General features: G+C 71.6%; 202 protein-coding genes, 1 tRNA gene, 1 pseudogene and 1 riboswitch (1 of these 205 cut by a window edge). Of the genes and pseudogenes, 86 read left to right on the forward strand and 118 right to left on the reverse strand.

Annotated features, from left to right (window positions below; genetic code table 11):
- From ACH4U8_RS05145 to ACH4U8_RS05155, 3 genes are all read right to left on the reverse strand, one after another.
- A protein-coding gene (locus ACH4U8_RS05145; RefSeq protein WP_360308317.1) for a hypothetical protein crosses the window boundary here: on the reverse strand, positions 1-51 show its beginning. The gene continues 186 nt to the left of window position 1, outside the view; 51 of the gene's 237 nt are visible here — the first part of the coding sequence; its start codon is at positions 49-51; its stop codon lies beyond the left edge, outside the window.
- Positions 52-189: 138 nt separating this feature from the next.
- Positions 190-651 (reverse strand): molybdenum cofactor biosynthesis protein MoaE, encoded by a 462-nt coding sequence (locus tag ACH4U8_RS05150; RefSeq protein ID WP_360308314.1) that lies wholly within the window; start codon positions 649-651, stop codon positions 190-192.
- A 99-nt stretch (positions 652-750) separates the two neighbouring features.
- Entirely contained in the window at positions 751-1953 is a 1203-nt protein-coding gene (locus tag ACH4U8_RS05155) for an NAD-dependent epimerase/dehydratase family protein (RefSeq protein ID WP_379991127.1), read from the reverse strand.
- A gap of 263 nt (positions 1954-2216) precedes the next feature.
- Between ACH4U8_RS05155 and ACH4U8_RS05160 the strand changes: the two genes are divergently transcribed.
- Together ACH4U8_RS05160 and ACH4U8_RS05165 are read left to right on the forward strand one after the other, a co-directional pair.
- The gene (locus ACH4U8_RS05160) at positions 2217-3647 is read left to right on the forward strand and encodes a zinc-dependent metalloprotease (protein ID WP_360308309.1); all 1431 of its coding nucleotides are present in this window, start codon (positions 2217-2219) and stop codon (positions 3645-3647) included.
- Positions 3644-4174: an NUDIX hydrolase gene (locus ACH4U8_RS05165; protein ID WP_379991128.1), complete on the forward strand. Its 531-nt coding sequence runs from the start codon at positions 3644-3646 to the stop codon at positions 4172-4174. Before ACH4U8_RS05160 ends, ACH4U8_RS05165 begins: the two co-directional genes overlap by 4 nt.
- Before the next feature lie 75 nt (positions 4175-4249).
- On the opposite strand, the gene ACH4U8_RS05170 is transcribed toward ACH4U8_RS05165, so the two are convergent.
- From ACH4U8_RS05170 to ACH4U8_RS05185, 4 genes and pseudogenes are all read right to left on the reverse strand, one after another.
- Positions 4250-5005 (reverse strand): AIM24 family protein, encoded by a 756-nt coding sequence (locus tag ACH4U8_RS05170; RefSeq protein WP_395775852.1) that lies wholly within the window; start codon positions 5003-5005, stop codon positions 4250-4252.
- 22 nt (positions 5006-5027) lie between these two features.
- Entirely contained in the window at positions 5028-5714 is a 687-nt protein-coding gene (locus ACH4U8_RS05175; RefSeq protein ID WP_360308300.1) for an AIM24 family protein, read from the reverse strand.
- Positions 5715-5721: 7 nt separating this feature from the next.
- Positions 5722-7557: a TerD family protein gene (locus tag ACH4U8_RS05180; protein WP_360308297.1), complete on the reverse strand. Its 1836-nt coding sequence runs from the start codon at positions 7555-7557 to the stop codon at positions 5722-5724.
- A gap of 435 nt (positions 7558-7992) precedes the next feature.
- Positions 7993-8505, reverse strand: a pseudogene (locus ACH4U8_RS05185) (M48 family metallopeptidase); the annotation flags it as partial.
- Positions 8506-8824: 319 nt separating this feature from the next.
- Between ACH4U8_RS05185 and ACH4U8_RS05190 the strand changes: the two are divergent.
- Together ACH4U8_RS05190 and ACH4U8_RS05195 are read left to right on the forward strand one after the other, a co-directional pair.
- On the forward strand, positions 8825-9931 hold the full coding sequence (locus ACH4U8_RS05190; protein WP_360308294.1) for a ThiF family adenylyltransferase: 1107 nt from the start codon (positions 8825-8827) through the stop codon (positions 9929-9931).
- Positions 9928-11346, forward strand: coding sequence for an AarF/ABC1/UbiB kinase family protein (locus tag ACH4U8_RS05195; protein WP_360308291.1), 1419 nt, complete (start codon positions 9928-9930; stop codon positions 11344-11346). Before ACH4U8_RS05190 ends, ACH4U8_RS05195 begins: the two co-directional genes overlap by 4 nt.
- An 85-nt stretch (positions 11347-11431) precedes the next feature.
- Here the strand turns inward: ACH4U8_RS05195 and ACH4U8_RS05200 are convergent, their stop codons facing one another.
- From ACH4U8_RS05200 to ACH4U8_RS05215, 4 genes are all read right to left on the reverse strand, one after another.
- The gene (locus ACH4U8_RS05200; RefSeq protein ID WP_355541032.1) at positions 11432-11653 is read right to left on the reverse strand and encodes a hypothetical protein; all 222 of its coding nucleotides are present in this window, start codon (positions 11651-11653) and stop codon (positions 11432-11434) included.
- A 59-nt stretch (positions 11654-11712) separates the two neighbouring features.
- Entirely contained in the window at positions 11713-12051 is a 339-nt protein-coding gene (locus ACH4U8_RS05205; protein WP_026218651.1) for a WhiB family transcriptional regulator, read from the reverse strand.
- A 138-nt stretch (positions 12052-12189) separates the two neighbouring features.
- Positions 12190-12621: a hypothetical protein gene (locus ACH4U8_RS05210; protein WP_360308288.1), complete on the reverse strand. Its 432-nt coding sequence runs from the start codon at positions 12619-12621 to the stop codon at positions 12190-12192.
- 166 nt (positions 12622-12787) lie between these two features.
- Positions 12788-14980: an ATP-dependent DNA helicase UvrD2 gene (locus tag ACH4U8_RS05215; RefSeq protein WP_395775853.1), complete on the reverse strand. Its 2193-nt coding sequence runs from the start codon at positions 14978-14980 to the stop codon at positions 12788-12790.
- Positions 14981-15128: 148 nt separating this feature from the next.
- Between ACH4U8_RS05215 and ACH4U8_RS05220 the strand changes: the two genes are divergently transcribed.
- Positions 15129-15398, forward strand: coding sequence for a mycoredoxin (locus ACH4U8_RS05220; RefSeq protein WP_360308282.1), 270 nt, complete (start codon positions 15129-15131; stop codon positions 15396-15398).
- Between the two features lie 73 nt (positions 15399-15471).
- Here the strand turns inward: ACH4U8_RS05220 and nudC are convergent, their stop codons facing one another.
- A complete protein-coding gene (nudC, locus tag ACH4U8_RS05225) occupies positions 15472-16392 on the reverse strand; it encodes an NAD(+) diphosphatase (RefSeq protein WP_360308279.1) in 921 nt (306 codons plus the stop codon).
- A complete protein-coding gene (locus ACH4U8_RS05230; RefSeq protein WP_360308276.1) occupies positions 16389-17807 on the reverse strand; it encodes a dipeptidase in 1419 nt (472 codons plus the stop codon). The genes nudC and ACH4U8_RS05230 overlap by 4 nt, the downstream gene beginning before the upstream one ends.
- Positions 17808-17907: 100 nt before the next feature.
- Here ACH4U8_RS05230 and ACH4U8_RS05235 point away from each other — a divergent pair, with 100 nt between their 5' ends.
- Positions 17908-18756, forward strand: coding sequence for an endonuclease/exonuclease/phosphatase family protein (locus tag ACH4U8_RS05235; RefSeq protein WP_360308273.1), 849 nt, complete (start codon positions 17908-17910; stop codon positions 18754-18756).
- Between the two features lie 12 nt (positions 18757-18768).
- Here the strand turns inward: ACH4U8_RS05235 and ACH4U8_RS05240 are convergent, their stop codons facing one another.
- The 5 genes from ACH4U8_RS05240 to ACH4U8_RS05260 form a co-directional block, all read right to left on the reverse strand.
- Positions 18769-19857 carry a PP2C family protein-serine/threonine phosphatase gene (locus ACH4U8_RS05240; protein WP_395775854.1) on the reverse strand — a complete coding sequence of 363 codons (1089 nt, stop codon included), beginning with the start codon at positions 19855-19857 and terminating at the stop codon, positions 18769-18771.
- Positions 19858-20047: 190 nt separating this feature from the next.
- A complete protein-coding gene (locus ACH4U8_RS05245; protein ID WP_395775855.1) occupies positions 20048-23578 on the reverse strand; it encodes a UvrD-helicase domain-containing protein in 3531 nt (1176 codons plus the stop codon).
- A gap of 76 nt (positions 23579-23654) precedes the next feature.
- Positions 23655-24356 carry a hypothetical protein gene (locus tag ACH4U8_RS05250; protein WP_360308264.1) on the reverse strand — a complete coding sequence of 234 codons (702 nt, stop codon included), beginning with the start codon at positions 24354-24356 and terminating at the stop codon, positions 23655-23657.
- A 142-nt stretch (positions 24357-24498) separates the two neighbouring features.
- Complete coding sequence (locus ACH4U8_RS05255) at positions 24499-27744, reverse strand: ATP-dependent DNA helicase (protein ID WP_360308261.1); 3246 nt, start codon at positions 27742-27744, stop codon at positions 24499-24501.
- Between the two features lie 226 nt (positions 27745-27970).
- Positions 27971-28315, reverse strand: a complete 345-nt coding sequence (locus ACH4U8_RS05260; RefSeq protein ID WP_395775856.1) for an MGMT family protein — start codon at positions 28313-28315, stop codon at positions 27971-27973.
- 213 nt (positions 28316-28528) lie between these two features.
- Here ACH4U8_RS05260 and ACH4U8_RS05265 point away from each other — a divergent pair, with 213 nt between their 5' ends.
- Positions 28529-30871: a lysylphosphatidylglycerol synthase transmembrane domain-containing protein gene (locus ACH4U8_RS05265; protein ID WP_360308255.1), complete on the forward strand. Its 2343-nt coding sequence runs from the start codon at positions 28529-28531 to the stop codon at positions 30869-30871.
- Between the two features lie 116 nt (positions 30872-30987).
- On the opposite strand, the gene moeZ is transcribed toward ACH4U8_RS05265, so the two are convergent.
- From moeZ to ACH4U8_RS05280, 3 genes are all read right to left on the reverse strand, one after another.
- Entirely contained in the window at positions 30988-32169 is a 1182-nt protein-coding gene (gene moeZ, locus ACH4U8_RS05270) for an adenylyltransferase/sulfurtransferase MoeZ (RefSeq protein WP_360308252.1), read from the reverse strand.
- Between the two features lie 159 nt (positions 32170-32328).
- Complete coding sequence (locus ACH4U8_RS05275; RefSeq protein ID WP_395775857.1) at positions 32329-34176, reverse strand: DUF3152 domain-containing protein; 1848 nt, start codon at positions 34174-34176, stop codon at positions 32329-32331.
- 10 nt (positions 34177-34186) lie between these two features.
- Positions 34187-35128: an alpha/beta fold hydrolase gene (locus ACH4U8_RS05280; RefSeq protein ID WP_395775858.1), complete on the reverse strand. Its 942-nt coding sequence runs from the start codon at positions 35126-35128 to the stop codon at positions 34187-34189.
- Between the two features lie 226 nt (positions 35129-35354).
- On the opposite strand from ACH4U8_RS05280, the gene ACH4U8_RS05285 reads away from it, so the two are divergent.
- The 3 genes from ACH4U8_RS05285 (at position 35355) to ACH4U8_RS05295 (ending at position 36864) form a co-directional block, all read left to right on the forward strand.
- A complete protein-coding gene (locus ACH4U8_RS05285) occupies positions 35355-35600 on the forward strand; it encodes a hypothetical protein (RefSeq protein ID WP_360308244.1) in 246 nt (81 codons plus the stop codon).
- Positions 35601-35819: 219 nt separating this feature from the next.
- The gene (locus ACH4U8_RS05290; RefSeq protein WP_360308241.1) at positions 35820-36458 is read left to right on the forward strand and encodes a TetR/AcrR family transcriptional regulator; all 639 of its coding nucleotides are present in this window, start codon (positions 35820-35822) and stop codon (positions 36456-36458) included.
- 175 nt (positions 36459-36633) lie between these two features.
- Positions 36634-36864 (forward strand): DUF3107 domain-containing protein, encoded by a 231-nt coding sequence (locus ACH4U8_RS05295; RefSeq protein ID WP_020552594.1) that lies wholly within the window; start codon positions 36634-36636, stop codon positions 36862-36864.
- 104 nt (positions 36865-36968) lie between these two features.
- Here the strand turns inward: ACH4U8_RS05295 and ACH4U8_RS05300 are convergent, their stop codons facing one another.
- Positions 36969-37649, reverse strand: coding sequence for a ferritin-like fold-containing protein (locus tag ACH4U8_RS05300; protein ID WP_360308238.1), 681 nt, complete (start codon positions 37647-37649; stop codon positions 36969-36971).
- Between the two features lie 436 nt (positions 37650-38085).
- Between ACH4U8_RS05300 and ACH4U8_RS05305 the strand changes: the two genes are divergently transcribed.
- From ACH4U8_RS05305 to ACH4U8_RS05320, 4 genes are all read left to right on the forward strand, one after another.
- A complete protein-coding gene (locus tag ACH4U8_RS05305; RefSeq protein ID WP_395775859.1) occupies positions 38086-39669 on the forward strand; it encodes a DEAD/DEAH box helicase in 1584 nt (527 codons plus the stop codon).
- Positions 39670-39776: 107 nt separating this feature from the next.
- A complete protein-coding gene (locus ACH4U8_RS05310; RefSeq protein WP_395775860.1) occupies positions 39777-40670 on the forward strand; it encodes an alpha/beta fold hydrolase in 894 nt (297 codons plus the stop codon).
- A 155-nt stretch (positions 40671-40825) separates the two neighbouring features.
- On the forward strand, positions 40826-41893 hold the full coding sequence (locus tag ACH4U8_RS05315; protein ID WP_395775861.1) for a class I SAM-dependent methyltransferase: 1068 nt from the start codon (positions 40826-40828) through the stop codon (positions 41891-41893).
- 342 nt (positions 41894-42235) lie between these two features.
- Positions 42236-42742: a MaoC family dehydratase gene (locus ACH4U8_RS05320; RefSeq protein WP_395775862.1), complete on the forward strand. Its 507-nt coding sequence runs from the start codon at positions 42236-42238 to the stop codon at positions 42740-42742.
- 114 nt (positions 42743-42856) lie between these two features.
- Here ACH4U8_RS05320 and ACH4U8_RS05325 read toward each other — a convergent pair whose 3' ends face one another.
- A complete protein-coding gene (locus tag ACH4U8_RS05325; protein ID WP_395775863.1) occupies positions 42857-43771 on the reverse strand; it encodes a ribokinase in 915 nt (304 codons plus the stop codon).
- On the reverse strand, positions 43768-44169 hold the full coding sequence (locus tag ACH4U8_RS05330; RefSeq protein ID WP_360308220.1) for an NUDIX domain-containing protein: 402 nt from the start codon (positions 44167-44169) through the stop codon (positions 43768-43770). Before ACH4U8_RS05330 ends, ACH4U8_RS05325 begins: the two co-directional genes overlap by 4 nt.
- A 189-nt stretch (positions 44170-44358) precedes the next feature.
- Between ACH4U8_RS05330 and ACH4U8_RS05335 the strand changes: the two genes are divergently transcribed.
- From ACH4U8_RS05335 to ACH4U8_RS05355, 5 genes are all read left to right on the forward strand, one after another.
- Positions 44359-44994, forward strand: a complete 636-nt coding sequence (locus ACH4U8_RS05335; protein ID WP_360308217.1) for a DUF6758 family protein — start codon at positions 44359-44361, stop codon at positions 44992-44994.
- Positions 44995-45103: 109 nt separating this feature from the next.
- Positions 45104-45952, forward strand: coding sequence for a PHP domain-containing protein (locus ACH4U8_RS05340; protein ID WP_395775864.1), 849 nt, complete (start codon positions 45104-45106; stop codon positions 45950-45952).
- The gene (locus tag ACH4U8_RS05345; RefSeq protein ID WP_360308211.1) at positions 45949-46563 is read left to right on the forward strand and encodes a MarC family protein; all 615 of its coding nucleotides are present in this window, start codon (positions 45949-45951) and stop codon (positions 46561-46563) included. The genes ACH4U8_RS05340 and ACH4U8_RS05345 overlap by 4 nt, the downstream gene beginning before the upstream one ends.
- 42 nt (positions 46564-46605) lie before the next feature.
- A complete protein-coding gene (locus ACH4U8_RS05350) occupies positions 46606-47691 on the forward strand; it encodes an S-(hydroxymethyl)mycothiol dehydrogenase (protein ID WP_395775865.1) in 1086 nt (361 codons plus the stop codon).
- Positions 47691-48314, forward strand: coding sequence for an MBL fold metallo-hydrolase (locus ACH4U8_RS05355; RefSeq protein WP_360308206.1), 624 nt, complete (start codon positions 47691-47693; stop codon positions 48312-48314). The genes ACH4U8_RS05350 and ACH4U8_RS05355 overlap by 1 nt, the downstream gene beginning before the upstream one ends.
- A 78-nt stretch (positions 48315-48392) precedes the next feature.
- Here ACH4U8_RS05355 and ACH4U8_RS05360 read toward each other — a convergent pair whose 3' ends face one another.
- The gene (locus ACH4U8_RS05360) at positions 48393-48557 is read right to left on the reverse strand and encodes a hypothetical protein (RefSeq protein WP_395775866.1); all 165 of its coding nucleotides are present in this window, start codon (positions 48555-48557) and stop codon (positions 48393-48395) included.
- Between the two features lie 312 nt (positions 48558-48869).
- Between ACH4U8_RS05360 and ACH4U8_RS05365 the strand changes: the two genes are divergently transcribed.
- Positions 48870-49958: an NYN domain-containing protein gene (locus tag ACH4U8_RS05365; protein ID WP_360308200.1), complete on the forward strand. Its 1089-nt coding sequence runs from the start codon at positions 48870-48872 to the stop codon at positions 49956-49958.
- 229 nt (positions 49959-50187) lie between these two features.
- Here the strand turns inward: ACH4U8_RS05365 and ACH4U8_RS05370 are convergent, their stop codons facing one another.
- The 3 genes from ACH4U8_RS05370 to ACH4U8_RS05380 are packed head-to-tail and all read right to left on the reverse strand — an operon-like array spanning position 50188 to position 51049.
- The gene (locus ACH4U8_RS05370) at positions 50188-50592 is read right to left on the reverse strand and encodes a hypothetical protein (protein ID WP_395775867.1); all 405 of its coding nucleotides are present in this window, start codon (positions 50590-50592) and stop codon (positions 50188-50190) included.
- Between the two features lie 10 nt (positions 50593-50602).
- The gene (locus ACH4U8_RS05375; protein ID WP_395775868.1) at positions 50603-50878 is read right to left on the reverse strand and encodes a hypothetical protein; all 276 of its coding nucleotides are present in this window, start codon (positions 50876-50878) and stop codon (positions 50603-50605) included.
- Positions 50879-50899: 21 nt separating this feature from the next.
- Positions 50900-51049 (reverse strand): hypothetical protein, encoded by a 150-nt coding sequence (locus tag ACH4U8_RS05380; RefSeq protein WP_395775869.1) that lies wholly within the window; start codon positions 51047-51049, stop codon positions 50900-50902.
- A 187-nt stretch (positions 51050-51236) separates the two neighbouring features.
- On the opposite strand from ACH4U8_RS05380, the gene ACH4U8_RS05385 reads away from it, so the two are divergent.
- From ACH4U8_RS05385 to hisS, 5 genes are all read left to right on the forward strand, one after another.
- A complete protein-coding gene (locus ACH4U8_RS05385; protein ID WP_395775870.1) occupies positions 51237-52592 on the forward strand; it encodes a tetratricopeptide repeat protein in 1356 nt (451 codons plus the stop codon).
- Between the two features lie 37 nt (positions 52593-52629).
- Entirely contained in the window at positions 52630-53115 is a 486-nt protein-coding gene (locus tag ACH4U8_RS05390) for an NUDIX domain-containing protein (protein WP_395775871.1), read from the forward strand.
- Positions 53116-56054: 2939 nt separating this feature from the next.
- Positions 56055-57233 carry an MFS transporter gene (locus tag ACH4U8_RS05395; RefSeq protein WP_379990949.1) on the forward strand — a complete coding sequence of 393 codons (1179 nt, stop codon included), beginning with the start codon at positions 56055-56057 and terminating at the stop codon, positions 57231-57233.
- A 76-nt stretch (positions 57234-57309) separates the two neighbouring features.
- Positions 57310-57738, forward strand: coding sequence for a universal stress protein (locus ACH4U8_RS05400; RefSeq protein WP_360308182.1), 429 nt, complete (start codon positions 57310-57312; stop codon positions 57736-57738).
- Positions 57739-57867: 129 nt separating this feature from the next.
- Positions 57868-59178 carry a histidine--tRNA ligase gene (gene hisS / locus ACH4U8_RS05405; protein ID WP_395775872.1) on the forward strand — a complete coding sequence of 437 codons (1311 nt, stop codon included), beginning with the start codon at positions 57868-57870 and terminating at the stop codon, positions 59176-59178.
- A gap of 11 nt (positions 59179-59189) precedes the next feature.
- Here hisS and ACH4U8_RS05410 read toward each other — a convergent pair whose 3' ends face one another.
- Positions 59190-59798 (reverse strand): suppressor of fused domain protein, encoded by a 609-nt coding sequence (locus ACH4U8_RS05410; RefSeq protein WP_360308176.1) that lies wholly within the window; start codon positions 59796-59798, stop codon positions 59190-59192.
- 480 nt (positions 59799-60278) lie between these two features.
- Between ACH4U8_RS05410 and corA the strand changes: the two genes are divergently transcribed.
- A complete protein-coding gene (gene corA, locus ACH4U8_RS05415; protein ID WP_379990945.1) occupies positions 60279-61355 on the forward strand; it encodes a magnesium/cobalt transporter CorA in 1077 nt (358 codons plus the stop codon).
- Between the two features lie 43 nt (positions 61356-61398).
- Here corA and ACH4U8_RS05420 read toward each other — a convergent pair whose 3' ends face one another.
- From ACH4U8_RS05420 to hutU, 7 genes are all read right to left on the reverse strand, one after another.
- Positions 61399-61899, reverse strand: coding sequence for a general stress protein (locus ACH4U8_RS05420; protein WP_379990946.1), 501 nt, complete (start codon positions 61897-61899; stop codon positions 61399-61401).
- A gap of 163 nt (positions 61900-62062) precedes the next feature.
- Positions 62063-62944, reverse strand: a complete 882-nt coding sequence (locus ACH4U8_RS05425) for an alpha/beta hydrolase (RefSeq protein ID WP_360308168.1) — start codon at positions 62942-62944, stop codon at positions 62063-62065.
- A 200-nt stretch (positions 62945-63144) separates the two neighbouring features.
- Complete coding sequence (locus ACH4U8_RS05430) at positions 63145-64341, reverse strand: acyl-CoA dehydrogenase family protein (RefSeq protein WP_360308165.1); 1197 nt, start codon at positions 64339-64341, stop codon at positions 63145-63147.
- A 185-nt stretch (positions 64342-64526) separates the two neighbouring features.
- Positions 64527-65693 (reverse strand): imidazolonepropionase, encoded by a 1167-nt coding sequence (gene hutI / locus ACH4U8_RS05435; RefSeq protein WP_395775873.1) that lies wholly within the window; start codon positions 65691-65693, stop codon positions 64527-64529.
- A gap of 61 nt (positions 65694-65754) precedes the next feature.
- Entirely contained in the window at positions 65755-67092 is a 1338-nt protein-coding gene (locus ACH4U8_RS05440) for a formimidoylglutamate deiminase (protein ID WP_395775874.1), read from the reverse strand.
- Positions 67089-68276: an allantoate amidohydrolase gene (locus tag ACH4U8_RS05445; RefSeq protein WP_360308381.1), complete on the reverse strand. Its 1188-nt coding sequence runs from the start codon at positions 68274-68276 to the stop codon at positions 67089-67091. Before ACH4U8_RS05445 ends, ACH4U8_RS05440 begins: the two co-directional genes overlap by 4 nt.
- A 17-nt stretch (positions 68277-68293) precedes the next feature.
- Positions 68294-69967, reverse strand: coding sequence for a urocanate hydratase (gene hutU, locus ACH4U8_RS05450; protein ID WP_395775875.1), 1674 nt, complete (start codon positions 69965-69967; stop codon positions 68294-68296).
- Between the two features lie 210 nt (positions 69968-70177).
- Here hutU and ACH4U8_RS05455 point away from each other — a divergent pair, with 210 nt between their 5' ends.
- Positions 70178-70504 carry a hypothetical protein gene (locus ACH4U8_RS05455; protein ID WP_379990948.1) on the forward strand — a complete coding sequence of 109 codons (327 nt, stop codon included), beginning with the start codon at positions 70178-70180 and terminating at the stop codon, positions 70502-70504.
- A gap of 28 nt (positions 70505-70532) precedes the next feature.
- Here the strand turns inward: ACH4U8_RS05455 and ACH4U8_RS05460 are convergent, their stop codons facing one another.
- A complete protein-coding gene (locus tag ACH4U8_RS05460) occupies positions 70533-71393 on the reverse strand; it encodes a MurR/RpiR family transcriptional regulator (protein WP_395775876.1) in 861 nt (286 codons plus the stop codon).
- A 171-nt stretch (positions 71394-71564) separates the two neighbouring features.
- Complete coding sequence (hutH, locus tag ACH4U8_RS05465; RefSeq protein WP_395776000.1) at positions 71565-73097, reverse strand: histidine ammonia-lyase; 1533 nt, start codon at positions 73095-73097, stop codon at positions 71565-71567.
- A 200-nt stretch (positions 73098-73297) separates the two neighbouring features.
- Here hutH and fdhD point away from each other — a divergent pair, with 200 nt between their 5' ends.
- A complete protein-coding gene (fdhD, locus tag ACH4U8_RS05470) occupies positions 73298-74146 on the forward strand; it encodes a formate dehydrogenase accessory sulfurtransferase FdhD (RefSeq protein WP_360308144.1) in 849 nt (282 codons plus the stop codon).
- Positions 74147-74181: 35 nt separating this feature from the next.
- On the opposite strand, the gene ACH4U8_RS05475 is transcribed toward fdhD, so the two are convergent.
- Positions 74182-75897: a sensor domain-containing diguanylate cyclase gene (locus ACH4U8_RS05475; protein WP_360308141.1), complete on the reverse strand. Its 1716-nt coding sequence runs from the start codon at positions 75895-75897 to the stop codon at positions 74182-74184.
- 461 nt (positions 75898-76358) lie between these two features.
- On the opposite strand from ACH4U8_RS05475, the gene ACH4U8_RS05480 reads away from it, so the two are divergent.
- The gene (locus tag ACH4U8_RS05480) at positions 76359-76754 is read left to right on the forward strand and encodes an SRPBCC family protein (protein WP_395775877.1); all 396 of its coding nucleotides are present in this window, start codon (positions 76359-76361) and stop codon (positions 76752-76754) included.
- A gap of 28 nt (positions 76755-76782) precedes the next feature.
- Here ACH4U8_RS05480 and ACH4U8_RS05485 read toward each other — a convergent pair whose 3' ends face one another.
- The 3 genes from ACH4U8_RS05485 to ACH4U8_RS05495 form a co-directional block, all read right to left on the reverse strand.
- The gene (locus ACH4U8_RS05485) at positions 76783-77874 is read right to left on the reverse strand and encodes an adenylate/guanylate cyclase domain-containing protein (protein WP_360308135.1); all 1092 of its coding nucleotides are present in this window, start codon (positions 77872-77874) and stop codon (positions 76783-76785) included.
- Positions 77875-77932: 58 nt separating this feature from the next.
- Complete coding sequence (locus ACH4U8_RS05490; RefSeq protein WP_395775878.1) at positions 77933-78463, reverse strand: PH domain-containing protein; 531 nt, start codon at positions 78461-78463, stop codon at positions 77933-77935.
- A 302-nt stretch (positions 78464-78765) separates the two neighbouring features.
- On the reverse strand, positions 78766-79584 hold the full coding sequence (locus ACH4U8_RS05495; protein WP_360308129.1) for a biotin--[acetyl-CoA-carboxylase] ligase: 819 nt from the start codon (positions 79582-79584) through the stop codon (positions 78766-78768).
- A gap of 103 nt (positions 79585-79687) precedes the next feature.
- On the opposite strand from ACH4U8_RS05495, the gene ACH4U8_RS05500 reads away from it, so the two are divergent.
- The 4 genes from ACH4U8_RS05500 to ACH4U8_RS05515 all read left to right on the forward strand — a co-directional run bounded on the left by ACH4U8_RS05500 (position 79688) and on the right by ACH4U8_RS05515 (position 82424).
- Positions 79688-81274, forward strand: coding sequence for an acyl-CoA carboxylase subunit beta (locus tag ACH4U8_RS05500; RefSeq protein WP_360308126.1), 1587 nt, complete (start codon positions 79688-79690; stop codon positions 81272-81274).
- Positions 81275-81343: 69 nt separating this feature from the next.
- The gene (locus tag ACH4U8_RS05505) at positions 81344-81541 is read left to right on the forward strand and encodes an acyl-CoA carboxylase subunit epsilon (protein WP_360308123.1); all 198 of its coding nucleotides are present in this window, start codon (positions 81344-81346) and stop codon (positions 81539-81541) included.
- Positions 81542-81648: 107 nt separating this feature from the next.
- Complete coding sequence (gene mmpB / locus ACH4U8_RS05510; protein ID WP_379990984.1) at positions 81649-81765, forward strand: morphogenic membrane protein MmpB; 117 nt, start codon at positions 81649-81651, stop codon at positions 81763-81765.
- A gap of 50 nt (positions 81766-81815) precedes the next feature.
- A complete protein-coding gene (locus tag ACH4U8_RS05515; protein WP_395775879.1) occupies positions 81816-82424 on the forward strand; it encodes a nucleoside triphosphate pyrophosphatase in 609 nt (202 codons plus the stop codon).
- Positions 82425-82431: 7 nt separating this feature from the next.
- Here the strand turns inward: ACH4U8_RS05515 and ACH4U8_RS05520 are convergent, their stop codons facing one another.
- A complete protein-coding gene (locus ACH4U8_RS05520) occupies positions 82432-84114 on the reverse strand; it encodes a hypothetical protein (RefSeq protein WP_395775880.1) in 1683 nt (560 codons plus the stop codon).
- 233 nt (positions 84115-84347) lie between these two features.
- Between ACH4U8_RS05520 and ACH4U8_RS05525 the strand changes: the two genes are divergently transcribed.
- Together ACH4U8_RS05525 and ACH4U8_RS05530 are read left to right on the forward strand one after the other, a co-directional pair.
- Positions 84348-84803, forward strand: a complete 456-nt coding sequence (locus ACH4U8_RS05525; RefSeq protein ID WP_395775881.1) for a hypothetical protein — start codon at positions 84348-84350, stop codon at positions 84801-84803.
- 77 nt (positions 84804-84880) lie between these two features.
- Positions 84881-85711 carry a helix-turn-helix domain-containing protein gene (locus ACH4U8_RS05530; RefSeq protein WP_379990981.1) on the forward strand — a complete coding sequence of 277 codons (831 nt, stop codon included), beginning with the start codon at positions 84881-84883 and terminating at the stop codon, positions 85709-85711.
- Between the two features lie 67 nt (positions 85712-85778).
- Here ACH4U8_RS05530 and ACH4U8_RS05535 read toward each other — a convergent pair whose 3' ends face one another.
- On the reverse strand, positions 85779-86312 hold the full coding sequence (locus ACH4U8_RS05535; protein ID WP_360308108.1) for a hypothetical protein: 534 nt from the start codon (positions 86310-86312) through the stop codon (positions 85779-85781).
- A 263-nt stretch (positions 86313-86575) separates the two neighbouring features.
- On the opposite strand from ACH4U8_RS05535, the gene ACH4U8_RS05540 reads away from it, so the two are divergent.
- From ACH4U8_RS05540 to ACH4U8_RS05550, 3 genes are all read left to right on the forward strand, one after another.
- Positions 86576-86749, forward strand: a complete 174-nt coding sequence (locus tag ACH4U8_RS05540; protein WP_360308105.1) for a hypothetical protein — start codon at positions 86576-86578, stop codon at positions 86747-86749.
- A gap of 214 nt (positions 86750-86963) precedes the next feature.
- Positions 86964-88730 (forward strand): biotin carboxylase N-terminal domain-containing protein, encoded by a 1767-nt coding sequence (locus ACH4U8_RS05545; RefSeq protein WP_360308102.1) that lies wholly within the window; start codon positions 86964-86966, stop codon positions 88728-88730.
- Positions 88731-88850: 120 nt separating this feature from the next.
- Complete coding sequence (locus tag ACH4U8_RS05550; protein ID WP_360308099.1) at positions 88851-89609, forward strand: hypothetical protein; 759 nt, start codon at positions 88851-88853, stop codon at positions 89607-89609.
- A gap of 21 nt (positions 89610-89630) precedes the next feature.
- Here the strand turns inward: ACH4U8_RS05550 and ACH4U8_RS05555 are convergent, their stop codons facing one another.
- A complete protein-coding gene (locus ACH4U8_RS05555) occupies positions 89631-90485 on the reverse strand; it encodes a DeoR/GlpR family DNA-binding transcription regulator (RefSeq protein ID WP_078975593.1) in 855 nt (284 codons plus the stop codon).
- A 460-nt stretch (positions 90486-90945) separates the two neighbouring features.
- Positions 90946-92364, reverse strand: coding sequence for an NAD(P)H-quinone dehydrogenase (locus ACH4U8_RS05560; protein ID WP_360308096.1), 1419 nt, complete (start codon positions 92362-92364; stop codon positions 90946-90948).
- Between the two features lie 36 nt (positions 92365-92400).
- On the opposite strand from ACH4U8_RS05560, the gene ACH4U8_RS05565 reads away from it, so the two are divergent.
- The 5 genes from ACH4U8_RS05565 to ACH4U8_RS05585 all read left to right on the forward strand — a co-directional run bounded on the left by ACH4U8_RS05565 (position 92401) and on the right by ACH4U8_RS05585 (position 96652).
- Entirely contained in the window at positions 92401-92841 is a 441-nt protein-coding gene (locus tag ACH4U8_RS05565; RefSeq protein WP_020552649.1) for a gamma-glutamylcyclotransferase, read from the forward strand.
- A gap of 76 nt (positions 92842-92917) precedes the next feature.
- Complete coding sequence (locus ACH4U8_RS05570; RefSeq protein ID WP_395775882.1) at positions 92918-93391, forward strand: hypothetical protein; 474 nt, start codon at positions 92918-92920, stop codon at positions 93389-93391.
- A gap of 123 nt (positions 93392-93514) precedes the next feature.
- Positions 93515-94324, forward strand: coding sequence for a purine-nucleoside phosphorylase (locus ACH4U8_RS05575; protein ID WP_360308089.1), 810 nt, complete (start codon positions 93515-93517; stop codon positions 94322-94324).
- 54 nt (positions 94325-94378) lie between these two features.
- Positions 94379-96073, forward strand: coding sequence for a phospho-sugar mutase (locus ACH4U8_RS05580; RefSeq protein ID WP_395775883.1), 1695 nt, complete (start codon positions 94379-94381; stop codon positions 96071-96073).
- A gap of 225 nt (positions 96074-96298) precedes the next feature.
- Positions 96299-96652, forward strand: a complete 354-nt coding sequence (locus tag ACH4U8_RS05585) for a hypothetical protein (protein ID WP_395775884.1) — start codon at positions 96299-96301, stop codon at positions 96650-96652.
- A gap of 243 nt (positions 96653-96895) precedes the next feature.
- Here ACH4U8_RS05585 and ACH4U8_RS05590 read toward each other — a convergent pair whose 3' ends face one another.
- On the reverse strand, positions 96896-97480 hold the full coding sequence (locus ACH4U8_RS05590; RefSeq protein ID WP_379991709.1) for a PH domain-containing protein: 585 nt from the start codon (positions 97478-97480) through the stop codon (positions 96896-96898).
- A 94-nt stretch (positions 97481-97574) separates the two neighbouring features.
- Here ACH4U8_RS05590 and deoC point away from each other — a divergent pair, with 94 nt between their 5' ends.
- From deoC to ACH4U8_RS05605, 3 genes are read left to right on the forward strand one after another with little or no spacing between them, the layout of a single operon-like run.
- Complete coding sequence (deoC, locus tag ACH4U8_RS05595) at positions 97575-98549, forward strand: deoxyribose-phosphate aldolase (protein ID WP_360308078.1); 975 nt, start codon at positions 97575-97577, stop codon at positions 98547-98549.
- 5 nt (positions 98550-98554) lie between these two features.
- Positions 98555-99991 carry an aldehyde dehydrogenase family protein gene (locus ACH4U8_RS05600; RefSeq protein WP_395775885.1) on the forward strand — a complete coding sequence of 479 codons (1437 nt, stop codon included), beginning with the start codon at positions 98555-98557 and terminating at the stop codon, positions 99989-99991.
- Entirely contained in the window at positions 99984-100862 is an 879-nt protein-coding gene (locus ACH4U8_RS05605; protein ID WP_395775886.1) for an aldehyde dehydrogenase family protein, read from the forward strand. Before ACH4U8_RS05600 ends, ACH4U8_RS05605 begins: the two co-directional genes overlap by 8 nt.
- 419 nt (positions 100863-101281) lie before the next feature.
- Here the strand turns inward: ACH4U8_RS05605 and ACH4U8_RS05610 are convergent, their stop codons facing one another.
- From ACH4U8_RS05610 to ACH4U8_RS05630, 5 genes are all read right to left on the reverse strand, one after another.
- Positions 101282-101419, reverse strand: coding sequence for a hypothetical protein (locus ACH4U8_RS05610; protein ID WP_360308069.1), 138 nt, complete (start codon positions 101417-101419; stop codon positions 101282-101284).
- A 151-nt stretch (positions 101420-101570) separates the two neighbouring features.
- Positions 101571-102587 carry an endonuclease/exonuclease/phosphatase family protein gene (locus ACH4U8_RS05615; RefSeq protein WP_395775887.1) on the reverse strand — a complete coding sequence of 339 codons (1017 nt, stop codon included), beginning with the start codon at positions 102585-102587 and terminating at the stop codon, positions 101571-101573.
- On the reverse strand, positions 102584-103333 hold the full coding sequence (locus ACH4U8_RS05620) for a hypothetical protein (protein WP_395775888.1): 750 nt from the start codon (positions 103331-103333) through the stop codon (positions 102584-102586). The genes ACH4U8_RS05615 and ACH4U8_RS05620 overlap by 4 nt, the downstream gene beginning before the upstream one ends.
- A gap of 98 nt (positions 103334-103431) precedes the next feature.
- Positions 103432-103764, reverse strand: a complete 333-nt coding sequence (locus ACH4U8_RS05625) for a hypothetical protein (protein ID WP_360308060.1) — start codon at positions 103762-103764, stop codon at positions 103432-103434.
- Positions 103765-104039: 275 nt separating this feature from the next.
- The gene (locus tag ACH4U8_RS05630) at positions 104040-104663 is read right to left on the reverse strand and encodes a SigE family RNA polymerase sigma factor (RefSeq protein WP_360308057.1); all 624 of its coding nucleotides are present in this window, start codon (positions 104661-104663) and stop codon (positions 104040-104042) included.
- A gap of 166 nt (positions 104664-104829) precedes the next feature.
- Between ACH4U8_RS05630 and ACH4U8_RS05635 the strand changes: the two genes are divergently transcribed.
- The 5 genes from ACH4U8_RS05635 (at position 104830) to ACH4U8_RS05655 (ending at position 109329) form a co-directional block, all read left to right on the forward strand.
- Positions 104830-105507 carry a response regulator transcription factor gene (locus tag ACH4U8_RS05635; RefSeq protein WP_174861367.1) on the forward strand — a complete coding sequence of 226 codons (678 nt, stop codon included), beginning with the start codon at positions 104830-104832 and terminating at the stop codon, positions 105505-105507.
- Positions 105504-107195 (forward strand): ATP-binding protein, encoded by a 1692-nt coding sequence (locus ACH4U8_RS05640; RefSeq protein ID WP_395775889.1) that lies wholly within the window; start codon positions 105504-105506, stop codon positions 107193-107195. Before ACH4U8_RS05635 ends, ACH4U8_RS05640 begins: the two co-directional genes overlap by 4 nt.
- Positions 107192-107869: a hypothetical protein gene (locus ACH4U8_RS05645; protein ID WP_395775890.1), complete on the forward strand. Its 678-nt coding sequence runs from the start codon at positions 107192-107194 to the stop codon at positions 107867-107869. Before ACH4U8_RS05640 ends, ACH4U8_RS05645 begins: the two co-directional genes overlap by 4 nt.
- A 100-nt stretch (positions 107870-107969) precedes the next feature.
- The gene (locus tag ACH4U8_RS05650) at positions 107970-108161 is read left to right on the forward strand and encodes a PspC domain-containing protein (protein WP_360308048.1); all 192 of its coding nucleotides are present in this window, start codon (positions 107970-107972) and stop codon (positions 108159-108161) included.
- Positions 108162-108294: 133 nt separating this feature from the next.
- Positions 108295-109329 carry a trypsin-like serine peptidase gene (locus ACH4U8_RS05655; protein WP_395775891.1) on the forward strand — a complete coding sequence of 345 codons (1035 nt, stop codon included), beginning with the start codon at positions 108295-108297 and terminating at the stop codon, positions 109327-109329.
- 147 nt (positions 109330-109476) lie between these two features.
- Here the strand turns inward: ACH4U8_RS05655 and ACH4U8_RS05660 are convergent, their stop codons facing one another.
- The 3 genes from ACH4U8_RS05660 to ACH4U8_RS05670 all read right to left on the reverse strand — a co-directional run bounded on the left by ACH4U8_RS05660 (position 109477) and on the right by ACH4U8_RS05670 (position 112281).
- Positions 109477-109920: a hypothetical protein gene (locus tag ACH4U8_RS05660; RefSeq protein ID WP_360308042.1), complete on the reverse strand. Its 444-nt coding sequence runs from the start codon at positions 109918-109920 to the stop codon at positions 109477-109479.
- A gap of 208 nt (positions 109921-110128) precedes the next feature.
- A complete protein-coding gene (locus ACH4U8_RS05665) occupies positions 110129-111262 on the reverse strand; it encodes an adenosine deaminase (protein ID WP_395775892.1) in 1134 nt (377 codons plus the stop codon).
- Positions 111263-111327: 65 nt separating this feature from the next.
- Positions 111328-112281, reverse strand: a complete 954-nt coding sequence (locus ACH4U8_RS05670) for a LysR substrate-binding domain-containing protein (protein WP_395775893.1) — start codon at positions 112279-112281, stop codon at positions 111328-111330.
- Between the two features lie 63 nt (positions 112282-112344).
- Here ACH4U8_RS05670 and ACH4U8_RS05675 point away from each other — a divergent pair, with 63 nt between their 5' ends.
- Together ACH4U8_RS05675 and ACH4U8_RS05680 are read left to right on the forward strand one after the other, a co-directional pair.
- Positions 112345-113631, forward strand: coding sequence for an MFS transporter (locus ACH4U8_RS05675; protein ID WP_395775894.1), 1287 nt, complete (start codon positions 112345-112347; stop codon positions 113629-113631).
- A gap of 60 nt (positions 113632-113691) precedes the next feature.
- Complete coding sequence (locus ACH4U8_RS05680; RefSeq protein WP_360308030.1) at positions 113692-113865, forward strand: hypothetical protein; 174 nt, start codon at positions 113692-113694, stop codon at positions 113863-113865.
- Positions 113866-113913: 48 nt separating this feature from the next.
- Here the strand turns inward: ACH4U8_RS05680 and ACH4U8_RS05685 are convergent, their stop codons facing one another.
- Entirely contained in the window at positions 113914-114312 is a 399-nt protein-coding gene (locus tag ACH4U8_RS05685) for a winged helix-turn-helix transcriptional regulator (protein ID WP_395775895.1), read from the reverse strand.
- Between the two features lie 68 nt (positions 114313-114380).
- Here ACH4U8_RS05685 and ACH4U8_RS05690 point away from each other — a divergent pair, with 68 nt between their 5' ends.
- Entirely contained in the window at positions 114381-115043 is a 663-nt protein-coding gene (locus tag ACH4U8_RS05690) for a nitroreductase family protein (RefSeq protein ID WP_395775896.1), read from the forward strand.
- 264 nt (positions 115044-115307) lie between these two features.
- Here ACH4U8_RS05690 and ACH4U8_RS05695 read toward each other — a convergent pair whose 3' ends face one another.
- From ACH4U8_RS05695 to ACH4U8_RS05740, 10 genes are all read right to left on the reverse strand, one after another.
- On the reverse strand, positions 115308-116594 hold the full coding sequence (locus ACH4U8_RS05695) for a thymidine phosphorylase (RefSeq protein WP_395775897.1): 1287 nt from the start codon (positions 116592-116594) through the stop codon (positions 115308-115310).
- 55 nt (positions 116595-116649) lie between these two features.
- The gene (locus ACH4U8_RS05700) at positions 116650-117039 is read right to left on the reverse strand and encodes a cytidine deaminase (protein WP_360308018.1); all 390 of its coding nucleotides are present in this window, start codon (positions 117037-117039) and stop codon (positions 116650-116652) included.
- A 5-nt stretch (positions 117040-117044) separates the two neighbouring features.
- A complete protein-coding gene (locus ACH4U8_RS05705; RefSeq protein WP_360308015.1) occupies positions 117045-118361 on the reverse strand; it encodes an ABC transporter permease in 1317 nt (438 codons plus the stop codon).
- Between the two features lie 29 nt (positions 118362-118390).
- Positions 118391-119722: an ABC transporter permease gene (locus ACH4U8_RS05710; protein WP_395775898.1), complete on the reverse strand. Its 1332-nt coding sequence runs from the start codon at positions 119720-119722 to the stop codon at positions 118391-118393.
- Positions 119719-121317, reverse strand: coding sequence for an ABC transporter ATP-binding protein (locus ACH4U8_RS05715; RefSeq protein WP_395775899.1), 1599 nt, complete (start codon positions 121315-121317; stop codon positions 119719-119721). The genes ACH4U8_RS05710 and ACH4U8_RS05715 overlap by 4 nt, the downstream gene beginning before the upstream one ends.
- 128 nt (positions 121318-121445) lie before the next feature.
- A complete protein-coding gene (locus ACH4U8_RS05720; RefSeq protein WP_360308006.1) occupies positions 121446-122555 on the reverse strand; it encodes a BMP family ABC transporter substrate-binding protein in 1110 nt (369 codons plus the stop codon).
- A gap of 400 nt (positions 122556-122955) precedes the next feature.
- On the reverse strand, positions 122956-124185 hold the full coding sequence (locus tag ACH4U8_RS05725) for an amidohydrolase (RefSeq protein ID WP_360308003.1): 1230 nt from the start codon (positions 124183-124185) through the stop codon (positions 122956-122958).
- 163 nt (positions 124186-124348) lie between these two features.
- Positions 124349-125347 (reverse strand): methylmalonyl Co-A mutase-associated GTPase MeaB, encoded by a 999-nt coding sequence (meaB, locus tag ACH4U8_RS05730; RefSeq protein ID WP_360308000.1) that lies wholly within the window; start codon positions 125345-125347, stop codon positions 124349-124351.
- The gene (gene scpA / locus ACH4U8_RS05735; protein WP_360307997.1) at positions 125347-127563 is read right to left on the reverse strand and encodes a methylmalonyl-CoA mutase; all 2217 of its coding nucleotides are present in this window, start codon (positions 127561-127563) and stop codon (positions 125347-125349) included. Before scpA ends, meaB begins: the two co-directional genes overlap by 1 nt.
- Positions 127560-129467 (reverse strand): methylmalonyl-CoA mutase subunit beta, encoded by a 1908-nt coding sequence (locus ACH4U8_RS05740; protein ID WP_395775900.1) that lies wholly within the window; start codon positions 129465-129467, stop codon positions 127560-127562. The genes scpA and ACH4U8_RS05740 overlap by 4 nt, the downstream gene beginning before the upstream one ends.
- 395 nt (positions 129468-129862) lie before the next feature.
- Between ACH4U8_RS05740 and sdhC the strand changes: the two genes are divergently transcribed.
- From sdhC to ACH4U8_RS05760, 4 genes are read left to right on the forward strand one after another with little or no spacing between them, the layout of a single operon-like run.
- Positions 129863-130243 (forward strand): succinate dehydrogenase, cytochrome b556 subunit, encoded by a 381-nt coding sequence (sdhC, locus tag ACH4U8_RS05745; RefSeq protein ID WP_360307991.1) that lies wholly within the window; start codon positions 129863-129865, stop codon positions 130241-130243.
- Position 130244: 1 nt separating this feature from the next.
- The gene (locus tag ACH4U8_RS05750; protein ID WP_379990804.1) at positions 130245-130691 is read left to right on the forward strand and encodes a succinate dehydrogenase hydrophobic membrane anchor subunit; all 447 of its coding nucleotides are present in this window, start codon (positions 130245-130247) and stop codon (positions 130689-130691) included.
- Between the two features lie 27 nt (positions 130692-130718).
- Positions 130719-132476 (forward strand): succinate dehydrogenase flavoprotein subunit, encoded by a 1758-nt coding sequence (sdhA, locus tag ACH4U8_RS05755; protein WP_360307988.1) that lies wholly within the window; start codon positions 130719-130721, stop codon positions 132474-132476.
- Positions 132473-133255, forward strand: a complete 783-nt coding sequence (locus ACH4U8_RS05760) for a succinate dehydrogenase iron-sulfur subunit (RefSeq protein WP_026219069.1) — start codon at positions 132473-132475, stop codon at positions 133253-133255. Before sdhA ends, ACH4U8_RS05760 begins: the two co-directional genes overlap by 4 nt.
- Positions 133256-133327: 72 nt before the next feature.
- Here the strand turns inward: ACH4U8_RS05760 and ACH4U8_RS05765 are convergent, their stop codons facing one another.
- From ACH4U8_RS05765 to mfd, 3 genes are all read right to left on the reverse strand, one after another.
- On the reverse strand, positions 133328-134380 hold the full coding sequence (locus ACH4U8_RS05765; protein WP_395775901.1) for a MazG family protein: 1053 nt from the start codon (positions 134378-134380) through the stop codon (positions 133328-133330).
- Positions 134381-134401: 21 nt separating this feature from the next.
- Complete coding sequence (locus ACH4U8_RS05770) at positions 134402-135049, reverse strand: SurA N-terminal domain-containing protein (RefSeq protein WP_360307982.1); 648 nt, start codon at positions 135047-135049, stop codon at positions 134402-134404.
- 263 nt (positions 135050-135312) lie between these two features.
- Positions 135313-138870: a transcription-repair coupling factor gene (gene mfd / locus ACH4U8_RS05775; RefSeq protein ID WP_379992173.1), complete on the reverse strand. Its 3558-nt coding sequence runs from the start codon at positions 138868-138870 to the stop codon at positions 135313-135315.
- A 264-nt stretch (positions 138871-139134) separates the two neighbouring features.
- On the opposite strand from mfd, the gene ACH4U8_RS05780 reads away from it, so the two are divergent.
- The 3 genes from ACH4U8_RS05780 (at position 139135) to ACH4U8_RS05790 (ending at position 142718) form a co-directional block, all read left to right on the forward strand.
- A complete protein-coding gene (locus ACH4U8_RS05780; protein WP_360307976.1) occupies positions 139135-140601 on the forward strand; it encodes an aldehyde dehydrogenase family protein in 1467 nt (488 codons plus the stop codon).
- A 174-nt stretch (positions 140602-140775) separates the two neighbouring features.
- Entirely contained in the window at positions 140776-141405 is a 630-nt protein-coding gene (locus ACH4U8_RS05785; RefSeq protein ID WP_395775902.1) for a hypothetical protein, read from the forward strand.
- Between the two features lie 56 nt (positions 141406-141461).
- The gene (locus ACH4U8_RS05790) at positions 141462-142718 is read left to right on the forward strand and encodes a nucleotide sugar dehydrogenase (protein WP_360307970.1); all 1257 of its coding nucleotides are present in this window, start codon (positions 141462-141464) and stop codon (positions 142716-142718) included.
- Between the two features lie 127 nt (positions 142719-142845).
- On the opposite strand, the gene ACH4U8_RS05795 is transcribed toward ACH4U8_RS05790, so the two are convergent.
- From ACH4U8_RS05795 to ACH4U8_RS05825, 7 genes are all read right to left on the reverse strand, one after another.
- On the reverse strand, positions 142846-143001 hold the full coding sequence (locus tag ACH4U8_RS05795; protein ID WP_360307967.1) for a hypothetical protein: 156 nt from the start codon (positions 142999-143001) through the stop codon (positions 142846-142848).
- Between the two features lie 367 nt (positions 143002-143368).
- On the reverse strand, positions 143369-144937 hold the full coding sequence (locus ACH4U8_RS05800; RefSeq protein WP_395775903.1) for an MBL fold metallo-hydrolase: 1569 nt from the start codon (positions 144935-144937) through the stop codon (positions 143369-143371).
- Positions 144934-146070: a DegT/DnrJ/EryC1/StrS family aminotransferase gene (locus ACH4U8_RS05805; RefSeq protein ID WP_395775904.1), complete on the reverse strand. Its 1137-nt coding sequence runs from the start codon at positions 146068-146070 to the stop codon at positions 144934-144936. Before ACH4U8_RS05805 ends, ACH4U8_RS05800 begins: the two co-directional genes overlap by 4 nt.
- The gene (locus ACH4U8_RS05810; RefSeq protein ID WP_379989737.1) at positions 146060-146770 is read right to left on the reverse strand and encodes an acetyltransferase; all 711 of its coding nucleotides are present in this window, start codon (positions 146768-146770) and stop codon (positions 146060-146062) included. Before ACH4U8_RS05810 ends, ACH4U8_RS05805 begins: the two co-directional genes overlap by 11 nt.
- Positions 146770-147933, reverse strand: a complete 1164-nt coding sequence (locus ACH4U8_RS05815) for a DegT/DnrJ/EryC1/StrS family aminotransferase (RefSeq protein ID WP_395775905.1) — start codon at positions 147931-147933, stop codon at positions 146770-146772. Before ACH4U8_RS05815 ends, ACH4U8_RS05810 begins: the two co-directional genes overlap by 1 nt.
- Before the next feature lie 91 nt (positions 147934-148024).
- Positions 148025-148990: an NAD-dependent epimerase/dehydratase family protein gene (locus ACH4U8_RS05820; protein ID WP_360307952.1), complete on the reverse strand. Its 966-nt coding sequence runs from the start codon at positions 148988-148990 to the stop codon at positions 148025-148027.
- On the reverse strand, positions 148990-150048 hold the full coding sequence (locus tag ACH4U8_RS05825) for a Gfo/Idh/MocA family oxidoreductase (protein WP_360307949.1): 1059 nt from the start codon (positions 150046-150048) through the stop codon (positions 148990-148992). Before ACH4U8_RS05825 ends, ACH4U8_RS05820 begins: the two co-directional genes overlap by 1 nt.
- 286 nt (positions 150049-150334) lie before the next feature.
- On the opposite strand from ACH4U8_RS05825, the gene ACH4U8_RS05830 reads away from it, so the two are divergent.
- Positions 150335-150850: a YwqJ-related putative deaminase gene (locus ACH4U8_RS05830; RefSeq protein ID WP_360307946.1), complete on the forward strand. Its 516-nt coding sequence runs from the start codon at positions 150335-150337 to the stop codon at positions 150848-150850.
- 1 nt (position 150851) lies between these two features.
- On the forward strand, positions 150852-151334 hold the full coding sequence (locus tag ACH4U8_RS05835) for an SUKH-3 domain-containing protein (protein ID WP_360307943.1): 483 nt from the start codon (positions 150852-150854) through the stop codon (positions 151332-151334).
- A 72-nt stretch (positions 151335-151406) separates the two neighbouring features.
- Here the strand turns inward: ACH4U8_RS05835 and pth are convergent, their stop codons facing one another.
- From pth to ACH4U8_RS05860, 5 genes are all read right to left on the reverse strand, one after another.
- Positions 151407-152003, reverse strand: coding sequence for an aminoacyl-tRNA hydrolase (pth, locus tag ACH4U8_RS05840; protein ID WP_360307941.1), 597 nt, complete (start codon positions 152001-152003; stop codon positions 151407-151409).
- 41 nt (positions 152004-152044) lie between these two features.
- A complete protein-coding gene (locus ACH4U8_RS05845) occupies positions 152045-152623 on the reverse strand; it encodes a 50S ribosomal protein L25/general stress protein Ctc (RefSeq protein ID WP_360307938.1) in 579 nt (192 codons plus the stop codon).
- Positions 152624-153032: 409 nt separating this feature from the next.
- A complete protein-coding gene (locus ACH4U8_RS05850) occupies positions 153033-154010 on the reverse strand; it encodes a ribose-phosphate diphosphokinase (RefSeq protein ID WP_360307935.1) in 978 nt (325 codons plus the stop codon).
- The gene (gene glmU, locus ACH4U8_RS05855) at positions 154007-155545 is read right to left on the reverse strand and encodes a bifunctional UDP-N-acetylglucosamine diphosphorylase/glucosamine-1-phosphate N-acetyltransferase GlmU (RefSeq protein ID WP_360307932.1); all 1539 of its coding nucleotides are present in this window, start codon (positions 155543-155545) and stop codon (positions 154007-154009) included. The genes ACH4U8_RS05850 and glmU overlap by 4 nt, the downstream gene beginning before the upstream one ends.
- Before the next feature lie 172 nt (positions 155546-155717).
- Positions 155718-155790: transfer RNA gene (locus ACH4U8_RS05860), tRNA-Gln, on the reverse strand.
- A 334-nt stretch (positions 155791-156124) separates the two neighbouring features.
- Here ACH4U8_RS05860 and ACH4U8_RS05865 point away from each other — a divergent pair.
- Together ACH4U8_RS05865 and ACH4U8_RS05870 are read left to right on the forward strand one after the other, a co-directional pair.
- A complete protein-coding gene (locus ACH4U8_RS05865; protein ID WP_395775906.1) occupies positions 156125-157093 on the forward strand; it encodes an acyl-CoA desaturase in 969 nt (322 codons plus the stop codon).
- A 58-nt stretch (positions 157094-157151) separates the two neighbouring features.
- The gene (locus ACH4U8_RS05870) at positions 157152-157754 is read left to right on the forward strand and encodes a TetR family transcriptional regulator (RefSeq protein WP_379989740.1); all 603 of its coding nucleotides are present in this window, start codon (positions 157152-157154) and stop codon (positions 157752-157754) included.
- Positions 157755-158107: 353 nt separating this feature from the next.
- Here the strand turns inward: ACH4U8_RS05870 and ACH4U8_RS05875 are convergent, their stop codons facing one another.
- Positions 158108-158683, reverse strand: a complete 576-nt coding sequence (locus ACH4U8_RS05875; RefSeq protein ID WP_395775907.1) for a hypothetical protein — start codon at positions 158681-158683, stop codon at positions 158108-158110.
- Positions 158684-159119: 436 nt separating this feature from the next.
- Between ACH4U8_RS05875 and ACH4U8_RS05880 the strand changes: the two genes are divergently transcribed.
- Together ACH4U8_RS05880 and ACH4U8_RS05885 are read left to right on the forward strand one after the other, a co-directional pair.
- Positions 159120-159977, forward strand: coding sequence for a helix-turn-helix domain-containing protein (locus ACH4U8_RS05880; protein WP_395775908.1), 858 nt, complete (start codon positions 159120-159122; stop codon positions 159975-159977).
- Positions 159977-160162 (forward strand): DUF397 domain-containing protein, encoded by a 186-nt coding sequence (locus ACH4U8_RS05885; RefSeq protein ID WP_360307917.1) that lies wholly within the window; start codon positions 159977-159979, stop codon positions 160160-160162. The genes ACH4U8_RS05880 and ACH4U8_RS05885 overlap by 1 nt, the downstream gene beginning before the upstream one ends.
- 217 nt (positions 160163-160379) lie before the next feature.
- On the opposite strand, the gene rocD is transcribed toward ACH4U8_RS05885, so the two are convergent.
- Together rocD and ACH4U8_RS05895 are read right to left on the reverse strand one after the other, a co-directional pair.
- Complete coding sequence (rocD, locus tag ACH4U8_RS05890) at positions 160380-161648, reverse strand: ornithine--oxo-acid transaminase (RefSeq protein ID WP_360307914.1); 1269 nt, start codon at positions 161646-161648, stop codon at positions 160380-160382.
- Positions 161649-161809: 161 nt separating this feature from the next.
- On the reverse strand, positions 161810-162634 hold the full coding sequence (locus ACH4U8_RS05895) for an amidinotransferase (protein ID WP_360307911.1): 825 nt from the start codon (positions 162632-162634) through the stop codon (positions 161810-161812).
- Between the two features lie 417 nt (positions 162635-163051).
- On the opposite strand from ACH4U8_RS05895, the gene trpS reads away from it, so the two are divergent.
- The 3 genes from trpS to ACH4U8_RS05910 all read left to right on the forward strand — a co-directional run bounded on the left by trpS (position 163052) and on the right by ACH4U8_RS05910 (position 165716).
- Positions 163052-164080 (forward strand): tryptophan--tRNA ligase, encoded by a 1029-nt coding sequence (gene trpS, locus ACH4U8_RS05900; protein ID WP_395775909.1) that lies wholly within the window; start codon positions 163052-163054, stop codon positions 164078-164080.
- Between the two features lie 10 nt (positions 164081-164090).
- Positions 164091-164633 carry a 2'-5' RNA ligase family protein gene (locus ACH4U8_RS05905; protein WP_360307905.1) on the forward strand — a complete coding sequence of 181 codons (543 nt, stop codon included), beginning with the start codon at positions 164091-164093 and terminating at the stop codon, positions 164631-164633.
- Between the two features lie 75 nt (positions 164634-164708).
- Positions 164709-165716, forward strand: coding sequence for a YihY/virulence factor BrkB family protein (locus tag ACH4U8_RS05910; protein ID WP_395775910.1), 1008 nt, complete (start codon positions 164709-164711; stop codon positions 165714-165716).
- An 80-nt stretch (positions 165717-165796) separates the two neighbouring features.
- On the opposite strand, the gene ACH4U8_RS05915 is transcribed toward ACH4U8_RS05910, so the two are convergent.
- Positions 165797-167005 (reverse strand): serine hydrolase, encoded by a 1209-nt coding sequence (locus ACH4U8_RS05915; RefSeq protein WP_360307899.1) that lies wholly within the window; start codon positions 167003-167005, stop codon positions 165797-165799.
- A gap of 107 nt (positions 167006-167112) precedes the next feature.
- Here ACH4U8_RS05915 and ACH4U8_RS05920 point away from each other — a divergent pair, with 107 nt between their 5' ends.
- Both ACH4U8_RS05920 and ACH4U8_RS05925 read left to right on the forward strand, forming a co-directional pair.
- Positions 167113-167346 carry an SCO4848 family membrane protein gene (locus ACH4U8_RS05920; RefSeq protein ID WP_360307896.1) on the forward strand — a complete coding sequence of 78 codons (234 nt, stop codon included), beginning with the start codon at positions 167113-167115 and terminating at the stop codon, positions 167344-167346.
- Positions 167343-168620 carry a cytochrome P450 gene (locus ACH4U8_RS05925; RefSeq protein ID WP_395775911.1) on the forward strand — a complete coding sequence of 426 codons (1278 nt, stop codon included), beginning with the start codon at positions 167343-167345 and terminating at the stop codon, positions 168618-168620. The genes ACH4U8_RS05920 and ACH4U8_RS05925 overlap by 4 nt, the downstream gene beginning before the upstream one ends.
- A gap of 666 nt (positions 168621-169286) precedes the next feature.
- On the opposite strand, the gene ACH4U8_RS05930 is transcribed toward ACH4U8_RS05925, so the two are convergent.
- Positions 169287-169781 (reverse strand): MarR family transcriptional regulator, encoded by a 495-nt coding sequence (locus tag ACH4U8_RS05930; protein WP_360307890.1) that lies wholly within the window; start codon positions 169779-169781, stop codon positions 169287-169289.
- Between the two features lie 150 nt (positions 169782-169931).
- Here ACH4U8_RS05930 and ACH4U8_RS05935 point away from each other — a divergent pair, with 150 nt between their 5' ends.
- Positions 169932-170882: an ADP-ribosylglycohydrolase family protein gene (locus ACH4U8_RS05935; RefSeq protein ID WP_395775912.1), complete on the forward strand. Its 951-nt coding sequence runs from the start codon at positions 169932-169934 to the stop codon at positions 170880-170882.
- 194 nt (positions 170883-171076) lie between these two features.
- Positions 171077-171553 carry an Lrp/AsnC family transcriptional regulator gene (locus tag ACH4U8_RS05940; protein ID WP_395775913.1) on the forward strand — a complete coding sequence of 159 codons (477 nt, stop codon included), beginning with the start codon at positions 171077-171079 and terminating at the stop codon, positions 171551-171553.
- A gap of 38 nt (positions 171554-171591) precedes the next feature.
- Here ACH4U8_RS05940 and ACH4U8_RS05945 read toward each other — a convergent pair whose 3' ends face one another.
- On the reverse strand, positions 171592-172581 hold the full coding sequence (locus ACH4U8_RS05945) for a malate dehydrogenase (RefSeq protein WP_395775914.1): 990 nt from the start codon (positions 172579-172581) through the stop codon (positions 171592-171594).
- 233 nt (positions 172582-172814) lie between these two features.
- Here ACH4U8_RS05945 and ACH4U8_RS05950 point away from each other — a divergent pair, with 233 nt between their 5' ends.
- Positions 172815-174194 carry a glutamine synthetase gene (locus ACH4U8_RS05950; RefSeq protein ID WP_395775915.1) on the forward strand — a complete coding sequence of 460 codons (1380 nt, stop codon included), beginning with the start codon at positions 172815-172817 and terminating at the stop codon, positions 174192-174194.
- A 60-nt stretch (positions 174195-174254) separates the two neighbouring features.
- Here ACH4U8_RS05950 and ACH4U8_RS05955 read toward each other — a convergent pair whose 3' ends face one another.
- The 3 genes from ACH4U8_RS05955 to ACH4U8_RS05965 all read right to left on the reverse strand — a co-directional run bounded on the left by ACH4U8_RS05955 (position 174255) and on the right by ACH4U8_RS05965 (position 177810).
- Positions 174255-174635, reverse strand: a complete 381-nt coding sequence (locus ACH4U8_RS05955; RefSeq protein ID WP_360307875.1) for a DUF3017 domain-containing protein — start codon at positions 174633-174635, stop codon at positions 174255-174257.
- 116 nt (positions 174636-174751) lie between these two features.
- The gene (locus tag ACH4U8_RS05960; protein WP_379992649.1) at positions 174752-175609 is read right to left on the reverse strand and encodes a bifunctional methylenetetrahydrofolate dehydrogenase/methenyltetrahydrofolate cyclohydrolase; all 858 of its coding nucleotides are present in this window, start codon (positions 175607-175609) and stop codon (positions 174752-174754) included.
- Positions 175606-177810, reverse strand: coding sequence for an FUSC family protein (locus tag ACH4U8_RS05965; RefSeq protein ID WP_395775916.1), 2205 nt, complete (start codon positions 177808-177810; stop codon positions 175606-175608). Before ACH4U8_RS05965 ends, ACH4U8_RS05960 begins: the two co-directional genes overlap by 4 nt.
- Positions 177811-178082: 272 nt before the next feature.
- On the opposite strand from ACH4U8_RS05965, the gene ACH4U8_RS05970 reads away from it, so the two are divergent.
- Positions 178083-178712 (forward strand): RDD family protein, encoded by a 630-nt coding sequence (locus ACH4U8_RS05970; protein ID WP_360307866.1) that lies wholly within the window; start codon positions 178083-178085, stop codon positions 178710-178712.
- Between the two features lie 106 nt (positions 178713-178818).
- Here ACH4U8_RS05970 and purH read toward each other — a convergent pair whose 3' ends face one another.
- Both purH and purN read right to left on the reverse strand, forming a co-directional pair.
- Complete coding sequence (gene purH / locus ACH4U8_RS05975; RefSeq protein WP_360307863.1) at positions 178819-180405, reverse strand: bifunctional phosphoribosylaminoimidazolecarboxamide formyltransferase/IMP cyclohydrolase; 1587 nt, start codon at positions 180403-180405, stop codon at positions 178819-178821.
- Positions 180402-181046 carry a phosphoribosylglycinamide formyltransferase gene (purN, locus tag ACH4U8_RS05980; RefSeq protein ID WP_360307860.1) on the reverse strand — a complete coding sequence of 215 codons (645 nt, stop codon included), beginning with the start codon at positions 181044-181046 and terminating at the stop codon, positions 180402-180404. The genes purH and purN overlap by 4 nt, the downstream gene beginning before the upstream one ends.
- Positions 181047-181357: 311 nt before the next feature.
- On the opposite strand from purN, the gene ACH4U8_RS05985 reads away from it, so the two are divergent.
- On the forward strand, positions 181358-182020 hold the full coding sequence (locus ACH4U8_RS05985; protein ID WP_360307857.1) for a hypothetical protein: 663 nt from the start codon (positions 181358-181360) through the stop codon (positions 182018-182020).
- Here the strand turns inward: ACH4U8_RS05985 and ACH4U8_RS05990 are convergent.
- Complete coding sequence (locus ACH4U8_RS05990) at positions 182017-183780, reverse strand: DUF6350 family protein (RefSeq protein WP_395775917.1); 1764 nt, start codon at positions 183778-183780, stop codon at positions 182017-182019. The genes ACH4U8_RS05985 and ACH4U8_RS05990 overlap by 4 nt on opposite strands.
- Positions 183781-183911: 131 nt before the next feature.
- On the opposite strand from ACH4U8_RS05990, the gene ACH4U8_RS05995 reads away from it, so the two are divergent.
- Positions 183912-185060 carry a sigma factor-like helix-turn-helix DNA-binding protein gene (locus ACH4U8_RS05995; RefSeq protein WP_395775918.1) on the forward strand — a complete coding sequence of 383 codons (1149 nt, stop codon included), beginning with the start codon at positions 183912-183914 and terminating at the stop codon, positions 185058-185060.
- A 100-nt stretch (positions 185061-185160) separates the two neighbouring features.
- Here ACH4U8_RS05995 and sucD read toward each other — a convergent pair whose 3' ends face one another.
- Together sucD and sucC are read right to left on the reverse strand one after the other, a co-directional pair.
- Positions 185161-186045 (reverse strand): succinate--CoA ligase subunit alpha, encoded by an 885-nt coding sequence (gene sucD, locus ACH4U8_RS06000; protein WP_360307848.1) that lies wholly within the window; start codon positions 186043-186045, stop codon positions 185161-185163.
- A gap of 16 nt (positions 186046-186061) precedes the next feature.
- The gene (sucC, locus tag ACH4U8_RS06005; RefSeq protein WP_360307845.1) at positions 186062-187237 is read right to left on the reverse strand and encodes an ADP-forming succinate--CoA ligase subunit beta; all 1176 of its coding nucleotides are present in this window, start codon (positions 187235-187237) and stop codon (positions 186062-186064) included.
- Positions 187238-187523: 286 nt separating this feature from the next.
- On the opposite strand from sucC, the gene ACH4U8_RS06010 reads away from it, so the two are divergent.
- Positions 187524-188258, forward strand: coding sequence for a Uma2 family endonuclease (locus ACH4U8_RS06010; protein ID WP_395775919.1), 735 nt, complete (start codon positions 187524-187526; stop codon positions 188256-188258).
- Between the two features lie 4 nt (positions 188259-188262).
- Here ACH4U8_RS06010 and ACH4U8_RS06015 read toward each other — a convergent pair whose 3' ends face one another.
- The 7 genes from ACH4U8_RS06015 to ACH4U8_RS06045 form a co-directional block, all read right to left on the reverse strand.
- The gene (locus ACH4U8_RS06015) at positions 188263-189426 is read right to left on the reverse strand and encodes a VWA domain-containing protein (RefSeq protein ID WP_395775920.1); all 1164 of its coding nucleotides are present in this window, start codon (positions 189424-189426) and stop codon (positions 188263-188265) included.
- Complete coding sequence (locus ACH4U8_RS06020; RefSeq protein ID WP_395775921.1) at positions 189423-191714, reverse strand: DUF5682 family protein; 2292 nt, start codon at positions 191712-191714, stop codon at positions 189423-189425. The genes ACH4U8_RS06015 and ACH4U8_RS06020 overlap by 4 nt, the downstream gene beginning before the upstream one ends.
- Positions 191714-192790, reverse strand: a complete 1077-nt coding sequence (locus tag ACH4U8_RS06025; protein WP_379991374.1) for an AAA family ATPase — start codon at positions 192788-192790, stop codon at positions 191714-191716. Before ACH4U8_RS06025 ends, ACH4U8_RS06020 begins: the two co-directional genes overlap by 1 nt.
- Positions 192791-192902: 112 nt before the next feature.
- On the reverse strand, positions 192903-193391 hold the full coding sequence (locus ACH4U8_RS06030; protein ID WP_395775922.1) for a Uma2 family endonuclease: 489 nt from the start codon (positions 193389-193391) through the stop codon (positions 192903-192905).
- A 215-nt stretch (positions 193392-193606) separates the two neighbouring features.
- A complete protein-coding gene (locus tag ACH4U8_RS06035) occupies positions 193607-195085 on the reverse strand; it encodes a DUF5691 domain-containing protein (protein WP_395775923.1) in 1479 nt (492 codons plus the stop codon).
- A gap of 126 nt (positions 195086-195211) precedes the next feature.
- Positions 195212-196561, reverse strand: a complete 1350-nt coding sequence (locus ACH4U8_RS06040) for an SWIM zinc finger family protein (protein WP_395775924.1) — start codon at positions 196559-196561, stop codon at positions 195212-195214.
- Positions 196562-196650: 89 nt separating this feature from the next.
- Entirely contained in the window at positions 196651-197061 is a 411-nt protein-coding gene (locus ACH4U8_RS06045; RefSeq protein ID WP_360307822.1) for a cobalamin B12-binding domain-containing protein, read from the reverse strand.
- Between the two features lie 236 nt (positions 197062-197297).
- Here ACH4U8_RS06045 and ACH4U8_RS06050 point away from each other — a divergent pair, with 236 nt between their 5' ends.
- Complete coding sequence (locus ACH4U8_RS06050; protein ID WP_395775925.1) at positions 197298-198944, forward strand: peptidoglycan DD-metalloendopeptidase family protein; 1647 nt, start codon at positions 197298-197300, stop codon at positions 198942-198944.
- 96 nt (positions 198945-199040) lie between these two features.
- Positions 199041-199958 (forward strand): glutathione S-transferase family protein, encoded by a 918-nt coding sequence (locus ACH4U8_RS06055; protein WP_395775926.1) that lies wholly within the window; start codon positions 199041-199043, stop codon positions 199956-199958.
- Between the two features lie 57 nt (positions 199959-200015).
- On the opposite strand, the gene ACH4U8_RS06060 is transcribed toward ACH4U8_RS06055, so the two are convergent.
- A complete protein-coding gene (locus ACH4U8_RS06060) occupies positions 200016-200459 on the reverse strand; it encodes a hypothetical protein (RefSeq protein WP_395775927.1) in 444 nt (147 codons plus the stop codon).
- A 64-nt stretch (positions 200460-200523) separates the two neighbouring features.
- Positions 200524-201810, reverse strand: a complete 1287-nt coding sequence (locus ACH4U8_RS06065) for a PspC domain-containing protein (RefSeq protein ID WP_395775928.1) — start codon at positions 201808-201810, stop codon at positions 200524-200526.
- A gap of 133 nt (positions 201811-201943) precedes the next feature.
- On the opposite strand from ACH4U8_RS06065, the gene ACH4U8_RS06070 reads away from it, so the two are divergent.
- Entirely contained in the window at positions 201944-203206 is a 1263-nt protein-coding gene (locus tag ACH4U8_RS06070; RefSeq protein ID WP_395775929.1) for a PspC domain-containing protein, read from the forward strand.
- Positions 203203-203880 carry a response regulator transcription factor gene (locus ACH4U8_RS06075; RefSeq protein WP_360307804.1) on the forward strand — a complete coding sequence of 226 codons (678 nt, stop codon included), beginning with the start codon at positions 203203-203205 and terminating at the stop codon, positions 203878-203880. Before ACH4U8_RS06070 ends, ACH4U8_RS06075 begins: the two co-directional genes overlap by 4 nt.
- Positions 203881-203972: 92 nt before the next feature.
- Here the strand turns inward: ACH4U8_RS06075 and ACH4U8_RS06080 are convergent, their stop codons facing one another.
- Positions 203973-205061 (reverse strand): NlpC/P60 family protein, encoded by a 1089-nt coding sequence (locus ACH4U8_RS06080; RefSeq protein WP_395775930.1) that lies wholly within the window; start codon positions 205059-205061, stop codon positions 203973-203975.
- Positions 205062-205070: 9 nt separating this feature from the next.
- A riboswitch (cyclic di-AMP (ydaO/yuaA leader) is annotated at positions 205071-205214 on the reverse strand.
- A gap of 337 nt (positions 205215-205551) precedes the next feature.
- Here ACH4U8_RS06080 and ACH4U8_RS06085 point away from each other — a divergent pair.
- Positions 205552-205908, forward strand: coding sequence for a hypothetical protein (locus tag ACH4U8_RS06085; RefSeq protein ID WP_395776001.1), 357 nt, complete (start codon positions 205552-205554; stop codon positions 205906-205908).
- 18 nt (positions 205909-205926) lie between these two features.
- Here ACH4U8_RS06085 and ACH4U8_RS06090 read toward each other — a convergent pair whose 3' ends face one another.
- Positions 205927-206646 carry a PIG-L deacetylase family protein gene (locus ACH4U8_RS06090; protein WP_360323891.1) on the reverse strand — a complete coding sequence of 240 codons (720 nt, stop codon included), beginning with the start codon at positions 206644-206646 and terminating at the stop codon, positions 205927-205929.
- A 119-nt stretch (positions 206647-206765) separates the two neighbouring features.
- Between ACH4U8_RS06090 and pcrA the strand changes: the two genes are divergently transcribed.
- Positions 206766-209282, forward strand: coding sequence for a DNA helicase PcrA (pcrA, locus tag ACH4U8_RS06095; RefSeq protein ID WP_395775931.1), 2517 nt, complete (start codon positions 206766-206768; stop codon positions 209280-209282).
- Between the two features lie 91 nt (positions 209283-209373).
- Here the strand turns inward: pcrA and ACH4U8_RS06100 are convergent, their stop codons facing one another.
- Complete coding sequence (locus tag ACH4U8_RS06100) at positions 209374-210570, reverse strand: hypothetical protein (protein ID WP_360323895.1); 1197 nt, start codon at positions 210568-210570, stop codon at positions 209374-209376.
- 304 nt (positions 210571-210874) lie between these two features.
- The gene (gene guaA / locus ACH4U8_RS06105) at positions 210875-212464 is read right to left on the reverse strand and encodes a glutamine-hydrolyzing GMP synthase (RefSeq protein WP_360323897.1); all 1590 of its coding nucleotides are present in this window, start codon (positions 212462-212464) and stop codon (positions 210875-210877) included.
- A 290-nt stretch (positions 212465-212754) separates the two neighbouring features.
- Here guaA and ACH4U8_RS06110 point away from each other — a divergent pair, with 290 nt between their 5' ends.
- Positions 212755-213039: a chorismate mutase gene (locus ACH4U8_RS06110; RefSeq protein WP_360323899.1), complete on the forward strand. Its 285-nt coding sequence runs from the start codon at positions 212755-212757 to the stop codon at positions 213037-213039.
- Positions 213040-213585: 546 nt separating this feature from the next.
- Here the strand turns inward: ACH4U8_RS06110 and ACH4U8_RS06115 are convergent.
- From ACH4U8_RS06115 to shbA, 10 genes are all read right to left on the reverse strand, one after another.
- Positions 213586-215172: a succinic semialdehyde dehydrogenase gene (locus tag ACH4U8_RS06115; protein ID WP_395775932.1), complete on the reverse strand. Its 1587-nt coding sequence runs from the start codon at positions 215170-215172 to the stop codon at positions 213586-213588.
- 141 nt (positions 215173-215313) lie between these two features.
- Positions 215314-216699 (reverse strand): dihydrolipoyl dehydrogenase family protein, encoded by a 1386-nt coding sequence (locus ACH4U8_RS06120; RefSeq protein WP_395775933.1) that lies wholly within the window; start codon positions 216697-216699, stop codon positions 215314-215316.
- 81 nt (positions 216700-216780) lie between these two features.
- Complete coding sequence (locus ACH4U8_RS06125) at positions 216781-218634, reverse strand: protein kinase (RefSeq protein WP_395775934.1); 1854 nt, start codon at positions 218632-218634, stop codon at positions 216781-216783.
- Positions 218635-218844: 210 nt separating this feature from the next.
- A complete protein-coding gene (locus tag ACH4U8_RS06130) occupies positions 218845-220488 on the reverse strand; it encodes a protein kinase (RefSeq protein WP_395775935.1) in 1644 nt (547 codons plus the stop codon).
- Positions 220489-220767: 279 nt separating this feature from the next.
- Positions 220768-222609, reverse strand: a complete 1842-nt coding sequence (locus ACH4U8_RS06135; RefSeq protein ID WP_395775936.1) for a serine/threonine-protein kinase — start codon at positions 222607-222609, stop codon at positions 220768-220770.
- A gap of 233 nt (positions 222610-222842) precedes the next feature.
- Positions 222843-224549, reverse strand: a complete 1707-nt coding sequence (locus tag ACH4U8_RS06140) for a glycerol-3-phosphate dehydrogenase/oxidase (RefSeq protein WP_395775937.1) — start codon at positions 224547-224549, stop codon at positions 222843-222845.
- Positions 224550-224744: 195 nt separating this feature from the next.
- Positions 224745-225860 (reverse strand): GuaB3 family IMP dehydrogenase-related protein, encoded by a 1116-nt coding sequence (locus ACH4U8_RS06145; RefSeq protein WP_360323913.1) that lies wholly within the window; start codon positions 225858-225860, stop codon positions 224745-224747.
- A 122-nt stretch (positions 225861-225982) separates the two neighbouring features.
- Positions 225983-227485, reverse strand: a complete 1503-nt coding sequence (gene guaB / locus ACH4U8_RS06150; protein WP_360323915.1) for an IMP dehydrogenase — start codon at positions 227483-227485, stop codon at positions 225983-225985.
- Positions 227486-227725: 240 nt separating this feature from the next.
- Positions 227726-227932 carry a hypothetical protein gene (locus ACH4U8_RS06155; RefSeq protein ID WP_360323917.1) on the reverse strand — a complete coding sequence of 69 codons (207 nt, stop codon included), beginning with the start codon at positions 227930-227932 and terminating at the stop codon, positions 227726-227728.
- The gene (gene shbA / locus ACH4U8_RS06160; protein WP_205354273.1) at positions 227929-228522 is read right to left on the reverse strand and encodes an RNA polymerase sigma factor ShbA; all 594 of its coding nucleotides are present in this window, start codon (positions 228520-228522) and stop codon (positions 227929-227931) included. The genes ACH4U8_RS06155 and shbA overlap by 4 nt, the downstream gene beginning before the upstream one ends.
- Positions 228523-228617 lie beyond the last annotated feature (95 nt).

The raw sequence follows: 228617 nt of genomic DNA on the forward strand, positions 1-228617 counted from the left end.
GATCACCAGCGCCACCCCCGGGATGGCCCACCACCATGCGACCGACGCCATGACGTACTCCGTCCACGGGAGGGGGAGGCTGACGGCTTAAATCATATGTATGTGGTGGTGATGGTGCATTTCCGCTGCTCCGAGGCGGGTGGGGCCTCGGTGGCGCACGGGATTCGCGCGGCCGTGGGGGGGTCGGTCTCAGCAGGCGCCGACCCAGTCCGAGTCGCCGTCCACGAAGTGCTGGAGCTTCCAGATCGGCACCTCGTGCTTGAGCTCGTCGATCAGCCGTCGGCAGGCGGCGAACGCTTCGGCGCGGTGCGGGCACGAGACGGCGACCACGACCGCGAGGTCGCCGATCTCCAGCCGACCGACCCGGTGCACCGCGGCCATCGCGCGCACGGGCAGATCGGCCGCGATCTTCTCCATCACCCGACGCAGCTCGTCCTGGGCCGAGGGGTGTGCGGAGTATTCCAGCGCGGTGACCGAGCGTCCACTGTCGGCGTTACGGACCGTGCCGACGAACAGGTCCGTGCCGCCCGCGGACGGGTCGCCGACGGCGGCGAAAACCTCTTCGACGGACAACGGCGTGTCGCGGATCTCGGCGATGCGGATGACGTCCATACCGGGCAGTATCGCGCGCGGCGGGCCGGCACCGATCATGCCGGTCCCCCGTTCACCGCCGTTCGGCGCGTGCGCGTGCGTGCGGTCGCCCTGTCCGCGAGTGCCTGCCGCCTTCGCCGGGCGCTCGCGGACGGCGGCTCAGAAGCCGCGGCGCCGACGGCGGACCTTGCGCACGATCGCGGCGGTGCCCACCAGGGCCACCGTCGCACCCGCCGCACCGAGCGTGGTGGCGTCCTTGCGACCGAGCCGGCGGGCCACCAGCGCATGCCGGCCGTCGACGTCCTCCAGGAGCACCGCGAAGGCCGCCTCGTTGGTCCACGCCGGTCGCCAGCCCGCCACGCGCAACCGTTCGGAGGAGACCACCCAGCCGTGCATCGTGTACGCCAGGTCGCCCGCCGGGGCGGGGGTGATGCCCAGGCGGTGCAGCCGTTCGGCGGTGCCCAGCGCCAGCGACGCGGGCAACTCCATCCGGCGCATCCCGGACAGCTCCTCGATCTCCTCCTGCTCCAGCCAGCCCTCGGAGCCGACCGTGACCACACCCTCGACCCGGCCCAGCGCGGCGAATTCCAGCGCGGAGGCGAGGTCGTCCAGGTGGCAGAACTGCCAGCGGGGCTGCCCGCCGGAGACCACCAACAGGCGCGGCGCCTCGAAGTGCCGGGTCATCACGCTGTCCGCCTCGGGCCCGCCCACCAGGGTCGCCGGGCGGACCACGGTGACCTTGACGTGCGGGTGGGCGCGCGGGGTGCGCTCGGCCAGTTCCTCGATCTCCAGGAGATCGCCGACCAGCGAGGCGTCCGCCGTCGCGCGCAGCGGCGCGTCCTCGGCGAGCGGTACGGCGTTGTCCGGCAACGCCCCGTAGACCATCGCCGAGGTGCACAGCACCACCCGGGGCACCCGGGCCGCGGCGGCGGCGGTCAGCACGGTCTGCGTGCCGCGCACGTTGCGCGCGCCGCGGGCCCGGGGTTCGGAGTCGAGCGACATGTCGAGCGCGAGGTGCACCACCACGTCCACGCCCTCCAGCCGACCGGCCAGCGCGGGATCGCGGACGTCCATGATCCGCCACTGGGCGCCGGGAATCTCGCCGCGCCGCTCGTCGATCGCGATCAGACGTTTCACCTGGTCGTTCGTGGCCAGAAGCGAGGCGACGCGATGACCGAGGCCGGCCGCGGCACCGGTGACCGCGACGACCGGGCGCACCCGGGGCACACTCTTGTCCGAGGGCTGGTCCGAGGCCGAGGCGTTGGGCTCCGGAGCGGTCTCCGAGGCATCGGTCCCGGTGCCATCGCTCGTGCTCTCCCGCCCGCTCCGCCCAGAGCGAACGCGTGGGGGCTGGGAACTCACTGGCGGTCTCCCGTGGTTAGTTTGGTACGAGCGGTTCGTCAAGAAAGGTACGCGCGACTGCTTGCCTTTCCTGTCAGTGTCCGCGATCCATCCTGCCGGAGGTGTTGTTGTGATCTTCACGCCAGGCGCGAATCGGCGCTCCTGCGGCGTTGCCTCCGGCCGGGACGGCGGGCAGGCCGAGCGAGACGAGGTAACCGTGAGTCAGCATCGAGTGGTCGGGCCCGAGGGCGCCGCACACGTGGACAACGTAGAGGGGCCCAACCATGGCTGACTTCCCCTTCGGCTTCGGCAAGCCCTCGGGCGACGACGATCCCAATCGCCCCGGCGGTGGTTCCGGTGGCTCGAACCCCAATGACCCGTTCGGCTTCGGCGCGGCCGGCGGCGACCCCAACAATCCGTTCGGCGCGTTGTTCGGGCAGATGAACCAGGCGGATCTGGGCGCGGCCTTCCAGCAGCTCGGCAAGCTGCTGTCGTACGAGGGCGGCCCGGTCAACTGGGACCTGGCCCGGGACATCGCCCGGCAGACGGTGGCCCAGCAGGGCGACGCGTCGATCGGCGCGGTCGAGCGTGGTGGCGTCGAGGAGGCCGTGCGGCTGGCCGAGCTGTGGCTGGACGCGGCCACGTCGCTGCCCTCCGGGGTGAGCACCACCGCGGCCTGGAGTCGCGCGGAGTGGATCGAGGCGACGCTGCCGCAGTGGCGCGCGCTGGTCGAGCCGCTGGCGACCCGGGTGGTCGCGGCCATGGGCGAGATGATGCCCGACGAGATGCAGAGCATGGCCGGGCCGCTGCTGGGCATGATGCGCGGCATGGGCGGCGCGATGTTCGGCGCCCAGGTCGGGCAGGCGTTGGGCGCGCTGGCCGGCGAGGTGGTCGGTTCGACCGATGTCGGGCTGCCGATCGGGCCGGCGGGCAAGGCCGCGCTGTTGCCGGCCAACCTGACCGCGTTCGGCGAGGGCCTGTCGGTACCGCAGGACGAGGTCCGGCTGTACCTGGCCCTGCGCGAGGCGGCGCACCAGCGTCTGTTCGCGCACGTGCCGTGGTTGCGGCAACACCTGTTCGGCGCGGTCGAGGCGTACGCGCGGGGCATCAAGGTGGACATGAGCCGGCTGGAGGAGGCGGCGGGGCGGATCGACCCGAGCAACCCCGAGGCGCTCCAGGAAGCCTTCGCGCAGGGTCTGTTCGAGCCCGAGGAGACGCCGGAGCAAAAGACCGCGTTGGCGCGCCTGGAAACGGCGCTGGCGCTGGTGGAGGGCTGGGTGGACGCGGTCGTGCACAGCGCCGCGGAGTCTCGGCTGCCCTCGGCCGGCGCACTGCGCGAGACGCTGCGTCGGCGGCGCGCGACCGGTGGCCCGGCAGAGCAGACCTTCGCCACGCTGGTCGGCCTGGAGCTGCGCCCGCGCCGGTTGCGTGACGCGGCGCGGCTGTGGGCCTCGCTCGCGGACGCCCGCGGCGTCGACGGCCGGGACGCGGTGTGGCAACACCCGGATCTGCTGCCGACCGCCGACGACCTGGACGACCCGGACGGCTTCGTGCACCACGCCGAGCTGGACCTGTCCGGTCTGGACGCCGAGCTGGACGCGGACCTGGACAAGCTGGAGTCGACCGGCGACAAGGCGAGCGGCGACGACGGCGACGAGCCGGAAGGCAAGAACGACAAGGACGGCAAGGACGGCGGCACGGGGTCCGGCGCGTGAGCCTACGGCTCGACGCGGTCGACGTGCTGGCGAAGTGGGAGGCGCCCGACGATCGGGCGGACCGCTTGCGTCACGCCTACCTGACACACCTGGCCGCACATGAGGACGGCATGCTCAAGGCGTGTCCGCACGCGCACGTGACGGCGAGCGCGGTGATCGTGGACGCGGCCCGGGAGCGGGTGCTGCTTACCCTGCACGCGAAGATCCGCAAGTGGTTGCAGACCGGTGGGCACTGCGAGCCGGTGGATCGCACGCTGGCCGAGGCGGCGCTGCGCGAGGCCCGCGAGGAGTCCGGAATCACCGGCCTGACCCTGCTCGCCGGGGGCGCGCCGGTCGTCCTGGACCGGCACGACACGCCGTGCGCGGTGCACCTGGACGTGCAGTACGTCGCGCTGGCCCCGCCCGGTTCGACCGAGCTGATCAGCGACGAGTCGTTGGACCTGCGGTGGTTCGCGTTCGACGCGCTGCCCACCGAGACGGACGACTCGGTCCGGGCGCTGGTGGCCCGGGCCCGCGAGGTGTGCTGAGCGCCGCGACGCCACACCACGAGGGGCGCCGCCACCGATCCCGGTGGGGCGCCCCTCGGCGTGGACGGTTGCCGGCTACTGGCCCCAGGTGTTGCCCCGGACGCCGCCGTCCTGTCCCAGGCCCCGGTTGGCCAGGTATCCGCCGGCCGAGATGAACTCGACGGGCGGCAACATCTCGCTGGGCTGGACCACGACGTAGCCCTCGCCCGTGAAGCACATGTTCCAGCCCTCGCCGGTGCCCCGACGGCGGCGGTAGATCCGCGCCGAGTTGGTCTGCGCCTGCATGTTGATCGACAGCCCGGTGCTCCAGGCGATCACCGCGTCGGCGTCCGCGAACACCTCGGTGCCCTGGGTGGCCCGCATGATCAGCGGCTTTCCGGAGGTCATCAGCGCGATCTTGCCGTTGCCGCTGATGTCCAGGTTGTAGGAACCGGCGCCGGCGACCGACTGCGCGCTCTCGATCGCGACCACGTTCCAGCTCAGGGTGCTGTCCAGGGCCAGCACGTACTCGCCGTCCACGGTCAGGCCCTCGAAGTCGAGGTCGAGCACGTGGATCGACTGGGCCATGTTGGCCAGCCACATGGTGCCCGTGCCGTGGGCACGCATCAGGTTGAGCTGTTCGCCGGTCGCCGCGGCGGCCCGCTGCTCGGCGCCGGAGCGCATGTTCCCGTCGAAGTCGATCGCGCCTTGGTAGGCGACCATCGAGCCGACCCGGGCCAGACAGTGGTCCGGCAGTCCGTTGCCGAGCTGGACCTTGAGCATGTGCGCGTTCTGCAGACTGAACCGCTCGGGCGTCTGCGCGGGTGCGTGACCGAAAAGCGAGCTTTGCACGGTATTCCTCCTTCGCTCGCGGTCAGCCGCGCACGTGGAAACGGTCGGTGGCGTCCTCGGCCGGTTGCACGACGACGAAGCCGTTGCCCTTGAAGGACACCTGCATCGCCTCGCCGGAACCGCGCCCGACGATGCCGCCGAGCCGCATCGAGCGCTTGGTGCCGACCTTGAGGCTGGTGCTCCAGGCGACCAGCGCGTCCGGGTCGACGTAGGTCTCGCGTTCGGCCGGATTGAGCACGACCGGCGTGCCGCGCGTGGTGATCGCGACCCAGCCCTGACCGGAGAGCTCCATGTTGAACAGGCCGTTGCCGCTGAACTTCGCGGTGACCCCGCTCACCATCTTGATCCGGTGTTCCAGGTTTTCGTCGAACGCGAGGATGTTGCTCGCGTTGACCGACAGCCCCTCGCCCTGGTTGAGCTGCATGATGGCCACGTCCGCGCCGTAGTCGGCGAAGTAGATGTCACCCTGGCCGGTGCAGCTCATCAGTTGCATGCGCTCGCCGGTGATGCCGCTGGTCACTCGGCGCTGCGCGCCCTGGCCGTAACCGGCGAACCGGATGTAGCCCTCGTAGGCGATCATCGCGCCCTGCTTGGCCAACACGCCGGGCGAGCCGGGCTGGATGTTGACCCGACAGATCTTGTTGCCGTGCGCGCTCATCCGGGCCTGAGGGGCGGTCTGCCCGTACGCGGCGATCAGTTGCTGATCCATGTTCCCCTCACACCTCGTAGGGCTGGACGACGATGAAGTTGTTGCCGCCGGGCGGGCAGCGGAACTGCAGGTTGACCGTCTCGCCGCTGTGCCCGGGGAAGGCGGTCCGGCGCAGCCGCATCTGGGTGGTGGTGGAGACGTCCATGTCGGTCCACGCCACGATCGCGTTGCTGTCCGCGAAGGTCGGGCCCTGGACCGGGAGCACCAGGGGGATGCCCTGGGTCTTGACCACCACCGTGCCCTGACCGCTGAAGGTCTGCGCGAACAGCGCGCCGCCGGGGATGCCAACACCCTCGACCCGGGCCGGTTCGATGGTCAGGCCCTCGTCGAAGGCGAGCACGTTGGCCACGTTGACGAACAGCTTGTTGCCCTGGAGTTCGACCAGGTGCAGGTGGGCCGCGTCCTCGGCGAAGAACACCTCGCCGTTGCCCTCGCAGCGCATCAGTTCGAGCGACTGGCCGGTCTGCCGGTTGTCGTACCGGCTGCGCAGGCTCTGCCCCTGGAACTTGAACTTCACGTCGCCCTGGTAGGCCACCATCACGCCCTGGCGGGCGATCACCTTGCCGCCGGAGACGTCGACCCGAACCATCTTGGCGTTCTGCTGGGCCCAGCGGCCGCCGGCGGGCACCTCGCGGTACTGGTCGATGCCGTACTGGAAGGCCGGCTCGGGCGAGGCGATGCCCACTCCCTGCATGCCGGGCGGCGGGCCCTGCATCGGCGGACCCTGCATGCCGGGCGGCGGTCCGGGCGGGCCACCGGGCACCGGCATCTGGAGCGTGGGCTGCATCTGGCCGGGCTGACCCGCTCCCGGGTAGCCGCCGGGTCCGGGCGGGCCGGGCGGCGGGTAGCCCCCGGGGCCGGCCGGCGGCGGGTAGCCACCGGGCTGACCCATGCCGGGCGGTGCGGGCGGTGCCATGTGGCCCTGGTGCGGCGTCTGGTTCGGGTAACCGCCGGGGCCGGGCGGGCCGGGCGGCGGCGGGTAGCCACCGGGCGCGCCGTGCGGCGGGGTGCCGGGGTGCTGGTTGTACTGCGGCGGGCCGGGGGGCGGCGGGTAGCCGCCGGGGGCACCGTGCGGCGGGGCGCCGGGCTCCTGGTACTGCGGCGGGATGGGCGGGCCGCCGTGCATCGAGCCGACCGGTTGCGGTGCGCCGGGCGGCGGACCGAAGTTCGGCGCGGGCGCGGGCGGCGGCGGACCGCCGCCGGGCGGGCCGAACGAGGGCGCGGGCTGCTGGTGCGGCATCCCGCCGCCGGGCGGGGCGAATCCGGGGGCGGCGCCGGAGGGCACCGGGTCCGGCTTGGGCGCCTCGTCCGGCTCGTCCTCGGCGACCTCGCCACCGAAGTTCTCCAGGAGCGCGCGCAGCCCGCCGTCGAAGCCCTGGCCGACGGCGGAGAAGCGCCAGACGTCCTTCTTGTACACGTCCGCGATCATCACGGCACGCTCGGTGCTGAACTCGCGCCCGGTGAAGGAGTAGCGCGCGACCTCCTGGCCGCCCGCGACGATTCGCAGGTAGCCGGACGCGACCTGGGACATCACGCCGTCGCCGTCGATGGTCGCGGTGAACGCGAGCTTGTTGACGTTCGGCGGGACCCGGTCGAGTGTGACCCGGAAGGACTCGGTGTCGCCGGCCTGCGCGCCGAGGAGTTGGATCGACTCCTCGGGCGACTTGGGCTGGTTGAAGAAGATGAAGTACCGATCGTCGGACAGCCGTTCGCCCGCGTCCAACCCGAAGCACGCGATGTCGAACGTCAGCCCGGGGCTGTCCAACTGCACCCCGACATACAGATCGGTCCCCGCGGTCAGGTCGGACAGCTTCGACTTCTGTCCCTTCCTGAACTCGACCACTGTGTGGCTCCCTTCCCCGCTTTTCCGCCACCGGCGGTGCGGGCGCCCACCACCTGGGTCCCCGCCGCGCTCGGCACGCTACAACATCGGATCCGCCCCGGTCCGGGTACGGCACAACGCTCGACGGCACTCTCGTAGCGCCGACGAGCGATTCCCCACGACCGGTTCCCGGTGGCGTACGCGCCTCACGCTATACGTCCGAATCCGGCACCGCGACGACTCGTGCGGACCGGATCCGGGTCAGTCGCGAGGCTTGCGGCCGGCGCGATCGCGGGTTGTCCCGGCGCGTGTACCGTCCGCAGCCGCGGTGCCCTTGCGGGCTGCGCGCGGGCTCGGCGCGGCGCCTCGGCCGCGGCCGGTCGGCGCCGGTTCCGGCTGCGCCGCCTCCGGCGCGCCGGCCGGGGTTTCCACATCGTCCTTGTCGTCGCTCATCGCCAGTCCGCTCGCGGCCGCGACACCCTCCAGATATCCACGCGCGCGTTCGGTGCGCGGATATGCGGCGAGCAGGGTCCAAAAGCGTGGCCCGTGACCGGGCACCAGCAAATGCGCGAGTTCGTGCAGCAATACATAGTCGACGACATGAGTCGGCATGCCACGCAGTCGGGTGGAGAGCCGAATCGTGCCGTCGATCGGCGTGCACGAACCCCAGCGGGTGTTCTGGTTGCCCACCCAGCGCACGCTCGCCGGCTCCGCCCGCCCGTCCAGATAGCGGGCGGACAACTCCCGGGCCCGCACCGCGAGGTCCTCGTCGCTGGGGCGTCGGCGCCGCTCCTGCGCGGCCAGACGCTCCAGCATCACGCCGACCCAGCGTTTCTCCTCGGTCTGCGTCATCCGGCCGGGGAGCAGGACCACGGTGCGATCCCCGTCCCGGTATGCCGACACGGTTCGTTTCCGTCGGGCGCTGCGACGCACCTCGACGGCACCCTGGTAGGGGGCTCCGGACAGCATGTCGTGTCCGGCCCCGGGATCCGCGACCACAACCAGGACGTTAACCGACCGCACCGACAGGGCGCCCCCACTTCGGGCCGGCCGGGGATATTCGATACCGCCCGATCTCGCATCGCGGCGCGGGCATAAGCACTATTCGTTCGATAGTTCCCATTCCATTCCTCGCTGCCCAATATTTCCAAATAGCATATTCATACGCCGCCTGTGGACGACGAAATACCCGAGGAGCCGCAGCCGGGCACGCTGGGGTCGGCCGAGCCGTCCCGCCGATCTCGGCCGCCGTCCCGGTTCCCCGTGCACCGCTCCTCGGAGGTCTCCCATGCGCCCGCTCCTCAAGCCCGCCCTGCGTCGGTTGTGGCGCGATCGACAGACGCTGCAACTGGGCCTGGATCCGCGCCGGGCGGTGCTGCTAGGCGGGCTGGACCCGACCACCACACGGTTCGTCGAGCAGTTGGACGGCACCCGCGACCTGGACCGGACCTGGGAGCTGGCGGAACGGGTGGGGCTGGGCCGCGGGCGCGCCGAGGCGGTGCTCGACCTGCTGGCTCGCGAGGGGGTTCTGGAGGACGCCTCCGGGCGGCCCACCCCGGTGCCCGTGTTGCCTCGCGAGCGGGCCCGGCTGGGTCCCGACCTGACCTCGCTCACCCTGCTGCACGGCAGCGGCGACGCGGGGCTGGCCGCCCTGGATCGACGGGCGGGGGCGGTGGTCGCGGTGCACGGCGCCGGTCGGGTGGGCGCGGCGGTGGCCGGGCTGCTCGCCGCCGCCGGGGTGGGCCACGTGGTGCCCGCGGACCGCCGGCCGGTGCGCCCGGGCGACGCGGGGCCGGTGGCGTTCGGCTGGGACGAGGAGCGCCCGCGTCGGGAGACCACGGTCCGGGCGGCGCTGCGCCGCCTGGCTCCGGGCGTGCGGTGTGCGCTGCCCGCCGGACGCGGCACCCCCGACGTCGCGGTGCTCGTGCCGGAGGGCCGCCCGGATCCGGCGCCGGGTGCCCGGCTGGTCCGGCAGCGGGTCCCGCATCTGTACGCGGACATCCGCGAGACCACCGGGGTGATCGGACCGTTCGTGCTGGTGGGACGGTCGGCCTGCGGGCGCTGCCTGGATCTGGCCCGCAGCGACCGCGATCCCGGTTGGCCGCGCCTGCTCGCCCAACTCGCGGCGGCACCCGCGCCCGGCGACGCCCCGTGTGACGTGGTGCTCGCCACCGAGGTCGCGGCCCGGGCGGCCCTGCAGGTGCTCACCTTCCTCGACGGCGCGCTGCCCACCACCGTCGACGGCACGGTGGAGATCGAGCTGCCGGACGGCCTGACCCGGCGCCGAAGCTGGTCCCCGCACGCCCGCTGCGACTGCCGGGCCACCCACCCGGCGCAAGAGGTGGGGCCCATCACACATGCTGCGGCCTCGGGTCGGACACAATGGGTCGCGTGAGCGATCTTCCGCGCAGGGCCGTGACCCGCACCGCCAAGCTCGCGTCCCTCCCCTTGGGGGTGGCCGGCCGGGCGACACTGGGCCTGGGCAGGCGCATCGGTGGCAGACCGGCCGAGATCGTCGCCGCCGAACTCCAGCAGCGCACCGCGCAACAACTGTTCAAGGTGCTCGGCGAGTTGAAGGGCGGCGCGATGAAACTCGGGCAGGCCCTGTCGGTATTCGAGGCCGCGCTGCCCGAGGAGGTGGCCGGGCCCTACCGCTCGGCGCTGACCAAGCTCCAGGACGCGGCGCCGCCGATGCCGGCGCGTACCGTGCACAAGGCGCTCGCCGAGAATCTCGGCGACGACTGGCGCACGCTGTTCGAGGAGTTCTCCGAGGCCCCCGCCGCTGCCGCCTCGATCGGCCAGGTGCACCGGGCGGTCTGGCACGACGGGCGCGTCGTCGCGGTCAAGATCCAGTATCCCGGGGCCGGCGACGCGTTGATCTCCGACCTCAACCAGCTCGGCCACGTCGCGCGCTTCGCCGGCGCGCTGATCCCGGGCATCGACGTCAAGCCGCTGATCGCCGAGCTCAAGGCCCGGGTCGCCGAGGAGCTGGACTACCAGCTCGAAGCGGAGGCGCAGACCGCGCACGCGGTGGAGTTCGACGGCGACCCGGACATCTTCGTGCCGCACGTGGTGCACCAGACCGAGCGGGTGCTGATCACCGAGTGGATGGACGGCAAGCCGCTGTCCCAGGTGATCGACAAGGGCAGCCGGGAAGAGCGCGACCGGGCCGGGCACATGCTCAGTCGCTTCCTGTTCTCCGGCCCCGCGCGCACCGGCATGTTGCACGCGGACTCGCACCCGGGCAACTTCCGCCTGCTCGCCGACGGACGGTTGGGGGTGCTGGACTTCGGCACGGTCAACCGGCTGCCCGAGGGGCTGCCCGAACCGATCGGCCGGGCGTTTCGGCTCGCGCTCGACGGTGACGCGGAGAGCGTGATGCAGGTGCTCCGCACCGAGGGCTTCGTCAAGCCGTCGATCCGGCTGGACGCGGCCGAAGTCCTGGACTACCTGCTGCCGTTCCTGGAGCCGGCCGAGGCCGAGGAGTTCACCTTCACCCGGGCCTGGATGCGCGAGCAGGGCGCGCGGATCGGCGACCCGCGCAATCCCGCGTCCGCGCTGGCCAGGCAGCTGAATCTGCCGCCGAGCTATCTGCTCATCCACCGGGTCACGCTGAGCACGATCGGTGTGCTGTGTCAGCTCGGCGCGACCGCGCCCTTCCGCGAGGAGTTGGCCACCTGGTTGCCCGGCTTCGCCGAAGAGGACTTCGAGGCCGAGGAGTTCGACTTCTCCATCGAGGACGGCGACGAGGCCGAGGAGATCGAGGGCATCGACGGCGTCGAGAACTCCGGGGGTGCCGCCGGGCGTTAGGCCCGGCCGGCATCCCCGAACCGCCGAAGGGCGGGCACTCCCCTCGGGGAATGCCCGCCCTTCGGCGTGCCGCGCACCGGCTCTGCTACATCACCGCGATGGCGAGGGCCCGGCGTGCCCGCATGGAGGCGACCTCCGCCCGACGACGCATCCTGCGCGCCATCCGGACGTGGTACGCCCTGCGTTGGAGCTCCGCTTCACGGAGCTGTTGATCCATCTGAGCCCTCGCGAGGGCTTCGTTGATGAGATGCAACTCCCTGCTCCTGTCATTGGGCAAAACTGCGTTCGTGTCGTGGATGTGCTTCATGGGTTCCTGCGCGTACGTGGTGCGTCGGGTGCTCGTGCGTCGGGGTCCTGCGGGCGGGGTCACGCGGCGACCTCCGTCTTGCGCGGACGGCCACGGGGACGCTTGCGGGCGACGACGACGCCCTGCACGAAGAGCTCGCCACCCCAGACGCCCCAGGGCTCGCGGCGCTCGAGCGCGCCCTGCAGGCACATCTCGCGCACGGGGCACTCCCGGCAGAGGGCCTTCGCGTACTCGACGTCCTCGGGGGACTCGGCGAAGAAGACCTCGGGGTCGTAGGAACGGCAGGGGATCGTGGACTCGAGCTGCTCGACGTCCTCGAAAGCGGTAAGGGTCATCAGGTCTACCTCCGATGTCGCTGTGGCTGTGCTGCCGGGTGCGGGGGGTTTGCCGTGGGGCACGTGGTGCTCCTGTGATTCGTGGGACTCGTGTCCCCGGTGGTCGCTACTCGGTGCTGCTGACAGCCGACAAAAGACAAGGGCCGCGGATCCCGGTGTTCGGGATTCCGCGGCCCTGGAGGGTGCCGACCTGACGTCTCGTCAGGTCCTGTTCCTCCAGGACGGATACCCGTTGTTACCGGCAAAACCGGCCATGGTCATTCCATTGGCCTGCTGCGATTCCTGCGCCTGCGCCTGCTCACAAGCCGCCGCGCTCGACGGTCGCTCGTTGCGACGCGTCTTTGCTGCCTGCTCGCCTTGCCACGGACCCTCGGCGCTGCCCGCCAGACCGACCGGACCTGAGGCACCCGCGGCTGCGGACGCACCACTGCCGTTGCCACGCAGTCGCGCGGCGGCGGTGATCAGGGCATCGGTCCCGGCATAGGACAGATCCACGGGGAGTCCGACCAGGCCGGACTTGGACAGGGAGAGATCGGCATGCGACAGCTTGGCGGAGCCCACCGACACCACGACCGAAGCGGCGGCGAACGCCTGACGCTGGGCTTTCAAGTTCCTGGTAATCACGACGTTCACCTCCTTTCGAGAGGGCTTCGGGGCAACACCGCAGGGGTGCTTCCAAGTTTCATGGACGAGCACGGTCGAACGTTCCGACCGTGCTCGTGAGCGTAGATGCGGTTCGGAGCAGGACGCAAACGATTTATTGCATGGCCCTCGTCACTCGAGGGAAACCCCTCGGAATTCACTCCCCGGCGGGAGCATCCTCGTCCTCCGGGATGTGCTCGAAGTCGTCCGGTACGGGCTCGCCCACCAGGTCGTGGCCGGCACACAGCGCGAGCACGTCGTCACCGAAACGCTCCAACTTGGTCCGGCTCACCCCCGGAATGGCGGCCAGTTGGCGCTCGTTGAGCGGCCGGGTCTCCGCGATCGCGGTCAGCGTCGCGTCGGTGAAGACGACGAACGCGGGCTGGCTCTGTTCCTGCGCCCGCCCCAGCCGCCACTCCCGCAACTGCTCGAACAGGAACTCGTCGACATCCGAGGGGCAGTCCAGGCAGCGGCCGATCTTGCGCTCGGCGGCGTCCTGGAGCGCCCGCGCGCAGACCCGGCAGCGCACCGGGCCCACCTTGCGCCGGGGCCGAGTCGTACCGTCCGCACCGCGGCCCGCACTCGAGGCGCGGAACGTGTCCGGCCGGCCGGAGTCCGAGCCGGACGAACCGCCCACCCCGCGCAGCCCGTCCAGGAAGCGGGAAGCCTTGCGCGCCCGCCCGCCGGGGGTGCGGGCCTGCGCCCAGGACAGCGACAGGCGCTCGCGGGCGCGGGTCACCCCGACGTAGAGCAGCCGCCGCTCCTCCTCGATCTTGTCCGGGGTGTCCGCGTAGGCGATCGGCATCATGCCCTCGTTGAGGCCGACCAGGAACACCGCGTCCCACTCCAGGCCCTTGGCCGCGTGCAACGACGCGAGCGTGACCCCCTCCACCGTCGGCGCGTGTTGCGCGTTGGCCCGCTCGGCCAGTTCGACGGTGAAATCGCGCAGGGTCGCCTCGGGCCGCTTGGCCGCGAACTCCTCGGCGAGCCGCAACAACGCGGCCACCGACTCCCACTTCTCCCGGGCCTGGCCGGAACCGGCGGGTGGTTCCGCGCTCCATCCGGTGTTGCCCAGCACCGCGCGCACCTCGCCCGGGAGCGAGCCGGCCTCCGATTCGGCGCCGCCCGAGATCGCGTGTGCGCGCAGGAAGCCCATCGCCTGGCGGACCTCGGCCCGCTCGAAGAAACGCTCGGCGCCCTTGAGCAGATACGCCACGGATCGATCGGCGAGCGCCTGCTCGTACGCCTCGGACTGCGAGTTGGTCCGGAACAACACCGCGATCTCGGCCGGCCGCACACCCTCCTCGATCAGCGCGTGGATCTGCTTCGCGGTGCTCTCCGCCTCGGCCTGTTCGTCGGCGTGCTCGACGAAACGCGGGGCCGGGCCCTCGCCGCGCTGCGAGATCAGTTGCAGCCGGTGCTTGGCCGCCTCGCCCGAGGCGTGCGCGAGCAGCCGGTTGGCCAGGCCCACCACCTGGGGGGTGGACCGGTAGTCGCGGACCAGCTCGACCAGTTCGGCGTCCGGATACCGGCGGCGGAAGCCGAGCAGGTAGCCGGGCGTCGCGCCGGTGAACGAGTAGATCGTCTGACTCGCGTCGCCGACCACGCACAGGCTGCGCGCCTGGTTCGCCCACAGGTCCAGCAGTCGCTGCTGGAGCGGGTTGACGTCCTGGTACTCGTCCACGGTGAAGTGCCGGTACTGCGCCTGGACCGCCTCGCGCACCTCGGGGCGCTCGTCCAGCAGGCCGATGGTGAGCAGCAACACATCCTCGAAGTCCATCCGGCCCTTGCCGGACTTGATCTTCTCGTAGGCCGCGTAGACGTGGGCGATCTCGCCGGCCGCGCGCGGCGGCTTGCGACTCGCGGCGAGCACCGCGCGCGGATAGTCGTCCGGCGCGGTCTGGGTGGCCTTGGCCCACTCGATCTCGCCGGTGATGTCGCGCAGCTCGGCCCGATCGGCCCGCAGTCGGCAGTGTTGCACCGCGTCGCGGACCAGCATGATCTTGGTCTCCACGAGCTGGGGCGGCGCGCCGCCGAAGACTTTCGGCCAGAAGTAGGACAACTGGCGCAGGGCCGCCGAGTGGAACGTGCGCGCCTGCACGCCGGGCACACCCAGGTCGCGCAGCCGACCGCGCATCTCCGCCGCGGCGCGCGCGGTGAAGGTGACCGCCAGGGTCTGCCCGGGCTGCATCGCGCCGGTCAGCACCCCGTAGGCGATGCGATGGGTGATCGCCCGGGTCTTGCCGGTGCCCGCGCCCGCCAGTACGCACACGGCGCCGTCGACGGCCTTGGCCACCCGCCGCTGCTCGGGATCGAGCGCGTCCAGGACGTCGTCGGGGGAAGCGATCATCGACCCATCCTCTCAGGCATCCCGACGACGCGAGGCCGGTTGTGCACAGCGCCCGGATCGTGCACAGGCGCGGAATCAAACCGATCGCGCGCACGTTGGCGAGGTGAACAGCCGTTCCCGGACCGGGCGAACAAAGGAGTGCATGACGATGTCGGCCCCCGTGACGATGTACAGCACGACGTGGTGCGGCTACTGCCGCCGGCTCAAGAGCCAGATGGAGCGCGAGGGCATCGCCTACACCGAGGTGAACATCGAGCACGACCCCGCGGCCGCCGACTTCGTGATGAGTGTGAACGGCGGCAACCAGACGGTGCCGACGCTGGTGATCCTGCCGGCGGGCGGCGGGGAACCGCTGTGGACCGCGACCAACCCCAGCCTCGCCCAGGTCAAGGCCGCCGTCGCGGAGGTCGCCGCCTGAGTGCGGTCGATCCCGACGAGTGCCGCGGCCCGCGACGGATTCCCGTCGCGGGCCGCGGCACGTGCGGGCGGGGCTACCAGTGGTTGCCCTCGTCCAGGCTCTCGCCGTACCACGTCTCGATCAGGTAGCGGGCGATCGAGAGCGTCCCGGGCAGCAGCACCGCGCCCGTGTCGATCGCCTCCTTCAGTTGGGCCCGCGAATACCAGTGGGCCTCGGATATCTCCTCGCCGTCCACCCGCACCCGGTCGTCCTCGGCGTAGGCGATGAAGCCCAGCATCAGGCTGGAGGGGAACGGCCACGGCTGGCTGGCCAGGTATTCGGTGGACGTGGTGAGGACCCCGACCTCCTCGTGCAGTTCGCGCGCGACGGCCTGCTCCAGCGACTCGCCGGGCTCGACGAAGCCGGCGAAGGTGGAGAACCGCCGGTCCGGCCAACTCGCCTGCCGGCCGAGCAGGCACCGGTCGTCCCGGTCCAGCACCAGCATGATCACCGCCGGATCGGTACGCGGATAGTGCTCGGTCCCACAGGCCGGGCAGCGGCGTACGTGGCCGGCCGCGGCGATCTCGGTGGGCTGTCCGCAGCGCGCGCAGAACCGGTGGGTGCGGTGCCAGTGGTGCAGGCCGGTGGCATGCACGAGCAGGCCCGCGTCCCGGTCGTCCAGGAGCGTGCCGAGTTCGCGCAGGGTGCCCGCGCGCACCTGTCCCGCGGGCTCCGCCAACTCCTCCACCGTGACCGCGAAGTAGCTCACGCCGGCCGCGTCGACGCCGAGCAGACAGCGCTCGCCCGCGGGCGCGTGGGCCGGCTCGACCAGGACCAGGCGGGGTGCGCCCGCCTCGCCCGTCCAATGCGCGCGGCCCTGGGCCAGGACCAGCACGCGCGTTTCGGGCGTGCGCCACGCCTGGTCCAACCAGGCCTGGTCCAGGCGGTGTTCGGCCGCCCGGTCGAGGGTGCCTCGGGCCAACGCCTGCCCGGCGACAGGCTTGGGGTGGATCAACTGACGTCCCTCCCGGATCGTGCTTCGTGCCAGGTCGCCGCGAGATCGTCCCAAAGGTGTGCGGCGGCCTCCGCGCCCTTGAGGAGCAGCGGCTTCTCCACCTTCTCATCGACCGAATGCCAGCCGTCGTCGGGCAGCGAGACGCCCAGGAAGACCACCGGCGCGCCCAGCACCTCCTGGAGGTCGGCCTCCGGCCCGGAGCCGCCCTCGCGGGTGTACAGGATCTCCGAGTCGAACGCGCGGCCCAGCGCGCGGACCACCGAGCGCAGCGCGGGATGGTCCAGCGGGGTCAGGCACGGCCGTACGCCGGTGCCGAAGTCGAGTTCGCAGCGAATCCCGGCGGGCACCCGGTCGGCCACCCACGCGCGCACGATCCGGTCGATCCGCTCCGGGTCCTGCCGGTCCACCAGCCGGAAGGAGAGCTTGGCGTGTGCGGAGGCGGGCACGATCGTCTTGCGGCCGGGACCGGTGTAGCCGCCCCAGATGCCGTTGACCTCGGCGGTGGGCCGCGCCCAGACCCGTTCCAGCGTGGTGTAGCCGCTCTCGCCGCTCGCCGCCCCGGACTTCGCGTTCGCCAACCACGCGGCCTCGTCGAACGGCAGCTTGGCGAACAACTCCCGCTCGCGGTCCGTGAGTTCGCCGACCCCGTCGTAGAAGCCGGGGATCGTGACCCGACCGTCCTCGTCGTGCAGCGCGGCGATCAGTCCGGCGAGCGCGGTGGCCGGGTTGGGCACCGCGCCGCCGAAGGACCCGGAGTGGATGTCGGCGGTGGGACCGAAGAAGTCGATCTGCACCTCGGCCAGGCCGCGCATGCCGGTGCAGGTGCTCGGTGTGTCCGCGCCCCACATGCCGGTGTCGGAGACCACCACGACATCGCACGCCAGGCGATCCCGGCGCTCGCGCAGCAACGCGGGCAGGTGCTCCGAGCCGGACTCCTCCTCGCCCTCGACGATCAGCTTGAGGTTGACCGCGGGCGTCTTTCGGCCGGTCGCGGCCAGGTGCGCGCGCACGCCGAGCAGGTGGAAGAGCACCTGGCCCTTGTCGTCCGCCGCGCCGCGCGCGTACAGCCGGTCGCCCCGGTCGGTCGGCTCGAACGGCGGCGTGCTCCACCCGTCGGCGAGCGCCGCAGGCTGCACGTCGTGGTGTCCGTAGACCAGCACGGTGGGCGCGTCCGGGTCCGCGGAGGGCCACTCGGCGAACACCGCCGGCAGGCCGGCCGTCTCCCACACCTCGACGGTCGGGAAGCCCGCGTCGCGCAGCGCGCCGCCCAGCCACCACGCGCTGCGCTCGACGTCGGCCGCCGCGGCCGGGTCGCCGGAGATCGAGGGGATGGCCAACCAGGTGCGCAGGTCGGCGAGGAAGTCGGCGGCGTGGGCCTGCACGTAGGCGGAGATGTCGTGGTCGGGGATGCTCATGGATCCGACCATATGCCCGTCGCGCGGCTGCGCGGCGCGCGCGGCGGTGGGGCGGGCGATCGGCCCGCCCTCGCCCGCCCGCCGGGGTTACCGTCGGGCGATGACGACGCTGCGGATCGCGACCTTCAATCTCCTGCACGGCATGGATCTGGCCGACGGCGAGTCCGATCCGGAGCGGCTGCGCGCCGCGCTGGCCGACCTCGACGCCGACATCGTGGCCCTCCAGGAGGTCGACCGGCATCAGGAACGCTCGGGTGGCGCGGACCAGGCGGCGATCGCGGCCGAGGCGCTGGGCATGGCGCAGTGGCGCTTCCTGGCCTCGGTGCACGGCGTGCCGGCGCCGGTGTCGGGCTGGACCGAGGACGAGCCGGTGCCGGGCGAGCGGCGGGTCTACGCGGCGGGCGAGCGGGGCGAGGGCGGGCCGGGGTACGGCATCGCGCTGCTGTCCCGGTTGCCGGTCTCGCGCTGGCGGGTCCGGCGCTTCCCGGCCGCACCGCTGAGCCTGCCGCTGCGGGTGCAGGGCCGGCCCGGCCTGACCCGCGTCCCGGACGAGCCCCGAGGTGTGCTCGCGGCGGTCGTGGAGGGCCCGCACGGGCCGTTCACCGTGCTCGCGGCACACCTGTCCTTCGTACCCGGCTGGAACATCTCGCAGCTCGCCCGGATCCGCCGCTCCACCGCCGACCTGCCCGGCCCGCAACTGCTGCTCGGCGACTTCAACCTGCCCGGGCGCATCCCGCAGGCGGTGGTGGGCCGGCGCGGACGCGGCGCGGGTGCGGTGCGCTGGCGCTCGCTGGCCCGGGTGCCCACGTATCCCTCGTATCGCCCTCGGGTGCAGTTCGACCACGTGCTCGGGCACGGCATCGGTCCCGAGGCGGTCCGGCGCACCGAGGCGGTCCGGCTGGGCGTCTCGGACCACTGCGCGCTCGTGGTGGAGCTGAAGGTCGGCTGAGCGAGCGCGGGCTCAGGCGGTCAGCCGGGCCCCGCGCAGCCCGTCCTGCCGGGCGGCCACGGGCCGGTAGCGCAGCAGCACCATCGCCGCGTCGTCCTGGAGCGGATGGCCCACGTGCCGCTGTACGTCGGCCTCCAGCCGGTCCAGGGTGTCCTCGACCCCGGGCAGGCCGTCCGGCGCGCGATCCGGCAGCGGGTAGAACTCGCCGGCCGGGTTGCGCGCCTCGATGATCCCGTCCGTGTAGAGCAGCAGCCGGTCCTCGTTCAGCAACGGCACCCGCAGCACCGGCAGGTCGAGCCTGCGCAGGTCCAGGATGCCCAGCGGCGGGGTCGGGGCCGGCGGGTCCAGCGGCTCGGCGTGCGCCCCGCGCAGCAGCAGCGGCGCGGGATGGCCGCAGTTGAGGATGTCCACGCAGGCGCTGTCGCCGGGGAAGCCGAGCAGGATCAGCGTGACGAACTCCTCGTCGTCCTCGCCGAGCCGCCGCTCCAGGCTCGCCGACAACCGTCGGGCCACCCCCGGCAGGTCCGGCTCCTCGTACGCGGCCTCGCGAAACGCGCTGAGCACGGCGGCTGCGGTGCGCACCGCGCCGAGCCCCTTGCCGCGCACGTCCCCGATCGCGACCCGCACGCCGAAGGGGGTGTGCACCACCTCGTACAGGTCCCCGCCGATCCGCGCCTCGGCCGCCGCCGCGCGGTAGCGCACGCCGACGGTGAGCGGGCCCATGCTCCTGGGCACCTGGGGCAGCAGTACCTCCTGGGCCGCCTCGGCGACGCTGCGCACCTCCTCGATGGTGCGTTCCTGGCGCATTCGCACATGCACGCCGGCCCACGCCGTGGTGGTCACCAGCGCGATCGAGATGAGCGTGATGAACGGCTCGCCGCCGCCTCGGCCCTGGTTGAGCGCGGTCAGCGTCACCGACACCAGGGCCGCGACGGCCCCGGTGACCAGTGGCCCGCGCGGGGCCGTCTGGGTGAGGCCGGACAGCGCCGGTGCGACCGCGAGCAGCGGACCCACGTGCACGTTCTCCGGCGTCGCGGCGGCCAGCACCACGACCGCGAGGATCACCAGGAACGGCAGCAGGCGCAGGAACAGGTCGATCACCGGGAGCAACGGACGGTCGCCCGCAACGCCGACGAACCGCAATGCCCGCCTCGTCTGTGCTGTTCCGCGCACCGGTGCCGTTTCCCGTCCCGTTCGAAGTTCGCCGTCCTAGCCGACCCTCATAAACCATACGAGTGTCGGAAACCGGCCGCATCGGGCCCATCGTCACCCGTACCGGGTTTCGTGGGGATCAAGAGCCCGGGTGTCGGCCCGATTCGTCGGCTTCCGTAAAGAGCTGTTCCAGTTCGTCCCGACCGGGCAGGCCCCTGGGCCGAACGAGTTCCCCGGTGCGCACGTACAAGAACGCGGCCGAGACGTCTTCGATCGGCAGCTCGGCGTACTCGGCCCAGGCCAGCCGGTAGACCGCGAGCTGGAGCGGGTCCGCGTTCTGGACCCGGTTCGTCTTCCAGTCGACCACCTCGAAGCCGTCGCCCTCGCGGTAGACCGCGTCGATCCGGCCGCGCACGATCCGGCCGCCGAGAAAGAGCTGGAAGGGTGCCTCCACCCGGTACGGGGCGCGCTGCGCGTAGGGGGTGCGCAGGAACGCCTCCTGGAGCGCGAGCAGGTCCGCCTCGTCGGTGATCTCCTCGTCGGCCGCGCCCGGCAGGTCGTCGGGTTCGAGCAGCGGGCGCTCGCCGAACAACGACTCGACCCACGCGTGGAAGCGGGTACCGCGTCGGGCCGCGGGGGCGGGCGGACGCGGCATCGGCCGGGCCAGCTCGCGCGCGAGCCCGTCCGGGTCGTTGGACAGGCGCAACATCTGGGACGCGGACAACGTCGCGGGCAGCGGCACCTCGCGCACCCCGGATCGGCCGCGGCGCAGTTCCTCGGCCAGCCGGACCAGGTCGCGATCCCACGACTCGATCAGGGCCAGTTCGTCCGGCGTGGGGTCGAAGTCGCCGGCGCCGGCCGCGGGGCCCTCGACCGGTGGGTGGCCGGCGCGTACCTCGTCGGAGGGGCCGCGAACCTCGGCCCGGTGCCCGAGCGGGTCCTCGTGCCCGCGCGCGCCCCGGTCGAGGTCGGGCGGCCCGGCGTCGTCCTCGGGCGGCGGCGCGTCCTCCGGATCCGCCGGGACGTAGGCGTCGTAGACCTCGACCGGCACCTGCTCGTCGTCGGCCGGCCCGAAACCGGCCCCGGACGCGTGCTCGGCCTCGGGCTCGGTCTCGACCCGAGCGTCGGCCCCGGGCAGGGCTTCGGCTTCGGGCTCGACCGACGGATGTTGCACCGCGTGGTCGACCCGCCGGGCCGCCTCGCGCCGGGCCAGTTCGGCGAGCACCGCGTCGGCCGCGCGGCGGCGCTCCACCAGCGCGGTCGCGTCCAGCGGCAGCGGCCAGGCGTGCTCGACGGTGTCCGCGAGATACGGGTTGAGCGATTCGGCGGGCTCGGGGGTCCAGACCTCGACGGCGCCGTTGCCGGCCCGGCAGTGCTCGCGCAGTCGGGTGAGGAACATCGACGGCCCACGCGGCTTCCTCTGGGTGGGCCCCCACCAGTGCCCGGAGGCGATCAGCAACTGCTTGGGCCGGGTGAAGGTCACGTAGCCCAGACGCAGTTCCTCGGTCGCCTGATGCTCGCGCATCGAGGCGTCGAACGCCTTGAAGCCCTTGGGCGTCAGGTCGGGCAACACCGCGAGCGCGGCCGCGTCGCCGCGCAGCGGATGCGGCAGCGCCTTGCCGTTGGTGATCCACTTGCTCTGCGTGCGCACGCTGGGGAAGACCCCCTCGATCAGCCCGGGGACCGCGACCACCTCCCACTCCAGGCCCTTGGACTTGTGGGCCGTGAGCACCTTCACCGAGTCGCCGGCCGTGGGCAGACTGCCGTCCAGGCCCTTGTCGTGTTCGGCGGCGGTGCGCAGGAAGGCGAGGAACGCGGTGAGCGAGGGGTCGCCGTCCAGGTCGGCGAAACCGGCCGCGACGTCCAGGAAGGCGTGCAGCGTCTCCCGGCGGCGGGCGGCCAGCGCACCGGGCGACGCGGACAACTCGACTTCGAGGCCGGTACCCGCGAGCACCCGGTGCAGCAGGTCCATCAGCGGTTCGCCCAGGTGCCGGCGCAGGTCGCGGATCTCGGTGGCCACCCGGGCGAACCGGCGGCGGGCCTCGGCCGAGAACGCGTACTCCTCGCCCGGGTCGGCGAGCGCGTCGGAGAGCGAGACCACCTCGGTGGGGTCGATCCCGGCCACCGCCTCCTCCAGCCGCGCGTCGGCGTCGTCGGCGCCGGCCCGGTCGACCCGGACCAGTTCGGCGGCCCGACGGCCCAGCAGGGCCAGGTCGCGCGGGCCGATCCGCCAGCGCGGCCCGGCCAGCAGGCGCACCAGCGCGGAGTTGGCGGTGGGGTCGTCGAGCACCTCGCACACGGCCACCAGGTCGGCCACCTCGGGCAGGTGCAGCAGCCCGGACAGGCCGACCACCTCGACCGGGACGTCGCGCCGCACCAGGGCCGCGTGGATGTCCGCGAAGTCGGCGGCGGTGCGCGCGAGCACGGCGACGTCGCCGGGCGTGATCGGGTCGCCGTCCTTGTCCAGGACGGTGCCGATCGCGGTCTTGATCCGGTCCGCGAGCCAGTCGATCTCCGCGGCGTGGGTGGGCAGCAGCGCGGCGACCGCCCATCCCTCGTGCTCCGCGCCGGGTCCCGGGCGCAGCGCCTCCACCCCGCTCTCGGGGGTGCGCAGCGGGGCGGAGAGGTCGTTGGCGAAGGTGAGGATCCGGCCGCCGCTGCGCCGGTTCTCGGACAGCGCGTAGCGGGCCGCGGGGGCGCCGTCGCGGCCGGGGAAATGCACCGGGAAGTCGTGGATGTTGGCGACCGAGGCGCCGCGCCAGCCGTAGATGGCCTGGCACGGGTCGCCGACCGCGGTGACCGGGTGGCCGTTGCCGAACAGCCCCTGCAACAACACGCGTTGGGCCACCGAGGTGTCCTGGTACTCGTCCAGGAGCACGACCCGGTAGGTGTCCCGCAGGATCTCGCCGACCTCGGGCCGCTCGCCCGCGATCCGGGCCGCGTAGGCGATCTGGTCGCCGAAGTCGAGCAGGTCGCGGCTGCTCTTGGCGTGCCCGTACGCGTCCACCAGGCGGGTCAGGTCGAGCCGGTTGCGGGCCGCGTCGGCGGCCTTGCGGGCGGCGGCGGAGGGCTTGGCGGCGGCCTCGACGTCGGCGACGAAGGCCCGATCCCATTCCTGGAGCCGTTCGGGGGAGACCAGGTGTTCGGCGAGTTCGCCGCCCAGGTGCAGGACCGAGGACACCACGTCCGGCAGCCGGCCGGTCAGCGTCGGGAAGGGGCCGCGTGCGGTACGGGCGGCCCGGGCCGCGAGCTGGTAGCGGGTCGCGTCGGCGAGCAGCCGCGCCGAGGGCTCCAACCCGATCCGCAGGCCGTGCTCCTGGAGCAGCCGGCCCGCGAACGCGTGGTAGGTGGACACGGTCGGCTCGCCCGCGTCCTCGTCGGCCGGGATCTCCCCGCCGCGCAGTTGCCCGATCGCCTTGCGCACCCGCTGGGCCAGCTCGCCGGCCGCCTTGTTGGTGAAGGTGAGGCCGAGCACCTGGTCGGGGCGCACCGCGCCGGTTCCCACCAGCCACACCACGCGGGCGGTCATCACCGTGGTCTTGCCGGATCCGGCGCCGGCCACGATCACGCCGGGGCCCAGTGGGGCGAGCACGGCGTCGAGCTGCTCGGGCGTGAAGGGGATCCCGAGGAGGCGACACAGGTCGTCCGGGTCGGTCAGTACGGCGTGCACCGGAGGAACACTAGCCCCGCACGGCGACAGGGACGGTCGCGGTGCGGGGCGGTGTGCCGCGAGGTGGTGCGGCGGATCAGACGTCCTTGAAGTCGTCCTGGGTCACCGACTCGGCGGGCGCGGTGGGCTCGCACTTGCTCTTGCCCTTGGTGAACTTCATCGTGGCGTTGCCCTTGCCCTCGGACTTGACCATGAACGGGTAGGGCTTGCCCTTCTCCTGGACGTAGAGGGTGACGGTGTCGCCCTCCTCGTCCTTCTTGCTGAGCGGGATGACCTTCGAGCCGTCGATCTTGACCGGCTCACCCTTGGTCAGCCCGTCGGTGGAGCCGTCGAAGAAGTCGGTCATGTTGCCCAACGAGTCCTCGTCGTCGACCGGGGTCTTCATGTACTTGCCGGCCAGCTTGCCCACGACCTGGTCGAGGACGGCGGGCGGGACGCTCTCCCCCATCGACTTCTTCCAGAACGCGGCGTCGGCCTTCATGTACTGGTCCTTGCCGACGATGATCATCTCGACCGGATTGCCGTCGATGACCATCTTGCCCTGCACGTCCGCACCGTTGCGGATGCACAGGTCCCACTCGATCCTGGTCTCCTCGTCCTGCCCGTTGCCGACCATCTTGTAGTCGGCAACCGACTTGAGCAGCTTCTGCGCCTCGTCGGCCAACACCTTGGCGTCGGTGCCGGCGTTCGACTTCTCGTCCGAGCCGCCACAGGCGGTCAGCCCGGCGAGGGCGAGGGCAACGACGGGAACGATCATGGCCATGCGTGAAGTGCGCACGAAACTCCTTTGATTCGGGGACTGGAGTTGCTTGCGACGAGTATGGCTATGGCAAAGAATGCATGATCAACCGCCCCGATATGGACGGTTTTGCAGGGGAAAAGCGAAGGTGCGACGCGCCGGAACCGGCCGGCGGGACCGGCTACTCGACCGTCATCCGTCCCTCCGGACGCGCGCTGCAACACCTGCGGAAGTCGCATCGGTCGCAGTGTGTGCCGGTGCTCGGGGTGAAGCGCTCGCCGATGATCCGGCCGGCCACATCCGCGAGCAGCCCACCCACCCACGTCCCGCCGTCCGGTTCGGGCAGCGGCGGCGCCTGGTCCAGCACCAGCGGCTGCTCGGGATCGGCCTTGTCCGCCGAGCGCAACTGGATCAGCTCGGCGCCGCCGGAGGCGGGCCGGCCGCCCTCGAACCCGGGCACCTCGTCGAGCGCGCCGGCCGCGACCGCGACCTGGTACACCGCGAGCTGCGGATGCTCCTCGATCTCGCTGCGGGTCGGCGGCCGACGACCGGTCTTGAAGTCCACCACGTACGCGAGCCCGTCCTCGCCGCGCTCCACCCGGTCCATCGACCCCCGGATCAGCACCCGGTACTCGCCCGCGGTCAGCTCGACCTCGAAGCCGTGCTCGGTCGCCGCGACCACCCGGTGCCGCTCGTGCGTGTGCCAGGACAGGAACCGCTCCAGCGCGGTCCTGGCCTCGTCCTTCTGCTGCTCGGACTGCCACGGCGCGTCGAACGCCAACGCGTCCCAGACCCGATCCAGCCGGTCCATCAGCACCGGCAACTCCGCCGAGGTGGCGCCCGTGCCCACCTCGTCGGCGAGCGCGTGCACCACGTTGCCGAAGCCCAGCGCCGCCGAACGCGGCGAGTCCGCGTGCACCTCGCTGCCCAGGAACCAACTCAGCGCGCAGTCGCGCACCTTGGCCACCGAACTGCCGGACAACCGCACCGCGCTGCCCGGATCCCGAATCGGCACGCCGGGGTCGGTCGGCTCCACCAGCCCCCACCACCGGTCCGGATGCGCGCTCGGCACCAGCGGGTGCCCCTCGTCGTCGCGCAGATCCGCGAGCGCGGCCAACCGGCGCGCGGCGGCCCGACGCAGCACGGCCGGGGCCAGCGGATCCACCGCCGCCGAACGCAACTCGGCCACCAGCGCGGAGGTGGACAGCGGACGCCTGGGCCGCTCCTTGACCTCCACCGGCGGCACGCCCAACTCCTCCAGGAACCGCGAGGGTTGATCGCCGTCGTCGTAGCTGGAGTCGACCGCGGTCACCACCAGCCGCTCCTTCGCCCGGGTGGCCGCGACGTAGAACAACCGCCGCTCCTCGGCCAACAGCGCACCCGGCGACAGCGGCTCGGCCAGGCCGTCCGAGCCGATCCGGTCCGCCTCCAGCAGCGAGCCGCGCCGGCGCAGGTCCGGCCACAGCCCCTCCTGCACCCCGTGCACCACCACCAGGCGCCACTGCAGACCCTTGGCCCGGTGTGCGGTCAGCAGCCGCACCGACTCGCCGCGCAGCGCGCTGTCGTCGAGCCGGTCGCCCGGGATCTGCTGGGCCTTGAGCTCGGCCAGGAAGTTCAGCGCGCCCCGGTGGCCGGCCCGCTCCTCGGCCTTGGCGGCCACCTCGAACAGCGCCACCACCGCGTCCAGGTCGCGGTCCGCGTTGCGCCCGGCCGTACCGCCACGCAGCACCGCCCGCTCCAGCCGCCCCGGCCACGGCGTGCCCTGCCACAACTCCCACAGCGCGTCCTCGGTGCTGCCACCGCCGGCCAGCACCGCGCGCGCCTTGCCGATCAGCAGGCCCAGGCGCAACGCCCCGCCCCCGACCCGCTGTTCTATCCCGACCAACTGCCCCGGCTCGGCCAGCGCGTCGCGAATCAGCTCGGCCGACGGCCGGGTGCTGGTCACCGAGGCACCCGACGCGGCCCGCTCCTCGGCCCGCAACGCCCGCCCCAGCAACCGCAGATCACCCGCGTCCAGGCCGCCCAGCGGGGACTGCAACAACGCGCGCGCCGTCTCCGCGTCCAGCACGCTCGGCTCCGCCGCCACATGCAGCGCGGTCAACAGCGGCGACACCGCCTGCTCGGCCGCGATCGGCAGTTCGTCGCCGGCGATCTCCAACGGCACCCCGGCGGCCGACAGCGCCCGCCGCAGACCCGGGATCGAGCGGGCGCCGGAGCGCACCAGCACCGCCATCTCGCCCCACGGCACCCCGTCCTCCAGATGCGCACGGCGCAGGATGTCGGCGGTGTTGTCCAACTCGGCGCCGGGCGTGGGATACGTGTACACCTCGACCCGGCTCGGATCCCGGTCCCCCGACACCGACGGGATCAACTCGCGGTGTGCGCGCACCCGATCGCCGGGCAACCGGCTCAGCGGCATGCGCTGGGTAACCACCCGGGACGCGGCCAGCAGCCCGGCCGGCGCCCGGCGCGAGGTGCGCAACACCACGATGTCGGCGGGCTCGCCGTCGGCCCTGGGGAAGCGGTGCGGGAAGTCGAGGATGCCGTTCACGTCGGCGCCGCGGAACGCGTAGATGGACTGGTCCGGGTCGCCCACCGCGATCAGGTCCCGGCCGTCCCCGGCCAGCGCCGCCAACAGGCGCACCTGCGCCGGGTCGGTGTCCTGGTACTCGTCGACGAACACCGCCTTGTAGCGCCCGCGCAACACCTGCGCGGTCTCCGGCCGCTCGGCGAGCAGCACCGCGCGGTGCACCAGTTCGGCGTAGTCGACCACGCCCTGGGCGTCGATCACGTCCAGGTACTCGGCGAGGAAGTCGGCCGCGGCCCGCCAGTCCCGACGCCCGGTGTCCTGGGCGAACCGGGCCAGCGCGTCCGGATCGAGCCCGAGTTCGCGGCTGCGGGCGATCACCGCGCGCACCTCGTCCGCGAACCCCCGGGTGCCCACCGCCGCGCGCAACTCCGCGGGCCAGCTCTGGCTGCCCTCCTCGACCCCGCCCGCGAGCAGTTCGCGGACGAACACGTCCTGCTCGGGACCGGTGAGCAGGCGCAGCGGATAGCTGAACAACTCGGCGGGCTGATGCTCGCGCACCAGCGCGTAGCAGAACGAGTGGAACGTGGTCGCGGTCGGCACCGCGGCGGTGCGCGCCCCGGCGGCACGCAGCCGCGCGGTCAGCCGGTCGCGCAGTTCGCCCGCCGCCTTGCGACCGAAGGTCAGGACCAGGATCTCCTCCGGTCGGACCCCGCGCGCCACCCGCGCGGCGACCGCCTCCACGAGCACGGTGGTCTTGCCCGTGCCGGGACCGGCCAACACGAGCAGCGGCCCGCCCCGATGCTCGACGACGGCGCGCTGGTAGTCGTCGGGGATCACGGGCGCGGGCGGGGCCACGGGGGTGCGCCGCAGGCGATACGCCGGGGTCGGGGTGGTCATCTGGCCGAGAATGCCTTCGCGTCGCCGTCGAATCCTGGTGGGTGCACGGGCCGGGCCGGCGACGAACGGGTCGCGGCCCCGGCGCGTGGATCGCTCCGGGTGGGTCGGCCGCGCCCCGGTCGGCAGGGCGCGGCCGGTGCCCATCAGATCACATCCGGCCCGATCGTCCCGGAAGCACACGGGGAGCACACCGCGGCGCGGCCACGCCGGGTCGGCCCGGTGAAGGTCAGGCGCCCGGTGGAACTTCCCGGTCGGCGGGCACCTCGTCGGGCTCCGGTATCCAGCGCGCCCGACCCATCTCCACCCGCTCGCCGCCGGAACGCAGCGGCGTGCCCTCGGCCCGATAGTGCCCGGGCGCGCGCACCGCGTGGCTCGGCGGCAACGAGCCGTCCGCGCGCACCACCCGCCACCACGGCACCCCGCCGCCGTACAACGCCATCACCCGGCCGACCTGTCGGGGGCCGCCTTCCTGGAGGGCCTCGGCAACGTCCCCGTAGGCCATCACCCGCCCGGGCGGGATGCGCTCGACCAGGTCGAGAACCCGCTCGGTGAAGGGGTTAGGGTCACTCATCCGCACATGGTGACAGAGTCCTCGGACACGGGGGGCACGCGTGCCGAACCCCTTTCGGCCGCGCTTCGGCGCGGCCGGGCGCAATCCCGGCCGCGGGTCGTGGCACCATCGACGCGGTGGTGACGGGTGATACGAGAGAGTGACGCAACGATCGCAACGGGTGCCCCCGGGAACGGGCGCGCCCTCGTAGTCGAGCCCTCACAACCGCTGCGGGTGCACCGATCGTCCGATTTGATCCGAGTCCTGCTCGGAGTGCTCACCCTCGGCGTGGTCTTCTTCCTGGCCAGCATCGCCCGACAGACCACCTCCGGCCTGGAGTCGGACATCGTCCGCGGCGCCCAGAACAGCACCCCACACCTGCTGCTCAACCTCTCCGGCGGGGTGTTCGCCGTCGCGGTGCTCGTGGTGCCGGTGGCCTACGGGATCGAACGCCTGGTCAGCCGGGACGGGTTGCGGGTCGCCGACGGGGTGATCGCGGCCGCGGTGACCTACCTGGCCTCGCTCGGCCTGGACTGGTGGATCACCGGCCCCGGCCCCGAGGCGCTGCGCGACGCGCTGACCCGCCCGCTGCCGCTGCCACAGACCGGCTGGACCGACCCGGTGCACGGCTACCTCGCGCCGATCGTCGCCTACGTCACCGCCGTCGGCCTGGTCCGCCGGCCGCGCTGGCAACTCGTGGTCTGGACGCTGCTCCTGCTGAACGCGGCCACCGTCCTGGTCGGCGGCTACACCACCCCCGTCGCGCTGCTCACCAGCGTGCTGTTCGGCCGCACCATCGCCTACGCCACGCTGTACGCGGTCGGCCTGCCCAACACCCGGCCGCCGGCCGAGTCGGTGGTCGCCGCGCTGCGCCGGTTCGGCCTGGTCGCCCAGTCCTGCGTACGCACCGACGACGGTCCCGAGGAGACCCGCCGCTACGCGGTCCGGCTGGCCGACGAGCGCATGCTGGACGTGACCGTGCTCGACCGCGACCAACAGGCGTCCGGCGCGATCTATCGCTTCTACCGTCGACTCGTGCTGCGCGGGGTCACCCAGCGCCGCACCGTGCTGTCCACGCGCCGCGCGCTGGAGCAGGAGTCGCTGATGGCGTACGCGTGCGCCGACGCGGGAGTGCGCGCACCGCGCCTGGTGGCCACCACCGAGGTCGGCCCGGACGCCGCGCTGCTGGCCTACGCACACGTGCCCGGACGCACCCTCGACACCCTCGACGACGACGAACTCACCGACGAGCTCCTGGCCCGGCTGTGGAAGCTGCTGGGCCTGCTCCAGGCGCATAGGCTCACCCATCGGCGGCTGGTCGCCGAGAGCATCCTGGTGGACGGCACCGGCCAGCCGTGGCTGGTGGACCTGCGGGCCGGCGAGATCGCCTCCGGCGACCTGGCGTTGCGGATCGACACCGCCCAACTGCTGACCACCATCGCCCTGCGGGTGGGCGAGGAACGCGCCGTGCACACCGCCGCGGAGGTGCTCGGCGCGGACACGGTCGCGGCCTGTCTGCCGCTGCTGCAAAAGGTCGCGCTCAGCCGCAGCACCCGCTCGGTGCTGCGCAAGGACAAGAACCTGCTCTCCCGGATCCGGGAGCAGATCCTGGAGCTGCGCCCGCAGGCCGAGGTCGAGCCGGTCCAGTTGGAGCGGGTGCGGGCCCGCACCCTGGTCACCGTGGTCGCCAGCGCGTTCGCGGGCTACTTCCTGCTGTCCCAGCTCAGCCACGTCGACCTGGGCGAGATCTTCAACAGCGCGAACTGGGGCTGGGCGGCGATCGGCCTGCTGGCCTCCTCGCTCAGCTACGTGTGTGCGGCGCTGATGTTGCTCGGCTTCGTCCCGGAACGGCTGTCGCTGTTTCGCACCACCATGGTGCAACTCGCCGGTTCGTTCGTGAAGTTGGTCGCGCCGCCGGCGGTCAGCGGGGTGGCGCTGAACACCCGCTACCTGCAGAAGGCGGGCATCCCGCCGACCCTGGCCGCCGCGAGCGTGGGCGTGTCGCAGTTGGGCGGCCTGGTCTTCCACGTCGGCCTGCTGGCGTTCTTCGGCTACATCGCCGGCACCGCCGAGACGCCGTCCTTCGCACCGTCCGGCGCGGTGATCGCGGGCCTGTTGATCCTGGCCCTGGTGACCCTGCTGGTGACGGCCGTACCGCCGCTGCGCCGCTGGATCGTCAAGCAGTTGCGGCAACTGTTCTCGGGCATCGTGCCGCGGCTGTTGGACGTGCTCCAGACCCCGACCAAGCTCGCGGCCGGGCTGGGCGGCACGGTGTTGCTCACGCTGTCCTTCATCCTGTGCCTGGACGCCAGCGTGCGGGCCTTCGGCGGCTCGGCCAACTTCGCCGCGATCGCGGTGGTCTTCCTGGCCGGCAACGCGATCGGTTCGGCCGCGCCCACCCCGGGCGGCATCGGCGCGGTCGAGGCGGCCCTGATCGCGGGCCTGACCAGCACCGCGCGCCTGCCGTTCGAGACCGCGACGGCGGCCGTCCTGCTCTACCGCTTCCTGACCTTCTGGCTTCCGGTCCTGCCCGGCTGGATAGCGTTCACCCACCTGCAGCGCAAACAGGCGATCTGAAGCCCCTCCGCGGCAAGAAACGCCGGGCGGGCCGAAAGTTCGGCCCGCCCGGCGTTCGAGAACCACACCTCGGTCGAAGGCCGGACCGCTCCCACGGCCGGCCCCGACCCGAGGACCTAGTAGACCGGCTTCTCCGGCTCGATCTGGTTGACCCACCCGATCACGCCGCCGCCGACGTGGACCGCGTCGGCGAAGCCCGCGCTCTTGAGCACGGCCAGCACCTCGGCCGAGCGCACCCCGGTCTTGCAGTTGAGCACGATGCGCTTGTCCTGCGGCAGTTCCTCCAGGGCCCGGCCCATCAGGAACTCGTTCTTGGGGATCAGCCGCGAGCCCGGGATCTTGACGATCTCGTACTCGCCCGGCTCGCGAACGTCGATCAGGTCGATGTTCTCGCCGGCGTCCAGCCACTCCTTGAGCTGACGCGGGGTGATGGTCGAACCGAGCGCGGCCTCCTGGGCCTCCTCGGAGACCACACCGCAGAACGCCTCGTAGTCGATCAGCTCGGTGACCGTCGGGTTCTTGCCGCAGACCGCGCACTCGGGGTCCTTGCGAACCTTGACCGTGCGGTACGTCATCTCCAGCGCGTCGTAGATCATCAGCCGGCCGACCAGCGGCTCGCCGATGCCCATCAGGAGCTTGATCGCCTCGTTGACCTGGATCGACCCGATCGACGCGCACAACACGCCGAGCACGCCGCCCTCGGCGCACGAGGGGACCATCCCGGGCGGCGGGGGCTCCGGGTAGAGGCAGCGGTAGCACGGGCCGTGCTCGGACCAGAACACGCTGGCCTGGCCGTCGAAACGGTAGATCGAACCCCACACGTACGGCTTGTTCAACAACACGCAGGCGTCGTTGACCAGGTAGCGGGTGGCGAAGTTGTCCGTGCCGTCGACGATCAGGTCGTACTGCCCGAAGATCTCCAACACGTTGTCGGCTTCGAGCCGCTCCTCGTGCAGGACGACCTCGGTGTACGGGTTGATCTCCTTGACCGAATCGCGCGCGGACTCCGCCTTGGATCGCCCGATGTCGCTCTGTCCGTGGATGATCTGGCGCTGCAGGTTGGACTCGTCCACGGTGTCGAACTCGACGATGCCGAGCGTGCCGACACCGGCCGCGGCGAGGTACATCAACGCCGGGGACCCCAGGCCACCGGCGCCCACACAGAGCACCTTGGCGTTCTTCAGCCGCTTCTGCCCGTCCATCCCGACGTCGGGGATGATCAGGTGGCGGGAATAACGACGGACCTCGTCGACGGTCAGCTCGGCGGCCGGCTCGACCAGGGGTGGTAGCTGCGACACGGAAACTCCGATGGTCGGACTGTCTATCTCGGCTCTTTTCCTACCGCAACAGTGCCACGCTCGTCCCGATTCCCGGGCACCGGGTCCGGTCCGTGAGATTCGCCCGCGCGAGGGCCGCCGGGCGCCCTCGGGCGGCCCGGCGGATCCGGCTGCGGCCGGTTATCCGGTGAGCTTGCCCGACGGGTACGGCCACGGGTTGGCCTCGCAGGTCTCGCCCGCCTTCGCGCCCTTGGTCGCCACCCGGGTCTTGGTCTGTTGCATCATCACCGGGGCCAGATCGGCGCCGATGCCGCCCGCGCCGCACGCGTTCTCGTGGTTGTGCCCGAGTCGGTGACCGACCTCGTGGTTGATCAGCATCTGCCGGTAGCCGACGATGTCGTCGCCGTAGGCGGTCGAACCCTGGGCCCAGCGCCAGGCGTTGATCATCACGTAGCGGGTGCCGTAGGCGTCGCACGAGACGTTGTCCGCGCTGGTGTCGCCCACGATCGGGGTGCACGCCTTGTGCACCGACTGCGGACTGGCCAGTCGCACCACGAAGTCGGCCTTCGGCGAGTTGTCGGTGCGCTCGAAGGTGAGCCCGCCGGCGGCCCAACTGCGTTTGTCGTTCAGGGTCTTCTGCACCGTGTTGGCGAACAGCGCGCCGTCCAACTGGAGACCCTGCTCGACCTCGACCGCGTACGTGTACTTGCGGCCGGCGCCGGGGGCGGCCTCCTTGCCGGGCACCGCCTCGAAGTTGCCGCTCAGGCCGAGCTTGGGGTCGAGCGGGAAGCGCAGCGTCAACTGGTCGGTGGTGACCGGCGACGCGGGCGTCGGCAGCGGCAGCGAGGAGGCGCCGCCCTGGGCGACCGGGTCCCGGTCCGAGCCGCGCGACGCGGCCTGGTCGGTGGGCCGCCCGCCCGCGTCCGGCGCGGCCATGTCGTCGCCGGACGCCTGGCTGGAGGTGCCCTCGTCGGGCATCTGGAGCACCACCGCGCCGGCGAGCACCGCACCGGTGACCACCGCGCCGCTCGCCGCGACCAGGGTGCGCCGACCCTTGCGCGGCGCGGGCCGGTTCGCCTTGCGGGTCTGCGCGCGTCCCTTGGGCGCAATGCTTCCGGTGTCCGGCTCGAAGCCGTGCTCCGCCTCGTCCGCCGAGTGCCGGGGACCGGGCAGGTCGTCGCTCGGCTCGGTCGCGAACGAGAGCTGTTCCAGGTCGAGTTCGGGAGCCGACGCGGCCCACGGCTCGGACTCCATCGGGTACTGCCCGGCCCCGGGACCGATCGCCGGCTCCGGCTCGGTGGGCGGTTCGTACAGCGCGTCCGCCAACGGATCCTCGACCGGCGCCACCGCCGGATAGCCGCCCGAGGCGTCGTAGCCGTAGCCGACGAAGCTCTGCGGCTCGAACGTGGTGGTGTCGTAACTCGGCACGGCGGGCGCCTCGACGATCGCGTGCATCCCGCTGGGATAGCCGTCCGCCGCGTACAGGTCGTTCGCGGGACTCGTCGCCGGGTAGCCACCGGAGCCGTAGGCGTCCACGCCGAACGAGCCGGTGACGAACGAGCCGGAATGCAGCGCGGTGTCCGCACCGAAGGTGTCGACCCCGAACGTGTCCGGGGCGTAGCCGACCGAGCCGGTCTGCGCGCCGTACGGCTCCAGCGGGTCGTCCCAGTGCGCGGGCTCGCCGGGCATCGTCCCCGGCACCGCCCAGGTGCCGGAGCCGGCCTCTGGCGCCGGGTGCTCCCAGCCGTGCTGCTGCCCGCCGTCGTACCCGTGGCTCCCGGTGTGTTGCTGCACGGCGGGGTAGCCGCCGTAGCCGGGGTCCGCGGGGTAGCCGTGGTAGCCGGTGTCCTGCTCGGGACCGCCGCCGCCGTACGAGGTGTCGGTCCAACCGCCGCCGTAGCCGTCCTGGTGGACCTGTCCGTAGGCGACCTGTTGCGGCACCGCCGCGTATCCGCCGGAGAGGGCGTCGTCCGGCAGGCCCTCACCGCCGTACTGCACGCTCGTCTGCGTTCCCGAGTGACGTCCCATGAGTCTGCGTTCACCCCACCACGTTCGACGGCGAGAGGGCCCCGTCGAGAAGTTCGCGGAAACCCCGGGCCACCACGCGGGGGTGTTCGAGCATGGCCACGTGCCCGGAGTCGGGCACCACCAGCAGTCGTGCGTCCGGGAAGGTCTCGGTCGCGCGCTTGGCCATGCGCGGGTCGACCAGTCGGTCCCGGCGTCCGTAGACGAGCAGCGTCGACGCCCGCACCTCGGCCGCCTGCCGCCACAGCGCCCGCTCGCCACGCTCCAGGTAGGCCCCGATGACCGACCTGGTCGAGTGCGAGAACGCGTCCATCATGTACGGGAGTTCGAGCCGACGCCGGTACTCGGCCGCAGCGTCCGCGAAGGCTTTCTCGCCGACCACCGCCGGGTTTCCGTACATCATCGCGATCGACATCCGGGTGCGATCCTCGGGCGTCATCCTGCGGCTGAGTCGCAACAGCGCACGACCCACACCGGGCACCCCGAGCGCCGCCGTCGGCAACACCGAGGGGCGCACCCGCAGATCCGGCAACGCGGGCGAGATCAGCGTCAGGGTGCGCACCAGGTCCGGCCGGCGGGCGGCGAGCCGGGTGGCCACCGCACCACCCATCGAATTGCCGAACAGATGCACCGGGCCCTTGCGCAGCGACAGGATCGCGCCCTCGACCGCACGACAGTGCGCGGAGATCGAGTAGTCCCCGTTTCGCGGCGGCGGCGAGTGGCCGAAGCCGGGCAGGTCGATCATCTCCACGGAAAGATCCGACCGCAGTTCCGCGGCCAGTTCCGTCCAGTTCAGCGAGGAGCCGCCGAGGCCGTGGATCATCATCGCGGGCGGCAGGTCGGAGTCGTGGCGCGCGTCGCGGCGCACCACCACCGCACTGTCGGTGGCGACTTCGACCGTACGCGCAGGCCAAGGCGTCGCGTCGGCGTCGCTTGCGGGGCTGAGGGTCGTCACGGTGGGCAATATTACGAGATGATCACTGAGACGGAAGGGCGGATGCCCCGACCGACTTCGTCGCGCCGGGCGGTCTCGACTCTTATGCCCTGGTTCATGACGTCACTGTAAACGCTTCGCGCATCACGTTTCGACATCGATCCCGATGGTGCGACAACGAATTCGGGGCGGATCATGGACATGGAGAACGCCGCATGGCGGCGGACGACCCGGGCAGGGAGGCCGTATGAACCGAATCGACGACACCCCCGAGTTCGAAGACGTCACCGACGGTGACGCCACCGTTTTCGACGACACAGCCCGAGACCCCGAGATTCCGGTGCCCGACGCGGTGGAGCAACACACCGCGGTGGAAGCGGACGACGGTGAGGGCGACCCGGTGTGGGAGCCGGTCCCGGACGGGGTGAACCCCGCGGACGCGACCGAGCAGCGCCGCCGGGTCGGGCACGCCCAGGACGACGACTACCGCTGAGCGCCGCCGCACGAGCCGCCCCGCGGGGCTCGCGACGCCCTCGCGCGCACCACCCGCGCCCCCTTGCGGGGGTTACCGGAAGCGCGGGATCCTGTTTCGTTGCGCCACGAAACTTACGTCCTGGGTTACCCGAAAGTAGGATGGCGTGGTGGAGAAACTCGCCGGATCACCGAATCATCCGGTGTCCGCGACACGTTGAGCGACACCTTGAGGAGCCCCGTGACAGCCATCCAGGATGCGGATCCCCGCCCTCGCGGTACCCGGCTGCCCCGGCTCGCGCGCAGGACGCAACTCCTCGGCGCCGCCCAGGAAGTCTTCGTCAAGCAGGGCTACCACGCCGCCGCGATGGACGACATCGCCGAATGCGCCGGCGTCAGCAAGCCGGTGCTGTACCAACACTTCCCCGGCAAGCTGGAGCTGTATCTGGCGTTGCTCGACCAGCACTGCGAGGCCCTGTTCGCGGCCGTGCAGCGGGCACTGGAGTCGACGCACGACAACAAGTTCCGGGTGGCCGCCACGGTCGACGCCTACTTCGCGTTCGTGGACGACGACGGCGGCGCGTTCCGACTGGTCTTCGAGTCCGACCTGACCAACGAGAGCGCGGTGCGCGAGCGGGTGGAGCGGGTCAGCGAGATGTGCGCCGAGGCGGTGAGCAAGATCATCGCCGAGGACACCGGGCTGGCCCAGGAGGAGTCGATGCTCCTGGCGATCGGCCTGACCGGCATGGCACAGGTCACCGCGCGCTACTGGATCGCGCGCGGCGCGACCATCCCGCGCGACGCCGCCTCGCTGCTGGTCTCGTCGCTGTCCTGGCGGGGCATCTCCCGGTTCCCGCGCAAGGACGACCCGGCGCACTGACCCTCGGACCTGCGCGGGAGGGCGGGCCGGCGATCTTGTTCCCGCCCGGCGTTCGCGTTGGGCGTACCCGTCATGGCGTTCGGTGACCCCGGCTCTCGACTAGCCTGCTGGGGTAGGTACGGCCCGCGGGTGTCGCGGCGCCGATCTCCAGAATTTCAAGGCCGGAGGGACAGCCGTGGAGATCAAGATCGGCGTACAGCACGCCGGGCGGGAGCTGGTGCTGGAGAGCACGGACAACCCGGAGGACGTCGAGCGGGCCATCGCCGACGCGCTCTCGGGCACGTCCAAGCTGCTGTCCCTGACGGACGAGAAGGGCCGCCGGGTGATCGTGCCCGCCGACCGACTCGCCTACGTCGAGATCGGCGAGTCGTCGGCACGCAAGGTCGGCTTCGGCGCCAACGCCTGAGCGGTCGACGGCCGAACATCGGTGCCGGCATCGGCACCGACACACCCGAGGGTGGGTGGATCCGCACGCGGATCCACCCACCCTCGGGTTTTCCGTCCTTCGGATCAGGAGGCGAGTCCGAGCGCGGCCATCCGCTGCTGGTGCGCCTCGGTGATCCGGTTGAACATGCGCCCGATCTCGGCCAGGTCGAAGCCGGGTCCGGCGCCGCCGCCGATCAGCATCGTGGACAACACGTCCCGCTCGGCGGCCACCCGCTGGGCCTGACTGAGCGCCTCGCCCATCAACCGCCGGCCCCACAAGGCGAGCCGGCCGGACACCTTGGGATCGCGCTCGATCGCCGAGCGCACCGCGTCGACCACGAAGGCCGCGTGCCCGGTGTCGCGCTGCACCTCGACGATCAGATCCCGGCTGACCTCGTCCAGATGCGCCGCCACCTCGCGGTAGAAGTCGGCCGCGATCCCATCGCCCACATACGCCTTGACCAGGCCCTCCAGCCAGTCGGCGGGCGCGGTGTGCACATGGAACTCGTCCAACGGCGCGATGAACGGATCCATCGCCTCGGCCGGATCCGCACCCAGCGCCGCGATCCGGTCACGCAGCAGCGTGTAGTGATGGAACTCGGCCACCGCCATCGCGGCGAGCGCGGCCTTGTCGTCCACGGTCGGCGCCATCTTGGCATCCTCGGCGAGCCGCTCGAAGGCGGTGATCTCGCCGTAGGCGAGTACGCCGAGCAGTTCGATCACGGCGGCCCGCATCTCCCCGGTCGGCTGCGCGTGCTCGCTCATGTCCACCCCTTCGTCCGTTCCGCCGCCGCACCGTCGACAAGTACCACAGTGTTCACAAGTACGCAGCGTAGTGAGCGCACCGCGCCCACGGGAGCACCACGTCCGGGCGGAGTCGCCCATCTCCGGACAAGCAGTAATGAGCATCACCCCACCGGCCGCACGCCGCCGGGTACAGTGGTAGTGAACGCGGATGCCCGGTCGGAGGACGACTGGCTCCGACCGACCCGCTCGGGTGGCCGCCCGAAGGCGAGAGGTCCCGTGCCGCGCCCCGCAATTTCGTGGGCGCCATGGTCTCGACCCGCTTTCGGTACAGACGGCCCCCAACCACACAGAAGAGGCTGGACCCCTGACAACTTTTCGCGAACTCGGAGTACTTTCGGAGACAGCCGAGGCACTTGAGGCACTCGGCATCATCGAGGCCTTTCCCGTCCAGGAGATGACCCTTCCGGTCGCCCTGTCCGGCAACGACGTGATCGGCCAGGCCAAGACCGGAACCGGCAAGACCCTGGGCTTCGGCATCCCGCTGCTGCAGCGGATCACCGTCGCGGCCGACATCGAGGCGGGCCGCGCGCCCGCCGGTGCGGTCGCCGGTCGGATGCCGCAGGCCCTGGTCGTGGTGCCCACCCGTGAGCTGTGCGTGCAGGTCACCAACGACCTCCAGGCCGCGGGCAAGCTGCGCAACGTGCGCGTGTTGGCCGTCTACGGCGGCCGGGCCTACGAACCGCAGATCGACACCCTCAAGAAGGGCGTCGACGTCGTGGTCGGCACCCCGGGCCGGCTCCTCGACCTGGTCGGCCAGGGTCACGTGAACCTGTCCGAAGTCAAGATGCTCGTCCTGGACGAGGCCGACGAGATGCTCGACCTGGGCTTCCTGCCCGACGTCGAGAAGATCGTCGAGCGTCTTCCGGCGCGCCGCCAGACGATGTTGTTCTCGGCCACCATGCCGGGACAGATCATCACTCTGGCGCGCCGTTACATGAGCCGCCCCACGCACATCCGCGCCTCCGAGCCGGACGACCTGGGCGCCACCGTCAAGTCGGTCCAGCAGCGCGTCTACCGCGCGCACGGCCTGGACAAGCCCGAGCTGATGGCCCGGGTGCTGCAGGCCAACGGGCGCGGCCTGGTGATGGTGTTCTGCCGGACCAAGCGCACCGCGGCCGACCTGGCCCAGGGGCTGGCCGAGCGCGGCTTCGCCTCCGCCGCCGTGCACGGCGACCTCGGCCAGGGCGCGCGCGAGCAGGCGCTGCGGGCGTTCCGCAACGGCAAGGTGGACGTGCTCGTGGCCACCGACGTCGCGGCTCGCGGCATCGACGTCGAGGGAGTCACCCACGTGGTGAACTACCAGTGCCCCGACGACGAGAAGACCTACCTGCACCGGATCGGCCGGACCGGCCGCGCGGGTGCCTCGGGCACCGCGGTGACGCTGGTGGACTGGGAGGACATCCCGCGCTGGAGCCTGATCAACAAGGCGCTGGACCTGGGCTTCGCCGACCCGGTCGAGACCTACTCGACCTCGCCGCACCTGTTCACCGACCTGGACATCCCCACCACCGTGGGCAGCGTGCTGCCGCGCGCCGACCGCACCCGTGCGGGTCTGGGCGCGGAGGACGTCGAGGATCTGGGCGAGACCGGCAAGAACAGCCGGGGCAACTCGGGCCGCAAGGGCAACGGTGGCCGCAGCCGCAGCGGCCCCGCAACGTCCGGGCCGGCCGCCTCCGGGCCGGACTCGGCCGACGCCGAGGCGAGCGACCCCAGCCGCCGTCGGGCCCCCGGCTCGCGGCGTCGTCGTCGCGTGAACGCCGAGACCGGCGATGCGGTCGTGGCCGCCGCGACCGGCGCGATCACCGCGACCTTCGTCGAGCCCTCGACCGTGCCCGCCCAGGCGGCGCCCGTCGACGGTCCGGCCGGCACCGGGGACGCGGACGCGGACGGCGAGCGCGCGCCGCGCCGTCGCCGCCGGCGCACCCGGCGCCGTCCCGAGGGCGCCGAGGCCGGCGCCGTCGCGACCGACGAGGGCTGACGAACGCACCATCGGGTCGACGGCCCCCGGTGCGGAGTGTGGACGATCACGTCCGCGCTTCGCGGCGGGGGCCGTCGGCGTACCTGCGGGTAAGTAGGCTCGAAGGTGTGAGTACGCCACGCTTTCTGACCTTGCCCGGGACCGTCCGCTCCCGTCGCCTGGCGACCGGGCGCGGACGATTCGCCGTCCTGGAGTCCACCCCGCCGAGCGCCGCGCCGCGGCTGGGCACCGCCGTGTTGGTGCCCGGCTTCACCGGCAGCAAGGAGGACTTCCTCGCGCTCGGCGACCCGCTGGCGCGGCGCGGTTTCCACACCGTGGCCGTGGACCAGCGCGGCCAGTACGAGACCGAGGGTCCGGCGGATCCGGCGGCCTACACCCGGGACGCGCTCGTGGCGGACGTGCTCGCGATCGCCGACGCGGTGGCCCCGGGCGAGCCGATCCATCTGATGGGCCACTCCTTCGGCGGCCTGGTGTGCCGCTCGGTGGCGCTGCACGCGCCGGAGCGGCTGGCCTCACTGACCCTGATGAGCACCGGCCCGGCGGCGATCTGCCCGGACGAGGTCGCCCGGCTGCTGATGCTGGAGGAGGTGCTCCCGGCGCTCACCCGCCAGGAGGTGTGGGAGGCGATGCGGGCCGTGGAACTGGAGGCCGGCCTGCTGCCGCCCGCCGACCCGGCGATCGCCGCGTTCGTGCACGCCCGGTGGCTGGGCACCACGCCCGAGGGCCTGCTCGAAATGGCCGAACAACTGCGTACCGAACCCGACCTGGTGGACGAACTCGCCGCGCTCGTGGCCGCCGGCCTGCCCACGCTCGTGGTCTCCGGCGTCGAGGACTACGCGTGGCCGCTGCCCTGGCAGATTGCGATGGCCGACCGGCTGGGTGTACCGCACGTGGTGATCCCGGACACCCACCACTCCCCGAACGTGGAGTCGCCGGCCGCCACGGCCGCCGCGCTGGCCGACTTCTGGGCGAGCGTGGCGGCCTACGTGCCTCGGGCCTGAGCCGGGACGGGGCCGGACCGGGCGCCGTCGGCTCACGGTACGAACGGATCGGGCGTAGCGTGACATAGGAGATATTTCACTCACCACGGGCGTCGCCCGTGCCGGTTCGTGCCACCTGCGGCGACTCCCGTCGAGCCGACCGATCGGGAGTTGCCATGACGCTCATCGACGTCGATTCCGCGCGACAGGAAGCCTTCGCGGGACGCATGATCAACATCATCGACGACGGCTGCCTGGCCTTTCTGACCAGCATCGGCCACCAGAGCGGACTGTTCGACACGATGGCCGGGATGCCGGCTTCGACGAGTGCCGAGATCGCCCGCGCCGCGGGGTTGACCGAGCGCTATGTGCGCGAGTGGCTGGGCGGCATGGTCACCGGCGGCTTCGTCGAATACTCCCCGGACCACGACACCTACCTGCTGCCGCGCGAACACGCGGCCTCGCTGACCCGCGCGGCCGGACCGGAGAACCTGGCCGGCATCACCCAATACCTGGCGCTGATGGGCGAGGTCGAACAGCAGGTCGTGCAGGCGTTCCGGCAGGGCGGCGGCGTGCCGTATTCGGCCTACCCGCGATTCCAGGCGCTCCAGGCCGAGGAGTCCGGCCGGGTCTGGGACGCGGCACTGGTGGACGGCGTACTGCCACTGGCACCCGGGCTGACCGAGCGGCTGACGGCGGGGATCGACGTGCTGGACGTCGGGACGGGCCAGGGGCACGCGATGAACGTGCTGGCTCGGGCGTTCCCGCGCAGCCGGATCCGCGGCGTGGACATCTCCGTCCAGGGGATCGCCGCAGCGCGCCGCGAGGCCGAGGAACTGGGCCTGGACAACGTGGAGTTCGCCGTGGTCGACGCGGCCGAGCCGCTCGGCTCGTACGACCTGATCACCGCGTTCGACGTGATCCACGACCTCGCCCGCCCCGGTCGCACGTTGGCCGCCGTCTCCGCCGCGCTGCGTCCGGACGGGGTGTTCCTGATGGGCGAGATCGCCGCGTCCAGCAAGCTGGAGGAAAACCTCGCCCACCCGCTGGGGCCGGCGCTGTACACGTTCTCGATCTTCTACTGCATGACCGTCTCGCTCGGCGAGGGCGGCGAGGGCCTGGGCACCGTCTGGGGCGAACAGGCCGCCCGAGCCGCGCTCGCCGACGTCGGCTTCACCCACGTCCGAAGCCACTCGCTGGAGGGCGACTTCCTCAACGTGTACTTCGTGGCCCGGAAGGACTGAGGAGACACCCACGCCGAACGGCGGGGCAAGGCGGGACCGGTCCTGCCGGGCATCCCCCCGGGCCGCCCGTCGACGTCGATCCACCCATGATCTACGTCACGGGCAGGCCCCTACTGCACCCACCCGCGACCTCCCTATCCTCGAAGTCCTGCGCCGGCTCGGGCATCGTTCGATCCAAGTGACCGCCGACATCCACGAGCGCATCACCCCCTCGGCGCCTGACCGCTTGCGGCAGGTACCCGATGGGGTGTCGCGCCCACCGGGGCACGAGCCGGACCCGCCGGGTCGGTGCTGGACCACAGCCCGAAGAATCAACGTTTTCGCAGGTGAGAGGGGACCGAGATGCAGTTCGGCCGCTACTACGAGGAGTTCGAGGTCGGTGCGATCTACAAGCACTGGCCGGGGAAGACCGTGACCGAGTACGACGACCATCTGTTCTGTCTGCTCACGATGAACCACCACCCGCTGCACATGGATGCCAACTACGCCGAGAACACCACCGATTTCGGCAAGAACGTGGTGGTGGGCAACTACATCTACTCGCTGCTGCTCGGCATGTCGGTGCCGGACGTCTCCGGGAAGGCGATCGCCAACCTGGAGATCGAGTCGTTGCGACACGTGGCGCCCACGTTCCACGGGGACACCATCTACGGACAGACCCTGGTGCTGGACAAGTGGGAGTCGAAGTCCAAGGACGACCGCGGCGTCGTGTACGTGGAGACCAAGGGCTACAAGCAGGACGGCACGCTCGTGTGCGTGTTCAAGCGCAAGGTCATGGTGCCCAAGGAGAGCTACGGGGCCGAGCGTGGCGGCGAGCAGCCCGGACGCCCCGAGCTGATCGAGGGCTGATCGTTCGCGGCTGAGCGGGCGCCGATCGGGGGTCGACCACCCCCGCACCGAGCGCGGGCGGGTCGCCCAGGGACGGCGCGGCCCGCCCGTTTGCGCGCACGGGACGACGACGTCCTACGGCAGTTCCGCCGCCGTCGGGTACGACGACTGCGCCCCCACCCGGCGCACCGCCGCCGCGCCCACCCGCACCGCGTACCGGGTCGCGGTGACCGGGTCGTCCCCGGCCGCCAGTCGCCACGCCAACGCGCCGGTGAAGGCGTCGCCCGCGCCCGTCGTGTCGACCGCGTCCACCGTCGGCGCGGCGACATGTACCGGTTCCGCCTCGCCGACCGCGACCAACGCACCGCCACCGCCGAGCGTGAGCACGATCGAGCGCGGACCCGCGCCCCCCGCACGCCGGCTCCGCAGCGCCTCGTGCGCGTCCTTGCCGCCCGTCATCGCACTCGCCTCGTGCTGGTTGAGCACCAGCGGATCGCACGCCCGCACCACCGACGAGGACATCCACACCATCGTCGACACGACCGGCGAGAGGTTCAGCACCACCCGGGTGTCCGCCGCGGCGCAGCGTCGGATCACCTCCCACACCGTGTCGAGCGGGATCTCCAACTGGAGCGAGACCACCTCGGCGGCCTCGATCGCCGAGGCCAGGTCGCCCACCTCCGCCGGCCCGAAGCGCCCGTTCGCCCCGGGCGCCACCGTGATGGTGTTCTCGCCCGCGTCGTCCACGGTGATCAGCGCCACGCCCGAGGCGCCGGGCACGGTCCGCATCGCGTCGGTGCGTACGCCCTCCCGGCGCAGCGTCGCGAGCAACATCCGGCCGTGCTCGTCCTCGCCGACCCGCCCGGCGAGCGCGACGTCGGCGCCCAGTCGGGCCGCCGCGACCGCCTGATTGGCGCCCTTGCCGCCCGGATGCACGACCAGGTCGTCGCCGAGCACCGTCTCGCCCGGCCGCGCGTGCGCCCGCACCCGGACCACCAGGTCGGCGTTGATCGACCCGACCACCAACAGCCGCGCGTGGTCCGCGCTCACGCCACACCCGGTACGTTCCACTCGCGCAGCGCGTCGAGCAGTCCCTCCACCAGATCGAGCCGACCCAGCTCACCGGTCGCCACCCACCGCACCGCGTCCGCGTCGTCGCCCGCGCGCAGCGCCCCGCCGTGTGGCGTGCAGGCGTAGTCCCTGATCTCGTACGTCCCACCGTCGGGCGCACGGCGCAGCACCGACCCGACGAGCGGTCCCACGGTCACCTGCAGTCCGGTTTCCTCGGCCATCTCGCGGGCGAGGGCGACCGCGTCGGTCTCGCCCTCGTCGACCCGCCCGCCGGGCAGCGACCACTGTCCCTTGCCCGGCATTTTCGCGCGTTGCACCAGGAGCAACCGACCCTCGGAATCGAGGACGATCGCACCGACACAGGGAATGAGCCGCATGCCTGTGGAGCCTAGTGCCCGGCGCCGACGTGCAACGGGAGATCGGTCGCCGACCGCGCGGCGCCGGCAGCGCGAGGGCGCACGACCCCGGCGCGGCGCGCGCCTCCCGTACGCCGGTCGGCGGTGTGAACGCACCGAAGGAGTGATCGTCCTTGACGCGGGGCCCCGGGCAGTGGACCGTCTTGTCCTATGAAGGGCGAGCCGAGCTGCCCCCGCTGCGGCGGCCGGGTCCGCGCTCCGGGTCTGTTCTCACAGACGTGGGAGTGCGAGATCCATGGCGCCGTTCCCCCGCTGCAACCGGTCGTGCCGCCCAGCGTCGAGGCGCTGGACGCGGTGGTGCGCCGCGCCCGGGTTCCGGTCTGGTTGCCCTGGCCGTTGCCGGTCGGATGGTTGTACACCGGCGTCGCGCACGCGGGCGACGATCGGGACGGTTCGCGGGCCGTCGCGGTGGCGTGCACGGGTCCCGCGCCGCTGGGCGGACGCGGCGAACTGCTGCTGATCGCCGAGGAGGTGGGCGTCGGACTGGGCGCCCGCTACGCCGGGTTGACCGGGCACGACCCGGGCGGCGACTTCGTCAAGTCCGCGCCGACGAAGGTGATGGCGGCCGGCCGGCCGACCCCGCTGTGGTGTGTGATCGACGCGCCGCCCGACCGCGCGGTGTTCGCGGGCGAGGCGATGGGCCTGTGGTTGTGGGCGATCCTGTGGCCGGGCAAGGCGGGCCATCTCGTCTACGACGACGTGGTGCTCACCGATCTGCGCGACGCCGGGGCCGAGTTGCAGTTGTTGCCGTGCGGCGCGCTGTCCCCGCAACTGCTGGAGTTCTGAACCGCCGGACACCGGCTCCGCGCCGCCCGACGCCGGCCCCACAAAGGCGCTCGACCGAGGTCGTTAGGGTCGGGGGGGTCCATCGGCCCTCTCCGCAGACGAGGTCAGCGTGCGCATCGACCTGCATACCCACAGCACCGCATCCGACGGCACCGACACGCCCGCCGAACTGGTCGTCAAGGCGCGCGCGGCGGGCCTGGACGTGGTCGCGCTCACCGACCACGACACCACCGCCGGCTGGACGGCCGCGGCCGAGGCGCTGCCGCACGGGCTGACCCTGGTCCGGGGCGCGGAGATCTCGTGTGTGGCCGAGGGCGGGATCAGCCTGCACATGCTGGGCTACCTGTTCGACCCGACCGAACCGGAGTTCGCCCGGGCCCGCGAACTGGTGCGCACCGACCGGGTCCGCCGGGCCGAGGCGATGGTCGAGCGTTGCCGCGAACTCGGCGCGCCGATCACCTGGGCCCGGGTCCGCGAGATCGCGGGCGGCGGCGCGGTGGGCCGGCCGCATGTGGCCACCGCGCTGGTCGAGGCGGGCGTGGTCGCGGACGTGTCCGGCGCGTTCACCGCGCAGTGGCTCAAGGACGGCGGGCGGGCGTTCGTCGAGAAGTACGAGATCCACGCGGTCGATGCCGTCCGGCTGATCGGCGGCGCGGGCGGGGCAGCGGTGTTCGCCCACCCGGGCGCGGTCAAGCGTGGCCGGACCGTTTCGGACGCCACGATCGCCGAGTTGGCCGAGGCCGGCCTGGCCGGGATCGAGGTGGACCACATGGACCACGACGACGCGATGCGGGCGCACCTGCGCGGACTCGCGGGCGACCTGCGGCTGATCACCACCGGTTCGAGTGACTACCATGGCACCCGCAAAACGATCAATCTCGGCGAAAACACTACAGATCCGGAGTCGTACGGGGCGATCGCGGAACTGGCAACAGGAGCAAGACCCATCACCCCATGAACTGGTTCGACGTCACCATCTTCGGCTCGTCCTTCGTCACCCTCTTCGTGATCATGGACCCGCCCGGCATCATCCCGCTGTACCTGAGTTTCACCGGTGGCCGACCCCAGGCCGTGCGCAAGCGCATGGCCTGGCAGGCGGCCACCGTCGCGTTCTGCGTGATCTCCGTCTTCGGCCTGTTCGGCCAGAGGATCCTCGACTATCTGCACGTCTCGATCCCGGCGCTGAAGGTGTCCGGCGGTCTGCTGCTGCTCCTGGTGGCACTGTCCCTGCTGACCGGCAAGGCCGAGGAGCCGACCGAGAACAAGGACGTCAACGTCGCGCTCGTCCCGCTCGGCACACCCCTCCTGGCCGGCCCCGGCGCGATCGTGGCCGCGATCGTCAGCGTGCAGAAGGCGGACACCGGCGGCCAGTACATCGGCGTGTGGACCGCGATCGTGGCGATCCACGTGGTGTTGTGGCTGACCATGCGTTTCTCGCTCGGCATCATCCGGATCATCAAGGAAAGCGGCGTCGTCCTGGTGACCCGACTCTCCGGCCTCCTGCTGTCCGCGATCGCCGTACAACTGTGCGCGGACGGGGTCCGGGGATTCATCGAAGCGAAGCCGTAAGGTGCGAGCGGATCATCAAGCGGTTGGGGAGAGGCGGAGGACATGAGCAAGTCGGTACGCGGCGTCGTCGCACGCAGCAAGGGCGCACCGGTCACGATCGAGACCATCGTGGTGCCGGACCCGGGCCCGGGCGAGGCACGCGTGCGGGTCCAGGCGTGCGGTGTCTGCCACACGGACCTGCACTACCGCGAGGGCGGCATCGGTGACGAATACCCGTACCTGCTCGGCCACGAGGCCGCCGGTGTCGTGGAGTCGGTCGGCGACGGCGTCACCGAGGTGGCCGTCGGCGACTTCGTGATCCTGAACTGGCGTGCGGTGTGCGGAGATTGTCGCGCGTGTCGGCGCGGCCGGCCGCAGTACTGCTTCGCGACGCACAACGCGAAGCAGAAGATGACCCTGGAGGACGGCACCGAACTGAGCCCCGCGCTCGGCATCGGCGCGTTCGCCGAACTGACCCTGGTCGCCGCCGGACAGTGCACCAAGGTCGACCCCGAGGCGGACCCGGCCGCGGCCGGCCTGCTCGGCTGCGGCGTGATGGCCGGCCTCGGCGCGGCGGTCAACACCGGCAACGTCGGGCGCGGCGACACGGTCGCGGTGATCGGCTGCGGCGGCGTCGGCGACGCGGCCATCGCCGGTGCCCGGCTCGCCGGCGCGGCGAAGATCATCGCGGTGGACCTGGACGACCGGAAGCTGGAGTGGGCGCGCCGGGCCGGCGCCACCCACACGGTGAACTCGAAGGCGGGCGACCCGGTCGAGGCGATCCGCGAACTGACCGGTGGCTTCGGCGCCGACGTGGTGATCGACGCGGTCGGCCGACCGGAGACCTACAAGCAGGCGTTCTACGCCCGCGACCTGGCCGGCACCGTGGTCCTGGTGGGCGTGCCCACGCCGGAGACGACCATCGAACTGCCGCTGCTGGACGTGTTCGGCCGCGGTGGCGCGCTCAAGTCTTCCTGGTACGGCGACTGCCTGCCCTCGCGCGACTTCCCGATGCTGATCGACCTCTACCGCCAGGGTCGTTTCGACCTGGACGCGTTCGTCAGCGAGCGGATCGCCCTGGAGGACGTCGAGGCCGCGTTCGAGAAGATGCACCACGGCGACGTGCTGCGTTCGGTGGTGATCCTGTGATGCGGATCGACCACGTGGTCACCTCGGGCGTCTTCTCGCTCGACGGCCAGGACTTCGACGTGGACAACAACGTGTGGATCGTCGGCGACGACCGCGAGGTGGTGATCGTGGACGCCGCGCACGACGCGGCGGCCATCGCGGCCGGGGTCGGCGACCGTACGGTGACCGGCATCGTGCTCACCCACGGCCACAACGACCACATCAACGCGGCCGCCGCGCTGGCCGAGCTCACCGGCGCGCCGATCCACCTGCACCCGCAGGACCGGATGTTGTGGGACGCGGTGTACCCGGACCGCGCGCCGGACGTCGCGTTGGCCGACGGCGAGGTGATCGAGGTCGCGGGCACCGGACTGCGGGTGGTGCACACGCCCGGCCACGCGCCGGGCGCGGTGTGCCTGTACGCGCCGGAGGCCGCCGTGCTCTTCTCCGGCGACACGCTGTTCAAGGGCGGCCCCGGCGCCACCGGGCGCTCGTTCTCGTCCTTCCCGGTGATCCTCGACTCGATCAAGGGGCGCCTGCTGGCGCTGCCCGGGGAAACCCGCGTGCTCACCGGACACGGTGACGAGACCACGATCGGCGCGGAGGCGAAGGACTACGACGCCTGGGTGGCCCGAGGGCACTGAGCCGGCCGATCCGAGCCCCGGCGGACATGACGAGGGCGCTTCCCCCAAACGGGGAAGCGCCCTCGAGGCATTCGCAGATCAGCCGGCGTCCGTCACCTTGACGGGACGGATGTACAGGCGCTCGCCGAACGCTTCGGCGCGTTTCAGGGCGGCCTGCACGGTGTCGATGTCGACGGCGCAGTTGACCGGGTTGGGCCCGGTCATTTCCTGGGCTCGGCTGAGGTTGGTGATTCGGTAACGCATACGCGTCTCCCTTCCCTCCGGTCCGAAGTCGTACGGGGCCGCAAAATGCCACGACCCCGTCTACAAGGATTGGGCGCCGGGATCCGTACGGATCAGCCTGACCCGGCATGGGTCACAACCGGCACCGTCCTGAACAACAGCAGTCACACCGATAGCATTCCCGTGACTGAAATGTTCCTTTCCTGACTTTCCTCTGCTTACACGTGACGCAAGACGCGACATCGCGCGCAAGGCAAGCGAGGACGCGACGGCGACCGGCATAGGACAATGCCGGTCGGAACACATCGACCCGGCGCCGAACGCGCAGCCGCCATGGGAGGACGAGAGACTTTGCACGATCCGGGAGAGGACGACGTCCGGACGGGCGCGACGGCCGCCTTCGGTGCCGTGGTGCACGAATCCGGCGAGGGCCTCGGCGCCGAGCAGGGCGGCCCGCTGGAGGACCACCCCGTCGCGGGCTTCGAAGACACACCCGGAGTGCTGCCCGACCTGACGGAGTCGTTCACCCGACCGGCCGTACTGGTCCAGTCCGTCTCACCGCCCCTGCACTTCGGCACCCACGCGCTGTTCGTCGACGTCGGCTACGTCTACGCGGCGATGGGCCTGCTGGTCGCCGGTTCGGCCGAGCGCCGGGCCTTCCGGGTGGACGCCGAACAACTGATCACCGGCCTGATCGACGAGGCGCGCCGGGTCTTCCCGGAGGGTCGACTGCTGCGGGTGTACTGGTACGACGGCGCACGCGAGCGGGTGCACACCGTCGAGCAGCGCCAGATCGCCGAACTGCCCGACGTCAAGGTCCGGCTCGGCAACCTCAACGCGCACAACCAGCAGAAGGGCGTCGACTCGCTGATCCGCAGCGACCTCGAATCCCTGGCGCGCAACCACGCGATCGACGACGCGGTCGTGATCAGCGGCGACGAGGACCTGGTCTCGGCGGTCGAGGCGGCCCAGTCCTACGGCGTGCGGGTGCACCTGTGGGGCGTGGAGCCGGCCTACGGCACCAACCAGGCCGACCCGCTGGTCTGGGAGGCCGACGTCACCCGGATGTTGCACCGCGAATTCTGCGAGACCTGCGTGACGCCGGTGATGTTGCCGCCCTCGCACGCCGGCGCGATCACCCTCCAGCCCGGCGGCCCGCCCACCGCCGACCAGGCCTGGCGGATCGGCCAGGAGATCGCCAAGCGCTGGCTGGTGGTACGCGGCCGGGAGAACCTGGCCGACCTGATGCCGGGACCGATGTTGCCGCAGGCGATCGACCGGGGCCTGCTCGTCGACGCGGAGAGCGTGCTGCAATATTCGCTCCGCCCGCACGAGGACCTGCGCCGGGCTCTGCGCAACGGCTTCTGGGACCGCCTCAACCAGGAATTCGGCCTCCCGGGCACGGAACTGACGGAGGGCTGAAGGAGCTCCGACCAGGGCATGCGGCGCGGACCGGGTGTCACGGAGGGAAAGACAGACCCCCGGCGGGCCAGGTGATTCGCCGGCCGTGGGAGTGACGCGAGCCGGGTTGATCGTGCGGGTGCCGACCCGGGGGGCGCCGCCCCGGCCGCCCCCCGTCAGAGAGGCGGCCAGGGTGGCGCCTGCGGGAAATTCGGAGCTTGTGGCGCCGTACCCGGAGGCGGTGTGCCAGTCAGGGGGGAGGCGGCCAGGTGATGGGGCCTATGGGGTAGTCGGGCACCAGGTCGTCCGGATGGCCGACCCGTGTCGGTGTGCCGCCGCAACGCTGTACGACCGCGCTCGGGCCGTCCGGTCCGGGAAGGGCGCACACGTAGATGCCGACCATGTCCTCGGTGTCGCGGCGGCGCACCGGTTGTCCCGGACGTGGCGCGGGCAACGCGTCGATCACCAACCTGCGTACCGGTACGACGAATTCGATGCCGCTTCGGGTTCGTACCCATGCCTGTCGACCGTCGACGGCGGTCAGTTCGCCTTCGCGCCCGGTGGGGCCACCAACGTCCTCGTGTACCAGTGCCCCGAGGTAGCGATATGCCAGGATCCGCCCGGCCATCCTGTCTGCATCGGTGGTCTCCTCCATGCGCACGGAGTCACCCGCCCTTGCTGTGTGGGGTCAACACCGTGCGGGCCGCGTCACCGGTGGCGGCATGCACCAAGTGCCGCACCGGGCAGGCGACTTCCAGCCCATGCCGGGTCCGCAACACGGCCAGGAGGCCCTCGACTTCGCGAAGTCGGCCGACGGTTCCCCGATACGGATCGCGAAACGACTTGCCGTAATGCCGTGCTCCCCATCGCGCGATCCGAACCAAATTCCGGTCCACCGCGCCGGTCGCGGCAGCCGGGCTTGCGGTGTCGGTCGTGAACATGCCGGTTACCTCCGGTTGTTGTCAGTACGGCTTTGGCCACGACATCGGCGACTCGCTCTGCTCGCTGTTCCGCAGTCGTGGCAACAACCTTGAAGCGTCACCCAGTTCGAAGTCTTCGCGAGGCTTGATGTCCTCGCGTTCACCGTTGGGGTAGAGACGGTAGACGCTCATGTTCATCCGGCTCTCGCCCTCGCGCACACCCATGGATCTCTCCTGACGATGAGGTACTGATCTCACGTTCGGCCTGCCCCGCGCCCGTCGACGGCGTGACAATCAGTCAACCGAGTTTCACTCTCAGTCGGTACCGCGATGGGGATCGCACGCGGTTTAACGGGTTTAAGCCCAGAATCCGGGAGCCATGGCGAACGCACGTACACCGAACACGGCCCTTGTGGACGTGATCGCCCAATCGGGCTGGACATACGACCGGCTCGCTCGTGCAGTGCGGGCGATTGCGGCCGAGAACGGCGAAGTTCTACACACCAACAAGTCGGCCATTGCGCATTGGACATCCGGTGTGCAGCCGGGCAACCGAACTCGGCGATACCTTGCGGAAGCGCTGTCCAGACGCATCGGTCGGACGGTCACCCTGATCGAGATCGGACTTGCGCAGGCCGAGGACTCACACCCGCTCATGGTCGATCCGATCACGGCCGCCGCAGATCTCGGCCGGGCCGGGATGCGCCGGGACCGTTTCCTCGGCGTGGCGGCGTTCACGGTCGCATCGATCGGCGCGGCGCTGTCCTACGACCACGATGCCGTGTCGCGCATGCTGCGGGCCCGCAGACCGGGCACCGCGATCGGCGCCGAGGAGGTCGCCACCATCCGGCGCGTCACCGCTGCACTCGGCGCCGCAGACGAACGTCACGGCGGAGGCCATGGCCTGACCACGGTGACGGCCTACCTCGCCGATACCGCCGCCCCGCTGTTGTCCGGACGGTTCCCCTCCGAGGTCGTGCGCCGCGACGCCTTCGGAGCGGTGGCCGAACTCGCCTATCTCGCGGGCTGGAAATTTCACGACCTTGGAAGCGAGGGAGCCGCGCAACGCTACTACCTCACTGCCTATCAGCTCGCCCATGAGGCGGACCCGTTCGGACACAGTGCGTGGATGCTGCGCGTACTGGCGCATCAAGCGCTTCATCTCAAGCACGCCGATCACTGCATGGACCTGACGAACGAGGCACTGCGACGGGCATCGGGGCGCGTCGGCGGGGGCATGGAAGCCGTCTTGTACGTAACGCGCGCGCGTGCCTGTGCGGCCTCCGGCCGACCCACCGAGGCCGCGCGGGCACTCCTTCTCGCGGCCGATGCCGTGGCCCGCACAGACGAGCCGACTCCGTCCTACGCCACGGCAACCGGCCCGGCTTCGGGCACTGTGGCCAGTCAAACTGCGAGGACCCTCAGGGACCTCGGTGATCACCGCAACACGGAACGGCACTACCGAGCCGCCCTGTCCGAGCGCGACCCAGCCGCTTTCCGCCGCATTCACGCCCTCACCTTCGTCGATCTCGGGGTATCGCTCGCCTCGCAGGTCCGCGCCGATGAGGCCGTCGCCACATGGGGCGAGGCGATGGACCACCTCGGTGGCGTCGCATCATCACGGCATCGCGAAGCGGTCGCGGCCATGCGGCGTACCCTCACGACCTATAAGCGGCGACGAGTTCCGGGCGCGGCCAACCTCGACGAACGTGCGCGGGGTCTGCTCGCCACGTGATCGGCTCGACGCCGACGCCACGAGGAAGGAGGCGCGCGTGCCCGACGAGTTCCGCCGAGAGCCGCATCTGATGGTCATGCTCGCCGTTTCGGTCATCGTGCACGATCGGACGAACAAGCGAGTCGTACTCCTGCGTCGGGGCAACAAAAAGGCGTTCGCGCCCGGGATGTGGAGTCTGCCCAGCGGCAAGGGAGCGCCTGGGGAACCCATCACGCACACGGCAGTTCGCGAACTCCGTGAAGAGACGGGGCTGGAGGTCAAGCCGCAGGCGTTGCGCCTTGCCCATGTGACGCACAGCGCGGACAGCCCGGAAGCGCCGGAGGGGTTCGTCGTCCTGGTCTTCGCTGCGGAGGAATGGGACGGCGAACCGATCAACGCCGAGCCCGGCAAGCACTCGGCCGTGGCCTGGGTCAACACCGACGACCTTCCGACCGACTTCGTTCCGTCGACCCTGCACGCGTTGGAGCGGTACCTCGCGGGTGAGCGCCCCGAGGTGGCCATCGACGGATGGGGCAAGGCGTAGAGCCGACTCGGCGCCGCACTCGGATGGTCGGACGGCGCGCGTGCGCGAGTCCGACCGTCCGATCGGGCGACCGCACGACGTGCTGTGCGCTCGCTCGCTCGGCCCACGGCGGATGGGCGGCTCGGTTGGGTTCGCCGGGGCCTTGCCGTGGGTCGGGCGTGCGCGGCCGGCGGTCGCGTCTTGGTCGGCGGCGGGTGGCTTTGTGCTAAACGGTCGGCGTGGGCCGGCGGAGATCAGCCCGGTCCCACGGTCACCGGCGGTCAGGAGCCCTGGGTTTCCCGGCGAGACACGAGTGTTGCTCGCCGGAAAAGCGCTGGCAACGGCGGAGCAGGTGGGTGCTTTCGTCGGGTCCGCCGGGGAACCTTCCCGAATGGGTCGGGCCGTTGCGGCCGGCGGTCGCGTCTTGGTCGGCAGCGGGTGGCTCAGGGCTAAACGGTCGGCGTGGATCGGTGGAGGTGGGCCCGGTCCCACCGTCGCCGGCGGCCGGGAGCCTTGGGCTCCCCGGCGAGAGGTGGGTGTTGCTCGCCGGAAAGGCGCCGGCAACGGCGGAGCGGGTGGGTGCTTTCGTCGGGTCCGCCGGGGAGCGTTTCCGAGTGGGTCGGGCGTTCGCAGCCGGCAGTCACGTCCTGGTCAGGCTGGGCGCGGGTGGCTTTGTGCTAAACGGTCGGCGTGGGCCGGCGGAGATCAGCCCGGTCCCACGGTCACCGGCGGCCGGGAGCCCTGGGCTCCCCGGCGAGACCCGGGCGTTGCTCGGCTGGAAAGGCGCTGGCAACGGCGCGGAGAGAGGGCGGCCCGGCAAGGTCCGCCGAGGAGCCTTCCCGAGTGGGTCGGGCGTTTTCGGCCGGCGGTCGCGTCTTGGTGGGGCTGGGCGCGGGTGGCTTTGTGCTAAACGGTCGGCGTGGGCTGGTGGAGATCAGCCCGGTCCCACGGTCACCGGCGGTCAGGAGCCCTGAGTCTCCCGGCGAGACACGGGTGTTGCTCGCCGGGAAAAGCGCTGGCAACGGCGCGGAGAGAGGGCGGCCCGGTCAGGTCCGCCGAGGAGCCTTCCCGGGTGGGTCGGGCCGTTTCGGCGGGCGGTGGGTGGGCGGTGGCGGGAGGGGAGAGAAAAGCGGACCGGCAGTGGGCGGTTTCGGTCGCCGGGGTGCGCAACCCGGCCCTCGGCACGCGCTCTCGCCGCTCGGTCCCACAAGACCGCAGGTCAGCGGAACCCCGGGTGCGGGAAGCCGTCTCGGGATCCGGGTCGTGACTTTCCGGGCTCGCGGACGGCCTTCCGCCCGGCGGCTCCGACCCGAAACGCCCACCGAGAGCCATGCCCCACGCGAAATCCGCCGCCGGAGTACACAAACCGACCCCCGGCACCCCACTCCCGCCGGCCGGTCCCACAAAACCGCAGGTCAGCGCAAAACAGCGGACCCGAAGGCGTCCCGCCATCCGGATCGAGACCCGCCCAACCCACCGGCAACCCTTCCACCCACACACCCACCCCGAAACGCCCGCCGAAACGGCCCGACCCACTCGGAAAGGCTCCCCGGCGGACCTTGCCGGGCCGCCCTCTCTCCGCGCCGTTGCCAGCGCCTTTCCGGCGAGCAACACCCACCTCTCGCCGGGGTGCCCAGGGCTCCCGTCCGCCGGTGACCGTGGGACCGGGTCGATCTCCGCCGGTCCACGTCGACCGTTTAGCCCTGAGCCACCCGCTGCCGACCAAGACGCGACCGCCGGCCGCAACTGCCCGGCCCACTCGGGAAGGTTCCCCGGCGGACCTTGCCGGGCCGCCCCTCCGGCTCCGCCGTTGCCGGCGCCTTTCCGGGCGAGCAACACCCACCTCTCGCCGGGGAGCCCAGGGCTCCTGACCGCCGGTGACGGTGGGACCGGGCTGATCTCCACCGATCCACGCCGACCGTTTAGCACTGAGCCACCCGCCGCCCACCAAAGCGCGACCGCCGGCCGAAAACGCCCGACCCACCCGGGAAGGCTCCCCGGCGGACCTTGCCGGGCCGCCCTCTCTCCGCGCCGTTGCCAGCGCCTTTCCAGCCGAGCAACGCCCGGGTCTCGCCGGGGAGTCCAGGGCTCCTGACCGCCGGCGACCGTGGGACCGGGCCCACCTCCACCAATCCACGCCGACCGGTTAGCACTGAGCCACCCGCTGCCCAGCGAGGCGCAACCGCCGCCTGTGAACGCCCGACCCACTCGGAAAGGCTCCCCGGCGGACCCAACCGAGCCGCCCTCCCGCTCCGCCGTTGCCGGCGCCTTTCCCGCCGAGCAACACCCACATCTCGCCGGGAAACCCAAGGCTCCCGGCCACCGGCGACCGTGGGACCGGGCCCACCTCCACCAATCCACGCCAACCGTTTAGCACTGAGCCACCCGCTGCCCACCAAAACGCAACCGCAGGCCACAAACACCCGACCCACTCGCAAAGGTCCCCCGGCGGACCCGACGAAAGCACCCACCCGCTCCGCCGTCGCCGGCGCCTTTCCAGCCGAGCAACACCCACCTCTCGCCGGAGAGCCCAAGGCTCCCGGCCACCGGCGACCACGGGACCGGGCCCACCTCCACCAGCCCACGCCGACCGTTCAGCACAAAGCCACCCGCGCCCATCCCCACCAAGACGCGACCGCCCGCCGCAAACACCCGACCCACCCCCGGGAAACCCCCAGCGCACCCAACCAAGCCGCCCACCCGTCGCTCCCCGCCGGCCCAGGCCGCGCCGCCCGCCCGCCCGCTTCGGGTGTGCGTGCACCTTGTCCCACAGATAGATGTAGGCTACATTTATTAGCGAAGCTAACAACCGCGCCGCACACAAATCGTGCGCGTCGCGTGAAGTGAAGTGAATTGAAGTGCGGAGGTCTCGCATGCGGTCCGATTCCGACGGCGGGCAGACCAGGGGCAACACCCGGGCCGAGCACGTCCCCCAGCAGGGCAGCATTCTGAAGCAGCCGATGGCCGTGTGGGCCACCGCGTTCGCGGCCGTGGTCGCGTTCATGGGAATCGGTCTCGTCGATCCGATCCTGCCCTCGATCGCCAAGGGGCTGGACGCGTCGCCGAGTCAGGTGTCGCTGTTGTTCACCAGCTACTTCCTGATCACCGCCGTGGCCATGCTGGTCACCGGCTTCGTCTCCAGTCGGATCGGCGGCCGGCGCACCCTCCTGCTCGGCCTCGCCCTGGTCGTGCTCTTCGCCGGGCTCGCCGGCACCTCGGGATCCGTCGGCGAGCTGGTCGGCTTCCGGGCCGGCTGGGGTCTGGGCAACGCGCTGTTCGTATCCACCTCGCTCGCCGTGATCGTCGGTGCCGCGAGCGGCGGTTCGTCGGCCGCGATCCTGCTCTACGAATCGGCGCTGGGCCTGGGCATGGCCTGTGGTCCGCTGCTGGGCGCGGTGCTCGGCGACGCCAGTTGGCGCTACCCGTTCTACGGCACGGCCGCGCTGATGGCGATCGGCTTCGCGCTGATCGTCGCGCTGCTCAAGGAACAGCCCAGGCCCACCCGCAGGATCGGCCTGTTGGACCCGCTGAAGGCCCTCGGCCACAAGGGCCTGGCGACCACCGCCGCAGGCGCCTTCTTCTACAACTACGGCTTCTTCACCGTGCTCGCGTTCACCCCGTTCGTGCTGAACATGAGCCCCTACCGCAGCGGCGCGGTGTTCTTCGGCTGGGGCGTGCTGCTCGCCGTGTGCTCGGTCCTGGTCGCCCCTCGGCTCCAGGCCCGGTTCGGCTCCGCGAACGTGGCGGCCGCGAGTCTGGTCCTGTTCGCCGCCGACCTCGGGGTGATCGCGTACGGGTCGAAGGCCGTCATTGTGACCGGTGTCATCGTTTCGGGAGCCTTCATCGGTATCAATAACACCGTGTTCACCGAGATGGCGCTCGAAGTCTCGGACTCGCCGCGACCCGTGGCGAGCGCGGGGTACAACTTCGTGCGCTGGTTCGCCGCCGCGGCGGCGCCGTTCCTGGCGCCCAAGTTGGAGGAGCACTTCAACGTGCACGTGCCGTTCCTGGTCGCGACCGTGACCTGCCTGATCGCCGCCGGCGTGCTGTTCGGCGCGCGCCGCACGCTCGCCGTGGTCGACCGGCACGACGCCCCGACGGCGGCAGGCCGTGCCCCGGCGATCCCGGCCGCGGCCTGACTCGGTCGAGCGAGTACAAATAGTTCGATAACCATCGGAACCAACTGCAAAACCTGCGGAAAAGGAAGTGCACGACATGTACCAGCGGATCCTGGTCGCGGTGGACTCCACTCCCGAAGCCGACGAAGTCCTGGCGCACACCGCTCGACTGGCCGTCGCCGGCGGAGCCGCCGTCCGCGTCCTGCACGTGCAGACCCTGGACGTGGTGGACGGCGGCGGCATGGGCGGTGTCGTCGAGGACGAGACCGCCGACGCTGCGGCCAAGGTGGTCACCGACGCCGTCGCCACGCTCAAGGCGGCCGGTGTGAGCAACGTCGAGGGCTGGACCGAGGAAACCGTGCGCGGCGACGTGCCCAACGCGGTCCTGGACCAGGCCCGCGCCTTCGACGCCGACCTCGTCGTCCTGGGCGCCCGCCGGCACGGCGGCGTGGCCAGCCTGTTCCTGGGCAGCGTCAGCGACTCGGTCGCCCACCGCGCCACCTGCCCGGTGCTGCTGATCCCTTGATCCCCTGATCCTCCGTCCCGCCGGCCCCGACACCCGCACACCCCGAGTGCGGATGCCGGGGCCGGCGGCATCCCGGCCGGCGCCGAAATCGCGTGCGGACTCGCGCCGGCGTGCGCGATCCTGCCCCGCATGGCAACCGACAGCTTCCTTCCGCCGTCCGGCACCAGGGACTTCCTCGCCGCGGAATCCGCAGCCCGGGAACGGGCGTTCGCCACCGTCCGCGACGTCTTCGGCCGCTACGGCTTCCAGCCCCTGCACACTCCCGCGTTCGAGCGGCTGGAGGTGCTGACCGGCAAGTACGGGGACGAGGGCGACAAGCTCGTCTTCAAGATCCTCCGGCGCGGCGAGCACGAGGCGACCGGCGAAGCGGACCTGGCGCTGCGCTACGACCACACGGTCCCGCTCGCGCGGGTCGTGGCGAGCCACGGGAGCCGACTCCCCCGGCCCTACAAGCGCTACGCGCTCGCCCCGGTGTGGCGCGCCGACCGGCCGGGCAAGGGCCGGTTCCGCGAGTTCGTGCAGTGCGACCTGGACATCGTCGGGTCGGCCTCCCCACTGGCCGACGCCGAGGTCGTGTCGGCCCTGTACCAGGCGCTGGAGACGTTGGGCGTCCCCGAGTTCCGGTTCCTGGTCAACTCGCGCAAGGTGCTGATCGGCCTGCTGGAGGTCTACGGCGTGCCGGCCGAGGCCGGTGGCAGCGTACTGATCACGCTGGACAAGCTGGACAAGCTCCGCCCCGAAGCGGTCGTGGCGGAACTGTCCCAGGGTCGCGGCGCCCTTCCCGCGTCGACCGCGAGCAACCTGGTCGCCGATCTCACCGCGTCCGACGCCGTCGCCCGCGTCCGCAAGGAATTGACGCACAGCACGATCGGACAGGCGGGCCTGGCCGAGGTCGACCGCCTGCTCGACCTGCTGTCCGACACCGTCCCGTCGCGGCGCATCGGCTTCGCGCCGAACCTGGTGCGCGGACTCGACTACTACACGGGCGTCATCTACGAGGTGACCGCGCCGGACGTGCCCGGATCGATCGCCTCGGGCGGCCGGTACGACGGCCTGATCGCCGGCATGTCCGCCGGCGCGCAGACCCCGGCGTGCGGCGGGTCGTTGGGCATCGAGCGCATCCTCCCGCTGCTGCCGGCCGCGAACGAGCCGGCCGCGCCCACGCTGGACGTCGCGGTGACCGCACTCGGCGACGACCACACCGACGCGTTCCGGATGGCCGCGGCCATCCGCCGCACCGGCCTGCGTACCGGCGTCTACCTGGGCTCCAGCGGCAAACTCGCCCGCCAATTGAAGTGGGCCGCCGACCAGGGCGCCCGCTTCTGCCTGATCCACGGCCCCGCCGAACAGGCGGCCGGCCGGGTGATCGTCCGAGACCTGACCTCGGGCGCCCAGACCACCCACCCGCCGGAGCGAGTCGCGGACTTCTTCGGCGAATAACCGGCGGCGCGTCAACCCAGCGGCACCGCGCGGCGGTTCGGGTCGCGCAGGTCGGTGCCGTGCCGGAGCCACTTCTCCTGGAGCGCCTCCGCGCCCTGCGCCCGCTTCCAGGCGGCCTCGGCGGGCGTCATCGGGAGCAGCGGGAAGAAGCGGACCGGGTCGGCGGGATCCGGCAGCGGCAGGTCGGCGAGCAGACCGCCGGGTTCGGCGACCAACACCGCGTGGAAGGCGGCGCCCTCCCACAGCGGCCCGCCCAGGTCGAGCGAGGCGCCGGGCGCGATCACCAGGCCCTCCACCTGCGGGGTCGCGCCCAGCACGGCCAACGGTCGCAACACCGAATCGTGCCCGCCGCGCACCGAGAGCAGCAACTCCGCCCGCGGGCCCGCGATCGGGTCGGCCAGCATCGCCGCCGGATCGGCCATCGGGGCCCGGGACATGCCCAGCGTCGCGTAGCGCACCACGCCGCCGGCGTCCGGCCCGAAGCGCAACACCTCGATGCGATCGGCGCCGACGAAGGTGACGCCGGCCCGGCCGGTCGGATCGCCGAACGCGGCCGTCAGATGTGCCTCGACCTGCGAAGTGGGGTCGACCGGCTCGGGTCCCGGCGTGAAGTCGAACATGCCCGCATGCTAATTCGCCGTCAGCAGGCTTTCGTATACCGGCCATTGCAGTCGGCTCTCTGGTGTACTCTGCATAGTCGGCCCGCCGGATGTGGACATCCTCGCGCGCCATCGGATGACGGACTCGCCCTCGCCCCGACCAACCGGTCGACGAGCGAAGGCTTTCCCCCAGCGGGGACCGGCCGTGGGAGGTGATCGTGGTGCATACCAGCACACCGTGCAGTACCGGCGGCTCACCCGATCTTCCCCGATCCAGTCGCACGCCCCGCCCTTTCTGAGGGTTTCCGAGACGTTCGCCGAGTTCCGAGCACCGCTTCGCGGTCCGGTACCCGATCTCCGAATTTCCTCCGTGACGGGGCGTCAGGATCTTTTGCCGTTCTTTCGGTGATTCGTTCCGCTTGCACGTGTCGACGCACCCCGCGGCCTGCCCGCCGCGGCGCTGTGGCGTCGGCGCGTGCCGGTCAGTGCAGGAGCCCCGTCATGTCGATGATCCGCGACCTCCGTGCCGCAGTCCGTCCGCTCCGCCGCACCCCGCTGCCGTCGACCAGGCCCGAGGTCGCCGGGAACTGTGTGGTGGATTGCGCCGTGTACCGCGACGGCCGACGCCTGGACGGCTACGCGCATCCCGACTCGGCGATCCACGAGGTACGCGCCGGCGGCGGCTTCGTCTGGATCGGCCTGCACGAGCCGAGCGCGCTCGAACTCGCGGGTATCGCCGAGCGGTTCGGGCTGCACCCGCTCGCCGTCGAGGACGCGGTGCACGCCCACCAGCGGCCCAAGCTGGAGCGCTACGACGACACCCTGTTCGCGGTGTTCAAGACCGTCACCTACGTCGAGCACGAGCAGCTCTCGGCGACCAGCGAGATCGTCGCGACCGGCGAGATCATGGTCTTCCTCGGCAACGACTTCGTGGTCACCGTGCGACACGGCCGGCACGGCGCGCTCGCCGACCTGCGCTGTCGCCTGGAGGACGGCGGCGAACTGCTCGCCGCCGGGCCCTCGGCGGTCCTGCACGCGGTGGCCGACCGGGTGGTGGACACCTACCTCGACGTCGCCCAGCTCATCCAGGACGACATCGACGAGGTCGAGAACGACGTGTTCGGCGGCGGCGGCGCGGGCGACGCGGGTCGGATCTACCAGCTCAAGCGCGAGTTGCTCGAACTCAAGCGCGCCGTCGCGCCGTTGGCCCGTCCGCTGCACTCGCTGGCCGAACGGCCGATGCGCCAGGTGCACCCGGACATCCGCGAGTACTTCCGCGACGTCGAGGACCACCTGTCCCGCGTCGGCGAACAGGTGGCCTCGTTCGACGAGTTGCTGACCTCGATCCTGCAGGCCAATCTCGCGCAGGTGACCGTCGCGCAGAACGAGGACATGCGCAAGATCTCCGCCTGGGTGGCGATCTTCGCGGTGCCCACGATGCTGGCCGGCGTGTACGGCATGAACTTCGAGCACATGCCGGAGCTGAAGTGGCGGTACGGCTACCCGATGACGCTGTCGGTGATCGTGGTCGTGTGCACGCTCATGCACCGGGGCTTCCGCCGCAACGGGTGGTTGTGAGCACGAAGCGCGTGCCCGCGACCACCACCCACCCGGACGCGTCCTACAGGTCGAGCCGGCCCACCAGATTGCGGGCCCGCTCGGCCAGGTCCGTGCGAACCACCACGTCGTAGCGCGACGCGACGATTTGGCTCGTCGAGACGAAGTCCCGGCGCCCGCCCATCGCCTTGTAGCCCAGCCAGCCGAACAGGGCACCCGCCGCGATGCCCCAGACCAGACCCATCAGCACCAACCAGAGCCAACCGTGCGCCCGGACCGCGAAAATGCCCAGGAACAGCCCGATCATCAGGCCGAACCAGGCGCCACTGGCGGCGCCGGACGCCGCCGCCTTGCCCGCGGTGAGCCGGCCGAGCACACTCTCGACCAGCCGCAGGTCGGCGCCGACGATCGCGGTGTTCTGTACCGGGAACTCGTGGTCGGACAGGTAGTCGACCGCCCGCTGGGCCCCCGCGTAGTTCGGATACGACGCGATCACCAGGCCGGTGTCGGCGAGGTCGGGACCGGGCCCGCCGGCGCCCGGAGGGAGATTCTGCTGACCGAACATGGGTGTGCCGCCTCGCCTGGATGCCGGGTGGTGGTCGGTTGGTGTCGGTTGGTGTCGGTTGGTGTCGGTTGGTGGGTCGGGTGGTGGGTCGGGTGGTGCTTCGACCCGGACCGGGTACCCGGCGATATTCGTGACAACACGTGACGATCACCCGAAGAGCCGACTAGTCCGACAGCACCTCGCGCACCGCGTCGGCCACCGCGTCCGGCCGGTCCGACATCACGAAGTGCGCCGAGTCGTCCAGCACCTCGCAACGCCCGCGCGGGGACAGGTTCGCCAGGGTGCGCAGCGCGCGCACCCAGCGGGCCCGGGCGGCCAGGCTCTCGTAGCCGCCGGCGGCGGCCAGCACCCGCAACGGCACGTCCGGGAGCGGTGCCACCCGGCGCAGGTCGGCGAGTTCGGCGGCCACGTCGAAGTAGGTGGTGTTCTCGATCAACGCGGTCGCGAAGAACCGGCCCGACCCGTACGCCCCGCGCACCCAGCGCGCGTCCGCCACGTCGCGGTGTCGGCGCGACTGGGTGAACAGGATCGACCGGCGCGCCGCCGGGCCGACCGCGTGGGCCAGCCCGCTGACCCGCATCGCTCCCCCGGTCACCCGCGCGGCCCGGACCCGGGCCCGGCGGGCGGGCCGCCGCCTGGGCTTGTCCTCGTTGCTCGGGTCCACCAGCACCAGGCCCGCGGTGCGCTCGGGGTACATCCGGGCGAAGCCCTCGACGTGGAACGCACCGAGCGAGTGGGCCAGCAGGACGTAGGGACCGGGCAGCGCGAGCGCGTCGGCCAGCGCGGCGATCCGATCCGCCTCGTGCACCAGGGTCGGCGGTCGCGGGTCCGGCTCGGAGTAACCCAGGCCCGGGCGGTCGAACCGGACCACCGTGCAGTCGGCCGTCAGCAGCGGCACCACCGGATCCCAGTCGAACCACGCGCCGCCGAGCCCGCTGGTGGCGATCACCACGGGGCCGGACCCTTCGCGGACCACGTGCAGGGCGGTCCCGTCGATCCGAACGAATGCGCCGGGCGGTACCGGTACCGGGCGTTTCACGGCCATGGCGGGCTCCCGATCACTGGCGGTTACACATTTCGCCATCATCGGCCGCACCCCGGGCCCGCGCCCGCCGCGACGCGACCGCTACCGCCAACCGGAGCGATACCGGACCCGGTTGGTCGCACGGCGCCCGTGCCGCCGACCGGGCACGCGTCGTACCCCGCCCCGGGGATCCGCGGGCGGGGTACGACGGGCCCGGGGCGTCAGCCCTTGAGCTTGTAGTCCTCCAGCAGGCGCCGCCCGATGATCATCTTCTGGATCTCGGCGGTGCCCTCGCCGATCAGCAACATCGGCGCCTCGCGGTAGAGCCTCTCGATCTCGAACTCCTTCGAGAACCCGTACCCGCCATGGATCCGGAACGCGTCCTCGACGACCTCCTTGCAGTACTCGGAGGCCAGGTACTTGGCCATCCCCGCCTCGAGGTCGTTGCGCTCGCCGGCGTCCTTCTTGCGCGCCGCGTTGACCATCATCGCGTGCGCGGCCTCGACCTTGGTGGCCATCTCGGCCAGCTTGAACTGGATCGCCTGGTGGCCGGTCAGCGGCTTGCCGAAGGTCTCCCGCTGCTGCGCGTACCGGATGCCCAGCTCGAAGGCGCGCTGCGCGACCCCGCAGCCGCGCGCGGCCACGTTCACCCGGCCCACCTCGACGCCGTCCATCATCTGGTAGAAGCCCTTGCCGGGCACCCCGCCCAGGATCCGGTCGGCCGGCACCCGACAGTTGTCGAGCACCATCTCGGTGGTGTCGACGCCCTTGTAGCCCATCTTCTCGATCTTGCCGGGGATGGTCAGGCCCGGGCGCGTCTCGCCGAAGCCGGACTCCTTGTCGATCAGGAACGTGGTCATGTTCCGGTAGACCGACTCCTCGCCCAGCTCGGTCTTGGTGAGCACCGCGACCAGGTTGGCGCTGCCACCGTTGGTGAGCCACATCTTCTGGCCGTTGAGCACGTAGAACTCGCCGTCCGGCACCGCCTTGGTGCGGATCGCCGAGACGTCCGACCCGCAATGCGGCTCGGACATCGAGAACGCGCCCCGGATCTCGCCCTCGGCCATCTTCGGCAGGTAGTACGCCTTCTGCTCGTCGGTGCCGTGCTGCTTGATCATGTACGCGACGATGAAGTGCGTGTTGATGATGCCGGACACGCTCATCCAGCCGCGCGCGATCTCCTCGACCACGAGCGCGTAGGTCAGCAGCGACTCGCCGAGGCCGCCGTACTCCTCCGGGATCATCAGGCCGAACAGGCCCATGGCCTTCATGCCCTCGACGATCTCCGCCGGGTACTCGTCCCGGTGCTCCAGCTCGGTGGCGACCGGGATGATCTCCTTGTCCACGAAGGTGCGGACGGTGGCGAGGATCTCCCGCTGGACATCGGTGAGTCCGTCGGTCTGTGCGAGGCGGCCCATGGGCGGCGCTCCTTCCGTCTGCGCATGTCCGGGCCTCAGCCACCGAGGTCCCGGCCACGCTTCTGGTTGAGAGAGTTACCGGGGAGTATCCACGAGCGCGGCGAGTCGCGACAGAGGGGGTCCGTAACGCGGGCACGTCGATTTCGAACGCACTGACAGGCATACGGACCGGCGATCACCCAAGGTCAGAACCGCACTCCGGCGCGCCACACCCCGCACACCAGCGGCACCCCCGGCCGGTAGGCCAGATGTACGTGCGAGGGCGCGTCGAGTTCGACCACGTCGGCGCGCGCGCCCGGACGCAGCACGCCCACGTCCGTGCGGCGCAGCGCACGCGCGCCACCGGCGGTCGCCGCGTGCAGCGCCTGGTCCGGGGTCATGCCCATGTCGCGGACCGCGAGCGCGATGCAGAACGGCATCGACGTGGTGTAGCTCGAACCGGGGTTGCAGTCGGTGGACAGCGCGACGTCGACGCCGGCGGCGAACAGCCGGCGGGCGTCGGGGTAGACCGCGCGGGTGGAGAACTCGGCGCCCGGGAGCAGCGTGGCCACCGTGTCGCCGGCGGCGAGCGCGTCCACGTCGGCGTCGGTGAGGTGGGTGCAGTGGTCGGCCGAGGCCGCGCCGAGTTCGACGGCGAGTTGTACGCCGGGCCCGGGGCCGAGCTGGTTGGCGTGCACGCGCGGGATCAGGCCGCGGGCGGCGCCGGCTTTCAGGATCGCCCGGGCCTGGTCGCCGTCGAAGGCGCCGCGCTCGCAGAACACGTCCACCCAGCGGGCGTGCGGCGCACACGCGTCGAGCATCGGGCCGGTGACCAGGTCGACGTAGCCGGCCGCGTCGTCCGCGTACTCCGGCGCGACGATGTGTGCGCCCAGGTAGGTGGTCTCGGGGGTGAACGCGGACGCGATCCGCAGCGCGCGTTCCTCGTCCGCGACGGTGAGGCCGTAGCCGGACTTGATCTCGATCGTGGTGGTGCCCTGGCGGGCTGCCTCCGCGATCAGTCGTGCGGCGTTGTCGGCCAACTGTTCGTCGCTCGCGGCGCGGGTCGCGGCGACGGTGGTCCGGATGCCGCCGGCCCGGTACGCCTGGCCGGACATCCGCGCGTCGAATTCGGCGGTGCGGTCGCCCGCGAACACCAGGTGCGCGTGCGAGTCGACGAAGCCCGGGTGCACCGCGCGCCGCTGGGCGTCGTGCCGGGTGTCGGCGTCGGGGGCACTCGCGGCGGCCCCCACCCACGCGACCCGGTCGCCGTCGAGCACGAGCGCCGCGTCGCGGATCAGGCCGAGCGGGCCCGATCCCAGGTCCGGGTCGTTGGTGACCAGCGAGCCGATGTTGGTGATGAGGGTGGTGGCCACGCGCGAGTGGTCCCTTCGGTCCGAGGTGGAGTGGCCGCTTCAAGGAGGAGGCGGCCGTGGATCAGCCGAACAGCCCGTGCACGGCCGCGGTCAGCGCCTGCGGGACCGCGTCCACGAGTTGGTGCACGCCGTCGCGGACGATGGTGCGACCGCCGACCATGACGTGCGTGACGTCGCTCGCGGTGGCCGCGAACACCGCCGCCTCGGTGGCCAGACGCGGGACCGTGCCGGCCAGGCGGACCGAGTCCAGGCCGATCGTGGTCAGGTCGGCCAGGGCGCCGGGCTCGATCCGGCCGGCATCGGCCCAACCGAGCGCCCGATGGCCGGTGGCGGTGGCGTACGCGAGCAGCGCGGCGGAGGTGAAGTGGCCCCGCTGCCCGGTGCGCAGCCGTTCGTCGAGTTCGACCGCGCGGGCCTCCTCGAACAGGTCGATCACCGCCTGGCTGTCGCTGCCCAGGGACAGCGGCACGCCCGCCCGGGCCAGCTCGCCGGCCGGACCGATGCCGTCGGCGAGGTCGCGTTCGGTGGTCGGACAAAAGCACACGCCCGCACCGGCCCGGGCCAGTGCGGCGATGTCGGCGTCGGTGAGGTGGGTCGCGTGTACCGCCGTCGCGTGCGCGCTCCAGAAGCCGTGCGCGTCCAGCAACCCGGTGGGGGTGAGCCCGTGATGCGCGACGCACGCCGCGTTCTCCGCGGGCTGCTCGGACAGGTGCACGTGCACCGGGACACCCGCGGTACGGGCGGCCCAGGTCGCGTAGTCGTCCTTCGCGGCGAACGCCCGGACCGAGTGGACGGCGGCGCCGATCCGGGTGTTCTCGTCGCCGCGCAGCGCGCTCCAGCGCTGGTACCAGGCGTCCGAACCGCCGTCGCCGAACCGACGCTGCACGCCCTCCAACGGCCGATAGCCGTCGGCGGTGAGGCCGCCGTGCAGGTAGCAGGTGTCCAGCAGGGTGATCCGGATGCCGGCCTGGCGGGCCGCCTCGATCAGCGCGTAGCCCATCGCGTTGGGGTCGCGGTACGGGGTGCCGTCCGGGCCGTGGTGCAGATAGTGGAACTCGCCGACGGAGGTGATCCCGGCCAGGGCCATCTCCGCGTACACCGCCCGGGCGAGCGCCAGGTAGCTGTCCGGGTCCAGCCGGCCGGCCGCCTGGTACATCTGGTCGCGCCAGGTCCAGAACGTGCCGGTGCCGGTCTGGGTGCGTCCGCGCAGCGCCCGGTGGAAGGCGTGCGAGTGGGCGTTGGCCAGGCCCGGCAGGGTCAGGCCGGGCAGCACCGAGGCGCCCGGGGGCACCGGGCGGTCGGGGGTGACCGACTCGATCCGGCCGTCCTCGATCGAGAGCACCACGTCGCGTTCGATGCCGGTGCGGGTCTGCACCAACTCACACCAGTACTCGCTCACCCGAGATCCTCGCTCATCAGGTCGGCCACCACGTCGGCGAGCGCCGTGACGCCCGTCAGGCAGTCCACCATCTCGGCGCGTTCCGCCGGCGAGTGCGACACGCCGGTCGGGTTGCGCACGAACAACATCGCGGTGGGCACACGCGCGGACAGGATGCCCGCGTCGTGCCCGGCGCCGGTGGGCAGGATCGGCGCGCCGCCGAGCCGCTTGGCGAGCCGGTCGCGCAGCGAGCCCTCGAACTCGACGACCGGGGTGAACGACTCGCGGGTGACCCGCACGTCGACCCCGTCCCGGTCGCCGCGCTCGGTGGCGGCCCGGATGATCTCGGCGACCACCTCGTCCAGGGTGTGCTCGTCGGCGGCCCGCGAGTCGAGCCAGCCGCGCACCTCGGAGGCGATCGCGTTGGCCGCGCCGGGGCGCGCGTCGACCTTGCCGAAGGTGGCCAGCGCCCCGGAGAGGTGGGCCTTCTTCCGGGCCGCGAGCACGGTGTTGGCGTAGGTCAGCATCGGGTCGTGCCGGTCCTCCAGGCGGGTGGTGCCCGCGTGGTTGGCCTCGCCGCGGAAGTCGAACCGCCAGCGCCCGTGCGGCCAGATCGCCGAGGCCACGCCCACCGCGCGATCGCGGTGCACCAGGTCGCGGCCCTGTTCGACGTGCAGTTCGACGAACGCGCCGACCCGGCCCAGCCGTTCCGGATCGGCGCCGATCCCGGCCGGATCGAACCCGGCCCGCTCCATCGCGTCGCCCAAAAGGATCCCGTCGGCGTCCCGCAGGGCCCGCGCCTGATCCGGCGTCAGCACCCCGGCGGACAACCGCGATCCGACGCACGCGACGTTGAACCGGGCGCCCTCCTCGTCGGCGAAGTTGACGATGCCCAGCGGCCGCGCCAAGTCGGCGCCGCGCTCGCGCAGCAGGTCGAGTGCGGCGAACGAGGAGACCACGCCCAGCGGCCCGTCGTAGGCACCGCCGTCCGGCACCGAGTCCAGGTGGCTGCCGATCACGATCGCGTCGGCGCCGGGCGCGGTCCACGCCCACTGGTTGCCGTTGCGGTCCTCCTCGTAGCTCAGATTCCGGTTCTCGGCCTGCTCGCGAAACCACGCGCGGCACTCCGCGTCGGCGCCGGTCCACGCGTACCGGCGGTAGCCGCCGGTCGTGGCGCGACCCACCGGAAGCAGGTCGCGCCACATCGCCTCGAAGCCGGTGCTCACGCGTCGCCTTCGCGCATCGGCACCCGCACGTCGCGCTCGTCCGCGACGTCGACCGCACGGTCGTAGCCGGCGTCCACGTGCCGGATCACGCCCATGCCGGGGTCGTTGGTGAGCACTCGGCGGATCTTCTCGCCCGCCAGCGGTGTGCCGTCCGCGACGGTGACCTGACCGGCGTGGATCGAGCGGCCGATGCCCACCCCGCCGCCGTGGTGGATGGACACCCACGAGGCGCCCGAGGCCACGTTGACCATCGCGTTCAGCAGCGGCCAGTCGGCGATCGCGTCGGAGCCGTCGAGCATGCCCTCGGTCTCCCGGTACGGGCTGGCCACCGAGCCGCAGTCGAGGTGGTCGCGGCCGATCACGATCGGCGCGGCCAACTCGCCCGAGGCGACCATGTCGTTGAACCGCTCGCCGGCCTTGTCCCGCTCGCCGTAACCCAGCCAGCAGATCCGCGCGGGCAGCCCCTGGAAGTGCACCTTCTCCTGGGCCAGCTTGATCCAGCGGGCCAGCGACTCGTTCTCGGGGAACAGGTCGAGCACGGCCTTGTCGGTCTTGGCGATGTCGCGCGCGTCGCCGGAGAGCGCGGCCCAGCGGAACGGGCCCTTGCCTTCGCAGAACAGCGGCCGGATGTACGCCGGGACGAAGCCGGGGAAGTCGAACGCGCGGGTGTAGCCCGCCAGTTGCGCCTCGCCGCGGATCGAGTTGCCGTAGTCGAAGACCTCGGCGCCCTTGTCCTGGAAGCCGACCATCGCCTCGACGTGGCGGGCCATCGACTCGCGGGCGCGCTCGGTGAACTCGGCGGGCTTGGTGCGCGCGTACTCGGCCATGTCCTCGAACGCGACGCCGACCGGGAGGTAGGCGAGCGGGTCGTGGGCCGAGGTCTGGTCGGTGACGATGTCGATCGGCGCGTCCATCGCGAGCAGTTGCGGGACCAGCTCGGCGGCGTTGCCCAGCAGGCCGATGGACAGCGGCCGGCGGGCGTCGCGCGCCTGGACCGCGAGCTCCAGCGCGGCGTCCAGCGTCTCGACCCGGGTGTCGCAGTAGCCGTGCTCGATCCGGCGGTCGATCCGCGAGGGGTCGCAGTCGATACAGATGACCACGCCGCCGTTCATGGTCACCGCCAGCGGCTGCGCGCCGCCCATGCCGCCCAGGCCGGCGGTCAGCGTGACGGTGCCTTCCAGGGTGCCGCCGAAGCGCTTGGCCGCCACCGCGGCGAAGGTCTCGTAGGTGCCCTGGAGGATGCCCTGGGTGCCGATGTAGATCCACGAGCCGGCGGTCATCTGGCCGTACATGGTCAGACCGGCCGACTCCAGCCGGCGGAACTCCTCCCAGTTGGCCCAGTCGGGCACCAGGTTGGAGTTGGCGATCAGCACGCGCGGGGCCCACTCGTGGGTCTGCATCACGCCGACCGGACGGCCGGACTGCACGAGCAGCGTCTCGTCCTGCTTCAGCGTGGTCAGCGTGCGGGTGATCGCCTCGAAGGAGCGCCAGTCGCGGGCCGCCTTGCCGGTGCCGCCGTAGACGACCAGCTTGTCGGGGTGCTCGGCGACCTCGGGGTCGAGGTTGTTGAGCAACATCCGCAGGGCGCCTTCCTGCTGCCAGCCGCGGGTGGTGAGCGTGCTTCCGCGTGGTGCGCGCACCTCGCGCGGTCCTGCGGTGTGGTCCGACATGGCGGCGCCCCTTCTGTCCCGATGCACGATTTCTGTATGAAAACATTCAGTCGCTTCGAGAGTGAATCTATCTGTTCCGCAAGGCGTCGCCAAGAGAGCCCCGGCCGCGCGAGCGAGCCGGCCCGGTGCGACATCGGGGGACTTGACCCATTCGGAGCCATTTCATGCCATCGGTGGTCGGCGCGCGGCGGCGCCGGGTAGCCGGACCGCATGGATCTGCAGGAGGTGCTCTGGGCGATCACCGCACTGGGCGCGTTCGTCGCCTTCGCCGGCCTGGTGATGCTGGTGCGCGGCCGCGGGCGTGAGCCGGGCGTGGTGGCACTGGTGGTGATGATCGGCGCGCTGTTGTGCACCGGCGGCTTCCTGCTCAGCATCCCGCGCTATCGGGACACCGCGCTGATCGCGGGCGGCGCGGCGCTCGTCGGCGTACTGGCCATGCTGGGCGCGATCTCGCTGATGCCGGCGGAGCGCGGCCCCGGCCGGCCGCCGACCCCCGAGCGGCACGTCTCGCTCGACAAGGATCCCCGGCGGCGTTAGGGCGCGTCCTTTGTCCCCGCCGGGCCGCTCACACGTCGAACAAGCCGCGCTCGCCCGCCTGTCGCTCGAACTCCTCCAGCCGAACCTGCGCCCGCGCGGGCTCGATGTCGCACATCGCCTGGAGCAGGATCTGCCCCATCAGGATCGGCGCGCCGTACGAATCGAAGACCAGTTGCGAGCCGACGCCCGCGACCAGCACCGCGTCGGACAGGGCCGCCGCCGGCGCGAACGGGCTGTCGGTGACAGTGACGATCCGCATACCCAGATCACGCGCGACCCGCAGGCCCTCGGCCAACTCGCGCGGATACCTCGGCAGCGCGAAGCACAGCAGGCCGGTCGCGCCCGCCGCGCGGGCCTGGTCGAGCCGGTCCACCAGGAGCGAGCCGCCCTCGTCCAGGACCCGCACCTCGGGCAACACCTTGGCCGCGAAGTAGCCGAAGCCGCGCGCGGGCGCCATGCCGGTACGCAGACCGAGCACCACCAGCGGGCGTGAGGGCGCCAGCAGCGCGGCGGCGCGCGCGATCGGGCCCGGGTCGGCGAGCTGCTCGGCCAGGCGGGTCAGGTTCGCGATCTCGGCGTGCACGGCGCCGACGTATTCGTTGCGGTCCACCTCGGCCGAGGATTCGGCGGTGGTGGGCAACCCGAGTTCGCGCAGGTGCCGGCGCAGCGCCGGATAGCCGTCGAAGCCGAGCGCGACCGCGAACCGGGTCACCGACGGCTGGCTGACCCCGGCGAGCTGGGCCACCTCGACGCTGGAGAGGAACACCGCCTCGCCCGCGTGCCGCACCAGGCAGTGCGCGATCCGGCGCTGGGTGGGGGTGAGCCGGTGGCGCTCGAAGAGGGCGAGCAGGCGGGCGGAAGGGCTCGCGTCGTCGTCGGCCACCGACATGTCTCCTCGTTGCTGGTCGTCGCTCGGCCGCGCCCGCCGCCGCGGCGGACGTGGTTCGGCACCGTGGACGTGGTTCGGCACTACGGGTGAACGCGGACCGCCACCGGAGCGGCGGTCCGCGTCGGACAATCCTGCCTGATCTGACGTGATGTCAGTTCGGCCCGCTCCGGATCAGTTCAGCTCGCCGGCCACCGAGGCGGCGGCCTCGACCACCTTGCCCGCCCGGACGAAGGCGTCCGCGGCCTCCAGGTCGGGGGCCAGGAAGCGGTCCGGGCCCACCCCCTCGCCGCCGCTCGCCCGCAGCGCGGCGATCACCGCGGCCGTGGCGGGCGCCGGGGCACCCAGGCCGGCGGCCACGCGCATGTCCAGGGCACGGGCGGCGGTGGTGAGCTCGATGGCCAGGACGCGGTTCAGGTTGTCGATCGCGCGGCGCAGCTTGCGGGCCGCGCTCCAGCCCATCGAGACGTGGTCCTCCTGCATCGCCGAGCTGGGGATCGAGTCCGCCGAGGCGGGCACCGCCAGCCGCTTGCACTCGGAGACGAGCGCGGCCTGGGTGTACTGGGCGATCATCAGACCGGAGTCGACCCCGGGGTCGTCGGCCAGGAACGCCGGCAGCCCGTGCGAGCGGGAGGGGTCGAGCAGGCGGTCGGTGCGGCGCTCGGCGATCGAGCCGAGGTCGGCCACCGCGACGGCGAGGAAGTCGAGCACGTAGCCGACCGGGGCGCCGTGGAAGTTGCCGTTGGACTCGATCCGGCCGTCCTCCAGGATCACCGGGTTGTCCACGGCGGAGGCGAGTTCGCGGTCGGCGACCAGCAGCGCGTGCGCGAGGGTGTCCCGACCCGCGCCCGCGACCTGCGGCGCACAGCGCACCGAATAGGCGTCCTGCACCCGAGGCGCCGCGTCCTGATGGTGCCCGGTCAGCGCCGAGCCCTGGAGCACCCGCAGCATGTTGGCCGCGCTGGCCGCCTGGCCCGGGTGCGGGCGGATGGCGTGCAGCGCCGGGTCGAGCACCCGGGAGGTGCCGAGCAGCGCCTCCATGGTCATCGCGGCGGTGATGTCGGCGGTGGTGAACAGGCGGGCGAGGTCGGCACCGGCCATCAACAACATGCCGAGCATGCCGTCGGTGCCGTTGATCAGCGCCAGCCCCTCCTTCTCCTTGAGCTCGATCGGCTCCAGGCCGGCGGCGGCGAGCAGTTCGGCGGCGGGTCGCACCACGCCGTCGCGGCCGGCCGCCTCGCCCTCGCCGGTGAGCACGAGCGCGCAGTGCGCCAGCGGGGCCAGGTCGCCACTGCAGCCGAGCGAGCCGAATTCGCGGACCACCGGCGTGATGCCCGCGTTGAGCAGCCCGGCCATGGTCTGCGCGACGATCGGCCGCACCCCCGTACGGCCCGAGCACAGGGTCTTGAGCCGCAGCAACATCAGCGCGCGGACCACCTCGTCCTCGACCCGGGGGCCCATGCCCGCCGCGTGCGAGCGCACCAGCGAGTGCTGGAGGCGGGTGCGCAGTTCGGGGCTGATGTGCCGGACGGCGAGCGCGCCGAAGCCGGTGGACACCCCGTAGACGGGTTCGGTGCGCGCGGCGAGTCCCTCGACCACCGCGCGGGAGCCGGCCATCGCCTTGAGCGCGAGGTCGGTGAGTTCGACGCGTGCGCCGGCGCGGGCGACCGCGAGGACGTCCTGCGGAGACATCCCGGCCTCGCCGATCGAGACGGTGGCGGGGGCGGTTTCGAGGGCGTTGTGCAGATCATTATTCACTCGAACATTATGTGCATGGATTGCGACAACGCCAGGGGCGGCTACCGTGCCGGATGGCGTTCGGGACGTTCGTGTCGTGCCGAACGTTCGAGTCGTACACCTCCGGAGCGAATCCGAGCGCCCGGAGCGGACCGAGGAAAGGCAGTGCCGTGGGTCGGGTCACCTCTCGCCACAAGGTCTTGCGGCTGGGCGGCGACGCACCGGCCGTCACCCGCACCGACACGCTCGTCGCCGAGGAGCCGCTGGACATCCGGATCGGCGGGCGCACCATCACGGTGACCATGCGCACACCGGGCGACGACTTCGACCTGGTCGCCGGTTTCCTGGCGGCCGAGGGCGTGGTCGGCGCGGCCGAGGACCTGGCCGCGATGCGCTACTGCGCGGGCACCGACGACGAGGGCCACAACACCTACAACGTGGTGGACGCGGTGCTCGCACCGCACGTGCCCGCCCCCGACCCGGGCCTGATGCGCGGGGTGTGGACGTCGAGCGCGTGCGGGATCTGCGGCAGCACCGGCATCGACGGGCTGCGCCGGATGTCCCGCTTCGACGTGCACGCGGACGAGGTACGGGTGGACGCCGAGGTGCTGTACGCGCTGCCCGATCGGCTGCGCGCGGCGCAGAAGGTGTTCGCCAGCACCGGCGGCCTGCACGCGGCGGGTCTGTTCACCGCGACCGGCGAGATGGTGTGCGTGCGCGAGGACGTGGGCCGGCACAACGCGGTGGACAAGGTGGTCGGCTGGGCGCTGCGTGAGGGCCGGTTGCCGTTGGCCGGACACGTGCTGATGGTGAGCGGACGGGCCTCCTTCGAGCTGACCCAGAAGGCCGCGATGGCGGGGGTGCCGATGATGGCCGCGGTGTCCGCCCCGTCCGGGCTGGCCGTGGACTTGGCCGCGGACGCGGGGGTGACCCTGGTCGGCTTCCTGCGCGGGCGCTCGGCCAATGTGTACAGCCATCAGGATCGGGTGACGGTGCGGCGCGGCGACCCGTCGGCCTGAGTGCGGAGACCGGCCCGGAAACCGACGACGGCCCGTTACTCCGGCAGCGAGGCGCCCCCGGTCAGCGCCACCGCGACCAGCGCGCGCAACACCGGGGCCAGGCCGGTGACGCTCAGACTCAGGTCGTCGGCGTAGATCTCGACCAGCCAGCCGCCCGCGGCGTTGCTGCCGCCGGCGGCGACCATCGCCTTGTAGCCGCCGACCAGGAGCAGGTCCTCCTCGGCCGGGTCGGTGCCCGGGTTGCCCAGTTCGGCGACGAAGCTGCCGCCCTGCACCGCGTCCGCCGTGGCCGGGTAGTGCGCCAGGTCGTATTCGGCGGCGACCGCGTCGTAGCGCGACCCCGATTCGCTCTGCACGCCGGTCAGTCGGTGGATCGAATAGCGCACGGTGCGCAGGACCCGGCCGCCCGGCGGCAGGTAGGACACCCACCAGGCGACCCCGTCCAGCATCCGGGCGAAGGTGTCGGCGACGATTTCCAGCCGGCCCAGGGTGTCCGCGCGATGCACGCTCTTGGGCTCGCGCTCGTCCAGCACGGCGAGCACCGCCGCGAGCAACCGGCCGGGTTCGGCGTTGTGCAGCGCGCCCCGGAAGCGGCGCCGGTCGCGGTGCGGACCGGGGCCCTCCGCCTCCGCCTCCTCCTGCGCCTCGCTCGCCAGCGACAGGGTCAGGTCGGGCTGCTGGCCGCGGCCGGCGACCACCGGCCGGGTCGAGCGGGAGCCCTTGGCCCGGTACTGCGCCGCGTCGGCGAGCCGGAACAGGCGATCCGCGCTGGTCACCGGGCCCACCGGGTCGCCGGTGGAGGCCACGCCGCAGGCCACGCCCTCGCCGTCGTGCATGCGCAGCGCGCGTCGACACAACTCCTCGGCGACCACGACCACGTCGTCCGGCGGATAGCCCTCGGCCAGTACACAGAACTCGTCGCCGCCGAGCCGGGCGGCCATCGCCCCCGGCAACATCGCGCCACACGCGGAGAGCTGGTCGGCGAAGCGCTCCAGGAGCCGGTCGCCGACGTCGTGCCCACGTTCGTCGTTGAGCCGCTTGAGGCCGTTGACGTCGCAGACGATCAGGCTGACCACGACGCCGTCGCGGTAGTGCCGGGCCATCGCCTCGTCCAGCCTGGCGTCGATCGCGCGTCGATTGGCCAGCCCGGTCAGCGGGTCGGTGAAGGCCAGCTTCTCGATCCGCTCGAAGTGTTCCGCCTGGGCCAGGCCGGCCGAGATCTGCGCGGCCAGCACCCCGGCGAACTCGGCGTCCACCGGTTCGAAGCGCGGCTGGTCGGCACGCCGGGCCAGATACAGCTCGCCCCACACCCGGCCCTCGACCATGATCGGCGCGACCACGCAGTCGTGCCGACCCCGGCGCAACATCGCCGCGACCCGCTCGGCGTCGCGCGCGTGCTCGGGATCGTCCACACAGCGCGACCACGTGGTCGGCCAGGCCGCGGACTCGATGATGTCCGGGAAGTCGGTGACCGGATACGTCTCCGCGGTGGGCAGCGGTTCCTCGCCCTCGGCGAGTTCGCCGTCGTTGACCAGCACCCGCAGCCGCCCGGTGTCCCGCTCCCAGACCGAGATCGAGGCGTGCGCGGCCTCCGTCGCCAGCCGCGCCTGGGTCGCGGACACCCGGACCACCTCGGAGAAGTGATGGGTCGTGGCGAGCGTCTTGGCCAGATGGATGATCGCGTGCAGCCTGCGGGCCGCGTCCGGGCCCTCGACCAGGGCGACGGGTTCCGGACACGTGTCTCCCGGCATGCCGGGCAGATCCTCGGGTGTGCCGCCCGAGCCCTCCGTTCCCGGAGCACTCGGATCGGGTCGCGAAGCTACGGTCCTCACCCCCAATCCACCAGCACCCAGACCAGAGGATATGTCATGTATTGCCCGATTAACCGCAACGTGCACCCGCGTCATGCCGCCACCTCGACGGGTCGCTGTTCGCGTGCGTTCCTGTTGTCGGCGCCGGTCGGCGCCGGCATCCGTGCTCGGATACCCGCGCGTAGGCCCGGGGGCTCGCTGCGATGCGAGCGAAGCGCTTGTATACCCCGGCTTCGCGTCCTGCGCACATTACTCCTGTGCCCGGAGCCCGCAACGCCCCGTGTCCGCTCCGTAGCGCAGCAGGGCGGTGGGCGGAGCGTGGTTGTGAAGAGAGCGTGGAGGGGTCCCGGGAGCGGGGCCGAAAGAGTACGGTCGCGGGCACAGTCCGAAGGAGCGAACGCGTGCCCACGCTTTCCGTCATCGCCGCGATCGACATACCGGCCGTCCGGATCTGGGAGGCGGTGGGAGACTTCGAGGACCCGTCCAACTGGTACGCCCGGCCGATCGAGGGACACTCCCGGGGCGAGCGACGCGTACGCAGGCCGGACGGCTCGACCGTGCGCGAACGACTGCTCTCGCACGACGCGGTCGGCCACACCTACACCTACCGGGCGCTCGACGGTCCGCCGCTGCTGGGCCGACTCGCGCTGGAGTCGATCGCGGGCGGCACGATGTGCCTGGTCGTGTGGTCGGTGCGGTTCGAGAGCACACCGAGCGAACAACTCCCGGTGTTGCGCGAACTCGAACACCGGGTGATGCGACCCGCGCTGCGGACGCTGCGCGAGACGTTCGCCTGAGCGCGGCGCGAGAGGTCGGGCGCCGGCCTCAGCCGCCGCTCACACCGAGCGGATCGGGCAGCAGAGTGCCCGGGCGGCACACCGTCCACGGTTCGACCAGGCCCAGGCCGCGGACCGGCCGGCGCCACATGGGGTGCAGTTCGTAGCGGTCGTCGCCCTCCAGGGCCGCGGCCAGTTCGCGATCGACCACCACCGCGTCCTTGGGGCTGAGCGCGGTCAGCCGACTGGCCAGGTTGACCGTGGTGCCGAACACGTCGCCCATCCGCGAGAGCACGTGGCCGTACGCGATGCCCACCCGCAGCGCGGGCAGCACCTCCTCCTGTGCCATCGCCTCGACCAGGCGCAGGCCCAGCTCGACCGCCGAGTCCGGCGAGAAGGTCACGAACAACACCTCGTCGCCCAGCGTCTTGACCAGTCGCCCGCCCTGCTCGGCGATCACGTCGACGGCGGTGTCCTCGAAGGTCTGCACGAGCCGGCCGAGCTCGGCCTCCTCCAGATTGCGCGACAGCCGGGTGAAGCCGACCAGGTCGGCGAAGCCGACGGCCAGCGACTGGCCCACCGTCTGCGGATCGGTCAGGCCCTGCATCGCCCGCGAACTGGCCGCGGCCAGGTGGCGCCGCCAGGCGTAGATGACCAGCGGTTCGAGTTCGAGCATCACGTCGCCGGCGGTGGTGACCACCTGCTCGGAGCGGCTGCCGGTGAGTTCGTTGCCGATGTACTCCACCCACGCCTCGGTTTGCCACTCGGCGAACCGGGCCATGGTCTGGCCGACCGAGCGCACGAACTGCGCCGCGACGGTGGCCGGCAACAAGCCGGACTCGGTCAGCTCGCGCAGGTGCTTGAGCGCCGCGACATCGGCGTCGGTGAACGCGCGGGCCGGGCCGAAATCGGCGAAGCCCAGGCCGCGCCACAACCGGCGGGCCTCGTCCAGGGGCACCCCGACCAGGTCGGCGACCTGGCCGGAGGTGTATCGGCGGGGGGCACCCAGCACGACCTGCTCGACGTCGGCGATGGTGTTGTGGACCGCCTCGATGTCGGACAGGTCGGGCAGGGCGTGCTGATCGGCCGCGTCGGCCCCGGCGCCCGCGCCGGGCTCCACGCGGGTCCGTTCCTCGGGCATGTGGCTCCACCGGGTGTGCGAAGGATGGTCTCGTCGGAGCCACACTACGTGTCGGGGGTCACAAAGGTTCGGGGTCGGGCGGTGCCGGGTACTTCTTCCGCCCCGCGGCGGCCCGCTCGACGAGTACCAGCAGCTCGCTCTGCAGCCGCACCGCGTGCGGCAGACCCGGCAGTTCGAGCTGCTCCCGGTCGCCGACGGGGACCAGTACGACGGTGCCGGCGCCGAGCACGCGGTCCACGAACGACTCGTGCTCGACCAGTACGTCCTCCACGCGGGCGAACGGCACCACCCGGATCTCCCGGGTCAAGGTGCCGGTACGCACGGTCAGCCGATCGGCGGCGACCGCGTACAGCGTGCCCAGCCAGGACAGCCACGGGGCGATGCTCCAGCGGGCCAGGACCGCGAGCCCGGCCAGGAGTACGGCGGACCGAATCCAACCCGAGGCGGCGTCCGGTGAGGTCAGCGCGGCGAGGAAACCGGTGACCGCGACGGTGCCGAAGAGGGCGAGGGTGGGGCGGACGAGGTGCATCCAGTGCGGGCGCACGACGAAGAGTGTGTCGTCGTCGACCTCGGCTGTGATGGTGAACACCGGGCCTCCTGGTGAGTCACCACCGATTGTGCGGGGCCCTGGGGCGGGCGGCCGGGAGGCGTGCCGAAGGCACGGGGTTTTGCGCCCGCCCGCCTCATCCGCTGCGTGCGATGGGCGGGCCGCGGATGTCGGGCGGCGGCGGAGCCGAGACGGCCTCGCGGCCGAGGAGACGGGGACGGGTGGCCGGGGCGACGAGGCCGCGGGAGACAAAACGCCGTCGTGGCCCGGGACGAGTGTGCGCGTGCCGCCGCCGGCCGGAAGGAGCCGGGACGGCCTCGGCACGGGGCCGTCCCGGGGTGTGGTCAGTCGGCCGTCGGGCGGACGTGGACGACGTCGCCGGCCCCCACCGCGGTGGAGCCCGCCGAGGTGGTGACCAGGAGGCGGCCGTCCTCGTCGATGCCGGTGGCCGGGCCCTCCAGGGTGCGGTCGGCGGGCAGTTCGACCCGTACCCGGCGGCCGATCGTGGCGCACGCGTCGGTATAGGCGGTGAGCAGGCCGCTCGTGCGCGCGTCGCCGCCGGCCAGCCGCCAACGGGTGTACCACTCCTCCAGCTCGCGCAGGATCGCGCGCAGGATCGGATCGCGGTCGGTGTTCTCGGCGCCCGCCAACGCCAACGAGGTCGCGGTCGGGACCGGCAGTTCCTCCTCGCGCAGCGAGACGTTCAGGCCGATCCCCAGGACCACCCCGGCGCCGGCCCGCTCGGCCAGGATCCCGGCCAGCTTGCGTTCGCCCACGAGCAGGTCGTTGGGCCACTTCAGACGCGCGTCCACGCCGGTCACCCGGGACACCGCCGAGGCCGCGGCGACCCCGGCGAGCAACGGCAACCAGCCCCAGCGCGCGACCGGCACCTCGGTCGGTGCCAGCGTCACCGACATCGCGATGCCCGAACGCGGCGGCGCACTCCAGCGCCGGTCCAGCCGGCCCTTCCCCGCCACCTGCGACTCGGCGACCAGAACCAGCCCCTCCTGCTCGTCGCCCCGCCGGGCGAGGTCGGAGTTGGTCGATCCGGTCTCGGGCAAGACGTCGATCTCGCGCCACAGCCCACCGGGTACCAGCAGAGCCTGGCGCAGCGCCGCCTCACGCAGCGGAGGGCGGTTGAGATCCGTGAAAGGAGAGTCCATCCGATCACCCTAGAAGGCACTGGGGGGCAGGGCGGTGATGGTCGCCGGCGTGGCGCGGATACGCTACCGATCGCCGCCGTTCGACGTGACAGGAGCCAGCACGATGGACCCAGTACAGGGCGAGCCCGACATCCACACCACCGCCGGGAAGCTGGCCGACCTGGAGCGCCGCATCGACGAGGCGGTACACGCGGGCAGCGCCCGAGCGGTCGAGAAGCAGCACGCCAAGGGCAAGATGACCGCGCGCGAGCGGATCGAGTACCTGCTCGACGAGGGCTCGTTCGTCGAACTCGACGAGTTCGCGCGGCACCGCTCCACCAACTTCGGTCTGGAGAGCAACCGCCCCTACGGCGACGGCGTGGTGACCGGTTCCGGCACGGTCGACGGTCGCCAGGTGTGCGTGTTCTCCCAGGACGTCACCGTCTTCGGAGGCAGCCTGGGCGAGGTCTACGGCGAGAAGATCGTCAAGATCCAGGACCTCGCGATCAAGACCGGCGTCCCGCTGGTGGGCATCAACGAGGGCGGCGGCGCGCGCATCCAGGAGGGTGTCGTCTCGCTCGGCCTGTACGGCGAGATCTTCCGCCGCAACGTGATCGCCTCCGGCGTGATCCCGCAGATCTCGCTGATCATGGGCGCCGCGGCCGGCGGCCACGTGTACTCGCCCGCGCTCACCGACTTCGTCGTGATGGTCGACCAGACCTCGCAGATGTTCATCACCGGTCCCGACGTCATCAAGACGGTCACCGGCGAGGACGTCACGATGGAGGACCTCGGCGGCGCCCGCACGCACAACAGCAAGTCCGGCAACGCGCACTACATGGGCGCGGACGAGAAGGACGCGCTGGAGTACGTCAAGGGCCTGCTGTCCTACCTGCCGAGCAACAACCTGGAGGAGGCCCCGTCCTTCGACGAGGCCGCCGACCTGGAGACCACCGACTTCGACCGGGATCTGGACACACTGATCCCGGACTCGGCGAACCAGCCGTACGACATCCACACGGTGATCGAGCACGTCCTGGACGACGCGGACTTCCTGGAGGTCCAGCCGCTGTTCGCGCCGAACATCGTGGTCGGCTTCGGCCGGGTCGAAGGTCGGTCCGTGGGCATCGTGGCGAACCAGCCGATGCAGTTCGCCGGCACGCTGGACATCGACGCGTCCGAGAAGGCCGCGCGCTTCGTGCGCACCTGCGACGCGTTCAACATCCCGGTGCTGACCTTCGTGGACGTGCCCGGCTTCCTGCCCGGCACCGACCAGGAGTGGAACGGCATCATCCGCCGCGGCGCGAAGCTGATCTACGCGTACGCCGAGGCGACCGTGCCGCTGGTGACCATCATCACCCGCAAGGCGTACGGCGGTGCGTACGACGTGATGGGCTCCAAGCACCTGGGGGCCGACGTCAACCTGGCCTGGCCGACCGCGCAGATCGCGGTGATGGGCGCGCAGGGCGCGGCGAACATCCTGCACCGGCGCACGATCGCCGCCTCGGACGATCCCGAGGCGACCCGCGCGCGGCTGATCCAGGAGTACGAGGACACGCTGTGCAACCCGTACGTGGCCGCCGAGCGCGGCTACGTGGACGCGGTCATCCGCCCGTCCTCGACCCGGGCGCACGTGGTCAAGGCGCTGCGTGCGCTGCGCGGCAAGCGCGAGACGCTGCCGCCGAAGAAGCACGGCAACATCCCGCTGTAAGTCGGACCACACCGGGTCGGTCCCGGCGCGTGCGCCGCGGACCGGCCCGGCCAGGGCCTGGAGGTCCCCATGATCAAGGTGGTGCGGGGTGAACCCACCCCGGAGGAACTGGCGGTGATCGTCACCGTCGTGGCGGCCAAGGCGAGCGGCGGCACCGTCGCGCCGGAACCCGCCGCGCCCTCGCAGTGGAACGCGCCGGCCCGGCTGGTGCGCCGACCGTTGCGACCGGGGCCCGGTGCCTGGCGTGCGAGCGCCTGGCCCTCCTGAACGAACACATCCGCGACCTTCACACCTCGAAGGTCGGTAAATCGCACGACCCGACTTGAGTACTCGTACTCAAGATCGCCCGGTGACACCCGTCGCACGATGGGTGCATGCGTGACCGTGACGAGTTCTCCGAGGAAACCCGGCGCGCCGTGGCCCAGCTACGGCGCGCCGTGTGGATCCTGCCCGTGGTGGTGATCCTCGGTCTGCTCGTGCTCGGCCTGTGACCGGGCGGCCCGTGCCCGATCGGCGCGCCGCGGCCCGGTACGTTGGCGGCATGACCGACCGTGCCCCCTCCCGTTCCCTCGTGCTCGCCTCGGCCTCCCCCGCCCGCCTGAAACTGCTGCGCGACGCCGGGCTGGACCCCAAGGTCGTGGTCAGCGGCGTCGACGAGGACGCGCTCGCCGCCGGCACGCCGCGCGAACTCGCGCTGCTCCTGGCCGAGGCCAAGGCCGACGCGGTGGCCGCCGGGCTCACGGCCGACGAACTGGTCGTGGGCTGCGACTCGGTCCTGGAGTTGGACGGCCGCGCGCTGGGCAAGCCGGCCGACGCCGCCGAGGCGTGGGAGCGCTGGCAGTCGATGCGCGGACGCGCCGGGGTGCTGCTGACCGGGCACTGCGTGATCGACCGGCGCAGCGGACTGCGGGTGTCCGACGTGGCGGCCACCACGGTGCGGTTCGGGACGCCGGACGACGACGAGGTCGCCGCGTACATCGCCACCGGTGAACCGCTGCACGTGGCGGGCGCCTTCACCCTGGACGGCTACGCGTCGCCGTTCGTGGACGGCATCGACGGCGACCCGGGCAACGTGATCGGCCTGTCGCTGCCGCTGCTGCGCCGGCTCCTGGCCGGTGTGGGTGTGCGGATCGTCGATCTCTGGACCTGAGGGGCCGTCAGGAGATGGGCCCGTCCGGCCGGTTCAGGTCGCGCCGGACCGGGCCGGGGCCCAGGCCCGACAGCCCGGACGGCGGTTGCGGGGGGTACGCGCCGGGGCTCGGCTGCTGCTGCGGCAGATACGGCTGCGGGGCGGGTTCGGCGTAGGCGTTCGGTGCCCACGGGCCGCCGCCGGGGACCGGTGCGCCGACCGGGCCGGGACCGGGGCCCGGGCCGCGCCCGGGAGCACGCGGCGGCGGGGTGCCGCGCAGTGCGGCCAGCAGTGCGAGCGGCAGCGCGATCGCGGCGAGCACGAGCAGCGGTAGCGGTACCCCGCCGGGCTTCTCGGTCAGCCACTCCACCCAGCCGTAGTCGGCCGACGCGGCCTGCAGTTCCGGCCACACCGGTCCGCATGCCGCGCCCAGGCCGAATGCCGCGATCGCCGCCTCCGGACGCAGCCCGCCGATCACCACGCCGATCGCCGCCGCGCCCGCACAGCGCACCGCGAGCTGATGCCCGGAGCCGGCCGCGGGGCCGATGAACTCGGCCAGGACCAGGGCGAGTGCGGCCAGGCCGATCGCGTACGCCCCCAGTGTCCGGGCCGCGACCGCGCCCAGGATGCCCGCGACGGCGAGCCCGAGCAGCCACGGCAGGTATTCGCCCGGACCGTCCAACCCCAGCCCCGGGTTGCCCTCGGTACGGTCCCACGCGAACAGCGCGGCCGGGAACGCGGCCAGCCCGACCGCCATCGCCAACAGCGCGCCCGCGACCGAACGCACCCCGTCCACCCGATAGGTCAGCACCGCGGCGACCAGGCAGCCCGCCAACGCGACGATCGGCCACAGCCCGAGCACCTTGGGCTTGTCCTCGCCCATCACCACGGACGCCGCGGCGACCCCGACGCCGACCAACCCGAGCAGGAACACCCCACCGGAGGCGCCCGCTTCGGACTCCTGCCAGCCTCGGCCGGGCGGGACCAGCACCCGTCCGGTGGGCAGCAGGAGCAACAGGTAGCCGAACGCGACCAGCGGCAGCCAGGTCTGCAGACCGGCCCCGGACTCCCACATCGGATCGAGCACGTCCGACCCGCCGAGCACGAACAGCAGTGGTACGGCGGCCGCGAGCGTCGCCGCGAACGCGGCGTTCAGCGGCGCCTGGTGTCGCGGCACCGCGAGGTGGATCCACAACACCACGCCGATCAGCACCTGCACCGCGAAGCCGAACCGCAACAGGTAGACGAAGCCGAGCCAGCGCGCGTCGCCCGAGCCGTCGTAGTGCGTGGCGATCGGGTCGAGCGCGGTGGTCAGCGCGGCGCCGGCCAGGCCGATCACCAGCACGCCGCCGACCGCGCCGCGGCGATGGGTGAAGACGCTGTCGGTGAGTCCGACGCCGCCGATCACCAGCGGCACCGCCCACGGCAACAACACCGCGATCAGATCCCACACCGACCAGTCGTCGGCGCCCGCAATCGTCGGCGCCGGGAACGATCCGTAGTCGGCCGGGTCCGCGGCGGCCGGAACCGGTACGGCGGGGTCGATGCCGGCCCGGAGCAGTACCAGCGCGGCAGCCGTGCCGAGCACGACCAACAGCGCACCGGGCACCCACTCCAGGGACAACCGGCCCACCGGTTCGGGGCGCCGCGCACGGCCCTCCGCGAATCCGGCGCCGGCCTCGTAGGCCTTGCGTATCACTCCGCCGGCCATGGCCGTCTCCCCCGGGTCGTCGTACAGGCAGCTTAGGGAAAAGCGGCGGTCGTCCGCTCCCGAAGCGGAAGACGCGGACCCCATCGGTTCGGATCCACCGGAAGTCCCTCGACCATCCCTCGATCGCCGGGCATCTCCGCGACGTCCGCGGCCATTACCTCGGAGGGAATCGACCGCCCCACCACGTGTCGAGCACAGTCGTGGGTGTCGGCAATCGAACCCTGGAGGACCCCATGAGCGCCCAGTCCCTGCACTCCACGTTCGCGGCCGGTGGATCGACCGGCGACGGCGCCGTCCGCGGCGACACCGGCCTGCTGCGCATCGCGCTGCGCCTGGACGCGATCGCCACCGGCGCGGTGGGCCTGGCCGCGCTGGCCGGTTGTGCCGCCTTCGACGGCGCCCTCGGCCTGCCCACCGCGTTCCTGGCCGGCCTCGGTGCGTTCCTGCTGCTCTACGCGTCGGCCGTGTGGCGGGTGGCCGGCCGGTCCGCGCCGCATCGCATCGGCGTACGCGTGGTGATCGCCCTCAACCTGATGTGGTTCGCGGACAGCCTGGTGATGGCCGGCGCGGGCTGGTTGGACCCGACCGGCCTGGGCACCACGCTCGTCGTGCTCCAGGCGATCGCGGTGCTCGGCTTCGCCGATCTGCAGATCTTCGGGCTGCGCAAGGCGAACAGGTCCGTGCGATGACCGTCGGCGGGAAGGCCGTCGGGCCGTCGAGGAGGCGTCGTGCCGCGTTCGTGGAACACCGCGTACGGTCGGGTGCCATGAGTTCGGGACCCGGGAGCATCGTCACCGAGCGGCCCGCCGGCCGCCCCGCCGGCCGCCGATCGAGCGGCGAGTTGATCCGGCACTGGCGGCAACACCGACGGCTGAGCCAACTGGAGCTGTCCGCGGAGGTCGAGGTGTCCACCCGGCACCTGAGCTTCATCGAGACCGGCCGCGCGGTGCCCAGCCGGGACATGGTGTTGCGGCTGGCCGAATACCTGGAGGTCCCGCTGCGCGAACGCAACCGGATGCTCCTGGCCGCGGGCCATGCCCCGGCGTACAACGAAAGCCGGCTGGACGCGCCGGAATTGCACGCGGTGATGACCGCGATGCGCCAGATCCTGGTCGGGCACGGTCCCTACCCGGCGGTGATCGTGGACCGGGCCTGGAACATCGTCGACGCGACCCCGAGCATCGCGCTGTTCACCGAGGGCGTGGCCCCCGAGTTGCTCACCGATCCGCTCAACGCCTATCGGGTGAGCCTGCACCCCGAGGGCATGGCGCCGCGGATCGTCAACCTCCCGCAGTGGCGCGCGCATCTGCTGCACCGACTGCGTCGGCAGGTCGCGATCACCGGGGACCCGCTGGTCCGGGAACTGTACGACGAGGTGAGCGGCTACCCGGGCGGCGAGCCGCCGAACGCGGCCGGGCCCGGCGCGCCGGCCATCCCGTTGGGCATCCGGTTCGGCGGTGAGGTGCTGTCCTTCGTGAGCACGGTGGCCACGTTCGGCACCGCGGTCGACATCACCGTGGCGGAGATCTCGATCGAGTCGTTCTACCCCGCGGACAAGCGCACCGGGCAGATCCTGCGCGAATTGCACGGCGACTGACGGTCGGGGTGGGTGGGGAGGGCCGGCCGGATCGGGGCTCGGTCTCGGTCTCGGTTCGACGGCGGGTTCAGCCGCGGAGTCGGTGGCCCCAGACCTCGGCCGGCCGGGTCACCGGGTCGGGGCGCCACTCGCCGAGGCGGGCCCAGTCCCAGGATCGCAGCGCCGCGAGCGCGGCATGGTTGTCCCGGGGCACCCGCGCCGCGGCGAAGGTGGCATCGGTGCCCGCGAGCAGCTTCTCCCGCATCCGGCCGGCCAGTCCCTGACGTCGGTGCTGGGGTACGACCATGAGGTCCACGATCACGAACACCTTGCCGGCCGCCGCCGATTCGGCCACGTCCTCGGCCAGTTCCCCGTGGAATCCGGTCCACCAGCCGCTCGCCCGCCGAGGCGGGAAGCCGTACGTGCAGCCCGCCGCCGCGCCGGCTCCGTTCGCGACCACCATCTCGAACCCGGGCTGTTGGATGTGGTCGGCGTAGCGCCGCAGGAAATCGGGGCGGCCCGGCGGGTCCTCGCCGTAGGTCTTGACGTACGTATCCGCGACGGATTCCCGCTGTTGGTCGGCCTGCCAACGGGTCAGCCGGCGCAAGAACACCTCTGCCACCAGTACCTCCTGCCCAGGCATGGGATGCCGTAGCGGTTCACATCGTGGCAGCCGGCCCCGCCCGGGGGAAACACCACGAGCCGAATACCGCCCGGTCGGGTAGCGAACCCCGGCGACCCGCGGCCGCGGGCGGTCCCGTCGAGGTCAGGCGGTTTGCGTGTTTCGGCCTCTTTCGGCCGCGTGTGCTCGTAGCCTGCGCACGGGGTACGGCGAGGAGAAAGTCGAGAGTGCCGAACGTGCGGGAACCGGGTAATGCGTGGGACATGTGTGCCGAGGCTCACGACGAGCACGAGTGGGTGTATCAGTACGGGCCGGACGGACCGGCGGGCAATCCGTGGGCCAAGGCCTGCAAGCACTGCGGGAAGATGGCGGGGGCGAACGTCCCCGAAAGCGGGCCGCTCGGGCGCTCCACCGGCGGCGACTGTCTGGGCGGCTGACGGGACCCGACACATAACTGGAACACGTTTCAGGTATACCCGGGCATCGGCGCCCGGCACCTGCGGAGTACGTTGACCCCACCGGCAACGTGGCCGGCAGCTCCATCGCAGGCCATGAACATGGCGGGTTGCCGTACCCATGACGAGGTGGGGCGGCCGATTGTGCCCGCCTTCGAATCCCTAGACTCTCCGCAGTTCAGGAGGGAGCCAGATCGTGCGCAAGGTACTCATCGCCAACCGTGGGGAAATCGCGGTCCGCGTCGCCCGAGCATGCCGGGATGCCGGCATCGCCAGTGTGGCCGTCTACGCCGAACCGGACCGGGATGCTCTGCACGTGCGGGTGGCCGACGAGGCCCACGCGCTCGGCGGAAACACTCCGGCCGAGAGTTACCTGGACGTGGCCAAGGTTTTGCAGGCCGCCCAGGACTCCGGCGCGGACGCCATTCACCCCGGATACGGATTCCTGTCGGAGAACGCGGAATTCGCCCAAGCCGTGCTGGACGCCGGCCTCACCTGGATCGGACCGCCGCCGCAGGCGATCCGCGACCTCGGTGACAAGGTGGCCGCCCGGCACATCGCCCAGCGGGCCGGCGCGCCCCTGGTCGCCGGCACCCCGGACCCGGTCTCGGGTGCCGAGGAAGTGGTGGAGTTCGCGAAGGCCAACGGCCTGCCGATCGCCATCAAGGCCGCCTTCGGCGGTGGCGGGCGCGGCCTCAAGGTGGCCCGCACCCTCGAAGAGGTTCCCGAGCTGTACGACTCGGCGGTGCGTGAGGCGGTGGCCGCGTTCGGCCGCGGCGAGTGCTTCGTGGAGCGGTACCTGGACCAGCCGCGGCACGTCGAGACCCAGTGTCTGGCCGACACCCACGGCAACGTGGTGGTCGTGTCCACCCGCGACTGCTCGCTCCAGCGCCGGCACCAGAAGCTCGTCGAGGAGGCGCCCGCGCCGTTCCTGACCGAGGAGCAGAACGCCGAGCTCTACCGCGCGTCGAAGGCCATCCTCAAGGAGGCCGGCTACGTCGGCGCCGGGACCTGCGAGTTCCTGGTGGGCCAGGACGGCACCATCTCCTTCCTGGAGGTCAACACCCGTCTCCAGGTCGAGCACCCGGTCACCGAAGAGGTGACCGGCATCGACCTGGTGCGCGAGATGTTCCGGATCGCCGACGGCGAGGCGCTCGGCTACGACGACCCGCCGCTGCGCGGCCACTCGTTCGAGTTCCGGATCAACGGCGAGGACCCGGGGCGCGGCTTCCTGCCCGCTCCCGGCGAGGTCACCAAGTGGCTTCCGCCGTCCGGCCCGGGCGTGCGCCTGGACTCGGGCGTCGAGCAGGGTTCGGTGATCGGCCCGGCGTGGGACTCGCTGCTCGCGAAGCTGATCGTCACCGGTCGCGACCGCAAGCAGGCGCTCCAGCGGGCCAAGCGCGCGCTGGACGAGTTCGTCGTGGACGGCATGGCCACCGCGCTCACCTTCCACCGCGAGGTGGTGGTGGACCCGGCGTTCGCGCCCGAGCTGGCCGGCTCGACCGACCCGTTCACGGTGCACACCCGGTGGATCGAGACCGGGTTCGAGAACACGATCGCCCCGTTCGGCGGCGGCGCGGACTCGGCCGAGGAGGCCGGCGAGCGCGAGACCGTCGTGGTCGAGGTCAACGGTCGGCGCTTCGAGGTCACCCTCCCGGCGGGCCTCGGCGCGTCCGGCGCGGCCCCGGCCGCGGGCAAGAAGGCGCCCAAGCGCGGCGGTGCCAAGAAGGCCGGCGCCGCGGCGAGCGGTGACTCGCTGGCCAGCCCGATGCAGGGCACCATCGTCAAGGTCGCGGTCGAGGAGGGTCAGCAGGTCGCCGAGGGCGAGCTGATCGTGGTCCTGGAGGCGATGAAGATGGAACAGCCGCTCAACGCCCACCGGGCGGGCACGGTCAAGGGCCTGGTCGCCGAGGTCGGCGCGACGGTCACCTCCGGCGCGGTGCTCTGCGAGATCAAGGACTGATCCGGGTCGCCCACCTGCGGATCGGCCACGATCGTGCGGGTGGGCGACCCGAGCGCCCCCGCCCGACACGTCGGCGCGGGGGCGCTCGTCCGCGCCGACCGAAGTCGCAGGGGGCTCGGCTTGGACCTCTGGTTTCTGCTCGCCACCGCCGTCGCGGCCGGCGGCACCGGGGCCGCCCTGGGCATGCGCTGGTCGAATCGTCGACGTGGCGCCCGGTCGCCGCGCCCACCCTCGCGCATCACCGCGTCGGGTGAGCCGGCCGTCTTCTCGGTACCGCCCGAGTTGCTGGAGCGGGCGCGGGCCGAGTTGCTCGCGTGGCTGCGCGCGGACGTGAGCGAACGACTCGCCGAATTGACCCGGCGCACGCAGGCGCTGGTACCGGCCGGGCGGCCGGCCGCGTTGGCGGCACAACTGCGGGCACTGGACGCGGGCGAGGCGGCGTCGTGGGTGTTGCGGGACGCGGACGATCTTCCCGATCTCGCGGGTGCGTGGTTGTTGGTGTGGCACGGTGTCCGCGCGCTGGAGGTGGCCGCGGAGCAGCACGATGCGACGGACGAGGTGGGCCCGGATCGTCGGTTCGAGGTGTCGGTGTGTCTGTTCAACCCGTTGCACGGCGCCGCGCACGCCACGATGCGGTGGGCGATGCGAGGTCTGGCCGCGCCGGTACCGGCCTGCTGGGCGTGTCTGATCGCCGGGAGCGAGCGCACGATGCCGGACATCCTCACCGCGCGGGTCGCCGACGGGGCGTACCTGCCCTACTACGAGATCCCGGCGGAGCAAAGCGTGTGGTCGGCGACGGGGTACGGCGCCTTCGGCGGTGACCTGGTCGAACAGGTGCGGAGCGCGTTGCCCGGGGGGCGCCGGGCAGTCGGCGAGTGACACCTGAGCACGGGGTCGTGATCACTGGTCGGGCATCACCCCCGGGACGCGCATGTCCCGCATCCGCTCCCCGTTGAACTCCGCACGAGCGCCGGGAACGGCCCGTTGCGGAAGGGGGGCGATGTGCACCTGTGCGCCCAGTTCGGCCAGGGCCTCGCTCTCCGGGCCGGGAGCATCCTCGTCGGTGACGAGGTGGGTGATGCGCTCGGGGGCCACCGTCTGGAACATGGTGTCCACACCGATCTTGGTGTGATCGACCATGACGACGACCTCGTGGGCGGCCTGGATCAGGGCGCGGTCCACGCTCGCGGACAGCATGTTGGGGGTGGACAGGCCACGCTCGGCGGTCAGCCCGTTGCCGGACACGAACGCGCGACGCACGCGCAGACCCGCCAGGGCCTGCTCGGCTCCGCTGCCGACCAACGCGTAGGACGACCCGCGCAGCGTGCCGCCGGTCATCACGACCTCGACCCGATTGGCGTGGGCGAGGACCTGCGCGACGAGGAGGGAGTTGGTGACCACGGTCAGGCCCGGGATCCGGGCCAGCCTGCGGGCCAACTCCTGCGTGGTGGTGCCGGCGCCCACGACGATCGCGTCCCCCTCGTCGACGAGGGAGACCGCGAGGTCGGCCATGGCCGCCTTCTCAGCCGCCGCGAGGTGGGTCTTCTGCGAATAGCTCGGCTCACGGGACAGCCCACCGGGCAGTACCGCTCCACCGTGCCGACGGTCGAGCAGCCCTTCGGCTTCCAGGGCCCGCACGTCCCGCCGAACCGTCACCTCGGACGTCTGGACCACCCGGGCGAGTTCCCGTAGGGACACCGCTCCGTTGGCCCGCACCATTTCAAGAATCAGTTGACGACGCTCTGCTGCGAACACGTGACGAAGGTAACGCGAACGACCGGCTCTTATCAGCCGCTTGCGACTCTTACCCGAACTTGTTCATCAAAGTGATAAGACCGCTTCGGTTTCCGGGCGCAGCGAAGCCGCAGCGTTCGGGAGGGCCAACCATAACGCTGCTCGCCCGGAGCCGGATACCGCTGCTGTACACCGATTTTGATTCCGCGTCAGCCGGGCTCGACGGATGCGGAACACACCGCGAGGCGGCGATCACACCCGGTCCGATTCGAGTATGCGCGGCGGCCTCGGAGCACAGCGGATGTTCGAGAAAAGCCACCCGTAAGTGGAGTCCCCGGGAGCGCGGAATCCGAATTCCGCGCGCCCCTCGCACGCCGGAGGCCACCCGTACTCGACCGCACCGATCCTGCGCGCCTTATCGATCTTGAACTCGGGGCCGCCCGAGGTCGTCCGGGCCGATTCGCCCCGGCCCCGGACCCGGTCAGGAACGCTCGCGCCGGTGCAATTGCCGGGCGGCTTCCGCGATCGATCCCGAAAGGGACGGGTAGACGGTGAATCCGCTGGCGATCTGGTCGACCGTCAAGTGCAGGTCCACGGCGAGCGCGACGGTGTGGATCAACTCGCTCGCGCGCGGCGCCACGATCACACCGCCGACCACGATCCCGGTCCCCGGGCGACAGAACAGCTTCACGAAACCGTCGTGAATGCCCTGCATCTTCGCGCGCGGGTTGCGCGACAGCGGCAGCTTCACCCCGCGCGCGTCGATCTCGCCCGCGTCGATCGCGGCCTGGGTATAGCCGACCGTGGCGATCTCCGGGTCGGTGAACACGTTCGAGGACACGGCCTTGAGGTTCAGCGGGGCCACCGCGTCGCCGAGCATGTGGTACATCGCGATCCGCCCCTGCATCGCCGCGACCGACGCGAGCGCGAAGACGCCGGTGCAGTCGCCCGCCGAGTACACCCCGTTCGCGGTGGTGCGCGAGACCCGGTCCACCCGCACGTGTCCGGTGTCCTTGAGGAAGACGCCGGCCTCCTCCAAACCGATGCCCGAGGTGTTCGGGATCGCGCCGACGGCGACCAGGCAGTGGCTGCCCTCGACGATCTGGCCGTCGGTCAGGGTGACGATGACGCTGTCCCCGTCCCGCTTGACGCTCTCCGCCCGCGAGCGCGACATCACCCGCATGCCGCGCCGCCGGAAGACGCCTTCGAGCACCTCGGCCGCGTCCGGGTCCTCGCCCGGCAGCACCCGGTCCCGGCTGGAGACCAGGGTCACCTTCGAGCCGAGCGCCTGGTACGCACCGGCGAACTCGGCACCGGTGACGCCGGAGCCGACCACGATCAGCTCGCGCGGCAGCTCGGACAGGCCGTACATCTGCTTCCAGTTCAAGATGCGCTCGCCGTCCGGCTCCGCACCCGGAATCTCGCGCGGGTGGGCGCCGGTGGAGATCAGGATCGCGTCCGCGTCCAGCGTGCGCTCGGTGCCGTCGGCCAGGTCGGCCACCACGCGGCGCGGCCCGTCCAGGCGGGCGGTGCCGCGCAGCACCCGCACACCGGCGCGCGTGACGCCCTGCGCGATGTCGTTGGACTGGGCCTTGGCCAGTTGCAACACGCGCCGGTTGACCACGCCCAGGTCCACCCCCACGATCGGGCGATCCAGCGTGCCGGGGGTGCCGTCGTCGACGTAGATGCCGAGCTCGTGGTGCGAGTCGGCGAAGTTCGTCATGACCTCGGCCGTGGCGATCAGGGTCTTGGACGGGACACAGTCCGTCAGTACAGCCGCACCACCCACACCTTCGCGCTCTACCACCGTCACCTCGGCTCCGAGCTGTGCCGCGACCAAAGCCGCCTCGTACCCGCCGGGTCCTCCGCCTACGATCACAATCCGAGTCACGGGTGTCATTCTCTCCCATGCCCGCTCGTCGCGTAGGCTGCGGCCATGCCCCTCTACGCCGCGTACGCAAGCAACCTCGACGCGCGGCAGATGGCTCGGCGTGCCCCGCACTCCCCTCTGCGCCACACCGGTTGGCTGCCCGGCTGGCGGCTGACCTTCGGCGGCGAGCAGTTGGGTTGGGACGGATCGCTGGCCACGGTCGTCGAGGACGAGTTGTCCCAGGTATTCGTCGCGCTGTACGACCTGGCCGAGATGGACGAGCCCGACCTCGACCGCTGGGAGGGCATGCCACTCGGCCTGTACCGCAAGGTCCGGGTCCGGGTGGAGTCGCTGTTCGGCGAGCAGTTGGCGTGGCTGTACGTCCTCAACGACTACGAGGGCGGCCTGCCGTCGGCGCGCTACCTCGGCATGGTCGCCGAATCGGCCGAATCCGCCGGCGCCCCCGACGACTACGTCAAGGAACTCCGCAACCGCCCCTGCTCGTAACCCGGCCCCCCGGCGAAACTCGCCCGGCGTCCTGCCACACTCGGCTCGTCGGTCGTGCCGAGTGGGGGAGCGCGCTGTGCCCGAGATCCGTTACACCCTGAGTTTTCGGCAGCGTTGGCTCCACCTCCTGCTCGCCGCGCTCTTCGGCGTGTTGTCCGCGCTGCGCGCCTCCACCCACGGAATCGCCGAAGACTTCCCGCTCTTCGTGGCCCCGCTCTTCCTCCTGAACTTCTTCCTCTTCTCCCGCTTCGAGACCCGACTGACTCCGCAGGGCATCACCTGTCGCCGATACCGCACCCTGCGGCTGGACTGGTCCGAGATCACGAACGTGCGGAAGCGACGTCTGCTGGGCAGCCGCTCCATACAACTCGTGCTCGCCGACGGCAAGGTGTACAACCTCGCCGTCCCGCTGGACGCGATGCTCCAGCGCGATCGGGAGTTCGACACCAAGCTCGCCACCCTGTGGAACGCCTGGACCGGCGCGACCGGTCGCGGTGCGTACATCCCCGGCCCCGACGCCCCCGAGCAGTGGCAGACTCCGCTCGCCTGAACGGACATATCACCACTTTCCAGGACCAGTCCTCCCCCGCTGTCATTGCGGTCGTATCACAGTCTTCTACGCGCATAGACCCCGCCCGCGCCGTTCTCAGGTACAGCATTTACGCTCATCGATGTGAACGTATTGGATAGCCACGACCCGTACACGGCCGCCGCCGAGGCCGCCGAAAGCCTTCAGCGGCTCACCGGTGCCGCCACGCACGACATCGCGCTCGTCATGGGCTCTGGCTGGGTGCCCGCCGCCGACATGCTGGGCGACCCGGAGCACGAGTTCCCGGTCACCGAGCTGCCCGGCTTCCCGCCGCCCGCCGTCGAGGGCCACGCGGGCACGGTCCGCTCGCTGGTCATCGGCGACCGTCGCGCGCTGGTCTTCCTCGGCCGCACCCACCTCTACGAGGGGCACGGCGTCGCGTCCGTCGCGCACGGCGTGCGCACCGCGGTCGCGGCCGGCTGCAAGGCCGTCGTGCTGACCAACGGTTGCGGCGGCCTGCGGCCGTCCTTCGTACCCGGTCAGCCGGTACTGATCAGCGACCACATCAACCTCACCGCCGCGTCCCCCATCGTCGGGGCCAACTTCGTCGACCTGACCGACCTTTATTCGCCGCGGCTACGCGCGTTGTGTCGCGAGGTCGAGCCCGACCTCGAAGAGGGCGTCTACGTACAATTCCCCGGCCCGCACTACGAGACCCCGGCCGAGATCGGCATGGTCCGCGCGATCGGCGGGCACCTCGTCGGCATGTCCACGACCATCGAAGCCATCGCCGCGCGCGAGGCCGGCGCGGAGATCCTGGGCATCTCGCTGGTCACCAACCTCGCCGCGGGCATGACCGGCGAACCGCTCAACCACGAAGAGGTCCTGGCCGCCGGGCGCGCGTCCGCCGAGCGCATGGGCCGCCTGCTGACCCGGGTCCTGCCCCGCATCTGAACGTCCGCAGTCCCGTCCCCGCCCTCTCCCGATCCCTTCCGCACCGAGGAGTCCGTGTTGAGCGACGTCATCGAGATCGCGCGCGCCTGGCTGGCCGAGGACCCGGACCCGGACACCCGGGCCGAACTCGAGGCGTTGCTCGAAGCGGACGACCGGGAGGGCCTCGCGGATCGCTTCGCCGGGCTGCTCCAGTTCGGTACCGCGGGGCTGCGCGGCGAGTTGGGCGCGGGACCGAACCGGATGAACCGCGCGGTGGTGATCCGCGCTGCGGCGGGTCTGGCCGCATACCTCAAGACCGTCTACCTCACCGACACGGTCGCGCCCGCCGCGACGCGCAACGCGGTGGTGATCGGGTTCGACGCGCGGTACAAGTCCGACGTGTTCGCCCGGGACACCGCCGCCGTGCTGGAGGCGGCCGGGCTGCACGCGCTGCTGCTGCCCCGGCCGCTGCCCACACCGGTGCTGGCCTATGCGATCCGGCACCTGGGCTGCGTCGCGGGGGTGATGGTCACCGCGAGCCACAACCCGCCGCGCGACAACGGCTACAAGGTCTACCTCGGCGACGGGTCGCAGATCGTGCCGCCCGCCGACGCGGAGATCGCCGGGCGGATCGCGGCGATCGGCCCGCTGGCCGACGTGCCGAGGGCCGAGGACGGCTGGGAGACACTCGGCGAGGCGCTGATCGACTCCTACCTCGACCGCGCGCTGACCGTGGTCGACCCGGACGGCCCGCGCGACGTGCGGATCGTGCACACCGCGATGCACGGTGTGGGCACCACCGTGATGCTCGGCGCGTTCGATCGCGCGGGCTTCGCGGACGTGCGACCGGTGCCCGAACAGGCCGATCCCGACCCCGACTTCCCGACCGTGGCGTTCCCCAATCCGGAGGAGCCCGGGGCGATGGACCTCGCCTTTCGCACCGCGCTCGCCGAGGACGCGGACGTGGTGATCGCCAACGATCCGGACGCCGACCGGTGTGCGGTCGCGGTACCGGACGCGAGTGTCGCGGGCGGCTGGCGGATGTTGCGCGGCGACGAGGTCGGCGCACTGCTCGGCGCCGAGGTGGCCCGCCGGGGCACCGACGGCGTGCTGGCCACCACGATCGTGTCCTCCTCGCTGTTGGGCGCGATCGCGCAGGCCGACCATCTCGCCTACACGGAGACGTTGACCGGCTTCAAGTGGCTCGCGCGGGTGCCGAACCTGGCCTTCGCGTACGAGGAGGCGCTGGGCTACTGCGTGGACCCGGCCGGGGTGTGCGACAAGGACGGCGTCACGGCCGCGCTGATGCTGGCCGAACTCGCGGCCGGTGCCAAGCGGGACGGCCGGACGCTGCCCGGTCTGCTGGACGACATCGCCGGGCGGTACGGCCTGTACGCGACCGACCAGTATTCGGTGCGGGTGGACCGCCTCGAATCCATCGCGGACGCCATGCGGGCACTGCGCGAGCAGACCCCCCGGACGCTCGGCGACCTGGCCGTGGCCGCCGCCGAGGACCTGCTGCACCCGGCGGCCGACGGCCTGCCGCCCACCGACGGCCTGCGCTACACGCTGGCCGGCGACGGCGCGGACCTGACGGCGGGCCGGGTCGTGGTGCGACCGTCCGGGACCGAGCCCAAGCTCAAGGCCTACCTGGAGGTCGTGGTCGACCCGAATCGGATCGCCGAGATCGGCATCGACGCGGCTCGCACGGCGGCCCACGCGGCGCTGGAGCGGCTGAAGCGGGATCTGGCCACGACGCTGGGCATGTAGCCCGGTATTCGGTCGCATCGGGCCGATGCGCACGGGTGGGGCGGAGCGGCCGGACGGGCGCCCGCCCCATCGGCGTGTCGGCGCCCGGTGAACCCTTCGAGGTACGGGATCCGGGTCGGGTGGTACCGGGGTACCGAGCCGGCTTGGCCCTTCGGGTTGATGTGCGCGGCGGGTCGGCCGGCGGATCGTGGAAAAGTCAACCGATTCCGGTTCCAAGAGGACACCATGACCACCCTGACCCGGTTCCCCGCCCGGAACACTCCCCTGCACGCCCCGATGCGCGCTCGCCTGCGATACGTGTGGCAGTGGGCGAAGGCCGGACGCTCGATCCCGGCGCTCGCCACCTTCCTCGGCGCGGTACTGGTCCTGCCGGTGCTCGCGTTCGGCGTCGCCTACCCGCTGCTCTCCGGCGGCGCCGACACGCTCTTGCGGTCCTCCGCGCAGGACATCGCCGCGTGGGGCGGACTCGACATCGGCGGGCCGTTGGCCGGCGAGGTCACGGTCGCCGCGCTTGCGGTGAGCGGCGCGTTGATCGTGCTGTACAGCGTCGTACGGGTGTTGCGGCGGGGCGCGCGCTGAATGGGCCGGCCTGCGGCCCGGCCTGTGCTCGAACGCGGGCCGGACCCGGACCCGGCCTTCGGCCGAGGTGGCCTCAAACGCCGGCCGGGCTGATTTTCGCTCGGGCGGGCCGGATTGCATCGGGCGGGCCGAATTGCGTCGGCCGGACAGGAGGGACTCGGCCGGGCCGGCTTTTGCTCGGCCGGGCGGATTCGATCCGACCGGATCGGGTCGGCCGGGCCGTGTGGCAGGCCCGGTCGTGTCCTACAGCAGGCCCAGCAGGACCGATGCGAGGCCGGAGACGGCCATGCCGCCGAGGATTTCCGGGGACCAGTGGACCTGGACCGGGCCGGTGGACTTCTTGGCGAACTGCTCGCTCATTCCGCGCAGGTCGTCCACGACCTGGTCGGCGCGGGAGAGTTGGGGCAGGTCGTGGGCGCCGTGGCCGTACGGGTCCTCGGCCGCCGCGCGGCCCTGTTGGCGCAGTGCCCGCTTGCGTTCGCGCAGCGAGACCGGGATGGCCCAGATATGGAACGACTTCTCGTCGGCGCGCACCTCGATCGAGTACTCCGCCCGGACCCGCTCCACCGCGCCCCACGGCACCACGATGGTGCGGAACGGGTTGCGGATCACCAGCCGATCCGGCCCGACCAGCACGGCCGACCGAAGCGTGAGCGCGACCACCAGGAATCCGAAGAAGATCACGATGGCGAGAACCAGCCATTTGGTTCGGCCTTCCCCGCGGATCAGCGTGTCGACCACCATCCACACCCCGACGGCGATCAGAAGCACCCCTACGGCCAGCGCCGGCCGGGAGCGATACGTGGTGATGTCCTCGTCGCTGCTCATGACCGGTGATTGTGCCGCACGACGCCGGTCGGGTTCCGCTCGACCGGACCACTGGGCCCGACGCTACGCGAGTAGATATGCTCATCTTGTGAGCATGCCGTCTGCAATTCTCGCCGACCCGGCCGAGGTCACCTCGTCCGAAGCGGCCCTTCGACGCTTTCTGCACGGTCTTCCCGGCGTCGACAGGGTCGGTACCGAAGCGCGGGCAGCAATGCTCGCGACGCGCTCGATCAAGACCGATGCCAAGGTCGCGGCAATCGACCTGGCCATCCGAATGATCGACCTGACCACCTTGGAAGGTGCCGACACCCCGGGCAAGGTCCGGGCCCTGTGCGCGAAGGCGCTGCACCCGGACCCGGGCGCGCCGGACGCGCCCCGGCCCGCCGCGATCTGCGTCTACGGCGACCTGGTCGCCGAGGCCAAGGCCGCGCTCGGCGACTTCGGCGTGCACGTCGCCGCCGTCGCGACCGCGTTCCCGTCCGGGCGCGCCTCGCTCGACGTCAAGCTCGCCGACGTGGCCTACGCGGTCGCCGCCGGCGCGGACGAGATCGACATGGTCATCGACCGGGGGGCGTTCCTCGCCGGCCGCTATCGGGCCGTCTTCGACGAGATCGTCGCGGTCAAGGCCGCCTGCGCGCGCAGCGCCGCCGCCGGTGGGGGCAGCGCCCACCTCAAGGTGATTCTGGAGACCGGTGAACTGTCGACGTACGACAACGTACGCCGCGCGTCGTGGCTCGCGATGCTCGCGGGTGCCGACTTCATCAAGACGTCCACGGGCAAGGTCTCGGTCAACGCGACGCTGCCGGTGACGCTGGTGATGCTCCAGGCGGTCCGCGACTTCCGCGAGGCCACCGGCCGACAGGTCGGCGTCAAGCCGGCCGGCGGGATCCGCACCACCAAGGACGCGATGAAGTACCTCGTGCTGGTCAACGAGACGGTCGGCACGGACTGGCTGGACCCGGACTGGTTCCGGCTCGGCGCCTCCAGCCTGCTCAACGATCTTTTGATGCAGCGCCAGAAGCTGGCCACGGGCCGCTACTCCGGCCCCGACTACGTGACGGTGGACTGACAGCCATGGGCAACCCATTCGAGTACGCGCCCGCGCCCGAGTCGCGCGCGATCGTCGACATCGCCCCGGCGTACGGGCTGTTCATCGACGGAAAGTTCGCCGACGCGGCGGACGGCGGTCGACTCAAGACGGTGAACCCGGCCACCGAGGAGGTGCTCGCCGAGATCGCGATCGGCGGCGAGGCGGACGTGGATCGCGCGGTCAAGGCCGCGCGCAAGGCGTTCAAGTCGTGGTCCGCGCTGCCCGGCGCGGAGCGGGCCAAGTACCTGTTCCGGATCGCCCGGCTGATCCAGGAGCACGGGCGCGAGCTCGCGGTGTTGGAGTCGATCGACAACGGCAAGCCGATCCGCGAGTCGCGCGACGTGGACATCCCGCTGGTCGCGGCACACTTCTTCCACTACGCGGGTTGGGCCGACAAGCTCAGCCACGCGGGCTTCGGGGCCGATCCGAAGCCGATCGGGGTGGCCGGTCAGGTCATCCCGTGGAACTTCCCGCTGCTGATGCTGGCCTGGAAGGTGGCGCCGGCCCTCGCGGGCGGCAACACCGTGGTGCTCAAGCCGGCCGAGACCACCCCGCTGACCGCGCTGCGGTTCGCCGAGATCTGCGTCGAGGCCGGGCTGCCGGACGGTGTGCTGAACATCGTCACCGGCGCCGGCGAGACCGGTCGTGCGCTGATCGCCCACCCGGACGTGGACAAGGTCGCGTTCACCGGCTCGACCGCGGTGGGCAAGGAGATCGCCCGCACGATCGCGGGCACCCGCAAGCGGGTCACCCTCGAACTCGGCGGCAAGGCCGCGAACATCGTCTACGACGACGCCGCGATCGACTCCGCCGTGGACGGCATCGTCGAGGGCATCTTCTTCAACGGCGGCCAGGTCTGCTGTGCCGGTTCGCGCCTGCTCGTGCAGGAGTCGGTGGCCGACGAACTGCTGGCGAGCCTGACCCGGCGGATCAAGACGCTGCGCGTGGGCGACCCGCTGGACAAGAACACCGACGTCGGCGCGATCAACTCGGCCGCGCAACTCTCCCGGATCCGGGAACTGGTCACGGCGGGCGAGGCCGAGGGCGCCGAGCGCTGGTCGTTGGCCGGCGAGCTGCCCGGCAAGGGCTTCTGGTTCCCGCCGACGGTGTTCACCGGCGTCACCCAGGCACACCGGATCGCCCGGGACGAGATCTTCGGCCCGGTGCTGACCGTACAGACCTTCCGCACCCCCGCCGAGGCGGTGGAGAAGGCGAACAACACCGCGTACGGCCTGTCCGCCGGCGTGTGGACGGAGAAGGGCGCCAAGGCCCTGTGGACCGCGCAGCGGCTGCGGGCGGGCGTCGTGTGGACCAACACGTTCAACAAGTTCGACCCCTCCTCGCCGTTCGGCGGGTTCAAGGAGTCGGGCTTCGGCCGCGAGGGTGGCCGCCACGGGCTGGAGGCCTACCTCGATGTCTGAGCGCCTTGAGGTGTCGAAGACCTACAAGCTGTACGTCGGGGGCAAGTTCCCCCGGTCCGAGAGCGGGCGGGTGTACGCGGTGACCGACAGCAAGGGCCGGACCCTGGCGAACGCGCCGCGCGGGAGTCGCAAGGACGCCCGGGACGCGGTCGTCGCGGCGCGCAAGGCGTTCCCGGGTTGGTCGGGCGCCACCGCCTACAACCGGGGTCAGATCCTCTACCGGATCGCCGAGATGCTGGAGGGTCGGCGCGAGCAGTTCGCGACCGAGGTCGCCGCGGCCGAGGGCGTCAACCGCACCAAGGCGCTCGCGGCCGTGGACGCGGCGGTGGACCGCTGGGTCTGGTACGCCGGGTGGACCGACAAGCTCGCCCAGGTCGCGGGTGGCGCCAACCCGGTCGCGGGCCCGTTCGCGAACTGGTCGACGCCCGAGCCCACCGGCGTGGTCGCGGTGATCGCCTCGCAGCGCTCGTCGCTGCTGGGCCTGACGAGTGCGGTCGCGCCGGTGGTCGCCACCGGCAACACCGCCGTCGTGCTCGCGGCCGGCGCCTCGGCGCTGCCCGCGTTGTCCTTCGCCGAGGTGCTCGCGGTGTCCGACCTGCCGGGCGGGGTGATCAACATCCTGACCGGGCACCCGGCCGAGATCGCCCCCACGCTCGCGTCCCACCAGGACGTCAACGCGATCGACCTGACCGGCGTGGCGCCGGACGCGGGCGTCGCGTCGGCGCGCGACCTGGAGATCGCCGCGGCGGACAACCTCAAGCGGGTGTTGCGCCCCGAGGCCAAGGAGCCGGACTGGTCCGCGGACCCGGGCACCGGTCGCATGCTGGCGTTCACCGAGGTTCGTACGGTCTGGCACCCGACCGGATACTGATCGCCGGATCGCTCCGACGCGACAACCGGGGCCGTCACCCACGCGGGTGACGGCCCCGCCACCGTTCCGGGTCGTACCCGGGCCGACGGGGCGAGCCGAACAGAGCCGTATCCGATCGCCATCTCGCGCTGCCGGGCCGGGGTCACCTCGGGATGGTCGACCGACCACAGCCGCACCACGTCCCCACTCGCGCCGAGCAACGCCCGCACCGCGTCGGCGCGTTGCCGCCCGGCCGGCCGCCGTCGACGCACTGCCCACAGCAGCACGTACGGGGTGACCGGGAGCGCGAGGGTCCGCGCGTCCGGCAGGATCCGCTCCAGATCCGCGTCCGCGATGACCGACCGGCCGCCGGCGGCGTCGAGTTCGAGTTGTGCCGTGTGCAACCTGCGCTCCGCCTCGGCCGGCCCGCGGGCGTCGGCTCAGGCGGCGAGCGCGCGGTCGGCGCGGGTCTCGCTCGCCCGGCCGGTCGCTTCGGCGGGCCGTCGGGTGGAGAGCTTCCAGGTGGCCAGGACCCGGGCGATCACGACGACGGCGAAGAGGGCGAACAGAGCGGACATGCGATCGGATCCTCGAAGTTGCGAGCGTGCGGTCGCCGCGGCGAACTCGCCCGGCGAGACTCGACGCTAGCCCCGCACAACGGCCGTTTCCGGTCTCTTGACGCGGCATCGACGCAGGTGGGAGCGTTCCTGACGGGATCTTGACGAACGCTCAGCGCAGCGACAGTTCGGCGATCACCGCGGCGTGATCGGTGCGCGGCACACGGTGTTCGGAGACCGAGACCACGTCGATCCCGCCGCCCACCAGGACGTGGTCGATCCCGAACAGCGCCGGCAGGCCGTGGAAGTACGCCATCGGCCAGGTGCGCACCAGGACCCGGCCGCGCTCCTCGTGCGCGTCCCGCAGCCCGGCACCGGTGAGCGCGCGAAACGAGGCGTTGTCCGAGGTCGCGTTGAAGTCGCCGAGAAGGATCATCGGCAACGTGCGCCGCTCCGCCTCGCGGCGCAGCGCGTCCATGTCGTGCGCCCACTGCCCGGCCTGCCCGCGCATCGGCGGGATGGTGTGCACACCCTGGAGCCGGACCCGGCGCCCGTCCACCTCCACGGTGGCCCCGGGCATCGGCATCGTGGTGCGTTCGGGCAACAACCGCTCCTCGCCCAACGGCCGGCGGGCGTAGATCGCCAGCCCGGCGGCACCGGATTCGCCGTGCCCGGCCGTGTACGGGAGTTCCCGGGTGAGACCGGCCCGTTCCAGGCCCGTCGCCAGTTCCGGCGTCAACTCCTGCACGGCCAACACGTCCACCCGCTCGCGCCGCACCAACTCGGTGATCCGACCCGGATCCGCCGTGCCGAAGTAGGCGTTGGACGTCATCACCCGCAGCCGCACCCCGCCGGGCACGGGACCGTCGGCGGGACTGATCCGAGGCAGTATCCACACGGTGTGCACGACCACCAGGCCCAGCGCGACGAGCAGGGTCAGCCGCATGCGCAACAGCGCCGCACCGAGCAGCACGAGCACCGAGGCGGCCGCCGCGTAGGGTGCGAAGACGGTCATGATCGCGACCGGCCACATCGCGTCGAACACGAGCAGCCGGGCACCGGTCACCAGCACCGCGCCCGCGAAGATCACGCCGACCACGCTGCGGCCGACCGTGCGCACCCGACGCCGCAACCGCCACAGCCGAGGCGGAAGTTCCTCCGCCGGCTCCGCCTCGACCTCGGCGGTCACGGCCGGGTCCCCCCGTAGGTCTGCGCCGACGGTGGCGCGGTCGGCCGAGGCGGCATGGCGGCATCGGGTGTCGGGCCGGCCGCCGGCACCTCCGCCTGCGGGCGCCCCGCACCGGTCGGCGCGGCGTAGTCGGCGGTCCCCGACGCGTACGGCGCCGCGACCCGCGGCCCGGTCCCGGGGTGCTCGTGGGCGGGGTGACTCCCGGTCGGCGCGGCCGGTCGACTCGCGGCCGCAGCATCGCGCCCGTGGCCGGGCCACTCCTGGTGCGGCAGCGACTTGCCGCGCGTGACCGTCGGCGGGCTCGGCGCGCCCAGGACCACGATCAGGAAGTACGCGCACAGCGCGAACAGCACCAGCACGCCGACGTTGACCGCGCTCTGTTCGACCCGGGCCCCGGCCGGGATGTCGGCGAATCCGCCGCCGTCGTAGGCGAGGCCGCCCAGCGCCACGGTGACCCCCGCGATCCCCTGTACGGCGAGCACCCCCAGCGCGGCCCGGGTGATCGTCCGGGCCCTGGGTGTGGGCCGCCCCGCATGGGTCACCAACAACACCGCGCCGGCGAGCAGCACCGGCGTGAGCACGTCGAGCAGTGCGGACTGGCCGCCATAGGCCCGGGCTCGGAAGCCGTGTACCCCGGACCCCACGCCGAACAGGACGCGCAGCGCGTCGACCGCCAATTGCAATGCCAGAAAGCCGACCAGCGCCCATGCCGCCGGCTCTCGCAAACGATCCGTTTCCTGCCCCATCCGACTGCCTCCCCGTGGCCACGTTCGCGGCTCAGGGTAGACGGGCACGGGCGCCGCGGCAGGGGCAGTGTCCCGGCCGGGCCCGCCGGCCGGTCGGCTCAGAGCCGATCGAGGGCGTCCTGCACGGTCATCCCGTCGGCGAGGTCGCCGGTGACCAGGTTGGTGCCGACCGGCGCGTCGCCGACCTCGGTGCCGACGCTGTTGGACAGCGGATTCAGACCGCCGCCGTTCATCGGGTTGAGCTGCGCGCGCTCCACCGCGCCGAGCACGGCTCCGGTGGCGGCGGCGGCACCCTGGCCGGCGGCGGGTACATCGGGGCGGGAGATCCCGTCGGTCGTGACGGGCGCGGCCGCGGCGCTGCCCGCGAGGCCGAAGGCGGCGGCGGCGCCGAGCGACGTGGCGGCGATTGCGGTGCGAAGAACGGAGGACATGACGATGGCCCTTCCCTGTCGACCAGAGGATTGACCACGCAACGTAGCCACTCGGCTACGTCGAGCGCAATTCGGCGCCCCGCGCGCCGATGTCCCGAATCCGCTCCGAATTCGACGGAACCGTCACAGCCCCATCCGCCGTCCCTGCCGATGAGAGAAACCGGCGGGACACATCACCAGGGATCGACACAACTGCACAGCGGAACCGGCGGCGGAAAGCCGGCCCGGAGCGCCGGGAGCAGGCGGACGGGACGAGCGGGTACGACCGGCGCGGATCAGGCGACGAGTTCGGCGAACGCCTCGTCGGCACCGAAGCTCAGCGCGTCGTCCTCGCGCAGCCGGCGCAGCGCACGCCAGATGCTCGACTTGACCGTGCCGACACTGCAGCCGAGCACCTCGGCCACCTCGGGGTCGGTACGACCCTCGTAGTAGCGCAGCACCAGCATGGTGCGCTGCGGCTCGGGCAGCTTGGCCAGCGCGCGCCACAACACCGCACGCAGCTCGGTGTCGCCCATCGAGTCCGATCCGTCCGGACGCTCGGGCAGCTCCTCCGAGGGGTACTCGTTGATCCGACGTCGACGCCAGGCCGATATGTGCAGGTTGGTCATCGTGCGGCGCAGGTAACCGCCCAGCGCGGCCTTGTCCTGGATCCGACCCCACGCCTGGTACGTGCTCATCAGCGCGCTCTGCAACAGGTCCTCGGCCTCGTTGCGGTCACCGGTGAGGTGGTACGCGGTGGCGAACAGGGCCGACCGGCGTTCCCGGACGTACGCGGTGAATTCGTCGTCGACACTGTCCGTGCACGGAACGCTACGCGCGTTGCCGTTCAGCGGGGCGAGGGCGACGACGGTACGGCGGTTGTCCTTGCGGATGCCCTGCGACTTCGTCTGGGACTGCATGACTTCTCCCCCGGTTCGGCGCTCGTTCACGATGTACAGCCTCGTGGGCGGGCTTCATCGTCACGTCGGCGAGCTGTCACAGGTATGCAACAGCGACCTCGGTCGGCGAACCGGAAGGGGCCTCCCCGTGTTCTTCCCAGCCGTGACGTCAGACACAATGGCCTGCGTGCCCTACCTGCTGCTTATCGAGGATGACGAGTCCGTGCGAACCGGACTCGAACTCGCCCTGGGGCGCCAGGGCCATCGCGTGGTCACCGCGGCCACCGGTGAAGCCGGCCTGGAGCGGTGGCGCGAGCAGCGTCCCGACCTGATCGTGCTCGACGTGATGTTGCCGGGCATCGACGGCTTCGAGGTGTGCCGGCGGATCCGCCGCACCGACTCGCTGCCGATCATCCTGCTCACCGCGCGCAACGACGACATCGACGTGGTGGTCGGCCTGGAGTCCGGCGCCGACGACTACGTGGTCAAGCCGGTCCAGCCGCGCGTACTGGACGCCCGGATCCGCGCGGTGTTGCGCCGCGGCGAGCGCGAGGTGTCCGACGCGTCGGTGTTCGGCGACCTGGTGGTCGACCGCAACGCGATGACGGTGACCAAGGCCGGCGAGGAACTCCAGCTCACCCCGACCGAGTTGCGGCTCCTGGTCGAGCTGAGTCGGCGCCCCGGGCAGGCGTTGTCCCGGCAGCAGTTGTTGCGCCTGGTGTGGGAGCACGACTACCTCGGCGACTCGCGGTTGGTGGACGCGTGCGTCCAGCGGTTGCGGGCCAAGGTGGAGCAGACTCCGTCCGCACCGACGCTGATCCGCACTGTTCGAGGCGTCGGTTACCGCCTCGACCCGCCCCAGTGACGGCCCGGCCGCCGCTGGTACGCCGGATCGTCCGCCGGATCGCCCCGACCCTGAAGCTGCGCTCGTTGCGCTTTCGAGTGCTCGTCGCCTTCGCGCTGGTCGCGTTGATCTCCGCGGTCGCCGCGTCCGGGATCGCCTACTGGCTGACGCGTACCGCCGTTCTGGAGCGGGCGCAGGACTCGGTGCTCACCGAGTTCCGGGACAACCTCGGTCGGGTCTCCGCGAATCTGCCGGAGAAGCCGGATCAGGCCGACCTGGGACCCGCCGTCGATCAGATGCGGGAGAGCAGCTTCGGTTACGCGGTGGTCCTGGTCGGCGCCGACGGCCGCCCGGTCGCCTCCAACTCCACCCGGTTCCCGTTGGAGCGGGTGCCCACGAAGTTGCAGCGCATGGTGCAGACCGCCGACAACAACGGCGGCTTCCACATGTACTTCCAGCGCATCGACATCGAGGGGCAGCCCTACCTCGTCGGCGGTACCCGGGTGGTGCCCAACGGGCCCACCGGCTACATGTTCAAGTCGCTCAAGGACGAGCAGGCCGACCTCAACTCGCTGGCCCGCTACCTGATCGTGGGCACCCTGTTGGCGCTCGGCGCGGCGGCGGTGGTCGCGCTGTTCGCCGCGCGCCACATCCTGCGCCCGGTGCGCCGACTGGGCCACGCCGCACGCGAGTTGGGCGCGGGCCGGCTGGACACCCGGTTGGACGTGCGCGGCTCGGACGAGCTGGCCGACCTGTCCCGCACCTTCAACGACGCGGCGGAGAAGCTGGAGCGCAGCGTCGCCGAGCTGCGGGCGCTGGAATCCTCCTCGCGCCGGTTCGTCGCGGACGTCTCGCACGAGTTGCGCACCCCGCTGGCGGCGATGACCGCGGTCAGCGAGCTGCTGGAAGAGGAGGCGGACAGTCTCGGCGAGCAGGGCGCGCCCGCCGCGCGGCTGGTGGTCGCCGAGATCGAGCGGCTGGCCACGCTGGTCGAGGATCTGATGGAGGTGTCCCGTTTCGACGCGGGCACCGCGGCGCTGGTGGCCGACGAGGTGGACATCACCGACCTGGTCACCGCGTGCCTGGACGCGCGCGCCTGGATGGACGCGGTGGACCTGCGGGCACCCCGGGGCATCCTGGCCAGGGTGGACCCGCGCAGACTGGACGTCATGGTCTCCAATCTGGTCGGCAACGCGCTCCGGCACGGCGGCTCGCCGGTGACGGTCGAGATCCACCACGAGCCGCGGGCGACGGTGCCCGGAATACTCGCCGGGCCGGGCGAGGAGGACCTGGTGATCGAGGTCTCCGACACCGGTCCCGGCATCCCCGAGGACGTGCTGCCGCACGTGTTCGACCGCTTCTACAAGGCGGACAGCTCGCGGGCCCGCTCCGAGGGCAGCGGGCTGGGGCTGTCCATCGTGATGGAGAACGCGCGCATCCACGGCGGTACCGCGTTCGCCTCGAACATGCCCGGCGGCGGCGCCAAGTTCACCCTGCGCCTGCCGTTGGTGCCGCCCGAGCTCGAAGAGATAATCGACCCGGACGAGGGGGTCGAGGACGACGGCGTGCACGCCGACCTCGACGCGGAGAACGCCGAGTACGCCGAGTACGCCGACAACGTCGGGCCTGCCGAGCAGGTCGGGCCGGATCTCGGCGGCTTCGGCGGCATCCACTCCGGCAGGCACGACGAGCGAGGAGGCGGGCGTTGAGATCTCGTCGGCGGCTCCCGATCGCGGTGTTCGCGACGACGGGCGTGCTCGCCGCGCTCACGTCGTGCGGGATTCGACCGACCGAGGGACCGGTGGGCGCCGGCAAGCCGGCCAACCGGACGGCGCCGTCCGCGCAGAACCAGTTGCCCGGCTCGGAGCGGCACATCGTGTATCTGGTGAAGGACAACCGGCTGCAGGCGCTGCCCCGGGGCGGCCGGTTGTTGCTGCGGCCGAGCGAGGTGGTCCCGGACAAGGCGCGCACCGACCAGGTCAACCAGCTCCTGGAGGAGCTGCACCTGGGCCCCAACGACGCCGAGGCGCTGGAGGGGTACACCACCGCGCTGCCCGCCGGCGGGCTGACCGCGGCGGATCGACGCGAGGGCGACCCGCCCGCCCTGTTCCGGCTGGACGCGCCGCTGTCGGCGCTGGCCACGATCGCGCTCGGTCAGGTGGTCTGCACACTGCAGAGCGCGTCCGGCGGTGAAACGGTGCTGCTCGCCGGTCGGCGGACCGCGCCGGAGAGCTACCGGTGCGAGAGCTACCTCGACATCAGCCGCAAGAACGCGACCACGCCCACCCCGGCGAGCCGGACCCCCGGCTCGCCGTCGGCGTTCGAGAAGGACTGGCCGCAGGCTCGCCCCTCCGGGAAGTCCCTTAGTCCCCAGGGCGGATGACCGGCCGGACCCTGCGACGGATGTGCCCGGGTGCGGATCCGCCTACCTTCGAAGTACGACGTCGCCGTATCCGGTGCCGTCGCATCGAGGAGGCACCGCCATGACCATGAGCACCGCGATTCTCAGCCGCCCGCGACACGGCCGCCGGATCGCCGGCGTCTGCGCCGGGATCGCCCGCCGTTACGGCTGGTCCGTCACCACCGTCCGGCTGGTGTTCGTATTGTCCTGCCTGCTCCCGGGCCCGCAGTTCCTGCTGTACATCGCGCTGTGGATTCTGCTGCCCCAGGACTGAGCCGGGTGGGATGCGGCACGGCCCGACCCCGCCGGCGCCTATCATCCGATCAACGGATGGGTAGGCGGGTCGATCGAGTGGTCTCGCGGGACCGGAGGGTTCCGGGCCGAGCGCTCGGTCGGGGGGCGGGGACATGCAACCGGGAAGCACGCACAACAAGAACCTCATCGTCACCATGTCGGTGTTCGCCGGCGTGCTGGTGACCCTGGTCGGGCTGGTGCTGAGCGGCAACCTGGCGGTCGAGGCCGGGCGCACCCGGGCGATGAACTCGAAGCAGTACAGCGACCGCGACATCGAGGACACCCGCGGCTTCTGGGATCAGGACCGGCAGGACCAGGCCAAACCCCGCGGCAACGAGTTCTCCCCCGGCCAGGAGCAGCCGCAACTGCCCGAGCAGGAGCCGCAGCGGCCCGACGCGGACTTCCGCCAACCGCCGACGATCCAGGCCCGCCGGGTGACCGCGCCGTACACCGAGCCCGACCTGGCGATTCGGGGCAAGATCTTCTTCCGGATGCCGGACGGGGTCGCCGAGTGCAGCGGCACGGTCGTGCACCACCCCGGCGGGAACATGGTGTGGACGGCGGGACACTGCCTGCACGGGGGCCGCAACGGAAACTTCTACGACCGGGTCACCTTCGTGCCGGGATACAACGGCGCGGGCCGTACGCCGGCGGAGCGCGAGCCGTACGGGCGCTGGCCGGCGCGGCGGATCACGGTGAGCAACCAGTGGGCGCAGAACGCCGATCCGGGCGGCAAGGACGCCAGCGCGTCACCGTACGACTACGGCGCCTTCATCGTCGACTCGCGTGCCGGTCGCACGCTGGAGGACACGGTGGGTGCGGGCGCGGACGTGTACTGGAACGCGCCTCGGCACCTGCGGGTGCAGTCGTACGGCTATCCCGGAGACACGCCCTACGACGGCACCACGCTGTACACGTGCTCGTCGCCGACCACGGACTTCCGGGAGGACGGCTGGCCGCAGCCGGACATGCTGTGGATGGGCTGCACGATGACCGGCGGCTCCTCCGGCGGGGGCTGGTTCGCCGAGGTGGACGGGCGAAGTTTCCTGGTCAGCAACGTCTCGCTCGGGGTGACCTCGCCGGCGTCGCGCACCATGACCGGGCCGTATCTGGGCGACGTGGCCAAGGAGATGTACGACTCGCTGTAGGACGTGTCGGCACTCCCCGTCCGAACCCGACGAAGCCGTGCCCTCGCGCGGGATCGACACGCGAGGACACGGCTCGTACGCGGCGGAGCCGACCGGTTCCGCACCGCCGACCCGGCTCGGCGGCGGGAGCGGAACCCGATGCGGATGTCAGAGGGGCAGTTGGCCCAACTGCAGGCTCCCGAGCGGCGACGCGTCCAGCGGGGAGGACTGGCCGCCCGTCGTCAGCTTGTCGACGGGCAGGGTGTTGACCGGCGAGCCCAGCCCGCCCTTGGCCTGGCCGCCCTGCTCGGCCATCCCGGCCGCGCTCTGCTCCATGCTGTGGCCCATGGTGCGGGCCGCGTCCGCGGCCACATCGTCGAGCGGCGAGTGGCCCGGGGTGAGCAGCTTGTCGACGGGAAGCGTGTCGGTGACCTGGCCGAGCTGGAACGGCGCGGCGGCGTCCGGCAGAGCCGACTGGGCCGTCGAGGCGGCCGGGGCCAACCCGTCGACGAGGTCGGTCGCCGGCATCGCACTCGCGGAGCCCGCGGCTCCCGCTGCCAGAGCCGCACCGAGCCCGGCCGTGATGGCCGCCTTACGCGTTACCGATCGCATGTGCATCCTCGGGTTCTCGATTCGGGCGGGGCGAGATACACCCCGTAACGAAGTGAGACCGCAACGTAGCGAATCGGACGCGGAATGCGCAAAACGCCCCCTTCGGTCGGGCTCGACTCTTCGCCCGCGCCGAGAGGGGGTGTGGAGTGCGCCCGCGATCCGGATCGATCCACCTCGATCCGGATCGGGTGGGCGCGCCCGCGGAAGGTCAGTTCCGACCGAAAAGCCATTCCGACTTGAGCGCGGCGTAGCCGGGCTTGATCACCTCGTTGATCATCGCGAGGCGCTCGTCGAAGGGCAGGAAGGTGCTCTTCATCGCGTTCACGGTGAACCACTGGAGGTCGTCCAGGCCGTAGCCGAACGCCTCGACGAGGTGCTCGAACTCCCGCGTCATCGACGTGCCGCTCATCAAACGGTTGTCAGTGTTCACGGTCACCCGAAAATAGAGTCGGCGCAGTAGGCCGATCGGGTGATCGGCGTAGGACGTGGCGGCGCCGGTCTGCAGGTTCGAGGTCGGGCACATCTCCAGCGGGATGCGCTTGTCGCGCACGTACGCCGCGAGCCGGCCCAGCTCGACACCGCCGTCGTCCTTGACGGTGATGTCGTCGATGATCCGCACGCCGTGGCCGAGGCGGTCCGCGCCGCACCACTGGAGCGCCTGCCAGATCGACGGCAGACCGAACGCCTCGCCGGCGTGGATGGTGAAGTGGTTGTTCTCCCGCTTGAGGTACTCGAACGCGTCGAGGTGCCGCGTGGGCGGGAAGCCCGCCTCGGCGCCGGCGATGTCGAAGCCGACCACGCCCAGGTCGCGGTGCCGGTTGGCGAGTTCGGCGATCTCCAGCGAGCGGGCCGCGTGCCGCATCGCGGTGAGCAGCGCGCCGACCTTGATCCGGTTGCCGGCCCCGGCCGCACGGCGCTCCCCTTCCCGGAAGCCCTCCTCGACCGCCTCGACCACCTGGTCCAGGGTCAGGCCGGCGGCCAGGTGCTGCTCGGGCGCGTAGCGGATCTCGGCGTAGACCACGCCGTCGGCGGCGAGGTCCTCGGCGCATTCGGCGGCGACCCGGAACAGGCCCTCGCGGGTCTGCATCACCGCCACGGTGTGGTCGAAGGTCTCCAGGTAGCGCTCCAGCGAGCCGGAGTCGGCGGCCTCGCGGAACCAGGTACCGAGCGCTTCGGGGTCGGTGGTGGGCAGCCGGTCGTAGCCGACCGCCGCGGCGAGTTCGATGATCGTGGTGGGACGCAGCCCACCGTCGAGGTGGTCGTGGAGCAGGACTTTGGGGGCACGCCGGATCTGCTCGACGGTGGGCGAGGCGGCGGGCGTGTTCGGGTGGCTGCTGTACATGAAAGGACTTTACTGCCTACGCGCGTAGATCATGTTGCTTTACCGGAGGTGGCTTCGCGGGTCGATTACCGGGGCGGGTCGGGGAGGCCCGCCGGGGTGGGGTGCAGGAGCCGGCCCTGGCGGCTGAGGGCGAATTCGCGGAAGAGGCGCACGGGGGCGGTTTCCGGGCGGTTGGGCATCCAGGCCAGGCCGATGGTGCGGAAGGCTCGGGGGGCGGTGACGGTGAGGTGCACGGTGCCCGGGCGGGGGGTGTCGGGGGCGGGTAGGAGTGCGACGCCCAGGCCCGCCGCGACCAGGCCGCGCAGCGTTTCGGCCTCCTCGCCCTCGAACGCGATCTTGGGTACGTACCCCGCCTCGGCGAAGAGCGCGTCGGTGATGCGGCGCAGACCGTAGCCCGGCTCCATGCACACGAACACGTCTTCGGCCGCCTCGGCCAACCGCACCCGGCGGCGGCGCGCGAGCCGATGGTCGGCCGGCACCACCAGGTAGAGCTGCTGATCGTCGAGCGCGCGCACGGCCAGGTCCGGCGCGTCCGGCAGCGGCGCGGTCAGGCACAGGTCGAGTTCGCCGGCCCGCATGCGCTCCAGCATCGCCGAGGCGGACGCCTGCACGAGCTGGAAGCGGATGCCCGGGTGATGCACCCGAAAGGCGCGCAGCAGGCCGGGCACCGCTTCGGGGCCCATCGTGTGCAGGAACCCGAACGCGACCTTGCCGCGCGCCGCGCCCACGTCCTCGATCACCTCGTCCAGGCCGCGCTCCAGCAGCGCGAGCGCCTGCTCCACGTGCGCGAGCAGGGTGTGGCCCTGCCGGGTGAGCGTGACGCCGCGCCCGGTGCGGGCCAGCAGCGGCACGCCCACGTCCGCCTCCAGTCGGGCCATCGTGCGGCTGAGCGTGGGCTGCGGAATGCCCAGCCGGGCCGCGGCCCGGGTGATGTGCTCCTCGCGGGCGACCGCCGCGAATTGGGTCAGGAGGGGGGCGATGGCCGCGGAAACCTCGGCTGATCTGCTGTCATGCACCATGGTATGAATTCTGTCCGAAACATGCATTGGACGCATGAAAGAGCGCGGTTTAGCTTGGTGCGCATGTCAGCCTCGAACAGCTCTTCGGATCCCGCCCCGGGTACCGACCCGATGCGACACCCTCGGGGTTCGCGCGCGTATCGACGGGTGAACCTGGCGCTGTTCGCGGCGGGCTGTTCGACCTTCGCGATGCTCTACGCGACCCAGACCCTGCTGCCGGAGTTGTCCGACGGCTTTCGTCTGGACCCGGCCACGGCCAGCCTCTCGGTCTCGATGACCACCGGTGCGCTGGCCCTGGCGGTGATCCCGGTGAGCATGTTGTCCGAGCGGTGGGGTCGCTCGCGGGTGATGACGATCTCCGTGTTCGGCGCCGCCCTGCTGGGCGTACTGGCCGCGTTCGCCCCGGACTTCGGCACCCTCGTGGCGCTGCGTACGGCGCAGGGCGTCGCGCTGGCCGGGTTGCCCGCGACCGCGATGGCCTACCTGGCCGAGGAGGTCGACGCGCCCTCGTTGGGCTCGGCGATGGGGCTGTACGTGGCGGGCAACAGCATCGGCGGCATGGGCGGCCGGGTGGTCACCGGACTGGCCTCGGATCTGGGCGGCTGGCGGGTCGCGCTCGTGGTGGTGGGGCTGCTCGCGTTCGGATCGGCGGTCGCCTTCCGGGTGTTGCTGCCGCCGTCGCGCAACTTCACCCCGTCGACCATGAGCGCCCGGCAACTCACCGGCGTGCTGCGCGCGCACCTCGCGGATCCGGTGCTGCGTCGGCTGTACCTGCTCGGCACGGTCTTCATGGCGGCGTTCGGCACCGTGTACAACTACCTCGGATACCGGCTGCTGGCCGAGCCGTTCGCGCTGCCGCAGACGGTGGTCGGGGCGATCTTCGTGGTCTACCTGGCGGGCACGTTCAGTTCGGCCGCCTCGGGTCGGCTGGTCGGCCGGATCGGGCATCGCGCGACGTTGTGGGCCGCCGCGGCGATCACCGCCGCGGGTGCGCTGCTGACCCTGCCGGACCACCTGGCGTCGGTCGTGGTCGGCCTGATCGTGCTCACGGCGGGCTTCTTCGCGGGCCACTCGGCGGCCAGTTCGGCGGTCGGCCTGCGGGTCACCGAGGGGCGGGCGCAGGCGTCCGCGCTGTATCTGGCCGCCTACTACGTCGGGGCGAGCGTCGGCGGGCCGGTCGGCGGCGTCGCCTTCCACGGGCAGGGTTGGGCCGGTGCGGTGGTCCTGGTGCTGGTGCTGATGGCGGCGGCGGGTTGGGTGGCGTTCGGGCTCACCGGTCGGGTGACCGGCACGCCGGCGCCCGCACCCGCCCGGCGGCGCGCCCGCACCCATGTGCGGTCGACCGCCTGAGCGCCGGCCGGGCCCGGGTCCCGGGCGGGCTCCGGGCCCGACCCTTGGCATGCTGAGCCCATGGACGAACACCACGATCCGGCTCCCGGCCCACACCCGGGCGACCGCGACGACTTCGGCCGGGTGTTCCGCCCGCACACCGTGCGCGCGGGTTGCGCGACGCTCGGGTGCCTGTTCGTGGTCTTCGCCACGGCCGTGCTGATCAGTGCGCTGATCTGGCGGGCGCTGTACTGATCCGACGGGCCACCTGCCGCGCGGATCGCCGCCGCCGGACCGGGCACCTCAGTAGCCTCGGGCCGCCTTGCGCTCGGCGTCCGCGACCCTGGCCCGTTCGATCTCGTTGATGTGCGTCTCGGTCCACTCGCGCAGCGCACGGATCGGCTCGCCCAGACTGCGCCCGAGTTCGGTGAGTTCGTAGTCCACCCGAGGCGGGATGGTCGGGGTCACCGTGCGCGACACGAAGCCGTCGGTCTCCAGACTGCGCAGGGTCTGGGTGAGCATCTTCTGCGACACCCCCTCGATCCGACGGCTCAGATCGGTGTACCGCATCGCGCCGTCCCGCAGCGCGTCCACGATCAGCACCGTCCACTTGCCGGCGATGTGGTCCAGGACCTGACGCGTCGCGCACTTGGCGCTGTAGACGTCGGCGGGAAGGCCGACCGATTCGACGATGGTCACCATGTCAGGAGAGTAGCGCACCAAATTGTGCCTACTTCCCGATAGAGAGCGACTCTCCGAGAATTGCGGTCATGAGCAACCACACCCCGAACCGCACCCTCTCGGTCGCCGAGGCCATCCGCACCCGACGCACCGTCCGGCACTACCGCCCCGACCCGGTCCCGGACCACCTGCTGCGCGCGCTGCTCGAACTGGCCATGGAGGCACCCACGAGTTGGAACCTCCAGGACCGCTCGATCGTGGTGGTCACCGACGAGGTCGGCAAGGCGGGACTGATCGCGGCCACCGGCGGCCAGCCGCAGGCCGTGCAGGCCCCGGTCCTGCTCGTGTTCGTCGCCGAGCCGCAGGCGTGGCGCGAGGAGCACGCCGACGTCCACGAACAGGCTCGGCACAACGGCGCGTGGAACGAGGCGTTCATCCGGATGTTCTCGGCCGCCTCCGCGCAGTTCCAGCAGGACCTGGCCGAGCGCGGGATGTTGCGCGAGTACGCGGTCAAGGACGCGATGATCGCGGCCGGCCACGTCCTGCTCGCCGCGACCGAACTGGGCCTGGCCACATCGCCGATGAACGGCTGGCACGAGCAGTCGGTCAAGGACACGATCGGGATCGGCGACCGGGACGACCTGGCGATCGCGCTGATCGTCTCGGTCGGCTACGCCGCCGAGGAGCGCCGGCACCCGGGCCGCCGGCCGCTCGATCGCAACGTCTTCCGCGGTCGCTACGGCCGGCCGTGATCCGGGCGGCTACGCCGCGGCGATACGAGGTGTGGCGCTCCACGCAGGACCTCGAACAGCACATGCGGACCCCGCACATGCGCGAGTTCGTGTCGACCTTCTTCGAACACCGGATGGACTGGCTCGAACACGACCTGGACGCCCACACCGGCACCATGTTCAGCCCGTACCCCGCGGCATAGGCCCTGCGTCGAGCGGCCCGATCACGCGGCCGGGCCCTCGGCTCCGGTGGGAGTCGAGGGCCCGGCCGGGTGGTTCGGGTCGTCAGGCGGTCGGGCCGATGCGGTCGATCAGGATCGGGGTGGGCTCGAAGAGGGTGCCGGCCGGGGCGATGGTGACCGAGTCGGCCAGGATCTCGCGCGCGTAGTCGAACCGCTCCGGGGTGTCGGTGTGCAGGGTCATCAGCGGCTGACCGGCGACGACCGTGTCGCCCGGCTTGGCGTGCAGTTCGACGCCCGCGCCGGCCTGGACCTGCTCCTCCTTGCGGGCCCGGCCCGCGCCCAGGCGCCAGGCCGAGACGCCGACCTCGTACGCGTCCAACCGGGTCAGCACGCCGGTGGAGGTCGCGGTGACCACCTCGGTCTCGCGCGCCACCGGCAACTTGGCGTCCGGATCGCCGCCCTGGGCCCGGATCATCCGACGCCACACGTCCATCGCGGAGCCGTCGCGCAGCGCGTCCGCCGGGTCGATCCGGGTTTGGCCGGCCGCCGCGAGCATCTCGCGCGCGAGGGCGACGGTCAGCTCGATCACGTCCGCCGGGCCGCCACCCGCGAGCACCTCGACCGACTCGCGGACCTCCAGCGCGTTGCCCGCGGTCAGCCCCAGCGGCGTGGACATGTCGGTCAGCAGCGCGACCGTCCCGACCCCGTGGTCCACGCCCAACCGGACCATGGTGCGGGCCAGTTCGCGCGCGTCGGCCAGGTCCTTCATGAAGGCGCCGGAGCCGACCTTGACGTCGAGCACCAGGGCGCCGGTGCCCTCGGCGATCTTCTTGCTCATGATCGAGCTGGCGATCAACGGGATCGCCTCGACCGTGCCGGTCACATCGCGCAACGCGTACAACTTCTTGTCCGCCGGCGCGAGGCCGTCACCGGCCGCGCAGATCACCGCGCCGACGTCCTCCAGCACGCGCATCATCGCGTCGTTGGACAACGCCGCCCGCCACCCGGGTATGGCCTCCAGCTTGTCCAGCGTGCCGCCGGTGTGCCCCAGGCCGCGGCCGGACAACTGCGGGACGGCCACGCCGCACGCGGCGACCAGCGGCGCGAGCGGCAGGGTGATCTTGTCGCCGACGCCACCGGTGGAGTGCTTGTCCGCGGTCGGCCGGGACAGCGCCGAGAAGTCCATCCGCTCGCCCGACGCGATCATCGCGTCGGTCCAACGGTTGATCTCGGTCGCGTTCATCCCGTTGAGCAGGATGGCCATCGCGAGCGCGGACATCTGCTCGTCCGCGACATCGCCGCGCGTGTACGCGTCGACCACCCAATCGATCTGAGCCGCCGTCAGTTCACCGCGGTCCCGCTTCGTACGGATGACCGAAATCGCGTCCATGCTGTCCGTTCTCTCTCGGCCGCCGAAGCGACCCGTTCAGGTCACGAGCAATTGCTCAGCGAAGGTCGTCGGGCCCGAAGGCATCCGGCAGGATCTCCCGCAACGGCCGTACCCCGTGCTTGGTTTCCAGCAACATCTCGGCGCCGCCGTGCTCCCACAGGAGTTGCCGGCAGCGCCCACACGGCATCAGGACCGCGCCCTCGCCGTTCACGCAGCAAAACGCCACGAGCCGGCCGCCTCCGCTCGCGTGCAGCGCGGACACCAGACCGCACTCCGCGCACAACGTGAGCCCGTACGACGCGTTCTCCACATTGCACCCGGACACGATCCGGCCGTCGTCCACCAGCGCCGAGGCGCCGACCGGATACTTCGAGTAGGGCGCGTACGCACCGCGCATCGCCGTGGTCGCCGCGTCCCGCAGCGCGAGCCAATCGATTTCCGGCACGCCCGTCAGCCCTTCGTATAGGGCTTGTTGGCCGCGGCCGGGGCGCGCACCTTGCCGACCAGACCGGCCACCGCGAAGATCGTCACGACGTACGGCATCATCTGCAGGAACTGGCTCGGGATCGAGGTGTTCAGCGGCTGCAGCGACGTGGCCAGCGCACTGGTGAAGCCGAACAGCAGCGCCGCGGCCACCGCGCCCAGCGGACGCCAGCGGCCGAAGATGACCGCCGCGAGCGCGATGTAGCCCGCGCCCGAGGTCATGTCCTTGGAGAAGGTGCCCACCGTGCCGATGGTCAGGAACGCGCCGCCGATGCCCGCGATCGCGCCCGCCATCACCACGTTGCGGTACCGGGTCGCGTTGACCTTGATGCCGACCGTGTCCGCCGCCGTCGGGTGCTCGCCCACGGCACGGGCCCGCAGGCCCCAGCGGGTGTGGAACAGGCCCAGGTGCACGATCACGATCAGCGCGTACATCAGGTAGACGATGATGTTCACGTCGAACAACACCGGGCCGATCACCGGGATGTCCGCGAAGCCGGGGATCCGGATGTTCTCGAACACGCCCGGGTTGTTGTAGCCCTCGGGGTCCTTCTGCAGGAGCTGCGTGTACAGGAAGCCGGTGATGCCGGTGACCAGCAGGTTGATCACCACACCCAGGACGACCTGTTCGACCAGGTAGCGCACCGCGAACACGGCGAGCAGCGCACCGATCAGCGCACCCGCGACCGCACCCGCGGCCAGCCCGGCCCACAACGACCCGGTGATCGAGCCGGTGAGCGCGGCGGCGAACGCGCCGAACAGGAACTGACCGTCGATGGCGATGTTGACCACGCCCGAGCGCTCGCCGATCACGCCCGCGAGCGCACCGAGCACGAGCGGCACGGCGGCCAGCACGGTGTTCTGCAACGCGCCCGCGAAGGACATCTGCTTGCCCGCGACCGCCCACACCAGGAACGCGATCACGAACGCGATCAGGAACAGCGCGATGCTCAGCCGGATCGCCAGGCGCGACCGGTCCAGCGCGATCCGCAGCCCACCCGCGAGCATGCACACCACGGACATCGCGATCGCGACGGCCCGCGCGGGCAGCGACAGGTCGCCGACCTCGGTGGTGTCCCGGTTGGGCACGTTCATCCCGAAGACCGCGTCGACGCCGCTGTCGGTACCGAACCCGAACGCCCACAGCGCGTACAGCCCGACCAGGACGAAGCCGATGCCCGTGATCAGGGCCTTCTTGCGGGCCGCGGCCCGCACCACGTCGGCGGCCTTGCCGGTGGGGTCCACCGGAGCCTCCACATCGGGGGCGATCACGGTGTCCGCCACCTGCGTGCCTCCTTCAGGGTTCCGCTCGCTCATGCCTGGACCCCCACGGTCTCCTTGGCGGCCAACGGCCCGCCCTCGGCACCCTTGCGGGCGCCGCGCAGCCGGAAGATCGAGCGCACCAGCGGCGGCGCCGCGACGAACAGCACGATCACGGCCTGGATGACGATGACGATGTCGACGGACACGTTCGCGGACGCCTGCATCACCGAACCGCCCGCGCGCAGCGCGCCGAACAGCAGTGCGGCCAGCACGGTGCCCAGCGGCTTGGTCCGGCCGAGCAGTGCCACGGTGATCGCGTCGAAGCCGATGCCGGCGTCGATGCTGGGGGTCAGCGTGTGCGCCGGGTTGGTCGAGCTCATCACCTGCGAGACACCGGCCAGACCGGCCATCGCACCGGCGATCACCATGGCCAGGATCTGCGCCCGGGCCACGCTCATGCCCGCGGTGCGGGCCGCGGCCGGGTTGGAACCCACCGCGCGCAGTTCGAAGCCGAGCGTGGAGCGGTTGAGCAGCCACCAGTAGATCCCGGCCGCGACCAGCGCCAGGATGATGCCGAAGTGGATCCGCAGGTCGTCGCCGAACAGGTTGGGCAGCACCGCGTTCTCGTGCGCGTCCTTGCCGATCGGCTGCGCCTGGCCGCCGCGACGGAAGGTGTCGGTGGTCAACAGCCAGCCGAGCATCAGCACCGCGATGTGGTTGAGCATGATCGTCACGATCACCTCGTGCGCGCCGTAGCGAGCCTTGAGGAAACCGGCGATGCCCGCGTAGAGACCGCCGCCGATCAGGCCGGCCAGGATCACGAACACCAGGTGGATCACCGGCGGCAGATCGACGACGAACCCTATCCACGACGCGAGGACCGCGCCGGCGATGATCTGGCCCTGCGCACCGATGTTGAACAGCCCGGTGCGGAACGCGATCGAGACCGCGAGACCGCCGAAGATCAGCGGCGTGGCCTGCGTGATGGTCTCCGAGATCGGTCGGAAGATGTCCTCGATCGAACCCTCGGAGAAGGTGTCCGGGTTCACGATCGAACCCTTGAACATCGCCGTGTAGGCGTCCGAGACCAGCGTCCACGAGCTGGAGAGCGCCTCGCCCGGAGCGGCGAAGAAGTACTTGTACTCGTCGAGCACGTCCTGGTCCGCGAGGATCATCAGGATGCCGCCGACCACCAGCGCGAGCACGATCGCCAGGAAGGTCACCACGGCCGAGTTGCCGGTGATGATCGCGTCGAGCATGGCTCGACCGAGCGAGGGCTTGGCCGGCGCCGAGGCGCTCGCCCCGGCCGGTTCGGCCGCCTTGGTCAGGGCCGGCTTCGCCTCGCTCGGCTCACCGGGCGTGCTCTTGTCGTCCTCGGTCACGCTGGGTCCTCCTCCCCCGGGGTTGCGTCGCTCTCGATGGTCGCGGTCTCGGCCGCGTCCGGTTCGGCGGCCGGTGCCGCCTCGGTCGGGTCCTTGCTCGGGATCACACCGGCCATCAGCAGACCCAGGTCGCCTCGGGACGTGGTGGGCGGCACGATGTCCACGATCCGACCCCGGTACATCACCGCGATCCGGTCGGCCAGCGCCACCACCTCGTCCAACTCGGTGGAGACGATGATCACCGGGGTGCCGACGTCGCGCTCGGCCACGATCCGCTTGTGGATGAACTCCATCGCGCCCACGTCCACCCCTCGGGTGGGCTGCGAGGCGATGAACAGCCGCAGCGGGCGCGAGAGTTCGCGCGCCACGACGACCTTTTGCTGATTGCCGCCGGACAGCGTGCCGGCCGGCGACTCGATGGTCTGCGTGCGGATGTCGAATTCCTCGACCCGCTGCCGCGCGTTGTCGCGCACCGCGCCGGGATCGATCGATCCGCGCCGACCGAACGGCGCCTGGGTGACCAGGTCCAGGACCAGGTTCTCGGCCACCGTGAAATCGCCCACGATGCCGTCGTGCTGACGATCCTCGGGCACGAAGCCGACTCCGGAGTTGAGGATCTGCCGCGGCGTCCGACCCGCGAGGTCCTGCCCGTCCAGGCTGATCCGCCCGGCCGCGGGCGCGCGCAGGCCCAGGATGGCCTGGGTCAGCTCGCTCTGGCCGTTGCCGTCCACGCCCGCGATGCCCAGGATCTCGCCCTCGCGCAGGCGCAGGTCGACCCGGTCCACCACGGCCTGGCCGTTGCCGTCGAGCACGGTCAGGTCCTCGATCGCCAACCGGACCTCGCCCGGCTGCGCCTCGTTCTTGTCGACCACCAGCTTGACCGGCCGGCCGACCATCAGCGAAGCGAGTTCCTTCTCCGAGGAGGCCGGATCGGCGGTGCCGACCACCTTGCCGCGCCGGATCACGGTGATCCGGTCGGCGACGGCCTTGACCTCTTTGAGCTTGTGCGTGATGAACACGATGGAGTGGCCGGAGGCGCGCAGCGCGCGCATCACCCGGAACAGTTCCTCGGTCTCCTGCGGCGTGAGCACCGCGGTGGGCTCGTCCAGGATCAGCACCTTGGCGTTGCGCACCAGGGCCTTGAGGATCTCCACCCGCTGTTGCAGACCGACGGGGAGGTCCTCGACCAACATGTCCGGGTCGACCTTGAGGCCGTACTCGTCGACGAGGTCGAGCACCTTCTTGCGGGCCCGACGGCGGTCCAGCCAGCCCAGCGGCCTGGTCTCCTCGTGGCCGAGCATGACGTTCTCGGCGACGGTGAAGACCGGGACCAGCATGAAGTGTTGGTGGACCATGCCGATGCCCGCGTCGATCGCGTCACCGGCGGTCCGGAACTTGCGGGGGGTGCCGTCGACGACGATCTCGCCCTCGGTGGGCTCGTAGAGCCCGTAGAGCACGTTCATCAGCGTCGACTTGCCGGCACCGTTCTCACCGAGAAGGCAGTGGATCTCCCCCGGCTCGACGGTCAGGTCGATGTGGTCGTTGGCGACCAGCGACCCGAACCGTTTCGTGATTCCGCGCAGTTCGAGCTTCAACGCGGAGACCTCCTCGGCTACGCCCCCCGCGAGGGGCCGCTACGGGTTCGACCCGGGTCCCCTCGGGGCCCGGGCGGTACGGACACGGGCGCCGCGGAAGCTGCTTCCACGGCGCCCGATCGTCTGGGTCAGCTCTTCGGCTGGTTCTTCGAGGTGATCTTGATCTTGCCGCTGACGATGTCGGCCTTGACCGCGGTCAGCTCGGACTTCAGCTCGGGGGAGACCTTCGAGTCGAAGTCGTGGAACGGCGCCAGGCCGACGCCGTTGTTGGCGAGGGTGCCGATGGTGGACTTGGTGGTGAACTGGTTGTTCGCCGCGGCCTTGACCGCGTTGAACACCTGGCCCTTGATGTCCTTGGTCACCGTGGACAGGAACACCGACTTGTACTGCGAGGCGCTCTCGTAGCCGTCCTGGTCGACCCAGATGACGCTGGCCTTGCCGCCGCTCTTCTGCACGGCCGAGGCCGCGCCGAGACCGGTCTGACCGGCGACCGGCATGATCACGTCGGCGCCCTGGGCGATGAAGTCGTTGGCGATCCGCTCACCGTCGGCCGGCGAGTCGAACTTGCCCGCGAGCGAGCCGTCGCCCTTGACGTCGTCCCAACCGATGACCTGGACGTTCTTGCCCTTGGCCTGGTTGAAGTACTTGACGCCCTGGACGTAGCCGTCCATGAACACGGTGACCGGCGGGATCGGCAGCGCGCCGAACGTGGCGACCTTGCCGGTCTTGGAGAAGCCCGCGGCGAGGTAGCCGCCGAGGAAGCCCGCTTCGGCCGTGTTGAACTGCAGCCCCTGCACGTTCGGCTCGATGCTGGCGGAGTCGACGATCGCGAACTTCTGGTCCTTGTGCGTCGACGCGGCGGCCTTGGTCGCGTCGGCCATCAGGCCGCCGACCGCGATGATCAGACCGCACTTGTCGTTCACGAGGCTGTTGAGGTTCGGAACGTAGTCGTTCTCGGTCTTCGAGGTGATGTACTTCACATCGACACCCAGCTCCGACTTGGCCTGCTGCAGGCCCGCCCACGAGGAGGCGTTGAAGGAACGGTCGTCGATGCCGCCGGTGTCCGTCACCATGCAGGCCTTGAAGTCCACCTTGGCGGCCTGCGAACCGCCGGGGGTCGCACTGGTGCCCGAATCGGACTTCTTGTCGTCCTTGGGCTTGCTACCGCACGCGGCGGTGGCAGTAAGGGCGAGAGTGACGCCGACCGCAGCCGCGGTCACCTTGGATACCCGGCGCACGGGTGTCTCCTTCCGATGAGCGCCCCTTCGGGCGCTGCTCCCAGATGCAGACTCTGACGCGCTTGGTTCCCTGGTAAACGCGCGTAGACCTGCTAGCCGTCGGAGAGCATACCTAGTAAAAGAATATGAGCGACAAAAACCGTGAATCGCCACCGCAACACGCCCCGTTAGCCCGGCCGAGTAGCCGGAGCCGAGACGGGTCGGCGCGGAACCGGGCAGTCCGCGACATGACAAGACGGAAAAGACCCGGTGCCGCACGAGATCGAACGGCACCGGGTCGGAACATTACAGACTTACGAACGTGGGAGGAACGGGGACCGGGGTCGCGGTGGTTAACAGTTCCGCATACGTCCCATCTCGGCACTCCCGCCCGCACCGCGCATACCGAGCCCGACCGGGGTCAGCGAACGGGCCGCAGCGCCAGCCCGGCGAACAGTTCGACGCCGATCCCGATCGCCCGCTCGTCGACGTCGAACTGCCCCTGGTGCAAGTCGTATACGGGGTGTCCGACGGGTCGCACACCGAGCCGGGTGAGCTCGCCGGGGACCTGGTCCAGGAACCACGAGAAGTCCTCGCCGCCCAGGCTCTGCTCGGTGCCCTCGACCGCACTCGCGCCCAGCACGCCGGTGGCGACCGTGCGCATCGCGTCGACCGCATCCGGGTCGTTGACCACCGGCGGCACGCCCCGGTGGTGTTCGAGCTCCCACTTGGCGCCGTAGGTCGAGGCGATCGAGTCCACCAGCTCGTGCATCAGGTCCGGGGCCTGCCGCCACGCCTCCAGATCCAGGCAGCGCAGCGTGCCCTCCAGCTCGCCGTACTGCGGGATCACGTTCGGCGCGGAGCCGGACTGGATCCGCCCCCACACCAGGCTGGCGCCCGAGCGCGGGTCGATCCGGCGGGAGAACGCCGAGGGCAGCTCGGCGGCGACCTTGGCCAACGCGGTGACCAGGTCGGTGGTGCGATGCGGGCGGGCGGTGTGGCCGCCCGCGCCGGTGAGCATGATCACCACGCGGTCGCAGGCCGAGGTGATCGCGCCGGAGCGCAGCCCGACCCGGCCGACCTCGACCTTGGGGTCGCAGTGGATCGCGTGGATCTCCCCGACGCCCGCCAGGCCGCCCGCCTTGATCACGTCCAGCGCGCCGCCGGGCAACTTCTCCTCGGCGGGCTGGAAGATCAGCCGGACCGGCCGGGTCAGCAGGCCCTCGCGAGCGAATTCGGCCAATACCAGGGCCGTGCCCAGCACGATCGAGGTGTGCACGTCGTGCCCGCACGCGTGCGCGCGACCGGGCACGGTCGAGCGATAGGGCACGTCTTTGACGTCGTCCACCGGCAGCGCGTCGATGTCGCCGCGGAAGGCGATCAGGTCGTCCCCGGCGCCTCGGCCGGCGGGCGACGCCCGCTCGGGTCTGATGTCGCAGACCAGGCCCGTCCCGGGCAGTAGTCGCGGGTGCAGGCCCGCGCGGACCAGCCGTTCCCGGATGAGTCCGGTGGTACGGAACTCCTCCCGACCCAGCTCTGGGTGCATGTGCAGGTCGCGTCGAAAGGCGACCAGCTCGTCGGCGAAAGCAGCGGCTTTGGCGGCGGCCTGGGCGGGGAGGGATTCGCTCACCCACGAAAGACTACGTTGCATCGGTCTTCGCGACGTGGTAGGGAGCGAATTACCCCCGTTCGGGTGAGAAAAAAGCCTCCCCCCGGCGCATGCGCTACGGCCGGTAGGGGTATGACTGTGTGCTCGTTCCCGCAATGGCCGACTTTCGGGCGCTCGACCACGTATCAACCAAGCGCCCCATTGATCAGGACTGCCCTTGCCGCCCATGGAACGCGTCCAGGATGCGAGACGCGGCAAGCGTCGCGGTGAGATTGCCGTCCCGGACGTCGCGTTCGAGGTCGGGCACGATAGCCCGTACCGCGGGGTGTCCGCGCAACTCCGCCAACAGCGAGTCGTAGACCGTCGCCCACGTCCAGTCGACCTGCTGTCGGCGTCGAAGTTCGGCCGACTCGCCGGTCGCCTCCAGGGTCTGCCGGTGTTTGAGGATGGTCTCCCAGACCTCGTCCAGGCCCTCGCCGGACAGCCCGGAACAGGTCAGCACGGGCGTTGTCCACGACTCCCCCGCCCGGCGCATCAGCCGCAGCGCGCCCGCCAGTTCGCGGGCCGCCCGGCGGGCCGCGAGGGCGAAATCGCCGTCCGCCTTGTTCACCGCGACCACGTCGGCCAGCTCCAGGACGCCCTTCTTGATGCCCTGGAGCTGGTCGCCGGTGCGCGCGAGGGTCAGGAACAGGAAGCAGTCGACCATGTTCGCCACCGTGGTCTCGGACTGGCCCACGCCGACCGTCTCCACCAGCACCACGTCGTAGCCGGCCGCCTCCATCAACACGATCGACTCGCGGGTGGCGCGCGCGACGCCGCCCAGCGTGCCGGCGGTCGGCGAGGGGCGCACGAAGGCGTTGTCGTCCACGGCGAGCCGGCCCATCCGGGTCTTGTCGCCCAGGATGCTGCCGCCGTGCCGGGACGAGGACGGGTCCACCGCGAGCACCGCCACCCGGTGTCCCGCGCCGGTCAGCCGGGTGCCAAGCGTCTCGATGAACGTGGACTTGCCCACACCGGGCACGCCGGTGATGCCCACCCGGTGGGCACCGCCGGCGTGCGGCAACAGCTTGACCAGCAACTCCTGCGCGAGGTCGCGGTGGTCGGCCCGAGTGGACTCGACCAGCGTGACCGCCCGGGCCAGGATCGTCCGGTTGCCCGCGAGCACGCCTTCGGCGTACGCGCCGACGTCGATCACCCGTGCCATCAGTCGACCGGCAGCTCGTGGTCCAACTGCCTGTACAGGCCCCTGAGCAGGTCCACCGCGGCATCGGCGATCACCGTGCCGGGCGGGAAGACCGCCGCGGCGCCCATCTCCAGCAGTGGCTGCACGTCGGCGGGCGGAATCACCCCGCCGACCACGACCATGATCTCCTCGGCGTCCAGCGCGGCCAGTTCCTGCCGCAACGCGGGCACCAGGGTGAGGTGACCGGCCGCGAGCGAGGACACCCCGACCACGTGCACGTCCGCCTCGACCGCCTGCCGGGCCACCTCGCCCGGCGTCTGGAACAGCGCGCCCACGTCCACGTCGAAGCCGAGGTCGGCGAACGCGGTGGCGATCACCTTCTGCCCCCGGTCGTGCCCGTCCTGGCCCATCTTGGCCACCAGGACGCGCGGCCGGCGGCCCTCCAGTTCCTCGAACCGGGCGACCAGCGAGCGGGCCGTCTCCACGTTCGGCGACATGCCCACCTCTTCCCGGTAGACCCCGGTCAGCGTACGGATCTGCGCCTGGTGGCGGCCGTACGCCGACTCCAGCGCGTCGGAGATCTCGCCGACCGTGGCCTTGGCCCGGGCGGCGTCCACCGCGAGCGCGAGCAGGTTGTGCTCCAGGTCGCGCGGCCGGGTGCCCTCGACGTCGGCCTGCGCCGCGCCGGACAGCGCGGCCAGCGCACGACGCACCGCGTCGTCGTCGCGCTCCTCGCGCAACCGGCGCAGCTTGTCCAACTGCCCCTCGCGGACCGCCTTGTTGTCGATCTTGAGCACGTCGATCGCCTCGTCGCTGGCGACCAGGTACTTGTTCACGCCGATCACCGACTGCCGGCCCGAGTCGATCCGGGCCTGGGTGCGCGCCGCCGCCTCCTCGATCCGCAGCTTGGGCAGACCCTCGGCGATCGCCGACGCCATGCCGCCGGCCCGCTCGGCCTCGGCGATGTGCTCCCGGGCCCGCACCGCGAGGTCGTGGGTGAGCCGCTCTATGTAGGCCGAACCACCCCACGGGTCGATCACGTCGCACGTGCCCGACTCCTGCTGGAGCAACAACTGGGTGTTGCGCGCGATCCGGGCGGAGAAGTCGGTCGGCAGCGCGAGCGCCTCGTCCAGCGCGTTGGTGTGCAGCGACTGGGTGTGCCCCTGGGTCGAGGCCATCGCCTCCAGGCAGGTGCGCACCACGTTGTTGAACACGTCCTGCGCGGTCAACGACCAGCCCGAGGTCTGCGAGTGCGTGCGCAGCGAGAAGGACTTGGGGTTCTTCGCGCCGAACGACTTGACGATGTCGGCCCACAGCAGGCGCGCGGCGCGCAGCTTGGCGACCTCCATGAAGAAGTTCATCCCGATCGCCCAGAAGAACGACAGGCGCGGCGCGAACGCGTCGATGTCCAGGCCCGCCTCGACCCCGGCGCGCAGGTACTCGATGCCGTCCGCGAGCGTGTACGCCAACTCCAGGTCGGCCGTGGCCCCGGCCTCCTGGATGTGGTAGCCGGAGATCGAGATCGAGTTGAACTTCGGCATCTTCTGCGAGGTGTACGCGAAGATGTCGGAGATGATCGACATCGAGGGCTTGGGCGGATAGATGTAGGTGTTGCGGACCATGAACTCCTTGAGGACGTCGTTTTGGATCGTCCCCGTCAGGTGTTCCGGTGCCACCCCCTGCTCCTCCGCCGCGACGATGTAGAGCGCGAGCACCGGCAGTACCGCGCCGTTCATCGTCATCGAGACCGACATCCGGTCCAGCGGGATGCCGTCGAAGAGCTGGCGCATGTCGTAGATCGAGTCGATCGCGACGCCCGCCATGCCCACGTCGCCGGTCACCCGCGGGTGGTCCGAGTCGTAGCCGCGGTGGGTGGCCAGGTCGAACGCGATCGACAGGCCCTTCTGACCGGCCGCCAGGTTGCGCCGGTAGAAGGCGTTCGACTCCTCGGCGGTGGAGAAGCCCGCGTACTGGCGGATCGTCCACGGCTGGTTGACGTACATCGTCGGGTACGGACCGCGCAGGAACGGCGTGATGCCCGGGTAGGTGCCCAGGAAGTCGAGCCCTTCCAGGTCCTCCTCGGTGTACAGCGCCTTGAGCGGGATGCCCTCGGGGGTGTCGTGCGTCAGCGCGTCCGCGTCCTTGCCGGTCTCCTCGCGCACGGCGTCCCGCCACGCGTCGAGGTCGCCGGACGCGGGCGCGTCGAGCTCGACCTGGGTGAAGTCGGGAATGCTCATTTCGCCCCCTCCGGGGATTCCGCCGCGGTCTCGTAGGTGGCGTGCAGGACGGCGAGCGCGTCGCACCCGGTGTACACGTACCCGTCCAGGTCCGCTCCGTGCGCCTTTTGGCCCGCGAGCAGGATCCGGCGGGCGCCGGCCGCACGCAGCGCCGCGGCGGTCGGTGCCGCCAGGGCGGCGTAGATCTTCTCCGAGGAGGTGAGCACCACGGTCGCCGGCCGGCCGGCCGTCGTCCAGCGCTCCAGGATCTGCTCGATCGCGCCCTCGTCCACCTCGGTACCGCCCGCTTCGACGGCGGCGATGCCGCCGGCGGCGAACAGGTTGGCGGTGAAGCCGGCCCGTGCGGTGTACTGCGCGAGCGGGCCCAGGGTGGCCAGGAACACGCTCGGGCGGGCACCGGTCGCGGCGAGCAGCGCGTCCGAACGATCGCGCAGCGACTCGTACGCCTGGGCATAGCGCACCCGGGGCAGACCGGCGGCGGAGACCGGCACCTCGGGCGCCGGTTCGCGGACGACCGGTGCCTCGGTCAGGTTGGGGAACTCGCTGACGCCGGTGATCGGGTCGGTGCGATCGGCGATGTCCCTGTCCCGCTTGGCGCGGACCTCGGCCAGTTGCTCGGCGAGCCAGCCCGAGTCCAGTACTGCGACGATCCCGCCGCGACGCTCGATCTCCTGGAAGAACGCCCAACCGGTGCGCGCGAGGTCGTCGGTGAGCTGTTCGACGAACCACGAGCCGCCGGCCGGGTCGATCACCTGCGCGAGGTGCGACTCCTCCAGGAGCAGCGCCTGCGTGTTGCGGGCTATCCGCCGGGAGAACGGGTCGGACCGGCCGATCGCGGCGTCGAAGGCGCGCACGGTGACCGCGTCGGCGCCGCCGACGCCGGCCGCGAAGGAGGCGACCGTGGTGCGCAGCATGTTGACCCACGGATCACGCCGGGTGGTCATCGCCCACGAGGTGAGCGCGTGTTGGCGCTGGGCGCCGGCCGTCGGGGCGGCACCGGACGCCTGGGCGACGCGGGCCCACAACCGGCGGGCGGCACGCAGCTTGGCGATGGTCGGGAACTGCTCCGCGGTGGCCGCGAAACGGAACTCGACCAGGCTCAGCGCGGTGTCCACGTCGAGTCCGGCCTCGGTCAGCGCGCGCAGGTAGGCGACGCCGGCGGCGGTGGCCGCGCCCAGTTCCTGGCCCTCCGAGCCACCCGCCTCGTGGTACGGCTGCCCGTCCACGACGATGGCCTGCAGGCCCGGGAACTCCGCGTGCGCCCGGGCCGCGAGCGCGGCGGCGGCGGCCGGGTCGGCGCCCGCCCCGGTGCGCGCGTGCTGCGAGATCGGGTCGGCGCCCAGGTTGCCGCGTACCTCCCCGGGGGCGACGCCGCTCGCGCGGAACACCGCGAGCAGCGCGTCGGCGGCCGCAACGAAATCGGCGCCGGTGGTCAGGGCCACCGGCGCCAGGTCGAGCAGCACGCCGTCGAGCGCGCGGGCCAGGTCGGCGGGCGCCAGTGCGCCCTCGCCCACCTGAAGGAAGACGGAGGTGACCCCGTTCTCCAGATCGGCCAGCACGCTCTCGTTGGCCCGGGCCGGGTCGGTGTCGGCGTGCAACTGGCGCACGTCCCAACCCTCCGCGGCGTGTCCGGCGGCGCGCGCGCCCCGGACGAACGGGCTCAGCCCGGGCAGGCCCGGCCGGGCGGCGGCCTCCGTGTACAGCGGGGACAGCGTGATGCCGTCATAGGTAGTGGTCGCGAGCAGGTCTTCGGGGCGCTCGGGCGCGTCACTCTCGCCCAGCACCTTCGATTTGCGGAGCACGCCGGCCACGAGGCGCTGCCATTGGTCCCGCGTGGGCTGCGGGAACTGGCTCGCGAAGGTGGACCCGGTAGACGTGCCGCCATCGACAGTAGCCTCCGTCATGGGTCGCATCGTAGGGACCGACGGGGCCGTTGAATACGCACTGCCGATGTGATGCCGGCCCTACCCGCCGGTCACCTCTGTGACCTGGGCCTTCACGCTTGCCCTGATCTTTCGTCCGCAAGCGTGGCGCTTTCACCCGTACGGGCGCTGACGGGGCGTCAGCATTTCGTGACCCGTGACGTCCGGGTCACCCGGATGGTTCCACTCCACGATGCGGAATGGATCACATCGCGCGCCCTGCCACAAGGGGGCCCCTGATCGGTGGCTACCATGGCCGGGGCCGGGCGACCGATACCCGGCCGGGCCGACCGACAACCAGAGGGTCCGACACGGATTGCGGACACCCTCCCAGCCGGCCGCGTCCCCCCATGTACCGCACCCGGAGGGTAGTTTCCGTGCCGGCTGGAACGCTCTACCGCGGCCGGGAAGGCATGTGGTCCTGGGTGGCTCATCGAGTCACCGGCGTCCTCATCTTCTTCTTCCTGTTCGCGCACGTCCTCGACACCGCACTCGTTCGTGTATCGCCCGAGGCGTACGACGAGACGATCGAGATCTATAAGAACCCGTTCGTCAACCTGCTCGAGTACGGGCTCGTCGCGGCCATCCTGTTCCACGCGCTCAATGGTCTGCGGATCATCGCGGTGGACTTCTGGGAGAAGGGCCCGCGCTACCAGAAGCAGATGCTCTGGACTGTCGTCGGCGTCTGGGTCGTGCTGATGGCCGGGAGTGCCTACCCGATCCTGCAGCACTCGATCAAGACCATCTTCGGGAGCTGAAGTGTCCGCCACCATCGAAAACGCGCCCAAGATCCACGGCGGCGGCCCGGCGATCGAGTCTCCGCGCAGCAAGCGTTCACCGCGTTCGACCAAGACCAACTTCGAGCTCTACGGCTGGCTGTTCATGCGGCTGTCCGGTGTGCTCCTGGTCGTCCTGGTGATCGGCCACCTGATCATTCAGCTCGTCCTGGACGGCGGTGTGACCAAGATCGGATTCGCGTTCGTCGCGGGCCGCTGGGCGTCGCCGTTCTGGCAGTCGTGGGACCTCATCATGCTGTGGCTCGCCGAGCTGCACGGTGTCAACGGTCTGCGCACGATCATCAACGACTACGCGGAGCGGGACCAGACCCGGTTCTGGCTCAAGGCGCTGCTCTACACGTCCGCGCTGATCGTGCTTTTCCTGGGGACCTTGGTGATCTTCACCTTCGACCCGAACATCGGTAGCTGACCAGTACCCGAGGACTGAACGAGCATCATGCAGACCCACAAGTACGACACCGTCATCGTCGGCGCGGGCGGCGCCGGCATGCGCGCGGCCCTGGAGTCGAGCAAGCGCAGCCGTACCGCCGTACTGACCAAGCTGTATCCCACGCGTTCGCACACCGGCGCCGCCCAGGGCGGCATGTGTGCCGCCCTGGCGAACGTCGAGGAGGACAACTGGGAGTGGCACACGTTCGACACGGTCAAGGGTGGTGACTACCTCACCGACCAGGACGCCGCAGAGATCATGTGCAAGGAGGCGATCGACGCCGTCCTGGACCTGGAGAAGATGGGCCTCCCCTTCTCCCGGACCCCCGAGGGCCGGATCGACCAGCGCCGCTTCGGTGGACACACCCGCGACCACGGCAAGGCGGCGGTGCGCCGCTCCTGCTACGCGGCGGACCGCACCGGCCACATGATCCTGCAGACGCTGTTCCAGAACTGCGTCAAGCAGAACGTCGAGTTCTACAACGAGTTCTACGTGCTCGACCTGCTCCTGGCCGAGGACGAGGCGGGCAACAAGACCACCTCGGGCGTCGTCGCCTACGAGCTGGCCACCGGCGAGATCCACGTCTTCCAGGCCAAGTCGGTGATCTTCGCGACCGGTGGCTTCGGCAAGGTCTTCAAGACCACCTCCAACGCGCACACCCTCACCGGCGACGGCATGGGCATCGCGTGGCGCCGGGGACTGCCGCTGGAGGACATGGAGTTCTACCAGTTCCACCCCACCGGTCTCGCGGGCCTGGGCATCCTGCTCACCGAGGGTGCCCGCGGCGAGGGTGGCATCCTGCGCAACGCGGACGGCGAGCGCTTCATGGAGCGCTACGCGCCGACCATCAAGGACCTCGCGCCGCGTGACATCGTCGCGCGTTCGATGGTCCTGGAGGTGCTCGAAGGCCGCGGCGCGGGTCCCAACAAGGACTACGTCTACCTCGACCTGACCCACCTGCCGGCGGAGCAGATCGAGGAGAAGCTGCCCGACATCACCGAGTTCGCGCGCACCTACCTGGGCGTCGAGCCGACCACCGAGCTGGTCCCGGTGTACCCCACCGCGCACTACGCGATGGGCGGCATCCCGACCAACGTCGAGGCCGAGGTGCTCTCCGACAACACCACGGTGGTGCCCGGCCTGTACGCGGCCGGCGAGGTCGCCTGCGTGTCCGTGCACGGCTCCAACCGGCTGGGCACCAACTCGCTGCTCGACATCAACGTGTTCGGTCGGCGGGCCGGCATCGCCGCCGCCGAGTACGCCACGTCGCACGACTTCGTCGAGCTGCCCGAGGCCCCCGAGGCCACGGTGGTCGAGCTGATCGAGCGGCTGCGCGACAGCGCGGGCACCGAGCGGGTCGGCGCGATCCGTGCCGAGATGCAGGAGACGATGGACGCCAACGCCGGCGTCTACCGCACCGAGGAGACGCTCAAGCAGGCGCTCTCCGACATCAAGGGCCTGCAGAAGCGCTACCTGGACGTCTCCATCCAGGACAAGGGCAAGCGGTACAACACCGACCTGCTCGAGGCGATCGAGCTGGGCTTCCTGCTCGACCTCGCCGAGGTCCTGGTCGTGGGCGCGCAGAACCGCAAGGAGTCCCGCGGCGGGCACGCCCGCGAGGACTACCAGGCGCGCGACGACGAGAACTACATGAAGCACACGATGGCGTACCGCGAGGTCGACGCGAAGGGCGAGCACTCGATCCGCCTGGGCTACAAGCCGGTCGTGGTCACCCGCTACCAGCCGATGGAGCGTAAGTACTGATGACTGCCGTAGTGGAAGAGACCGCGCCCGGCAAGGGGCACGGAGCCACGGCCGCCGAGCGTGACCACACCCTGATCACGATCACGCTGCGGATTCGCCGGTTCAACCCGGAGACCGACGCGGAGCCGTACTGGCAGGACTTCAAGGTCGAGGCGGACCCGACCGAGCGCATCCTGACCGCGATGATGAAGATCAAGGCGGAGCAGGACGGCTCGCTGACCTTCCGGCGCTCCTGCGCGCACGGGATCTGCGGCTCGGACGCGATGCGGATCAACGGCCGCAACCGGCTGGCCTGCAAGACCCTGGTCAAGGACCTGGACATGGCCAAGCCGATCACGGTCGAGGCGATCAAGGGTCTGAAGCTGGAGAAGGACCTCGTCGTCGACATGGATCCGTTCATGCAGGCGTACAAGGACGTGATGCCGTTCCTGATCACGTCGGGCAACGAGCCGACGCGCGAGCGTCTGCAGTCGCCCGAGGACCGGGAGAGGTTCGACGACACCACCAAGTGCATCCTGTGCGCGGCGTGCACCACGTCGTGCCCGGTGTTCTGGAGCGACGGGCAGTACTTCGGCCCGGCCGCGATCGTCAACGCGCACCGGTTCATCTTCGACTCGCGGGACGAGGGCGCCGAGGAGCGCCTGGAGATCCTGAACGAGAAGGAGGGCGTGTGGCGTTGCCGGACGACCTTCAACTGCACCGAGGCGTGCCCGCGTGGCATCGAGGTCACCAAGGCGATCCAGGAGGTCAAGCGCGCGCTGATCTTCCGCCGCGTGTGATCGATTGACGCGAGGAGGGCCCGGGACCGTGTGGTCCCGGGCCCTCGTGCGTTTCCGGCCGGCGCGTTTCGGCTAGCGCGCTTCGGCCGCGCGTACCCGGTCGCCGTGGCGCAGGGTCGCGGCACGCAGCGCGATCTCGGCGTCGACGCCCCGGCGGGCGGCCAGTTCGGTGACGGCGAGCAGCAGGTCGCCGATCGCCTCGGGGCCGGTGTAGGCGTCGTCCGCGAAGGCCGTCGGCAGTTCGGGCGTGGGCACGGTCAGGCCCGCTTTGCGGGTCCGGGACAGGTACTTCGCCGCGAGCGCGAGCGCGGGTTGGCTCGCCGCCACGCCGTCCAGCGCCGAGTCCCGGTCGCTCTTCTCCGCCGCCTTGAGCGCGTCCCAGTTGGCCTCGACCGCCTCCGGCGTATCCGCCTCGACATCGGCGAACACGTGCGGGTGGCGGCTGATCAGCTTGTCCACGATGCCGCCGGCCACGTCGTCGATCGAGAACGGGTCGGCCTCGTCCTCCTCGGCCACCCGGGCGTGGAAGAACACCTGCATCAGCACGTCGCCGAGTTCCTCGCGCAGGTGCTCACGATCCCCCGAGTCGATCGCGTCGACCAGTTCGTAGGTCTCCTCGACCAGGTACCGGGCGAGCGACTCGTGGGTCTGCTCGGCGTCCCACGGGCAACCGCCGGGCGAGCGCAGCCGGTCCATCACCGCGACCAGGTCGAGCAGCCGCGCGCCCGGCAGGTCCCACGCGCCGGGCAGCAGTTCGATCTCCGGGATCGGCTCGGTGTCCTGATCGCCCGCCGCGACCCGGGCCAGTGCCGGGCCCAGGCCCGGGTCGTCGTCGGTGGCCGCGAGCCACACCACCAAGCCGGTCCGGGCCCGCTCCAGCAACCGGCGGGCGAGCGCGCCCGGGCCGGTGTCGAGGTCGACAATCTCGACCTCGACACCGGCCTCGCGCAGATACGGCAGTTGCGGGTGGTCGGCGTCCGCGGTCAGCACACACCCGGTCGGGGTGCCGGCCGCCTCGCGCAGCGTGTGCCACGCGGGCCAGCTCAGCAGACCGGGGGCGACCCGATGGGTCCCGGCGAGCAGGACGAGACGGGCGGGCGGCGCGGAAGCAGGCGAGTCACTCACCCGGCCAGCCTACGGTCCGACTCAGGTGCCGCTCTCCGCGCCGGGCGGGACCTCCACCAGGCCCGCGCCCGCGGGCTGGGTGCCCGGGGCGAGCCACGAGTAGGCGGCGGGCGTGGTGGTCAGCTTCGCCGAGTTCCAGGAGCCGTACCTGGGGTTCACGGTGATCTTCATCGAGCTCGCCACGTCGCTCAGGTAGGCGTTCAGTTGCTCTTGGCCCTCGGCCGTGCCGAGGGTGATGCCGCGGGCCTTGGCGATCTCGGACTTGAGCGCCTCGGTCCGGATGAAGTCGTCGACCTCGCCGGGCAGCACGCCGGTCTGGAGCAGCCGGACCTGGAGTGCCTCCGGGCTGCCGAGCCGCTTCTCCAGGCTGCGACGGGCCTGGAGCACCTGGGTCGCGTTCACCGTGCTGTGGTTGCGCCGGGCCGCCTCGTCGACCACGCGGCGCTGGATGAGCTGCACCAACTCGGCCTGGTTGGCCTCCAGTTGGGCGTTCGCGCCGGCCAGCGGCAGGTTCTGCCGGGAGAACGCCTGCTCCAGCTTGTCGACCTTGGCGTTCAGGGTGGAGATCTCGATCCGGTCCTTGCCGACCACGGCGGCGGCACCGGCCTTGGACTCCGAGCAGCCGGCGAGCGCGAATCCGGTGACCAGCACCAGGCCCACCGCGGCCACCCGGGCCCGGGACGCGGATCGCCGCCGGCGGCGCGCGGAATCGACAGGGACTGAACGCGACGTGCGACTCACACGAACTCCCGGGGCTCGATGGCGCTGTACGGCGGTACGACTGTCGGCCACGGCAGGCGTGCGACCCATGACCAACGATCAAAGATACGGGTGGGCACGCCCGAAGTCCGCACATTCGCCAAGATCATCCGGGCCGGCCGGCGACTCGCGGCAGGTCCCGGGCGGCCGACCGCACCGCCCGGGAGCTGCCGCTACTTCGTCGCCGCGGCGATCGGCTCCAGCAGGATCGCGTCCACCAGGTCGCGCGCCCAGGCCAACAACGCGACGTCGCGCAGCGGCCGGCCGCCGATCCGGGCGGTCATCGGCTTGGGCACCAGGATCTGCCGAGTGGGCGCCTTGACCAGGGTCTTCGGGTAGAGCCGCTGGAGCCGCAGTTGTTGCGACTCGCGCAGGTCGACCGGTCCGAACCGGACGAAGTTGCCCTGGAGGGTGACGTCGGCCAGGCCCGCCCCGCGCACGTGCGCCCGGAACCGGGCCACTTCCAGCAGGTTCTCCACCGGCTGCGGCAAGGGTCCGTAGCGGTCCACCAGTTCGGCCCGCACCGCGTCGATGTCCGACTCGCAGGTGATCGCCGCGATCCGCCGATACGCCTCCAGGCGCAGCCGTTCGCCGGGCACGTAGTCGTGCGGGACGTGCGCGTCGATGGGCAGTTCGACCCGGATCTCCGAGATCTCCTCACCGGCCTCGCCGCCCGCCGCGAGTTCCTTGTACTGGTTGACCGCCTCGCCCACCATGCGCACGTAGAGGTCGAACCCGACGCCCGCGATGTGCCCGGACTGCTCGCCGCCGAGCAGGTTGCCCGCGCCGCGGATCTCCAGGTCCTTCATCGCCACGAACATGCCCGCGCCCATCTCGGTGTGCTGGGCGATGGTGGCGAGCCGCTCGTGCGCGGTCTCGGTCAGCGGCTTCTCCGGCGGGTACAGGAAGTACGCGTACGCGCGTTCGCGGCCGCGGCCGACCCGACCGCGGAGCTGGTGGAGCTGGGACAGGCCGAAGTTGTCGGCCCGCTCGACGATCAGCGTGTTCGCGTTGGAGATGTCGATGCCGGATTCGACGATCGTGGTGCAGACCAGGACGTCGAACTCCTTCTCCCAGAAGTCCACGACCACCTGTTCGAGCGCGTTCTCGTGCATCTGGCCGTGGGCGATCGCCACCCGGGCCTCGGGCACCAGTTCGCGGATCTTGGCGGCCGTGCGATCGATCGACTCGACCCGGTTGTGGATGTAGAAGACCTGGCCCTCGCGCAGCAGTTCGCGCCGGATCGCGGCGCCGATCTGCTTCTCCTCGTACGGGCCGACGAAGGTCAGCACCGGGTGCCGCTCCTCCGGCGGGGTGGTGATCGTGGACATCTCGCGGATGCCGGTGACCGCCATCTCCAGGGTGCGCGGGATCGGGGTCGCGGACATGGTCAGCACGTCCACGTTCGCGCGCAGCTTCTTGAGCTGCTCCTTGTGCTCGACGCCGAAGCGCTGTTCCTCGTCGACGATGACCAGGCCCAGGTCCTTGAACTTCGTCTCGGCCGAGAACAGTCGGTGGGTGCCGATCACGATGTCGATCGAGCCCTCGCGCAGGCCCTCCAGGACCGCCTTGGCCTCGGTCTCGGTCTGGAACCGGGACAACGACTTCACCACGACCGGGAACTGCGCGTAGCGCTCGGAGAAGGTGGAGAAGTGTTGCTGGACCAGCAGCGTGGTGGGCACCAGGACGGCCACCTGCTTGCCGTCCTGGACCGCCTTGAACGCCGCGCGCACGGCGATCTCGGTCTTGCCGTAGCCCACGTCGCCACAGATCAGCCGATCCATCGGGATCGCCTTCTCCATGTCGCCCTTGACCTCCTCGATCGAGGAGAGCTGGTCGGGCGTCTCGATGTAGGGGAATGCGTCCTCCAGCTCGCGCTGCCACGGGGTGTCCGGGCCGAACGCGTGTCCGGGCGCGGCCATCCGGGCGGAGTAGAGCTTGATCAGGTCGCCGGCGATCTCCTTGATCGCCTTCTTCGCCTTGGCCTTGGTCTTGGCCCAGTCGGCGCCGCCGAGCCGGTGCAGCGACGGGCTCTCGCCACCGACGTACTTGGTCACCTGTTCGAGTTGGTCGGTGGGTACGAACAGGCGGTCGCCCGGTTGGCCGCGCTTGGCGGGCGCGTACTCCAGGACCAGGTACTCGCGCTGCGCGCCCTGCACGGTGCGCTGGAGCATCTCGACGTAGCGGCCGACGCCGTGCGACTCGTGCACGACGAAGTCGCCGGGCTTGAGCTGGAGCGGGTCGACCATGTTGCGCCGTCGACTCGGCAGCCGGCGCATGTCCTTGGTGGAGGTGCGCTGGCCGGAGACGTCCTCCTCGGTGAGCACGAGGGTGCGCAGCGATTCGGAGCCGAAGCCGTGGCCGATACAGCCGGTGGTCACGTGTACGACGCCGGTGTCCGGCACCCGGTCCAGGTCGGCGTCCAGGCGGGCGGCCACGCCCTCGCCGGACAACGTCTCGACGAATCGGGCGGCCGGGCCGTGGCCCTCGGTGACCAGCACCACGCGCCAGTCCTCGGCGAGCCGGCCCTTGATCTCGGCCAGCACCCGCTGGGCGTCGCCGCGGTACGCCTCGACCTCGACCGCGCCGATCGCGGTGCCGGTGTCGTCGGCGTCCGCGCTGAACGGGCTGAGCGACCACCACGGCACGCCGATCTCGGCGGCGTGCTCGCGCACGTCGGCCAGGCTCCACAACGACGCGGCGCCCAGGTCGATCGGGCTCTCCCCGCCGCCCGCCGCCGCGGCCCAGGAGGCGTCCAGGAACTCGCGGCTGGTGGCCACCAGGTCCGCCGAGCGGGTACGTACCCGTTCCGGGTCGCAGACCAGCACGTGGCTCCCGGCCGGCAGCACGTCCAGGAGCAGCTCCATGTCGTCCACCAGGGCGGGCGCGAGCGACTCCATGCCCTCGACCGCGATGCCCTCGGCGATCCGGCCGAGCATCTCGACCAGCCCGGGGTGCTCCACGAGCAGCTCGCGGGCCCGTTCGCGGACCGGGTCGGTGAGCAGCAGCTCGCGGCAGGGCGGTGCCCACAGGCCGTGCTCGGCGGTCTCCAGGGAGCGCTGGTCGGCGACCTTGAACCAGCGGATCTCCTCGACCTGGTCGCCCCAGAACTCGACCCGGAGCGGGTGCTCCTCGGTCGGCGGGAAGACGTCCAGGATGCCGCCGCGCACCGCGAATTCGCCGCGCTTCTCCACCAGGTCGACCCGGGAGTAGGCGGCGGCCGCGAGTTGCTCGACGACGGTCTCCAGGGCGATGTCCTGCCCGGCGGTCAGCGCCACCGGCTCCAGGTCGCCGAGCCCCTTGACCTGGGGTTGCAGCACACTGCGAATCGGGGCGACGACGACCTTGAGGGTGCCGGTGCCGGCGTCGGCGAGGCCGCCGGAGGTCGGGTGCGCGAGTCTGCGCAGCACCGCGAGTCGGCGCCCGACGGTGTCCGAGCGCGGGGAGAGCCGCTCGTGCGGCAGCGTCTCCCACGAGGGGTATTCCACGACGGAGTCCTCGGGCAGCAGCGACCCGAGCGCGGCCACCAGGTCCTCGCACTCACGGGTGGTGGCGGTGACCGCGAGCACCGGGCGGTCCGCGCGGGCCGCGATGGCGGCCACCACGAACGGGCGCAGTGCCGGTGGTCCGACGAGGTCGAGGGCGGTACCGCGGCCCTCGGACGCGGCCCGCACCGCCTCGGCGACGGCGGGGTCCTGGACGACGATGTCTAGCAGACCGGTCAGACTCATGGGCCGGTTGGATCCTCCGCAACGCGAACGGCCCCGACCTTGGAAAAGGACCGGGGTTCCCCGTCAACCCTACGCCCGAAGGGGTCGGTGCCGCCCGCGATGACAACGTGTGACTGTGACCAGTACCGCCTACCTCTCCCCCTTGGCAATGCGACTGTTAGGGGGTCCAATGGCCTGCGAACAGGAATCTGACGGGTCGTCGGATTTTCGACGGGCCGTCGGGAGTCCGGGGCGGCGGCTGGAGCAGGGGAGACGACGGACACCATGAGCAGCGCGCAGCAAAAGCTCTACATCGGCGGCGAGTGGGTCGAGCCGGACCGCGGTCACTACGAGGTGATCAATCCGGCGACCGAGGAGGTCGTGGGCCTGGCGCCCGAGGCGTCCGTGGAACAGGCGAACGCGGCCGCCGCGGCGGCGGCCGAGGCGTTCGGCACCTGGTCGCGGACCACGCCCGAGGAGCGCGCGGGCATCCTGGACCGGGCCGCGGATCTGTTCCTGAAGATGGGCGCCGAGGTGGTCCCGCTGGCCGCCGCGGAGACCGGGGCGACCCTCGGGGTCGCGGGCATGATGCAGTTGGGCACCACGTACTCGCGCTTCAAGCGCTACGCCAAGGGCGCCCTGGAGCCGACCGAGACCCCGCTTCCCCCGCAGGCCGTCCCGGAGACCGCGCTGAGCAAGGCGGGCATCTTCGGTGCGCTGGAGGTGCGCCAGCCGGTCGGCGTGGTCACCTGCATCACCTCGTACAACAACCCGCTGGCCAACACCGCGGGCAAGGTCGCGCCGGCGCTGGCGATGGGCAACACGGTCGTGGTCAAGCCCGCGCCGCAGGACCCGCTGGCGGTCTACCGGATGGCCCAGGCGCTGGAGGAGGCCGGGCTGCCGCGCGGCGTGCTGAACATCATCACCGGCTCGGGGGTGGACGTCTCCGAGGCGACGGTGGCCTCGCCGTACGTGGACATGATCAGCTTCACCGGCTCGACGTTGATCGGCTCGCGCATCGCGGAGGTGGCGGGCCGCACCTTCAAGCGCCAGTTGATGGAGCTCGGCGGCAAGGGCGCGTGCATCGTGCTCGACGACGCGGACCTGGACGCGGCCGTGCACGGCATCGGCACGGTGTGGAGCTTCTACGCGGGCCAGATCTGCACCGCGCCGACCCGGGTGATCGCCCAGCGCGGCATCTACGACCGGCTGGTGGAGCGGCTGGCCGAGCACGCGAACGGCCTGAAGGTGGGCAGCCCGCTGGACCCGGCGACCCAGGTCACCCCGGTCATCTCGGCGGTGCAGCGCGGCCGGGTGGAGGCGCTGATCGCCAAGGGCCGCGAGGAGGGGGCACGCCTGGTGACCGGCGGCGAGCGGCCGGACCTGGCCAAGGGCTTCTTCGTCGCGCCCACGCTGTTCGCGGACGCGACCAACGAGATGACCATCGCGCGCGAGGAGTTCTTCGGCCCGGTGGTCACCGTGATCCCGTTCGACGGGGACGAGGAGGAGGCGATCCGGATCGCCAACGACTCGGACTACGGGCTGATCTCCTACGTGTTCGCGGGCGACACCACGCGTGCCTACACCATCGCGCGCCGGCTGCGCTCGGGCGGTGTCGGGGTGAACACCGTGGGTCGCAACATGGAGGCGCCGTTCGGCGGCTTCAAGCAGTCCGGCGTCGGCCGGGACGGCGGCTCGTACGGGTTGGCCGCCTACAGCGAGATCCAGAGCATCGTCTGGCCCAGCGCCTGACCTGCTCGCCACGACCGCGAACGGCCCCGGGATCCTTCCCCGGGGCCGTTCGCATGTTCGGGCCCGGGTCGCCTCGGGTTCGCCGGTTTTCCGCGTGCCGGTGCGATTGTCCCCCTAGCCTGAGGGGCGGTCCGCGGCGCTCGGCCGCGGGCTCGTCAGGGGGGATCACGCACGATGGCACAGCCGCAACGCCTGGTCCGGGCCTGGTCGGTGCGCGCGGGCGCCGCGCGTACGCAGGTGGAAGCCGGGGCGCGGGCGCGACGATGGTTGTGGTTTCGCGAGGCGTTCCCGGACATCGAGCGGCTGCGGGTGGTGGACCTGGGCGGCTCGGCCGAGTTCTGGTGGCACGCCCCGGTGCGGCCCGCGCACGTACGGGTGGTCGCGACCGCGGCCGAATCCACGGATTCGACCTCGTGGTTGGTCCACGAGGCGGCGGATCCGCTGGAGTGGTCCGGGAGTTGCGACCTGGTGGTGTGCGACGGGCTGCTCGACCGGTTGGCGCTGCCGACCGCGCGGGCAAGGTTGGCCGATGTCGTGCACGCCTCGGCGGAGCGCTACTGGCTGCGCGCCGCCGCCCGGGAGCACCCGATCGATCCGCAGACCTCGTTGCCCGCACTGCATCTGATGCCCGATCACCTGCGATCGCGGATCGCCGGAGCGGCGCCCCGGGTGTTCCCGGCCCGGCGCGGCGAGTTGGTTTCGCGCTTTCCGGGGGCGGTGGTGCGCGGCGAGCGGGTGGCCGGGCTGGTGTCGTCGTGGGTGGTGGCCAAACCACGTGCCGATCACGTGCCGGGCCACGCCTGACGTTGCATCACCAACCGCTCGGGGGTGGGCGGTTGCGCGAGGAGGGGGTTTCTCGGATGCGTGTTGTCATCGCCGGTCAGGGCTATGTGGGGCTGCCGCTGGCCGTGCGGGCCGCCCAGGTGGGCCACGAGGTGGTCGGTTACGACGTCGACGAGGGGCGGGTCAAGCGGCTGGCGGCGGGCGAGTCCTACGTCGAGGACATCCCGTCCGCGCACGTGCGGGCGATCCTGGACGCGGGCAGCTACCGCGCCACCACCGAGCCGCGCGATCTGGGCGGCTACGACATCGCGGTGATCACCGTGCCCACGCCGCTGCGCGAGGGCGTCCCGGACCTGAGCTACATCGAGGAGTGCGCCCGCACGCTGGCCCGCTATCTGCGGCCCGGCGCGTGTGTGGTGCTCGAATCGACGACCTATCCGGGCACCACCGAGGAATTGGTCGGCCCGATCCTGGAGGAGGGCTCCGGCCTGACCGCGGGCCGGGACTTCCACCTGGGCTACAGCCCGGAGCGGATCGACCCGGGCAACCCGACCTGGAACCTGGTCAACACGCCGAAGGTGGTCTCCGGGGTGGACGCCGCCTCGCTGGCGGTCGTGGAGGACTTCTACGGCTCGCTGATCGATCGTGTCGTGCCGGTCTCCTCGCCGAAGGAGGCCGAGTTGGTCAAGTTGATCGAGAACACCTTCCGGCACGTGAACATCGCGCTCGTCAACGAGGTCGCGATGTTCGCCCACGACCTGGGCATCGACGTGTGGGAGGCGATCGACGCCTGCTCGACCAAGCCGTTCGGCTTCCTGCGCTTCACGCCGGGGCCGGGGGTCGGCGGGCACTGCCTGCCGATCGACCCGTCGTACCTGTCCTGGCGGGTGCAGCGCGCGCTCGGTCAGAGCTTTCGTTTCGTCGAGTTGGCCAACGACGTCAACAACCACATGCCGGACTACGTGATCCGCCGGCTCACCGCCGCGTTCAACACCCGGCGCCGCTCGGTGAACGGCTCCCGGGTGTTGCTGGTGGGACTCGCCTACAAGAAGAACACCGGCGACGCCCGCGAATCGCCGTCCACGCACGTGGCCCGGTTGTTGCTGAACCTGGGCGCGGAGGTCACCGCCGCGGACCCGCACGTGGATCTCGCCCAGGTCGTGGACGCCCGGTTGCGGCGGGTGGAGTTGACCGCGGAGACGGTGGCCGCCGCGGACGCCGTGGTGCTGCTCGTCGATCACGACGACGTCGATCTGGATCTGTTGCGCGGCGCCGACTACGTGCTCGACTGCCGGCGGGTGCTCGGCGCGGGTCCCAACATCGAGGTTTTGTAGGGCCGTTCCGGCCCGGCCGGGCGCCCGGTGGTCGTGGGTGTCGACCACCGGGCGCGGCTTCGATGCGGGTCCGGTCGGTCCCGTTCGTCCCTGCTCGTCCCGCCCGTCCGCCGCCGGGACCCGACGGCTACCTGTACTCGATGATCTTCGTCTTGTGCCCGGTGGCCTTGGTGTGCGCCTTGGCCGCCACCTGCGCCGCGTCCTTCGACCGGTATCGCTGGCGGGCGCCGTCGGACTTCGACGCACAACCGTTCTCCTGGCAGACCCATCCCCAGGTGCTCATGGACAACCTCCAGACATCGCAGGCGCCACCCCCGCCCCGTGGGACACGAATGACTTGGACGGCCACACCGCAGCACTTGCGGCCGCCGTACGGCCGACACTCGGCACGTCATGACACGCTCGTGACGGAACCCGGACGTTTCGGAGAAAAACGTTTTCCTTTTGAATGCCTAACGCGTCGTTACCGACATACAAAGGATGCAATACCGCGATCAATTATCTTTTCTGATGAATAGGGCAAACGAGTGGCTCGGGCTCGCTCGCAGGGGTGACGGGGCACAAGGCGAGCAGGGCGGCTGCCGAGATGGAGCAGGACGTTATGTCAACCGCCCCGGGCCCGAACGCGCGTCCTGGGCGATCGGCGACTGTCACCCATCCGATACATCGGGACCGGCTCGCTCCACCGGCACCGGCTCGACCCGCAGCGGCACCGTGCCGCCCGATACGCACTCGCCGGTGTCCAGACGCCACTTCCAGTGATGCCTCGGGCACTCCAACACGCCGGCCGCGATGTCCGCGTGCGCCAAGTCCTCGCCGGCGTGCGGGCAAAAGCGCTGCATCCGCACCCCGCACCGCTCGATCGACTCGCCGTTCGCGGCCGATTCGCGTTCGCGGACCATCTGCATGGTCTGCGCCGGATGCTCGCCGTAGCGCAGCAGACTCATCAGGGTCAGGTCGAACACGTCCGGATCCCGGGCCAGGCCCAGGCGCATGGACAGCAGCGCCTCCTCCCAGCCCACCGCGCCGTCCACGATCGCGCGCAACACCCGCTGCGGGACCTCGATCGTGTAGGCGGGGTCGACCGGTTCCTCCTCGAACACGATGTCGCCCGCGATCCGGCCCAGCCGCACGGACCAGGACGAGCCGTCCGAGGTCAACCGCACGTCCTTGCGCCAGTCGCCCAGGAAGCGCTTGTTCCAGCTCTGCAACCGGGCCAGGTAGGCGTCCAGTTCGGCCGGGGAGACCGGTTCGGACTCGCGCATCGCCCAGGCCCGCCACTCGCCCTCGCGGCGGTCGCGGTAGGCGCTCAGGTACGCCTCGGTGCGCAGTAGCGCCACCGGGCCGGTGGGCGCGGCGAGGTCGTCGCCCGGCGCGGTCTCGATCACCCGTACCCGCGGACAGGCCGCCGCGAAATCGTCGGCGAAGGCGTCCCACAGCGGGAAGATCGTCTCGTCCCGGTCGTTGAACCGGGCGAGTTCCGGATCCAGGAACACCGGCGGACCGGCCGACGGCAGATAGGCCCGCGCACCGGTCAGCCGTACCTTGCGCACCAGCGTGTCGAACAGGTCCGAACGCACCTCGGCGGTCTTCTTGCGCTGGGTCTCCTGCGGATACGCGTACGCGTTGGGGTACCACATCGCGCCGGAGAACTGGGCGGACAACAGGTCGATGTCGCCCGGGAGTTCGCTCAGCGGAGTGTTGCAGTCGTTGAGGTCCAGAAAGCGGTAGCCGGCCAGATCGACGAGCAGGCCGCTGTCCTCCTTGTGGCTGGTGTCCAGGAACATGGTCAGGGTCAGGTCCGGCGCCGGTGTGAACGACTCCCGGTGGCCGAGCACCACCTGATCGTGGAAGCCCAGCGCGCTCATCCGCTTGACCAGCGACCTGGACCGATACCTGGGCAACACCACGGTGATGCCGCGATCGAGTCGCTCCAGCACCCGTTCGTCGAAGTGGTCCTCGTGCAGGTGCGAGAGATAGAGCAGGTCGTGGTCGCCGGCCAGCACGTCCGGCAACAACTCGCGGTTGTCCGGGAACGGGAACCACGCGCCGAGGAAGGCCGGGTGGAACCACGGGTCGATCAGCAGCGAGAGCCCCGCGTGCGCGACCACGAAGCCCGCGTGGCCGAGATGGCGGATCGCGCCGGGCGCGGGCAGGCACGTCGGTTCGTGTTCGGGCCCGACGCTCACGGCGGGCCCGAGGGCGGACTCGGTGCTCACAGCCGGCTCAGCGCTCCCGCGAGCACCTCCACGACGCGCTCCTGCTGCGACGCGGTGAGCTGCGGGTACAGCGGCAGCGTCAGGATCTGCTCGGCGGCCCGCTCGGCCACCGGGAAGTCGCCGCGGGCATAGCCCAGTTCGGCGAACGCGGGTTGCAGGTGCACCGGCACCGGATAGTGCACGCCGGCTCCGACACCGGCCTCGTTCAACAGCGCGAGCACCTTGTCCCGCTCGGGCACCCGAACCGCGTACAGATGCCAGACGTGCTCGTTGCCCGGCGCGGTGCGCGGCACCCGCACGCCCTCGACACCCGCGAGCAGCGCGTCGTAGCGGGCCGCCGCCGCCCGCCGGCGCACGTTCCAGTCGGCCAATCGACACAGCTTGGCGCGCAACACCACGGCCTGGATGGTGTCCAGGCGCGAGTTGAAGCCCAGGCGCGCGTGCACGTACTTGCGCGACGAGCCGTGGTCGCGCATCTCGCGCAGCACCCTCGCGTAGGTCTCGTTGCTCGTCACCACCGCGCCGCCGTCACCGTACGCGCCCAGGTTCTTGCCCGGGTAGAAGCTGGTCGCCGCGATCGAGTCCGGCCCCCACCCGCCGGGCGAGACGCCGTCCTGGGTCGCCCCCTGGCACTGCGCGGCGTCCTCGACCAGGAACACCCCGCGCGCCTGCGTCAGCGCCCGCAACGCGGCCATCGGGGCCAGTTGCCCGTTCAGGTGTACCGGCACCACCGCGCGGGCCGGGACCGGGCCGTTCAGCGCCTCGGCGGCCCGCTGCGGGTCCAGCAGCAGGTACTCGTCGTCCACATCCGCGAACACCGGCCGGGCGCCCGCCCGGACGGCCGCCTCGGCGGTCGCCACGAACGTGTTCGCGGGCATCACCACACCCGCGCCCGCGCCCACCTCCAGCGTCCGCAGGGCCAGTTCCACCGCGTCCGTGCCGTTGGCCACCCCCACGCAGTGCGCGACGCCGGTGAACCGCGCGTACTCGGCCTCGAAGCCCGCGACATCGGGGCCGCCCACGAACGCGCACGTGGCCAACACCCGGGCGATGCCCGCCTCGACCTCGCCGGCCACCTCGGCATGCGCGGCGGCCAGGTCCACCAACGGAATGCGATCCAGGTCAGCACTCATCCGCGTCTCCCCCTCGTGGTATCCCGACAACGGCGGGGGTCGGCGCCGACCGCAGTCGGCGGGCCGGCACCCCCGCCCACACCTCGGCCGGCGGCACGTCCCGCGTCACGACCGAGCCCATCCCCACCAGCGACCGGGCACCGATCGTGCACCGTTCGCGCACCAGCGCACCGGCTCCCAGGTACGCCTCCCGGCCCACCGTCACCGCGCCCGCCAACCGCACTCCCGCGGCCAGCGTGGCGAATTCGCCCACGTCGTCGTCGTGGGTCAGCACCACCTGCGGCATGGTGTGCGCGTGCGCGCCCACCCGGACCGAGGTGGTCAACACCGTCTGGGCCATCAGCACCGCGCCCGGCCCGATCTCGCACGTGCGCGGCACCACCGCGCTCACGTGCACGAGGGTGGCCCAGCGGGTGTCCGGCAGGCCCAGTCGGGCCACCACCCGCGAGCGGCTCCACCAGTTCGTCGGACTCCCGACGCACACCACCACCAACGCGTCCGGCCACGTGTGCACCGCGTCCGCGCCGCCGAGCACCGGGTAGCCGTCCACCTCGGTCTGCCATCGGTCCGCGTCGTCGTCCAGGAAGCCGAGCAGTCGCCAACCCGAACTTCCGCGCGGTGCACGGAAATCCGGGAGCGCCGCGGCGACCTCCCGAGCGAACCCGCCGGCGCCGACCAACAGCAGGTCGCGAAAGGACACTAGACCGCCGCCCGGACGCCGGCCGCCGCCCGCACCGCGGCGACCACCCGGTCCTGCTGTGCCTCGGTCAGGTCGTGGAACAGCGGCAGGATCAACGAGTCGCGGGTCAACCGCTCGGTGGCGGGCAACGGCACGTGTTCGACGTCCGCGTAGGCCGGTTCCAGATGCGCGGCCATGATCCCGCGCCGCGCCGAGACGCCGGCCCGGGCCAGTTCGCCGAGCAGTTCGTCGCGCGACATCGGGAAGTCCTCGGGAAGCAGCACCCAGAACGCCTGGTGGTTGGACAACCCGTGAGCCGAATCGCCCGCCGTCGCCAACCCGGGCAGATCGGCGAGCAACTCGCGGTAGCGCGCCGCCAGTTCCCGACGGCGGGCGACCATCGCGGGCAGTCGGCCCAGTTGCACCAGGCCGACCGCCGCCTGGATGTCGGTCATCCGGTAGTTGAAGCCGAGTTCGTCGTAGCTCTCCACCACCGGCGCCCCGCCCGCACGGTCCGCCGCGTCCCGATCGGCCGCGCTCACACTCATCCCGTGCTCGCGCAACCGGCGCAGCCGCGGTGCCGCGCTCTCGCGCGCGAGCGTGAGCATGCCGCCCTCACCGGTGGTGAGCAGTTTGCGCGGATGGAAGGAGAAGGTCGCGGACATCGCGCCCGCGCCCACCGGGCGGCCCTTGTACGTCGAGCCCGCCGCGCACGCCGCGTCCTCCACGACCACGATGCCGCGGGCGTCCACCAGCGCCCGCACGGCGTCCAGGTCGGCCGGGATGCCGCCCTGGTCGACCAGCACCACCGCACGTGTCGCGGCGGTGAGCACCGGTTCGATCGTCTGCGGGGTCAGGTTGCCGGTGGCGAGTTCGACATCGGCGAACACCGGGCGCGCGCCCACGTAGCGCACCGCGTTGGCGGTGGCCACGAAGGACAACGAGGGCACCACGACCTCGTCGCCCGGCCCCACCCCGGCGTTGATCAACGCCAGATGCAACGCGGTGGTGCACGAGGACACCGCGATCGCTGCGGGCACCTCGACGTATTCCGCGAACGCCCGCTCGAAGGCGGCCACCCGAGGTCCCTGGGCCACCCACCCCGAACGCACCGCGTCCGCCGCGGCGGCGGCCTCCTCCTCGCCCATCCAGGGCCGCATCACCGGAATTCGTTCCATGCTCATCGTGCCTTCCCCCAGCCCGGTCGCCCGCCCATGTCTGCCCGTCCGCCTCGCACCCGGTGGTGCACCGAACCCCCTCGGTGCCCCGATCGGATCAGACCGCGTCCCGCCACCACGCCACCAGTCGGCGCAGCCCCTCGTCGATGTCCACCTCGGCGGTGAAGCCCAACTCCCGTGCGGCCTTGGTGGTATCGGCCAACCGTCGGGTCACCCCGCCGGCCGCCCGCGCCGGGCCGTACTCGATGCCCAACCCGTCCGCACCCATCGCCACCAACAGCCGCTCGGCCAGTCCGCGCAGCGAAGTCTCGCTCCCGGACGCGATGTTGAACACCTCACCGGCGGCATCGGCCTGCGCGGCAAGGAGGTTGGCGCGGGCGATGTCCTCGGTGTACACGAAGTCCATGGTCTGCAGGCCGTCGCCGAAGATCAACGGGGGTTCCCCCTTGCCGATCCGCTCCATCCAGCGGATCAACACCTCGGTGTACAAGCCGTGCACGTCCATCCGCGGGCCGTAGACGTTGAAGTAGCGCAGCGCCACGTAGTCCAGGCCGTACATCGCCCGGAAGCTGCGCAGCAGGCCCTCGTTGAACAGCTTGGCCGCACCGTAGAACGTGTCGTTGTCGTACGGGTGGTGCAGCTCGGTGGTCGGGAACTCCTCGGCGAGGCCGTAGACCGACGCCGAGGAGGAGGTGACCACCTTGCGCACGTCGGCGGCGACCGCCGCCTCCATGACGTCGTAGGTGCCGTCCACGAGCACCTCCAGCGCGAGCCGGGGTTCCTCGACGCACTGGGTGATCCGGATCGCGGCGAGGTGGAACAGCACGTCGGTGCCCGGCATCAGCCGGGCCAGCAGCGGCCGGTCCCGGATGTCGCCGTCGACCAGCTCGACCCGCTCGTCGGCCAATGCCCGGGCCAGGTTGCCCCGATGCCCTCGGGTCAGGTTGTCCAGGACGACCACGTGCGCCGCCCCGGCGGCGAGCAGCCGGTCGACGATGGTGGACCCGATGGTCCCCGCGCCGCCGGTGACCACGCAGCGCGAACCGGCTATCTCGACACCCATCAGAGTTCTCCCACCGCGACGGTGACGCCGCCCAGTTCCAGGCTGCGCGAGGCCGCCTCCAACAGTTCCAGGACGCGCAGACCCGCGCGCCCGTCGGTCAGCGCCGGCCGGGAGGTGTCGATCGCGTCGGCGAACTCGGCCATCACCGCGCGCAGCGCCTCCCGCTCGGGCAGCGCGGGCGAGACCACGTCGCCCACCCGGTAGGAGATCAGCTTCTCCCGCCGGGCCTCCCGGCTGAGTTCGGCGTCCGCGGTGAGGTCGACCCCCTTGTCGTGCACCTGGAGTCGGGCCGCGGGATTGGTGTCGTCCCACACCACGGTGCGCCGCGAGCCGCCGATGATGGTGGTGCGCACCTTGGTCGGCGAGAGCCAGTTCACATGCACGTGCGCGATCGCGTCGTTGCTCAGCCGCAACACCAGATAGGCCAGGCAGGCCCGGCCGGTGCCCAGCGGATCCGCGCCGTGCGCCGTCACCGACACCGGGCGCACCCCGGGCGGCAGGATGAAGTCCAGGATGGACAGATCGTGCGGCGCCAGGTCCCACAACACGTCCACGTCCGGCTGAACCAGGCCCAGGTTGATCCGCACCGAGTCGAAGAAGCGGATGTCGCCCAGTTCGCCGCCGTGGATCAGCTCGCGGATGTGTCGGACCACCGGCATGTAGCAGAACGTGTGATCGCACATCAGCGTCAGCCCGTTGCGCTCCGCCAGTTCGACCAGCTTGACCGCGTCCGCGTGCGCGGCCGTGATCGGCTTCTCGACCAGGACGTGCTTGCCCGCCTCCAGCGCCGCCGCGACCAGCTCGAAGTGCGTCGCGGCCGGCGTCGCGATCGCGACCGCGTGCACCGCGGGATCGGCCAACACTTCCCGGTACGACGTGCTCACCCGCACCGTGCTGTACTCCCCCAGCACCGTGCGCGCCCGCGCCTCGTCCAGATCACACAGCCATTCCACCCGCAGGGCCGGTGTGGCCTGCGCGTTGCGCACCAGATTGGGTCCCCAATAGCCGGCCCCTATGACGGCGAGCCCGATGGCCCGCCCAGACCCGGAATTCGACATGACGAAGCGTCAACTCCCCTGCAACCCCCCGGCCGCGCGGGCCCAGCCGCCGCACGGCACCCCCACCCGAACGAAGCTAGCGCCCGATCCGCTCCGCCGCGGGTCAACCGGGAAATCCGCGGTCGGTCCGAACTGCAAAGATCTTTGCGGGAGTCCCGGTTGCACGGGTCGCCGAGACGTTTGGCACGCTGTTACACGCACAGTCACCGATCCGGGCGCGGCATGATCGATCCGTCGACACAACCGCGTCGATTGCAGCAGCACATGAACGAGAAGGGAACGCCACGTGGCCGCGGGTACTCCGACGACGACACTGGCGAAGGAACGTACGGCGGAAGTGGATCCGGACCTCGAACCGGTGGATCCCGACCCGCACGAGCGGGATGCCCCCGGGAGCACCCGGGAGAGCATCCTCCCGGCCGTGGCCGCGGCGCTGTTCATCGGCAAGCGCGTCCGGACCCGGGCCGGCGCCAAGGGCGACACCGTGCCGACGGCGCATCCGCTGGTCCGGGACTTCCTGATGGCTCTCCCGGTCGAGGCACGCGAACGTTGGCGGGGCCGCTGCCCCGAGGTCGAGCTGGTGTCCGAGCATCTCTTCGAGGCGGAGGCGGCGCGCACCAAGCGGGCGGCCCGGCGGGCGTTCACCGTGCAGGAGGCACGGCGCTCGCTCAAGGGGGCCAAGCTGACCCTGCGCCGGATCCGCGAGGACGGCGACCCACGACACGACACGTATCAACCGCCGTGTCGATCCTGCGCGCCGATGCTCGAACACTTCGGCGTCGCGTCGACGGAAAGCGGCTGACGTGTCCCGCTTCTCCACCGACGTGGTGCACGAGCTCAAGCGGGCCGGCTGGACCGTGGGCCGCCGCCGGCTGGCCCAGGCCGAGACCTGGGCCCGGCAGATCAGCGACCACGAGTCGCCCGACGGGCACCGGCACAGCGTGTTCCCGGCGGCGCTGGTGGCCTGGGCCGAATTCGGCACGCTGCACTTCGCCATCACCGGCGCGGGCAAGGACGTGCTCCGTCGACCGTTCACCATCGACCCCACCCGCGGGCTGCACCTGCCGCGCACGCTCACCGACGTGGGTCGCGCGCTGGGCACCCCGCTGGCCCCGCTGGGCGACGAGGACGACGGCAGCAGCTATCTGGCGATCGACCCGAGCGGTCGGGTGTTCGGCCTGGACCACACCGGCGAGTGGTTCATCGGCTCGTCGATGGACAACGCGATCAGCACGCTGGTCCTGGGGCTGGCACCGGTGCGCATCCGCGACGACGGGCGCTGGTAGCCGAGCGGGTACGGCCGAGGGCGGGTCCCCATGGGGAGCCCGCCCTCGTTCGTTTGCCCCGATCCGCCACGATCAGGTGTTGAATTGATTCTGCGCGCGTTCCAGGCCCTCGCGCACCAGTGCCTCGCACGCGTCGGCCGCGCGGTCCACCTCGAACGCGAGTTCCTTGCGCTCGGTCGCGGAGAAGTCCTTGAGCACGAACGCGGCGACGTCCATCCGCCCGGGCGGGCGACCGATGCCGAACCGCACCCGCAGGTAGTCGGGTCCGAGCGACTTGGTGATCGACTTCAGGCCGTTGTGCCCGTTGTCGCCGCCACCGCGCTTGAGCCGCAGCACGCCGAAGTCGACGTCCAACTCGTCGTGGACCGCGATGATGTTCGCGACCGGGATCTTGTAGAAGTCGCGCAGCGCGGTCACCGGACCACCGGACAGGTTCATGAACGACATCGGCTTGGCCAGCACCACCCGGTGCGGGCCGATCCGGGTCTCCACCACCTGGGCGCGCGACTTGTGCGCCTTGAACTTCGAGCGATCCCGCTCGGCGAGCAGGTCGACGACCATGAATCCGACGTTGTGGCGATTCCCGGTGTACTCGGGCCCGGGATTGCCGAGGCCCACGACCAACCACGGACTGTTCTCCGTGCCGGCGTGGGCCTGCGACTCACTCATGATGTTGTGATCCCCGCGTTCGCCTTGACGACAACGACCGATCAGGCCTCGTCGGCCGCGGTCTCCTCGGCGGTCGGCTCCGGAGCCGACGGGGTGAGGATGTGCAGGATGACCGCGTCCGGGTCGCCCGCGAGCGCGGTGCCCTTCGGCAGCTTGATGTCCTTGGCGTGCACCGAGGCGCCCGGCTCCAGGCCGGTCACGTCGATCTCGATGGTGCCGGGGAGCGCGGTGGCGTCGGCCTCGACGGGGAGCGCCGGGACGACGGTCTCGAGCAGGCCGCCCGGGGCGATGTCGCCGACCGTGCTGACCGGGACCTCGACCGTGACCGTCTCGCCCTTCTGGACGATCAGGAGGTCGACGTGCTCGAGGTGACGCTTGATCGGGTGCCGCTGTACATCCTTGGGCAGGGCGAGCTGCGCCTTGCCGTCGATGTCCAGCGAGAACAGCACGTTGGGGGTCTTGAGCGCGAGCATGAGCTCGTGGCCCGGAAGCGCAAGGTGGAGCGGAGCGGAGCCGTGACCGTAGAGGACGGCCGGCACCTTACCCGCGCGACGGGCGCGACGGGCGGCACCCTTGCCGAACTCGGAACGCGGCTCGGCGACGATACGGACCTCGGACACGACGGGTACTCCTCGAACGACGCGGTGGCGGATGGCGGGGCGGGGTCCCCATGGTGCGGACCGACTGCGGACGATGATCGCCGGAGCCGGTTCGTAGGTGCCCGAGTGGCACCGGGTCCCCTGCAAAAGCCTTGGAGGAGCACACGACACACAACTACCGCGTCGATCACGGAGCAAGTAGCGCGCATCCCTCGCCGGGCAACCCCGTTAGCCTACCCGCTCTTCTCGGTCACCCCGAAATCGGGTCGCGGCGAGCACCACTCGAACGAGTGACAGTGCGCTCCCCATGCGGGGCAACATACCTTGAAAAGCAGGTGGGCACACGTACGCCGCCCGGCCGAACGACCGGGCGGCGTACGCAAGTTACAACTCAACGGCCCATCCGGGCCGAGGTGACCGAAGCCGTGGGTCAGCTGTGGCCCTCGAACAGGCTCGTGACCGAACCGTCCTCGAAGACCTCGCGGATCGCCCGGCCCACCATCGGGGCGATCGACAGGATGGTCAGCTTGTCGAACTGACGCTCCTCCTCGATCGGCAGCGAGTTGGTCACGATGACCTCGCTGATCCGCGAGTTCTTGAGCCGGTCCACGGCGGGGCCGGACAACACGGCGTGGGTGGCGGCCACGATCACGTCGGCGGCGCCGTTGTCGTACAGCGCGTCGGCGGCGGCGCAGATCGTGCCACCGGTGTCGATCATGTCGTCGACCAGGACACAGGTCCGGCCGGTGACGTCACCGACCACCTCGTGCACGGTGACCTCGTTGGCGATGTTGGGGTCGCGGCGCTTGTGGATGATCGCCAGCGGCGCACCCAGGCGGTCCGTCCACTGGTCGGCCACCCGGACCCGACCGGCGTCCGGGGAGACCACGGTCAGCCGCTCGCGGTCCACCCGCTTGCCGACGTGGTCGGCCAGCAGCGGCAGCGCGAACAGGTGGTCCACCGGGCCGTCGAAGAAGCCCTGGATCTGCGAGGTGTGCAGGTCCACGGCCATCAGCCGGTCGGCACCCGCGGTCTTGAACAGGTCCGCCATCAGCCGGGCCGAGATCGGCTCGCGACCGCGGTGCTTCTTGTCCTGCCGGGCATAGCCGTAGAACGGCACGATGACCGTGATGCGCTTGGCGGAGGCCCGCTTGAGCGCGTCGATCATGATGAGCTGTTCCATGATCCACGTGTTGATCGGAGCCGTGTGGCTCTGGATCACGAACGCGTCGGCACCCCGTACGGAATCCTCGAACCGTACGTAGATCTCCCCGTTGGCGAACTCGAAGGCCTTGGTGGGAACGAGATCCGCACCGAGCTCCGAGGCCACCTCCTTCGCAAGTTCGGGGTGGGCCCTGCCCGTGAAGAGCATGAGCTTGCGCTCAGGCGTCACCTTGATCCCGCTCACAGCACCGTCTCCTTGCCATTCGCCTCGGTCGAACCGTCGTTCGGCCCGGCCGTTGTGTGCACGTCACCCGAGTCGCCCTGCGTGACCGCGAGCGCGCGTTCGGCGGCCTGCGCCGAGGCCGTTCCCGCGCGTTTGCGTGCGACCCACCCGTCGATGTTGCGTTGGCGCCCCCGCGCCACCGCCATCGCACCGGGCGGGACATCTTCTGTGATCGCCGATCCGGCGGCGGTGTAGGCGCCGTCGCCGATCTCGATCGGGGCGATCAGCATGGTGTCGCTGCCCACCCGCACGTGGTCCCCGACCACCGTGTGGTGCTTGTTCACGCCGTCGTAGTTCACGAAGATCGTGGCCGCACCGATATTGGCGCCCACCCCGATGGTCGCATCCCCGACGTAGGTCAGATGCGGCACCTTGGAACCCTCGCCCACCACGGCGTTCTTCATCTCCACGAAGCCGCCGGCCTTGGCCCCGCGCGCGAGCCGGGTACCCGGTCGCAGGTAGGTGTACGGACCCACGGTGGCCTCGGGGCCGATCTCGGCGCCCTCGCTCGTGGTGTTGTACACGTGGGCCCGCTCGCCGACGACGGTGTCGCGCAGTGTGCTGTTGGGGCCCACCACGGCCTCGGCGGCGACGCTGGTCGCACCGTGGAGCTGGGTGTTGGGGTGGAGCACGGCGTCCGGTTCGAACGTGACGTCCACGTCGATCCAGGTGGTCGCCGGGTCGATCACGGTGACCCCGGCGCGCATCGCGGCCTCGATCAGGCGGTTGTTGAACACCCGCCGGGCCTCGGCGAGCTGCACCCGGTCGTTGACACCCAGGATCTCCCGGTGGTCCACGGCCGCGGCGGCGCCCACCCGGTGTCCGGCCTCGCGCAGCACGTGCAGCGTGTCGGTGAGGTATTCCTCGCCCTGGCTGTTGTGCGGGGTGATCTGGCCGAGCGCCTCGCGCAACAGCTTGCCGTCGAACGCGTACACGCCGGAGTTGATCTCGGCGATCGCGCGCTGGGCGGCGGAGGCGTCCTTGTGCTCGACGATCGCGGTCACCGCGCCGCGTCCGTCGGGGGTGTTCTCCCGGACGATCCGGCCGTAGCCGGTCGGGTCGGGCACGACCGCGGAGAGCACGGTGACGGCGTTGCCCTCGCGCTCGTGGGTGGCGACCAGCGCGGCCAGGCTCTCCGTGGTCAGCAGCGGGGTGTCCCCGCACGTGACCAGGACCACGCCGTCCGGCTCCCGGCTGCCCGCGGCAAGCCCGTCCAGGGCGACCCGCACGGCGTGACCGGTACCGTTCTGCTCTTCCTGGACGACCACCCGGGCGGCCGGGTCGAGCGCGGACAGGTAGCTCGCCACCTGGTCGCGGCCATGGCCGACGACGACGATCAGGTCCTCGGGATCCAGCCGTCTGGCGGCCTCGACCACATGCCCGACCATGGCCCGACCGGCCAGGGCGTGCAACACCTTCGGGGTGGTCTTGGAACGCATGCGGGTGCCCTCACCCGCAGCAAGTACGACGACGGCAGCCGGGCGGATGGGGCTCACAGAGCAAGGCTCCTCGGCATCGCTGGCGGGGGATGCCCGACGACTCCGGAGGCCGACTCCGGAGAAACGAAATGACGGCACGACGAAGCCGAGCCGAACAAACCGGGCCCTACGAGGATAGCGCCGTCGGGAGAAGGCTCCACGCGCCAGTGCCGGCGATGCCGCCGAAAGGCTCCGCTACCAGGATTTGAACCTGGACCATGGGGACCAAAACCCCGTGTGCTGCCGAGTTACACCATAGCGGAATGAATCGGGCATTCCGCTTGACAGGCGGGTGCGTCCCGTTTTCACGGCACCCACTATGCCGGCCCCTCGGCTCTTCGTGCGCGAATAACCCCCCGTCGGCCCGACGGAACATCGCCACGAGCGCGCGCCGCGGACCCGCGCGAGCCCGGTCCGACGCCGCGCGCATGCCGTCGAGCGGGCGCGGAAAGCCTCTCCGACGTGGGATTCACCGGAAGAATCGGAGAGGGTACAGACACCTCACTTTCCGCTCATGACCTGCCATACTGACAGAACTTACGGCTCCGTAGGTTACGTCGCCGTAGCGTTGTCCGCCCCCGACCTGAGGGACTCCTCATGACCCCTTCCCCCGGCGCCGGCGTGCTCGAAGCCGAACGGAAGTCCGCCACCGACACCGCACCGCGCGGCACCCTCGGCGGCGAGCGCAAGCACTTCGCCGAGCAGATCGCCCTGGCGCTCTTCATCGGCATCCCGTTCCTCGCGCTGGTGGCAGCGGTGCCGGCGGCATGGGGTTGGGGGCTGTCCTGGCACGACGTGGTGATCGCGGTCGTGATGTACGCCATCACCGGCCACGGAATCACGATCGGGTTCCATCGTTACTTCACCCACGGGTCGTTCAAGGCCAAACGCTGGGTCCGGATCATGCTCGCGATCGCGGGCAACATGGCGGTGCAGGGGCCGCTGGTGCGGTGGGTCGCCGACCACCGCAAGCACCACAGGTTCTCCGACAAGGACGGCGACCCGCACTCGCCGTGGCGCTACGGCACCAGCGTCGGCGCGCTGGCCAAGGGTCTGTGGTGGGCGCACATGGGATGGCTGTTCGACGTCGAGCAGACCTCGCAGGAGAAGTACGCGCCGGACCTGCTCAAGGACCGCGACATGGTGCGCGTCTCCCGGCAGTTTCCGCTGTGGGTCGCGGTCTCGCTGGCCGTTCCCGCGCTGGTCGGCGGCCTGTGGGCATGGTCGTGGCAGGGCGCGCTGACCGCGTTCTTCTGGGCCGGCCTGGTCCGGGTGGGACTGCTGCACCACGTGACCTGGTCGATCAACTCGATCTGCCACGCGATCGGTGACCAGCCGTTCAAGTCCCGGGACCGTTCGGGCAACGTGTGGTGGCTGGCGATCCCCTCGATGGGCGAGTCCTGGCACAACCTGCACCACGCGGATCAGACCAGCGCACGACACGGCGTACTGCGCGGCCAGCTCGACAGCAGCGCCCGGACGATCCGCTGGATGGAGAAGCTCGGCTGGGTCCGGGACGTACGTTGGCCGGACCGGGAACGGGTCGCGGCTCGCCGCGCGGCATGATGGGCCAGTGACCGAGAGCAGCAGGCGGAGTGCACCGCGCGGCGGCGGTCGTGTGCGCATGACCGGGAAAGAGCGTCGCGAGCAGTTGATCGACATCGGTCGAACACTGTTCGCGGAGCGTGGCTACGACGCGACGAGTGTCGAGGAGATCGCGCACAAGGCGGGTGTCTCGAAGCCGGTGGTCTACGAACACTTCGGCGGCAAGGAAGGTCTGTACGCCGTCGTGGTGGACCGCGAGACCAGCGCATTGTTGGACGGGGTGACCGGCGCACTGACCGGCGGGCACCCCAGGGAACTGCTCGAACAGGCGGCCTTCGCCCTCCTCGACTACATCGACCACAACACCGACGGCTTCCGGATCCTGGTCCGGGACTCGCCGGTGGCCCAATCCACCGGCACCTTCGCATCGCTGATCAGCGACATCGCCTCCCAGGTCGAGGACGTACTCGGCCTGGAGTTCAAGTCGCGCGGCTACGACCCGAAGCTCGCCCCGATGTACGCCCAGATGCTGGTCGGCATGGTCGCCCTGACCGGCCAGTGGTGGCTCGACGTCCGCCGCCCGAAGAAGGCCGACGTCGCGGCCCACCTGGTCAACCTGGCCTGGAACGGCCTCTCCGGCATAGAACCCAGACCGAGGCTGGTCGGCCGCCGCAGCTCGTGAGAAGGGGTGTCCGAAACACCCGACAAGGAGGGGCCGCCCCACCGAGGGCGGCCCCTTCGTCGTCTCGGTGACTGTGACGGTCGTAAGCATCACCTGATCACGGCAAGTGGCCTTCCCAGGCACGCTCCGGGCCGGGAGAACCTGTCGCAACGGATGCCGGCGCGGCGGAGCCCGAGGGAACGGCGGCCTCGGCGGGCACCTGGGTGGGCCGCCGGACGACCTCGACGATGAGTGGCGTTGCGGTGGTTCTACATCCGTGACGAAGAGGTCCGGTCGAAGCCTTCCGCCACGGACGACGGCCGCCTCGGGAGGTCTCCCGGGGTGGCCGCTGCCGTGTGCGTAGTGGTGTGTGGTCAGGTGGGGCGGTTCGGCGGAAAAGGTGGCTTCGGCCAGTCGGCGATCGGGCCGAGGGTGAAGCCGGTGCGTTCCAGGTCGGAAAGCAGGGCGAACCAGGCGTGGCCGTTGGCGGGTTGCACGGTGGCGAGTTTGCCTTGGTCGACGGCCCACAGTTCGGTGAGTTCGCCGTCCGGGCGGTGCGTGGGGTCCTCCGGGCCGACGTAGCGCACGCGTCGGTACAGGATCGGCGGCGGCGGGGCGAGGATCACCAAGTCGTGGATGCGGCATACGAATTCGAGCCCGTCACGGCCGCGTAGGTAGATGCACGTGCCGATGACGTCCATCAACGTCCCGTCCCGCTCGGAGACGGCATCCCGGCAGAGCGCGTGCCGGTGACGCTCGAAGAACTCCGTGCCGACGCGAAGGTCGTCCCCGCTGTGCGAGACCACCTCCCGGCGGGGTCGGGCCGCCTCTTGGCGTCGCATGACGAGCGCGGCCTGCCGTACGAGGTAGGCGAGTCGGGCGTTTTGGAAGGCGTCGGCGGTCGTGGCGTCGGCCGGCGAAATGACGTCCACTTCGTTGGTATCTGGCATCGTGGGTACTGTCCTTTCCATTGGGCACGTAGGGGGCGAGCTGCTGTCCAAGGCGATTGCTCGCCCCCTACATCGGTTGGGCGGCGGCTTGCAAACCAACCACCTTGTGGTCGTGCGGAATTCGGCCCCCCAGGTGGCGCGTTCCTCCTTCACATCCGACGACCGCCCGGGTGCGCTCCGAGGGCCCTCGCACTGGCGGGTCTCGAACCGCCGCGCGATTCGAGTCGGCGCAGAGCGGCCGAAGGCCAAACTGTCTCCACAGAGCAACAAATCTCACCATCCGTGCGATTCATGTCGCTATCTGTAGCCTGCTCCTATCCTGGCGAAAGTGCAACACACTCTTCAGATCTCGACATGCACTTATTGATTCGCGTGTTGACAGGCTCGTGGGCATCCAGACTTGGCGCGCATCGGTATGCAAAGAAGGAGGCGAACCATGGCGGCGATCCCGACCGTGCGGCGGCGTATGCTGGGCTTGGAGTTGCGCAAACTCCGATGCGCAGCAGAACTTACGGCCGAAGAAGCGTCCGACCGGATGGGCTGGCATCCGACGAAGATGAGCCGCATCGAGTACGGGCGCACCGGACTCAAGTCTCATGATCTCGCTCGGGTGCTCGACATCTACGGAGTCGTGGATGTCGCAACCAAAGAGGCTCTGACGGAACTCGCCCGGCACAGCAGACTTCGCGTGTGGTGGGCGCCGTACAGCGACGTCGTTTCGAGGCGTTACGCGGATTACCTGGCGTTCGAGGCCGAAGCGACGTCGGCTCGGAGCCATCAGGTGACGCTTGTCCCCGGCCTGCTCCAGACACCCGACTATGCCCGCACCGTCACGCGCAGCCTCTCGCCGGTCAGCACTCCGTCCCAGGTCGACGCCTTGGTGGACGTTCGCCTGGCCCGTCAGGCCGCGACACTGTCGCGCTCGACTCCTCTGGAACTCTGGGCGATCGTCGACGAGTCGGCGTTGCGGCGCGCCATCGGAGGACCGGCCACCATGAGGCGACAACTACAGCACTTGCTCGCCGTGTCCGAGCAGCCGAACATCACCCTGCAAGTGCTGCCGTTCGCGTCCGGGGCACATGCGGGCCTGCTCGGATCATTCGTGATTCTGGAGTTCCCGATTCCCGGCGATCTCGACGTCGTGTATGTCGAAGAGCAGACCAGTAATCTCTTTATCGAACGGGATGACGATCTGAAGACATACTCGAGCACCTTCGACCTCCTACGTGCTGCGGCAGCGGACGTCGAACCCTCGCGTGATTTGATGCACACGATCGCTAAGGACCTGAAGTAATGAGTAGCCATCCGCGCGATGCCTGGCGCAAGAGCACGCACAGTGGGGCTCAAGGAGACTGTGTCGAGGTCCGCGATGATCTCCCGGGCTTCGTCCCGGTCCGCGACTCGAAGGACCCGAGCGTCGGACACCTGACCATCACGTCGGCAGCGTGGAAGGCCTTCGCGCACGCGCTTCGCGGCTGACGCGCCCGGTGTGATGCCGCCCTCGCCGGCGAACGACGTCCGGCGGCTCCTTCGGCCGGGAGACTACCGCCGGAGATACTGTCGCCACCGATAGTATCTCCGGCGCTACCACTGGCTACCCCCGACGATGTGGGCCCGTTCCGCCGCGCACGGGGTCACCCGCCGACGGCCCCGGAGCCTTCGGTGCCGGGGCCGTCTTCGCGTAGGCGCGAGTGTGTCAGCCCAACACCGCTCGCAGTTGGTCCAACGACCACTCCAGGTCGTCCTTGGAGATGACCAGGGGTGGGGCGATGCGGATGGTCTGGCCGTGGGTGTCCTTGACCAGGACGCCTCGGTCCATCAGGGCCTGGGAGACCTCGCGCGCGGTGCCGTGGGCCGGGTCGATGTCGACGCCCGCCCACAGGCCGCGACCGCGCACGGTGACCACCGAGTGGCCCACCAGGGCGGCGAGTTCGCGGTGGAGGTGGTCGCCGAGGTCGGCGGAGCGCTGCTGGAACTCGCCGGAACGCAGGATCTCCAGCACCTCCAGACCCACCGCGCAGGCCAGCGGATTCCCGCCGAACGTCGAGCCGTGCTCGCCCGGTGCGAAGACGCCGAGCACCGCGCGCGAGGACACCACGGCCGAGATCGGCAGGATGCCGCCGCCGAGCGCCTTGCCCAGGATGTACATGTCCGGCACCACACCCTCGTGCTCGCACGCGAAGGTGCGACCGGTGCGCCCGAGCCCGGACTGGATCTCGTCGGCGATGAACAACACCCCGCGCTCCGCGGTGACCCGACGCACCTCCGCCAGATAGCCCGGCGGCGGGACCAGCACGCCGGCCTCGCCCTGGATCGGCTCGATCAGCACCGCCACCGTGTCGTCGGTGATCGCCGCCCGCAGCGCCGCCGCGTCGCCGTAGGGCACCACGTCGAAGCCCGGGGTGTACGGGCCGAAGTGCCGGCGCGCCTCCTCGTCCGTGGAGAAGCTCACGATCGTGGTGGTGCGGCCGTGGAAGTTGCCGGCCGCGACCACGATCCTGGCCTGCCCGTCCGGCACACCCTTGACCTCGTAGCCCCACTTGCGCGCGGTCTTGACCGCGGTCTCCACCGCCTCCGCGCCGGTGTTCATCACCAGCACCATCTCCATGCCGGCCAGCTCCGCGAGCTGCTCGCAGAACGGCGCGAACCGGTCGTTGTGGAACGCCCGGCTGGTCAGCGTGACCCGATCCAGTTGCCGCTTGGCCGCGTCGATCAGGCGCGCGTTGCCGTGCCCGAAGTTGAGCGCGGAGTACCCGGCCAGCATGTCCAGATAGCGGCGACCCTCGACATCGGTCATCCAGGCGCCGTGCGCCTGGGCCACCACGATCGGCAGCGGGTGGTAGTTGTGCGCGCTGAACTCCTCGGCCTGTTCGATCAGTCGGGTGCTCTCGACTCCCGGGCCGGCCTGGCGGCCGATCCCGGACTGGTGCTCGGAGGAGGGGACGGGCGAGTGCTGCGTGCTCATGACGTCCTTTCGCAACGGTGGAGATCGCTCGGGATGTGGTGGGAGGGATCCGTGGTACGAGGGCAAATGAAGGTACGAAAACCAGGAAAACGCACAACAGCGGCAAGAAGGATGAACTCACCCGAGTGTGCACGGACGGGATACCCCGCGAAGGCGTGCGATCAACGACCGGCGCGCAGTTCCAGTACGCAACTGCGCACGCCCGCACCGTGGGCCGCGAATGCCGACATGTCCAGCTCGATCGTACGAAAACCCCGGCCCGCGAGCCGGGCCGCGAGCGCCGGTGTCGTGTCACCCAATAGCACGCTGCGCCCGTCGGAGACGGCGTCCAGGCCGAGCGCGAGCGCGTCCGCCTCGTCGACCTCGATCCGCTCCGGGAACACCCGGGCCAAGCGACGCTGCGCCCGAGGCGTGAACGCCCCCGGGTAGAAGGCCACGGTGTGCTCGCCCAGCACGGTCAGCGCCGAGCCGAGCCGCTCGAAGCGCGGGTCGGCGAGTTCGAGCGCAAGCACCGGCAGGCCGAAGAACGCCTCCGCCTCGGCATGCGCGGCCGGCTCCGTCGACGGTCCCGCCGCGGCCAACAGTCGCGGTCCGGCCGGGATCAGATCGCTCTCGCCCTCGTGCGCGAACACCGGTTCCAGACCCGCCCGGAAGCCGTGCCGATCGAACCACTCCAGGTAGACCGGCGTCTCGGCGGAGCGATCCGCCGCACGGGGCCGCGCCCCCAACACCCGCCCGCCGACCACGGTCGCGGCCCGCGCGGCGAACACCATGCCGGGCAGCCCCGGCCGGCCCGGCACCAGGCTCACCCGATGCCCCAGCGCGATCAGCGTCCCGCGCAACCGCTCCCACTGCCCCATCGCGGCGGTGGTCCGCGCCGCGGACCCGGCCACCGCCGGATCCAAGAACACCGGCGGGCACATCACGTAGTGCCGCAGCTCGGCCGCCCGCGGGGCGACGAACCCGCGGCGCCGCTGTCGAGGCATCCGCGCTCGCTCGGCTCCGGGCGATACGCGCTCCGCCCGCAGCACGGAGCGACCCGATCGACCGCAGCACGAGGTGAGGCGCACGCGATATCCCCTTCTCGCGGACGGCGGCAGCGCACGGGTACACGGGATTTCCGCGACCCACGTCGACGTGCCGTGCCGTTGGTGTAGCCGTGCATGGCGGCAGGCCGGGGCCGGAGGCGATCGTCACCGTGGATGTGCGGTCGACGACCCTGTGTATCGGCCGTCCACAGCCTAGGTTGCGCCGGAAGGAGCGGTAAAGCCACCTGCGTTGTGCACCACCGCACGATCGTTGCGTGTTCCCCGGGGCGCTCACCCGCTTTGTTGTGCGCCCGGCGCGGACGTCGTGCGGCTCCCCTGACCGGATCCGCCTCACGCGCCTGAGAGAATGGCGTCATGGCATCGACGCGTCCCCGTGTTCTGTCCGGAATCCAGCCCACCGCGGATTCGTTCCACCTGGGCAACTACCTGGGTGCGATCCGTCAGTGGGTGCCGCTCCAGGACAGCCACGATGCCTTCTACTGTGTGGTCGACCTGCACGCGATCACGGTTCCCCAGGACCCGAAGGAATTGCGCGAGCGCACCCGGATCTCCGCCGCGCAACTGCTCGCGGTCGGCCTCGACCCCGAGCGCTGCACGCTGTTCGTCCAGAGCCACGTGCCCGAGCACGCGCAGCTCGCCTGGATCATGAACTGCGTGACCGGCTTCGGCGAGGCCGCGCGGATGACCCAGTTCAAGGACAAGTCCGCGAAGCAGGGCAGCGACCGCACCACGGTCGGCCTGTTCACCTACCCGGTGCTCCAGGTCGCGGACATCCTGCTCTACCAGGCGGACGCGGTCCCGGTCGGCGAGGACCAGCGCCAGCACCTGGAGCTGACCCGCGACGTCGCGCAGCGCTTCAACTCGACCTACGGCCAGACCTACGTCATCCCCAAGCCGTTCATCGTCAAGGAGACGGCCAAGATCGTCGACCTCCAGGACCCGACGATCAAGATGAGCAAGTCGGCCTCGGCCCCCAAGGGCATCGTCAACCTGCTCGACGACCCCAAGGTCAGCGCGAAGAAGATCCGCAGCGCGGTCACCGACACCGGCACCGAGGTGCGCTTCGACGAGACCGAGAAGCCGGGCGTGTCCAACCTGCTCACCATCCACTCGGCGCTGTCCGGCACCTCGATCGCCGCGTTGGAGGAGCGATTCGCGGGCAGGGGCTACGGCGACCTGAAGAAGGAGGTGGCCGAGGTGCTCGTCGAATTCGTGGAGCCCTTCCAGGAGCGCGTACGCACCTACCTGGACGACCCGAGCGAGCTGGACAAGGTGCTCGCCCGAGGTGCGGAGAAGGCTCGCGCGGTGGCGTCCGAGACGCTGGCCAAGACCTACGACCGTGTCGGCTTCCTGCCCCCGGTGACCGGCCGGACGGGAGTCTGAGGCGCAGCACATGGCGAAGCGCACCATCGGGGTGTCGATCGCGATTCCCGAGCCCTACGGCAGCGAGCTGCAGGCTCGCCGCGCCGGGTTCGGGGATCCGCTCGCGAACGCCATCCCGACCCACGTGACCCTCCTGCCGCCCACCGAGGTGGCCGACGAGGCGATGGCCGACGTCGAGGAACATCTACGCGCGGTCGCCGCCGACGAGGCCCCGTTCGACATACACCTGCGCAGCACCGGCACCTTCCGGCCGACCTCGCCGGTGGTGTTCGTCCAGGTCGCGCGTGGCATCCCGGAGTGTGAGCGGATCGAGGCCGCGGTGCGTTCGGGGCCGTTGGAGCGCGAGTTGCACTTCCCGTATCACCCGCATGTGACCGTCGCGCACCACCTGCCGGACCATATGCTCGACCTCGCGTTCGCCGAACTCGTGGACTACGACGCGGTCTTCCCGATCTGGGGCTTCAGCCTCTACGAGCACGGCGCCGACGGGGTGTGGCGTCCGCAACGTGACTTCGCGTTCGGCCAGTCGTTGCCAGGTCCCTTGCCCGTGTGACGCCGCCGTGGCCACCCGGGACGTCACAGAGTGGAGTCGGGTGTGGGTCGGGCATCGAAGGGGCAGCCGTCATCCGTGGCGATCAAGGAACGATTGACGCGGATCCCGATCATCGGCCCCACCTGGCGAGCGTATTCACGCTACGGCGACCGACAGGGCAATCGGCTTGCCGCAGCGGTGACCTACTACGGCTTCCTGTCGCTGTTCCCGCTGATCACCCTCGCCGCGGCGGTGGTGGCCGCGGCGCTGGACGCGTCCCAGGTCCGACGCATGCAGAACAAGATCTCCGAGCAGATCCCCGGCATCGCGGACAAGCTCGACCTGGACGCGCTGGTGCGCAACGCCGGCGCGGTCGGGGTGATCGGCGGCGCGCTGCTGCTCGTGTCCGGGACCGGATGGGTCGACGCGACCCGCTCCTCCATCCGAGCGTTGTGGGACGTGGACGAGGAACCCGGCAACGTGTTCGTGCGCAAGTTCGCCGACGTGGGCGTGTTGATCGGCCTGGGGCTGGCGCTCGCGCTGTCGGTGGGCGCGTCCACGTTCGCGACCGTCGTGATCCGGGAGATCTCCGACTCGATCGGACTCGAACACCAGCCGGTGGGCCGGATCCTGCTCCAGATCGCCGCGTTCGCGGTCGCGGTCGGCGCGAGCGTGGTGTTGTTCCTCTACCTGCTGGTCGGGATGCCCCGGCTGACCATGCACCGGTCGGTCGCGATCCAGGGCGCGCTGATCGGCGCGGTCGGCTTCGAGTTGTTGAAGTTGCTGGTGTCCTCGTACATCGCGGGGGTCGCGGGGAAGAGCGCGTACGGCGCCTTCGGGGTGCCGGTCGCACTGCTCCTGTGGATCTACTTCGTGACCCGCCTGCTGCTGTTCTGCGCGGCCTGGACGGCCAACGCCCAGGAGACCGCGGACATCGCGGAGAACGCCGAAGCCGCGGCGGAAAAGGCGGCGGCGGAACCCGCGTTGGACCTGTCCCGCTACACCGCGAAGACCGCCCACCCGGCCCGCACCTACGGCCTGGCGATCGCCGGCACCGCCGCCCTGGGCATCCTCCTGGAGCGCTTCACCCGAAACCCCCGGTAAACCCGGCCCACTTCGGCCGACCGGCGTCCACAGCCGATGCGGCCCGGCCGGCGTTCGAGGCCACCCGACCCGGGCAACCGCTAAGGCTGCATGTCCTCGAACCGAACCCCGGTATTCCCCTCGCGCCGCCGAAGGGCGAACAACACACCGCCGCCCAACACGAGCGCCGCCGGCACCCCCAGCCCCGCCCACAGCCCCCAGTTGAAGCCCTTGTCCTTCGAGGAAGACGCCGCGTGAGCGGTTTTCGCGTCGCCCGACCCGGCCTGGGCCGACTTCGAACTCTTGTCCTTCTTATCGCCGCCCGGCACCGCGAGCGGCTCGACCAACGCACCGACCGGCTTCGCCTGGGCCAGCGCGGCGAAGCCCCAGTCGAGCAACTTCCCGGTGTCCTCGTAGGTCTTGCCCTTGCCCTCGACGTGCATCAGGCTCACCAGCAGCGTGTGGCCGCCGCGTTGCGCACCGCCGACGAAGGTGTTGCCGGCGTTGGTGGTGTAGCCGTTCTTGACGCCGATCATCCCCGGATACTGGCCGAGCATCGTATTGGTGTTCTGGATCTGGAACTTGGCCCCCGCCACACCCGGGAAGTCGGCGACCTTCGTGCTCGCGTAGGACCGGAAGTCGTTGTTCTTGAGTCCCTCACGGGCGAACAGTGCGAGGTCGTACGCGCTGGAGACCTGACCCGGCGCGTCGTAGCCGTCCGGCGAGACCACATTCGTGTCGCCCGCCTGGAGCTGCTTGGCCCGCTCGTTCATCTGCTGCACCGTCGCGGGCACGCCGCCGTTCATCGCGCACAGCACATGCACCGCGTCGTTGCCCGAGCGCAGGAACACACCCCGCCACAGGTCCTCGACCTTGTAGGTCTCGTTCTCCTTTATCCCGACCAGGCTGCTGCCCTCGCCCAGGTTCTGCAGATCGGCGGGCGCCACCAGACGGGTGGTGTTGCGGTCGATCTTCGGCAGCACCGTGTCGGCGAACAACATCTTGAGCGTGCTGGCCGGCGGCAGTTTCCAGTGCGGGTTCTTCGCCGCCAGGATCTTGCCGGTGTCCGCGTCCGCGACCACCCAGGACCAGCCCTCGACGGCGGGCAACGGCGGTGTGCCGGGCGGCAGGTCGCTCTGTACACCGGCCTGGGCCAGGCGCGGTCCGCCGATGTCGGACATCGGCGTCGGTGGTTGGGGCTCCGGCGTGGAACCTGCGGCCAGTGCGGCCGGAGCAGGAACGAACGCGAAAACGAGCGCGGCAGCACAGAACACGGCCGGCTTGCGAGAAGCCCGGAACCAATCAGACATGTGATGAGCGTACTGGCGGCCCCCGGCTGCGGTTGGTCGACCGCGCCGCCGCATACTGAACCGGGACAAATTTGCTGGGGTTTCGACCGAGGAACAGGTGCTTCACGTTGAGGATCGGCCGAGGTATTTCCACCTGTCTGGTGTTGTTCGGCGTCTGGAGCTGGATCCTGTGGCCGAACTTCCTCAAGAACATCTGGGCCGACGACCGGTCCTGGAACGACGGCGCGACCACGTTCTTCCTGATCCATCTGGCCCTGACGATCGTCTCGTTCGTGGCGGGCAACGCGATCGGCTGGCTCGGCGTCAAGGGCCTGCGCGCGACGCGGACCCCGCAGTCGTGACCGACGACCCCGCCCGGTGCCCGGCGCACGCGGTGCCGGCCGGACCCGAGTTGTTCTCGCGCGAGTTCGTCGCCGACCCGTACCCGGCCTACGCACACTTGCGCGAGCACCGGCCCGTGCACTGGACGACGCTGCCCAGCGGAGTCGAGGCGTGGCTGGTCACCCGGTACGCGGACGCCAAGCAGGCACTCGCCGACCAGCGGCTGAGCAAGGACCCACGCTGGTCCGAGGCGGCATGGAAGCAGGGCAAGGTCGGCATCCCCGGCGAACGTTCGGGCGTGGGCGCGCACCTGCTCAACCTCGACCCGCCGGACCACACCCGATTGCGCCGGCTGGTCGCGAAGGCTTTCACACCCCGACGGATCGAGGAGTTCCGGCCCCGTATCCAGGAATTGACCGACTCCCTCCTCGACGACTTCGCACGCAACGGCGAGGCCGACCTGATCCACGACTTCGCGTTTCCGCTGCCGATCCACACGATCTGCGATCTGCTCGGGGTGCCCGAGGAGGACCAGGCGGACTTCCGGACCTGGGCCGGGATGATGGTGCGGCACGGGGGCGGCCCGCGTGGCGGCGTCGCCCGGTCGGTCAAGAAGATCCGGGGCTACCTGGCCGAGTTGATCCATCGCAAGCGGGCTGCGCCGAGCACCGACCTGATCTCCGATCTGATCCGGGCGAGCGACCATGACGACCACTTGACCGAAGCGGAAGTCGCCGCCATGTGCTTCGTGCTTCTGTTCGCGGGTTTCGAAACCACGATCAACCTCATCGGCAATGGAATGCACGCACTCTTCTCGAACCCGGAGAAGCTTCGCGAAATCCGATCGCATCCGACCTCCCTCCCGTCCGCGATCGAGGAACTGCTGCGCTACGACGGACCCGTGGAGCTGGCGACGTGGCGCTACGCCACCCGCTCGCTGACCATCGGCGATCAGGAAATCGCGGCGGGCGAGCCGGTACTCGTCGTGCTCGCGGCGGCCGACCGGGACCCGCGCCGGTTCGCCGAGCCCGATCTGCTGGATCCGGCCCGCGCGGACAACCAGCACCTCGCGTTCGGACACGGCATCCACTACTGCATCGGCGCACCGCTGGCCCGGTTGGAGGGCCAGATCGCGATCGGCACGCTGCTGAGTCGGCTGCCGGACGTACGGCTCGCCCGGCCCGAGGACGAACTGCGGTGGCGCGGTGGGCTGATCATGCGGGGCCTGCAGCGGCTGCCGGTGACCTTCACCCCGGAGGCGGGCCCCGCGGACACGGGATCGCCGGCGAACTGAGCCGATCCACCGGCCGGGATCCGAGCGGCCGGGTCGGTGTCCGAAGCCGGGCACGCGGACACGGCGGCGGGCCGGTGGATCGTCATCCACCGGCCCGCCGCCGTGTGCACCCCCGCCGACTTTCTCCCCGGGTCGCCCCCCGACCCCCTCGTTTCATCGCCCCCTGCGCGCGTTCCCCGCCCCGTGCTTCCCCGCCCCGCTTTACCCCGGTGCTCGTCCCGTTCCCCCACTTTTCCCGGCCCCTCCCCCGAGTCCCCCCACAATTCCCCCCGGGCCGGCCACCCCCACGCCCCCACGTGTCATTCCTCGGTCGCCGCCTTCCGACCGCTCCGGCGTTACTTCCCCAAGACGCCTTCGCGGATCGTGAGCGGGGCCGTTCCCCCACCCCCGAGAGGCCGGGGCTAGTCGTGTCCGGTCAGTGCGACGAGTTCGGCAAAAGTGGGTCGGCCGGTCCGGTCACTCGCGGCGCGTCGCTCCCGACGCGGGCCGCCGACCGGCCGATTGATGCATGTCATGCCTTGCTCCTGTTCCCCGAGGCGAACCCTTGCGGTTGCGCTCCCAACAGGGACTTGTCTACAGGCAGCCGTTCCCGACACACAACGGGTGCTTGACACATTTGATCACCAAGAGTGAATCATGGCCATGAAATGGTCAAAGAGGTTTGTTTCAGGCGTGGTTGTCGAACGGCGCGACAAGCGAACGCAAAAGCCCGGCGAGCGCCGCCTGCTGATCGACCGTCAGACCGGCCAGGATGGCCCGCTCCTGGCCGAGCAGCTCGGCCATCGCCGCGTCGACCCGGTCGCGACCGTCCTCGGTCAGCCGGACCAGCACACCGCGCCGGTCGTCCGGGTCCGGCAGCCGCAACACCAGACCCTTGGCGGCGAGGCGGTCGATGCGATTGGTCATCGTCCCGGAGGTCACCAGGGTCTGGGTGAGCAGTTGGCCGGGCGAGAGCTGGTACGGCGCGCCGTCCCGGCGCAGCGCGGAGAGCACGTCGAACTCCCACGGTTCGAGGTGGCGCGCGGAGAACGCGGTACGCCGGGCCCGGTCCAGATGCCTCGCCAGTCGGGTGACCCGGCTCAGTACTTCGAGGGGTTCGACGTCGAGGTCCGGGCGCTCCCGCTTCCATGCCGCGACAAGCCGGTCGACCTCGTCTTTCATGGGATCATTCTAGCGAGTCGTTCGATGCCGAGCCTCTTGATATCGAGATAAGACTGAGCAATATCCGACACTTTCCTTCGGATGCGACCGACTTCGGGCGCCCGGGAAAGCCGTGGACCCGATCGAGCCGGCGCCGGCAGGGTGAAGCGCATGAACCCCAGCCACCCGGACCGTACCCGACGCGTCGCGAACGCCGCCCGCGCCCTGCATGGACTCGCCCTCGGCGACGCCTTCGGCGAACAGTGGTTCGCCTACCGAGGCGCCGAACTCACCGAGCGGCAGACCCGCCGGATCGCACCGGAAGCCGGGTTCTGGCACTGGACCGACGACACCGCGATGGCGCTGTCCGTACTGCGCATCCTGCACCTGTGCGACGACGTGGACCAGGACGCGCTGGCCACGCACTTCGCCGCGTCCTACACGGCCGACCCGCATCGCGGCTACGGCCCGTCGATGCACGGCGTGCTGCGCGCGATCCACGAGGGCGAGTCGTGGCGCGAGGTGACGCGCCGCCAATTCGGGGGCCAGGGTTCGTGGGGCAACGGCGCCGCGATGCGGGTCGCGCCGCTGGGCGCCTGGCACGCGGACCGGGACCTCACCCACGTCGTGACCGAGGCCGAGCGCTCCGCCGCGACCACGCACGCCCACCCGGAGGCGATCGCGGGCGCGGTCGCGGTGGCCGTCGCGGCGGCCCTGGCGACCCGGGGGCGGGACGAACCGGCCCCGGATCCGGTCGAGTTCCTGACCGAGGTGGCCGGGCACACCCCGGAAAGCGACGTGGCCGCCGGCCTGCGCACCGCCTCCCGGCTGCCCGCCGGCAGCTCGGTCCGGCACGCGGTGAGCGTGCTGGGCAACGGGTCGCGGATCAGCGCCCCCGACACGGTCCCGTTCGCCCTGTGGACCGCGGCCCACCACCCGGACAGCCTCCACGACGCGCTGTGGGAAACCGCCCGCGGTCTGGGCGACGTCGACACCACCTGCGCGATCACGGCCGGCGTGGTGGCCGCCCGCACCGACCCGACCGACATCCCCGCCTCCTGGCTCGCCGCCCGCGAACCCCTTCCGAACTGGGTCCGCACGGGCGGCCTCGCACCGGGCTGACCGACGTGACGGCGGGTCCGCCGACCCCGTCGGCGGACCGGGTCCGGGCGTCGGGTGCCGACCGTCCGGGCGCGGGTGGCGACGCCGACCCGGTCGAGGGTGTCGATCGCGGCGAGGGGTCGGATGATCCGGTCGAATCGGGCAGCACGAGCAAACCCGCCCGTAACCCCGCGCCCGCGGGCCACGATGGGGGCGTGCGACTGGACGGCCTGGACAAACAAATCGTGGCTCACCTCGTCCTCGACGCCCGGGCGAGCTTCGCCGGGATCGGGGCCGAGATCGGCTTGTCCGCCCCCGCGGTCAAGCGCCGGGTGGACCGGCTGCGGGCGGCGGGGGTGATCCGGGGCTTCCACGCGCGGGTGGATCCGCACGCACTGGGCTGGACCACCGAGGCACTCGTGCAGATCACCTGCGCGCCGCGCACCTCTCCCGGCCAACTGCTCGCCTGCCTGCGCGGGCATCCCGAGGTGATCGGCGCGGACAGCGTTGCCGGCGACACGGACGCGGTGCTGCGGATAACCGCGACCGACGTACGGCACCTGGAGGAAGTGTTGGACCGGCTCCGGGACGAACCCCTGGTGCTCGGCACCCGCACCACCATCGTGCCGAGCAGGCTCCTGGAGCACGCCGGGGGCGGGCCGTTCGGCCCGCCCCCGGTCGGCACCGACTGATCGGCACCGGGCGCCGATCTACGGCGCCCGGCTCGGGATCAGATCAGGCCCAGCTCGCGCACCGCGTCGCGCTCCTCGGCCAGCTCCCGCACCGACGCGTCGATCCGGCCGCGGGAGAACTCGTTGACGTCCAGGCCCTGGACGATCTCCCACTTGCCGTCCTTGCAGACGACCGGGAAGGACGAGATGAGGCCCTCGGGCACACCGTAGGAGCCGTCCGAGACGACACCCATCGAGGTCCAGTCGCCGTCGGCGGTGCCGTTGACCCAGGTGTGCACGTGGTCGATCGCCGCGTTGGCCGCGGACGCCGCCGAGGACGCGCCGCGCGCCTCGATGATCGCCGCGCCGCGCTTGGCGACGGTCGGGATGAAGGTGTCCGCGAGCCAGGTCTGGTCGTCGACCACCTCGGCGGCGTTCTTGCCGGCGATCTGCGCGTGGAAGATGTCCGGGTACTGGGTGGCCGAGTGGTTGCCCCAGATGGTCAGCTTGGCGATCTCGGTGACCGCGACGCCGGTCTTCTTCGCGAGCTGGGTCAGCGCGCGGTTGTGGTCCAGGCGGGTCATCGCGGTGAAGCGCTCGGCCGGTACGTCCGGCGCGTGCTGCTGCGCGATCAGCGCGTTGGTGTTGGCCGGGTTGCCGACCACGAGCACCTTGATGTCGTCCGCGGCGCCGGCGTTGATCGCCTCGCCCTGCGGCTTGAAGATGCCACCGTTGGCGGCCAGCAGGTCGCCTCGCTCCATGCCCTTGGTACGCGGACGGGCGCCGACCAGCAGGGCCACGTTCGCACCCGCGAAGCCGTCGGTCGGGTTGTCGAAGATGTCGATCCCGTCGAGCAGCGGGAACGCGCAGTCGTCGAGCTCCATCGCGGTGCCCTCGGCGGCCTTGACCGCCTGCGGAATCTCCAGAAGGCGCAGGCGCACGGGGGTGTCGGGGCCGAGCAGGTGACCGGAGGCGATGCGGAACAGCAGCGCGTAGCCGATCTGACCGGCCGCGCCCGTGACGGTGACGTTGACGGGGGTACGGGACATTGCGCGCGGGTCTCCTCTGCTGCGGCGGGATCCGACGCCGATGGCAGTGTGCCGGTAGCTCGGCATCGAGATACTTTTCGCCGCCACATTACTCCCGCCCCCGGGGCCGCTCGGCCAACCACCGGTGTGAGGTTCGCCCCGAACCGGTTTCCGTCCGCCGGGTTTTCGTTTCGGCGGAACCGACCGGTAGGTTCGTCACTTGTCGAAGTCGATTGACCCCGGAGGGTGACTACATGTTCGCGTCGGTCCCGACCGAGTCGACCCACCGGCCCACCCTCGACCCGCTGGGCGCGTCGGTGTCGGCCGATGCCGCCGCGCCCCAGGCGATCGACGTGATCGCCCTCGGCTGGGTGGACAACGCCGGCATCACCCGGGTCAAGACGATCCCGTACGGGCGCCTGGACGCGGCCGCCACGCACGGCGTGGGCTTCTCCCCCGTGTTCGACGTGTTCCTGGCCGACGACTCGATCACCGCCGGCACGCTGGTCGGCGGGCCGACCGGCGATCTGCGGCTGATCCCCGACCTGGCGGCGCTGCGTCCGCTGGCCGCGCAACCGGGCTGGGCCTGGGCACCCGGCGACCGCTACACCCAGGACGGCGTGGCGTACGCGGGCTGCCAGCGCACCTTCGCCCGGCGGATGACCGCCCGCGCCGGGCTGCGCGGGTTGTCGCTGCGGATGGGCTTCGAGGTGGAGTGGATCACCGGCACCGAGGACCCGGCCGGCCGCTTCCTGCCCGCCTTCCACAAGGCCGCGTACGGGATGACCCGGGTGGTCCGGGTGTCCGGCCAACTGCGCGAGCTGGTCCGCGCGCTGGCCGCCCAGCACGTGAGCGTGTTGCAGGTGCACCCCGAATACGCGGCGGGCCAGTTGGAGGTGTCCGTGGCGCCGGAGGATCCGGTCGGCGCGGCGGACACCACGATCCTGGTGCGCGAGACGATCCGCGCGGTCGCCGCCCGGCACGGGCACACCGTCAGCTTCGCGCCGTGCGTGCTGCCCGGCGAGGTGGGCAACGGCGCCCACCTGCACTTCTCGCCGTGGCGGGACGGGACGAACCTGTGCCACGGCGGCGAGGGGCCCCAGGGACTGACCCACGAGGGCGAGGCGTTCCTGGCGGGCGTCCTGCGCGAGTTGCCCGCGCTGCTGGCCATCGGCGCGCCGGGCGCGGCCAGTCACCTGCGGCTGGAGCCGGACCGGTGGGCGGGCGTGTACCACTGTTGGGGTCTGGAGAACCGGGAGGCGGCGTTGCGGCTGGTCACCGGGATGACCGGCGAGCGGCAACACACGGCGAACGCGGAGCTCAAGTGCTTCGACGCGACCGCCAATCCGTACCTGGTGGTCGGCACGGTGATCGCGGCCGGGCTGGCCGGCATCGAGGACGGCCTGCGGCTGCCGACGGAGGTGCCGGGCGATCCGTCGGCCGTGGCCGGCGTGCCCCGGCTGCCGGATTCGCCGGCCGCCGCGCTGGCCGCCCTGGAGGCGAGCGAGGTGCTGCGCGAGGCCCTCGGCGAGACGCTGTTCGACGCGATCACCGCGGTCCGCCGGGCCGAGATCGCCCGCGCCGCCGAGATGACCCCGGCCGAGATCGCCGCCGAGGCGCGCCGGTTGTACTGAGGCCGCTGGTACGGATGTGACGCGGGCCGAGGGGAGGCGACCTCCCCTCGGCCCGCGCGCCTACGAACCGGTGCGTTTGGGCACCCACGGCAGATCGACGAGCGGTTCGGGGATGCTCAGCCCCAGAAGCAGTACCGCGGCGCCGAAGAACAGCAGCACACCCACGTCGGTGAACCGGCTGCGAACCGCCAGCACCCCCACGTCGGCTACGAACAGCCGCAGTATCGCGGCGATCAGGAAGGTGCCCGCGATCAGGACCGCGGCGATCCGGAAGCCGTCGAGCGCGGCGGTCAGCAGGGCCGCGATCAGGCAGCCGAAGACCACCATCGCGGGCCACTCCCGCAGCGGCCCCGGTCCGGCCGGCGAGGCACCACCCTCGGGCAGGTAGGTGCCCGGCTCCTTCTTCCTGCCGTCCTTGCGTCGCCCCCGAGCGGTTGCCACAGGTCCCACCTCTCCTCATCCCGGCACGAGCGACACCGTGCCGGGCCCGGGCCCGGCGAGCGCGGGTCGCCGGCGGGCGCCCACGATCGCGCGGCCCGCGGCCCGACGCGGTTCGATCACAGGCTGGTGACCTGCCGCTCGGCGGCCTCGATGACGTTGGTGAGCAACATCGCGCGGGTCATCGGACCCACGCCGCCGGGCATCGGCGCCACCCAGGCGGCCTTCTCGTACGCCTCCGGGTGCACGTCGCCGACCAGACCCTGGTCGGTGCGGGTGATGCCCACGTCCAGCAGCACCGCGCCGGGCTTGACCATGTCCGCGCTGATCAGGCCGGGCACGCCGGCGGCGGCGACCACGATGTCCGCCTGGAGCACGTGGAACGGCAGTTCCTTGGTGCCGGTGTGGCACAGGGTCACCGTGGCGTTCTCGGTGCGGCGGGTGAGCAGCAGGCCGATCGGACGGCCGACGGTGACGCCTCGGCCGATCACGCACACCTCGGCGCCGTTGATCTCGATGTCGTGCCGGCGCAGCAGTTCGACGATGCCGCGCGGGGTGCACGGCAGCGGCGCCTCCTGGCCCAGCACCAGCCGGCCCAGGTTCATCGGGTGCAGGCCGTCGGCGTCCTTGTCCGGGTCCATCAGCTCCAGGACCCGGTTGGCGTCCAGGTGCCTGGGCAGCGGGAGCTGGACGATGTAGCCGGTACAGGCCGGATCCGCGTTGAGCTCGCGGACCACGTCCTCGACCTGCTCCTGCGTCGCGTCCGCGGGCAGGTTGCGCTGGATGCTGGCGATGCCCACCTGGGCGCAGTCGCGGTGCTTGCCGCGCACGTACGAGTGGCTGCCGGGGTCGTCGCCGACGAGCACGGTGCCCAGACCCGGCGTGATGCCGCGGGCCTTCAGTGCCTCGGCCCGAACGGCCAGTTCGGCTTTGATGGCGGTGGCGGTGGCCTTGCCGTCGAGGATCTGCGCCTTCAAGTTCTGTCTCCTGGTCCGCGGTTTGGGGCCGGTCGCTGCGATTGTCCCGGCTGCGATTGTTCCGTATCCGCGACGGACGCGCGGCGGGCCCCGTACAGGAACCGGGCGGGTGGGGCCAGGATGCGCCGCTGGACGAACGCGGGCAACTGCCGGGCGGGCAGTGGTTCGTTCGCCCGGGCGATGGTGCGACCCAGGCGCTTCAGGTGTTGGCGCAGCACCGGATACCCCCACAGGTCCGGCAGCTCGGGCAGCGTCGGGGGGCGGCGGTCCTCGGCGGCCGAGGCCAATTCGGCCAGGTAGGCGTCCAGCCGGTCGAGGTCGTCGGCGGGGATCGGTTCGGGTGGCTCGGCGCGGTAGGTCTCGGGGGTGGTCATCAGCCGGTAGCCGAGCCGCTGGGCGGTCACGATCGCGGGCCACAGGCGCTCGGCGTCCAGGCGACGGCCGGTGAACTCGCCCAGGGCCGCCTCGTACACGCTCCACAAATCGAGCAGTTCGCGCCGGGCCGCCCGGCGGGTGCTGCCCCACGCGGGATCGTCCACGATCTGCCCGGTGACCGTGGCCCGCAGCAACATCGCCTCGGCGCGGACGGCCCGGCCGAGTTGGCGCGGCAGTCGGGTCGCGGACGCCCGCGGCCACAACACCAGGCTCGCGGTCAGGCCGACGGCCAGACCCAGGACGGTGTCGATCACCCGGGTGGCGGCCAGATCGCCCACGTGCGCACCGGGTTGGCCGGTGGCGGCCAGGAACAGGCCGACCGGGGTCACGCACGCGGCGCCCACGGCCAGGTTGCGGGCGATCACCGTCTGCGTCGCGCCGAACAGCAGCGCGACGGCGATCACCACGAGCCACTGGTTGGGCATCAGGTCGTGGAAGAACAGCGCGATCACCGCGACGCCCACGAGGGTGCCGATCGCCCGTTGCAACACCCGGCCGAAGTCGAGCACGACGTTGCCGCCCTGGAGTGCGGCGCCGGCCGCGATGGCCACCCACACCGGGTGCACCACCGGCAGCAGCACGGCGGCCAGCGTCGCCGAGCCGACCCCCAGGCCGGTGCGCAGCGCGGTCGGCGGGACCAGGGACGAGCGGTCGAACGCGGCGCGCAGGCGCTCGCCGGCGGTGGGCCGGCGGCCCGGGATGATCTCGCCCTCCTTGACCGCCGGCCGGCCGGCCGCCTCGGCGGCGGACCGCAGCACCGTGCGCAGCAGCCGCTCGGCGGCGGTCTCGGTGTCGGCGAGCACCGCGGGCATCACCGGGACCAGCCGCGGCTGCCCCACCGCGCCGGCCAGCGCGCGCACGGTGTCGGTGATCTCCGGCGGCAGCGGCCGGGTGCGCTCGACGGCGAGCAGTTGCGCGGCCTGGAACAGGTCGAGCGCGCGCCGGCACAACACCCGCAGCCGACGGGCCTCACCGGTGCGTCGATTGCGCTTGGTGTCCGCGCGCAACACGGTCACCCACGCGGTGTGCACGGCCTCGGACGCGCGGTGCCGGGCGGCGTCGCTGGGTTGGTCGCCGATCGAGGCGAAGAAGTCGGCGAGCGCCTCGAAGCAGGCCGCGAGCGCCATGTGCTCGGGGTGGCGCGGTCGCACCAGCCAGCCGGACATCGACACCAGCCACGCGCCGGCGGCGCCCACGAGCACGAGCGCGGCCCGCTGCGGGACCAGGTCGGGTTGGTGCGGCAGGAAGGCGCCCATCGCGCAGACCAGGGTGAACATGTACCCGCCCGGGCGGTCCACCTGCAACGCGCCGCACAGGAAGGTGGCGACGGTGGCGACCAGGGTGATCACCGGGACGTACAGGAGCGCGGTGCCGGCCGCGAGCGAGCCCAGCGCCAGCGACAGGGCCAGGCCCAGGCCGACCAGCGCGAGGGTGATCGCCCGGCGCGCGTACGGCTCCTTGGCCGCGTACAGGACGGTGTAGCCGCCCAGCGCGGCGAACGTGCCGTAGCCGACGCCGAGCGCCGCGGTGACGATCGCGAACGGGATGCCCACGCCGAGCGCGGCACGCACCCCGGCCGCCCAGGTGAAACGTTTGCCGCTGAGCGTGACCAGCGGCTTGATCTGGTTCTGCGGGCCCAGCTCGGCCGGGTGCACCGCCGGGAACGGGGGCAGCGTGGGCGGGTCGGCGGAGGCCGCCGAGGGCCCCGGCGGCAACGCGAGTGGTGTGCGTTGGCCCTGGGGTCCCGGAGTCGCCTGATCCTGCATCCTCCTATGCAACGCACCTTTCACCGGGAATGCCAAGTCCCGCCTGCGCCGCGGCGCCCGGCCCGCTCGCCGGGTCCTGCCGCATGATCCCGATCACCAGTCCGATAAAGACCTACCGAGCGCCAACCGCCTCGGGATAGGGTGCCGCCTCCAACAGGCTCTCGGGTGGTGGGGGCGACGCCGGGCCCGTCACGGCGCTCGCGTGTCGACGAAACCCGGGGTCATCGGCGTCGTGCACCAGGTGTGTGCGCGTTCTCAGGGGAGAGTTCCGCATGTCCCAACCTCCGGGCCCGTACGGCCCGCCGCCCGGCTACGGCGCCGAGGGCCAGGGTCAGGGCTATGGCCAGCCCGCCTACGGCCAGCCGGCGTACGGCGAGCCCGGCTACGGTCCGCAGGCCGGTTACGGCCAGCCCTACGGCTACGGCCCGCCGCAGAATCTGGGCGACTACTGCGCGAGTTGGGGCCGCCGCGTGGGCGCGACCCTGCTCGACGGGCTCGTCATGATGCTGGCCGCGATCCCGTTCTACGGCGGGTTCTTCTGGTTCCTGAGCCAGAGCACCGTCACCGAGCACCTCGACGGCAGCGAGACGACCAGTTACGACGGCGGGGCCGGCCCGATCGTGGTGATGGTCGTCGGCGGCCTGGGGTTGTTGGTCTTCGGGCTCTGGCAGCTCTACCGCCAGGGCAAGACCGGCCAGACCATCGGCAAGGGCGCCGTGGGCATAAAGGTGCTGCGCGAGCGCGACGGCATGCCCACCGGCTTCGGCATGGCCTTCGTCCGCCAGATAGCGCACTTCCTGGACTCGATCGCCTGCTACGTCGGCTGGTTGTGGCCGCTGTGGGACTCGAAGAAGCAGACGTTCGCGGACAAGGTCTGCTCGACGGTCGTGGTCAAGGTCTGAGCACCACCGCACCGAGCGCGCGAGGCGCGACCCCGTCGGGGTCGCGCCTCGCGTGTGTTTCGGGTCCGGGCCGTCGGCCCGGTGCGGCTCGGTGGAAGGTGCGGACTCAGTGGAAGAAGTGCCGGGTTCCGGTGAAGTACATGGTGATCCCGGCCGCCCGCGCCGCCTCGATCACCTGTTCGTCGCGGACCGAACCGCCGGGCTGGACCACCGCGCGCACGCCGCCCGCGATCAGCACCTCCAGGCCGTCGGCGAACGGGAAGAACGCGTCGGACGCGGCCACCGAGCCGGCCGCCCGCTCGCCGGCGCGCTGCACGGCCAGCTTGGCCGAGTCGACCCGGTTGACCTGCCCCATGCCCACGCCCACGGTGGCGCCGCCGGACGCGAGCAGGATCGCGTTGGACTTGACCGCGCGCACCGAGCGCCAGGCGAACACCAGGTCGCGCAGCGTCTCGGCGTCGACGGGCTCGCCGGTGGCCAACGTCCAGGCCGCCGAGTCGTCGCCGGGCGCCTGGTAGCGGTCCGCGTTCTGCAGCAGCAGCCCGCCGTCGATCTGGCGGAACTCGGCGGGCGTGCGCGGCGCCTCGGGAGCGCGCAGCACCCGGATGTTCTTCTTGCGGGCGAGCACCTCGACCGCGCCGTCCTCGTAGTCGGGCGCGACGATCACCTCGGTGAAGATCTCCGCGACCTGCTCGGCCATCGCCACGCTCACCGGGCGGTTGACCGCGATCACGCCGCCGTAGGCGGAGACCGGGTCGCTCGCGTGCGCCCTGCGGTGCGCCTCGGCGACATCGGCGCCGATCGCGATCCCGCACGGGTTGGCGTGCTTGATGATCGCCACGCACGGCTGCTCGTGGTCGTACGCGGCGCGCCGGGCCGCGTCGGTGTCCATGTAGTTGTTGTAGGACATCTCCTTGCCGTGGAACTGCTCGGCGCCCGCGAGGCCGCCGGTGCCGTCCACGTACAGGGCCGCGGCCTGGTGCGGGTTCTCGCCGTAGCGGAGCACGTTCTCCCGGCGGCGGACCGAGCCGAGGAAGGCCGGGAAGCTCTCCTGGTCGGCCGGCGCGTAGCCGTTCGAGAACCAGGAGGCGACCGCGACGTCGTAGGCGGCGGTGTGCCCGAAGGCCTCGCCCGCGAGCCGCTTGCGCTGCGCGAGGTCGAAGCCGCCGACCTCGATCGCGGCGAGCACGTCGGCGTAGCGGTCCGGGCTGGTCACCACCGCGACGGACGGGTGGTTCTTGGCCGCGGCGCGGACCATCGACGGGCCGCCGATGTCGATCTGCTCGACACACTCGTCGTCGGACGCGCCCGACTCGACGGTGGCGGAGAACGGATACAGGTTGACCACGACCAGGTCGAACGGCCGTACGTCCAGCTCTTCGAGCTGCGCGCGGTGCGACTCCAGGCGCAGGTCGGCCAGGATGCCGGCGTGCACGCGCGGGTGCAGGGTCTTGACCCGGCCGTCCAGGCACTCCGGGAATCCGGTCAGTTCCTCGACCTTGGTCACCGGAACACCGGCGGCGGCGATCCGCCCGGCGGTGGAGCCGGTGGAGACCAGCTCGACGCCGGCCGCGTGCAGGCCCTGGGCCAGCTCCTCCAGGCCGGTCTTGTCGTACACGCTGATCAACGCGCGACGGATCGGGCGGCGTGCCTCGTCCTCGGTGGCGGTGGGGGTGGGGGCGGCGGAAGTCATGCGGGGATCCGGACCTTTCTTCCTTCGATGCGGTAGCCCTCGCGGGCCAGCCGGCCCACGACCTCGACGAGCAGGGTGCGCTCGACAGTCTTGATGCGCTCGTGCAACGCCTCGCCGCCGTCGGCGTGATCGCCGTCCTCGACCGTGACGACGCCCTGAGCGATGATCGGCCCGGTGTCCACGCCGGCGTCCACCAGGTGGACCGTGCAACCGGTCACCTTGGCGCCGTACGCGAGCGCGTCCCGGACGCCGTGCGCGCCGGGGAACGAGGGCAGCAGTGCGGGGTGGGTGTTGACGGTGCGTCCCTCGAACCGGGCCAGGAAACGCGGGCCCAGGATCTTCATGAAGCCGGCCGAGACCACCAGGTCGGGCTCGTACGCGGCGACCGCGTCGGCGAGCGCGGCGTCCCAGCTTGCCCGGTCCGGGTGGTCGCCGACCCGCTCCACGAAGGTGGGGACATCGGCCTGCTCGGCCCGGGTCAGCCCGGCGATCCGCTCACGATCGGCGCCCACGGCCACCACCCGCGCGCCGTACGCGGGATCCGCGCACGCGTCGAGCAGGGCCTGGAGGTTGGTACCGGAGCCGGAGACCAGCACGACGAGCCGGGCCGGCCCAGGGGTACGCGGGGCGTGAACGGCCACTGCTTTTCGGCTCTTTCCGGAAGGGAAGGGCGGGAGGGGCACCGAATGCATTCGGGCTCTCGCCGGGATCTCGCACGGGTCCGGCGGGCGTTCCCCGACAGGAGGCGGGAACACGGAGCGGCGCCCGTACGTCGGCAACGATAGCGTCAGGGGGTAGGCAGTACCGAACCGGCGGGGTGGGATGCCGGCGACGGGGCCGGCGGCAGGCCCTTGGGGCCACACGGCGCCGCCGCCCGACTACGGTGCACCCCGCACACGTACGATCCTGGGAAGGGAATCCCGCGATCCGGCACGACGAGGGCAGGCAGAGGATGAGTACCGGCAACGAGACCGACGAGCGGGATCCCTACGCCCCGCCGCCGGAGGGTACGCCCGATCGCCCGCCGGCCGCCCCGTGGAACGTGCCCGGCAACGGGCGAGGGGACGGCGGCGACGGGGGCGATCGGCACGGCCGCGAGGACCGGCCGCAGCGGGCACCGCGCGAGCCGCGGGAACAGCCCGACCCGAAGGACATCCGGGTCCGCAATGGCCGACTGGCGCTGTGGTCGGGGGTGTGGGCGGTGTTCTTCGCGCTGTTCCTGCCGTCCGACCTGGGTCTGGTGCTGGGCGTGGTGCTGGGTGTGGTCGCCCTGGTGCTCGGCATCCGCACGGTGCGCGGGTCGACGCCGGCCACGGCCGGGCCGCGGATCGAGGAGGGTCCGGGCGGCACCGCCCGCCACCCGGGGCACGCCCCGGGTGGGCCGGCCCACCGGCCGCGGGTGCGCCGACCGGCGGGCGCCCGCTCCGGCGCCGCGCTCGCGGGCCTGGTCACCGGCGCCATCGCGGTGGTCTACGTGCTGGGCGTGTGGACGTTCGAGGCAGCCAACAAGGACTACTACGACTGCATGGACAGCGCGCTCACCAAGACCGGCGAGCAGCGCTGCCTGGACAAGCTGCCCGAGCGCTACCACTTCCTCGTGGACGGCACGATCTAGGTCGGTCCGGTCGTCCCCAAGGCCGTCTCCGCTTCGGCGGAGGCGGCCTTCGCGTTGTCCCGGCCGCGCCACCAGGTGGTGATCAGCGCGGTCGGGGCGGCGATCAGCGCGATCTCGACGGTCAGCGCGGCGGCGGTGCGCCACACGTTCGGGCCCAGTTCGGCGAGATTGGCCAGGCCCGCGGTGCCCGAGGCCAGGCGGGTCGAGGCGAGGGTGAGCAGGCCGACGCCCAGACCCGCGCCGGCCGCGTGCGAGGTGACCGCGAGCCAGGCCCGGGGCGGCTCGGCCCGGGCCGCGAACAGGCCCGCCGCGATGCCCGCGAGCAACGGGAGCACGGCGGGCGCCCACGCGGTCGAGGGCACCGTGGCGGGCCCGGGCAGCGCGGCGAACAGGGGCAGGGTGGGCAACGGGCCGAACGTGCTGCCGGTCGGCGCGAGCGTGGTGGCCGCGCCGAGCGCGAACCCGGTGCCGGCCGCGTAGGACACCGCCCACACGATCGCGTTGGGCACCAGCACCGCGCACAACACGGCCAGCGCCGCGAAGCCGACCGCGTCGTGCGTGGTCAGCGCCAGCGCCACGCGGACCTGGCCGGCGTGCGCGAACAGACACGCGAGCACCAGGAGCGCCCCGCCCGCCGCGAGCACCGCCGCCGAGGCCAGACCGGCCCGCACGGCCGGCATCCGCACCAGCGCGGGTCCGAACGCGCCCAGCACCCCCGCGGCCAGGACACCGAGTGCGGCCGTCGCGACGGTGCCGGACACCGGCCGCACGCTCGCGGTGCCGACGCCGGCGGCCACCGTGTACATCAGCCCGGTGTAGACCAGCACCTGCGACCCGAGCACGATCGCGGTCCCGGCGAGGCCGTCCGCGAGCCGGCGGCCGAGCCGGCACAGCAGCCAGATCAACGGCACGGTCAGGCCGAGCGGGGCCAGCCGCAGCGGTACGACGGTCACGATCGGTTCCACCGAGCCGGTCGCGGTGTGGCTGATCTCGACGAACTCGAAGCCGACGTGGTGCACCGCGAGCCAGATGCCGCCGATCACCCGCAGCAGCGCCTGCGGGTGATCGAAGCCGCCCGAGGTGGCCCCGCACATGGCCACGATCAGTACGAGCATCGCCACCGTGCCGAGCCCCGCGCCGACCGCGAGCAGCGCGGACGCCACGCCTCGGGCGAGGGCCTGCGCGATCCGGGCGGTGTCGGGACGGCGACGGGCGAAGCCGGCCAAGGCGGCCCGACCCGGCAGCGCGGCCAGGACGGCGAGCGGCGGACGACCGGGCGGCGGCGGTCCCCACGGCCGCCCTGCGCCCGGAGCGGGTCGACCCGCGGTCTCGACCGGGTTCGACGCCGGGAGCGCGACGGGCGGACGATCGGGCCTGGGCGGAACGACGATCGGCGGTGCGTCGGGGCAAGACGGCGCGGCCGGCGACTCGACGGACTCGGCCTCGGGGCTCTCGCACTCGACGGACTCGGCCTGGGAAGTCTCGGGCTCGACCGACTCGGGCTCGGGGATGTCGGGCTCGACGGACTCGGGCTCAGGGGTCTTGAACTCAGAGGTCTCGGACTCGGGGATGTCGGGCTCGGGGATGTCGGGCTCAGGGGTCTCGGGCTGTGGAGTCCCGGGCGCGGGGGTCCGGCCCAGGGCCTCGCCGAGGGACCCGGGCGGCAGAGCCGGAAAACGCTCGGCTCCCGCCCACGGAGTGGACCCGACCACCGTCCAGGGCGCCGACGGGCCGTGCTCGGTTTCCGGCGTTTCGGTCACGATTCCCATGCTGCCCACGTGGCTACGATCCGAGCCGCATATGACCACCAGACGTGACAGAACACCCCATTTGATCGATTGAACACATTTAATATGCATTATCGATCGACCCTCGGGTACCTCACGCCCCCATGGGCCTCGACGACGAGCGGATCGACCCGCGCGAACCCACCCCGGGCTTCGACGCCCTGTACGCGGCGATCGCCCCCGACATCGCGCGCTACGCGTATGTGTTGACCGCGAGCCCGGCCCGGGCCGCACACGTGACCCGGCACGCGTTCGCGCTGGTCTGGCGGGACCTGCCGGAGGTCGGCGACACCCCCGCCGACGCCGCCTATGTACGCACCCTTGCGGGTGATCTCGCGCTGGGTCGCCGGTTCCTGCTGCGGCGCGCCCTCTGGCGGCTGGTGCCGCATCCGGATCACACCGACCGGGTCGTCCCGCACGCCGAGGACGACGCGCGTCGCGACCAGGACATCGCGCTCCTGCGCGCGCTCCAGCGGGTGCCGAGCCATCGTCGGCGGGTGTTCGTGATGCGCCACCTGTTCGGGATGTCGCCGGAGCAGGTCGCGGTCGAGACCGAGGCGACCACCGACGCCACCCGGGTCCGGCTCCTGCACGCGCACGAGGACCTCGCCGAGCTGGTGCCCGCGTTGACCGGCCCGTCGCCGAACTGCCCCGAGGCGCACGACTTCCTGACCACGCTCACCCGCGACCTCGCGGCCCGCCACGAACCGCGCGTGCCCGGTCCGCACGCCTCCCGGATGGGCAGCCGGGCCCGGACCGCGGTACTGATCACGGTGGTCGCGGCGGCGATCCTCGCGCTGCTGATCGCCGCGCTGCCGCGGCTGCTCGTTCCGGGCACCTCGCGCGACTCGCGGGGCGGCGACCGGATCCGACCGATCACCGGGTCCGAGGCGGCCCGCAGGGTGCCGCCGGTACCCGCCGACCTCGAGACCCCACCGGCACCGGCCGCGGCCCCGCCCGCTCCGGAGACCGTCGCCGCAAAGCCGCCCTCGACCACCCCCGAGGCCGCCCCCGAGACCGCCGAGCCGACCCCGGCGGCCGGGCAACCACCCGCGCCGAAGCCCACCGCCGCACACCCCGAGCCGATCACGCCGCTGGTACGGCCGGTGGCGCCCGCCGCCGACCGGCGGTGGGGTCCCTCCTCGCCGCCTCGGGGCACGCTCGCGCACGGTCCGGCCGCGCTGCTGGCCCCGGAGACCGGCTTCACCCTGGACACGAGCTGCGTGGACAACGGGCTGCCCCGCACGTCGTAGCGCCGACGAGCCGGTGCGCCCACACCGGAAAACCACGACGCCCCGCGGGCCGCCTGGACGGCGGCTCGCGGGGCGTCGTGGGTCACGGGTGACCGGGAGGTCAGCCCGCCATGATCTCGCGCATCAGCCGCGCGGTCTCGGACGGCGTCTTGCCGACCTTGACCCCGACGGCCTCGAGCGCGTCCTGCTTGGCCTGCGCGGTGCCCGAGGAGCCCGAGACGATGGCGCCGGCGTGGCCCATGGTCTTGCCCTCGGGGGCGGTGAAGCCCGCGACGTAGCCGACGACCGGCTTGGTGATGTGCTCGGCGATGTAGGCCGCGGCACGCTCCTCGGCGTCGCCGCCGATCTCGCCGATCATCACGATCGCGTCGGTGTCCGGGTCGTCCTGGAACGCCTGGAGGCAGTCGATGTGCGTGGTGCCGATGATCGGGTCGCCACCGATGCCGACGGCGGTCGAGAAGCCGATGTCGGCCAGCTCGTACATCATCTGGTAGGTCAGCGTGCCCGACTTGGACACCAGACCGATCCGGCCCGGCTTGGTGATGCTGGCCGGGATGATGCCCGCGTTGGACTGACCCGGGGTGATCAGGCCGGGACAGTTCGGCCCGATGATCCGGGTCTTGTTGCCCTTGGCGCCGGCGAGCGCCCAGAACTGCGCGGTGTCGTGCACCGGCACGCCCTCGGTGATCACCACGGCGAGGCCGATCTCGGCCTCGATGGCCTCGACCACGGCGTCCTTGGTGAACTTCGGCGGCACGAAGACCACGGTGACGTCCGCGCCGGTGGCCGCCATGGCCTCGGCCACGGTGCCGAATACCGGTACCTCGGTGCCGTCCACGTCGACCGTGGTGCCGGCCTTGCGCGGGTTCACGCCACCGACGATGTTCGTCCCGGAGGCGAGCATCCGGTGGGTGTGCTTCATCCCCTCGGAGCCGGTCATGCCCTGGACGATGACCTTGCTGTCCTTGGTCAGGAAGATAGCCATGTTGGGTCGGTCTCCCTTACTTCGCGGCAGCGAGCTCGGCGGCCCGCTCGGCCGCGCCATCCATGGTGTCCACCTGCTGGACCAGCGGGTGGTTCGCGTCGGTGAGGATCTGCCGACCCAGCTCCGCGTTGTTGCCGTCCAGACGCACGACGAGCGGCTTGGTGACCGCCTCGCCCTTCTGCTTCAGCAGTTCGAGCGCCTGCACGATGCCGTTCGCGACCGCGTCGCACGCGGTGATGCCGCCGAAGACGTTGACGAACACCGACTTGACGTCGGCGTCGCCCAGGATGATCTCCAGGCCGTTCGCCATCACCTCGGCGGACGCGCCGCCGCCGATGTCGAGGAAGTTGGCCGGCTTCACGCCGCCGTGGTTCTCGCCGGCGTACGCGACCACGTCGAGCGTGGACATGACCAGACCCGCGCCGTTGCCGATGATGCCGACCGAACCGTCGAGCTTGACGTAGTTGAGGCCCTTGGCCTTGGCCGCCGCCTCCAGCGGGTCGGCCGCGTCCTTGTCCTCGAGCTCCGCGTGGTCGGGGTGCCGGAAGTCGGCGTTCTCGTCCAGCGAGACCTTGCCGTCCAGCGCGATGATCTTGCCCTCTTCGGACTTGATCAGCGGGTTGACCTCGACGAGCGTGGCGTCCTCTTCGACGAAGACGGTCCACAGCGTCTTGAGGGTCGCGACGATCTGGTCGTGCAGCTCGGCCGGGAACTTCGCCGCCTCGACGATCTCGCGGGCCTTGGCCTCGGTCACGCCCTCGATCGCGTCGACCGGGATCTTGGCGAGCGCGTCGGGGTTCTCCTCGGCGACGACCTCGATCTCGACGCCGCCCTCGACCGACGCCATCGCCAGGAAGGTGCGGTTGGTGCGGTCGAGCAGGAACGAGACGTAGTACTCGTCCACCGGCTTGGCCAGACCGGCCAGCATGACCTTCTTGACGATGTGGCCCTTGATGTCGAGGCCGAGAATCTGCTCGGTCTTCTCGACGACCTCGTCGGTGCTGAAGGCCAGCTTCACGCCGCCGGCCTTGCCGCGGCCACCGACCTTCACCTGGGCCTTGACGACGGCCTTGCCGCCCATGCGCTCGGCGGCGGCCCGTGCCTCCTCCGGCGTGAAGACGACTTCACCGGGCAGAACCGGCACACCGTGCTTAGCGAAGAGATCCCTCGCCTGGTACTCGAACAGGTCCACGCGGGTCCGTCCTTGTGATCGCGATCGGATATGCGGAAGATGCGCAGCCGCGTCCGTCGTCGCACAGGTCCGGCAGGCTCGCCCCCAGTTCTGGTGGACGGCGTCCGCACGCGTAGCTGATCCGCCTTGCAGGCTATCGGGCAGGAGTGCCGACCCCGAATCAGGGTCTCGCTCCCGCCCCGGGTCGTTCCCCGGACACGCCGTCACCGCGCGCCGAGATCCGCCCGTTTACGCCTGTTCCACCGTGACACAGGGAACACACCCGCACAGACCGTGATGCCTCGATGTGGCCGATCCCACGCCAGCAGCCGCGCTCGACAATCACACTTATCCGGATTCCCGGCGCACGAACGAACGGACGGTCACGATGGTCACGCAACCCGGTCCCGACGAAGGAGCAGAGATGACGGCGCTCGCGGAGGAGGCTCCGCCGACCACGGTCACGGGCGCTTTCGGCGACCCGACGAAGTTCATCGCCTCGCTACCGGCTCCCCGGGGAATCCGCGTGGAGTTCATCGAGGGGATCTACCGCATGGCACCGCCCGCCGACGAGCAGCACAATTTCTGGGCGATCGACATCCTGGTCATGTTGCGCAACGCAGGCGTCCCACACGCGGTGGCGGGAGTCGGTTACTGTCCCGAAGCGGTCGGCGACGCCCATGTGACCGGCGCGTTCATCCCGGATTTCGCGGTGCAACATCGCCTTGCCGACGCTTCGGACATCGAGTTCCGCAGGAACCACGACGGCTGGTACCCCTCGACCATGCTTCGTCTCGTCGGCGAGATCACTTCGCCAGGTGACGCCGATGTCGACCGGGAGGGAAAGTATCGGACGTACGCCCGAGCAGGGATCCCCGTCTACCTGCTGATCGACCGTCAAAAGGGGGTGGCAATCGCCTACTCCGAGCCGGTCGACAACGGCGAGGACCCCCGATACAACATCGCCCACCAGGTCGGCCTGGGAACAAAGCTCGAACTTCCCGACGACCTCCCCGCGATCGACACGGCCGCGTTCACCTGATCCGTCACGACTCCGGTACCGGTAGTGGCAGGCCCTGGACCGCCGCCGCCATCACCTCCGGGAACAGGTCGGGGGTGCAGGCGAAGGCCGGGCTGCCGAGGGCGGCGAGGGCGGCCGCGTTGGTGTGGTCGTAGGCCGGAGCGCCCTCGTCGGAGAGGGCGAGCAGGGTGACGAAGGTGGTGCCGGCCGCCTGCATGGCCGCCGCGCGGCGGAGCATCTCGTCCCGGACGCCCCCCTCGTACAGGTCGCTGATCAGCACGACGACCGTCTCCGCGGGTCGGGTGATCAGCGATTGGCAGTAGGCCAGGGCGCGGTTGATGTCGGTGCCGCCGCCGAGTTGGGTGCCGAACAGCACGTCCACCGGATCGCTCAGTCGTTCGGTGAGGTCGACCACGCTCGTGTCGAAGACGACCAGCGAGGTCCGGAGCGAGCGCATCGAGCCCAGCACCGCGCCGAAGACCGACGCGTAGACCACCGACGCCGCCATCGAGCCGGACTGGTCGATGCACAGGATCACGTCCTTTTGCACCCCGTGCCGCTGCCGGCCGAAGCCGACCAGGCGCTCCGGCACGATCGTGCGGTGCTCGGCCTGATAGTGCTTGAGGTTGGCCTTGATCGTGGCGTTCCAGTCGATGTCGTGGTGGCGCGGGCGGTTGATCCGGGTGGCCCGGTCCAGCGCGCCCTGGACCAGGCTCGTGGTGCGTTGCGCGACCCGGCGCTCCAGGTCGTCGACGACGGTGCGGACCACCGCGCGGGCCGCCTCCTTGGTGGCCTCTGGCATCAGCTTGTTGAGCGCGAGCAGGGTGCCGACCAGGTGCACGTCCGGTTCGACGGCGGCCAGCATCTCCGGCTCCAGGAGCAGCCGGGTCAGGTCGAGCCGCTCGATCGCGTCCTGCTGGAGGATCTGTACGACGCCCGCCGGGAAGTGCTCGCGGATGTCGCCGAGCCAGCGGGCCACCGAGGGCGCGGAGGCACCCAGGCCGGCCGCGCGCGGGCCGCTGCCGCGCCTGCTGCCGCGCGGGGCCGGCGTCTCCGGGCGGTACAGCGCGGCCAGGGCCTGGTCGATCCGCAGGTCTTCGCCGGTGGGGCCGTAGCCGGTGCCGTCCGCGTCGCCGCCCAGCACCAGTCGCCAGCGGCGCAGACGTTCCTCGGCCGTGCTCTCGCTCATCCGATGGCCACCTTCGGGTGTCGCAGGCCGAGGATGTCGGCCAGCAGCGGCAGCGTGGCGTCGGCGCGCCCGCCGTCGAACAAATCCGCGGTCGCGGCCGCGGCGGCCGGCTGTGCGGGGGTGCGCACCCGCTCGCCGAGCATCCGCCGCTCGGCCGCCGCGAAGGTGGCGAAGGTGCGTCGCAGCAGCGGCAGGATCTCGGTGAACAGGTCGGCGGGGGTGTCGGTGAGCCACTCGTCGACCAGCGCCATCAGCCGTTCGTCGTGCACGAGCAGCATGCCGCCGCCGGCCAGGAATCCCTCGATCCAGGCGGCCGATTCGCGATGCGCAACGCCTCGGGTCAGCGCCCGGGCCAGCTTCGGGGCGGCCTCCCGCGGGTCGAGCCGGCCCAGGTCGAGCAGCAGCCGGGTGGCCCGGCCGGTGAGCAGACCGGGCAGGTTATCCCGGTCGGCGAGCCGGTCCAGGGCCGTGTACCAGTCCTGCTGTTGCTCGTCGCCGAGCAGTTGCACGGCGGCGTGCACGGCGTCCAGGTGTCGGCGCATCGCCTTGGCGCCGTCGTCGTCCAGGCCCGCGCAGGCGGGCAGCAGTCCGACGCAGATCCGGACCACCAGGCCGGCCACCACGGTGCCCAGCGCGGAGGTGTCGGTGCCGCGCACGTCGCCGTAGCGCAGCGCGCGCACCAGCCCCGGCAGCGCCTCGGCGAGTTTGCCCACGTCGGTGTCCAGTGCGGCGCGCCGGTCCAGGACGCGCATGATCAGCGGCAGCGCGTCGGGCAGGTCGGCGCGCAGGCAGCGCTCGGCCACGTCGGTGACATCGGCCAGCGATTCGGCCCGGATCGCCAGATCGGCCGTGCGCGCCGCGGCGGCGGCGAGCACGGTGGTCCCCCACACGCCCGCCTCGGCGACCCGGATGGCCAGCTCGGGCTGCCAGTCCAGGCGCCAGGTCTCGCGAAAGGTGCCCTTGCTCTCCCGGGCCCGGGCCGGCACACCCCACGGGACGTCCAGCAGGGCGAGTCGGTTGAGCAGCCGGCTGCGGTCGGCGTGCGACTCCTTGCGCAGGTCGAGTTCGAGTTCGCGGGGCGCGGGCTCGGGCTTCAGGCGCAGTCGGCGCTGCTCGCGGGACAGGTCGCGCTGGAGCGGTACGGCGGGCACCGTGTCGGGCACCTCGCCGATCACGTCGCCCACCACGAGGGCGTCGTGCACCAGTGCGAGCGGGCCGGTCACCCCGTCGCACATCACCGCGCGGACCGCCTCGATCGTCTCGTCCAGGCCCGCCAGCGGGCGCCCGCGCAGCGCGGCCAGCGCACTCGCGTGCCGGGTCGCCTCGATCACGTGGGCGGAGGACACCGGATGACCCGCGTCGCGCAGCAGCGCGGCGATCCGGACGAACCAGCGGGGCAACAACTCGTGTTCGTCGGTGTTCGTGTACAGGTGTCGGTACCACCCGGGCGAGGCGACGCCCGCGCCGTAGCCGGAGCTCTGCGCGAGTCGGCGGTGCGTCCAGGGCACCCAGGTGGTCTCCACCTTGACCCTGGCCCGGTGCGGCGCCAGCAGCGCGCGGTCGGCGGCGGCCGAGGGGAGCCGGGCGAGCGCGGGCAGGTGCCAGGCACCGCACACCACGGCGATCCGCCGGTGGCCGGCGCGGCGCGCGGACCGGATGCCCTGGCGCATGTGTGCCTCACGCAGCCGCTCGACGTCGGGTTCGGCCGCCGGGTCGGGCGCGGGCTCGTCCTCGCGCAGCGCGGCCATCGCCTCGGCGAGCGCGGCGAACGGGGTCAGCGCGTCGCCGCCGGTGGGCAGCCGGTGCTCGATCACGTCCTCCCACCAGCGCTCCGGGTCGTCCTGGCCGGCCAGCCCGGCGAGTTCCGCGATCGGGTCGACGCGCGACGGCGCGGGCGCGGCCTCCTCGTCCCGGGGCGGGTCGGTCTCGGTGCGCTCCCTGCGGGCCCGGTCGAGCGTGAAGGACACCGCGACCGGCAGGTCGACGAAGCGGATCGGCACGCCGTGTGCGCCCGCGTACCGGATCGCCACCCACTCGGGGCTGAAGTCGGCGTACGGCCAAAAGCCCGCCTGCGCGGGATCGTCGGCCGCGTGCGCGAGCAGCGCGACGGGGGGTCGCATGTCGGGATCGGCGGCGAAGGACAGCAGCACGTCCGCCTCGGGCGGGCCCTCGACCAACACGATGTCCGGCGCGACCTGCGCGAGCGCGGCGGCCACCGCCCGGGCCGACCCCGGGCCGTGGTGCCGCACGCCGAGCAGGATCGGCGGGTCGACCGCGGGGGGCGCCATCAGGCCCGGTCCGCGTCGCGGCAGGCCCGGTAGAAGTCCTGCCAGTCGGCGCGCGGACGCACCGCGGTCTCCAGGTATTCGCGCCAGACCAGGGTGTCCGCCGCCGGGTCCTTGACCACCGCGCCCAGGATGCCCGCGGCCACGTCCGCCGAGCGCAGCACGCCGTCGCCGAAGTGTGCGGCCAGCGCCAGGCCGCCGGTGACCACGGAAATCGCCTCGGCGGTGGACAACGTCCCGGACGGGGTCTTCAGCTTGGTCCGCCCGTCCTCGGTCAGACCGGCCCGCAGTTCGCGGAACACCGTCACCACGCGCCGCAGTTCGGCCTCGGCGGCGGCCACCGGCGGCAGGTCGAGCGAGGAGCCGAGCTGGGCCACTCGGCGGCTGACGATGTCCACCTCGGCGTCCGCGGTCGCCGGCAGCGGGAGCACCACGGTGTTGAACCGGCGGCGCAACGCGGAGGACAGGTCGTTGACCCCGCGGTCGCGGTCGTTGGCGGTGGCGATCAGGTTGAACCCGCGCACGGCCTGGACCTCGTCGTTCAACTCCGGTACCGGCAGCGTCTTTTCGGACAGGATGGTGATCAACGAGTCCTGCACGTCGGCCGGGATCCGGGTCAGTTCCTCGACCCGGGCGACCAGGCCGCGGCTCATCGCGCGCATCACCGGACCGGCCACCATGGCCGCGCGGCTGGGGCCGTGCGCGAGCAGTTGCGCGTAGTTCCACCCGTAGCGAATGGCTTCCTCGGGAGTGCCGGCGGTGCCCTGGACCAGCAGCGTGGAGTCTCCGCACACGGCGGCGGCCAGATGCTCGGACACCCACGTCTTGGCCGTGCCCGGCACGCCGAGGAGCAGCAGCGCGCGGTCGGTGGCCAAGGTGGTGACGGCGACCTCGATGATCCGCCGGGGGCCGATGTACTTGGGCGAGATCACCGTGCCGTCCGCCAGCGTGCCGCCCAGCAGGTAGGTGGCCACCGCCCAGGGCGAAAGCTTCCAGCGCGGCGGTCGGGGACGCTCGTCGGCGGCGGCGAGCGCGGCCAGTTCGTCGGCGAAGGCGTCCTCGGCATGCGCCCGGAGCACACTCTGCTCAACCGGTTCAGCGGACACAGTCACGGCGCTCCCCCAAGGCTCGAACAAACCCGAACAGAACCCATCCTGCCGCCCGGGTCCGACACCTTCGGGGGTGCCGATCTCACAGGTGATCGAGCAGGAACCCGGTATCGACGGTCGCGTCGAACGGCTCGGGCAGGCGCACCGGGGCGCCGACCCGTACTCGCCCGGTGAACGTGTAACGCCCGTCGACCGGCTCGAAGTGCACGATCACCTCGTGCTTTTCCCGGTCCACGATCAGCATCACCGGCACCTCGGCTCGGGCGTACTCGCCGGGCTTCTCCCGCAGGTCGACGCGGCGCGTGCTGTTCGAGGTCACCTCGACGAACATCCGGACGCCGGACGCGGACGTCGCGTGCCCGTCCCGGAATTCGGCCTTCCTTCGGGGATCGAGGACGACGAGGTCGGGCGTGCGCTCGGTGCCGACGCCAACCACGAAGGCAACGCCCTCCAACACCGGGATCTCGGCCGGCGGCAAGGGTTCGAGCAGATGGCGCAGGCCGGTGAGGATCCGGGCATGCTCCCGATCCGGCGACGCCCGCATGACCAGGCCGGCCGGAGAACCTCCCACCACACGCTCTCGGGGAACTCGCCGCAGTTGCGCAACCTCCGCAGTGCGGTCAGGCGCAGGCTCGCCAGTGGATCGTCCCGATCCGCGTCGTCGGCCATCCGCCCATCCTCGCGCGCCGAGGTCCGCCGGGCGGGGGACATCCGGTGGTCCACCCGGACGGATGATTGGACCACCCGATCGACCGCCTGGCCGTCCGGCCCGAGGGCACCCGGGGTTCAGCCGCCCAGGAGCTCCGCGCGCATCGTCGCCCGGTAGTGCAGGGTGTCGGCGAGGGCGCGGAAGGCTTTGGGCCATTCGCCCTCGCCCTGCGCCAGGTGCTCCACGCGGTCGACCACGGCCGGGTGCAGACCGCGACCGGCCACGTCCCGGGCGCCGCTGAAGCTCCACGGGTAGCCGCCGCCCTCGGCCGCCGCCGCGAGCGCGTCCAGGACCGCGTCGCCCAGCGCCGTCGGCCACGGTGCCGGGCAGTTGGTCAGCAGTTGCAGTGCCTCGGACAGCCCGTGCGCGGCGATGTGCCGGGCCACGTGCTCGGCGCACTCGGCCGCCGGCAGCACGGTCAGCAGCCGGGTGGGCGCGCCCCGCCCGGCCAGCGCCCGGGCCCAGTCGACATCGCGCTGGAGCACCGCCGCACGGGCCCAGCCCTCCCGGACGTCCTCGGCGAATCGGCGCGGCAGCACCCGCGCCACGATCTCCTCGGGGCCGGCCCCGAACACCTCCCGCCACACCGCGAGCGGCGTCGCCGCGACGATCTCGCCCAGCCACCACGAGTGGTCCTCGCGCCCGGTCGGCGACGTCTCCGCGATGCCGTCCCGCCGCATCGCCGGATCGCACCCGCTCGGCGGCACCACCAGCACCCGTCCCGCGGCGCCGGGCCGCAGGCAGGCCAGGGCCCGCTCGCGCATCCGGGCCGCGAAGGCCGAGCCGGGCAGTTCGGTCAACAGCCGCGCGGCGGCCACCCGGACCACCTTGGCCCGATCGTCCAGCGCCTCCTCCAGGAACGGCTCGTCGCCCGCCGCCAACCCGGTGCGCAGCGCCGCCACCCACACCGCCCGATCCTCCGCGGGCTCGGCACTCCAGACCCGGGCCAGCAGCCCCCGCGCCGCGTCCGGATCGCCGGTGCGCAACGCCTCGAACGCGGCCAGCCGTTCGCCGAAGCGCCCGTGCCGCCACAACTCGACCGGATCCTCCGGGCCCGGCACCGCGACCCGGGTCAGCCACGCCCACTCCGGGTTGAGCCCGGCCAGCCAACGGCCGCGCGGGCCGGCCAGGTCGGCCACGATCTCGCGCAGATCGGTCCGTGAGCGCGCCGCCGTCAACAACGCGGGCAACTCCGACTCGGGCGCCCGCAGTCCGGCCGCGTGGGCCAGCGCGAGCCATTCGGGCAGGAAGTCCATCCCGTCGCCCTCAAGCAGGATCCGCAACCGCACCCGGGCCCGTTCCGGCACCGACGGCCGGGAGTCCACCTCGCCGCACGGCGCCGGCGGCGCACCCGCCGGTGCCCGCCGGCCCGCCCGCCGGTGCACCATCACGATCGCGGCCAGGTCGAGCAAGCGCACCGCCTCGTCCGCCCGGTCCACCCGCGCGGCCAGCGCCCCCAGCGCGTCCCGCGCGGGCACCTCCGCGGCCGGCCGCCGGCCGGTACCCACCAACGCCGCCGAGACCAGGTCGTCCCATACCGGATCCGCCACCCGCATCCGAACTCCCTTTCCGCACGGGCCGATCGATGGTGTCGACCGGCGCCGGTGATGGTTTTCGGGCCCTTCCGGGCCGACGGCCGATCCCGCCCCACGCCGAGGCGGGGCGAGCGGCCCGGGCTCCGGCTAGAGCTGCACGGCCTGTCCCTCGTGCCACGCGGTCACCGGGACGAATCCGCGCGCGCCGTACTCGCCGAACACGGTCAGCCCGGCGCCCCCGGACATCGCGGACAACCGCCACAACGCCTGCTCACCGGTCCGCGCCCGATCCACCGGCAGCCAGAACCCGTCCGCGCCGGCGATCCGCCATCCCATCGGTTCCGGCACCGCGACCACGCCGGCCAGCACCACCGGCCAGGCTTCCAACCACGGTTCGCTGCGCAGCGCCTCGGCGTAGCCCAGGGTGGCCTCCTCCGGGCCGACCCCCACCGGCTCCTCGCCCGGCATCGGCGCGCCGGTGCGCTCGCCGAGCGCGGCCCGCAGCGGCACCGCGTCGTCGTGGAAGGCCGCGTCCGCCTCGATCGATCGGCCCACCGGCAGGGCCAGTTGCGGCGCGCGCCCCTGCGGCCCGAAGGCCAGCACGAGCGCCGGCCGGCCCGACCGCGCGCCGCGCAGCCAGATCCGCCGCTCGGTCAGATTGCCGTCCGTACTGTCCCGGCTGCCCAGCACCAGCCACCGGTCGTGCACCACGGTGCCCGCGTCGCGTGCCCTGCGCAGCACGTCCTCCGCGTCCACGGTCCAGCCGATCCGGGCCCGCAACCCGGCCACCAGGGACGGGTCCAGGTCGTCGGCGTGTTCGTGGGCGCGCAGGAGCAGCCACAACTCGGCGTAGTCCTCCAGCAGCCGGCCGGGCCAACCCTCGGCCCCGGACGCGGGTATCGCCCCGGCCGCCCGCAGCCGGGCCGCCAAGCCCGGCGCCTTGGCGTCGACCATGCGCTCGGCGATGCCGTCCCACATGGCGTATCCCTCGCGCTCGGTGCCCGCCAGGCCCTGCTGGACCCGGTCGGCCAGCCAGCGGCGCAACCGCTCGGCGCCCTCGGCCACCTGGGCCTCGCGCCGCTCGGCCCGCCGCCGGGCCGCGATCGGGTCGGCCGGCGCGGACCCGGCCGACGCGGCCTTGTCGGCCCGCTCGCGGCGCCCGGTCAGCCACGCGTCGGCCCAGTCGGGGGCGGTCCCGCCGGCCGGCACGGCCACCGCGTCGGCGGCCCACAGGAGCAGCAGGCCCAGCGCGTGCTTGCACGGGAACTTGCGGCTGGGACACGAGCATTGCGACGCGGGGCCGGTGAGGTCGACCACGGTGAGGTACGGCGTCGCGCCGCCACCCGCGCACATCCCCCACACCGCGGTCCCGCCGGCGAGCTCCGCGCTGCCCGCGGCCGACCACGGTCGGGGCACCGCCAACCTGCTCCCGGCCTTGCGTGAGGCGGCGTCGGGCGCGAGTGCCAGCACCTGTTCCGCGGTCCACCGTTCCAGCATGACGGTCACGGTACGGGCCGACACCGACACGTGTGTACGAGCCGGCCGAGCCCGCCCGCCGGTTGTCCGGAACCGGGCGAAGTGCCCGCTCAGGCAGGGGTGGTCGCCACGTGCGCGTGCACCCAGTCGACGATGTCCGTGGTCGGCGCGCCCGGGGTGAAGACCGCCGCGACGCCGATGCGCTTCAGCTCCGGGACGTCCTCCTCCGGAATGATGCCGCCGCCGAACACCAGGATGTCCTCGGCCTCGCGCTCCTTGAGCAGTTCGATGACCTTCGCGAACAGCGTCATGTGCGCGCCGGAGAGCACCGACAGACCGATCGCGTCGGCGTCCTCCTGGATGGCCGTCTCGACGATCTGGATCGGCGTCTGGTGCAGGCCGGTGTAGACCACCTCGAAGCCCGCGTCGCGCAGTGCGCGCGCGACCACCTTGACGCCCCGGTCGTGCCCGTCGAGTCCGGGCTTGGCCACCACGATCCGGATCGGTCCGGAAACACCCATCACTGCCTCCATGTACCTAGCGAAGCCCTCGCCCGGAGCGTAACCCGCGCTCGGGACGGCTCGCCGAAGGTGGTCCCCGCCCGGCCCGGGCGCCTGCGCCGCGCCCGCCGCGGGCCGCCCGGGCCCGTCACCCGCTCGGCGGCCCGACCTGCGGTTCTTCTCGCGAGGATTGTCCTGTGAACGTCAAGAGCACTACAGTCCGATTCCGACCAGCCCCCGAGACGAAGGCGACGTAGGTGACGGACGTTCGCTATCCGAGCGAGGATCAGCAGGGTCGCTACGTGCCGGACGCCGAGGGTGCGTACTCCCCTTACGGCTCGTCCGGTTCGATCCAGGGCGGCTACGACCAAGGGTACGGCCAAGTCGCCGGCTACGACGCGAACGCGTACGCGAGCGGTTCCGGCTACCAGGCGGTCGACTCCTCGGGCGGGTGGGGCGTGCCGACGCCGTCCTACGACGGCTACGACGCGAGCGGGACCTACGCCGTTGTCGACCACGGCACCTCGGGCCACACCGCCGTCGGCTACGACGCGCCGGGCCACGGCTCCTCGGGTTACGACACCTCCGGGTATCAACCCGCCTACGACTCCTCGGGATACGCCGCCGTTCCGGCCTACGACGCGTACGGCTACGGGTCGCCGACCGGATACGACAGCGGGGCGCACACCGCGGTCACGGGCGGCTACGACGCGACCGGCACGTACGGCTACCCGGCCGTCGGCTACGCGGACGGGGCCGACAGCGGTGTGTACGACGCCTACGGCGCGCAGGCCGGGAACCGGGCCGGCACCGACACCGCGGTGCAGACCGCGCCGGCCACGCCGTACGTCGACCCGTCCTGGGACAGCGGCTCGAACACCGGTATGTGGTACGCCGCTTCGGACACCGCCGCATGGGAATCCGACACCTGGTTCGCCCCCGCCCCGGTGCGCGACGACGCGGACATGTGGTCCGGCGGCAATCGCTCCACGACGAACCTGTTCGACGACGGCGCGACCCGCGCGCCGGTCGAGCCCGCATTCGATCCCGGTGACCACGACGACAGCGTGCCGGCCCCCACCGACAACGAGGCCGCGCCGGCCGAGGTGCGGGTCGAGCCGGCCGAACGTGTCGGGCAGAAGGGCCGGCCCGCCAAGGCGCCCAAGCCCAAGGAAGCCGCCGACAAGGTCCGGGTCAAGCGCAAACGCGGGTTCCCGCTCACCGCCGGCGCACCGCTCGCGGTGATGGGCGCGGCCGCGATGGCCGTCGCCGCGGTCGGCGGCCTGCACACGGCGGGCGCCGAGACCAAGGACGCGGATCCGGTGGCGGGCGGCGAGGACCTGCCGCTGATGTCGTCGATGGACAAGCAGTTGCTGGACCTCCAGGTCGGCGCCGAGGACTTCGCCGAGCGGGCCAGTCGCGCGCAGAGCCGGATCTCGCTCCAGGAGCGCCAGGAAGAGGCCCAGCGGGCCCAGGAAGCCGAGCGCAAGCGCAAGGAGTCCCTCAGGCCCAAGTACGTGCTCCCGGTCACCCAGCGCGGCCTCAGCGCCTATTTCGGCTCGTCCGGCTCCCGCTGGTCGCACACCCACACCGGCATCGACTTCCCGGTCGATCTGAGCACCTCGGTCTACGCGGTCATGGACGGCGTGGTTCGCACCGAGGTGAACAGCGCCTACGGCAACATGGTGATCCTGACCGCCAAGGACGGCACCGAGTTCTGGTACTGCCACCTGACCCGGGCCAAGGTGCGCTCCGGACCGGTCAAGGCGGGCGACGTGATCGCCTACAGCGGCGACACCGGCAACAGCACCGGCCCGCACCTGCACTTCGAGGTCCGCCCCGACGGCGGCGCACCGATCAACCCGCTCCCCTGGCTGCGCTCGAAGGGCCTGGAGCCGACCTGACGGTGGGCACGGTCGGCGCGGCCGATCCGGCGGACGGATCGAACCGGCCTCGGCTCGGCGGCCCCGTCCCGGGACTCGGCGATCTACCGTGGACGCATGACCACATCCGAGCCGCAGTTCACCGCCGAGTCGGGCCGGGGCGGCGAGTTCGTCCGACAGGCCAATCGCTTCACCGGACGACCCGAGGCGGAGGCCGGCCGCTACCAGCTCGTGGTGTCGCTCGCGTGTCCCTGGGCGCATCGGGCGGTGATCGTCCGGCGGTTGCTCGGGTTGGAGGACGCACTCGGGCTGTCGATCGTGGACCCGATCCGGGACGAGACCGGGTGGCGGTTCACCAATCACCCGGACGGGCGCGACCCGGTCACCGGCCTGGCCTTCCTGGCCGACGCCTACCGGGCCAGTGATCCCACCTACGCGGGCCGGGTCACCGTCCCCGCGATCATCGACCTGACCACCGGCCACGTCGTCACCAACGACTACCCGCAGATCACCCTCGACCTGTCCACCCGCTGGACCGCGCTGCACCGCGCCGGCGCGCCGGAGTTGTATCCACAAGCGCTGCGCGCCGAGATCGACGCGGTCGCCGCGGACGTGTTCCGGGACGTGAACAACGGCGTGTACCGCTGCGGGTTCGCCACCACGCAGGGAGCCTACGAGGCCGCGTTCGACGCGCTGTTCGCCCGGCTGGACGCGCTGGAGAAGCGGCTGACCGGGCAGCGCTACCTGGTCGGCGACACGATCACCGAGGCGGACATCCGGCTGTTCACCACGCTGGTCCGGTTCGACGCGGTCTACCACGGTCACTTCAAGACCAACCTGCGCAAGCTGACCGAGTATCCGGTCCTGTGGGCCTACGCCCGCGACCTGTTCCAGACCGAGGGTTTCGGCGACACCGTCGACTTCGACCACATCAAGCGGCACTACTACGTCACCCACGACCGGATCAATCCGACCGGCATCGTGCCCAAGGGGCCGGACCCGGCGCTGTGGCTCACCCCGCACGGGCGGGGCTGAACGAGCGGAGGGCGGGTGGGCCGTCGGCCCACCCGCCCTCCGCCCTTCCCCCGTCGGCTACTTGGTCGGGTCGACGGTCGGCGGGTCCCGATCCGGGCGCTCGTCCCCGGCCGGCGATTCGGCCGGCACGTCGACCTCGGCGTCGACCACCGCGACCGCGTGCTGCTCGTCCTCGCCCTCGATCGACGCGCCCGGGGTGAGCCGCTCCTCGACCGCCGTACCCGGCTCGGCCTCGGCCTCCTCCGCCCGGTGGGGCGCGGTCGGCGCGAACGCCATCCGCCCCATCGGCGCCGTCGGCACGGCCTCGCGCGCGGGCAGCATCGCCCACAGCGCTCCGGCCAGCCCGGCCGTGCCCACGCCGATCGCCGCCGCCGCCAGGGCCCACTCGGGACGCACCGTCAGCGTGCCGGACGCGCGCAGCAGGTAGGCGATCGCGAGGCCGACGAAGACCGCACCCGCGATCAGCGCCATCGGGTCGAAGCGGTACCTGTTCGGCCTCATCGGGAATCGCCCTCCATCCACATCGCACTCCGGTGCCGGGTCGTTCGGGGGTCGACCGACGCGCTCATCGCGGCTCCCGCCCGTCGTCCCCGGTCAGCAACTCGACGTCGCCGACGCCGACCTTCAGGTCGAGGGTGATCGTGCCCCGTCCGGGCCCACCGCCCTGCGCACCGGAGGTCTCCACCCGCTTGGGCCGATAGCCGTCGTCCCGACCGACCGGCGTGCGCACCTGGCCGAGGTCGGCCGAACCCTCGAACACCACCGTGACGTCCTTGGGCACCCAGACCTGGATCTGTCCGGCGCCGATCCGGGCCTGGACCCGCGCGGTGCCGCCCGGCCCGAGGTCGAGCCGACGCAGGTCGATGTCCATCGCGCCCATGCCCAGGTGGTACGAGGCGGGCAGCGCGGCGACCGTGGTGGGCGTGTAGGTGCGCTCGCCCGAGGGTCCGGTCAACGGCACGCCGATCGCGGTGATCGCGGCCAACAACGCGGTGAGCGCGAGGGCGGGCAGGATCAACAACCGGGCCCGGCCGAACCAGGTGCCCGCGAGCAGACCCAGGCCCACGATGCCGAGCAGGATCGCGAGCGCGACGACGAACGACACGTCCACGGCCCCGACGTGGTCGAGCACCCAGAGCAGACCACCGGCCATGGTGGCCACCGACAGCGTGGCCAGGGAGACGTACGAGCGCGGACGCCTGGGCCGCTGCGGAGCCGACGGCGGCACGGGTCGACCGTCGCCCTCGGCCGGCGATTCGGCCCCCGGCACCTGCCACCACATCGGCGGCCCGGGCACCGTCGCGCCGTCCGGCCGCACGTCGACCTGGGTCGGCGCCGGCGCCATCGCCGCGACGCCGGCCGCGCCGACGGCGGCCTGCTGCTTCTTCTTCGTGTCGGACCACACCATGAACAGCACCACGGCGGTGATCATCAGCAGTGGAATGGACGGGCCGAAGCCGGAGTCCAGGTAGGTGAAGAACAAGGCGACCCCCATGACCGCGACCACGGTGGCTGCCGACGCCCCGTGGTCGAACTTCCCGGAGAGCACCCGGCGCAACACCGGTTGCTCCTCACCGCGGGCCGGGATCAACAGCCAGCCCAGGCTGTACACCAGTACGCCCACCCCGCCGAAGAGCGACAGCACCGCGAACACGATGCGGAAGATCACCGGGTCGAGGCCGAAATGCTCACCGAGGCCGCCGCACACGCCCGAGACCATCCGGTCCTCGGTGCTGCGCAGGAGTTGGGGACGAATCGTCGTCGTGGGCGCCGCGGACGACCCCGCAGGGCCGCCCGGGACGTCGCCGGCCCGGTCGCCGGCCGTGGTACCGGGTTTCATGTCGTCGTTCATGAGTACATCGTGGCGCCCGCGAAGTCCGCTTCCCATCGGGCTCCGCCCTGGCGTACCCCTGGTTCCACCCTGAGAACGAATCAGGGTCGGGCCCTGATGCGTCCGGGCTCGTCCGCGTGTGACGATCGGTCGTGTGACCGCCGTATATCCACCGCCCGCCGCGCCCGTTCGGCCCGCGCAGCCGATTCCCCGGCTCCGGCGCGCCTCTTCGCACCGGCTCGCCGGCGGCGTCGCGCGCGGCCTGTCCGATCATCTGGGCGTCGACGCGCTGCTGTTGCGGATCGCCTTCGTCGCACTGGCCTTCTTCGCCGGGCTGGGGATCGCGCTCTACGCGGCGTTCTGGATCTTCGTACCGCAGGGTCGGGCGACTCCCGCCCTGCCGATCCGCGAACGCGGGCGGGAGCGGCACCAGGCGCTCGCGCTGATCATCGTGTTGATCGCGGCGACCATGCTCACCGGTGTGGGCGCGACCACGAGCGGGACCAAGGTCGGCGACTGGATCTGGCCGCTGCTGGTGGCCGGTCCCGGTGTGATCCTGTTGTGGCGCCAGGCCGACGAGTCGCAGCGCGACCGGTGGTTCTCGCTGGACGGCCGCAGCCGGGTGGCGGGCGCGCTGCGCACCTTCGTCGGCGCCGCGCTGGTGCTGGCCGGTCTGGTGTTCTTCTCGCTCGGGCGGGGCGGCATCGGCGACGCGCTGGCCGCGATGCGCGGGGCCGGCCTGCTCCTGGTCGGCCTGCTGGTCATCTTCGGCCCGTATCTGCTGCGCCAGACCCGCGAGCTGGGCGCCGAGCGCCGGGCCCGGATCCGGGCCCAGGAGCGGGCCGAGGTGGCCGCGCACGTGCACGACTCGGTGCTGCACACGCTGACCCTGATCCAGCGCCAGGTCGAGGATCCGCGCGAGGTGGCCCGGTTGGCCCGGGCCCAGGAGCGCGAGCTGCGGGCGTGGTTGTACCGCCCCGACGGCGAGGAGCCGGACCGCACCTTCGCCGCCGCGCTGCGCTCGACGGCCGCCGAGGTCGAGGACGCGCACGGCGTGTCGATCGAGGTGGTCTGCGTCGGCGACTGTCCGGTGGAGGACAAGCTGGCCGCGCTGGTGGCCGCCGCCCGCGAGGCGATGGTCAACGCGGCGAAGTACGCGGGCGGCGCGGCGATCTCGGTGTTCGGCGAGGTCGACGAGGACACGGTGACGGTCTTCGTTCGAGACCGCGGACCCGGATTCGACCCGGACACCGTGCCCGCCGACCGGCTGGGTGTGCGAGAGTCCGTGCTCGGGCGCATGCGCCGCAACGGGGGCGCCGCACACATCCGCAGCGAACCCGGCGAGGGCACCGAGGTCGAGCTGGAGATGCGCCGCGCCGAGGCCGGCCGGGCCGCTGTGGGAAGGACGAACACGTGAACGCCACCGAGAGCAGCACCGAGCACCCCGAGGGGACGGCCCGCACCCGGGTGGTCCTGGTCGACGACCACCGGATGTTCCGGACCGGCGTGCGCGCCGAGATCGGCGAGGCCGTCGAGGTGGTCGGCGAGGCCGACGACGTGGCGAGCGCGGTGGCCGTGGTCACCGAGACCCGCCCCGAGGTGGTGCTCCTGGACGTGCACCTGCCCGGCGGCGGCGGGGTCGAGGTGCTGCGCCAGTGCGCGTCGCTGATCCCGGCCGTGCGCTTCCTCGCGCTGTCGGTGTCGGACGCCGCCGACGACGTGATCGGGGTGATTCGCGGCGGGGCCCGGGGCTACGTGACCAAGTCGATCACCGGCGACGAGCTGATCCGGGCGATCGGCCGGGTCGGCGAGGGCGACGCGGTGTTCTCGCCGCGCCTGGCGGGCTTCGTGCTGGACGCCTTCGCGGCCACCGACGTACCGCCGATCGACGAGGACCTGGACCGGCTCACCCAGCGCGAGCGCGAGGTGTTGCGGCTGATCGCCCGCGGCTACGCGTACAAGGAGATCGCCCGGCGGTTGGTCATCTCGGTCAAGACGGTGGAGACCCATGTGTCCGCCGTACTGCGCAAGTTGCAGTTGTCCAACCGGCACGAACTGACCCGCTGGGCGACCGACCGTCGGCTGGTCTGAGCGAGCACCGACACCCGGCACACACGACGGCGCCCTCCCGCGAACGAATCCGCGGGAGGGCGCCGTCGTGATGGTACGGGCGACCGATGGACCTAGCCGGGTCGAATGGCCGCGAGGAACGGCATCGAGTCGAGCGGGGCCTTGGTCACGGTCTTGCCCGGTCGCGGGGCGTGCACGATCTGGCCGTTGCCGATGTACATGCCCACGTGCCGGTTGTCCGAGTAGAAGAAGACCAGGTCGCCCGGCTGCAGGGCGCTCTTGGCGATCCGCGGACCGTCGTTGATCTGGGTCCAGGTGGTGCGGGTGAGCGAGACGTTCGCGGCCTTCCAGGACGCCTGGGTCAGGCCCGAGCAGTCGTACGAGCCGGGGCCCTCGGCGCCGGAGACGTACGGCTTGCCGATCTGCGCCAACGCGAAGTTGATCGCGGCCTGGGCCCGGCCGGAGGCCGGGATGTTGGTCGCCGGCGGCGTTTCCTTGTCCTTGTCCCGCGAGCTGCGGTCGTTGTTCCGCGAGGTGGAGTCGTTCGCGTGCTCGTCCGAGTCCAGGACGTCCTTCTTCTGCTGCTCGGTGAGCGTGTTCAGAAGTCGGTTCGCCTCGGCCAGCTTGGCCTGGATGTCGGTCTTGTTCTTGTTCAGCTCGGTGCGCAGCTTCTCCAGATCGGCGAGCTGCGCGGACGCCTCGGTGCGGTCCTGCTGGAGGACGCGGGCCTGCGCCGCGATCTGCTTCAGCTTGGCGGCCTGCTGGCCGTCGAGCTGGGACATCATCTGCGACTTCTGCAGGTAGCCCTCGGGGTCGCCGCTGAGCGCGAGCGAGAGCGACGGGGGCAGGCCGCCGGTGCGGTACTGGTTGGCCGCCAGGACACCGATCTGGTCGCGCAGGGCGTTCAGCGCGGTCTGTTCCTCGGTGATCCGGGCCTGGGTCTGGTTCGCGGTGCCCTGCTGCTTGGTGATCTGCTCCTCGACGCCGTTGGCGGCGTCGGTGGCCTTGACCACGTCGCTGTGCAGTTGGTTGACGCGATCCTTGGTCTGCTGGAACGTCTGCGCGGGATCCGCGCTCGCGGTGCCGGCGAAGGTCATCACGCCGGTCATGGTCGCCGCGGCCGTGACGACGGTCGCTGCGGTACGCACGGCGGTGCGCGGCTTGGGCTTGCGGTGCTGCCCGGGTCGACGTTGGGACGCCACTGGTGGCGGGTCTCCTTCCTCGGCCGCCTACCGGGTTAGCTGACGGGTTCGGGCGGAAGAAGGCGCCCTACGGTGCCGGAGCACCGATTCACCCCAGGGACTGCGAGGGTCCCCGGTTCCGGCTTCGCATCGCGGTGACGGCGGTTGCCCGACATCACCGAAAGACGTCCCCGAATTCGGCGGAGGCGATCGTGCCGACCGGGTGGCCGACGTCGAGTCCGATCGCCTGTCGGAGAACACTAGTCACAGCCGTGTCACGACCATCACCATTGGCCCCTGCATTGCCAAAACTTTACCAATACCGCCGTTTCCTTCTCCGCGTATCACGGGAAAAGCGCCCGGATTCCCGAAAGTCGATCTTGAGTCGATTTGGCGAATATTGCCGGCATATGACCCGCCGATGATCATCGACCGGCCGCCGGCTAAGCTGCGGCGGCAACTGCAGCGGCGTCCCGGATGCCGCGCGACGGTCGACGAGGAGTTGTACGACGTGGACGTTCTGCGGCAGATCCTGCTGATCCTGCACATCGTGGGCATCGCGTCCCTGCTCGGCGGCTTCCTCACCCAGATGTCCGCGCTGCGCACCGGCGACGGGCGGATCGTGCCCGCGATGACGCACGGCGCGCTGACCATGCTGGTCACCGGCCTGGCGCTGGTCGGCGTGGTCCAGGCGGGTCTGGACAAGGACGTGGACAACGCCAAGATCGGCACCAAGCTGGTGATCCTGCTGGCCATCCTGCTGCTGGTCTGGGGCAATCGCGCCGCGGACCGGGTGTCCTCGAAGGTGCTCGGCGCGATCGGCCTGTTGACCGTGGCGAACATCGCCATCGCGGTCATGTGGACCTGAGGCCCGGGCCGCCCCGCCCTACCGGGTGTCCACCACCCGGAACACCTCGGCCATCAGCCCCGCCCCCAGCCCGAAGCGCTCGGCGTTGCCGGTGAGCATCCCGGCGACCTGCTCGCGCAGCCCGGACAGGTGACTCGTCTGACTCGCGTGCGACAACAGCGCCGCCATCTTGCGTTCGAACACCGCGCTCACCTCGACCGCGTGATCCGGTGCCGGCGTCGGCGACAACCACGTCTCCGACACGGTCCACTCCTTCAGCCCCTCCACCTCCAGCAGCTCGGGGTGCGCGAACGGATTCCGGGCGTCCGGATAGATCGCCCGCATCGCCGCCTCGCCCGCCTCCAGATGATCCGGATGACTGGGCGCGAGCCGGTTCCAGTCCCGCTCCGGGCTCGGGATCACCATGCGCTGCGGTCGCACCTGCCGGATCACCCGGGTGATGTCGCGCCGCAGCTCGAAGGTCGCCGCCAGCCGCCCGTCCGGATGGCCGAGCCAGTACAACCGCCGCACCCCCACGTGCGCCGCCGCCGCGCTCTGCTCGGCCCGCCGGATCCCGCCGATCTCGGACCGCGGCACCGCCGGGTCGAAGCCGCCCGCGTCCCCGTCGGTGACCAGGCAATAGCTCACCTCGATCCCGGCCTCGGTCCAGGTCGCCACCGTCCCGGCCGCCCCGTAATCGATGTCGTCGGGGTGCGCGGCCAGCACCAGAACCCGCTCCACGTCGCGATCGTCCAGCACGATGTACTCCTTGATCCGGTCGACCCGACGACGGGAAACCCGTCGTCGGCGCGACGATCCTCGCTCGGTACAAAGGGCCGAGCACGACTCGCTTGTTACCCACCTAGACTCGGGGAACGATGAGCAGCCTCTTCGACGACATCCCCCTGCCCGGTTTCGAGACCGCGGCCAAGAAGTCCCCCACGAGCCCCGCGGACGACATCCCGCTGCCGCCCGAGCCGGACGACAACCAGGTATACGGCCTGCCGGAGGACTATCCGGACGACCTCTACGAAGGGCAGTACGCGCCGCCGGCCGAGCCGCGCGACGCCTACTACCGCAACGGCGCCCCGCGCCCGGTGGTCGATCCGGCCCGGTTGCTCGACGGGATGAACCCGCAACAGCGCGCCGCGGTCGTCCACGAAGGGACCCCGCTGCTCATCGTGGCCGGCGCGGGCTCCGGCAAGACCCGCGTGTTGACCCATCGCATCGCCCACCTGCTCGCCGCGCGCGGTGCGCACCCCGGCGAGATCCTGGCGATCACCTTCACCAACAAGGCCGCCGCCGAGATGCGCGAGCGGGTGGAGGCACTGGTCGGACCGCGCACCAGGGCGATGTGGGTGTCCACGTTCCACTCGGCGTGCGTGCGCGTCCTGCGGCAGCAGTACAAGAAGCTCGGCATGAGTTCGTCGTTCTCGATCTACGACTCGGCCGACCAGCAGCGGCTGATGGCGATGGTCTGTCGCGACCTGGACCTGGACCCGAAGAAGTTCCCGCCGCGCAAGTTCAACGCGCAGGTGTCCAACCTCAAGAACGAGCTGATCGATCACGAGGACTTCGCCGCGAAGGCGATCAACGAGACCGAGCGCATCCTGGCGCAGGCGTACACGATGTACCAGGAGCGGCTGCGCCAGGCCAACGCGCTGGACTTCGACGACCTGATCATGACCACGGTGCACCTGCTCCAGGCGTTCCCGGACGTCGCGGAGCACTACCGGCGGCGCTTTCGACACGTGCTGGTCGACGAGTACCAGGACACCAACCACGCGCAGTACATGCTGGTGCGCGAATTGGTCGGCGGCGCCGCGGGCAGCGGCCCGCGCCTTACCGCGGACGGCGAATTGGTCAATCCCGCCGAGGCCGGGCTCGTCGGGCTCGAACCGGCCGAGCTGTGCGTGGTGGGTGACGCGGACCAGTCGATCTACGCGTTCCGCGGCGCGACCATCCGCAACATCCTCGACTTCGAGGCGGACTACCCGAACGCCCGGACCATCCTGCTGGAGCAGAACTACCGGTCCACACAGACCATCCTGAGCGCGGCCAACGCGGTGATCGAGCGCAACAGCAACCGGCGCGCGAAGAACCTGTGGACGGACGCCGGCGCGGGCTCCGCGATCGTCGGCTACGTCGCGGACGACGAGCACGACGAGGCCCAGTTCGTCGCGGACGAGGTGGATCGGCTCACCGACGCGGGCAAGACCAAGCCGGGCCAGGTCGCGGTGTTCTACCGGACCAACGCCCAGTCCCGGGTGTTCGAGGAAGTGTTCATCCGGGTCGGGCTGCCGTACAAGGTCGTCGGCGGCGTGCGCTTCTACGAGCGCCGCGAGGTCCGCGACGTGCTCGCGTATCTGCGACTGCTGGCCAACCCGGACGACACGGTCTCGCTGCGACGGATCCTGAACGTGCCCAAGCGCGGCATCGGCGACCGGGCCGAGGCGTGCCTGGACGTGCTGGCCGCGCGCGACCGGATCCCGTTCGCCCAGGCGCTGCGCCGGGCGGAGGACGCGCCGGGCCTGGCCAAGCGGTCCGCCAACGCGGTCAACGGCTTCGTCCGGTTGCTGGACGACCTCACCGCGGTCGTGGACGGTGGCGCGGGTCCGGCCACCGTACTGGAGGCGATCCTGGAACAGACCGGCTACCTGGCCGAGTTGCAGGCGTCCAGCGACCCGCAGGACGAGACCCGGATCGAGAACCTCCAGGAACTCGCGGCGGTCGCACTGGAGTTCGAGCAGGCCCAGGCCCAGGAGGGCGGCGGCGGCACACTGGCCGACTTCCTGGAGCGGGTCTCCCTGGTGGCCGACTCCGACCAGATCCCCACCGACGGCGACGACGGCGGCGTGGTCACCCTGATGACCCTGCACACCGCCAAGGGCCTGGAGTTCCCCACGGTGTTCCTGACCGGCCTGGAGGACGGCGTCTTCCCGCACATGCGTTCGCTGGGCGACGCGAAGGAGCTGGAGGAGGAGCGTCGGCTCGCCTACGTGGGCATCACCCGTGCCCGCGAGCGGCTCTACGTCACGCTCGCGAAGATGCGCAGCGCGTGGGGCGCGCCGTCGTACAACCCGCCGTCGCGCTTCCTGGGCGAGTTGCCGGAGAAGCTGGTCGACTGGCGTGGCACGTCCCCGTCGGCGGCCAAGGCGCTGTCCGCGACCAAGTCGACCGTCGGCTCGCGCGGCGGCTTCGGCAAGGGCGCGCAGATCAAGGAACGGCCGATCGTCGCGCTGTCCCCCGGCGACCGGGTCACCCACGACAAGTTCGGTCTGGGCACGGTGGTCTCCACGGCCGAGAGTGGTGACAAGGCGAAGGCCACGATCGACTTCGGCGCCGGCGGCGAGAAGACCCTGCTGTTGCGCTACGCGCCGGTGCAAAAGCTCTAGCGTCGGATACGCGTGCGGGCCGGGCCGATTCATTCGGCCCGGCCCGCACGCGTATCCGCGCACCGTCTCGGCGGCGTCGCCGAGACGGTGCCTAAGCGGTGATCTGGATCTCGTAGGGCGCCGACTCCACGCCGGACGCCGAGACCACGCACAGCTCCACCCGGCCGGGTTCGACGTCGACCGGGACCGGGACGACCACGCACGCGTCGGACGGGTTGGCGAAGCCGGTGTCGGCCGGGATCAGCGGGGCGTGCACGTGCACCGCGCCGAACTTGACCACCACCCGGGCGAGCAGGTCCGCCTCGTGCGAGCCGCCCGCGGCGAGGTTGATCCCGCGCACCTCGATGTCGTCGCCCTGGCGGACGGCGGAGTCCAGGTCGCCGCGGGTGCGCACGCGGACCACGGACAGGATCACCGGGCGGTCGTTCTCGGCCAGCTTGCCCGCGAGATAGGTGATCACCGAGACCACGGCGAGCGCGACCAACGTGGCCGGGATGTCCGGGAGTCGGTCCGGGTCGCGGGCCAGGCCGACCACCACGAAGCCCACCGCGACCAGGTTGACGAGCAGGTACTGCGCGTCCACGAAGGAGGCTCGGCCCGCGTCGTCGGTGACCAGGTCGCGCAGCGCGGCCCGGTCGGCGCGCAGCTTCTGCAACACTCGGCGGCCGACCTTGTCGCCGACGATGCGCCGGACCGCGACCGCGGCCAGCAGCGGCGCGGCCACCAGGGTGATCTGGTCGAGCGCGACATTGCCGAGCCGATCCAGCAGCCGATCCCGCTCGCCGGCCCCGGAGGCCGAGGCCAGCCGCATGCCCAGGAAGGCGAAGCAGTACATCAGCGCCACCATCCACAGCGCGGCGACCGCCTTGGAGGTGGACAACCGGCCGTCCAGGCCGCGTACGGGCGCGAACACGCCACCGCTCGTCCGGGCGGCCCACCCGACCACGCTGAGCGCTCCGGCGACCACCACGGCGGCCACGATCCCGGCGGTGCGCGAGCCGGTCCAGCCGGCGCCGATCGCGGTGAGGGCCTGAACCAGGACGAGCACCGCGACCAGGAGCCACAACACGATCAGCGCGCGCCCGCCGAGCACTTGCAGCCAGGCGCGCCCCTGGGCCCGGCGCACGGCCGCCAACTCCTGTGCCTTTCCCCGCAGTTCGTCGGAGATCCACTGGCGGGCGCCGCCGTCGGAGTGGGCGACGGCCGAGGGCACACCCTCCTTGCGGGCCAGGGTTCGCCTCAGCGTCTCGAAATCGGCGACGGTCCTGCGGTATTCCTCCCGGACCACGCAATGACAGTCCGGTCCGTGCACACCGACACCGTGCGCCACTTCGCCACGCCCTCCCCACCACCACATACGAACGTGCTCGTTCAGCGGCACATTGTGCCGCATCCGAGGGGGGTCGCATGGGCCCGGTCGGGGGATCGGACGGTTTGTCGATCCGAGACCCCGGGCGACCTCGATCCCGGTCCCCCGCAAGGCGACCCGCCGGCCGTCGCGACGCGTTTCCACGCCCCCCGCGAACGCCGCCGGCCCCCGCCCGGAATCGGGTGGGGGCCGGCGGCGCGCACGTGCGATGCGACGGTGGGGACTACTCCCACTCGATGGTGCCCGGGGGCTTGCTGGTCACGTCCAGCGTGACCCGGTTGACCTCCCGGACCTCGTTGGTGATCCGGTTGGAGATCCGGGCCAGCAGGTCGTAGGGCAGGCGCGACCAGTCGGCCGTCATGGCGTCCTCGGAGGAGACCGGACGCAGCACGATCGGGTGGCCGTAGGTCCGGCCGTCACCCTGCACGCCGACCGAGCGCACGTCCGCGAGCAGCACGACCGGGCACTGCCAGATCTCCCGGTCCAGGCCCGCCCGGGACAACTCCGCGCGAGCGATCGCGTCCGCCTCGCGCAGGATCTCCAGTCGATCGGCGGTGACCTCGCCGATGATCCGGATGCCCAGCCCCGGACCCGGGAACGGCTGACGCCAGACGATCTCGGACGGCAGGCCCAGTTGCTCGCCGACCGCGCGCACCTCGTCCTTGAACAACTTGCGCAGCGGCTCGATCAGCTTGAACTGCAGGTCCTCGGGCAGCCCGCCGACGTTGTGGTGCGACTTGATGTTCGCGGTGCCGGTGCCGCCGCCGGACTCGACCACGTCCGGGTACAGCGTGCCCTGGACCAGGAACTCGACCTCCTCGCCGTGCGCGCCGGCCTCGGCGACCACCTCGGCGGCGGCCTGCTCGAACACCCGGATGAACTCGCGCCCGATGATCTTCCGCTTCTCCTCGGGGTCGGTGACCCCGGCGAGCGCGGTCAGGAAGCGCTCCTGCGCGTTGACCACCTTGAGCGAGACGCCGGTGGCCGCGACGTAGTCGCGCTCGACCTGCTCGGGCTCGTCCTTGCGCAACAGACCGTGGTCCACGAAGACACACGTGAGCTTGTCGCCGACCGCGCGCTGCACCAGCGCCGCGGCGACCGCGGAGTCCACGCCGCCGGACAGGCCGCAGATCACGTGCTTGTCGCCGACCTGCTCGCGGATCAGCTCGACCTGCTCCTCGACGATGTTGACCATCGTCCAGTTCGCCGCGAGCCCGGCGCCCACCTTCAGGAAGCGCTCCAGGATGGCCTGGCCGTGCTCGCTGTGCATCACCTCGGGGTGGTACTGCACGCCGTACAGCCGCGCCCCGTCGTTCTCGATCGCGGCGACCGGCGCACCCGCGCTGGTCGCGGTGACCGCGAAACCGGCCGGCGCACCGGAGACCGAGTCGCCGTGCGACATCCACACCGACAACGCGGCGGGCAGCCCGTCGAACAACGTGCTCGTGGGACCGGTCACGGTCAGCGGCGTCGCGCCGAACTCGGCGAGGCCGGTCTTCTCCACCACGCCGCCCAGACTCTGCGCCATGGCCTGGAAGCCGTAGCAGATGCCGAGCACCGGAACACCGGCCTCGAACAGTGCCGGGTCGATGCTGGGCGCCTCGTCCGCGTACACCGAGGAGGGGCCGCCGGACAGGATGATCGCGGCCGGCCGCTTCGCGAGCATGTCCGCGACGGGCATGCTGTGCGGCACGATCTCGCTGTACACACGCGCCTCGCGCACCCGGCGGGCGATGAGCTGGGCGTACTGGGCACCGAAGTCGACGACGAGGACGGTCTCGGTGCCGCCCCCGTCCGGGCTGGCAAAGGTCACGAGGGGCCTTCCGGCGAAGCGAAAAAAGGGGTGGATGCCGATTCTACCGGCGCCGCGCGGGTGACCCCGGCTGGTGTCCGCGCCGGCGGGCCCGACATACTGGCGCCATGTCCTCGTTCGACGTGACGCGCAGCTTTACCTATGGCACCGGGATCCCCGGCGCCGCCGTCATCGCCTGAACGAGTACAGCCACAGGCAGACGAAGACGCCCCGGGTCCGGTACCCGGGGCGTCTTCGCGTTTGCCGCCGACACCCCGGAGCACGGCCCCCCTCCGGAGAGCAGGCCACCGATGGAAGACACCACCACGACCCCGCAGTCCCCTCAGGACGTGATCGGCGCCGGCCGGGCCCGGATCGACGATCTCGACCGACGCATCATCGAGCTGATCACCGAGCGGGTGGACACCTCCGCCGAGATCCAGCGGGTCCGGGTCGCGTCCGGCGGCGCGCGGGTGCAGTTGTCCCGCGAGATGGAGGTCATCGCCCGCTACCGCGACGGATTGGGCAAGCCCGGGACGACCGTGGCGCTGACGCTTCTCGAGCTGTGTCGCGGTCGGGTCCGCCCGCAGGCGTAACCTCACCGCGCCGGCGGTCGTTGTGACTGATGGCCGGCCCGCTTGATGCGCGGGCCGGGCAACGCAAGGCCGCCGACGCGATGAGGCGCGCTCAACCAGTGCGCCGTGGGACCTCGCGTTGGTGTCGTGACCGGGACGCAGGGGACAGCAACCGGTCACAACCCCGCCGGCGGCCGGTGTCGGGGACGCTCGACACCGGCCGCCGCGCCTTGGGCCGATCCGTGGATCGCCCCCGAACGCACCGAACCTCGACGTGCCTCATTCACCGCCAAGCGGATCTTTCACGCCAAAGTCGCCGGCAGCGCCCACAGTAGCGGGATTCCCGCCCCACCCCGGTGGTCGCGCGGGACCGCACCCCGGGGTCGGAGACGTCCGGTTAGCCGCAAATGATGATCATTAACCGCTCGATAGATGTCATTTTGTCCCGACTTGGCGGCACCCGCTCCACACTCCCCCGTCGCCGGGAATTCACCCTTCCGTCCTCGCACGCCCCGCGAGCCGCACATCGCGCCTCCACGCCCGTGCGCCGCGGGGCGGGACGGGGCGTCACCGCACGCGGAGTACCTTCATCACCCGCAGCGACAGGGTCAGCGAGCGGGCCCACTGTTCGTCGCTCATCCCGAACGGGGCCGCGATCGGCAACAGGCGCTGGGTCGCGACGGTCTGTGCCTCGGTGAACTTCATGATGCCCTCGGCGCCGTGCCGCCGACCGAGCCCGGAGTCGCCCATGCCACCCATCGGCGCACCCGCGCTGCCGTAGGCCGCCGCGTAGCCCTCGTTGACGTTCACCGTGCCCGCGCGCAGCCGTCGGGCGAGCGCGCCGCCGTGTCGGGTGTCGCGGGTCCACACGCTCGCGTTGAGGCCGTACGCCGTCTCGTTCGCGCGGGTGACGACCTCTTCCTCCTCGGTGAACCGGTACACCGACACCACCGGGCCGAACGTCTCCTCCGCGCACACCGCCATCTCGGGCGTGACGTCCGCGAGCACCGTGGGCTCGTAGAACAGCGGACCCAGGTCCGGCCGCGCGGTGCCGCCGATCAGCACCCGCGCGCCCGCCGCCCGCGCCTCGTCCACATGCCGGGTGACCGCGTGCAACTGGCGGCGCGAGACCAGCGAGCCCATGTCGGTGTCCCACGCGAAGCCGGCCGCGAGCTTCATGGTCTGGATCCGGGCCAGGAAGCGGTCCAGGAACGCGTCGTGGATGTCGGCGTGCACGTACATGCGCTCGATCGAGACGCACAGTTGACCGGCCGAGGAGAAGCACGCGCGCACCGCGCCCTCCGCGGCCCGATCCAGGTCCGCGTCCGCCAGCACGATCATCGCGTTCTTGCCGCCCAGCTCCAGCGACGCGCCGACCAGGCGCGCGGCGGCTTGCTGGGCCACCTCGCGGCCGGTGCGGGTGGAGCCGGTGAAGCCGACGTAGTCCGCGCCCTCGACCACGGCGGTGCCGACCACCGGGCCGTCGCCGAGCACGATCTGCCACAGGTCCTCGGGCAGGCCGCACTCGATCAGCACGTCCTGGGCCCACAGCGCGGTGAGCGCGGTCTGCGTGTCCGGCTTCATCACCACCGCGTTGCCCGCGATGAAGGCCGGGATCGCGTCGCCGATGGACAGCGCCAGCGGATAGTTCCACGGCGAGACCAGGCCGACCACGCCCTTGGGGTGGCGCACCTCGATCGCCTTCGTCAGCACCGGCAGCGCACCGGCCCGACGACGCTCGCGCAGGTAGCCCGCGGCCCGCCGGCCGTAGTGCCGCGAGCACAGCGCGACGTCCAGGACCTCCTCGAACGCGTGCTTGCGCGCCTTGCCGGTCTCGGTCTGGATGATGTCCAGGATCTCCGACTGACGCTCCAGGACCCGGTCGTGGAAGCGCAGGAACACCGCCGTGCGCTCGCGCACCGAACGTTTGGCCCACGCGGTCTGCGCGAGCCGCGCGCGGGCGAACGCGGAGGTCACGTTCTCCGGCGTGGACTCGGGAAGCTCGGCGATCGGCGACCCGTCGAACGGACTCCGAGTGGTCACCATGGTCGGCACGGGGCCGGTCACCACGCGTCGGGCGAGCCGCTCCGCGGGCAGGCTCGGCAGGTCGATGGATGCGGCTGCTGCCGGCGCGGGCGCTGCGATGTCCGTCATGGCACCAGCGTAGACAGCACTACTTGTCGGTAACAAGGACTGCTCGCCACGAGAGCGGACGCAACGGACACAATCCACCCGCCCGCACCACCCGACGGCCGAAACCCGCAGCCCGCCGCGCCGCCCGGCGACCCGCCACGCTCAATCCGTGTCGAGGTCCGCCAACGCCGACTCGATCGTGCGGTGGTAGGTCGGATAGGCGTACATCATGTCCCGCAGGGTGGCCACCGGCACCGCCGCTCGCACGGCCACCACGAGCGCGCCCAGGATCTCGCCGCCGGCGGGTCCCGCGGCGGTCGCGCCGACGAGCACCCCCCGGTCGACGTCCTCGATCACCTTCACGAAGCCCCGCGCACCGGTGATGTGCCCGCGCGAGGAGGCGGCCAGATCGGCGATGCCGATCCGCACGTCGAGGCCGGCCGCCCGGGCCTGGTGCTCGGTCAGGCCCACCGCGCCGATCTCCGGGTCGATGAACGTCACCCGCGGCAGCGCGCTGTGGTCCGCGTCGGGGCCCGCCGGGCCGCGGCCCGTCGCGTGCAGGATCGCCTTGGTCACGATCGCCGACTGGTACATCGCCACATGCGTGAACGCGCCCTGTCCGGTGATGTCGCCGACCGCCCAGACCGCCGGCGGCTCGCCACCGGGCCGCACCCGCAACTGCCCGTCCACCGGCAGCGCGTGCGCGTGCGGGTCGACCCCGAGCGCATCGGCGCCCAGGGCGACCAGGTCCACCCGGCGGCCGGTGGCCACCAGCAGCTTCTCCGCCTCGATCGTCTGCCCGTCGGACAGCGACAGGGTGAAACTCTTGCCGTCGTGGGCCACCCGCTCGGCCCGCGTGTCCAGGTGGATCCGCACACCGTCCTCGGTCAGCGCCCACGCGGCCAGGTCGGAGGATTCGGGATCCTCGACGGCCAGCACCCGATCGCCGTTCTCCACGATCGTCACCTGCGTACCGAACCTGACGAACACCTGGGCCAGTTCCAGCCCGATCGCGCCGCCGCCGAGCACCGCGAGCGAGCGCGGTGCCGCGTCCGCCTCGATCGCCTCGCGGTTGGTCCACAGCGGAGTGCCGGCCAGGCCCTCGATCGGCGGGACGAACGCCTTCGTGCCGGTGCCGACCACGATCGCGTGCCGGGCCCGGTAGCGCCGCGCCACGCCGTCGGTGCCGGTCGCCTCGACCGTGTCCACGTCGGTGATCCGGCCGGTGCCGCGTACGAACGTCATGCCCTTGTCCACCAGCCGGTCCACCGCGGCCCGGTCGTTCCAGTCGGCGGTCAGCTCGCGCACCCGCGCGGCGACCTTCGACCAATCGGGGTGTGCCAGGCCTTGGGCCTCGCCGGCCGCGTACACCATCGCCTTGGACGGGATGCAGCCCCAGTACGGACACTCGCCGCCGACCAGGCCGTCCTCGATGCCCACCACCTCCAGCCCGGCCGAGGCCAGATTGCCGGCGACGGCCTCACCGCCCACGCCGAGACCGAGGACGATCACGTCGACGTCGATGGGATCGGCGGCTTGCGGGCTCACGGGTACCTCCGAGTGGGTCGGGTGTTTCGCACCGTACCCCGCCGGGATGCGATGATTCGGCGCTCGGCTCCGCCGGCACGCTCAGTTCTGCTGGAAGTAGGCCGCGACGTTCTGGAACGCGTCGTGCGCCTTGGACCAATCGGCCTCGTACGACGCGACATAGATCGCGTAGTCGGTGTTCCGGTCGGTGACGATGCCCAGGTCCATGGCGTGCGCCGGCTTGGTGCTGCCGGTGGCCAGCGGGTCGCCGTTCCAGGTGAACTCCCAGACCGCCGCCTGCCAGCCCGGCCGGTATCCGGCGTAGTCCTTGAGCTGGACCTGACGGTAGCTCGACGCGTATCTGGACTTGAAGCCCGCCTCGTTGGTGCTGAAGTTGGCGAGCGGGTTGCCGCCGACCTTGGTCATGCCGATCCGGATCAACACCTTGCCGTCGGCGGTGCGGTAGTCGACCTGGTCCTTCTGCGTCCCGGTCACCTCACGCCTGGCGCCGACCGGTACGAACAGGCTGAAGCCCGCCGCGTCCTTGGTCCACACGTAGCCCGGCAGCGCGGTCGGCCCGGTCGTGCCGCCGCCCTGGGTGCCCTGGGACGGCGGTTTGGCCGGCGGCACCACGGCCCCGCCGGCGGACGGCGTGCCGGCGGCCGGCGACTGGTTGTCCGGGATCTGCGGGGCCGTCCCCGCCCCGGACGACTTCGTGTTCGTGGCCGTCGTGTCGTCCTTGCCGTCGTCCCTGGTGACCAGGACCCCCACCACGACGCCGCCCACGATCAGCGCGACCACGAGCGCCACGACCGAGACGATCCGACCGGTGCCGCGGCGGCGCGGTTCGGGCATCGGGCGGTACGGCTGCGACGGTGTCTGTTGCGGCGGCCCGCCCGCAGGGGTGTCGCGGGTCGCCGACGTGCCCGCGTCGGCGGACGAATACGCCGGCTGCGACCACGCACGGGGTGGCGTGTTGCCGCCGGGGTGCTGGGCCGCGTCGCCGTCGAAGCCCGGCTGCGCGTGCTGGTGCGGGTCGTACGCGCCGGCCGGCGTGGTCGGCTGCTCGGACGTCGCGGGCTGGTGCGTGGGCGGCGGCGGTACCGCGTCGAACTGCCGGGACGGCGTCGAGTCGGCCACCTCGCGCAGGATCCGGGCCCCTTCCCGGGCGCCCATCCGCTGGTCCGGGTCCTTGACCAGCCAGCCGGCGATCACCGGTTCGAGCCCGCCCGCGTGCCGGGGCGGGTCGGCCTGATCGGTCAGGATCGCGTTCAGCGTGCTGATCATCGTGCCCCGGCGGAACGGATTGCGACCCTCCACCGCCATGTAGAGCACGACCGCCAGCGACCACAGGTCCGCACCGAGCAGCGGACGTTTGCCCTCGGCACGCTCGGGCGCCAGGAAGTCCGGCGAGCCGACCAGCATGCCGGTCGTGGTGAGCGTGGCGGTGCCGGTCGCGGTGGCGATGCCGAAGTCGGTGAGCACCACCCGCCCGTGCGTGGTGACCAGGATGTTCGCGGGTTTGACGTCGCGGTGCACCACACCCTTGTCGTCGGCGGCGAGCAGCGCGTCGAGCACCTTGAGGCCGAGTTCGGCGGCGTCCGCCGGGGTCAGCGTGCCCTGGGTCTCCAGGATCTCGGCGAGCGACTGGGCCTCGACCAGCTCCATCACGATCCACGGGATGTCGCCCTCCTCGACCACGTCGTGGATGGTGACCACGTTGGGGTGACCGATCCGGGCGGCCGCGCGGGCCTCGCGCAGCGTGCGCTCGCGGGCGAGGTCCTTCTCCTCGTCGTCGAGATGGTCCGGCAGCCGCAACTCCTTGATCGCGACGTCGCGATGCAGCATCTCGTCCACGGCACGCCATACCGTGCCCATGCCGCCTCGGCCGAGCATGGTGCCCAACCGGTAACGCCCGCCCACGATCCGGCCGCGCGTGCCCCCGGTCTGTGCCACTTGCCCTCCCCGCGTCAACCGACTGTCCCGCCGGCCAGCCACCAGACTAGAACTCGTCACATTAGATGCGACGGCCCGGTCCGGCGGGCGGATCGAAATCTGCGATGTGCCGCGATCACCCGCGCGGATCCGCGCTCGCCCGCACCGACGCTCCCGCAGACCTGCGGCACGGCGCCCGTCGGGGCGGTCCTGCCGGGGCCCGGGCCCGGGTCAGCTCGTCGTGCTCACGCCCCCCGAGTCCCCCGGCGAACCGCTCTGTCCACCGGCGCTGCCGCCCTTGGACGAGTCGATCGGCGGACGTGTGGTCGGCGGCGCCGAACTCGACGGCGGCCGACTGGACGGCGGCCGCGAGGTGCTCGGCGCCGTGGTCGAGGGGCGGGCCGTGCCCGGGTCGGTGCGAGTGGGCCGCGCGGTCCGGGTCGACCCACTGCCCTGGTTGCCGTTGCCGGGCGTACCGGTGTCGTCGTGCCCGGCACCGCCCGAGGATCCGGTGGGGCGCGTGGTGTCCCGACGGGTCTCGGTGCCCGGCGCGTTCGGGGCGATCGGACCGCCCTGCGACGCGCCGCCCGTCCCCGGCGAATCCGAGCCGCCTCCGCCCTGCCCGCCCACGGCCGTCGGCACCCAGATCGCCAACGCGGTCACGGCGGCGGCGACCATGGTGCCCAGGACGACGGTCCGGCGCCGCTTCCCGGCCGCGGCGTTCGACGCCGACGGGCCGGTGGGCGCACCGATCAGCACCGGGTTGCGCCGGTCGTCGGCGGTGGCCGAGGCATGGAGCGCGTCGGCGGGCGAGTACGCGCGCTCCCCGGTCATCGGGTAGCCGCCGGTCGCACCGTCCGGGTCGGCCCGACTCACCGCGCCGAACGAGGGCGCCGGCGGCACCGGCGGTTCCTGGTGCCACAGCGGCGGCACCTGCGGAGTCGGCGCGGCCTGCCAGGACGAGTGGGTGACCCCCCGCACCCCGCCGGGGTCCTGCACCGTCGCGGTGCCCGGCGGGATGGGCAGCGGGCCCGCCTCCTCGGCGGGCACCTCGACCAGGGCGGCCATCAGCAGTCGCTCGGTCTCGTCCTCGTCGGCCCGCTCCAGCGGGTCCTTGCGCAGCAACGCCTCGATCGCCGGCCACAACGCCTGGGACCGGCGCGGCGGCGCGGGCTCGTCGGTGAGCACGGCGGTGAGCGTGTCCATGGCCCCGGTGCGCCGGAACGGCGAGAAACCCTCCACCGCCTGGTACAGGGTCACCCCGAGCGACCACAGGTCCGAGGCGGGGCCGGGCCGACGCCCGAGCACGCGCTCCGGCGCGAGGTATTCGGGCGAGCCGACCAGCATCCCGGTGGCGGTGAGCGTGACCGACCCGGCCACGGTGGCGATGCCGAAGTCGGTCAGCACGATCCGGCCACCGGGCACCATCAGGATGTTGCTGGGCTTCACGTCCCGGTGCAGCACGTCTGCGGCCCGCGCGGCGCGCAGTGCGGCAAGCACCGCCAGGCCGACCTCGGCCGCCTCGTGCGGGGCCAGCCGGCCCTCGTCCAGCACGTCGGTGAGCGAGGGGGCGCGGACCAGTTCCATCACGATCCACGGGCGCCCGTCGTCCTCGGCGACGTCGAAGATGGTGACCACGTTGGGGTGGGTGATCCGGGCCGCCGCGCGGGCCTCGCGCAGGGCGCGTTCGCACCGCCCCTGGGTGTCCATCTCGTCGAGGTCGTCCGGTATCCGGACCTCCTTGACCGCGACGTCCCGGCGCAGCAGTTCGTCGAAGGCGAGCCAGACCGTGCCCATCCCGCCCCGACCGAGCGGCTCGGCCAACCGATAGCGCCCGTCCACCAGGCGGCCGTTCATACCGCTGTCGTGTGCCACGTGGTCCTCCCCAAGACCGTGGACATCTCCCGATCCGCCTTGTCGGCGCGTCATTGGCGTCACGTGTAGGACGTCCGAGGCGCTCCGAAGGTTCCGCCGCGGAAGGTACGTTCGGCCACCCGGCGCACGACGCTCCCCGGGGCGGAACGAGGCCGAACGCCCCGGCCGCGAACCCCGGTCCGGGCCCGGGACCCGAATGTCCCAGGTCCGGCCGGGCACGCCCGCCCGTCCCGGCCCCTCGGCGCGATCGTGTCCGAGCGGAACCGGGTCGAACCGGGTTCAGCCCGCGATCGACAGGTGCCCGCGCGCGTGCTCGTAGTACGCGCCGGCGGTGCCCCACAGGTCGTCGCGCCCGCGCACGGTCAGCCAGTAGCGCACACCGGAGGTGGTGCGCACCACCAGGTCCTTGCCGTGGTAGGTGGTCAGGTCCTGCCCGCGCCAGATGTACTCCCACTCGGCGGCCTCGTGCCCCCGGTAGTCGGTGACGCGCAGGAGCAGGCGTTCGTAGTCCTCGCCGTCCAGGCGTTCCCGGCCGCCGATGCTGCCGTGCTCACGGTGTGCGACCGACTCCTCGGGGGCCATCACGATGCCCCGGTCGACGGTGACGGTCACCGAGATCAGCCGGTCCGGATCGGTCACCGTCAGGCCGCTCGCGCTGTCCGTACAGGTCCAGCCCTCCGGGACGGGCAGCGCGAAGCCCAGATCGGTCCGCCGCCGACGCCGCAGTCGCGGTATCACCTTGTTGTCCACGAGCGGGCCGACCACCAGGCAGCCGCCGATCAGGGCGCCCACCACGATCGGATTCGGATTGATCTTCGCGGCCTCCAGGGCGCCGCCGGCGATCACCCCGAGCAACATCGCCACCGGCACCGACCGGGAGATCCGCCGGTGCGGCAACACCAGCCACACGCTCAACGCGAGCGCCAGCAGCACGATCGTGTACATCCCGGTCCAGCTCCCGAACGCGGCCAACCAGCGCGCGCCGGCGGCGGTGGCGATGCCGACCGAGGTCAGGATGGTCGTCCAGTGCCGGAACCACCAGCGCGGCCAGCGTCGGTAGCGGGCCCGGAAGGCGCCGCCCTCGCGGGGCAGCCGCACGTTCGGCGAGGTCTCGTGCAGGCTCCCCCGGCGCGGCCGGTCGGCGCCGGCGCCGAGCTTGCCCGTCGGCCGGGGGGTCTGCGACCGGTCCGCCGGTTGGGGCCGGCCGGACACGCGCACCCCGTGCCGGCGGACCGGGCCGCGCTGGGTCCGGTCCGGCACGAAGCGCTCGGCGATCAGCCCGGCCGGCGTGGGTGCCCCCTCGGCGACCTCCACGAGCAGGTCGCGCACCTCCTCCGGGGAGCCGCGCCGCGCGGGGTCCTTGACCATCAGCGCCTTGAGCACCGGGGTCAGCGGGCCGGCCAGGAAGATCTCCGGAAAGCGGCCCGCGGCGACCGCGCCGAGCGTCGCCGCGTGCGTGTTGCGGCGAAAGGCCGGGCGGCCCTCGACCGCCTCGAACAAGGTCGCGCCCAGCGACCACAGGTCGGCCTGCGGCCCGGGCTGCTCGCCCGCGATCTGCTCGGGTGCCAGGTATTCGGGCGAGCCCACCATCGCGCCGGCCTGGGTGAGGGTCGCGCTGTCCTCGACCGAGGCGACCCCGAAGTCGGTGAGCACGACCCGGCCGTTGCGGGCGAGCAGCACGTTGGCGGGCTTGACGTCGCGGTGCAGCACGCCGGCCTCGTGCGCGGCCTCCAGGGCGGCGAGCAGTCGCAGGCCCAACTCGGCGACCTGCTCGGGCGGGATCGGGCCCTCCTTGTCCAACTCCTGGGCCAGCGAGAGACCGCGGACCAGCTCCATCACGATCCACGGCCGCCCGTCCTCCTCGGCCACGTCGAAGATGGTCACCACGTTGGGGTGATCGATCCGGGCCGCCGCCCGGGCCTCGCGCATCATCCGCGCACTCAGCGTGCCGCGATCGTCTTCGTCCACGAAGCGGGGCAGCCGCATCTCCTTGACCGCCACATCACGGTCGAGCATGGTGTCCACGGCCCGCCACACGGTGCCCATCCCGCCCCGGCCCAGTTGATCACCCAGGCGGTATCGCCCCGCGACCAAACGCTCGGGTGCTTCCGGGTCGGTCAAGTCTCTCGCTCCCCATGCAGCCGCGGCCCCGCCGCGCGATCGGGTGGTTGCCTTTTCCATACTCCGGTCCGGGGTCCGGCGAGGTCCACCGGTTCGGGGACGAACATCGCGGAAAGACACCTGCCCGGCGTATCGGTGGAACGTGGCAACGCCCGGGAAGGTGCCCACGGCGCCGGCCGATCAACCGTTGCGTGCCCGACGGTTCCTTCCGCGGCGGCGTCGGCCCCGCGCCCTCACCCGGGCACGATGTCCTGCGCGCCCAGGCGCACCGCGTCCGCCGTGTGGTCGTCCATCTGTTCCTGGGACGAGCGCTCCGCCTCGATGCGCTTGACGTAGTAGTCCACCTCCCGCCGTTGCTGTTCCTCCTCCCAGCCGAGCACCCGGGCCATCAGCGCGGCACACGCGCGGGCGGCCCGGGCGCCCCGGTCGAACATCTCGATCGACACCCGGGTGCGCCGATCCAGTACGTCGTCCAGGTGCAGCGCACCCTCGTGGGTGCACGCGTAGACCACCTCGGCGGCCAGATAGTCGTCCGCGCCGTCCAGCGGATAGGCCAACTCCGGTTCGTCCGCGATCAGCGTGAGCAGTTCCTCGATCATCGACCCGTACCGGTTCAGCAGGTGCTCCACCCGGGCCACGTGCAACCCGGCGCGGGCCGCGATCGAGGCCCGCGCGTTCCACAACGCCGGATAACCCTCCGCGCCCGCGAGCGGCACCGTCTCGGTGCAGCTCGGCGGGACCTTGCGATCCAGCCCGTGTACGGCCGCGTCCACCGCGTCCGAGGCCATCACCCGATACGTCGTGTACTTGCCGCCCGCGACCACCACCAGGCCGGGCACCGGGTGCGCGACGGTGTGCTCGCGCGAGAGTTGCGACGTGGCGTCCGACTCGCCCGCCAGCAGCGGTCGCAGGCCCGCGTACACACCTTCCACGTCCTCGCGGGTGAGCGGCACCGCCAGCACCCGGTTGACGTGCTCCAACAGGTACTCGATGTCCGCCCGGCTCGCCGCGGGGTGCTCCTTGTCCAGTTCCCAGCGGGTGTCCGTGGTGCCCACGATCCAGTGCCGGCCCCACGGGATCACGAACAACACGCTCTTCTCGGTGCGCAGGATCAGGCCGGTCGAGGAGTGGATCCGGTCCCTGGGCACCACCAGGTGGATGCCCTTGGAGGCGCGGACGTGGAACTGCCCGCGCTCGCCGACCATGGCCTGCGTCTCGTCCGTCCACACCCCGGTCGCGTTGACAACCTGCCCGGCCCGGATGTCGTAGGTCCCGCCGGTCTCCATGTCGCGCACGTGCACGCCCACCACCCGCTCGCCCTCGCGCAGGAAGCCGGTCACCGCCGCCCGCGAGGCCACCTGGGCGCCGTAGCCGGCGGCGGTGCGCACGAGCGTCATCGTGTAGCGCGCGTCGTCCATCTGCGCGTCGTGGTACTGCACCGCGCCCACCAGCGAGTCCTTGCGCAACGCCGGTGCCAGACGCAGTGCCTGACGTCGAGTCAGTTGCCGGTGCCGGGGCAGTCCGCGGCTGCGCCCGGCGGAGGCCGCCATCGTGTCGTAGAGCGTCACCCCGGCGGTGACGTACGGCCGTTCCCAGCCGCGCCGGCGCAGCGGGTACAGGAACGACACCGGCTTGACCAGGTGCGGCGCGAGCGTCTGCAACAGCAGCCCGCGCTCGCGCAACGCCTCGCGCACCAACGCGAAATCGAGCATCTCCAGGTAGCGCAGGCCGCCGTGGATCAACTTGCTGGACCGGCTGGAGGTACCGGACGCCCAGTCCCGCGCCTCCAGGAGACCCACCGAGAGGCCACGTGTGGCCGCGTCGAGGGCGGTGCCGGCGCCGACCACACCCCCGCCCACCACGATCACGTCCGACTCGTGTTCGGCCATCCGCCGCAGCGCCAGCGCGCGCGCCGCGGGCCCCATCGCCGTGGTCCGCATCAGCCACCTCCGAAACCGATCCACACCTGCCGGACCACACCCATCGGGCGACTCGCCCCTCCCCCGCCTACCCAATGCCCGTCGGACCGACCACGCGTTCGGCCGTTCCGGGTCGGTCCGACCGTCGGTGCCGCGCCCGGGGGAACGCGAACGGCCCCGAACACCAAGGGTGTTCGGGGCCGCTCGGGGACCGGGTCAGTGTGCGGGCGAGACCGTGACCTCGACCTGCTGGAACTTCTTCAGCTCCGAGTAGCCGGTGGTGGCCATCGCCCGGCGCAGCGCGCCGAACAGGTTCATCGAACCGTCGGACACGTGCGAGGGGCCGAGCAGGATCTCCTCCAGCGTGCCCACCGCGCCCAGGTTCATCCGCCGACCGCGCGGCAGCTCGGGGTGGTGCGCCTCCGAGCCCCAGTGCTGACCGGCGCCGGGAGCGTCGCTCGCCCGGGCCAGCGCCGAGCCGATCATCACCGCGTCCGCGCCGCACGCGACGGCCTTGGCGATGTCGCCGCTGCGGCCCACGCTGCCGTCGGCGACCACGTGCACGTACCGGCCGCCCGACTCGTCGAGGTAGTCGCGGCGCGCCTCGGCCACGTCCGCCACGGCGGTGGCCATCGGCACCGCCACGCCGAGCACGCTGCGGGTGGTGTGCGCCGCGCCGCCGCCGAAGCCGACCAGGACACCGGCCGCGCCGGCCCGCATCAGGTGCAGCGCACCCTGGTAGGTCGCGCAACCGCCGACGATCACCGGCACGTCGAGGTCGTAGATGAACTGCTTGAGGTTCAGCGGTTCGGCCCGCCCGGACACGTGCTCGGCGGAGACCGTGGTGCCGCGGATCACGAACACGTCCACGCCCGCGTCGATCACGGCCTTGTGGTACTGCGCGGTGCGCTGCGGCGACAGCGCGGCGGCGGTGACCACGCCCGAGTCGCGGATCTGCTTGATCCGCGCGCCGATCAGCTCCTCCTTGATCGGCTCGGCGTAGATCTCCTGCATCCGCCGGGTGGCCGCGTCCTCGTCCAGCGCGCCGATCTCCTCGATCAGCGGCGTCGGGTCCTCGTAGCGCGTCCACAGCCCTTCGAGGTTGAGCACACCCAGGCCGCCCATGCGACCGACCTCGATCGCGGTCTGCGGCGACACGACGCTGTCCATCGGCGCCGTCAGGAACGGCAACTCGAACCGGTACGCGTCGATCTGCCACGCGATCGAGACCTCTTCGGGGTCCCGGGTCCGCCGGCTGGGGACGATGGCGACGTCGTCGAAGTGATAGGCACGCCGGCCACGCTTGCCCCGGCCGATTTCGACCTCAGTCACGTTGCGCCTCTCCTGCTGGAATCGGTGGATGGGAAAATCCCCGTATCCCAGGGTACGGGGCGGGCAAACCGGCAAGAGGCCCCGCCCGCGGTACGGACGAGGCCCCTGGGAGGTGCCGTGGATCAGCGCGAGTGGTAGTTCGGCGCTTCCTGCGTCATGTGGATGTCGTGCGGGTGCGACTCCTTGAGCCCGGCCGAGGTGATCCGCACGAAGCGGCCCTTGTCCTGGAGCTCGGTGACGGTCGCCGCGCCGGCGTAGCCCATCGACGCGCGCAGGCCGCCGATCAACTGGTGCGCGACGGCGGAGAGCGGGCCCCGGTAGGGGACCTGGCCCTCGATGCCCTCGGGGACCAGCTTGTCCTCGGAGAGCACGTCGTCCTGGAAGTAGCGGTCCTTGGAGAAGGACTTGGCCTGGCCGCGCGACTGCATCGCGCCGAGCGAGCCCATGCCCCGGTAGGACTTGAACTGCTTGCCGTTGATGAAGATCAGGTCGCCGGGGCTCTCCTCGCAACCCGCGAGCAGGCTGCCCAGCATCACCGTGTCGGCGCCGGCCGCGATCGCCTTGGCGATGTCGCCGGAGTACTGCAGGCCGCCGTCGCCGATCACCGGCACGCCCGCCGCGCGGGCCGCCTGGGCCGCCTCGTAGATCGCGGTGACCTGCGGCGCGCCCACACCCGCGATCACCCGGGTGGTGCAGATCGAGCCGGGGCCGACGCCGACCTTGACGCCGTCCACGCCGGCGTCGATCAGCGCCTGCGCCCCGTCGCGGGTGGCGATGTTGCCGCCGATCACCTCGACCTTGGTGTTCGCCTTGACCTTGGCGATCATCTCCAGGACGTTGCGCGAGTGGCCGTGCGCGCTGTCCACCACGATGAAGTCGACGCCGGCCTCGACCAGTGCCTGGGCGCGCCGGTAGCTGTCGTCGCCGGTGCCGATCGCGGCGCCGACCACGAGCCGGCCGTCCGCGTCCTTGGTCGCGTGCGGGTACTGCTCGCTCTTGACGAAGTCCTTGACCGTGATCAGCCCGCGCAGCTTGCCCGCGTCGTCGATCAGCGGCAGCTTCTCCACCTTGTGCCGGCGCAGCAGTTCCATCGCCTGGTCGCCGGTGGTGCCGACCTTGCCGGTGACCAGCGGCATCGGGGTCATGATGTCGCGCACCCGGCGCGAGTGGTCCACCTCGAAGCGCAGGTCGCGGTTGGTCACGATGCCCAGCAGCCGACCGTTGTCGTCGGTGACCGGGACACCGCTGATCCGGAACCGCGCGCACAGCGCGTCGACTTCCTGGAGCGTGGCGTCCGCACCGATGGTGATCGGGTCCAGCACCATGCCGGCCTCGGAGCGCTTGACCGTGTCCGCCTGCGCGGCCTGGTCCTCGACCGAGAGGTTGCGGTGCAGCACGCCGACGCCGCCCTGCCGGGCCATGGCGATCGCCATCCGGGCCTCGGTCACGGTGTCCATCGCGGAGGACAGCAGCGGGATCCGGACGCGGATGTTGCGGGTGACCCGGGCGGAGGTGTCCACCTCGCTCGGCACGACGTCGGACGCGCCCGGCAGCAGCAGGACATCGTCGTACGTCAGCCCGAGCATCGCGAACTTCTCGGGTACGCCGTCGGCCGTGAGACTCATGACACCTTCCGAAGGTATTCCGATGGACCGCTCCGCCGGCCCGCTCCCCGTCGACCTGCTCCTCGAAGCCGGCCTGCTCCTCGAAAAAGCAGGACCGGTTCCCGGGTACGGCGGAACGCGCTCTCGGCAAGCGGATGGGTGGATTGAGGGTTCATGCTACTGGCCCCACGCGATGCTTCGAGCCCGGTTGCCGATGGTGAGCACAACCGCGCACCGGGGCCGCACCATTCCCGGGCCGGGTCAACAGCGGTCGGGCACCACCCGGCGACGGTTCGCCGCGGTGCCGTCGACCTCGGCGAGCAGCGCGCCGAACAGCCGGGCGACCCGGTCCTGGGCGGGGGTCGGACGGCGCCGCCGCAACTGCTCGACGAGCTCGTCGTCCTGCCGCAGCAGGCCCAGGTCGGCGGTGCCGGATCGGCCGCCGAGCCGCACACCGCCGCCGTTCACGCGGTCTTCTCCTCGCCCGCCAACGCCCTCAGGCGAGTCAGCGCACGATGCTGGGCGACCCGCACCGCGCCGGGCGACATGCCCATCGCCCGCCCGGTCTCCTCGGCGGATAGGCCGACGGCGACCCGCAACACGAGCAGCTCGCGCAGGTTGTCGGGCAGCCGGCCGAGCAACGCCCGGGCGTGCGCGGCGTCGCTGCGCCGCACCACCTGATCCTCGGGCCCCGGATGGTCGTCCACCGCCTCGGGCAGATCACACGTGGGCACCGCACCGCGCATCGCGGCGCGCTGCACGTCGACCACCTTGTGCGCCGCGATGCCGAACACGAACGCCTCGAACGGACGGCCCTCGTCGCGATATCGCGGCAGCGCCGACAACACCGCGAGGCAGACCTCCTGCGCCGCGTCGTCCGCCGCGTGCTCGGCGCCGGAGACCCGGCCCAACCGGGCCCGGCAGTAGCGCAACACCAGTGGTCGGACGTACGCGAGCAGTTCGTCGGTCGCCTGCACGTCCCCTTGGACCGCACGAACCACGACGGCACGCATGCCGTCGTCGGCCTGCGCGTGTGCTTCGTACGGCTCGTCCGGCATTCGCTCGGGGGTCCCACCCATGCCATTCAGTATGCAGGGATCGGCGACCGAATCGCGGCCATGCCGACCCGGGGGACTCATCCGGCCCCCCGGGC

The sequence above is a fragment of the Embleya sp. NPDC020886 genome (assembly GCF_044333915.1).
GTDB lineage: Bacteria > Actinomycetota > Actinomycetes > Streptomycetales > Streptomycetaceae > Embleya.

Coding starts and splice junctions, on each gene's coding strand:
- ACH4U8_RS05150 (WP_360308314.1), bottom strand. CDS start 651: ATGATCGGTGCCGGCCCGCCGCGCGCGATACTGCCCGGTATGGACGTC.
- ACH4U8_RS05160 (WP_360308309.1), top strand. CDS start 2,217: ATGGCTGACTTCCCCTTCGGCTTCGGCAAGCCCTCGGGCGACGACGAT.
- ACH4U8_RS05175 (WP_360308300.1), bottom strand. CDS start 5,714: ATGGATCAGCAACTGATCGCCGCGTACGGGCAGACCGCCCCTCAGGCC.
- ACH4U8_RS05190 (WP_360308294.1), top strand. CDS start 8,825: ATGCGCCCGCTCCTCAAGCCCGCCCTGCGTCGGTTGTGGCGCGATCGA.
- ACH4U8_RS05200 (WP_355541032.1), bottom strand. CDS start 11,653: ATGAAGCACATCCACGACACGAACGCAGTTTTGCCCAATGACAGGAGC.
- ACH4U8_RS05215 (WP_395775853.1), bottom strand. CDS start 14,980: ATGATCGCTTCCCCCGACGACGTCCTGGACGCGCTCGATCCCGAGCAG.
- ACH4U8_RS05220 (WP_360308282.1), top strand. CDS start 15,129: ATGTCGGCCCCCGTGACGATGTACAGCACGACGTGGTGCGGCTACTGC.
- ACH4U8_RS05230 (WP_360308276.1), bottom strand. CDS start 17,807: ATGAGCATCCCCGACCACGACATCTCCGCCTACGTGCAGGCCCACGCC.
- ACH4U8_RS05235 (WP_360308273.1), top strand. CDS start 17,908: ATGACGACGCTGCGGATCGCGACCTTCAATCTCCTGCACGGCATGGAT.
- ACH4U8_RS05255 (WP_360308261.1), bottom strand. CDS start 27,744: ATGACCACCCCGACCCCGGCGTATCGCCTGCGGCGCACCCCCGTGGCC.
- ACH4U8_RS05260 (WP_395775856.1), bottom strand. CDS start 28,315: ATGAGTGACCCTAACCCCTTCACCGAGCGGGTTCTCGACCTGGTCGAG.
- ACH4U8_RS05275 (WP_395775857.1), bottom strand. CDS start 34,176: ATGGGACGTCACTCGGGAACGCAGACGAGCGTGCAGTACGGCGGTGAG.
- ACH4U8_RS05285 (WP_360308244.1), top strand. CDS start 35,355: ATGAACCGAATCGACGACACCCCCGAGTTCGAAGACGTCACCGACGGT.
- ACH4U8_RS05300 (WP_360308238.1), bottom strand. CDS start 37,649: ATGAGCGAGCACGCGCAGCCGACCGGGGAGATGCGGGCCGCCGTGATC.
- ACH4U8_RS05305 (WP_395775859.1), top strand. CDS start 38,086: ATGACCCTTCCGGTCGCCCTGTCCGGCAACGACGTGATCGGCCAGGCC.
- ACH4U8_RS05315 (WP_395775861.1), top strand. CDS start 40,826: ATGACGCTCATCGACGTCGATTCCGCGCGACAGGAAGCCTTCGCGGGA.
- ACH4U8_RS05320 (WP_395775862.1), top strand. CDS start 42,236: ATGCAGTTCGGCCGCTACTACGAGGAGTTCGAGGTCGGTGCGATCTAC.
- ACH4U8_RS05330 (WP_360308220.1), bottom strand. CDS start 44,169: ATGCGGCTCATTCCCTGTGTCGGTGCGATCGTCCTCGATTCCGAGGGT.
- ACH4U8_RS05335 (WP_360308217.1), top strand. CDS start 44,359: ATGAAGGGCGAGCCGAGCTGCCCCCGCTGCGGCGGCCGGGTCCGCGCT.
- ACH4U8_RS05345 (WP_360308211.1), top strand. CDS start 45,949: ATGAACTGGTTCGACGTCACCATCTTCGGCTCGTCCTTCGTCACCCTC.
- ACH4U8_RS05350 (WP_395775865.1), top strand. CDS start 46,606: ATGAGCAAGTCGGTACGCGGCGTCGTCGCACGCAGCAAGGGCGCACCG.
- ACH4U8_RS05355 (WP_360308206.1), top strand. CDS start 47,691: ATGCGGATCGACCACGTGGTCACCTCGGGCGTCTTCTCGCTCGACGGC.
- ACH4U8_RS05360 (WP_395775866.1), bottom strand. CDS start 48,557: ATGCGTTACCGAATCACCAACCTCAGCCGAGCCCAGGAAATGACCGGG.
- ACH4U8_RS05365 (WP_360308200.1), top strand. CDS start 48,870: ATGGGAGGACGAGAGACTTTGCACGATCCGGGAGAGGACGACGTCCGG.
- ACH4U8_RS05370 (WP_395775867.1), bottom strand. CDS start 50,592: ATGGAGGAGACCACCGATGCAGACAGGATGGCCGGGCGGATCCTGGCA.
- ACH4U8_RS05375 (WP_395775868.1), bottom strand. CDS start 50,878: ATGTTCACGACCGACACCGCAAGCCCGGCTGCCGCGACCGGCGCGGTG.
- ACH4U8_RS05380 (WP_395775869.1), bottom strand. CDS start 51,049: ATGAGCGTCTACCGTCTCTACCCCAACGGTGAACGCGAGGACATCAAG.
- ACH4U8_RS05385 (WP_395775870.1), top strand. CDS start 51,237: ATGGCGAACGCACGTACACCGAACACGGCCCTTGTGGACGTGATCGCC.
- ACH4U8_RS05395 (WP_379990949.1), top strand. CDS start 56,055: ATGGCCGTGTGGGCCACCGCGTTCGCGGCCGTGGTCGCGTTCATGGGA.
- ACH4U8_RS05400 (WP_360308182.1), top strand. CDS start 57,310: ATGTACCAGCGGATCCTGGTCGCGGTGGACTCCACTCCCGAAGCCGAC.
- hisS (WP_395775872.1), top strand. CDS start 57,868: ATGGCAACCGACAGCTTCCTTCCGCCGTCCGGCACCAGGGACTTCCTC.
- ACH4U8_RS05410 (WP_360308176.1), bottom strand. CDS start 59,798: ATGTTCGACTTCACGCCGGGACCCGAGCCGGTCGACCCCACTTCGCAG.
- corA (WP_379990945.1), top strand. CDS start 60,279: ATGTCGATGATCCGCGACCTCCGTGCCGCAGTCCGTCCGCTCCGCCGC.
- ACH4U8_RS05420 (WP_379990946.1), bottom strand. CDS start 61,899: ATGTTCGGTCAGCAGAATCTCCCTCCGGGCGCCGGCGGGCCCGGTCCC.
- ACH4U8_RS05425 (WP_360308168.1), bottom strand. CDS start 62,944: ATGGCCGTGAAACGCCCGGTACCGGTACCGCCCGGCGCATTCGTTCGG.
- ACH4U8_RS05430 (WP_360308165.1), bottom strand. CDS start 64,341: ATGGGCCGCCTCGCACAGACCGACGGACTCACCGATGTCCAGCGGGAG.
- ACH4U8_RS05445 (WP_360308381.1), bottom strand. CDS start 68,276: ATGTGGCGCGACCTGCTTCCGGTGGGTCGCGCCACGACCGGCGGCTAC.
- hutU (WP_395775875.1), bottom strand. CDS start 69,967: ATGTCGGACCACACCGCAGGACCGCGCGAGGTGCGCGCACCACGCGGA.
- ACH4U8_RS05455 (WP_379990948.1), top strand. CDS start 70,178: ATGGATCTGCAGGAGGTGCTCTGGGCGATCACCGCACTGGGCGCGTTC.
- ACH4U8_RS05460 (WP_395775876.1), bottom strand. CDS start 71,393: ATGTCGGTGGCCGACGACGACGCGAGCCCTTCCGCCCGCCTGCTCGCC.
- ACH4U8_RS05475 (WP_360308141.1), bottom strand. CDS start 75,897: ATGCCGGGAGACACGTGTCCGGAACCCGTCGCCCTGGTCGAGGGCCCG.
- ACH4U8_RS05485 (WP_360308135.1), bottom strand. CDS start 77,874: ATGCCCGAGGAACGGACCCGCGTGGAGCCCGGCGCGGGCGCCGGGGCC.
- ACH4U8_RS05495 (WP_360308129.1), bottom strand. CDS start 79,584: ATGGACTCTCCTTTCACGGATCTCAACCGCCCTCCGCTGCGTGAGGCG.
- ACH4U8_RS05500 (WP_360308126.1), top strand. CDS start 79,688: ATGGACCCAGTACAGGGCGAGCCCGACATCCACACCACCGCCGGGAAG.
- ACH4U8_RS05505 (WP_360308123.1), top strand. CDS start 81,344: ATGATCAAGGTGGTGCGGGGTGAACCCACCCCGGAGGAACTGGCGGTG.
- mmpB (WP_379990984.1), top strand. CDS start 81,649: ATGCGTGACCGTGACGAGTTCTCCGAGGAAACCCGGCGCGCCGTGGCC.
- ACH4U8_RS05515 (WP_395775879.1), top strand. CDS start 81,816: ATGACCGACCGTGCCCCCTCCCGTTCCCTCGTGCTCGCCTCGGCCTCC.
- ACH4U8_RS05520 (WP_395775880.1), bottom strand. CDS start 84,114: ATGGCCGGCGGAGTGATACGCAAGGCCTACGAGGCCGGCGCCGGATTC.
- ACH4U8_RS05525 (WP_395775881.1), top strand. CDS start 84,348: ATGAGCGCCCAGTCCCTGCACTCCACGTTCGCGGCCGGTGGATCGACC.
- ACH4U8_RS05530 (WP_379990981.1), top strand. CDS start 84,881: ATGAGTTCGGGACCCGGGAGCATCGTCACCGAGCGGCCCGCCGGCCGC.
- ACH4U8_RS05540 (WP_360308105.1), top strand. CDS start 86,576: ATGTGTGCCGAGGCTCACGACGAGCACGAGTGGGTGTATCAGTACGGG.
- ACH4U8_RS05560 (WP_360308096.1), bottom strand. CDS start 92,364: ATGACACCCGTGACTCGGATTGTGATCGTAGGCGGAGGACCCGGCGGG.
- ACH4U8_RS05565 (WP_020552649.1), top strand. CDS start 92,401: ATGCCCCTCTACGCCGCGTACGCAAGCAACCTCGACGCGCGGCAGATG.
- ACH4U8_RS05585 (WP_395775884.1), top strand. CDS start 96,299: ATGACCACCCTGACCCGGTTCCCCGCCCGGAACACTCCCCTGCACGCC.
- ACH4U8_RS05590 (WP_379991709.1), bottom strand. CDS start 97,480: ATGAGCAGCGACGAGGACATCACCACGTATCGCTCCCGGCCGGCGCTG.
- deoC (WP_360308078.1), top strand. CDS start 97,575: ATGCCGTCTGCAATTCTCGCCGACCCGGCCGAGGTCACCTCGTCCGAA.
- ACH4U8_RS05600 (WP_395775885.1), top strand. CDS start 98,555: ATGGGCAACCCATTCGAGTACGCGCCCGCGCCCGAGTCGCGCGCGATC.
- ACH4U8_RS05605 (WP_395775886.1), top strand. CDS start 99,984: ATGTCTGAGCGCCTTGAGGTGTCGAAGACCTACAAGCTGTACGTCGGG.
- ACH4U8_RS05610 (WP_360308069.1), bottom strand. CDS start 101,419: ATGTCCGCTCTGTTCGCCCTCTTCGCCGTCGTCGTGATCGCCCGGGTC.
- ACH4U8_RS05620 (WP_395775888.1), bottom strand. CDS start 103,333: ATGGGGCAGGAAACGGATCGTTTGCGAGAGCCGGCGGCATGGGCGCTG.
- ACH4U8_RS05625 (WP_360308060.1), bottom strand. CDS start 103,764: ATGTCCTCCGTTCTTCGCACCGCAATCGCCGCCACGTCGCTCGGCGCC.
- ACH4U8_RS05630 (WP_360308057.1), bottom strand. CDS start 104,663: ATGCAGTCCCAGACGAAGTCGCAGGGCATCCGCAAGGACAACCGCCGT.
- ACH4U8_RS05650 (WP_360308048.1), top strand. CDS start 107,970: ATGACCATGAGCACCGCGATTCTCAGCCGCCCGCGACACGGCCGCCGG.
- ACH4U8_RS05655 (WP_395775891.1), top strand. CDS start 108,295: ATGCAACCGGGAAGCACGCACAACAAGAACCTCATCGTCACCATGTCG.
- ACH4U8_RS05660 (WP_360308042.1), bottom strand. CDS start 109,920: ATGCGATCGGTAACGCGTAAGGCGGCCATCACGGCCGGGCTCGGTGCG.
- ACH4U8_RS05665 (WP_395775892.1), bottom strand. CDS start 111,262: ATGTACAGCAGCCACCCGAACACGCCCGCCGCCTCGCCCACCGTCGAG.
- ACH4U8_RS05670 (WP_395775893.1), bottom strand. CDS start 112,281: ATGGTGCATGACAGCAGATCAGCCGAGGTTTCCGCGGCCATCGCCCCC.
- ACH4U8_RS05675 (WP_395775894.1), top strand. CDS start 112,345: ATGTCAGCCTCGAACAGCTCTTCGGATCCCGCCCCGGGTACCGACCCG.
- ACH4U8_RS05680 (WP_360308030.1), top strand. CDS start 113,692: ATGGACGAACACCACGATCCGGCTCCCGGCCCACACCCGGGCGACCGC.
- ACH4U8_RS05685 (WP_395775895.1), bottom strand. CDS start 114,312: ATGGTGACCATCGTCGAATCGGTCGGCCTTCCCGCCGACGTCTACAGC.
- ACH4U8_RS05690 (WP_395775896.1), top strand. CDS start 114,381: ATGAGCAACCACACCCCGAACCGCACCCTCTCGGTCGCCGAGGCCATC.
- ACH4U8_RS05695 (WP_395775897.1), bottom strand. CDS start 116,594: ATGGACGCGATTTCGGTCATCCGTACGAAGCGGGACCGCGGTGAACTG.
- ACH4U8_RS05725 (WP_360308003.1), bottom strand. CDS start 124,185: ATGCAACGTAGTCTTTCGTGGGTGAGCGAATCCCTCCCCGCCCAGGCC.
- meaB (WP_360308000.1), bottom strand. CDS start 125,347: ATGGCACGGGTGATCGACGTCGGCGCGTACGCCGAAGGCGTGCTCGCG.
- scpA (WP_360307997.1), bottom strand. CDS start 127,563: ATGAGCATTCCCGACTTCACCCAGGTCGAGCTCGACGCGCCCGCGTCC.
- ACH4U8_RS05740 (WP_395775900.1), bottom strand. CDS start 129,467: ATGACGGAGGCTACTGTCGATGGCGGCACGTCTACCGGGTCCACCTTC.
- sdhA (WP_360307988.1), top strand. CDS start 130,719: ATGCAGACCCACAAGTACGACACCGTCATCGTCGGCGCGGGCGGCGCC.
- mfd (WP_379992173.1), bottom strand. CDS start 138,870: ATGAGTCTGACCGGTCTGCTAGACATCGTCGTCCAGGACCCCGCCGTC.
- ACH4U8_RS05780 (WP_360307976.1), top strand. CDS start 139,135: ATGAGCAGCGCGCAGCAAAAGCTCTACATCGGCGGCGAGTGGGTCGAG.
- ACH4U8_RS05785 (WP_395775902.1), top strand. CDS start 140,776: ATGGCACAGCCGCAACGCCTGGTCCGGGCCTGGTCGGTGCGCGCGGGC.
- ACH4U8_RS05790 (WP_360307970.1), top strand. CDS start 141,462: ATGCGTGTTGTCATCGCCGGTCAGGGCTATGTGGGGCTGCCGCTGGCC.
- ACH4U8_RS05795 (WP_360307967.1), bottom strand. CDS start 143,001: ATGAGCACCTGGGGATGGGTCTGCCAGGAGAACGGTTGTGCGTCGAAG.
- ACH4U8_RS05805 (WP_395775904.1), bottom strand. CDS start 146,070: ATGAGTGCTGACCTGGATCGCATTCCGTTGGTGGACCTGGCCGCCGCG.
- ACH4U8_RS05815 (WP_395775905.1), bottom strand. CDS start 147,933: ATGAGCATGGAACGAATTCCGGTGATGCGGCCCTGGATGGGCGAGGAG.
- ACH4U8_RS05820 (WP_360307952.1), bottom strand. CDS start 148,990: ATGGGTGTCGAGATAGCCGGTTCGCGCTGCGTGGTCACCGGCGGCGCG.
- ACH4U8_RS05825 (WP_360307949.1), bottom strand. CDS start 150,048: ATGTCGAATTCCGGGTCTGGGCGGGCCATCGGGCTCGCCGTCATAGGG.
- pth (WP_360307941.1), bottom strand. CDS start 152,003: ATGAGTGAGTCGCAGGCCCACGCCGGCACGGAGAACAGTCCGTGGTTG.
- ACH4U8_RS05865 (WP_395775906.1), top strand. CDS start 156,125: ATGACCCCTTCCCCCGGCGCCGGCGTGCTCGAAGCCGAACGGAAGTCC.
- ACH4U8_RS05870 (WP_379989740.1), top strand. CDS start 157,152: ATGACCGGGAAAGAGCGTCGCGAGCAGTTGATCGACATCGGTCGAACA.
- ACH4U8_RS05875 (WP_395775907.1), bottom strand. CDS start 158,683: ATGCCAGATACCAACGAAGTGGACGTCATTTCGCCGGCCGACGCCACG.
- ACH4U8_RS05880 (WP_395775908.1), top strand. CDS start 159,120: ATGGCGGCGATCCCGACCGTGCGGCGGCGTATGCTGGGCTTGGAGTTG.
- ACH4U8_RS05885 (WP_360307917.1), top strand. CDS start 159,977: ATGAGTAGCCATCCGCGCGATGCCTGGCGCAAGAGCACGCACAGTGGG.
- rocD (WP_360307914.1), bottom strand. CDS start 161,648: ATGAGCACGCAGCACTCGCCCGTCCCCTCCTCCGAGCACCAGTCCGGG.
- ACH4U8_RS05895 (WP_360307911.1), bottom strand. CDS start 162,634: ATGCCTCGACAGCGGCGCCGCGGGTTCGTCGCCCCGCGGGCGGCCGAG.
- trpS (WP_395775909.1), top strand. CDS start 163,052: ATGGCATCGACGCGTCCCCGTGTTCTGTCCGGAATCCAGCCCACCGCG.
- ACH4U8_RS05905 (WP_360307905.1), top strand. CDS start 164,091: ATGGCGAAGCGCACCATCGGGGTGTCGATCGCGATTCCCGAGCCCTAC.
- ACH4U8_RS05915 (WP_360307899.1), bottom strand. CDS start 167,005: ATGTCTGATTGGTTCCGGGCTTCTCGCAAGCCGGCCGTGTTCTGTGCT.
- ACH4U8_RS05930 (WP_360307890.1), bottom strand. CDS start 169,781: ATGAAAGACGAGGTCGACCGGCTTGTCGCGGCATGGAAGCGGGAGCGC.
- ACH4U8_RS05935 (WP_395775912.1), top strand. CDS start 169,932: ATGAACCCCAGCCACCCGGACCGTACCCGACGCGTCGCGAACGCCGCC.
- ACH4U8_RS05945 (WP_395775914.1), bottom strand. CDS start 172,581: ATGTCCCGTACCCCCGTCAACGTCACCGTCACGGGCGCGGCCGGTCAG.
- ACH4U8_RS05950 (WP_395775915.1), top strand. CDS start 172,815: ATGTTCGCGTCGGTCCCGACCGAGTCGACCCACCGGCCCACCCTCGAC.
- ACH4U8_RS05965 (WP_395775916.1), bottom strand. CDS start 177,810: ATGCAGGATCAGGCGACTCCGGGACCCCAGGGCCAACGCACACCACTC.
- ACH4U8_RS05970 (WP_360307866.1), top strand. CDS start 178,083: ATGTCCCAACCTCCGGGCCCGTACGGCCCGCCGCCCGGCTACGGCGCC.
- purH (WP_360307863.1), bottom strand. CDS start 180,405: ATGACTTCCGCCGCCCCCACCCCCACCGCCACCGAGGACGAGGCACGC.
- ACH4U8_RS05985 (WP_360307857.1), top strand. CDS start 181,358: ATGAGTACCGGCAACGAGACCGACGAGCGGGATCCCTACGCCCCGCCG.
- ACH4U8_RS05995 (WP_395775918.1), top strand. CDS start 183,912: ATGGGCCTCGACGACGAGCGGATCGACCCGCGCGAACCCACCCCGGGC.
- sucD (WP_360307848.1), bottom strand. CDS start 186,045: ATGGCTATCTTCCTGACCAAGGACAGCAAGGTCATCGTCCAGGGCATG.
- ACH4U8_RS06015 (WP_395775920.1), bottom strand. CDS start 189,426: ATGAGCGAGAGCACGGCCGAGGAACGTCTGCGCCGCTGGCGACTGGTG.
- ACH4U8_RS06020 (WP_395775921.1), bottom strand. CDS start 191,714: ATGGCGCCCCCCGCGGTCGACCCGCCGATCCTGCTCGGCGTGCGGCAC.
- ACH4U8_RS06035 (WP_395775923.1), bottom strand. CDS start 195,085: ATGCGGGTGGCGGATCCGGTATGGGACGACCTGGTCTCGGCGGCGTTG.
- ACH4U8_RS06040 (WP_395775924.1), bottom strand. CDS start 196,561: ATGCTGGAACGGTGGACCGCGGAACAGGTGCTGGCACTCGCGCCCGAC.
- ACH4U8_RS06045 (WP_360307822.1), bottom strand. CDS start 197,061: ATGGGTGTTTCCGGACCGATCCGGATCGTGGTGGCCAAGCCCGGACTC.
- ACH4U8_RS06055 (WP_395775926.1), top strand. CDS start 199,041: ATGACCACATCCGAGCCGCAGTTCACCGCCGAGTCGGGCCGGGGCGGC.
- ACH4U8_RS06060 (WP_395775927.1), bottom strand. CDS start 200,459: ATGAGGCCGAACAGGTACCGCTTCGACCCGATGGCGCTGATCGCGGGT.
- ACH4U8_RS06065 (WP_395775928.1), bottom strand. CDS start 201,810: ATGAACGACGACATGAAACCCGGTACCACGGCCGGCGACCGGGCCGGC.
- pcrA (WP_395775931.1), top strand. CDS start 206,766: ATGAGCAGCCTCTTCGACGACATCCCCCTGCCCGGTTTCGAGACCGCG.
- ACH4U8_RS06110 (WP_360323899.1), top strand. CDS start 212,755: ATGGAAGACACCACCACGACCCCGCAGTCCCCTCAGGACGTGATCGGC.
- ACH4U8_RS06115 (WP_395775932.1), bottom strand. CDS start 215,172: ATGACGGACATCGCAGCGCCCGCGCCGGCAGCAGCCGCATCCATCGAC.
- ACH4U8_RS06140 (WP_395775937.1), bottom strand. CDS start 224,549: ATGCGGACCACGGCGATGGGGCCCGCGGCGCGCGCGCTGGCGCTGCGG.
- guaB (WP_360323915.1), bottom strand. CDS start 227,485: ATGAGTCTCACGGCCGACGGCGTACCCGAGAAGTTCGCGATGCTCGGG.
- shbA (WP_205354273.1), bottom strand. CDS start 228,522: ATGCCGGACGAGCCGTACGAAGCACACGCGCAGGCCGACGACGGCATG.